Consider the following 229,830-nt stretch of genomic DNA (forward strand, 5'->3'; position numbering starts at 1 on the left):
CGCATGGCGCGGAAAGACGCCGTTTATTAAGTTTCATTACCTACGAAACACTACACCACCTGCGCAAAAAGACGATAGTGTAGCGGGATTGCGCCCGGCAGGCCCGGCCTCGGTCGCCTGGCGCTGAAAAGAACGGCGGATTGCCGGCTTCAGGCCGTCGATTGTCGTATATCGGCGACGGTGTCGATGTCCTGGTGGATGCCGGGGTCGTCCACCGCCACTTCAACTACAGGATGCGACTGCAACAGACTGCGCGCGCCATGGTCGCCTTGCAGCGCAAGCAGCTGCGGCAGGTGCGTGCGGCTGAAGCCGACCGGATTGCCGCGCCGGCCGAGGCAGGTCGGCACCGCAATGTCGGCGCCTTGACGCAGCACCGATGCCAGCGCCTGGATGGTCGCCGCCTGCACATAGGGCATGTCGGCCAAGGCAATTATCCAGCCGGCGGCATCTGCGGTCTGCTCTAGGCCACATACCAGGGACGCCGCCATGCCGTCATCGGCGGTTGCGCATGGCAGCCAAGGGTAAGCGGCAACTTGCGCCGCCAGATCCGGGGCGTCGCCGCGCAAGACAACACATATGGGCAGGGCTGCCGCCAGATTGCCGGCAGCAGTCGCCAGCACCGTCCGGCCGTCAGCGGTCGGCAACGGCTGCAGCAATTTGCTGCGCGCTCCGCTCGGATCAAAACGCTGGCCGCGGCCAGCGGCCAGCAGCAGGCCGATGATTTGTCCGCTCATTTGTTTGCTATTTGGTTGAACACCCATGACAGGTTTCAGGGAAAAGTCGCGCCCGCCGGACGGCAGGCGCCTGCTTCATTTCAAAGAACTGAATTTGGCTTCCATGGCTTTCGCATCGATCCAGCCAGGCGTACGGGAACCGTCGGCAAAGATGATGGTAGGCGTGCCGGTCACGTTCAACTTCTGGCCGAGCGCCAGTACCTTGTCGTTCGGCGCCTGGCAGGCGGCCGGCGCGGCGGCGGCGGCTTTGCCGTCGACCATCATGTCGGTCCAGGCCTTGTTGCGGTCGGCGCTGCACCAGACATTGCGGGCCTTGACGGCGGAATCGTCGGCCAGGATGTTATACAAGAAGGTGTACACGGTAACGTTGTCTATTTCCTGCAGCGTGGTCTTGTGGAAGCGCTTGCAATAACCGCAGTTGGGATCTTCGAACACCGCGATCACGCGCTTGCCGTTGCCCTTGACCCTTTTCATGGCCAGCTCCAGCGGCAAATCCGAGAACTTGACCTTGCTCAGCTCATCCACTCGCTCGCGGGTGAAGTCGCGCGAGGTCTGGGCATCCATGATGCGGCCGACGAACACATACTTGGCGGCGGCGTCGGTATAAAAGATATCGTTGCCGACGCGCACCTCGAACAAGCCGGAATACGGCGTCTTGGTCACTTCATCGACCTTGACGTTGTCTCCCAGGCGCGGCTCTATCAGCTTCTTGACCGCGGCTTCCTGCAAGGTCTCGGCGCCGGCAGCGCTTGCCCACAGGCCCATCAGGGCCGCCAGGGTCGTCAATACCACGCTTGTTTTTTTCATCGTTGTTCCAGTTATTCTTTATCAGCTGTCCGACCCAAAGCGTGGGCCATCAATTGTCTTTTTAAGACCGGCACTTTATCCAGCAAGTTCAACCCGGCATTACGCAGCAAACGCAAGGGCCCGAAATCGAAGCCAAACAGCCGCTCCAGTCCGTCGGTCGTCATTTGCATCACGAGTATTTCTTCCTTACGCGCCCGCGCATAACGCGCCAGCACGCCGGCATCGCCGCAATCGCGATGGGCTCCGCGTTCGGCCAGCACCTGGACCAGCGCCGCGACGTCGCCGAATCCGAGATTCATGCCGTGCCCGGCCAGCGGATGCACCACGTGGCCGGCGTCGCCGACCAGGGCGACACGCGGCGCCACCAGCGAATGGGTCTTGAGCAGGGATAAAGGAAATGCTTGCGCCAGTTCCGGCTGCAGGGGCTGCAACTGTCCCAGCTTGTCGCCGGCCAGCGTCGTCAGGCGCTCGGCCAGTTCCGACAGGGGTTCGTTCAATAGTTCAAGCGCCAGGGTCTCCGGCGCCGACCACACCAGCGATACCCGCTGTCCAGGCAACGGCAGCAAGGCGACAATGCCCTCGGTTTCGGTGAACCATTGGTAGGCAATGCCATGATGCGGCCGCTCGCACGAGAAATTGGCGACCACGCCGCGTTGTTTATATGAGCGGTAATCGATCCCGATCTGGCATTGGCTGCGCACCCAGGATTGCGCGCCGTCGGCGCCCACCACCAGCGCAGCGCCGACAGTCTCGCCCGACTCCAGCTGCAGCGCCGCCGCATCCGTATCTACTTGCAGGGATTTGACACGGCCGCTGAGCAGCCGCACGTTCGAGGAAAATTTCAGCGCCGCATCCAGTGCCTGGTTGAGATTGCGGTCTTCCACAATCCAGGCCAGCGCATCGACCCGCGCGCTGTAAGCGTCAAACGCCAGATTGCCGGCGGCACTGCCGGTCCCGCCTTTGATCGCCATGCCTTCTACCGGACTTATCCGCGCCGGATCCAGGGCATCCCACACCTTGACAGTCGACAGCAGGCTGCGCGCCACATGATTCAATGCGTAGACGCGCGTGTCCCAAGCCTCCGGCGCTGCAACCGGCGCCGGCGGCGGCATCCCCAGCAAAGCGACGCGCAAACCCGCCTGCGCCAAGGCCAGCGCCGCCGCCTTGCCGACAGCGCCATTGCCGACGATGCAAATATCGTATTCCGCCTTCGGCGCGGCGCCGGTATTTTTCGAGATTGATGCGATATCTTTCATGCCGCCATTATAACGACTACGCTTGTAAAGCCTCGCGCGCCCCATCAAATAAGGGTTTCCTGGCACCCCGACGGGAAGTTGCCGCCTACAAATTGGGCTGCACATGAGCAGCGCAAAGTTTTTTCAAGAAGTTTCAACAAGGGGCTTTGCGGATCGAAAATGTTTTGCTATACTCCTGTCCCTTGGCCTGGTAGCTCAGTCGGTAGAGCAGAGGATTGAAAATCCTTGTGTCGGTGGTTCGATTCCGCCCCGGGCCACCAAAAACGGAAAAAGGGCTTAGCTTCGGCTAAGCCCTTTTTGCATTTGCGGCGCATTACGTAACAGTGAAAAAGCAGTGAAAACCCCCGGCTCAGGCCGAATACGGCAGCATCCAGGAACAACAGGCCGGCAATGCTTTTTTCGTGATCTTCCCGAGATTTGGTAAGATCACAAAACAGGACAATATTTTATATACCCTTAAGCAAACAGATAAGCGAACCATTTGCCGCCTAAACGTTCTATAAACCAATCCGTCAGCGCTTTCCGCTTTGGTTGCCTATATACCTCACTGCTTTATGCTCAAAAACAAATCCCGCAAGCCGATTGAAATAAAAATTGCAACCGTGGTGGCCGTATCCGCCATCTTGCATGATTCAGATCCGATGGTGCTGGAAGCCGCTTTGCAGGAGATGACCGGCGGCAGCGCCGACTTCTTTGACAATGAATTTGCCGTCATCGATGTCGCCGCGCTGGGGCCGGACCGTTCGCCCATGGACTGGCCGCAACTGATAGAGCTGCTGAAGAAATATCGCCTGAACGCAGTTGCCGTACGCAATGCCCCGGCGGAAATGGAAGCCGACATCATCGCCAGCGGCCTGAGCATCGATCACGTCGTTGCGGCTCGCCAGGAACCTGCAGCTCCGCCGCCGCCCGCCGCACCTGCTGCCGCGCCTCCCAGGGCTGCAGCCAGCACCATGATCATCGATACGCCGATACGCGCAGGGCAGCGTATCTATGCGCGCGACGCCGACCTGGTGATCACCGCCACAGTCAACAATGGCGCCGAAATCATCGCCGACGGCAGCATCCACGTCTACGCGCCGCTGCGCGGACGCGCCCTGGCTGGCGCCAGCGGCGATACCTCGGCGCGCATCTTCGCTGCCAGCATGGAAGCCGAACTGGTTTCCATCGCCGGCGTCTACCGCACTTTCGAAAACGGCTTGCCGCCGGAACAAAAGGGGCAGCCAGCACAAATTCGCCTGAGCGGCGACCGGATTGACGTACTATCGCTCAATTCCGCGTCGCGTAATTAAGGGAATCTGCTCGTTACATTAACCATTTTATCTAATCAGTTGAGGACAGAGTAATTCGTCGCACGGCGGCGACTCTTAAACTCTGTCCCGCAATGCATAACAAAGGAGCTCTTCGTGGCAAAAATCATCGTTGTTACGTCCGGCAAAGGCGGGGTTGGCAAAACCACCTCCAGCGCCAGTTTTGCATCAGGCCTGGCCATGCGCGGCCACAAAACCGCCGTGCTCGACTTTGACGTCGGCCTGCGCAACCTGGACCTGATCATGGGCTGCGAACGGCGCGTGGTGTACGATCTGATCAATGTGGTCAACAAGGAAGCAACCTTGACCCAGGCCTTGATCAAGGACAAGCATTGCGAAAACCTGTTCATCTTGCCGGCTTCGCAAACCCGCGACAAAGATGCTTTGACCGAAGAAGGCGTGGAGACCGTCCTCAACGACCTGGTGAAGATGGATTTCGAATACATCATTTGCGATTCGCCGGCCGGCATCGAACGCGGCGCCGTGATGGCGCTGACGTTTGCCGATGAAGCGATCGTCGTCACCAACCCGGAAGTATCGTCGGTGCGCGACTCCGACCGCATCCTCGGCATCATCCAGGCGAAATCGCGGCGCGCGCAAAACGGCGGCGAGCCGGTCAAGGAACATCTGCTGATCACCCGCTATTCGGCCAAACGCGTCGAAGCCGGCGAAATGCTATCGTACACCGATGTCCAGGATATCCTGCGGATTCCGCTGATCGGCATCATTCCTGAATCGGAATCGGTGCTGCACGCCTCCAACCAGGGTAATCCGGCGATTCATATCAAGGGCAGCGATGTCGCCCTGGCCTACGAAGATGTCGTCTCGCGTTTCCTCGGCGAGGACGTCACCCTGCGCTTTACCTCCTATGAAAAACCGGGTTTCCTGCACCGCATCTTTGGAGGGAAATAACATGGCATTGCTCTCGTTCTTGTTTAACAACAAGCCTAAAACAGCATCGGCCGCCAAGGAACGCCTGCAGATCATCATTGCCCGCGAGCGCAATGGCCGCTCGGGCCATGATTTCCTGCCGGCGCTGCACAAGGAGCTGATCGAGGTGATTTCCAAATACACCAAGGTCAATGCCGACGACATCAAGATTTCCCTGGATCGCCAGGGAAATCTTGAAGTGCTGGATGTCAACGTGGTGCTGCCGGACGCTTAAGCCGGCATTTCTGACTGCAGCTGAATTCAGCGCAATGCCGCGCTGGCCGCAATCCGTGCAACGACCGGCCAGGATCGCAGGCCCGGACAGGTTCTCGTTATTGAGCGCCACTGGTGGAATTTTACAAATCCCGTCATACACTGTATGACAATCGCATACACCGCCAAACATGCAACCGAAACGGTTTTGGCATGGGCTTTGTCAAATACATCCGGCGCCACTGAATTATTTATTTTTTGTGGCAATTGAAAGACACTGGAAATATATAGAATATTTATCTACAGCAATGTAGCAATAAGATTAATATAGTCTATGTATTCGTCCTTGCATTCGCCACAACACCGATGCCGGCCCCAGCGCTGAAATCACCTAACATATATAAAATATGAGAATTGCTGTCCTTGATGACGACCCCAGTCAAACCGATCTAGTTTGCCAGGTGCTCACATCCAGTGGGCATATCTGCCATCCATTCCAGAGCGGCAAAGAGATACTGAACCAGCTGCGCCGGGAAAGCTACGACATGCTGGTCCTGGATTGGCAGGTTCCTGATCTCAGCGGCCCCGAGGTATTGCGCTGGGTCAGAGACAAACTTCCCAAGACCATCCCGGTGCTGTTCATTACCAGCCGTTCCGGCGAGGATGACATTGTCGAAGGCCTGGCCGCCGGCGCCGACGACTACATGATCAAGCCGATCCGCCGCAGCGAGCTGGTGGCGCGCGTGCAAGCCTTGTTGCGGCGCGCCTATCCGATCCAGAATTCGAGCGAACAGATCGTATTCAACGATTATCTGTTTGAAACACGCTCAGGCCGCCTGACCCTGGCCGGCAAGCCGATCGAGATCACGCAAAAGGAATTCGACCTGGCGCTGTTGTTTTTTCGCAACCTGGGCCGCCCTCTGTCGCGCGCCTATATCCTCGAAGCCGTATGGTCGCGCGATGTCGACATTCCTTCCCGTACCATGGATACCCACGTCTCACGGGTACGGAGTAAGTTACAATTACGACCAGAAAACGGCTATCGACTCGCTCCGGTTTATAGCTACGGTTATCGACTAGAACAACTAACAGGATAAGGCGCGTTTCGGTTGCGCTGATAGACAGATATGCGCAGCACATTCACCAAAATAGCTTTCCTGGCGCTCTGCCTTGCAGAGGCGCCGCTATTTGCTGCCCCGCCGGCGCTGGACCCGGCCGCGGTGCAGGTGGGTGCGGCGACGATCACTTACCGCGCGCAGCTTGGCGACACCCTGGGCGTGATCGCCGCCCAGCTGACTTCCAGCAAGAACAACTGGGTGCAGCTGGCGAAACTCAACCACATCGAAAATGACCGCACGATCCCGGTCGGCACCGCCATCATCATTCCGGTGGCGCTGCTGCCGGATGATCCGAGCACGGCCCAGGTAGCCGCCATGTCCGGCAATATCGACGCTGTCGGCGCCGACGGCCGCCCGATCGAGATCAGCATCGGCACTATCTTGAGCGAAGGCACCATCATCAATACCGGCAGCAACAGCTTCCTGTCGCTCAGCCTGCCGGACCAGTCGCATGTCGCCCTGCCGTCCAACAGCCAGGTAAAACTGAGCAAGCTGCGCACCGCGCGCTATACCAATAGCCCGCGCACCGAGATCACATTGCTCAAAGGCCGGGTCGAATCCAAGGTCTCGCCGCTGGACAAGAACAAAGGCCGTTTCGAAGTCCATTCGCCGCTGGCGGTGGCGGGCGTGCGCGGCACCGATTTCCGGGTCGACCTGGTCGGCGACAGGGTGATGACCGAAGTGCTGAGCGGCGGTGTCGCAGTGGCCAAGAAAAACCAGGCGCCGGCGCTAACCCTGCGCCCTGGGCAAGGCAACGTCACCAACGGCAAAGGGGTGGGCAAGGCAGTTGCGCTGTTGCCGGCGCCACAACTCAATGGCCGTCCGCAGCTGCAGGAACGGCCGACGGTCCGCTTCAGCGTCGCTGCGGTGGCCGGCGCCCGCAGCTACCGTGCGCAAATCGCCACCGATGCCGATGCGCGCAATGTCGTCAGCGAGGCCGAATCGGACAATACCGAACTCAAGATCAACGGGCTTGAGGACGGCAAGTATTTCGCCCGCATCACTGCGCTCGACCAGACTGGCTTGCAAGGCATCCCGCAGATCACCGCGTTTACATTAAAAGCCCGGCCCGAACCGCCGATCTCGATCGAACCAAAGAACAAATCGCGCGCCGAAGACGTCATCTTCAGCTGGGCCGAAGTCGGCAACGCGCAAGCCTATCATCTGCAAGTCGCCAGCGATGCCGAATTCAGGCAGCTGCTGCTTGACCAGCCGGCCGTCGCGGCGCCGCAGTTCAGCGCCGGCAAACTGGCGCTCGGCACTTACTTCTGGCGCGTGGCGACCATTGTCGAGCAGGGCAAGGGCAGCGACCAGGGGCCTTACGGCGATCCGCAACGCTTCAACCTGCTGCCGGCGCTGCAGGTTCCCAAGTTTGCCGATGCGGTCGAGGGCGACCTGTCGTTCCGCTGGAGCGCAGAACCGGGACAAACATTCGTGGTCGAAATCGGCCGCGACGCAGGCTACTCGGCGCTGCTGCTGACGCAAACCACGGCGACGCCGGAGATCGTCGTCCCGCGTCCGGACAACGGCACTTATTTCATCCGCATCAAGGCGATCGACGCCGACGGTTACGTAGGCCCCTTCTCGCCTTCGCAAAAAGTGTATATCGGCAGCCGCTGGATCACCAGCGACGGTTCGCCCCTGCTCAATGTCGGCGGCAACACCCAGACCGGACATTAAGCCTGCCACGACCATGCAACCTTTCGCCGACTGTTCATGATCAAGCAGGTCATTCCGCTCATCAAACGGGTAGCGTTCCGCCAATGGATGGCGATCACCATACTGATGCTGATCGTCGCCGGCAGCATGGGCTACGTGAACGGCCTCGGCCGCCTCGACCGCACCTTGTACGACCAGTTCATGCGGGCCGATTCGCGGCCGGCGCGCGACGACATCATCATCGTCGCCATCGACGACTACAGCATCAGCAAGCTGGGCCGCTGGCCCTGGGAACGCAGCCTGCACGCCAAGCTGCTGAACCGGATCATGCACGCCAATCCGCTGGCGATCGGGCTGGACGTGATCATGCCGGAGGCCGAACAAGGACAGTCCCCCGGCCAGCGCGCCGATGACCGCGCGCTGACCAAGGCGCTGGCGGCCAGCAAGCTGACGGTGCTGCCGATGGTCGCTGCCAGCGCCGGTCCCGGCCTGAAAGCTCTGCTGCCGACGCCGGATTTTCTCAATGCCGCACGCGGCATAGGCCATGTGCACCTGGAGCTCGATCCGGACGGCGTGGTGCGCAGCGTCTTTCTGCGAGAAGGCCAGGACGGCAATTGGTGGCCGCATTTTGCGGTTGCGCTGGCCGGCGTCGCCGGGCAAAACATTACCGGCGCCGACGGCAGCCTGCCAGGCGCGCGGTTAGGGGAGACGCCGGTTGATCCCGCTCCGCACAAAGCCGACGGCTGGCAGCGCGATTACCAGATCCAGATCCCGTTCGCCGGCGGCAGCGGCCATTTCCGCTCGGTGCCCTATGCCTCGGTACTGCGCGGCGACGTGCCCGATCAGTTTTTCACCGGCAAATATGTATTGATCGGCCCCACCGCGCTAGGCATGGCGGATACGTTCCCGACGCCGGTCTCAGGCACCTCCGGCGTCATGCCGGGCATCGAGATCAACGCCAATATCCTGGCCGGCCTGCTCGACCACAAATCGATCAGCATCGCCCGGCCGCTGCAGACCGCGCTGTTCAGCATCGTGCCGGTGCTCATCGCGCTCTCCAGCTACCTGCTGTGGACGCCGCGCATCTCCTTGCTGATCACCGCCACCCTGATGCTGCTGACGATGGCGGTCAGCTATCTGCTGCTGACGCTGGGCATCTGGATCGCCCCGACCGCAGCCCTGATCGCGCTCGCCATCGCCCATCCCATATGGAACTGGATCCGCCTCGAATCGGCGATTTCCTATCTCGGCCAAGAATTCATGCTGCTGGACCAGGAACCGCACCTGCTGCCTGAGGTGAATACGGAACCGGCGCCGCAGCAAGTGGAAGACTTGCTCGAGCAGCGCATCAACGCCATGCGGGTCGCGGCGCGCCGGGTGCGCGATTTGCGCCAGTTCATTTCGGACAGCGTCAACAGCCTGCCGGACGCCACCCTGATCACCACCATCGACGGCCATGTGCTTGTCTCGAACCAGTTTGCGCGGGACTATTTCGCCGCCGCCGGCATCCGCAATATCGACGGCGCGCTGCTGCCCTACCTGTTTTCCAACATGAGCACGCCGCAAGCCGGCAATACCGCCGCCGGCCACGTCTTCAGCTGGTGGGACCTGATCGATCTCGAACATGTGGCCACCCTCACCAGCGGCACCACGGTGCAGGACCAGCAAGGGCGCGACCTGCTGATCAAGAGCGGGCCCTGCCATTCCGCGCACCAGGTGCTGACCGGCTGGATCGTCAGCATCGTCGACATCACCATCATCCGCGCCGCCGAACGCAGCCGCGACGAAACACTGCGCTTCCTGTCGCACGACATGCGCGCGCCGCAAGCCTCGATCCTGGCTTTGCTCGAATTGCAAGGCAACCCGTCCTCGGCGCTGCCGCAGAAGGAATTTTTCGCGCGGCTGGAGCAGGCGGCGCGCAAGACCCTGGGGCTGGCGGATAATTTTGTCCAGCTGGCGCGCGCCGAATCGTCCGAATACCGACTCGAAGAAGTCGATTTCCAGGATGTGCTGTATGACGCCGTCGATGAAATGTGGAGCCTTGCCAACAACAAGAAGATCGAGCTGATCACGGATATCGAAGGCCAGGAATTCCTGACCAATATCGATCGCTCGCTGATGGCGCGCGCGCTGTGCAACCTGATTTCCAACGCCATCAGCTACAGCTTGCCGGATACCCGGATTACCTGCACCTTGCGCCTGAAATACGTCAAATTGCTGCCGCAGGTAGTCTGCCGCATCACCGACCAGGGTTTTGGCATTGCGCCGCATGACCAGGTCAAGCTGTTCCAGCGCTACCAGCGCGTCAGCGCCCCGGGCCAGCCGCATACGGAAGGCACCGGCCTCGGCCTGGTGTTTGTAAAAACCGTGGTGGAGCGGCACTTTGGTGAAATTTCGCTGGAAAGCACCCTGGGCGAAGGCAGCACTTTCATTGTCACTTTGCCAGCCCTTACCTGAGCTGCGGCCGGCGCCAGCCGGGCTGCAATTTCCTCTCTGGCTACTAAGAGTATAATCTCGGGTTAACAATATTGCCCCGGTTCATTACCGCCCCTGTTGTCAACTGCATCCATGCACCTGTTTCTATGCAACTGTTAACCGTCGGCCTCAACCACACCACCGCGCCCGTTTCCCTGCGCGAAAAGGTGGCTTTCCCGGCTGACCAGATCGGTCAGGCGGTGATGGCGGCGCGCGCCTGGTTCAGCGGCGGCAACACCCCCAGCATGTCGGATGAAGCTGCGATCCTGTCAACCTGCAACCGTACCGAACTGTACGCGGCGGGCAACCTGCAGCACGGGGTTGACGCTTCTATCGACTCCACCGCACATTTCCTGGCGCATTACCACCAGCTGCCTTACGCCGAGCTGCGGCCACATTTGTACACGCTGCCGCAAGACAACGCCGTGCGCCATGCGTTCCGGGTGGCTTCAGGGCTGGATTCCATGGTGCTGGGCGAAGCGCAGATCCTGGGCCAGATGAAGGATGCCGTGCGCCATGCGGAAGCCGCCGGCGGCCTCGGCACTTACCTGCACCAGCTGTTCCAGCGCACCTTCGCGGTCGCCAAGGAAGTCCGCAGCACTACCGAAATCGGCGCCCATAGCGTTTCCATGGCCGCCGCTGCGGTGCGCATGTCGGAACGGATTTTCGATACCGTCGCCGGCCAGCATGTGCTGTTCATCGGCGCCGGCGAAATGATCGAGTTGTGCGCCACCCACTTTGCCGCGCAAAATCCGAAATCCCTGACGGTCGCCAACCGCACCCTGGAACGCGCCGAATTGCTGGCGCATCGTTTCAACGGCCAGGCCATACGGCTGGCTGAATTGCCGACGCAGCTGGGCAATTTCGACATCATCGTTTCTTGCACCGCATCGAGCTTGCCGATCATCGGCCTCGGCATGGTCGAACGCGCGGTCAAGGCGCGGCGCCACAAACCGATGTTCATGCTGGACCTGGCCGTGCCGCGCGATATCGAAACTGAAATCGGCCGCCTCGACGATATTTTCCTGTACACCGTCGACGACCTCGGTTCGATCGTGCAGACCGGCATGGAAAATCGCCAGGCCGCGGTAGCGCAGGCAGAAGCCATCATCGAAACCCGGGTGCAGTCATTCATGCACTGGGTGGATAACCGGGCGGTGGTGCCGCTGATCCAGGACCTGCAGGAATCGAGCGAAGCCATGCGCCGGCTGGAGCTGGAGCGCGCCCGCAAAATGCTGGCCAAGGGCGAGGATATCGAAGTAGTCCTGGAAGCGCTCTCCAAAGGCCTGACCGCCAAATTCATGCACGGCCCGCAACAGGCTTTGCACAATGCCCAGGGCGACGAACGCGCGCGCCTGGCAGCCCTCCTGCCGCAACTGTTCCGCACCAAACGTTAGCGCAGCTGCCGCTACACCCCGCATGGCCGCGAACAATCGTGCCGCCCTGCGCACTGCTGCATCCCCTTTTTCGATTCGCCTTGCCCTGACTGAAACCCGCCATGAAACCATCAATGCTCGCCAAGCTCGACCAACTTGCCAATCGCCTGGTCGAAGTCGGCGACCTGCTGATGCAGGAAGACGCCACCGCCAGCATGGACAGCTATCGCAAGTTGACGCGCGAACACGCAGAACTGGGGCCGCTGGTCGAGCTGTACCAGGCCTATCTGCAAGCCGACGCCGATATCGCGGCGGCGCAAGAAATGCAATCCGACCCGGACATGAAGGAATTCGCCCAAGATGAGATCGTGGCGGCGAAAGCGCGCATGGAACAGCTGCAGGGCGACCTGCAGAAGATGCTGCTGCCCAAGGACCCTAACGACGAGCGCAATATTTTCCTGGAAATCCGGGCCGGCACCGGCGGCGACGAATCGGCGCTGTTCGCCGGCGACCTGCTGCGGATGTATACGCGCTTCGCCGAACGCAACCGCTGGCAGGTCGAGATGGTGTCGGAATCGTCGTCGGAAGTCGGCGGTTACAAGGAAGTCATCGTGCGCGTGATCGGCTTCGGCGCCTACTCCAAGTTGAAGTTCGAATCCGGCGGCCATCGCGTGCAGCGGGTGCCGGCCACGGAAACCCAGGGCCGCATCCATACCTCGGCCTGCACCGTCGCCATCATGCCGGAGGCGGACGAAGTCGGCGACGTCGACATCAATCCTGCCGACATCCGCATCGACACCTACCGCGCCTCCGGCGCCGGCGGCCAGCACATCAACAAGACCGATTCCGCGGTGCGCATCACCCACATGCCGACCGGCATCGTGGTCGAGTGTCAGGACGACCGCAGCCAGCACAAGAACAAGGCTTCCGCCCTGAAAGTGCTGGCGGCGCGCATCAAGGACGGCCAGCTGCGCGCGCAGCAGTCGAAAGAAGCCGCCACCCGCAAATCGCTGATCGGCTCGGGTGACCGCAGCGAGCGCATCCGCACCTACAATTTCCCGCAAGGGCGGATGACCGACCATCGCATCAACCTGACCTTGTACAAGCTCGATTTCATCATGGACGGCGACCTGGAAGAGCTGACCAACGCGCTGGCGGCAGAGCACCAGGCTGACCTGCTGGCGGCGCTGGGAGATGCGGTCTAAACGGCGCGCAGGCGATCTGAAAATCGCATATGCTAGCGGCTGGCGCGGAACCAAGCGGCGCAGGCGGTATCTGACCCGCGACAGACAGGCTCTCATCGACCCAACTCACACTCCAAAAATGAAAACATCCAAATCCGTTTTGCTTGCAGTCGCCTTCATCGCCCTGGCTATCCTGGGCGGCGCATTGTATTTGCAGCACTACCAGGACATGCAGCCTTGTCCGCTGTGCGTGATACAGCGTTATGCATTCGCGGCGATCGCGCTGATTTGCCTGATTTGCGCCGGCCTGCCGGCCGGCGCCCAGAAAGCCGGGGCGGGAATCGGCATCCTGGCGGGACTGGGCGGCGCCGGCACCGCTATCTGGCATCTGTGGGTCATCGCCCATCCGGCGGTCTCGTGCGGCCGCGATGCGCTGGAGGCGCCCATGAACGCGCTGCCGCCGGCCACTTTGCTGCCGTCGGTGTTCAAGGTAGACGCCTACGCACTCTGCTCGACCCCTTACGATCCGATCCTGGGCCTGTCGATCCCGCAATGGTCGCTGTTGTGGTTTGTGGTGCTGCTCGTGATCCTGGTCGCCACACTGTTCAAACGCAATAGCCGCTACTAAGCGGCGCGACGAAATGGCTGAGTAATGGCTGTCATTCCCGATACGTTTGCAATAGAGGCAGGCGCCAGCATCGCCGCGATATTGAAGCAGGCGCCGCTCAACCCGCTGGAGAACCGCATCCTGCTGATGCATGCGCTGCAGCTGACGCGGATACAGCTGATTACCCAGGACGAGCGGACTATCGACACCGGCCAAGCGCGGCGGCTGTCGACCCTGTTTCAGCGACGCCTACTGGGCGAGCCGATTGCGTACATTATCGGCCAGCGCGAATTTTATGGCTTGCAACTGGAAGTCACCCCGGACGTCCTGATCCCGCGCCCGGAGACCGAACTGCTGGTGGACCTGGCGCTACAGCACTTGCCTGCCGCCGCCGGCCCGGAGACGCTAAGCGTGCTGGACCTGGGCACCGGTTCCGGCGCCATCGCGGTCGCCATCGCCCACAGCCGTCCGGACCTGCAACTGACCGCGCTGGACGTCAGCGCCGCCGCGCTGGCGGTGGCCAGCCGCAATGCCGCGCGCTACCTGGCGCCGGGCCAGCTGCAGCTGTTGTTAAGCAGCTGGTATGGCGCGCTGGACGACCGGCAATTCAATTTGATCGTCGCCAATCCGCCGTATATCGTTGCCGGCGACAGCCACCTGGCGCAGGGCGACCTGCGCTTCGAACCGCAAGATGCGCTGACCGACCATGCAGACGGCTTGAGCGCGCTGCGCATCATCATCGACGGCGCAGCGCGCCACCTGAAAGACGGCGGCTGGCTGCTGATGGAGCATGGCTACGATCAGGCGCCGGCAGTGCGTGAACTGCTGCAGGCACAGCAATTTGATGCCGTGCAAAGCTGGGAAGACATCGCCGGCATCGAACGCGTCAGCGGCGGCAGGCGCAAGAGCCCAAGCTAATCGGCAGAAAACAAAAAAGCGCGGCATGCCGCGCTTTTTTTATCCATACCGGATCAGGACATCAGTCCTTCTCGCCCCAGATTGCCGGGTACACGATACCCGCGATAACCGCGCCGACCAGCGGCGCCAGCCAGAACAGCCACAGCTGCTGCAATGCCCAGCCGCCGACAAACAACGCCTGGCTGGTGCTGCGCGCCGGATTCACCGAGGTATTGGTGACCGGGATGCTGATCAGGTGGATCAGGGTCAGGCACAGGCCGATCGCAATCGGCGCAAAACCGGCCGGTGCGCGCTTGTCGGTAGCGCCCAGGATCACGATCAGGAAGATGAAAGTCATCACCACTTCAGAAATCAGGGCCGCGTTCATCGAATACAGGCCCGGCGAATGGTCGCCGTAGCCGTTGGCGGCAAAATTGCCGATCTCCGCGCCCGCTTTGCCGGTGGCGATCAGGTACAGGACACCTGCGGCGATGATGCCGCCGACTACCTGGGCCACCCAGTAAGGCAGAATTTCGCTTTTCGGGAAACGGCCGGCGGTAGCCAGTCCGAGCGTCACTGCCGGATTCAAGTGGCAGCCGGAAATATGGCCGATGGCGAACGCCATTGTCAGCACGGTCAGGCCGAAAGCCAGCGCGACGCCGTGAAACCCGATTCCCAGTCCCGGAAACCCGGCCGCCAGCACAGCGCTGCCGCAACCGCCGAGAACCAGCCAGAATGTGCCAAGGGCTTCCGCGCCCAGACGTTTAGATAGATGCATATTCGACTCCTGAAGAAATACTACTGTGTGATTAATGAACAATGGGCGTTACATCTTCGCCCTGTCGCATACGGCCACAAGCATATTTGCTGGCTCATCGACAAACAAGAAAAAAATTATCATTTAACAATATTTTTCATTTACAACCATTTTCCTCACGTCTGCTCAGATTCGCCTGACAGTTGTCTATAGAACAGTCCGACAAGCGCGGATAAATAATACCACTGGGAAATAAAAATATGGTGATATGACAAGCTTTTCGGCCGAACGGATTTTCAGGGCGGCTTCTTTTCGGGCTGTCAAGACTGGCGGAATTATCTGGATTGCGTATGATCCAACGCTTGATTTTCATTCTTAAGACCCTCGACTCTCTATGCTGCCTTCGATCGAACAACGTCTCGCCCTTGAACTTGCCGCCAAACCGGTGCAGGTCGCCGCTGCCGTCGCCCTGCTGGACGAAGGCGCCACCGTGCCTTTTATCGCTCGCTACCGCAAGGAAGCCACCGGCGGCCTGGACGATATCCAGCTGCGCTTGCTGGAAGAACGCCTGCGCTACCTGCGCGAGCTGGAAGTCCGGCGCGGCGCGATCCTGGCCTCGATTGAAGAACAGGGAAAAATGACGCCAGCGCTATTACAGGCAATTTCGCTGGCAGAGGACAAGACCCGGCTCGAAGACTTGTACCTGCCGTACAAGCTGAAGCGCCGCACCAAGGCGCAGATCGCCGCGGAAGCCGGCCTGACCGAGCTGGCCGATGCACTGTTGGGCAATCCCGAACTGAATCCGGAGCAGGAAGCCGACAAGTACCTGAAACCGGCATTCAGCACCGACAATGGCGACAACCCTGGCGTCGCCGATGCCAAGGCCGCGCTCGACGGCGCCCGCCAGATCCTGATGGAGCGCTTCTCGGAAGACGCCGCGCTGCTGCAGGCGCTGCGCGAGTACCTGACCGAGCACGGCGTGGTCGAATCGAAAGTGGTGGACGGCAAACAGGACGCCGGTGAAAAATTCGCCGACTACTTCGACTATTCCGAAACCATAGGCACGATCCCGTCGCACCGGGCGCTGGCGCTGTTCCGCGGCCGCCGCGAAGAAATCCTGAATGTGGTGCTGCGTCTCGACACGGAAGAAGAAAAACCGAAATGGGACGCCCCGCACAATCCGTGCGAAGGCCGCATCGCCGCCCGTTTCGGCATCAGCAACAAAAACCGCAGCGCCGACAAATGGCTGAGCGACACGGTACGCTGGAGCTGGCGCGTCAAGGTCTTCATGCACCTGGAAACCGAGCTGATGACGAAGCTGCGTGAAACCGCGGAAGTGGAAGCGATCAACGTCTTCGCCCGCAACCTGAAAGCGCTGCTGCTGGCGGCGCCGGCCGGACCGCGCGCCACCATGGGCCTCGATCCTGGCTTGCGCACCGGCGTCAAGGTGGCGGTGATCGACGCTACCGGCAAGGTGGTCGACACTACCGCGATTTATCCGCACCAGCCGCGCAACGACTGGGACGGTTCGCTGCACACGCTGGCGCAACTGGCGGAAAAGCATAAGGTGTCGCTGATTTCGATCGGCAACGGCACCGCTTCGCGTGAAACCGACAAACTGGCGCAAGACCTGATCAAGCTGCGGCCGGAACTGAAGCTGACCAAGATCGTGGTGTCGGAAGCCGGCGCTTCGGTCTACTCGGCCTCGGAATTTGCCTCGCGCGAATTGCCGGACATGGACGTCTCGCTGCGCGGCGCAGTGTCGATTGCGCGCCGCCTGCAAGATCCGCTGGCAGAACTGGTGAAGATCGATCCGAAGTCGATCGGCGTCGGCCAGTACCAGCATGACGTCGGCCAGACCCAGCTGGCGCGCTCGCTGGATGCGGTGGTGGAAGATTGCGTGAATGCGGTCGGGGTCGATGTCAACACGGCGTCGGCGCCTCTGCTGGCGCGGGTTTCCGGCCTCAACGCCAGCGTTGCCCAGAGCATCGTTACTTACCGCGACATGAAAGGCATGTTTACATCGCGCGCCGGGTTGCGGGAAGTGCCGCGCCTGGGTGAAAAGACCTTTGAACAGGCAGCCGGTTTCCTGCGCGTCATGAATAGCGACAATCCTTTGGACGGCTCCGCGGTGCACCCGGAATCCTATCCGCTGGTGGAAAAGATCCTGGCCGACATCAAGAAAGACGTCAAGGGCGTGATCGGCGACGACAAGCTGCTGAAATCGCTCAATCCGGCCAAATACGCCGATGAAAAATTCGGCGTCCCGACCATCGCCGACATCCTCAAGGAACTGGAAAAACCAGGCCGCGACCCGCGCCCGGAATTCACCACCGCGACCTTCAAGGACGGCGTCGAAGAAATCCGCGACCTGCGTCCCGACATGATCCTGGAAGGCGTGGTCACCAATGTGGCGGCGTTTGGCGCATTTGTCGATATCGGCGTGCACCAGGACGGCCTGGTGCATATTTCCGCGCTGTCGAACACATTCGTCAAGGATCCGCACAGCGTGGTCAAGGCCGGCCAGGTGGTCAAGGTGAAAGTGCTGGAAGTCGACGAAAAGCGCAAGCGTATCGCGCTGACCATGCGCCTGACCGACAACGCCCCGGTCGCCGGCGCCAAGCCGGAGCAGCGCGCCGACCGCAATGACGCCAAGCGCCTGTCGCAGCAAAAGCAGGCAGCGCCGGCGCCGGTAAACGGCGCCATGGCCGCCGCCTTTGCAAAGTTAAAGGGATAGCAATATCTCCGGGACCGGACCAGTGCCGCCCTGCGCCAGCGCGAGGCGGCACTGTCCGGCACGCCAATACCAGTTCGGGCGAGAGCCGATTTGGGGTCAACGGGCCTTAATCGCGGCTGTCATCGTATAATCACGGCACAATCGATTTCCAACAGGTTTTATTTTGTCAGCCGCTCCCAACACTTCATCCTCACAATTCATGATGTCCCCGATCGCGGCCGATATGGAAGCGGTCAACGCAGTGATTCGCCGGCAATTGCATTCCGATGTGCCGCTGGTGAACCAGATTGCCGAATACATCATCAGTGCCGGCGGCAAGCGCCTGCGCCCGGTGCTGGTCTTGCTGATGGCCCAGGCTTACGGCTACAGCGGCGAAAAACACCACGAACTGGCGGCGGTGATCGAATTCATCCATACCGCGACCTTGCTGCACGACGACGTGGTCGATGAATCGTCCTTGCGGCGCGGCCGCCAGACCGCCAATGCGCTGTTCGGCAACGCCGCTTCGGTGCTGGTGGGCGATTTCCTGTATTCGCGCGCTTTCCAGATGATGGTGGCGGTCGACAATGCGCGCGTGATGCAGATCGTCGCCGACGCCACCAACGTTATCGCCGAGGGTGAAGTGCTGCAATTGCTGAACATGCACAATCCAGACGTGTCCGAAGAAAACTACCTGCAGGTGATCCGTTCCAAGACCGCCAAGCTGTTTGAGGCGGCGGCCCAGCTCGGCGCCCTGATCGCCGGCGCCGGCGACGATGCGATTGACGCTGCAGGCGAATACGGCCGTTCGCTCGGCACCGCGTTCCAGCTGATCGACGATGTCCTGGATTATTCCGGCAACGCCGGCGATATCGGCAAGAACGTCGGCGACGACCTGCGCGAAGGCAAGCCGACCCTGCCCCTGATTTACCTGATGGAGCATGGCAGCGCCGAACAGCGCGCACTGGTGCGCAGCTGCATCGAAAACGGCGATGAACAGCATTTCGATGAAATCCTCGCCGCCATCACCAGCTCGGGCGCCCTGAACTACACCAGGCATGAAGCAGAGAAAGCGTCGCAGCGGGCGGCGGCGGCGATTTCGGGGTTGCCAAATAGTCAGTTCAAGGATTCTTTGCTACAATTATCTGCGTTCGCAGTGGATCGGAATCACTGAGAATTCAGCAAGGGGACTGCTAGATCGCCACCGCGCACCACGGTGCGAGCCGGCAGCCCCAAAACCTGTCCAAGTCATTGGACAGCTAGATCGGGGTGTAGCTTAGCCTGGTAGAGCGCTACGTTCGGGACGTAGAGGCCGGAGGTTCGAATCCTCTCACCCCGACCACATAACACGTTGGTTTATTAACCTTTCCTTTACGGTGACCCTTTGGATGCCGTGCCCATATGGGTGCAGTTACTTGCACTAGTCGTACTCATCTTCCTGTCGGCTTTTTTTGCAATGGCGGAGACCGCCCTGGTCGCCGCCAACAAGCACCGCCTGCGCCACCTGGCCAAGCGCGGCAGCAAAGCAGCGACCACCACGCTATGGCTGCTGGAGCGGACCGATAAGCTGCTGTCGCTGATCCTGATCGTCAACACCCTGGTCAACGCCCTGGCCACCGCCCTGGTGACGGCGATTGCCATTACGACATTCGGCAACCACCAGGAAGTGATCACCATCGCTACCGCGGCGGTCGCCTTCCTGCTGATCGTATTCGCCGAAATCACGCCGAAAGTGATAGGCGCGACCTATCCCGAGCGCATTGCCCTGCCGACCAGTTTCGTGCTCAAGCCTTTGATGGCTTTGGCCAAGCCGCTGATCTGGTTCGTCAACCTGTTCGTGTCGGCGATCCTCGGGCTGCTGCACATCAAAACCGGCAAACACGCGCAGGAACAACGGGTATCGCCGGAAGAACTGCGTTCGATCGTGCTCGAAGGCGGCAATTTCATGCCGCAAAAACACAAAAGCATCTTGCTCAACCTGTTCGACCTGGAAAAAATCTCGGTGGAAGACGTCATGACCCCGCGGGCGCAAGTCGAGGCGCTGAACCTGTCGGCTTCAGTAGAGGATATCAAGCACCAGCTGACCACCTGCTATCACAACAAGCTGCCGGTATATGAAGGTGAAATCAACCAGATCGTCGGCATTTTGCACGTGCGCAAGGCCATGGTATTGCTGAACCAGGAAGAGGAACTGACGGTAGAACATTTCCGCCAGCTGCTCACTACGCCTTATTTCGTTCCGGAAGACACCGACGTTTTCACGCAACTGCAATATTTCCAGGAAAACCACGAACGGCTGGGCATCATTGTCGACGAGTATGGCGAAGTACAGGGACTGGTCACGCTGGAAGACATCATTGAAGAAATGATTGGCGAATTTACCACTTCCAAGCCGGGCGCGGCGCGCGCCGACAGTTTTTCCTGGAATCCGCAGGGACAGTGTCTGCTGGAGGGCACGACTACCCTGCGCGACATCAACAAACGGCTAGGCTTGAATTTTCCGCTCGACGGTCCCAAGACCCTGAACGGCCTGCTGCTCGAATGGCTGCAGGATATTCCCGACAACAATGTCAGCCTGAAAATTGCCGGATGCATCATAGAAATCGTGCAGGTGCAAAACCAGGCGATCAAGGTTGCCAAATTGATGCGGCCGAATAAACTACAAGAACATTAAAAACACTGCCCATCGGCAACTTTTACGACACATTTCTTCACAAATCCTTTACAAGTGAGTTTCCCGTAGGGCATCATTGGTCGGTTCGAATGGTTCGGCACATCTTTTGGTATTGACCCCCCTATGGCAGCAGTATTTCCCAACGCTAATTCCACCAGTCCGATCTCCGGACTTGCCCGCGCATTGCTGCAAGCCGGACGTCTTTCCGTACCCCAGCTGGAGGCCTTGCACAAAAAGGCTAGCGAGAGTCAAACGCCGTTTATCTCCGCCTTGCTGGAAAGCGGGCAGCTGGATGCCCGTTCGCTTGCCCTGTTTTGCGCCGAGACCTTCGGTTATCCGCAGCTGGACCTGAGCGTACTCAACCTCGGCATGCTGCCGGAAAAAGCCATCGACGCCAAGCTGATGGAAACCCATTCCGTATTGGCCCTGGCGAAACGCGGCAACAAGATCTATGTCGCCTTTTCCGATCCGACCAATATCCAGGCGCTGGACCAGATCAAGTTCCAGACCGAGCTGACGGTTGAACCGATCATCGTCGAACACCCGGTGCTGCTGAAACAGATCCAGAAACTGGTCAAGTCAGCCGAGCAAAGCCTCAACGAAATGGTCGGCGACGAGCAGGAAATCAACTTCGTCGAAGAGGATGCGGTAGCGGTTGCCGATGCTGCGGCTACCGATATCGACGATGCGCCGGTAGTCAGGTTCTTGCAGAAGATACTGACCGACGCCATCAACCAGGGCGCGTCCGACTTGCATTTCGAGCCGTTCGAAAAATTCTACCGTATCCGTTTCCGGGTCGACGGCGTCTTGCGCGACATGGCGCAGCCGCCGCTGTCGATCAAGGAAAAACTGGTATCCCGCATCAAGGTGATCTCCAAGCTGGATATTTCCGAAAAGCGGGTGCCGCAAGATGGCCGCATGCGCCTGGCGGTATCCAAGACCCGCGCAATCGATTTCCGGGTCAGCACATTGCCGACCTTGTTTGGCGAAAAAGTCGTAATGCGTATCCTGGACCCGAGCCAGGCCCAGATGGGGATTGACGCGCTGGGTTACGACCCGGACCAGAAAGAAATCCTGATGGAGGCTATCCAGCGTCCCTACGGCATGGTGCTGGTGACCGGGCCGACCGGTTCCGGCAAAACCGTATCGCTGTATACCTGCCTGAACATCCTGAACCAGCCTGGCATCAACATTTCCACCGCCGAAGATCCGGCCGAAATCAATTTGCCCGGCGTGAACCAGGTCAACATCAACGACCGTGCCGGACTGACTTTCCCGGTGGCGCTGAAAGCCTTCCTGCGGCAGGATCCCGACATCATCATGGTCGGTGAAATCCGCGACCTGGAAACCGCCGACATCTCGATCAAGGCCGCGCAAACCGGGCACATGGTGTTTTCCACACTGCACACCAACGATGCGCCATCGACGCTGACGCGTCTGATGAACATGGGGGTGCCGGCCTTCAATATCGCTTCGTCGGTGATCCTGATCACTGCGCAACGGCTGGCGCGCCGCCTGTGCAGCTGCAAGCAGCCGATTACTGTCCAGGAAGAAGCCTTGCTGGAAGCCGGCTTTACCGAAGACGACCTCGACGGCAGCTGGATGCCGTACAAGGCGGTCGGCTGCGATCGCTGCAACGGCACAGGATACAAAGGGCGGGTCGGCATCTACCAAATCATGCCGATCACCGAAGAAATAGAACGGATTATCCTGGCGCACGGCACGGCGCTGGAAATCGAAGCGCAGGCTAAGCGCGAGGGGGTCAAGACCCTGCGTTTGTCAGGATTGATGAAGGTTAAACAAGGGTTGACCAGCCTCGAAGAAGTGCTTGGCTGCACCAATATCTAATTTAGGGGAATAGTTCATGGCAACTGCCGCACGCAGCGCCGCAAGCGCACGTCAGGTCAAGGAGTGGGTGTATCTCTGGGAGGGCAAGGATAAAAAGGGCAAAGTAGTGCGCGGTGAACTGCGCGCCGGCAGCGAGACCGTGGTCAACGTCACCATGCGGCGCCAGGGAATCCTGGTCACCAAGGTTAAAAAGAAGACCTTCCGCAGCGGGAAGAAAATTTCCGACAAGGATATTTCCTTGTTTACCCGCCAGCTGGCCACCATGATGAAGGCCGGCGTGCCGCTGCTGCAGTCTTTTGATATCGTGGCCAAGGGGCATGCCAATCCGTCGGTGTCGAAACTGGTCAATGATATCCGCGGCGATGTGGAGACCGGCACCAGTCTGAGCCAGGCGTTCCGCAAGTTTCCGCTGTATTTCGACCCGTTGTTCTGCAACCTGGTTGGTGCTGGCGAACAGGCGGGTATTCTTGAAGACTTGCTGGAACGCCTGGCAATCTATAAAGAAAAGACTCTCGCGATCAAAGGTAAAATCAAATCTGCTTTGTTCTACCCTGTATCGATTTTGGCAGTAGCATTTGTCGTCACTGCGGTCATCATGATTTGGGTGGTACCCGCTTTCAAGCAGGTGTTTTCCAGCTTTGGCGCGGACTTGCCTGCGCCCACCATGTTTGTGATGTCAATATCGGACTTTATGGTCGGTAACTGGTACATTATCTTCCCCACCATATTTGCCGGCTTGTATTTGTTCTTCCAGTCCTGGAGACGTTCGCTCAAAATGCAGCGCGTCATGGATCGCTTGCTGCTGAAAGCGCCGATTTTCGGCGATGTGATACGCAAAGCAACGATAGCGCGCTGGACCCGCACTTTGGCCACCATGTTTGCCGCCGGCGTGCCATTAGTCGAGTCGCTTGACTCGGTGGGTGGCGCATCCGGCAACGCGGTCTACCTGGACGCCACCAAGAAGATCCAAAGCGAAGTCAGCACCGGCACCAGCTTGACCGCAGCCATGGAAAACGCCAATGTATTCCCGAATATGGTGACGCAAATGGTTTCGATCGGCGAAGAGTCCGGCTCACTGGATCAAATGCTGGGTAAAGTAGCCGACTTCTACGAGGCTGAAGTGGATGATGCGGTAGCCTCCCTGTCCAGCCTGATGGAACCCTTGATCATGGTGATCCTCGGCGTGCTGATCGGCGGCCTGGTGGTTGCCATGTACCTGCCAATCTTCAAGTTGGGCTCGGTGGTCTGATGCAAGACGGGATTTTTTTCCTGGCGGCGGGGAGCCTGCTTCCCACCGTCCTGGCAGCTGTTTTTGGATTGTTGATCGGCAGTTTCCTGAATGTGGTGATTCACAGGCTGCCGATCATGATGCAGCGCGAATCGGATAATTACGTCGCCCACGAAAGCGGCAAGCCGCTGCCGCACACCGAGCGCTACAACCTGGTGGTGCCGCGCTCGGCCTGCACCCAATGCAAACACCAGATCGGCGCGCTGGAGAACGTGCCTATACTGAGCTACCTGGCCTTGCGCGGCAAATGCGCAGCATGCAAAACCCCCATCTCGATACGCTATCCCCTGGTCGAAGCATTGACCGGAGCGCTGTCGGCCCTGCTCATCTGGCACTTCGGCAGCGGCTGGGTCGGCCTGGCGACCCTGGTCTTGCTCTATCTGCTGATCGCGATGACGTTTATCGACGCCGATACCCAATTGCTGCCGGACGACCTGACCTTGCCGCTGCTCTGGATTGGCCTGCTGCTGAACCTGTCCGGCCTGTTCGTACCCCTGCAAGACGCCGTGATCGGCGCCGCGGCCGGCTACCTGAGCCTGTGGGCGATCTACTGGGCCTTCAAACTGCTGACCGGCAAGGAAGGCATGGGGTACGGCGATTTCAAGCTGCTGGCGGCGCTCGGCGCCTGGCTGGGCTGGAAGATGCTACCCATCATCATCCTGTTTTCATCGTTGGTAGGCGCGGTAGTCGGGATCATACTGATCGTTTTTGCCCGCCGCGGCCGCGACAAACCCATCCCCTTCGGCCCTTACCTGGCCGCCGCCGGCCTGCTGGCCCTGCTCTACGGCCAAACAATTCTGGAAACTTATTTCGGTTTTGCTACCTAATACCGTATGAACCAGCACGATGCTGCTAATCACGACCAGCCAGCGCAGGGCAAGCCCAGATTGAGCGTCGGCCTGACCGGCGGGATCGGCAGCGGCAAGAGCATCGTCGCCGACATGTTTGCCGAGCGCGGCGCCGCTGTCATCGACACCGATGTCATCGCCCATCAGCTGACGGCGCCGGACGGCGCCGCCATTGCCCCGCTTGCCGCCGAATTCGGCAGCTCCTTCATCGACGCCAGCGGCGCCATGGACCGGACCAGGATGCGCGCCCATGTATTCTCGGATCCGCAGGCAAAACAGCGCCTGGAAGCTATCCTGCACCCCTTGATCCGGGCCGAAACCGCCAGCGCGGCGCAACATGTCCAAGGTTTGTACCTGATTTTTGTCGTACCGCTGCTGATCGAATCCGGCAACTGGAAAGAACGGGTACAGCGCATACTGGTCGTGGATTGCGACGAACAGGTCCAGCTGGAACGCGTGATGCAGCGCAATGCAATGACGCCGTCTCAGGTACGCGCCATCATGGCGACCCAAGCCTCCAGGCAGCAACGCTTGCAAGCCGCCGACGATGTGATTGTCAATGATAGTGAGCCCGCAGCGCTATTGCCGCAAGTGACGCGATTACACGCACTATATGAAGCATTGAGCCGATCGTTATAATGGTATAAAGCTTTATATATCAGGCAGAAAGCCTGTCGCTCAATGTTAAAAATAGAGGGGCATTTGTAATTTCTGTTCGCATCGTTCAGAATCATGTCTTATCCGGCTCAAATTTTTAAGGGATGTCACTTTGATCGTCTACGAATATCCTTTCAACGAGCGCATTCGCACCATGTTGCGGCTGGAAGACCTGCACGAAAGATTCGGCTTTTTCGTGCAGCAGGAAAGCCCGCTGCAGCACCATATCGCGCTATCCACCATTTTCGAAATGCTGGAGGTTGCCGGACGCGCCGATCTGAAGTCGGATTTGCTGCAAGAACTGGAACGACAAAAACAAACCCTGCTCGGCTTTAAATCCAATCCCAACGTTGCGCCCGACATGCTGGACGCCATCCTGCAAGAGATAGACCGGATCAGCACAGCGCTGATGGCGACCCAGGGCAAGACCGGCCAGCATATACGCGAAAATGAATGGCTGATGAGTATCCGCGGCCGCACCATCATTCCCGGCGGCGCCTGTGAATTCGACCTGCCTTCCTACTATGCCTGGCAACAGCACCCCGCCGAACAGCGGTTCGCCGATATCGTCGGCTGGTTCGCGCCGCTGGCGCCGTTGTTCGACGCTATCAGCATCGTATTGCGTTTATTGCGAGAAACCGGAAGTTCGGTAAAGATAGACGCACAAAACGGTAGTTATCAGCAAATGCTGCAAGGAAAATCTTACCAGATGCTGCGCCTGATCATTGATGAGCAACTGGCCGCGATTCCTGAAATATCCGCCAACAAGTACATGCTGTGGGTGCGCTTCACCACCCAGGGCGGCGACCTGAAGCCAAAAGCGTATGAAGGCGACGTGCCGTTCGAACTCACTCTTTGTAATTTTTAAATGTTTTTTGAATAGATTTGTATGACTACTACCGTCGATTGCCCGACATGCGGCACAAAAGTTGAATGGATTGCCGCCAACCGGTTCAGGCCGTTTTGCTCAGAACGCTGCAAACAGATCGACCTGGGCGCCTGGGCCGAAGAGAAATATGCGATCCCGGCAGTCAATCCGCCCGATGAAATCGATGACGACGGCAAGCTGCCGCAATAACTCGAGGTAGCGAGGTAGCTTACACGCTCTCTCGGCGCAATTCATCCAGCCATTCAATCAAGGGAATCGCTGCGGGTAACAGTGGCTCGACGTCGACGCTGCCTTGCCATGAAAACGCCTGTCCTTCCAGGCTTTGCGGTTCGCCGCGCCATTCGCGGCTGATGTAAAAATGCAGACGCACGCGCGCATGCGGATAATAATGTTCAATTCCGCACCAAGGCTCGGCAGAGGCAATTTCAACTCCCAGTTCCTCCAGCAGTTCACGCTTGAGGGCGTCGAAAATCGACTCTCCCGATTCGACTTTCCCCCCCGGGAACTCCCAGTAACCAGCCATCGGCTTGCCTGCCGGCCTCTGGCCCAGCAGCACGTCGCCGTTGGGCTTCATCAGGATGCCGACTGCTACATTGACCGGTTCCCGCTCAAGAACGGTCATGGCGGCGTCATTCTGCCGGCGTAATCGCGGGCAAACTGCCATGCCACCCGGCCTGAACGCGAAGCCCGTTGCAAGGCCCAGCGCAAGGCATCGCCGCGCGCTTCCGCAATCTGCTCTGCATTGCAGCCGAAATGGCTGAGCCAATGGCCGACGATGTCCAGGTAATCGTCTTGCTTGAACGGATAAAACGATACCCACAGTCCGAAGCGCTCTGAAAGTGAAATCTTTTCTTCGACGGTTTCCCCCGGATGCAAATCGCCATCCTCGGTAGTTTTATAGCTGGCATTGTCCGACATCCGCTCCGGCAGCAAATGGCGCCGGTTGGAAGTGGCATAAATCAGCACATTGTCCGACTGCGCGGCGATGCTGCCGTCGAGCGCCACTTTGAGCGCCTTGTAACCGCTCTCCCCCTCTTCGAACGAAAGATCGTCGCAGAAAATGATGAAGCGTTCCGGCCGCTCCGCCACCAGGTCGACAATATCCGGCAATGCCGCCAAATCGTCCTTATCCACTTCGATCAGCCGCAACCCTTGGGGAGCATACTGGTTCAGGCAAGCTTTGATCAGCGACGATTTGCCGGTGCCGCGGGCGCCGGTCAGCAGCACATTGTTGGCCGGCCGGCCATCGACGAACTGGCGCGTATTCTGGTCGATCTGCTGCTTCTGTACTTCGATATTGTGCAGGTCCGACAGCGCGATATCGGAAATATGGCCGACCGCCTGCAAGTAACCGCCGGCAGATCCGCCGCGATGGCGCCAGCGAAAAGCGGTCGCCGCCTGCCAGTCGGGAGCCGCCTTGGCCTGCGGCAGGATGGATTCAAGCCGGGTCAGCAGGGCTTCGGCGCGGAGCAGGAATTGGTCTAATTGAGTCATGGCTGGTTCGGTGACAAATGGGATTTCCCCATTCTGACGCAAAGCAAAACGCCGCTGGGTGAATATTATTTGTCAAAGTAAATTCGCCGCCGTGGCCGACAGCCGGCCTCGGACAGCATTTTTTTCGGGATATTATCGGCTCAGGAGCGATAGTCAGCATTGATCGAGACATAGTCATGCGATAAATCGCAGGTCCAGACAGTCGCATCGGCATCGCCGCGCGCCAGCTGCACCCGCACCGTGATCTCGCTCTGTTTCATGACGCGCTGGCCGTCGGCTTCCTGGTATTCAGGATTGCGGCCACCGTTTTTTGCCACCAGGACGTCATCCAGGTACAGATCCAGTTTGCTGACGTCGAGGTCGTCGACGCCGGCGTAACCGATCGCCGCCAGGATGCGGCCCAGGTTCGGATCGGAAGCGAAGAAAGCGGTCTTGACCAGCGGCGAGTGCGCGATCGAATAAGCGATCTTGCGGCATTCTGCGACGTTCTGTCCCTGTTCCACCGTGATCGTGATGAACTTGGTGGCGCCTTCGCCGTCGCGGATGATCATTTGCGCCAGATGCCGTGAAATATCGGTGACGGCAGCCGCCAGCTCCGCATATTCCGCACTGTCGACGCTGCTGATTTCCAGTTCGCCGGCGCCGGTGGCGATCAGCATGAACGAGTCGTTGGTCGAGGTATCGCCGTCGATGGTGATGCAGTTGAACGAGCGGTCGGCGGCCTGGCGCACCATGTGCTCCAGCACCGGTTGCGCCACTTTCGCATCGATCGCCAGGAAACCGAGCATGGTCGCCATATTCGGCTTGATCATGCCGGCGCCCTTGCTGATGCCGGACAGCGTCACCGTTTTGCCGGCGATGACCAGGCTGCGCGAAGCCGCCTTCGGCTGGGTATCGGTGGTCATGATAGCCTCAGCGGCATTGAACCAGTTGTCGCTTTGCAGGTTCTGTAGCGCCTGCGGCAAACCGGCGGTGATGCGCTCCACCGGCAGCGGCTCCAGGATGACGCCAGTCGAAAACGGCAGGATCTGCGCCGCATGGCAGCCCAGCAGCTCGGCCAGCGCATCACAGGTGGCATTGGCTGCCGCCAGGCCGGCTTCGCCGGTGCCGGCATTGGCGTTGCCGGTATTGATCAGCAGCGCGCGAACAGGTTCGCCCGAAATTTCGGCGGCCGCCAGGTGTGCTTTGCTGACTTGCACCGGAGCGGCGCAAAAGCGGTTTTGCGTAAACACCCCGGCTACCGTCGCCGTCGGCGCCAGTTTCATCACCAGCAAATCCTTGCGATTCGCTTTGCGCACACCGGCCTCGGCATGGCCAAGCTCGATGCCCGCCACGGGCAGCAGGTCGGCGGCGACAGGAATGGGGGAGTTGACGGCCATGAGAATCCTTAACTAGGTATATAGGTGTTGGCGGCGCTGGTTTGCCGAGATTAATGGGTCGGTTGCCCGGTCCAGCAGACCGGCAGCTAATCCAGGTGCTTATTTTAAGGGGTATTAAGGCGTATGCGCAGAACATGTGTACATCTGCCGCAACAAAAGCAAAGGGCGGGTTTCCCCGCCCTGCTTTAGCTGTTGCCCATCCTTGCCGGTTACATCAGCTGGCCGTGGCACTGCTTGTATTTCTTGCCGCTGCCGCAAGGGCAAGGATCGTTGCGGCCGACCTTCGGCACGCTGCTGCCCGGCTGCTGCGATTCATCGCTGTGCGCAGTCGGCGCCAGCAAGGTTTCCGGCGCCTCGTTCGAATCAAAATCGGCGTGCTGGTAGTGCACGTTTTCCACATGGGACTGCGCCATTTCTTCTTCGGCAGCAGCGATTTCCTCGCGGTTTTCGATACGTACCGTCATCACCACCTTGACCACTTCATTCTTGATCAGGTCCAGCATCTGGCCAAACAGTTCAAACGCTTCGCGCTTGTATTCCTGCTTCGGATTCTTTTGTGCGTAACCGCGCAGGTGGATCCCCTGGCGCAGATGGTCGAGCGCCGCCAGATGTTCGCGCCAATGGCTGTCGACGCTTTGCAGCATGACGCTGCGCTCGAAGCCGGCGAACGATTCCTTGCCGACGATTTCGGTCTTGGCGTCATAGGTAGCATTGGCGGCAGTCAGCACGCGCTCCAGCAGATCCTCGTCGGTCAGGTTAGGTTCCGATTTCAGCATCTCGCCCAGCGGCACTTCCAGGTGCAGGTCGTTGGCCAAGGCTGCTTCCAGCGCCGGGATATTCCACTGCTCTTCCAGCGATTCTTCCGGCACATAAGTGCGGAAGGTGTCGTCCAGCACGCCTTCGCGCAGCGACGCCACCGTCTCGGACACGCCTTGCGATTCCAGCAACTCGTTGCGCTGCTGATAGATCACCTTGCGCTGATCGTTGGCGACATCGTCATATTCCAGCAGCTGCTTGCGGATATCGAAGTTGCGCGCCTCGACCTTGCGCTGCGCCGATTCGATCGAACGCGACACGATACCAGCCTCGATCGGCTCGCCTTCCGGCATTTTCAGCCGGTCCATGATGGCGCGCACGCGGTCGCCGGCAAAAATGCGCAGCAAGGCGTCGTCCAGCGACAGGTAGAAACGCGAAGAACCCGGATCGCCCTGGCGCGCAGCACGGCCGCGCAACTGGTTATCCACCCGGCGCGATTCATGACGCTCGGTGCCGATGATATGCAAGCCGCCGGCATTGACCACGTGGTCATGCAGCGATTGCCATTCATCGCGCAACTTGTCGGAGCGCAGCTGTTTTTCGGTATCGCCGAGGGCGTCGTCGGCTTCGATGAACTGGATCTGTTTCTCGACATTCCCGCCCAGCACGATGTCGGTACCGCGTCCCGCCATGTTGGTGGCGATAGTGATCGCTTGCGGACGGCCTGCCTGCGCGATGATTTCCGCTTCGCGCGCATGCTGCTTGGCGTTCAGCACGTTGTGCGGCAGCTTGGCCTTGGTCAGGATCGAGGACAGCAGCTCCGAGTTTTCGATCGAGGTGGTGCCCACCAGCACCGGCTGTCCGCGCTCGTAGCAATCCTGGATATCCTTCAGCATCGCATTGTATTTTTCCTGCGACGTCTTGTAGACCTGGTCTTGCCGGTCCTTGCGCTGGTTCGGCCGGTTTTGCGGGATCACCACGGTTTCCAGGCCGTAGATTTCCTGAAATTCGTAAGCTTCGGTATCGGCAGTGCCGGTCATGCCAGCCAGTTTGCCGTACATGCGGAAATAGTTCTGGAAGGTGATCGAGGCCAGGGTCTGGTTCTCGTTCTGGATCTTGACGCCTTCCTTGGCTTCCACCGCCTGGTGCAAGCCGTCCGACCAGCGGCGGCCGGTCATCATGCGGCCGGTGAATTCGTCGACGATGACGATTTCGCCGCCCTGCACCACATAGTGCTGGTCCTTGAAATACAGCGAGTGCGCGCGCAGCGCGGCGTACAGGTGATGGATCAGGCTGATGTTGGCGGCGTCGTACAGGGACGCTCCTTCTGCCAGCAAGCCCATGTCGGTGAGGATCTGCTCGGCTTTTTCATGGCCGGCTTCGGTCAGCAGCACCTGGTGCGCTTTTTCATCCTTGGTGTAATCGCCAGGGACTTCTACCTTGCCCTTGCCGTCCGGCGTTTCTTCGCCGACCTGCTGGGTCAGCAGCGGCGGCACTTCATTGATCTTGTAATACAGGTCGGTGTGATTTTCAGCCTGGCCGGAAATGATCAGCGGCGTCCGCGCTTCATCGATCAGGATCGAGTCGACTTCATCGACGATGGCGAAATTCAGGCTGCGCTGCACGCGGTCGGCGGCGTCGTACACCATGTTGTCGCGCAGGTAATCGAAACCGAATTCGTTGTTGGTGCCGTAGGTGATGTCGGCGCCGTAAGCCACCTGCTTGGCGTCGTGCTCCACCGACGACAGGTTGACCCCGGTCGTCAGGCCCAGCCAGCCATACAAACGTCCCATCCACTCGGCATCGCGCTGCGCCAGGTAGTCATTGACGGTCACCACGTGCACGCCCTTGCCGGACAGCGCATTCAGGTATGCCGGCAGGGTCGCCATCAGCGTCTTGCCCTCGCCGGTGCCCATTTCGGCGATTTTCCCGTAATGCAATACCATGCCGCCGATCAGTTGCACGTCGAAATGGCGCATTTTCAAGACCCGCTTGCCGGCCTCGCGGCAAACCGCGAATGCTTCCGGCAGCAAGGCGTCGAGCTTTTCGCCGTCGGCTATGCGTTGCTTGAGCTCCGGCGTTTTCGCCTGCAGCTCGGCATCGGACAGTTTTTCGAACGCCGGTTCAAGTGCATTAATTTGTCGGACGACTTTTTTATATTGCTTAAGCAGGCGCTGGTTGCGGCTACCGAAAATCTGGGTCAGTAATGACATGCTTGGATTCTAAAAAAAGCGCCGGCGGCATTCCGCGGCATCTTGTGGATGACCCCGAAACCGGGCTGTGGCTAAATAATCGGAGAATTTTATCATGCAGTCCCCGACACATTGGGGTTATGCACCAGGAAACAATAGCAAGTTGCGCAAATTGTGCCCGGCATCCGGCGCATCCGGGCTCTACTGTGCTTGCATTACAACAACATTCATTACTTCCCGGCCAATGTTGCCATCTTGGCCAGGTCGGTGCCAGCGTTCAGGAACTTGCGCGGATCCTGCGCCACGCCCTTGATTCTTACTTCGAAATGCAGGTGCGGCCCGGTCGAACGTCCAGTAGTGCCAATATCGGCGATATGCTGGCCACGCTGCACGATGTCGCCCACCTTGACAAACAGCCGGGAGGCATGGGCGTAGCGGGTGATGATGTCGTTGCCGTGGTCGATATCAAGCATGTTGCCGTATTGCGGATGATATTCGGCGGCGATTACGACGCCGGCCGCCGCGGCGACGATGCTGGTGCCGACCGAGGCTGGAAAATCCAGTCCTTCGTGAAATGCGCTGCGGCCGGTGAACGGATCGAGCCGCCAGCCGAAGCTGGAGGAATTGTAGTTGACGTTGACCGGCTGGTTGGTCGGCAGCAGCTTGGACTTGATGCGGTCGCTCATCAGCACGGTTTCGACCACATTCAGGTAGTCGGTGCGAAAACCGACATCGCGCGACATGGCGTCCAGCGCTTGCTGGAATTCACTCATGCTCATGTCGTGCGAGCGCCGGTCGTACAGGCTGCTCGATTCGGCGCCGCCGCGTCCCGGCGCTTCCTTGAAATTGAATTCCTCCGGCTTGACCCCGGCCAGGCCCTGGACCCGTTCGCCCAAGGCATCCAGGCGCATCAGCTGCGCCTGCATTTCGCCAAGCTTGATGGCCATCGCCGCCAGGTTTTCCTTCAGGTACTTGTCTTTATCCTGTACTCCTCCGGCGACAGCGTTGCCGGTGGCCTTGCCCGCAAACGGCAGGCCGACTGCGTAACGGGCGGTGAGGAAATACAATAATCCGGTCGCCAGCAATACCGCCAGTAAAAAACCGACGATCATCAGGGTGATGTGCCTGGCGCCTAAGGTGATGGATTTTGCGCGATTAAAACGCGGGTGCAACAGAATTACCTGCATTGCAGCTCCGGTGAAGCCCTGACTGGAGCCTGTTGAGAGTCAATTTGGGAGTGCGAACGTGACGTAGGCGTTGCAGGCCTAGGCGCAGCGACGCGACGTAGCGGTGCTACGGCAAGGATGCGGATGGCCGCCCCCTGCAACAACGGCATGCGACGCCTACGGCTCGTTCCCTCCGGGTTCAAACCAAAACGTGCGCTGGACTGCGTTGCATGGCTTGCAGGGGCCTCGGCCCCTGCTGCGCCACGCCCTTGTGCAGGGCGCATACCCGCCTGCAGGCGGGTATCGTTACGCAGGCGTGCAGCTATGCTGCACGAATTCCCTGCTACACCCTTGCCAGCACACGTTTTGGTTTGAACGCATCTCCCAAATTGACTCTCAATAGGCTCCTGGTCACAGGTGTGATATGGTTTCACCATCATGCGTAGACTCTCACCTTCTTCTTACCGGCCAGCGACAACGGGTTCCAGGCCTCAAACTCAAAAAGCCGTTGCCGATTTTTTACGGGGGAATGACAAGATGGCGGCTTTGCTGCCCGCTGTCACACGCATGGCGGCGCTGCAAAAACAATGCGCCGCCGAATTGCCTGCCATGTTCAGTACCTGCGAAGTATTGCAATGCGAAGCCGGGCAGCTGGTGCTGTCAGCTCCCAATGCAGCTCTGGCAAGCAAATTGAAGCAGCAACTGCCACGCCTGCAAAACCAATTGCTGGCAGGAAATTGGCAGATTAATGCAATCCGAATCAAAGTGCAAGTAAGCCAAAACCTAATGAAAGCGCCTGCTGTCAAGCAGGCACTACTTTCATCCAAAGCTGTATCGGCATTCTCTTCGCTGATGGAAGAACTGGAACCATCGACTGCCAACGAAGCACTGAAAAATGCTATCGCAGCGATGGTCAGGCGCTATAGCGACAAAAAATGAATCGCTGCAGGCGGGGATGAACGCCATCTTGCAAAAATGGCATTATACACAAACAGCTAGTTAAGAGCCCACTCTTGCCCGACCTGGCGTTGATAAGCGCCGGGCGCTTCGCTCAACTCGTCGAAGCTGACCACTTCATAGGCATCCGGCTGGGCCAGCAAAGCGCGCAGCAACTGGTTGTTCAGGCCGTGGCCCGACTTGTGGGCGGTGTAGCTGGCCAGCAGCGGATGGCCGATCAGATACAGGTCGCCGATGGCGTCCAGGATCTTGTGGCGGACAAACTCGTTTTCGTAGCGCAAGCCATCGCTGTTAAGAATGCGGTACTCATCCATCACGATAGCGTTTTCCAGCGAACCGCCGCGCGCCAGTCCCAGGCCGCGCATGGTTTCCACATCCTGCATGAAACCGAACGTGCGGGCGCGCGCCACTTCCTTCACATATGACTGGATGCCGAAATCGACTTCCGCGGTCTGGCCGGTGCCATCCACCGCAGGGTGGTTGAATTCGATAAAGAACTTCAGCTTGAAACCGTTGCATGGATCGAGCCGCGCCCATTTCTCGCGGTCGCCTTCGCCTTCTCGCACTTCGACCGATTTTTTGATGCGCACGAATTTCTTGGCGGCGTTTTGCTCTTCCAGCCCCGCTTGCTGCAGCAGGAACACGAACGACGACGCCGAACCGTCCATGATGGGGATTTCCTCGGCAGTCACGTCGACATACAGGTTGTCAATGCCCAGCCCCGAACAGGCCGACATCAGATGTTCGATGGTAGAAACCCGCACGCCGTCTTTGACCAGCACCGAGGCCATGCGCGTGTCCCCGACTTCGGTGGCCTTGGCCGGGAAATCGACGGCAGGATCTATATCGACACGCCGGAAAACGATGCCGGTATCCACTGCTGCCGGACGCAAGGTCAGCTCGACCTTGGTGCCGGAATGGACGCCAATGCCTGTCGTCTTGACAATTCTTTTGATAGTGCGCTGTTTCAACATGATGACATTATAAGTCTGACTGATAATTATTCAGTAACGATATGTAGTTATTGTGGGGTAAAAAACACGCCAGGGTGTTTCCGGCCCCGGAACTGAAAAACGGCACCACTGGCGCCGCCTTCTTTACCGACAATGGCTAGCTTTTAGGCCAGTTGCGCCAGCAGGGTTTCCGCATTGGATACCTCGAACTTGCCGCCCTGCTCCACGTTCAGCTGCTTGACCACGCCATCGTCGATCAGCGCCGAAAAACGTTGTGAGCGCACGCCCATGCCGAACTTGCCGAAATCGGCATCCAGGCCCAGCGCCTTGACGAAATCGGCATTGCCGTCAGCCAGCAAACGCACGATGCCGGTGGCTTTCTGGTCACGGCCCCAGGCGCCCATGACAAACGCATCGTTGACGGAAACCGCCCAGATTTCATCGACGCCCTTGGCCTTGAATTCCGCCGCATGCTGGATGTAGCCAGGCAGGTGCTTGGCGGAACAGGTCGGCGTGAAAGCGCCCGGCACGGCGAACAAGGCGATTTTCTTGCCCTTGACCAGGTCGCTGACATTGAACGAATTTGGTCCGAGCGAGCAGCCTTCGGTCTCGGTTTCGATGAATTCTGCTAATTTGCCTTCCGGCAGGCGATCGCCGATCTTGATAGTCATGATTAAGTCCTTGTCTAGGTATGGATGCCCTGAAGCCCGTGGCGCAACGCTATGGCGCGCGCCGGTATTCCAGAAGCACGAAATGTTGGCGGATGCTACAAAAGAAAACGCCGCGCCTTTCGACGCGGCGTTGAACCCGCAGTATGCCCTGTTCCGCACTTTCATGCAGAATGCCGGCGATGATAGCGGGTATCAGCACCCGCCATCACCATTGGGACAAAAGCGCCCCGACTTAGTCCGCTTGCTTGCGCAGGAAAGCCGGAATGTCGTAGGTTTCCATGCCGTTCTTTTCCAAAGCCCGCACCGTGTCGGAAGCCGACTCGCGACGCCATACCGCCGGCGCCTTCATGCCTTCGAACGACGAGCTGCCGTGTCCCACGGAAGCCTGGCCGTGCATCATCGGCTCGTTGTGGGTGCCGGTGCGCATCATCGGCGCCTGCACCAGCTGCACAGCCTTGCGCGCACGGCCCAGGCCGGTCGCCACCACGGTGACGCGGATATCGTCGCCCATGGTTTCGTCGTAGGCGATGCCCTGGGCAATCGAAGCGTCCGGCGCCGCAAACGCACGCACGGTCGCCATGACTTCCTTGATTTCCTTCCCCTTCAGGCTGCGGCTGGCCGTGACGTTGACCAGCACCCCGCGGGCGCCGGACAGATCGATGCCGTCCAGCAGCGGCGAGGCAACCGCCTGCTCCGCCGCCAGGCGCGCGCGATCGACGCCGGATGCAGTGGCGGTTCCCATCATGGCCTTGCCTTGTTCGCCCATGATGGTCTTGACGTCATTGAAGTCGACGTTGATGTGGCCTGGCACATTGATGATTTCGGCGATCCCGGCGACAGCGTTGTTGAGGACGTCGTCGGCGTGCTGCAGCCATTCCATCATGCTGTCGTCTTCATAAATCTCTTCGAGCTTCTCGTTGAGAATGATGATCAGCGAATCAACATGCTGGGACAGGGCTTCCAGACCTTCGTCGGCGATGTCCATGCATTTCTGGCCTTCATACGAAAACGGCTTCGACACCACCGCCACCGTCAGCGCACCCAGTTCCTTGGCGATCTGCGCCACCACCGGCGCAGCGCCGGTGCCGGTGCCGCCGCCCATGCCCGCAGCGATGAACACCATGTGCGCGCCGCGCAATGCGTCTTCGATCCGGCCGCGCGATTCCTCGGCTAGCTGACGACCCACCGACGGCTTCATGCCCGCGCCCAGTCCGGTCTCGCCGATCTGGATCACGTTATGCGCCTTCGATTGCTTGAGCGCCTGCGCATCGGTGTTGGCGGCGATGAACTCCACTCCTGACACACCCTTGTTGATCATATGTTGGACCGCATTGCCGCCGGCGCCACCGACGCCGACAACTTTAATCACGGTGCCCAAAGTTGCATTGTCAAGCATATCGATTTCCATGATATTTCCTCATAAAGATGCAGCATTCAGTCAATAGGCATCACGCGGTGTGAGGCCTAGCAACTGACAACTGCGTGTTGCACAAACAACGTTAAAAACAAATTTCGTATAAAAAGCCGTCTTAAAAATTACCCAGGAACCATTCCTTCATGCGCTGCCAGATCGCCTTCGCCGAACCTTCCTGGCGCGTCACGATATAACCGCGCAGGTATTGTTTCTTCGCTTCCAGCAGCAGGCCCAGCACGGTCGAATAACGCGGGCTGCGCACCACGTCGGCCAGCTGGCCGCGGTAGTCCGGCGTCCCCAGCCGTGCCGGCTTGAGGAAAATATCCTCCGCCAGCTCGATCATGCCGGGCATCATGGCCGAACCGCCAGTCAGCACCACTCCGCTCGACAGCACCTCTTCGTACCCCGACTCGCGCACCACCTGGTGCACCAGCGCAAACAGTTCTTCGACCCGCGGCTCGATCACTGCCGCCAAGGCCTGGCGCGACAGGGTGCGCGGATTGCGGTCGCCCAGGCCGGGCACTTCCAGCGTCTCGCCCGGATCGGCCAGGATCTGCTTGGCCACGCCGTAGCGCAGTTTGATCTCTTCCGCCTCGTTGGTCGGCGTACGCAGCGCCATCGCGATGTCGTTGGTGATCTGGTCGCCGGCAATCGGGATCACCGCGGTATGCCGAATCGCACCTTCGGTGAACACCGCAACGTCGGTGGTGCCGCCGCCGATATCGACCAGCACCACGCCCAGCTCTTTCTCGTCGGGCGTCAGCACCGCATCGGCCGAGGCCATCGGCTGCAAGATCAGGTCCGATACTTCCAGGCCGCAGCGGCGGATGCACTTGACGATGTTCTGCACTGCAGACACCGCGCCGGTCACGATGTGCACCTTGACTTCCAGTCGGATGCCGCTCATGCCGATTGGTTCACGCACATCTTCCTGGCTGTCCACAATAAATTCCTGCGGCACCGTATGCAGCAACTGCTGGTCGGTCGGGATGTTGACCGCCTTCGCCGTTTCTATAACGCGCGAGACGTCGGCCGCGCTGACTTCCTTGTCCTTGATCGCCACCATGCCGCTGGAGTTGAAGCTGCGGATATGGCTGCCTGCGATCCCGGTGTAGACGTTGCGAATCTTGCAGTCGGCCATCAGCTCCGCTTCTTCCAGCGCACGCTGGATAGATTCGACGGTGGCCTCGATGTTCACCACCACGCCTTTTTTCAGCCCCTTGGACTCAGCCTGGCCCAGGCCGATGACTTCATGGCGCCCGTCGGACAATACCTCGGCTACCACGGCCACCACCTTGGAGGTGCCGATGTCGAGACCGACGATCAGGTTTTTTGCGTCTTTTGTCATAGTGTTTCGCTTATTTTTTCTTGCTTCCCAATCCGGTCGACAAGCCGCTCGCCTTCAGCGCCAAGCCATTCGGATACCGCATATCTACACTCTCAATCCGGTTCTGCAAACGCGACAGCAGCTGCGGATAAATCTGCACCAGCCGTTCCACACGGTCTTTCAGCGTGCTCTTGTTTTGCTCACGCCCCAACTCCACCGTCATGCCGTTGTCCAGTTTCACGGTCCACGCATAACGGCTCGATAAATCCACCTCTACCGGGTTCAGCTTCAACGGCGCAAACCATGCCCGAAAATCCGCCAGGCGCGCCGTAACATCTTTCTCGCTGCCCTTCGGACCCGACAGGCGCAGCAGTTCGCCGTCTTCCTCCGCTTCGTCGAGGTTGGCGGTAAACAAGTCGCCATACACCGACAGCAGGCGGCCGTCATCGTCCCAGGTGGCCAATGGCTGATGCTCTTCAATCGTCACGATCAGCGTATTCGGCCATTCGCGCTGCACCGCCGCCTTGCGCACCCACGGCACCGATTCGAATGCGCTGCGCACCGTATCCAGGTTGGCCGTGAAAAAATTGCCCTTGATGCGGGGCAGCGCGCTGGCGCGGACGATCAATGGGTTGACGCGCCGCAGCTCGCTCTGCCCCGCACCCTCGATCCTGATCGTCTTCAGCGTAAACATCGGACGCTGCGCCAGCCACCAGACGCCAGACGCCAGCAATGCGAGCGCAGCCAGCCCCAGCAGGGTGCCGGAAATCGCGTTCAGCATTTTGATGTCTTGCCACATGGTTATCGACTTTATCGCTTGGATCGTTAAGGTTTTCTATTCAGGTTGTCCACCCGGATCAGTCCGGCTTCCAGTCTGCCGACGGCTTCAGGTCCAGCGAGGCCGACTTCAGTATTTCCACACACAGGTCTTCGTAGCTCACACCGTCCGCCTTGGCCGCCATCGGCACCAGCGAATGGCTAGTCATGCCTGGCGAAGTGTTGATCTCCAGCAGGTACGGTTCGTTGTCGGAAGAGCGCAGCATGAAATCGACCCGCGCCCAGCCTTCGCATCCCAGTGCATTGAAAGCCTGCACCGCCAGCGCCTGTATGCGCTGCGTCAGCGCCTCATCCAAGGGCGCCGGACACAGATACTTGGTGTCGTCGGTAAAATATTTATGCTGATAGTCGTAATTGCCTTCCGGCGCGCGAATCTCGACGATAGGCAAAGTCCGCGCACGGCGGCCGGCGCCGAGCACCGGCACCGTCAGCTCGCGGCCGGCGACGAATTCTTCCGCCAGCACTTTTTCATCGAATTTGGCGCACAAGGCAAAACCTTCGCTCATGTCCGAATAGCCGACCACCTTGCTGATGCCGATAGTCGATCCTTCATGCGGCGCTTTCAGCATCAATGGCAAACCCAGCACGTCCGGCACCTGGCGCAGTTCTTCGCGGGTTGCACTGTGCGAATCCAGTACGATAAAACGCGGCGTCGGCAGACCCATGCTTTGCCAGATGCGCTTGGTCATGACCTTATCCATGCCTATCGCCGACGCCATCACGCCCGGCCCGGTATAAGGGATGCCGAGCTGCTCCAGCGCGCCTTGCAAAGTTCCGTCTTCGCCGTAACGGCCATGCAGGGCGATGAACACGCGATCGAATTTCTCCGCCGCCAGTTCGGCCAGGCTGCGCTCGCGCGTATCAAACAGATGGGCGTCGACGCCATGGCTTTTCAATGCCTTCAGCACGCCGTTGCCGGACATGATGGAAACTTCGCGCTCGGCCGAACGGCCGCCGAACAGCACGCCGACTTTGCCGAATTGATGACCTGTCTTTTTTTTGCTCATCGTTTCACTCATCGCTGTATTCATGTCTATTGCTCTACCAATTGCGCCAGCTTGCCGGGCACACCGCTGATCGAACCGGCGCCCATCGTCATCACTACATCGCCGTCGCGCACCAGGTTCAGGACCGACGCCGGCATGTCGTTGATGTCTTCCACAAACACCAGCTCGGCCATGCCCGCCACCCGCAAGGCATGCGCCAGGGCGCGCCCGTCGGCGGCAATGATCGGCGCTTCGCCGGCGGCATACACTTCCGCCAGCACCAGCACATCCACCGTCGACAACACTTTTACGAAATCTTCAAACAGATCGCGAGTACGGGTGTAGCGGTGCGGCTGGAACACCAGCACCAGGCGCCGTCCGGGATAAGCGCCGCGCGCCGCCGAAATCGTCGCCGCGGTTTCCACCGGGTGATGGCCATAGTCGTCGACCAGGGCGAATTCGCCGTTTGGCTTGCCGGCGGCGTCCTGCAGCTTGATTTCGCCGTAGCGCGTGAAGCGGCGGCCGACGCCGTTGAATTCGGTCAGCGCCTGCTGGATCGCGGCATCCGCGACCCCCAGTTCGCGTGCAATCGCAATCGCCGCGCAAGCGTTCTGGACGTTGTGCATGCCCGGCTGGTTCAGGCTGATCGGCATCGCCGCATAGCCTTTCTGGATCACCGTGAACTGCATGTGGCCGGCTACCGCCTTGGCATCGATCGCACGCACGTCGGCGTCGGCGTGGAAACCGTAGGTGGTGATCAGCTTGGAAATCTGCGGCATGATTTCACGCACGTTGGCATCGTCCATGCACAGCACCGCCACGCCGTAAAACGGCAGGCGCTGGGTAAACTCGACAAAAGCCTGCTTCAGCTTGCCGAAATCATGGTCATAGGTATCCATGTGATCGGCATCGATGTTGGTGATCACTTCGATCACCGGCGATAGGTTCAGGAACGACGCATCGGATTCATCGGCCTCGGCCACGATGAAATCGCCCGAACCCAGCTTGGCGTTGGCGCCGGCGCTGGTGAGGCGGCCGCCGATGACGAAGGTCGGATCCAGGCCGCCCTGGGCCAGTACGCTCGCCACCAGGCTGGTGGTTGTCGTCTTGCCATGGGTGCCGGCAATCGCGATGCCGCGCTTGAGGCGCATCAGTTCCGCCAGCATGACCGCGCGCGGCACGATCGGAATGTGCTTCTCGCGCGCAGCGACGACTTCCGGATTGTCCGCCTGCACCGCGGTCGATGTGACGATCGCGTGCGCCTGGTCGATATTCGCGGCGGCGTGGCCGCGGCTGACTTTGGCGCCAAGACCGGCCAGGCGCCGGGTCGCAGCGTTATCGCCAAGATCGGAACCGGAAATCGTATAGCCGAGATTGAGCAGCACCTCGGCGATGCCGCTCATGCCACTGCCGCCGATACCGACGAAATGTATGTTTTTTACTTTATGCTTCATGGTCTTTACTCATTGCGCACCTGCCAATTCTTCGAGGACCTGCGCGATCGCCTGGTTGGCGTCGCGCCGGCCGTTTTCATATGCTGCCTGCGCCATCGTCTGGCAGTCCTGGCGCGAAATCCGCGTCAGCAGCGCGGCCAGGCGCTCTTTGCTCAAGTCTGTCTGCGGCAAATGGATCGCCGCTTTCTGAGTCGCCATCCAGCGCGCATTGTCGCGCTGGTGCGAAGTGGTCGACGCCACCAGCGGCACCAGCACGCTGGCGACGCCAGCCGCGGTCAGTTCCGAAATCGTGATCGCGCCGGCGCGGCAAATCACCAGGTCGGCGTCGGCATAACGGCGCGGCATGTCGTCGATGAACGCCACCACCTCCGCTGTCACGCCGGCTGCGGCATAAGCGCTGCGCAAGGCATCGATATGCTGCTTGCCGGACTGATGCGTGATGCTGGGCCGCAGGTCGGCCGGAATCAAGGCCAGGGCTGCCGGCAAACAATCGTTGAGCGCCTTCGCGCCCAGGCTGCCGCCCACCACCAGCAAACGCAAAGGACCGATGCGGCCGCCGTAACGCTGGTCCGGCAGCGGCAAGGCCAGGATTTCCTTGCGCACCGGATTGCCGGTGACCAGCGCCTTGCTTGCGGCCTTGCCAAAATCCGCGGGGAATCCGAACAGCACCCGCTGCGCCAGCGGCGTCAGGGTCTTGTTCGACAACAGCAGCGCCGCGTCGGCGTTCACCAGCACCAGCGGCACGCCGCGCAAGCGCGCCATCGCGCCGCCTGGCACCGTCACATAACCGCCCATGCCCAGCACCACATCGGCCTGGCGCCGGCCCAGGATGCGGAAACAGGCAGGGAAACTGGCCAGCAAGCGCCAGACGCCGCGCAAGGTATGCGCCAGGCCTTTGCCGCGCAGGCCGGAAAAGGTGATCTGGTCCATCTCGATGCCATGCTGCGGCACCAGGTCGCGCTCCATGCCATGGGTAGTTCCCAGCCAGCTGACTTGCCAGCCGCGCGCACGCATGGTGTCGGCAATCGCCAGGCCAGGAAATATGTGGCCGCCGGTACCTGCGGCCATTATCAATAGACGTTTTGTGCCGAGGCTCATGCCCGTCCCCCGCGCATCAGAACCCGGTTTTCGTAATCGATGCGCAGCAAGATCGCCAGGCCGACACAATTGATCAGCACCCCGGAGCCGCCGTAGCTCATCAGCGGCAAGGTCAGGCCCTTGGTCGGCAACAGGCCCAGGTTGACGCCCATGTTGATGAAAGTCTGCACACCGATCCAGATCCCTATGCCCTTGGCCGTCAAGCCGGCAAAAGTCTGGTCCATGGCGATCGCCTGGCGGCCGATTTCAAAAGAGCGCTTGATGATCCAGTAAAACAGCATGACCACCACCAGCACGCCGGCAAATCCCAGTTCTTCGCCAATGACCGCTAGCAGGAAATCGGTATGCGCTTCCGGCAGGTAATGCAGTTTCTCGACGCTGGCGCCAAGGCCGACGCCGAACAGTTCGCCGCGGCCGAAAGCGATCAGCGAATGCGACAGCTGATAAGCCTTGCCCAGGGCATTCTCTTCCGCCCATGGATTCAGGTAAGCGAAGATCCGCTCGCGCCGCCATGGCGACAGCCAGATCACCAGGGTGAACATGCCGGCCAGCATGGCGCCTATGCCGCCGAACCAGACGCCGTTGATCCCGCCCAGGAACAGGATGCCCATCGCAATGCAGACGATCACGCCGAGCGCGCCGAGATCCGGCTCCAGCATCAGCAGCAGGCCGACCAGCCCGACCGCGGCGGTCATCGGCAGGAATCCCTTGGTCAGCTTGTGCATCACTTCCTGCTTGCGCACCGTATAGTTGGCGGCGTACAGGACAATGAACAGCTTCATCAATTCCGACGGCTGCAGGTTGAATACGCGGAACGACAGCCAGCGCTTGGCGCCGTTGACGCCGCGCCCCAGACCCGGCACCAGCACCATCGCCAGCAGGATCAGGGTAATCACGAACAGGTACGGCGCCCAGCGCTGCCAGGTGGCGATCGGAATGCGGAAGGTCACCAGCCCGGCCAGCAGCGAAACGCCGATGAAAATCGCCTGCCGCACCAGGAAATGGCCGTTGGTATAGTTCGAATACTTGGGCGAATCTGGCAGCGCGATCGAAGCCGAATACACCATCACCAGGCCGAACAGCATCAGCAACACGACCACCCACACCAGCGGCTGGTCGTACTCCATCATTTTCGAACGCTGGACGCCGGGTTTCTGGCTGTCGAGCGTGCGCGGCCGCGCCGGCGCATTATCCGCCGGCTTGCCTGAAAATGATGGGAAGGCGAATTTCATAGCCCAACCTCGCCGCGCGACAAAGCCAGCTCACGTACGGCATCGACGAATACCTGCGCGCGATGGGCGTAATTGCGGAACATGTCGAAACTGGCGCAAGCCGGCGACAACAATACCGCATCGCCCGCATACGCCAGTTCGGCGGCGCGCGTCACTGCCTCTTCCAGCGTGGCGCAATCGACCATGGCGACGCCGGCGGCCTGTTTTTCGACCGCGGCGCGGATCACCGGCGCATCGCGGCCGATCAGCAGCAATGCCCGGCCATAAGTGGCCAGCGGCGCCGCCAGCGGGGAAAAATCCTGTCCCTTGCCTTCGCCGCCGGCGATCAGCAGCAGGCGACTCGCGTTACCATCGCCGTCGCAGCCGCGTCCCAGGCCGTTCAAGGCCGCCACCGTGGCGCCAACGTTGGTGCCCTTGCTGTCGTCGTAATATTCGACGCCGCCGATCGTCGTCACCAGTTCGACCCGGTGCGGCTCGCCGTGATACTCGCGCAAGCCGTGCAGCAGCGGCGCAAAAGGCAGGTCGATGGCGCGGCACAAGGCCAGTGCCGCCAGCGCGTTGGCGGCGTTGTGACGGCCGCGGATCCGCAGTGCGTCGGCCGGCATCAGGCGTTTTACTGAAACCGGCAGCAAGGCCAGTTGTTCCTTCTTGCTGCGCCGCTTTTCGACCCGTTCCTCTTCATCGCCCGGCACCGCCACCGACAGCCATTGCATGCCGTTGTCGCTGACCAGGCCGAAGCAGTCGCCGTCCAGCGGTTCGTCGAAACCGAAACTGATGCTGTTGCCGTTGTTGAACTGCATCGTCAACGGATCGTCGCGATTCAGCACCCGCACCGTATCGGCGCTGAAAATGCGCGCCTTGTCGGCCACATAGGATTCCATGTCGCCATGCCAGTCCAGGTGGTCCTGGGTGATGTTCAGGATGGTTGCGGCATCGGCGTGCAGGTTGCAGGTTGCATGCAGCTGGAAACTGGACAGCTCCAGCACCCAGACCTGCGGCAAAGCGTCTTTTTCCAGCGCGTTGCGCAGCACATCCAGCGCCGCCGGGCTGATATTGCCGGCCACCTGCACCGTCAGGCCGGCGCGCTCGCACAACAGGCCGGTCAGGCTGGTGACCGTGGTCTTGCCGTTGGTGCCGGTGATGGCAATCACCTTCGGCGTATACGAGCGGCTCTCGCGCAATGCCGCCAGGGCTTGCGCAAATACTTCGATTTCACCCCATACCGGGATGTTGCGGTCAGTCGCCGCCGACAGGATTTCCTTCAGCTCGCCGGTAGGCGCCAGGCCCGGGCTGGTGACAGCGAAGTCGATGCCGTCCAGCAGGCTGACGGCAAAACCGCCTTCCGCGCCGGAGGCGACGAACTCCACCGCCGGAATTGCCTGTTGCAGCAGCGGCAGGCGTTCCGGTGCGCTGCGGGTATCCGCCACGCGCAGCGTCGCACCGCAGTGCGCCAGCCACAATGCGGATGCCAGGCCCGATTCTCCGAGCCCTAATACCAGAACATGTTTACCCGTGTAGTCCATTACCGCCGCTTACCTTCCGTTTACCTGAGCTTTAGAGTTGAAAGTCCAAACAGCACCAGCATCATCGAGATGATCCAGAAACGCACCACAACCTGCGTTTCTTTCCAGCCTTTTTGTTCATAGTGATGGTGCAAAGGCGCCATCAGCAATACCCGGCGGCCGACGCCGAAACGTTTTTTGGTGTACTTGAAGTAGATTACCTGCAACATCACCGACAAAGTCTCTACAACAAAAATACCGCCCATAATGAACAGCACGATTTCCTGGCGCACGATCACCGCCACGGTGCCGAGGGCGCCGCCCAAGGCCAGCGCGCCGACATCGCCCATGAAGACCTGGGCCGGATAGGCGTTGTACCAAAGGAAGGCAAGTCCGGCGCCGGCCATCGCGCCGCAGAAAATCAGCAGTTCGCCGGCGCCCGGGATATGCGGGATCAGCAGGTATTTGGCGAAAGTCACGTTACCGGTGAGGTAGGCGAACAAACCCAGCGCCGCTCCTACCATCACAGTCGGCATGATCGCCAGGCCGTCCAGGCCGTCGGTCAGGTTGACCGCATTGCTGGTGCCGACGATAACGAAATAGGTCAGGGCCATGAAACCCCAGACTCCCAGCGGATAGCTGATGGTCTTGAAAAACGGCACGATCAAGTCGGCCTTGGGCGGCAGGTCCAGGCTGAAACCGGACTCGACCCAAGCCACGAACAAGTCCCAGACCTGGGTATTGTTCGGCGCCGATACCGAGAACGCCAGGTAGATCGCCGCCACCACGCCGATCACCGATTGCCAGAAATATTTTTCGCGTGAACGCATGCCGTTCGGATCCTTGTAGACCACCTTGCGGTAATCGTCGACCCAGCCGATGGTGCCGAAACCCAGCGTCACCACCAGTACGATCCAGACAAAACGATTGCCCAGGTCGCTCCACAGCAAAGTCGAGATGCCGATCGCAATCAGGATCAGCACGCCGCCCATGGTCGGCGTGCCGGATTTGATCAAGTGCGTCTGCGGACCGTCGGTGCGCACCGCCTGCCCGACCTTCAGGCGGGCCAGCATGCGGATCACGCCGGGCCCCGCGATCAAGCCGATCATCAACGCCGTCAACGTCGCGAACACGGCGCGAAAGGTGATGAAGTTGAAGACGCGCAGGAAACTGAAATCCTGCTGAAAATTTTGTGCCAGCCATAGCAGCATGTTAGTGAGTCCCCTCAGATGTTGTACCGGCCAGATGCTGGACAGCACGCTCCATTTTCATGAAGCGCGACCCTTTGATCAGCACCGTGGTGTCCGGCGTCATGGTCGCATCGAGCGCGGCTAGCAACGCTGCGATGTCGTTAAAGTGTTGTGCCTGCGGGCCGAAGGCGGCGCTGGCGTCTGCCGCCAGGTCGCCCAGGGTGAACAGTTGGGTAATGCCGCGCTGCTGCGCATAAGCGCCGATTTCCTGATGGAATTCGCGTCCTTCGTTGCCGACTTCGCCCATGTCGCCCAGCACCAGCAAACGCGGCGCGGCCGATTGCGCCAGCACGTCGATGGCGGCCCGCACCGAATCCGGATTGGCGTTGTAGGTGTCGTCGATCACCAGCGCGCCGGCGCAACCGGCGGCTGTCGCCAGTTTGCGCTGCAGGCGGCCGCTGACCGGTGCAAAGGTTTCCAGGCCGCGCTTGATCGCGGCGACGTCGATGCCGATCGCCAGGGTGCAGGCGATGGCGGCAAGCGCGTTGCGCACATTGTGTTCGCCGGCGGCGGCCAGCTGTAAAGCGAATATCTGCGGACCGCCCGCGGTGGCGAAGGTAACGATCAGGTCGCTGCCGAAACCATGCGCCGCGCCGGTGTAGCTGCAGCTGACATCGGCGTCGGCGGTCAGGCCGAAACTGATGCTGCCAGCCTTGTCGGCGGCATAACCGCGCCACAGGCCGGTAAACGGATCATCTGCCGGGAACACCGCGATGCCGCTGGCCGGCAAGCCGCGTATCACGCTGCCGTTTTCTTCAGCGACCGCGGCGACGCTGGCCATGAATTCCTGGTGCTCGCGCTGGGCGTTGTTGACCAGCGCCACGGTCGGCTCGGCCAGCGCTGTCAGCAGCGCGATTTCGCCGGGATGGTTCATGCCGAGCTCGATCACTGCAGCCTGGTGGCCGGCGCCCAGCCGCAGCAAGGTCAGCGGCACGCCGATCTCGTTATTGAAATTGCCGCGCGTCGCCAGCGACTTGTCCACGCCAAAAGCCGCGACCAGGATCGCGGCGATCATTTCCTTGACGGTAGTCTTGCCGTTGCTGCCGGTGACCGCAATTAGCGGCAGCGTGAATTGCTGCCGCCAGCGCTGCCCTATCGTACCGAGTGCAACTCGAGTGTCGTTCACCACCAGCGCCGGCACTGCCAGCGCGGTCAATGTAGCCGGTGTGCGCTCCACCACCACCGCGGCTACGCCTTGGGCGATCACCTGGTCCAGGAAATCATGGGCGTCGAAACGCTCGCCGCGCAAGGCGACAAACAGGCAGCCCGGCGTTACTGCGCGGCTGTCCGTGCACAAGCCGTTGACCACGACCTGGTCCTGGCCGGCGCCAACCGAAGGCAGTCCCAGCCACGCTTGCAATTGCGACAATGAGACGTTCATGCAGCGCCGCCTTTCATCGTGGCCCGCGCGGCCAGCGCCAGCGCGGTATGGTCGGCATCTAGAAACGGCAATTTCTTTCCTTTTATTTCCTGATAGGTTTCATGTCCTTTTCCCGCCAGCAAGACCACATCGGCCTTGGCCGCGTGGCGCACCGCCCACAAGATCGCTGCCGCGCGATCTTCCAGCGCCTGCGCGGCCTGCGGCGCTTTCATCCCGGCCAGGATCTGACCGATGATGAGGCTCGGCTCTTCGCTGCGTGGGTTGTCGCTGGTGACGATGACGTGATCCGCGAGTTCCGCCACGGCGCCCATCTGCGGCCGTTTGCCGGGATCGCGATCGCCGCCGCAACCGAATACGCACCACAGCTGGCCGTTGCGCTGCTGCGCAACTTGCCGCAGGGTATTCAAGGTTTTGTCCAGCGCATCAGGTGTATGTGCATAATCGATCACTATCAGCGGCGCGTCATGGCCGCCGAACTGCTGCATTCGACCCGGCACCGCAACCAACAGTTCAATCGCATTCAGCGCGGCATCCCAGGCCACGCCTTTAGCCAGCAGAACGCCGAGGATGCCCAGGGCATTGCTGACATTAAACTGCCCTACCAGCTGAGTCTTGACCTGCGCCGAACCGAAAGGCGAATCGACATGGAACGCCGTGCCGTTGGCATTGGTGCGGATCGCCGAGGCGCGCAGCACCTGGACGCCCGGCACCGCCTGCAGTTCCTCGCAGGTGTAGCCGATCACGGGAATCGCCGGCTGCTTCTGCCGCAAATGATCAATCAAGCGCAAACCCATGGCGTCGTCGAGATTGATCACCGCCTGCTGCAATCCGGGCCAGTCGAACAGCATGCGCTTGGCGGCTTCATAGTGCTGTTCGTCGCCGTGGTAGTCCAGGTGGTCGCGCGTGAAATTGGTGAACAGGGCGATGTCGACATGCATGCCGTTCAGGCGCCCTTGCTCCAGCCCGATCGAGGAAGCCTCGATCGCCAGCGCCGCTACTCCTTGCCGCCGCATGTTGCTCAGCGCCTGCTGCAACAGCAGCGCATCGGGCGTGGTGTTGCCGGTTTCCTCGAACTCGCCGCGCTCGCCTTGCATATAGATTCCTGTACCGAGGGTGCCGATCACGCCGGTGGCCTGGCCCAGGTGCGACAGCGCATGGCCCAGCCACTGGGTGCAAGAGGTCTTGCCATTGGTGCCGGTGACGGCCACCACCAGCATGTCCTTGTCTGCCTGGTCGTAATAGCCGTGCGCGATCTCGCCGCTGAGCAGCTTGAGTCCGCTTACCGCGCGATGGGCGACGCGCCATGCCGTATCCCAGGCAAATTTTTCCTTCTCGTACAGCACTGCGGACGCGCCGTTCTCCAGCGCCTGCGCAATATAGGCGCGGCCGTCCGCGGCATCGCCGGGATAGGCGAAAAACACGTCGCCGGCTTTCACCTTGCGCGAGTCCGACACCAGCTCCGCGCCGGCCGGGGCAACGCTGTCCAGCCATTGCTGGATTTCCGGAAGTTGCTGTAGCTTAGGCTTTGTCACAAGCCCTCCTGCGGACCGTCGGTCGGGATGATGATGTCAGTGACGCTGGAATCGGGCGGCACGTTCAGCGCCCGCAGGGCGTTTGCAGCAACCGTCGCGAACACCGGCGCCGCGACGTCGCCGCCGAAGTGCGAGCCGACGCTAGGTTCGTCCACCATGACCGCAATGATCAGGCGCGGATCGGAAGCCGGTGCGAACCCGACGAAATCGGCGATATATTTTTTGACGTATTTGCCGCCTTCGATCTTGTAGGCAGTGCCGGTCTTGCCGCCCACGCGGTAGCCTGGCACCTGCGCCTTCGGCGCTGTGCCGCCGGGAGCGGTAACCCGCTCCAGCATGGCGCGCATGGTCAGTGCGGTCTTTTCCGACACTACGCGCTGGCCGACCGGAGGTTCGTTCACTTTCTGGAACGACAGCGGGATCAAGTCGCCGTTGCGGGCAAAGATCGTATAGGCATGCGCCATCTGGATCAGCGATACCGAGATGCCGTGGCCATAGCTCATGGTGGCCTGTTCGATAGGCCGCCACGATTTGAACGGGCGCACGCGGCCGGCGACCGCGCCGGGGAAGCCGAATTTCGGCTGCTGGCCAAGGCCTACCGTGGTAAACATCTCCCACATTTCCTCGGCCGGCATTTGCAGCGCGATCTTGGCGGTGCCGATATTCGACGACTTCTGGATGATCTGGGCGACGCTCATGTTCCACACCGGATGCGGATGGGAATCGCCCACGGTCGCGGTGCCGATCGTCATTTTGTCGGGAACCTGGAAGGTGGTGGTGGCCTGCACCCGGTTGGTGTCGAGCGCGAGCGCCACGGTAAACGGCTTGAGCGTCGACCCCGGTTCGAAGGTATCGGTCATCACGCGGTTGCGCAGCTGGGCGCCGGTCAGCACCGAGCGGTCGTTCGGGTTGTAGCTGGGCAGGTTGGCCAGCGCCAGCACTTCGCCGGTCTTGGCGTCGACCACCACGATGCCGCCGGCCTTGGCCTTGCTCTTGGCCACCGCTTCTTTCAGCTGGGTAAAGGCGATGTACTGGATCTTGCTGTCGATCGACAGCACCAGGTCCTTGCCGTCATGCGGTTCCTTGACCGCCTCGATGTCCTCGACGATACGCCCGAGCCGGTCCTTGATCACGCGCCGGCTGCCGGTAGTGCCAGCCAGGTTTTTCTGCTGCGACAGCTCCATGCCGTCCTGGCCGGCATCTTCCACATTGGTGAAACCGACCACGTGCGCCATCACCTCGCCTTCCGGGTAGAAACGCTTGTATTCCTTGCGGGTCTCGATACCGTCGATGCCAAGCTTGATGATCTGGTCCGACACATCCTGCTCGACCTGGCGCTTGAGGTAGACAAAATTGCGGTCGGAATCGAGTTTCTTGCTGAGTTCGGCGTAGCTCATGTCGAGCAGCTTCGCCAGTGCCTGCAGCTTCTCTTTCGGCGCCGCCTGCACATCTTCAGGAATGGCCCAGATTGCCTTCACCGGCACCGACGACGCCAGCACCTGGCCGTTGCGGTCGGTGATCTTGCCGCGCGTGGCCGGCAATTCCAGCGTGCGTGCATAACGCGACGCACCCTGCTTTTGCAGGAAGTCGGTGGAAATCCCTTGCAGCCACAAGGCCCGCACGATCAGCGCCAGGAAGGCGGCGAACATGGCGAACAGCACCACCCGCGAGCGCCAGACAGGCAGCTTGACCTTGAGCATCGGGCTGGCCGAAAACGGCACCCCCTTGCCGGCGGCAATCCGTCCTGCGTGGGAGCTGCGCGGGGGATTGCGCGTCATTTTTCCCCCACCGTCAGATATTGGGTGCGGGCAGCGGTCAGCGGCACCATGTTCAGGTCGCGCGTCGCGCTGGCTTCAATCCTGGCGTTCTTGCCCAGCGTCGACTGATCGAGCTGCAGCTGGGCCCATTCGATGTCGAGCTGGCGCGACTGGCTAGCCGCCCGTTCCAGCTCGATGAACAGCTGGCGCGCCTGGTACTGCGCGTTGACCAGCGCCAGTGCGCACAGCACCAGCGCCAGCGCCAGGACAAAATTGAGGCGCCCGCTCACGGCTGGACTCCGACAGGCGCAGCCAGGCGCTCGCCGACTCGCATGATGGCGGAACGCGCGCGTGGATTGTCGGCCACTTCGGTATCGGATGGCTTGACCCGCGCCACCAGCTTCAACTCCGGCTGCGGCAGGTCAACCGCGCGAATCGGCAGGCGACGGTCGGGCTGCGGCAGCCTGGCTTTGGAAGCCATGAACTGCTTGACGATCCGATCTTCCAGCGAATGAAAGCTGATCACGACTAATCTCCCTTGCTGGGCCATCTGCCGAAATGCCTGATCCAGTACTATCTCGAGTTCTTCAAGCTCTTGATTGATGAAAATCCGTATAGCCTGAAAGGTACGAGTGGCCGGGTCTTTGCCTTTCTCACGGGTCTTGACGGCGTTTGCCACGATCTGGGCAAGCTGTCGTGTGCCAGTAATGGGCTGGACTGTCCGGCCAGCAACAATCGCCTTTGCAATCTGAACAGCAAACCGTTCTTCCCCATAATCACGTACCACCTTTCCGATCGTTTGTTCATCTGCGACTGCCAGCCAGGCGGCTGCCGACATGCCGCGCGTCGTATCCATCCGCATGTCGAGCGGGCCGTCGGCGCGGAAACTGAATCCGCGGCTGGCGTCGTCCACCTGCGGCGACGAGATGCCCAAGTCCAGCAACACCCCGTCGACTTGTTGAATGCCTCTTTCCTGCAATGCCTGCGCCATCGTCGCAAAGCTGTCGTGCACGATCTCGAAACGCGGATCGGCTATCTCGGCCGCAGTGGCGATCGCCTGCGGATCCTTGTCGAAAGCGATCAGGCGGCCGCGCGGCCCCAGGCTTTGCAGGATCTTGCGGCTATGGCCGCCGCGCCCGAAAGTGCCGTCGACATAAATGCCGTCCGCACGCGCACCGGTAATCGCCAACGCACTGACAGCCTCATCCAATAACACGGTGCGGTGCTGGAACTCGGGCACCACTGATTCACTCATGGCAGGCCCGTCAGAACGAAAAATTGCTTAACACTTCGGGCATGCCAGCCGCAACTGCTTGCGACTCGCTCTCGGCCAGCTTGGCCGCATCCCAAATCTCGAAATGGCTTCCCATGCCCAGCAGCATCACCTCGCGCGTCAGGCCGACGGCCGAGCGCAGCTCAGGCGCCACCAGGATCCGGCCGGCCGAATCCAGTTCGACGTCGGAGGCATTGCCCAGGAAAATCCGCTGCCAGGCGCGCGCCGACATCGGCCAGGCCGCGATCTGTTCGCGGTGGCTTTCCCATATCGGGCGCGGAAACAGCAGCAGGCAGCCGTGCGGGTGCTTGGTCAGCGTCAAACGCCCCTCGCACTGGATGGTGAGCGCGTCACGATGCTTGGACGGCACTGCCATCCGCCCTTTCGCATCGAGATTTAATGCTGACGCACCCTGAAACACCGCACACGCTCCTTAATTTAATCTTGAAAATATTCTCTGCCGGCATGTAAAACCGCTCTGCAAATGCCCCACAAAAAAACACTTTTCCACACTTCCACCCACTTTAGAGGATGCACTATTCTAGGTCAAGCCATTTAGCTGCCGGCAATTGCAAAATACTCGAGTAAAGTCAATGACTTAGCGCTGGTATCTAACAATCGACCGAGAATGTTCTTACATTGAATTACTAAATAAATGAAGGACTTAGCGCGATATGTAAATGTCAGCTCTTAGATATACACATGTGTTTGCCGCGATTTTGCTGAAACAAAGGTTCACAATTGAACGAGCCTTCCTACATGCAAAATGAGACAGATCGCAGATAAAGCGGGGAGTAGGCGACTTGATAGCGCGGGATGAACTGCTGCAGATGACGGAATAAAATGAAATCCTGCTGTAACGATAGAAACCAGCCTCGAACAATGCACCACATTCGGGAACTAGGCTGACAACAATAGTGGCTTAACCCACTAGCCGGCCGCCGCGCACCCGCAAACCCTTCTTGGCCAGACCCGGCGCCAGCGCACTCAGGTGCGCCAGCGCATCGCCGCTATGGGCATGGCAGATCGCCACCGCCAACGCATCGGCGGCGTCGGTGCCCGGCAAGCCGGGCAACTGCAGCAGCCGCTGCACCATGTCCTGCACCTGCTGCTTTTGCGCCTTGCCATGGCCGGCCACCGCCTGCTTGATCTGCAGCGCGGTATATTCAGCCACCGGCAAATCCGCGCTGACCAAAGCGCAAATCGCCGCGCCCCGGGCTTGCCCGAGCAGCAGCGTCGATTGCGGATTGACGTTGACGAAGACTTTTTCGATCGCCGAACAATCCGGCGCATAGGTGCGGATGACCTCCGAAACGCTGGCCAGGATCACCTTCAGGCGCTGCGGCAGATCGGCGTCCGGCGTCTTGATGGTGCCCGACGCGATATAGCTGAGCTTGTTGCCCTGCTTGTCGATGACGCCAAAACCTGTGGTCCGCAGACCGGGGTCGATACCGAGGATTTTCATATACCCAGACGATGGCCGAAGCGCCGGTCGCTGCTGCTTAGTGACGGAAGTGGCGAGTGCCGGTGAGTAGCATGACCACGCCATGTTCGTCGGCCGCATCGATCACTTCCTGGTCGCGCATCGAACCGCCCGGCTGCACCACGCAAGTGGCGCCGGCGTCGACCACCACATCCAGGCCGTCGCGGAACGGGAAAAACGCATCCGAAGCCACCGCCGAACCGACCAGCGACAAACCTGCATTCTGCGCCTTGATCGAAGCGATGCGGGCGGAATCGACCCGGCTCATCTGGCCGGCGCCGACGCCCAGCGTCATGCCGTTGCCGCAAAACACGATGGCGTTCGACTTGACGAACTTGGCGACGCGCCAGGCAAACATCAGGTCCTGCAGCTGCTGCTGGGTCGGCTGCTTCTTGCTCACCACTTTCAGTTCGCTCAGGGCGACGTTGCGCGCATCCGGCGATTGCACCAGCAAACCGCCGCCGACGCGCTTGAAATCGTGCAAGTTGATGTTGTGCGCCAGCGGGATTTCCAGCAAACGCACGTTCTGCTTGGCGGCAAACACCTGCTTGGCCTGCTCAGTAAAGGACGGTGCGATGATCACTTCAACGAACTGCTTGGCGACCGCTTCAGCCGCGTTGCCATCCAGCTCTTGGTTGAAGGCGATGATGCCGCCAAAAGCCGAAGTCGGGTCGGTCTGCAGCGCCTTGCTATACGCCTCCAGCGGATTGTTGCCGATCGCCGCGCCGCAAGGATTGGCGTGCTTGATGATGACGCAGGCGGTTTCGCTGAAAGTCTTGACGCATTCCCAGGCCGCATCGGCATCGGCGATATTGTTGTAAGACAGTTCCTTGCCTTGCAGCTGCTTGTAATTGGCCAGCGCGCCCTCGACATGGCGGGTATCACGGTAAAACGCCGCCGACTGGTGCGGGTTTTCGCCGTAACGCATTTCCTGCACTTTTTCGAAATGCAGGTTCAGCGTTTCCGGATAAGCGCTGCGGGTAGCGTGCTGCTTGTCTTCGCCCAGCGAAGTGAAATAATTGGTGATGGCGCCATCGTACTGGGCGGTATGGGCGAACACCTTCTTCGCCAGCGCGAACTTGGTGCCGTAGCCGACTTCGCCGTCGTGCGCCTTCAGCTCGGCCAGCACGCCCGCATAATCGCTGGGATCGCACAGCACGATCACATCCTTATGGTTCTTGGCCGACGAGCGCAGCATGGCCGGGCCGCCGATGTCGATATTCTCGATCGCGTCCTCCAGCGAGCACTGCTCCTTGGCGATGGTCTGCTGGAACGGATAGAGATTTACCACCACCATGTCGATCAACGGGATCTGGTGCTGCGCCAGGGCCGCCACATGCTCAGGAAAGTCGCGGCGCGCCAGGATGCCGCCGTGCACTTTCGGATGCAGGGTCTTGACGCGGCCGTCGAGCATTTCCGGGAAACCGGTGTAATCCGCCACTTCGGTGACCTTGATGCCGTTATCGGCCAGCAGCTTGGCGGTGCCGCCCGTCGACAGAATATTCACGCCCAGCGCCGACAACTCTTTTGCGAAATCAAGTATCCCGGTTTTGTCGGATACGGAAATGAGGGCTTGTTTAATCATGATGAAAACTCTGGAAGGGAAGGAAAACGGATAAATACATCATTGGCGGGAAACACTGCCTCCTTTAGCGAGGACGGCAGCTTGCTGTCAGTTTCTGGCTTGGCGCCGCTGATCCTTGGACTGCCTGCTACAAAAGACCGTGCTGCTGCAATTTCTTGCGCAAGGTGTTGCGATTGATGCCCAGCATTTCGGCGGCATGCGACTGGTTGCCTTCGGCGCGCGCGATCACGGCTTCCAGCACCGGTTTTTCGACCGTGGAAATCACCATGTCATACACATTCGACGGCGGCTGCTCGCCCAGGTCCTTGAAATATTTTTCAAGGCTTTGCTTCACCACGTCTTGGATACTTTCTTTGCTCATTCTTTTTTACTGTTCTTTTTTTAGGATTCAGGCAGTTCCATCAGCGTTCGGTCCATGGCGTCATGCCCACCTGGTGCCCGCCTGCCGGGAAATTCCTGCATCTGTTTCTAGTTGATCTGATTCAGGCCGCCAGCATCTGCTCGGCCACACCGTATTGTAACCGCTCCCCAAACGCAAACTGCGATTCGAAGAAGCTATTTACTGCGGCCAGCTGCTGGCCGCAATCTTCCAGCAGGTTCATGCGTTGCCGAAATGCTTCGCCGCCGGGCAAATCGCGCACATACCAGCCGATATGCTTGCGGGCGGTGCGCACTCCCAGGTAATCGCCATAAAATCCATAATGCGCACGCAGGTGTTCATCCATCAGCTGTTGCACTTCCGTCACCAGCGGCGCCGGCAAATATTCCCCGGTGCGCAAATAGTGCTCGATCTCGCGGAAAATCCACGGCCGGCCCTGCGCCGCACGTCCCACCATGATGGCGTCGGCCTTGGTGTACTCCAGCACTTGCCGTGCTTTTTCCGGCGTCGCGATGTCGCCGTTGGCCACCACCGGGATCGTGACCGCGGCCTTGACCGCGGCAATCGTCTGGTATTCGGCATCGCCGCTATAGCCGTCAGCGCGCGTGCGGCCATGCAAGGTCAGCATGGCGATGCCGCTGGCTTGCGCCAGCCGCGCGATATTCAAGGCGTTCTTGTTGAGGCGGTCCCAGCCGGTGCGGAATTTCAGCGTGACCGGCACGTCGACCGCGCTCACCACCGCTTCCAAGATCTTCGCCACCAGTTGCTCATCTTGCAACAAAGCCGAACCGCACCAGCTGTTGCACACTTTCTTGACCGGACACCCCATGTTGATGTCGATGATCTGCGCACCGTGGTCGACATTGTATTTTGCGCACTCCGCCAGCATCAGCGGATCGGCGCCGGCGATCTGCACCGCCCGCGGCTCCATCTCGCCATCGTGGTTGATGCGGCGCGAAGTCTTCTCGGTCTGCCACAGGCGCGGATTGGAGGCTGCCATTTCCGACACCGCATAGCCGGCGCCCAGCTCTTTGCAGAGCTGCCGGAACGGTCTGTCCGTGACGCCCGCCATGGGCGCCACAAAGACGTTGTTACGCAGGAAATAAGGGCCAATATTCACGACGGCGTCACTGACTCGAGATGGAATCACAAGGGGAAAGGCGTCATTTTATCCCGATTGCCGAGGCAAGCGGGGTTTTGCACAATCAAAGTTCGTCTTCGGCCGAGGTGCTGGAACTGCGCAGATGCTGGGTGGCGTAGTGGATCAGCTCATCCAGGCCGCGGCCGTCGGCGCCGTAAGTGGCCACTCCTATCGACAGCGCGAGCCGGATCGACCAGTTTTCGATGTTCACCGGATGGTGCTTGAAATGGCCGAGGAAAGTCTCGGCCAGGTTATCGGCGTCGACCGTGTCGGTAGCCGGCAACACATACAGGAATTCGGTGGCGTTCCAGCGTCCGCCGCTGTCGGTCTTGCGCAGCTGGGCGCCGGTATCCTTGGCGAACGCCGCCAGGATATTGTCGGCCACCGCCCAGCCGTAGAGGTCGTTGATCTTGTGGAAATCGTCCAGCTGGCAGTACAAGATGGATAACGGCGACTCGTCGACGACTGTAGCCGCCACCGCTTCTTCATAGACGTGCACGATGCGGCGCCGGGTCAGCAAGCCGGTCAGCGAATCAAGCTGCGCCTGGCGCGTGAGCAGGTGCGACAGGTTGGACTGCTTCCAGATCACTTCACAGACATGGCCGAAAGCCTGGAACGAGGCAAACCCGGTTTCCGAAAAATAATCCTCGCTGTCGGCGTAAAACACCATCATGCCGTGCATGCGGGCTTTTTCCGAACGCAGCGGTATGGCCAGCGCAGCCTTGGCCGAGCAACGCTCGGGATGCGCTTGCCAAGGGGTAAACAGGGCATGGAAATCGCTGTCGTGGCCAGCCTCCCAATCGGCGACCTGGGCAAACGGCGCAACGTAGTCGAAACAATCCTTGGCCAGTTGCCAGTTATCCGACTCGTCCAGCGCCTTACCGACAATTGCCGCCGGCTTGATGGTCGCTTCCGAATCGTCCTGGCAGAAACCGACCCACACCAGCCGGATATGCGGACTGGCAGGCAGGACCATCTGGCACAGGCGTTTCACGCTTTCACGGCCGCTATAGGCCTGGGGCAGGGTTTGCAGCAACTGGTGCAACACGCCGACCAGCGCCAGCTGCTCATCGTTCAGCGCCGGCGCCGTGGTGGCGGGCGCACTCTGTTTCCCCGCGGCCGCATCAACCACTTCGGCCAACGGCACAGGGGCAGCGGTACGCTGCGCCCAGGAGGGAAAGAGATTAAGTTTCATGCTGGCAGTCCCGCTGTTGTTTTAATTCTTGTTAGCAAGATTAGCACAAGCACGCTGCTTTTATCGCAACTGTTTTTGCAACAGCTTATACAGATTTATAGCGATTCCCGGCACTTGCCGCGAAAGCCCAACATAAGCGGAAAACCGCCAGCGGCATCAATGTTGCAAACCGCGCTTATTGGTCGATTTCATCCAGCGACAAGGCGTCCAGGTGCGCCACGTCGGCCCAGCCGTCCACCCGCAACGGCTGCGGCCATTCCGGATTCCAGCTCAGGCGGTTGATGCTTGCATTGAAAATATCGCAACTGCGCGCCTGCTCCAGCGGCAGCTTGTGGGCAAAACGGTAAATGCAGTCGAGCACCCCGCCGTGCGTGACTACCGCAATCCGACACAAATTCGGACGCAGATCGCCCGGCGCCAGCAAAGCCGACAGGGCCGCCACCGCCCTTGCGTAGAATTCGCGCATGGTTTCCGCCACGTGCTGGCCGGCCGGGTACCGGACATCGACAGCGCGCGCCATCAGCGCCGCATAGGCTTCAGGAAAACGCTCGGCCGCTTCCGGATAACGCAAGCCTTCCAGCGCGCCGTAGCAACGCTCCCGCAACCCGCTTTCGAGGCGCAGGGCCATGCCGCGCGCTTCGGCCAGAGGTGCGGCGGTTTGTTGCGCGCGCTGCAGGTCGCTGCAAAAAACGGCGTCCAGGGCGATGCCGTCCAGGCTGCGCGCCAACGCCAGCGCCTGGCGCTGGCCGGTCGGATTGAGCGGAATGTCCAGGTGGCCTTGCAGCCGGCGCTCCAGGTTCCAGTCGGTTTCGCCGTGGCGTATCAGCAGGATTTCGGTAGTTGGCATGGGCTTTCTGCAGGGCTGGCGCTTACAAGGCGGGATTCAGGGTGTACAGGCTGACGATCGAGGTCTCGCCCAGGATGTGTCCGCGTATCGCCGCCAGCGCTTGCTGGCCGGTGAATTTGCCGTCCACCGGCAAGCGCGCGATGTCCAGCGCGTACACGGTGAAAACATAGCGGTGCACGGTCTCGTCGTTCCATGGCGGGCACGGGCCGTCGTAGCCGAAATAATCGCCGCTCATCGCGGCGTCGCCGGCAAACCAGCCGGTATAGTCGTTCAGGCCGTGGCGCGCGCCAGGAATCGGGCTGCCGTAGATTTCCGGACCCGGCTTGCCGCGCGAGGTGACGCGGTCGCTGAAGGTTCCGGCTTCAATCGACGTCGCATGCGGCGGCAGGTCGACCAGCACCCAGTGGAAAAAATCGACGCGCGGCAGTTCTGCCGGCACCGTCTTGCCTTCCTGGTTGACATCGTCGCCGCGCGACGGCACGTCGGGATCGCAGCAGACCAGCGCCAGCGATTTTGTGCCGGCGGGCGGTTCGCCCCAGCCCAGGTGCGGGTTGTGGTTGGCGGACAAGGTGACGTGGGTCTCGGGATGCACTACCGCGAAAGCAAATTCGCCGGGGAGATAGGCACCGTCGTTGAAAGAATGGCTCCAGAGGTTCACGGTAAGCTCCTGTCGTAAAGTAATCAGGCTACAGCAAAAGCGGATTACCCGGGACTTACGCTTTGGCGGCCGGCGGTTTTACCTGCAGCCAGAAGGTCACCGGGCCGTCATTGGTCAAAGACACTTTCATGTCGGCGCCAAAACGGCCGGTCGCGACCTGCCGGTGCCGGCTGGCGGCCTGGCCGGCGAAATAGTCGAACAGGCGGCGCCCCTCTTCTGGCGCCGCCGCCGGCGTGAACGAAGGCCGGGTGCCGGACTGGGTATCCGCCGCCAGCGTGAATTGCGGCACCAGCAGCAGGCCGCCGCCAATGTCGCTCAGGCTGCGGTTCATCTTGCCGGCGTCGTCGGCGAACACGCGATAGGCCAGCAGCTTGGCCAGCAGCGCGTCCGCTTCTTTTTCACGGTCGCCGCGCTCGGCGCACAGCAGCACCATCAGGCCGCCATCGATGGCGCCGATAGTCAGGCCGTCGACCGCCACGCTGGCGTGGCTGACTCGCTGCAGCAGGCCGATCATGCGGTCAAGGTCACCCGGGCGAACTTGCGCTTGCCGACCTGTATCACGAAGGTGGCGGCGTCGACTTTCAAGCCCTTGTCGCTGACCACCGCGCCGTCGATCCGCACCCCGCCCTGCTCCACCATGCGCAGCGCTTCCGAGGTCGACGGGCAAAGATTGGCTTGTTTCAGCAGCTGGCCGATGCCCAGCGGCGCGCCGCTCAGCGTCAGTTCAGGAATATCGTCCGGGATGCCGCCCTTGGCGCGGTTGTTGAAGTCGCTCAAGGCGTCTTCCGCCGCTTGCTGGTTGTGGAAGCGCGCCACGATTTCCTGCCCCAGCGCAACCTTGATGTCGCGCGGATTCTGGCCGCCTTCGACTTGCGCCTTGTAGGCGGCGATCTGCGCCAGCGACTTGAACGACAGCAGCTCGTAGTAACGCCACATCATGACGTCTGAAATGCTCATGATCTTGGCGAACATGGTGTTGCCCGGCTCGGTGATGCCGATGTAGTTGCCCTTGGACTTGGACATCTTCTCGACGCCGTCCAGCCCTTCCAGCAGCGGCATGGTCAGGATGCACTGCGGCTCCTGGCCGTAATCCTTCTGCAGCTCGCGGCCGACCAGCAGGTTGAATTTCTGGTCGGTGCCGCCCAGTTCCAGGTCCGACTCCAGCGCCACCGAATCGTAGCCCTGCATCAGCGGGTACAGCAGCTCATGCACCGAGATCGGGGTGCCGGCCTTGTAACGCTTGGTGAAATCCTCGCGCTCCAGGATCCGCGCCACCGTGTATTTCGCCGACAGCTGGATCATACCGCGCGCGCCCAGCTGGTCCGACCATTCCGAGTTGTAGCGGATTTCGGTGCGCGCCGGATCCAGCACCAGGCTGGCCTGGGCGAAATAGGTCTTGGCGTTTTCTTCGATCTGTTCGCGCGTCAGCGGCGGCCGCGTCACGTTGCGCCCCGACGGATCGCCGATCATCGAGGTAAAGTCGCCGATCAGGAAAATCACGTTATGGCCGAGATCCTGCAGTTGCCGCATCTTGTTCAGCACCACCGTATGGCCGAGGTGCAGGTCGGGCGCGGTCGGGTCCAGGCCCAATTTGATGCGCAAGGGTTTGCCGCTTTGCTCGGAGCGCTGCAGCTTGCGCGCAAAGTCGCTCTCGATCAGCAGTTCGTCGACGCCGCGCTTGGTGATCGCCAGCGCCTCCTGGGTCCGGTCCGACAGGACCAAGGGGGTGTTTTCAACGGCAGCGGCTGCCTTCGGTGATGCGTTGTGGGAATCGTGAGCCATATAGGGAATTAAAATCCAGCGAAAATGAAATCTGAAAAGCTGCGCTTGTGCCGCTACTGGACGGCAAGGGCGGACAAAAAAAAGCATACAAAGGGTTACGAGAAAATCGGACTAGTCCTACAACCGTCCAAGATACCCTAAGGTATAATCCCTGATCCTTTTAACCCGCCGCAAGTCGTTCAATCAAACAACAACACAAGAATCGGTAGCAAACGGCAAATTTTAACGTATTGCATGTCTCTCAAAGATAAAATCATCAACTTGCGGTCCAGTATCAAGCCGTTTTTCAAGCAGATACCCACCCGGGTCTATGCTTCATTTGCTGATTCGACGCCTAAAACCCGTATTGTCTCCGCTTCCGCCGTGTTGCTGACCCTGGTTGCCTTTGGTGCGGCCGGTGTTGCTCCGCTGGCAACGGATCCTGACGAAGTATCGGTGAAAGCGATTTCCGCCGAACTGGAATTGCCCAGCCTTAGTGAACAGATCGCAAAACTTGAAGCTCAGCAACAACTTTATGTTGCCGAAGACAAGATGCGCGCCGGCGACACGCTGGCGACCTTGCTGACCCGGCTTGGCGTAGACGACGACCAGGCCAGCAATTTCATCAAGTCGGACAGCCGCGCGCGCGCCGTGCTGCGCCTCAAGACCGGCACCACGGTGCAGGCGCAGACCAGCAACGACGGCGTACTGCAGATGCTGCGCGCGACGATTGCCGACGGCGACGATACGCCGACCAATCTGCTGATCCACCGCGACGGCGACAAGTTTACCGTCAGCGAAGAAACCGCCACGGTCGAACGGCGCGTCGAAATGCATACCGGCGTGATCCGCTCCTCGCTGTTCGCCGCCACCGACGCCGCCGATATCCCCGACAGCGTGGCCTCGCAAATCGTCGCCATGTTCGGCACCAACATCAATTTTGCTTCTGACCTGAAGCGTGGCGACCATTTTAATGTCGCCTATGAAACATTCTGGCAAAACGGCCAGTTCCTGCGCGCCGGACGCATCCTGGCCGGCGAATTCGTGAACGGCGGCAAGCCGTTCCAGGCAGTCTGGTTTGACGAACCCGCCAGCGGCCAGGGCGGCTACTACGGTTTCGACGGCAAATCGCTGAAAAAGGCCTTCCTGAAATCGCCGCTGACCTTTACCCGTATTTCCTCCGGCTTCTCGATGCGCGTGCACCCTATCCTGGGCAAATGGAAAAAGCATACCGGCGTCGACTTTGCCGCCGCCACGGGCACGCCCATCCATGCCACCGCCGACGGCGTGATCGATTTTGCCGGCGTTGAAAGCGGCTACGGCAATGTGGTCATCATCAAACACGATAGCAAATATTCAACGGTGTATGCGCACATGAGCCGTTTTGCGCCGACCTCGCGCAAAGGCGGCAAGGTCAGCCAGGGCGATGTCATCGGCTATGTCGGCATGACCGGCTGGGCGACCGGTCCCCACTTGCATTACGAGTTCCGGGTCGCCAACGAGCCGCGCGATCCGATGTCGGTGGTGGTGCCTACCGCCAGCCCGCTGGCCGGGGTCGAACTGGAGCGCTTCAAGACGGTTGCAGCCGATATCACCCATCGCTTTAACCTGCTGAGCGGCGAAACGGCTGCTGCGCCGGCCACCAGGCTGGCGTCAAAATAAACTTCCGGCATGCCTGGGGTTTGCTGAACTCATTTGCTGAATTCAGAATAAACTTAGAACCGTTGTCGAGTCGCTAGTAAAATCAGCTGATCTCACAACGGTTTTATTATGTCCACTCCAACTACCCAAAGCGGCTTGTTCATCGGCCTGATGTCCGGCACCAGCCTGGATGGCGTCGATGGCGTCATCGCAGCATTTCCGAGCGCCCCGGTGCAGCATCCAGTAGCCACCCTGGCCTCGGCCTACATGCCGTTTTCGGCCTCGCTGCGCGCCGAACTGATGGCGCTGCAAAGCGCCGGCCAGGATGAAATCGAACGCGAAGCGCTGGTCGCCAATACCCTGAGTTCGCATTACGCTGCTTGCGTCGAGCGCCTGCTGGCAGATGCCGGTTTGCGGCCAGACCAGATCCGCGCCATCGGCGTCCACGGCCAGACCGTCAGGCATCGGCCCGAGCTGGGTTTTACGCGCCAGGCCAACAACCCGGCGCTGCTGGCCGAGCTGACCGGGATCGACGTCATCGCCGATTTCCGCAGCCGCGACATCGCCGCCGGCGGCCAGGGCGCACCGCTGGTGCCGGCTTTCCACCAGGCCGTGTTCGCCGATCCGGCGCAAACCCGGGTGGTAGTGAATATCGGCGGCATCGCCAACATCAGCGTGCTGTATGACCATGAGACGCTGGGCCATGCAACGCCGGGCCAGAGCCGCGACGTCATCGGCTTCGATACCGGGCCGGGCAACGTCCTGATGGATCTGTGGATCAAGCGCCATCACGGCAAGGACTACGATGAGAACGGCTTGTGGGCAGCCAGCGGCCAGCCGGCGCCGGCCTTGCTCGACGCCATGCGCAAGGAAGATTATTTTGCGGTGGCGCCGCCCAAAAGCACCGGGCGCGACCTGTTCCACGAAGAATGGCTGGCGCGTCATCTCGGCAGTTTGCCGCAGCTTGCCGCCGCCGACGTGCAAGCCACGCTGGCGCTGCTGACCGCCACCACCATCGCCGACGCGATCGCGCAACATGCGCCGGCGGCGCAAACCGTGTATGTCTGCGGCGGCGGCGCTTATAACCCGCACCTGATGCAGCAGCTGGCGCAAGCGCTGCAACAACGCCAGCTGGCGGCAACCGTGCAATCTACCGAAGCGCTCGGCATTGCGCCCAACCATGTCGAGGCGGTGGCTTTCGCCTGGCTGGCGCTGCGTTTCGACCAGCGCCTGCCGGGCAACCTGCCGCTGGTGACCGGGGCACGCGGCTTACGGATCCTGGGGGCGCTGTATCCGGCCTGAGGACATCCTGCCGGAAATGTAATCGATAACGGACAATAAGTAGGCAATAAGCAGGCAATAAAAAAGGACGCCCGAGGATTTCTCCCCGGCGCCCTTTTTCAAGAACCGCGTGTTGCTTAGATAATTACTTAATCAGGCAGAGAAAGAAGAACCGCAACCGCAAGTAGTCGTCGCATTCGGATTCTTGATCACGAATTGCGCGCCTTCCAGGTCGTCCTTGTAGTCGATTTCAGCGCCGACCAGGTATTGATAGCTCATCGAATCGATCAGCAGCTGCACACCGTTCTTGCTCATGGTGGTGTCGTCTTCGTTGACGATTTCATCGAAGGTGAATCCATACTGGAAACCGGAGCAACCGCCACCCTGCACGAAAACGCGCAATTTGAGGTCTGGATTGCCTTCTTCTTCGATCAGCTGCGCAACCTTGGCGGCGGCGCTATCGGTAAACACGATCGGCGAGGCGACTACATCTTGAATTTCAGCGACAGCATTCATTTTTGGCTCCTGCGGGGTACATACAATACTGCATTATAGGCGCTTGTCCGGATTCATGCCGGCCAGCCCCAAATCTTAGGCAGATTGCGACATGGCAAGTTTCAGCACCGGCTCAGCCACATTCTGTTCATGGGTCAGTTTGCCGCTTACCAGGGCGCCGCTGTGCATTTCCAGCGCCTTGTAATTGACATCACCGGTTATGCGGGCTTTCGGCTGCAATTCAAGCAGTTCGGCGGAATAAACATTGCCGCTGATTTCACCGTTGACCACCAGGTGGGCGACCCGCACGTCGCCTTCCACCTTGGCGCTCTCGGAAATCACCAGGACGCTGGTTTCGCCAGGCTCCGCCACTACATTGCCTTTCACATTGCCGTCGATGCGCAGACCGCCCTTGAAGTGGACATCGCCCTCAATGCTGGTCGACGAACCAATCAAGCTATCGATAGTGCTCTTTGCTTTACGGTTGAACATGATGTTTCCTTTTTTACAAATTAGAGGTTTGCTGCGCCCGCATCTGGCCTTTTTCCATGACCTTGGCCTGAATCGCCTTGACCACGGCGCCTTCCGGCAAAGTCAGTTCAGCCTCGACGCGCTGGTAATACTTGAAATCCAGCTGGGAAGCGGTCTTTTCTGCAGCTGTGGCGCTGGCGCCCGGGAAAGTCAGCACCGTGCTTTTACCCGCCACTGTCGCAGTCACCAATAGTTGCACATTTCCAACAAAATTGGCACCCTTGCCGCCCTGCATGATCAACATTCGATAGCGCAATTGCGTAGGCGTCAACAATTCGGCGGTCAGGCGCTGGATAGTGATGCCCTGGCTGCCGGTTGCATTCGGCAACAGGCCCTCGAAAAACGCCAGGTCCTCTTTCAGCTTCGCATTCTGGATTTCCAGCACCTTGATCTGCTGGCCCAGCTGCTCCTGCGCCGCTTTCTCGATATTGAGCCGGCTTTCGGCGGCATTGACGGTGCTCGAGAAACGATCCCGCTCCGCCGTCAAGGCGCCCACTTTTTCATTGAGCTCGGCCAGTTGCTGTTTGCTGACCGCCGGGCTATGGCCGGTGAAATCGCGCCCGAGATCATATATCCACAATGCGATAGCGCCGCCAAAACCCAGCACCAGCACCAGGAAAAGCGCTTTCAGCGGCCACGGGTAATGGCTCTTCACCGTCATCTTCGGCGCCGAAATCGACATGCGCCGAACCCACAATTTATACTTCATCGCTGCCGGCTCGGCCGCTCAAAAAAACGCATGGCGTCATGGCATGACTGGCACGTGCAGCAAGCCGGTAGTCTCTTCCAGGCCGAACATCAGGTTCATGCATTGCACTGCCTGGCCGGCCGAGCCTTTGACCAGGTTGTCCTGCACCACCAGCACCACTACGGTGTCGCCATTGTCGGGACGATGCAAGGCGATCCGCAACATGTTCGAAGCACGGGTGGAACGGGTTTCCGGATGCGAGCCGAACGGCATCACATCGACAAACGGCTCATCCTTGTAGGCATCTTCAAACAGCGCCTGCAGGGCCGCGTTATCGATATCCTTGGTCAGGCGCGCGTAGATGGTCGAATGCATGCCGCGGATCATCGGCACCAGATGCGGCGTAAACAACAGGCCGACTTTCTTGTCGGTCAGCTTGCCGAGTTGCTCCAGCGTTTCCGGCGAATGCCGATGGCCGGAAACGCCGTAAGCCTTGAAATTGTCGCTGGCTTCCGAGAACAGCATGCCGATTTCAGTCTTGCGGCCACCGCCCGATACGCCCGATTTGCAATCGGCGATCAGGTGCGAAGCGTCGACCGCGTCGGCTTTCAGCAACGGCGCCAGGCCGAGTTGCATGGTGGTCGGATAACAACCCGGATTGCCGATGATGCGCGCGTCCTTGATGGCGGCGCGGTTCAGCTCCGGCAAGCCGTATACGGCTTCCTTCAGCAGTTCAGGGCAGCTGTGCGGCATCTTGTACCACTGCTCGAACACCGGGGTATCCTGCAGGCGGAAATCGGCGGCCAGGTCGATCACCTTGACGCCGGCTTGCAACAGCTCGGGCGTCTGCGCCATGGCGACGCCGTGCGGGGTGGCGAAGAACACCACGTCGCAGTCGGTCAGGCGGGCTTTTTCAGGCGCGGAAAACGCCAGTGAAACGCGGCCGCGCAAAGACGGGTACATGTCGGCAATCGGCATGCCGTCTTCCTTGCGCGAAGTCACCGCCTGCAACTGCGCATGCGGATGGGTCGCCAGCAAACGCAGCAACTCGACCCCTGTATAACCCGTGCCACCCACAATCCCGACCTTGATCATCTTTTTTCCTTGCATGGAGCTGTATATTTTTCACCCGGCTTTCAAATCCGATATGAAAACAATACGATGTTGGACCCGGTGTTTTGGGTAAATTGCCGCCAAGAGCTGGCTATTTTATCAGCCAATGAATCGTTAGGGCGGCTTAACATTGAAATCGGAAATGCCTCGCAGGCACAGGCGCTGCAGCGCGTTTCCCAATGTTACCTTTTGATAAAGAGCGCAACAAACAGCACAACAGACAACACAATAAACAAGCAGCAAATGACAAAAAGCCGCCAGGCGCAAACCTGGCGGCTTTTCGATATTCTGAAAGCGTAGATTAGCGCTTGGAGAATTGTTTTGCGCGGCGTGCCTTGCGCAGACCGACCTTCTTACGCTCAACTTCACGTGCATCACGTGTAACGAAGCCGGCTTTGGACAGCTCCGGTTTCAAAGTTGCATCGTAGTCGATCAGTGCACGAGTGATGCCGTGGCGAACTGCGCCAGCCTGGCCGGATTCACCGCCGCCGCTGACATTGACCTTGATGTCGAAAGTTTCGACATGGTTGGTCAGTTCCAGTGGCTGGCGAATCACCATCAGGCCGGTTTCGCGCGAAAAATATTCATTCGCTGGCTTGCCGTTGACGACGATTTGGCCGGAGCCGGACTTGATGAAGACGCGAGCCACTGCACTCTTGCGACGGCCGGTTCCGTAATTGTAGTTACCGATCATGTCTATTCCTTAGAGTTCAAGTGCTTTAGGTTGCTGCGCGGTGTGCGGATGGCTGCCATCTGCGTACACTTTGAGCTTCTTGATCATGGCGTAGCCAAGCGGACCCTTAGGCAGCATGCCCTTGACCGCTTTTTCCAGCGCACGACCTGGAAAACGCTGTTGCATTTTCTGGAAATTTGTTTCGTAGATGCCGCCTGGATAACCGGAGTGACGGAAATACGTCTTGTCGGTTGCCTTGGCGCCAGTGACGCGCAGTTTACCTGCATTGATGACGACGATGAAATCGCCGGTATCAACGTGAGGAGTAAATTCGGGTTTGTGCTTGCCGCGCAGTCGGAGTGCCACTTCGCTGGCAACACGTCCGAGGACTTTGTCCGTCGCGTCAATCACGAACCAATCACGCTGGACTTCATGGCCCTTAGCGGAAAAAGTTTTCATGTTGACTTCCTAACTAGTTTAATTCGCTCAAATGGTGGTTCCGCCGCTATCGAAAACCCGGCTTTTAGACCGGAGCATCGTCCTGCATCAGCGACAGACTCTTCCTTGTTATCTTTTCCTGAGCAAACGGAAAAGCCGTAAATTATAGCCTTTTCAAGGACTTGGCGTCAAACCGATTGAAAAAAATGGCCGTTTGCGCTATGGAATGTTGTAAATGCGGTCGTAAACAGGGGGGCCTAAACACCTGCAACCGAGGTTCCGGATAAAAGAAAACCCGAACTGCGCTGTGGCGTCGGGTTTAAATCCACTCCTGTGGAGGGGTGGAGGAGACATGGCGTTCGTTGCCGAAAATCAATCTTGCAACGATTAGATTGATCTTAGCAAACAGAATTGTGCATCGCAAGGTAGAGAATCGAGATTTTTAGTAAAAATCTACGGTTTAATTTTCTTTTATACAACAAAAGCCGGTCAAACCGGGTCCGCCAAGAGCAGTTAGAATATGACGACACAATCACCACCCTCACGAGATCATATGGAATGCACTGTTCGCTGGACCGGCTCGTCCGGCATGACGTTTTTGGCAGAAACCGGCTCCGGCCACATTTTGACGATGGATGGCGCGCCGGACGGCGGCGGCCGCGACCTGGCGCCGCGGCCGATGGAAGTGGTGCTGGCCGGCACCGGCGGCTGCACCGCTTATGACGTGGTGCTGATCCTGCGCAAAAGCCGCCAGGATATCCGCGGCTGCGACGTCACGCTGAAATCGGAACGGGCCGAGACCGAGCCTAAGGTATTCACCAAGATCCATTTCCACTTCACCGTACGCGGCCGCAACCTGAAACCCAACCTGGTGGAACGCGCGATCAAGCTGTCGCATGAAAAATACTGCTCGGCCTCGATCATGCTGGAAAAAACCGCGGTAATCACCCATTCCTTCGACATCGTCGACGACCTGGCGGAAACCGCAGTCGAAGCCTGATATTTTGTAGGGTGGGCAAGCTTTTTTGCCCACGCGTGAACTCACACCACGTACATGCCATTCCGATGCCACACTGGTATGTACTTCGGTTATCGCGATCACGCGTGGGCAAGAATGCCCCCCCTACAACTCAGACGTAATAGGCGACTGTCGTCATCACTTTCGACATCGCCTGCATCACCTTCTGCACCGGACGCGGCATTTCAGCCGCCCCCAACGAGCGCGCCGCCGCGCCATGGGCGATTTCATCGTCGCGCATCTGCTCGACGATGGCGCGCGACTTGGCGTCCTGCAGCGGCAGTTGCTCCAGGTGGCTGCTGAGGTGCGCTTCAACCTGGCGCTCGGTTTCCGATACAAAACTCAGGCTGCGCACATCGCCCAAGCGCGCCGCCAGCGTTCCCAGCGCATAGGATCCGGCATACCACAGCGGATTGAGCAAGCTGACGTGCGAACCCAGTTCGCGCAAGCGTTCTGCAGTCCAGGCCAGGTGGTCTTCCTCTTCCCTGCCCGCTGCGGCGAATTGCTGCTTGATCGGATCGCCCTGGGCGAAACGGCCCTGGGCGTCATACAGCGCCTGAGCGCAGACTTCACCGACATGGTTGACCCGCATCAGGCCGGCGCTGTGGCGCTGCTCGGCCGCATCCAGCACGCCGTCCGCCGCCAGCAGCGCCGGATTCGGGCGCGAAGCCGAAGCCTGTCCGGTGATCACCCGCAAGGCGTTGTCGAAATCGGCGATGACTCTGTCCAGGAATAGCATGTGAAGAATCGCTTTTAAAATGAAGTAAGTGGATTTTATCAGGCCGGCCTCATTTGCCGCGCTTTGGACGAAACACCGCGGCATCGGCATAGAAGGCCTGGTCCTGGCCGCTGCTCCAGCCCGGCACGCCCAGTACCGGCAACGGCGTCAGGCGTCCGATCAGCGCATCCGGCTGCGCCAGTTCGGCGGCAACGCGCTGGTCGATCCAGCCGCGCCTGGCTTCACCGGTCAACGCGAAATAGGATTCCGGCACGCCCAGCACCAGGGTGTGCGCCGTAATCGCCTTGTATGGCTGCACCAGTTTTTCCAGCAAGGCGTGGCCGAACAGCCAGACTTCGGCAGCGCCGCCAAACATGGGGCCTTGGTCGACAAACACTTGCTGCCATTGGTGCTGGCGCAAGGCTGCGCTCAGCGACTGTCCCGCGGCGCTATCCGGCACCAGCAGCAAAGCGGCATTTTCATCAAAGATGGTGGCGGCATCGCGCGCTGCGCCGCGCGGCTTGCTGCTGCCGGAGACGGTGCCGGCCTTGGCCAGTTCGGCCGCCTGCAGCGCGTTCAGGCGCGCCTTGATGGCCGGGAACGATAGCCAGATCAGGGCATTCAGGAAATCGTGCAGGTTGTCGCGGGTCGGTACTTTGCCGCTGCTGCCGACGAATGCTTCATAGGCGGTCGCCGGCGGCAATTCGGCCTGCGCCACAAAACTGACCGGCAAACCCTGATAATTGCGGATGCCGCGCTCCTCGGCAAGCGCATTCAAGGCCAGCCTCCAGTCGTCAACGGCGCTCAGGCGCTGGCCGAGAATACGGAACGGCTTGAGCCAGGGTTGTGACCAATCGATGAGGGCGGCGGGAGTAGGCATTTGCCGCGCATTTTACCTTGCGCGCAAGCGGTTCAGCCCACAGCCCGCTGCAAATTCTCCTGGCCGAGATCGGCGCAAACCCCGGCGCAAACCTCGGCGAACGCATCGGCGCAACGCACTACTTCGCCGATGACGATAATGCTGGGGCTGCCAAGGCCGCTATCATGCAAGGCCTGCGGCAGCCGGGCGAGACTGGTCAGCAGCTGCGCCTGCGCCGGCAAGGTCGCCGACTGGATCACCGCCACCGGCATGGCGCCGGCCATGCCTGCCTCCAGCAGGCTGCGCTGCAATTGCGCACAGCGGGCCACGCCCATGTATACCACCAGCGTCATATCGGCCGCCACCAGCGCTTTCCAGTTTGGCTGCGCGCCCTCGCTCTTGCCATGGCCGGTCACGAAAATCACGCCCTGGCTATGGTCACGGTGGGTAGCTGAAATGCCGATGCTGGCTGCGGCCGCCATGCCGCTGGTAATGCCCGGCACCACTTCGACCGTCACGCCGTGCCGGCGCAGATGCGCTCGCTCTTCGCCGCCGCGCCCGAACAGATAAGGATCGCCGCCTTTCAGGCGCACCACGCAATGCCCCGCCTGCGCTTCCAGCACCATCAGGCGCTCGATGAATTCCTGCGAGGCCGACTGGCAACCGCCGCGCTTGCCGACATGGATCACTCTGGCGCGGTCTTGCGCATGCATCAGCACCTCGGGATTGACCAGGTCGTCCACCAGCAGCACATCGGCTTGTCCGATGGCCTTGACTGCCTTCAGCGTCAGCAGATCGGGATCGCCAGGGCCGGCGCCGACCAGCATCACTTTGCCTTGCGCTTTCATGATGTGCTCCTGGCCGCCGTCACGCCGCTTGCGCTACCGGATGCGCCTGTTTGCGGTACAGGAATTCCAGCACCGACGTGCGGTACTCGGCATACAAAGGGTCCTGCGCCAGCGCCACCCGTTCGCGCGGCCGCGCCAGCCGCACCTGCACGATGTCGCCGATGGTCGCGGCCGGACCGTTGGTCATCATCACGATGCGGTCGGACAGCAGCACGGCTTCGTCGACATCGTGGGTCACCATCACCACCGTCGATCCGGTCTTGGCGACGATCTTCAGCAACTCATCCTGCAGGTGGGCGCGGGTCAAGGCGTCCAGCGCGCCGAACGGTTCATCCATCAGCAACACCTTGGGCTCCATCGCCAAAGCGCGGGCGATGCCGACCCGCTGTTTCATGCCGCCGGAAATTTCATGCGGACGTTTCTGCCCGGCCGCCGTCAGCCCGACCATCGCCAATGCGGCCTTGGCGCGCTCCTTCAAGGCGCTTTTGTTCTCGGTCGCGGCAAACACGCGCTCGACGCCGAGATAGATATTCTCGTGGCAGGTCAACCAGGGCAGCAGCGAATGGTTCTGGAACACCACCGCTCGTTCCGGCGACGGCCCGCCGATTTCACGGCCGGCGCAAATCAGTACGCCCTCGCTCGGCAGCAGCAAACCGGCGATCAGGTTCAGCAGGGTCGATTTGCCGCAGCCCGAATGGCCGATCAGGGTCACGAACTCGCCCTTGCGCACGGTCAGGTTGATATCGCGCAGGGCGTGAAACTGACCTTTGCTGGTGCTGAACACCATTTCAGCCTGGTGGATATCGATGAATTTGGCGTCGCGTTGTTCCATGTTGTCCTCGGCCTCGGTTAGTCAGTTAGTTCGCTACCTGTTCATAGGTAAACGCCTTGGCCAGCGCCACCAGCAATTGCTCCAGCAGCAGGCCGACCACGCCGATCACCACGATCGCGATTATGATGTGCGGCACGTTCAGATTGTTCCATTCATCCCAGACCCAGAAACCGATGCCGACGCCGCCGGTCAGCATTTCGGCGGCGACGATCACCAGCCAGGCGGTGCCGATCGCCAGCCGCACGCCGGTCAGCATGTACGGCAATACTGAAGGGAACAGGATCTTGGTGATGATTTTCCATTCCGACAGGTTGAGCACGCGCGCCACGTTCATGTAATCCTGCGGCACCCGCTGCACGCCGACGGCAGTGTTGATGATCATCGGCCAGATCGAGCAGATGAAGATCGACCAGATTGCCGCCGGGTTGGCCGACTTGAACACCAGCAGGCCGATCGGCAGCCAGGCCAGCGGCGATACCGGCTTCAGCAAGCTGATGATGGGACCGAACATGCTGGACAGGAATCTGAAGCGGCCGATCATGAAGCCCAGCGGAATCCCGACCAGCGCCGCCAGGCCGAAGCCGACGCCGACCCGTTGCAGCGAAGCCAGGATATTCCAGCCTATGCCCTGGTCGTTGGGGCTGGTGCGGTAGAACGGATCGGCAAACAGCTTGAGTGCTTCCTGCAAGGTCAGCAGCGGCGTCGGGAACTGGCTGTTGTTCATCGCGATGATCTGCCAGACCAGCACCAGGAACGCCAGGCCGAGCAGCGGCGCGATGATCTGCATCAGCCAGGACGGCATGCTGCTGCGGCGGTTGCCGGTTTTCGGCAATGGCAGGGGCGCAATGGTGACAGCGGGAGCTTCCGCCGGGTTGTTATCCATGGTCGCCGCCTGGCGATTTGCATTTGCCGCTGTGTCCATGATTGCGCTCATGATGGCTCCCCAATAAACCGCGGTTCTGAAGCATCTGGATTATCTATGCGTGGATCTTGAAGGATGCGGCATAAGCGGCTGGATTCTTGCCGTCCCATACCGTGCCATCCATCAGTTTCGAGGTCCGCAGCGCGTCTTTCGGTACCGGCGTGTTAGTCATCGCTGCGGCATCCTTGTAGAGGGCGATCTGGCTGACCGACTTGGCTACCGCCAGGTAGTCTGGATCGGTTTTCAGCAAACCCCAGCGCCGATGCTGCGTCATGAACCACATGCCGTCCGACAGGTAAGGGAAATTGACCAGGCCGTCGTTGTAGAACTTCATGTAGTTCGGATCGTCCCAGGTCTTGCCGAGGCCGTTCTGGTAGCGCCCCATGATGCGCTGGTCGATCACGTCCTTGCTGGTATTGACATACGATTTGTCAGCGATCGCCTCGGCCATCTTGTTCTTGTTGGCGAGCGACGCATCTATCCATTTGCCCGCTTCCAGCACGGCGGCGATCAGGGCACGGCAAGTGTTCGGATTCTTGGCGGCGAACTCGGCGGTGGTGCCCAGCACTTTTTCCGGATGGTCTTTCCAGATTTCCTGGGTGGTGATGGCGGTAATGCCGACGCCGTCGACAATCGCCCGGTGGCCCCAAGGCTCGCCGACGCAGAAACCATCCATGTTGCCGACCCGCATGTTGGCTACCATCTGCGGCGGCGGCACCGTGATCACCTTGGCGTCCTTGAGCGGATTGACGCCGTTGGCGGCCAGCCAGTAGTACAGCCACATGGCGTGGGTGCCGGTCGGGAAAGTCTGGGCGAAGGTGTATTCGCGCTTGTCGCTGGCCATCAGCTTGGCCAGCGAGGGGCCGTCGACAGCGCCCTTGTCGGCCAGCTTCTTCGACAGCGTGATGGCCTGGCCGTTATTGTTGAGCCCCATCAGGATCGCCATGTCTTTCTTCTGGCCGCCTATACCCATCTGCACGCCGTAGATCAGGCCCGACAGCACATGCGCGGCATCCAGCTCGCCGTTGGCCAGCTTGTCGCGCACGCCGGCCCATGAAGCTTCCTTGCTGAGCACGATCTTGATGCCGTATTTCTTGTCGAAACCGAGCAGCGACGCCATCACCACCGATGCGCAATCGGTCAGCGGAATGAAGCCGATCTTGATCTCGGTCTTTTCCGGCTTGTCCGAGCCCGCGGCCCAGGCTCCGGTTGCCGTGCTAGATAATCCCAACATGCTGGCTCCTGCCGCGAGGGTCGCGGTTTGTAATAGTTGACGGCGCTTGCCGTCGACAAGCGTGTTCGGCGCATGCTCGGTGCCCAGGGGGTCTAGCTGCAGTGCATTGCTTGGTTCCATTGCATGGCTCCAGATTGTTTTCGGCAACAAAAAAGGCGTCGTCCCGCAATGAACGAGTCATGCGGAAAGACACCTTTGTCTTATGTGGAGAAGGCCGCCGTTAGCCGATTCCAGCAGCGCCAGCGTTGGCGCTTGAAACTGGCTATGCAAACCACGTGCCAGGAATTTTTAGCAGGGGAAATGCCTAACAGTACCTAAGCAGGTACATAAGCACGCCGGTTTTTCGCTCAAAAAGCGCACCGGCCTTGTGCAATGCACCAAACAAGTTCGCCGCGAGCGGGCATGCAGTTGACGGCTTGATCAGCCCAGCAGGTCGGCGGCATCGATAATGCGTTGCGCCACTTCGGACAGTTTGAGGTTCTTGTCCATCGCCAGCCGCCGCAGCTTTTGATAAGCCTCCTGCTCGCTCAGCTTTTGATGATCCATCAGCAAACCCTTGGCGCGGTCCAGCAGCTTGCGTTCGGCCAGCTTCAGCTTGGTGTCGGACAGCTCGGCCAGCAGCTTCTGTTCTTGCCGGAAGCGCGCCAGCGCCACCTCCAGCACCGGCTTGATGCGCGCCGTCTGCAATCCGGCAACGATGTAAGCGGAGACGCCGGCGGCCATTGCCGCATCCATGCTGGAAGTTTTTGCATCCTCGGTAAACAGGACGATGGGGCGGCGTGCATCGCGTGTGGCGATCACCACATGCTCCAGCACATCGCGGGCGTCGGATTCAGCGTCGATGATGACCATGTCTGGTTGCAACTGGGCAATTCTTTCAGGCAGGTACAGGTCGGCCGGCAGCGAAGCGATGATGTTGTAGCCGGCCTCCAGCAAGCCGATGCGCAAAGCCTTGCCGCGTGCGGCCTGCGCTTCGAACGCGGGATCGTCGTCGCCTTCGATGGCGACTGGATTGACAACAACGATACGTAGACTTTGCATGCTTGAAACCCATGTCCGGAGACGAACCAGTAAGCTACGGTTAGACAGTATGGAAGGACAACTTTATCCACTCCTGCCGTTCAAGCATGCAAAAATCGCACCATGTCGATGCAAAAGGTGAAAAACGAGGCTTTAAGCGAAGCTTAAAACGAAGTTTTGAATAACTTTACGCGAATTGCCAGTCTATCGTTTCGCCGCCGTTCAGCGGCACCAGGGTGGTCTCGCCCAGCGGCAGTTCCGCCGGCAAAGTCCACGGCTGGCGCTTCAGCGTGACCGTGCCCTGGTTGCGCGGCAGATTGTAGAATGCCGGGCCGTTAAAGCTGGCGAAGGCTTCCAGCTTGTCCAGCGCGCCGGCCTGGTCGAACGCTTGCGCATACAGTTCCATCGCGTGCAGCGCGGTATAACAGCCGGCGCAGCCGCAGGCGTGCTCTTTCAAACCCTTCGGATGCGGAGCCGAATCGGTGCCGAGGAAAAACCGGGTGCTGCCGGAAGTCACCGCCTGCACCAGTGCTTGCCGATGCTCTTCCCGCTTCAGTACCGGCAGGCAATAATAATGCGGCCGGATGCCGCCCTTGAAGATTTCGTTGCGGTTATACAGCAGGTGATGCGCCGTGACGGTCGCCGCCACCGGTCCGCCAGCGCTTTCCACGTACTGGGCGGCATCCTTGGTGGTGATGTGTTCGAACACCACTTTCAGTTCCGGCATGTCGCGCCGCAGCGGCTGCATCACGCGGTCGATGAACACCGCTTCACGGTCGAAAATATCGATCGCCGGATCGGTGACTTCGCCGTGCACCAGGAACGGCATGCCTAGTTCCTGCATCACTTCCAGCGTCTTGTAGCATTTGCTGAGGTCGGTCACGCCGGCGTCGGAATTGGTGGTGGCACCGGCCGGGTACAGCTTCACCGCATGCACGAAGCCGCTGTCCTTGGCGCGCCGGATTTCGTCGGGCGGCGTGTTGTTGGTCAGGTACAGCGTCATCAGGGGCTCAAACGCCAGGTCGGGCGGCAGCACGGCCAGGATGCGGTCGCGGTAGGCCGCGGCCTGCGCGGTGGTGGTCACCGGCGGCTTCAGGTTCGGCATCACGATGGCGCGGCCGAACTGGCGTGCGCTATGCGGCAGGACGGCCGCCAGCGCCACGCCGTCGCGCAGGTGCAAGTGCCAGTCGTCGGGGCGGGTGATGGTCAGTGTATCGGTCAAGGCGTCAGTCATGTTCATTCTCTTCTGCAAAAAAACGCTCCGGCATGGCTTGCGGATTAGGGCGTCATTTTACCGCAGCCGGAGCCGGCGCTTCGCGAAATGCCGACAGTTTGCGGCTGGCCGGCGCTGCCACAGCCGGCTACCCGCAATAAAAAAGCCGCCCGGATATGCTCCGCGGCGGCTTCTCGTCTTGCGCGAAACTCAGCAATCAGTGGATGATTTTCGCCAGGAAATCGCGAGCGCGGTCGGAGCGCGGCGCACCGAAGAACTCGTCCTTGGTGCAGTCTTCCACCACCAAGCCCTTGTCCATGAACACCACGCGGTTGGCGACCTTCTTGGCGAAGCCCATTTCATGCGTCACCACCATCATGGTCATGCCTTCTTGCGCCAGGCCGACCATCACGTCCAGCACTTCATTGATCATTTCCGGATCGAGCGCCGAAGTCGGTTCGTCGAACAGCATCGCGATCGGGTCCATCGACAAGGCGCGGGCAATCGCCACGCGTTGCTGCTGGCCGCCGGAGAGCTGGCCCGGGAACTTGTCTTTCTGCGCGATCAGGCCGACCCGGTCCAGGTATTTCAAGCCTTTTTCATTGGCTTCGTCCTGGCTGCGGCCCAGCACCTTGACCTGGCCGATGGTCAGGTTTTCGCGGATCGACATGTGCGGGAACAGTTCGAAGTTCTGGAACACCATGCCGATGCGCGCGCGCAGTTTCGACAGGTTGGTCTTGGGATCGCCGACCGAGATGCCGTCGACCGTGATATCGCCCTTCTGGAACGGCTCCAGGCCGTTGACGGTCTTGATCAGGGTCGATTTGCCGGAACCGGACGGTCCGCACACCACTACCACGTCGCCCTTGGCCACTTGCGTGGTGCAATCGGTCAGGACTTGAAATTGGCCGTACCACTTGCTGACGTTGTTAAGCTTAATCATGAGTATTTCTCCTAATTCCTGAATTCTGTTTTGCAGTCCGGGCCCCGCCCTTCCCCGGACAGGGCCTGAATTTTATCGAACGATTATCGAATGATCGCAACCCTTTGCTGCAGTTTCTTGACCAGCGTCGACAAGCCGAAGCTCATCACGAAGTACACCACGGCGACAAACATGTACATTTCCACCAGGCGGCCGTCACGCTGCGCGATCTTGGATGCAACGGTAACGAAGTCCGGCACCGAGCCCAGCACATACACCAGCGAAACGTCCTGGAACAGCACGATGGTCTGGGTCAGCAAGATCGGGATCATGTTGCGGAACGCTTGCGGCAGCACCACGTTGCCCATCATTTGCCAGTAGTTCATGCCGAGCGCGTAGCCGGCGGAAACCTGGCCGCGCGGAATCGACTGGATCCCGGAACGCATGATTTCGCAATAATAAGCTGCTTCAAACAAAATGAACGTGATCAATGCCGACGAGAATGCGCCAACCTGCACCGGCTGTGCCGCGCCGATAATCCAGGCGCCGATATACGGCACCAGGAAGTAGAACCAGAAAATCACCAGCACCAGCGGCACCGAGCGGATCAGGTTGACGTAGCTGGTGGCGATCAGGGAAATCACCTTGTTGTGCGACAAACGCATCATCGCCAGCACGGTGCCGAACAGGATGCCGCCTATCATCGCCACCAAAGTCAGCGTCAGCGTGAACTTCATGCCGGTGGTGAACAGGTACATCCAGGAGCGCTGGATGACGTCAAAATCGAAATTCGAAAACATGATTAATGGCCTCCCGTGTTGGCGCTGCCGGCAGCAATGAAGCCAGGAATCGCGATCGCTTTTTCAAGCCAGCGCGCCAGCAGCAAGGCAATCCCCGAGATGATCACGTAGATCACGGTGGCGCCGGTGAGGGCTTCGAAAGTCTGGAAGGTGAATTCACGCATCGAGTAGGTAGCGGCGGTCAGCTCCACCAGGCCGATCGTCAGTGCGACCGAGCTGTTCTTGATGATTGCTGCAAATTCGTTGGTCAGGGACGGGATGATGATCCGGAACGACATCGGCAGCAATACGTAGCGATATGTTTGCGGCAACGTCAGACCGAGTGCAGTACCCGCCAGCTTTTGGCCACGGGGCAGTGCATTGATGCCAGCGGATACCTGTACGGCGATCCGCGACGACGTAAAAAAACCCAGCGCCAGGAAGGCGGTGATGAATGATGCGTTCGGCAGGCTCTTGAGCCAGTTGCCTATGCCCGCAGGGACGATTTCCGGCATCACGAAATACCAGAGGAACATCTGCACGATCAGCGGGATGTTACGGAATAATTCAACGTAGCCGTTGGCTACGCGCACTGCCCATTTGTTAGGCATGGTACGGATCGTACCGATCACGGTGCCGATGACCAGCGCCATGATCCAGGCCGACGCGGACAACGCAAGCGTCCACTTCAGGCCGGCCAGCAAGGTGTCCATGTAGGTGCTGACACCATCGGGAGACTCTTGCCAGAAGATGCCCCAGTTCCAGTTGTAATGCATATTAAGTCCCCTCTATTACTCAAATCTCCATCGTTGCGCTGTCAGCCGGCAGGCGCCGATTGTGCAACGCAGCAATTCAATTTCAGAAACAAAACGGGAGGCTTGCGCCTCCCGTTTCATTCTTATCGCCGTTCTTATTTTTTCTTCAACTTCAACGATTGTTTCTGCGCTTCAGGGACGGCAGCATAGGCAGCCGGATCGCCGGAATCGGTAGGCTTGGCAAACGCAGCCTTCAGCTCAGGGCTGATTGGCACGTTCAGGTTGATGCCCTTGGGCGGAATCGCCTTCAGGAACCATTTTGCGTAGATGTCGTTGATCTGGCCCGAGGTGTAGACATTGCTCAGTGCAGTGTCGACCGCTTTCTTGAACGGCAGGTCGTCCTTGCGCTCGATGATGCCGTACGGCTCGACCGACAGGGCTTCCTTGGTGATTTCGTAGTCGGCAGGCGCTCTCGAGCTGGCCGCCAGCGATGCCAGCAGGATGTCATCCATCACAAACGCCGTGGCGCGGCCGGTTTCCACCATCAGGAAAGCTTCAGCATGGTCTTTGGCAGCCAGGATGTTCATGCCGAGGTTGCGCTCGCCATTGAGGATCGTGACTTGCTTCAGGTTCGACGTGCCGGAAGTGGAAACGATGGTCTTGCCCTTGAGGTCGTCCAGCGTCTTGATGTTGGAAGATTTCTTGGCCAGGATACGGTTCGCGGTCACGTACATGGTCGGCGCAAAGGAAACGACCTTTTGGCGCTCTGCATTGTTGGTGGCGGAATCGCAGGACAGGTCGATGGTGCCGTTGGAGATCAGCGGGATACGGGTCGCCGAAGTCACTGGAACCATCTTCACGTTCAAGGCGGTCAGGCCGAGTTGTTTCTGAATGGCGGTCGCGGCTTTCAGGCACAAGTCGATCGAGTAACCTTGATACGATTGTTTGTCATCAAGGTAAGAGAATGGAATGGACGAATCGCGCACACCCAGGGTAATGGTGCCGGTATCCTTGATTTTTTTGAGTGTTCCGGTCAGTTCTTGCGCTTGTACGGAGCCAACCATTACTCCCAAGCCTAGCAAAGCGACGACCAATTTTGATGACATCATAACAACTCCCGTAAAAAAAATTATCTGTATAGTTTAACAAACTCGCTGCCACAGCAGCAGACTTAAACCTATGCTTATTTATTATTCTCACCTCTTCTTCAAAAACGCTTGTCTCCACCCTTGCTCATTTTGCATAAATTAACGATTACAGCCAATTCTGTTTACTTTCAGTTGCCAACCTGGTCCGACGGAAAGCGCAACGACTCCCTGAAAAGATAGCCCATGGGCATGTTCAACACGAGATTATTTTTTGCCGGGATCGGACTCAGGAACCACTTGGTGTATAACTTGTTGATCTCGCCATCGTGGATGATGCGCCCCATTTCACGGTCGACCACTGCCTTGTAGCTGGTATCGCCTTTCGGCAGCATGATAGCGTAAGGCTCGGTTGTCAAAGGCTCGCCGACAATGGCGTAGGCCGCAGGATCCTTGGCGGTAGCCTTCAGGCCGTACAGCAGCACGTCATCCATCACAAAAGCGTCAGCCGCCTTGTCTTCCACCATCTTGAACGATTCGTTGTGATCGCGTCCTTCCACTATGGTCATGTTCAGGGAACGGACCTGGCCACGGTCGACCAGCGATTTGACGCTGGTCGTGCCCTTGGTGGTCGCCACCTTCTTGTCGCGCAGGTCCGGCCAGTTCTTGATCTTGTCTTCCACCCGCACCAGCATGCGCGACGACGCCATGAAATGCGCAATGGTGAAACTGACCTGCTTGCGCCGTTCTGCGTTGTTGGTGGTCGAGCCACATTCCAGGTCGATTTTTCCGCTTGCGATCATGTCAATGCGATTAGATGAAGTCACTGGAACATAGACGATATTCAATTGCGGCAGTTTCAATTGTTGCTTCACCGCATCGGCAATCTTGAGACACAGGTCGATGGCATAACCCACCGGTTTTTTATCCTGGTCCACAAACGAAAACGGGAACGACGCCTCCCGGTAACCGATCGTGATGGTCTTGCTGTCGCGGATCTTCGTCAGCACATCTTCCGCATGAACAGCTGTTGCGGCGACGCCCAACGTTATCGCTAACACCATGCCCAGACCTGCATTGCACCACGCGGCCGCAATGCTTCCCTGGCCGCTCCTACCTTTCCCGATTCCCACGCTGCTCTCCCCGTTGACTTGCGCTGTCGATGGTGTTTTTATGCAATGAATATGCTTAATGCAATATTCAAGCCAGCTGTTTGCATGTCGGCGGCGACTGCCTTGGCGTCGCTCTTTTGCAGACAAGTCCCTGGATACGACCAGGGCCAGATGACACGCGCTCAGCTAAGGTTAAAGCTTGAGCGCGCGCAAAACATCCCGACTATAACGCAACATCAATCAAGGATACAAACCACGCATTTCACGCGCCTGCAGGACACGGGTACAGGCAACGATAAACGCAGCGGTGCGCAGCGATACCTTCTTCTCTTCGGCCAGTTGCCAGACCGCGGTAAACGCTTCGCGCATGATGCGGGTCAGGCGCAGGTTGATTTCATCTTCAGTCCAGAAGAAACTGGAGAAATCCTGCACCCATTCGAAATAACTCACCGTCACGCCGCCGGCATTGGCGATCACGTCAGGCACCACCAGCACGCCCTTTTCATGCAGGATGTCGTCCGCGGCCGGGCTGGTCGGGCCGTTGGCGCCTTCCAGGATGATCTTGGCGCGGATGGTCGGCGCATTCTCCACGGTAATTTGTTGCTCCAGAGCAGCTGGCACCAAAATATCGCAATCGACAGCCCAAAACTGCGCACGGTCGCTGATTTCTTCGCCGCCCTTGAAACCGGCGACGCTGCCGGTTTCATTGACGTGGGCTTGCAACGCCGCCACGTCGAGGCCGCTGGAACGCACCACGGTCGAGATATGGTCTTGCACCGCCACCACCTTGGCGCCGGCTTCCGAGAACAGCCGCGCAGCAATGCCGCCGACATTCCCGAAACCCTGCACCGCAATCTTGGCGCCGTGGATATCCAGGCCGCGCTTGACCGCTGCTTCGCAACCCACCACGAACACGCCGCGGCCGGTGGCTTCGCGCCGTCCCAGGCTGCCGCCCAGTGAAATCGGCTTGCCGGTGACCACGCCCGACGCGGTGCTGCCCTGGTTCATGGAATAGGTATCCATCATCCAGGCCATGATCTGTTCGTTGGTGTTGACATCCGGTGCCGGGATGTCCTTGTTGGGGCCGATGATGATGCCGATCTCGCTGGTGTAACGGCGCGTCATGCGCTGCAGCTCGCCTTGCGACAAGGTCTTCGGGTCAACCCGGATGCCGCCCTTGGCGCCGCCGTACGGCACGTTCACGGCCGCGTTCTTGACCGTCATCCAGGCCGACAGGGCCATCACTTCAGACAGCGTCACGTCCTGGTGGAAACGCACGCCGCCCTTGCCTGGGCCGCGCGAGGTGTTGTGCTGCACGCGATAGCCTTCGAAGTGGGCAATGGTGCCGTCGTCGCGTTCGATAGGGACGTCGACGATCAGCATCCGCTTCGGACGTTTCATGGTCTCGACCCAGCGGGCCAAGTTGCCGAGGTAAGGTGTTACGCGATCGATTTGTTCGAGGTAGTCGCCCCATGGGCCGATGCCATGTTGCGTGAGATAGGATGGAACTTCGTGCTTGATAGTCATATTTTTGCGCGCTCCTGGAAGTTGCAGACCGGCCCCCTGGTTAAGGACAGCAATAAGGACGACAGGGGAACTGACAGCGGGGGCTAAATCGATCTAGTGGCGAATCGTAGGACAACGGCACAGGGCAAAGCCAATGCTTTGTGCGCATGTAACTATGCATTTTTTGCATTGATATTAAAAATGCAATCCAAACATGGTGAGCATGGTTTTCGCGCAACGTCCTGCGTGCGCCGCGTGCCTGCAGTTCCGGGATTTATGCGAGCGCCGCCGGCGTTTTACGTTTTGCGTTTTTGGCGGCTTCCTTGGCTGCTTCTTTGGTTGCCTGTTCCTGCTGTTGCAGCAGGTAAGCCCATAACCGCGCCACCACCGGCTTGCCGGGCCGTTGCACGGTAGGACGTTCGCGGTAGAGGCGGATTTCCATGGTCGCTTCCCATTCGGGTGCGCTATCGTCGATCCTGTCGACCCTGGCCAGCTGCTTCAGCTTGACTTCTCGGGTCACCGCCGACTCCGGCAGGAAGGCCACGCCATGCCCTTCCAGCGCCATCATTTTCAAGCCTTCCGCCATGTCTGTCTCGTAGCGTTTTTCAAGGTAGAGCGGCTTCTTGGCGTCGGCCAGGATCAGTTCCACCATGCGCCCGAGGTAAGCATTGCTGGTATAGGACAAGAATGGCAAAGGCGCGCCTGCGCTGCCGGGAAAGACATAGTCCGGCACCCCGGCCTTGTTGCAATGGGCATACGCGCGCAGCACCTCGCTGCCCAGTGTGATCAGGTCGTAGCGGCCGGTATCGAGCTGCACCGGCTGGCGCGGATGGTGATAGCACAGCAGCAGGTCGCAGCCGCCGTCCACCATCGCCATCACGGCGTCATGCACGTTCAAGGCCAGCAGGCGCGTATTGAGCGGTCCGAAACCGTCTTCCAGCAAACGGATCCAGCGCGGCACGTAGGTCAGCGACAAGGTATGCGGCACGGCGAAATCCACCGTGCTCAACGCGGTCGGACGCTTGCCGCGCATCAGCGCACGGGCGTTGTTGATCTGGCCCAGCATCTCCAGCGCCTGCTCGTAAAACACTTCGCCGGCTGCGGTCAGCCGCGTCGGATAGGAGGTGCGGTCGATCAGGTCGGCGCCCAGCCACGCTTCCAGCGACTGGATGCGGCGCGAGAAGGCCGGCTGCGTGACATGACGCAATTCTGCGGAGCGGCTGAAACTATGCGTTTCCGCCAACGAAATGAAGTCTTCTAACCATTTGCTTTCCATGCCGCTATCGTAACGCGAGTCGGCGCGGCGGCATAGAAAATTGGCGGACCTGCGGCCGACAAGCTGCATCGGCGTTGTACTTCTGCACCTTGTACTTCTACATTACCTGCACCACGTTTTCAGGATACCCGCCGTCGATTCCCGGCGAAGGGCCTTCCACTTCTTCCGGATGCGCTTGCTGGCGCTGCCACATCTGCGCGTAGGCGCCGTCCGCCGCCAGCAGCTGGAGGTGGGTGCCGCGCTCGATGATGCGGCCGTGGTCCAGCACCAGGATCTGCGCCGCATCGGCGATGGTCGACAAGCGGTGGGCGATGACCAGCGTGGTGCGGTCCTTGGCGATTTCCTTGAGCTGCGCCTGGATCGCCTGTTCCGATTTCGAATCGAGCGCCGAGGTGGCCTCGTCGAAAATCAACAGCGCGGGATTTTTCAGCAAAGTGCGCGCGATCGCCACCCGCTGCTTTTCGCCGCCCGACAATTTTAAGCCGCGCTCGCCCACCATCGAATCGTAGCCGTCCGGCAGCGATTCGATGAAATCGTGGATATGCGCCGCCTTGGCGACCGCGACGATTTCCGCCTTGCTGGCGCCCGGCTTGCCGTAGGCGATGTTGTATTCGATGCTGTCGTTGAACAGCACCGTATCCTGCGGCACGATGCCGATCGCCTGGCGCAGCGAAGCCTGGGTGATGTCGCGCAAATCCTGGCCGTCGATCGTGATGCGGCCGTTGTTGATATCGTAAAAACGGAACAGCAAACGCGACAGGGTCGACTTGCCGGAACCGCTGTGGCCGACCACCGCGGTGGTGGTGCCGGCGGCAATCGTGAAATCGACGTCGAACAGGATCTGGCGCTTGCTCTCGTAGCTGAAATCCACATGCGCAAAACGCACTTGCGCGCCGCCGGTCAGCAGCGGCGGCGCCTGCACGGCGTCGGCGATTTCGCGATTCTCATCGAGCAGGTGGAACAGCCGCTCCATGTCGGCCAGGCTCTGCTTGATTTCGCGGTAGATGACGCCGAGGAAATTGAGCGGAATATACAGCTGGATCATGAAGGAGTTGACCAGCACCAGGTCGCCCAGCGTCATCTTGCCGTCGATTACGCCCTGCGTGGCGCGCCACAGGATCAGCGTCACCGCGATGGCGATGATCAGCGATTGCCCGGTATTGAGCAGGGACAGCGAGGTCTGCGATTTCACCGCCGCGGTTTCGTAGCGCATCAAGCCGTCGTCGTAGCGCCGCGCTTCGTATTCCTCGTTGCCGAAATACTTGACGGTTTCGTAGTTGATCAGCGAATCGATGGCCTTGGTGTTGGCGCTCGAATCGAGGGTGTTCATGGTGCGCCGGAAATGGGTGCGCCATTCGGTGACGGTGACGGTAAAAAAAATGTAGCTCACCAGCGCCACCGCGGTGATGCCGGCGAACCAGATGTCGTAGTGCAGCACCAGGTAACCCAGCACCAGCGAGATTTCGATCAGGGTCGGCAGGATGCTGAACAGCGCATACGACACCAGCGACGAGATGCCGCGTGTGCCGCGTTCGATGTCGCGCGTCATGCCGCCGGTCTGGCGGTTCAGGTGGAAGCGCAGCGATAGCGAATGCAGGTGGCGGAACACCTGCAGGGCGATGGTGCGCACCGCGCGCTGGGTGACGCGCGCGAACACGAACTCGCGCAATTCGGTGAACAGGGTGGTGCTCAGGCGCAGCGCGCCGTAGGCCGCCAGTATCCCCAGCGGCAGCACCAGCATCGCCTGCGGATGGCTGACCGTGATGGTCATGCTGTCGACCAGTTTCTTCAGCACCAGCGGTACGCCGACATTGGCCAGCTTGGCGCCCAGCATGAACAGCAGCGCCAGCGAGACGCGCCACTTGTAGGTCCAGAGATAGGGCAGCAAGGTCTTGAGCGTGGCCCAGTCGCTACGCTTTGGCTGGCCGCTGCCGGTAACTGCGGCGGGCTCTGGCGACGTGTAAGAATGGTGGCGCATAGGGTGACAATCGTAAAGAATGGTTTAAGCTACGGATACAAAACCAATTGTAGCTCTCAGGGGAAATAACCGATGACTGATCAAAACAACAATCAATTGCCACCCGACACCATGCCGCAGCTGCGGGTGATGCCGATGCCGTCCGACGCCAACGTGCACGGCGACGTCTTCGGCGGCTGGATCATGGCACAAGTCGACATTGCCGGCTCGCTGCCGGCCACCCGTCGCGCCAACGGCCGTGTCGCCACGATCGCGGTGAACTCCTTTTTGTTCAAGCAGCCGGTGTTTGTCGGCGACCTGCTGTCGTTTTATGCCGAGATCGTCAAGGTCGGCAATACTTCGATCACCGTCAACGTCGAGGTGTATGCCGAACGCAACCGGCTGCAGACGGAAGTCGTGAAAGTGACCGAAGCGACGCTGACTTATGTCGCCACCGACGCCCAGCGCAAGCCGCGTCAGCTGCCGCCGCTGGCGTCCTGACTCACATCCTTGTTTGCCCCGAGCTCGCTGGAGATGCTGGCCGCCGCGGCCTGCACTACCGCGATCAGTGACTGCATCCGTTCCAGCGGCATGTAAGGCAGGGTGCTGGACACGCTGATGGCGGCGACAATCGCGTGGCTGGCGTCGTAGATCGGCGCCGCCACACAGCGTATCGACGGCTCGTTGTCTTCCAGGTCGAAGGCATAACCGCCTTTGACGTATTCACGCATCTGGTCGCGGAACTCAATCCAGCTGCGCTTCGGCAATAAACCGGAAGCATGGCTGCTGGCGGCGCTGCTGCGCTTCTGGTACAAGCTCTTCCATTCCTCTTCGTCCATGCCCAGCATCAGAGCCTTGCCGACGCCGGTGGTGGCGATCGGCATCCTGTGCCCCACGCGCGAGCGCATTTCCAAACCCTTCTTGCCGGGAATCTTGTCCAGGTAGAGCACATCGTCGGCGTCCTGCAAAGCCAGGTGGATAGTGTCGCCCGACTGTTCGGCCAACTGCTCCAGGTAGGGCCGCGCCGCTATGCTTAGCGAGACTTCTTCGCGCGCCTGAAAACCTAGTTCAATCAGTTTCGGTCCGAGCATATAACCCGCGCTCGGCGTAAAGCGCAGATAGCGCTCCTGCACCAGGCAGTTCGCCAGCCGGTGGGTAGTGCTGCGCGTGGTGCCCAGCATCTGCGCGATCTGTTTCAGATCGCGCGCACCGCCAGCCACCGCCTGCAGTACTCCCAGCCCGCGTGTCAGGGTCTGGGTGCCGGTCGGTGCGGCAGCCGGCTCATCCGGATTGTCAGGCAACTCTGCCGAGTCCTGCGATTTGCGCATGATTAGAACCTGTCAGAAAATACCTAAGCTTACTTTTATATCCCATATATTGGGATATGATATCATATATTGACAGAAAATGGCAGCCGGAATAAAGTACGCCACATCACGGGGCACGCTGATCCTGCCTGTAATTTTTAAAACCAACCAACCCATGCCGCCTGCACCGCATCAAACGCACTTGATCGCCCTCGACTGGGGGACTTCATCGCTGCGCGCCTACCGGCTCGGAGCGCATGGCCAGACGCTGGAGTTGCGCGCCCTGCCCTGCGGCATAATGCAATTGCCGGCAGCCGCAAGCGGCGACAAAGCCGCGCTTGAAGCCGATTTTGAAGCCGCTTTCGAGCAAGCTTGCGGCGATTGGCTGCGCGCCGAACCAGGCACGCCGGTGATCGCGGCCGGCATGGTAGGCAGCCGCCAGGGCTGGCTGGAAGTACCGTACCTGGAAGTGCCGATCGCCGTCGACCGCATCGGCGCCAGCTTGAGCCTGCTGCGCAATCGCCATGGCCAGCCGATCCATCTGGTGCCGGGCCTGATCGAAAACGCCATGCTGCCGAACGTCATGCGCGGCGAAGAGACCCAGGTGGTCGGCGTGCTCAATGCCCTCAACCAGGACACGGCTGAGACCGATGTCCTGATCGGCCTGCCCGGCACGCATTCCAAGTGGGTGCAGATACGGCGCGCGGGCAAGCTATGCCAGCTAGCGCATTTCGATACGTTCATGACCGGCGAAGTGTTTGCCGCCTTGTCCGGCCATACCATTCTCGGTCGCGGCATGCAGGCTGGCGAAGGCAAGGACAAAGACGACGCGGGGGCCGGGCAGCAAGCATTTGAGCGCGGCGCCCTGGTGGCGCGCAGCGCAGCCGGCCAGGCAGGCGTATTGTCGACCATATTCAGTACGCGCACGCTGGGACTGACCGGCGTGCTGGACGGCGCCGGCCAGCGCGAATACCTGTCCGGACTGCTGATCGGCCACGAAATCGCCGCATTGCAAGCCATGTTGCGGGAACAGGGACGGCAGCCCTCGCAAGTGATGCTGGTCGGCGAAGCCGGCTTGTGCGCACGCTACACGCAAGTGCTGCGCGCCTATGATTTTGGGGCAGTCGAAGTCGTCGCCCAGGCCACCGAACGCGGCCTGTGGCAACTGGCGCTGACGGCTGGACTATTGAAACATGCCTAGCAGCGGGAATACCGGGAAACCATCATGTTAAGAAATGCAATGAAACAGTGCGGACTGATCGCCATTCTGCGCGGCGTCGAGCCGCATGAAGTAGCCGCGATCGGCCTGAAACTTTACGAAGCCGGCTTCCGCATCATCGAGGTGCCGCTCAATTCGCCGCAGCCGTTCGACAGCATCCGCAGCCTGCGCAATGCCTTGCCTGCCGACTGCCTGGTCGGCGCCGGCACGGTCCTGACGACCGACCAGGTAGCGGCAGTCAAGCGCGCCGGCGGCGAAATCATCGTCATGCCGCACAGCGACCCGGAAGTGATCGCTGCCGCCAAACAGGCTGGCCTGGCTTGTGCGCCGGGCGTCGCCACGGTCACCGAGGCATTCGCTGCGCTGGCCGCCGGCGCCGATGTCTTGAAAATGTTCCCGGCCGAGCAGCTGGGGCCGAACGTAGTCAAAGCATGGCGAGCAGTGATCCCGCGCGAAGTGGCGCTGCTGCCGGTAGGCGGCATCACGCCGGAAAACCTGGCAACATTCGTCAGCGCCGGCGCTTCCGGATTCGGCCTTGGATCGGCCCTGTACAAACCGGGGTTGAGCGCCGACCAGGTCGGCCAGAACGCCAACCGGTTTGTCGCGGCATGGTGTGCAATACAAGAAAATTCAAACACGGCAGAAACAGCGGAAACGCCAGAAATAAAAAATTGAACAGGAGACGAGCTTAATGAAGATCACCAAACTGACCACTTACATCGTACCGCCGCGTTGGTGTTTCCTGAAGATAGAAACCGACGAAGGCGTGGTCGGCTGGGGCGAACCGGTGGTCGAAGGCCGCGTGCACAGCGTGGCGGCGGCTGTCGAAGAACTGTCCGACTACCTGATCGGCAAGGATCCGCGCCATATCGAAGACCATTGGACGGTGCTGTACCGCGGCGGCTTTTATCGCGGCGGCGCCATCCACATGAGCGCGCTGGCCGGCATCGACCAGGCGCTGTGGGATATCAAGGGCAAGGCGCTCGGCGTCTCGGTCAGTCAGCTGCTCGGCGGCCCGGTGCGCGACAGCATCCGCGTCTATTCCTGGATCGGCGGCGACCGCCCGGCCGACACCGCGGCAGCGGCCAAGGACGCCGTGGCGCGCGGCTTTACCGCGGTCAAGATGAACGGCACCGAAGAACTGCAGTTTGTCGACTCCTATGAAAAAGTGGAAGCGACATTGGCCAACGTCGCCGCCGTGCGCGCGGCGGTCGGCCCGCATATCGGCATCGGCGTCGATTTCCACGGCCGCGTGCACAAGCCGATGGCGAAGATCCTGATCAAGGAACTGGAACCGTACAAGCTGATGTTCATTGAAGAACCTGTGCTGAGCGAAAACTACGAAGCGCTGAAAGAACTGGCGCCGCTGACCAGCACGCCGATTGCGCTGGGCGAGCGGCTGTATTCGCGCTGGGATTTCAAGCGCATCCTGAGCGAAGGTTATGTCGACATCATCCAGCCCGATGTTTCGCACGCCGGCGGCATCACCGAAACGCGCAAGATCGCCACCATGGCTGAAGCCTACGACGTCGCCGTGGCGCTGCACTGCCCGCTCGGTCCGATTGCGCTGGCCGCCTGCCTGCAGGTGGATGCGGTGTCGTACAACGCCTTTATCCAGGAACAGAGCCTGGGCATCCATTACAACAAGAGCAACGACTTGCTCGATTACGTGAAAAACCCCGAAGTCTTTTCCTATGACAAGGGTTACGTGACCATTCCGCAGGGGCCGGGACTGGGCATCGAAATCAACGAGGAGTATGTCAAGGAACGGGCTGCCGTCGGCCACCGCTGGCGCAATCCGATCTGGCGCCACAAGGACGGCAGTTTCGCCGAGTGGTAAGACGCAGCTTGATCGATCCATCAAACAAATGATTTCACGAAGAGAGCAGCATAGCCCTCAAACACCACCATAAGGTCTGGCAAACCCCGACAGGAGAATCGTTATGCAGGAGCAGGTGCTTGAAGTAGAACCGCTGTCGACGGCAAACAGGACAACACAACCGCCGCAGCAAGCACCCAGCCGCAAACGCTTCCTGATCATGCTGCTGCTGTTCGTCACGGTGGTGATCAATTACCTGGACCGCAGCAACCTGTCGATCGCCGCGCCGGAACTGATGCGCGAACTGGCGATCGATCCGGTCCATGCCGGCTGGATCTTTTCCGCTTTCGGCTGGACCTATGCCGCCATGCAAATCCCCGGCGGCTGGCTGGTGGACCGGGTGGCGCCTAGAGTGCTGTATGCGCTGGCGCTGGCCTTGTGGTCGCTGGCCACCGTCTTCCTCGGTTTTATCGGCAGCTTCGCCGGACTGTTTGCGCTGCGCCTGCTGGTGGGGGCGCTGGAAGCGCCGGCTTACCCCATCAACAACCGCGTCGTCACTACCTGGTTTCCGGAACGCGAACGGGCCACCGCCATCGGCTTCTACACCTCCGGCCAGTTCGTCGGATTGGCATTCCTGACGCCGCTGCTGGCCTGGCTGCAGCAAGCTTACGGCTGGCACATGGTGTTCGTCAGCACCGGCCTGACCGGCATTGCCTGGGCCGCGATCTGGTATCTGGTGTACCGCGAGCCGCGCCAGTTCAAGGGCGCCAATGCAGCGGAAATCGAATTGATCCGCAGCGGCGGCGGCCTGGTCGATATCGCCCAGGCAAGCAGCACGCAAAAACCCGGCTTCAGCGTGGCCGACCTCGGGCTGGTGCTGAGCCGGCGCAAGCTGTGGGGCATCTACCTCGGACAGTACGCCGTGAATTCCACGCTGTGGTTCTTTCTGACCTGGTTCCCGACCTACCTGGTCAAGTACCGCGGCATGGATTTCATCAAGTCCGGTTTCCTGGCCTCGCTGCCGTTCCTGGCCGCCTTCCTCGGCGTGCTCAGCTCCGGCATCTTTTCCGACTGGCTGATACGCAAGGGCGCATCGGTCGGCCTGGCGCGCAAACTGCCGATCATCAGCGGCTTGCTGATTTCTACCTGCATCATCGGCGCCAACTATGTCGACTCGACCGCCTGGATCATCGTCTTCATGGCGGTGGCTTTCTTCGGCAACGGCTTTGCTTCGATCTCATGGTCGCTTGTGTCGTCGCTGGCGCCGGCCAAGATGCTGGGGCTGACCGGCGGCGTTTTCAACTTCATCGGCAACCTGGCCGCCATCACGACCCCGCTGGTGATCGGGTTCCTGATCAGCGGCGACAGCTTCGCGCCGGCCATCACCTATATCGCCGTGATGGCCCTGGCGGGAGCGCTATCGTACATCCTGCTGGTCGGCAAAGTAGAACGCATCACCGCCTGACGCTCTCGCAAAAAAACAAACCCCGGATGCGCTTGTCGCACATCCGGGGTTTTTCACAACCGTGGCCTCCGGCAAGACGCCACTTTTTCCAAATCTCAGGCCGCCTGTTTTTGCTCAGCCGGTTTCTCGTCGCGCAATTCGCGGCGCAGGATCTTGCCGACGTTGGTCTTCGGCAGGTCGGTGCGGAACTCGATATATTTCGGCCGCTTGTAGCCGGTCAGCTGCTCACGGCAATAAGCCATCAGTTGCTCGGCGGTCAGCGACGGATCCTTGCGCACCACAAAAATCTTCACCACTTCGCCGGCATGTTCGTCCGGCACACCGACGCATGCGCATTCCAGCACGCCCGGATGCTGCACCACCACGCCTTCGACTTCGTTCGGATAGACATTGAAACCGGAGACCAGGATCATGTCTTTCTTGCGGTCGACGATCTTGGTGTAACCGCGCTCATCCATGATGCCGATATCGCCCGACTTGAAAAAGCCGTCAGCGGTCATGACCTTGGCGGTTTCGTCATCGCGGTTCCAGTAGCCGCGCATGACCTGCGGTCCGCGGATCGCGATTTCGCCGGCCTGGCCCAGTGCTACCGGATTGCCGGCGTCGTCCAGGATGGCGATCTCGGTCGACGGCAAAGGCAGGCCGATGGTGCCGCTGTATTCCTTGATGTCGCATGGATTGGCGCAAGCGATGGGCGAAGTTTCCGACAAGCCGTAGCCTTCGATGATCGGGCAGCCGGTGACTTCTTTCCACTTGTCCGCAACCGCCTTTTGCACCGCCATGCCGCCGCCGACGCAGACCCGGTAGCCGGAGAAATCCAGCTTGGCGAAATCGGGATGGTTCAGCAAGGCGTTGTACAGCGTATTGACCGCCGGGAAGGTATTGATCTGGTACTTCGACATTTCCTTGATCAGGCCGGCGATGTCGCGCGGATTCGGGACCAGCAGGTTCAAGGCGCCCTCGCGCATGCCGAGCATGCCGCATACCGTCAAGGCGAAGATGTGATACAGCGGCAAGGCGCAGACAAACACCAGCTGCTCGACTTTCGGGCCGTTGTTCAAGCCGGGAGCGAGCCAGGCTTCAGCCTGCAGCACGTTGGCCACCACGTTGCGATGCGACAGAGTTGCCCCTTTCGAGACGCCGGTAGTGCCGCCTGTGTATTGCAGGAAAGCGGTGTCGTCGGGCGTCAGCGCAACCGGTTTCAGCTGCAGCGAGGCCCCTTGCGACAAGACACTGTTGAACGGCACGGAACCGGGCAAGGAGAAACTCGGCACCATCTTCTTGACATGGCGCACCACCAGGTTGACCACCAGGCCTTTGACGCCCATCAGATCGCCCATGCTGGCGACCACCACATGCTTGACCTTGGTGCGGGCGATGACCTGCTGCAGGGTAGTGGCGAAATTTTCGAGTATGAAGATGGCTTCCGCGCCCGAGTCGTTCAGCTGATGCTCAAGCTCGCGCGGGGTGTACAGCGGATTGACGTTGACCACGATATAACCGGCACGCAAGATGGCGGCGATCGCCACCGGATATTGCAGCACGTTAGGCATCATGATGGCGACTCGCGCGCCCTTTTCCAGGCCTTTGCCCTGCAGCCAGGCGCCGACTTTGCGGGACAGCTGGTCAACCTCGGCATACGTCAGGTATTTGCCCATGCAGGCATAGGCGTTGCGCGGCGCGTATTTCTGGAACGCCTCTTCCAGCAACTGCGCCAGCGACTGGTATTGGGAGTAGTCAATCTCCGGGGCCACGCCTTCCGGATACGATTTGAGCCAAAATTTATCCACGTATTTATCCATACTCTGCCTTTAGTCTCTGCTTGTTATAAATGCATTCTTTTTGGCTTGTTTCACTGGAAGAAAAACGCGCCTGTAAGGGGGTATTGCCGGGATATATTGCCGGCCACCGTTAAAAAAGCACGGTTGTATTTTTTTGTTCTACCGCGATGCTATCGGGCAAAGCGTCCGCATGCAAGCGTTTTGACGCATATTTGAGCAAATCATCGGCGCTGAGCTTCATGTTGTGATGCAACAAAACCTCTGCTAGCAGATGCTGGACACCCTCCTCGTCCGGACTCCATTTCACGTGGGCAACTGCCACCGCCGGATGCTCGAACAAGACTTCTTCGATCTGCCGCGGGAACACCCGTCGACCGTTCCGTATTCCCATATTACTCTTGCGGTCGATGATGGAAACAAAACCGTCTTCGTCGATGCTGGCGACGTCGCCGGTGGCCAGCCAGCCGTCGTACAAACGTTCCTTGCTTATCTTCCTGGCAATCAGGTTCAGTGCGGATGCCCCGGGTCCGGCGGCGCCGGCAGGGCCATGATCGTAGCCGGAGAACAGCTGCGGCCCGCGCACCCATAACTCGCCCACGGTGTCGCTAGGCAATTCGGCATCCGTATCCAGGTCGACCACTTTCACTTCCGTATCCGGCAACGGCACGCCGACCACGCCCTGGATGCGGCGCGCCGCCAGCGGCATGGCCAGCACCGCGGGTGCAGCCTCGGTCAGGCCATAGGCTTCGACCAGGCGGCCGCGCGTCAGCTTTTCAAATTCTTCGCGGATTTCCTGGGCCAGCGGCGAACCGCTGACCGCGCAGACCCGGATCGAGGCCAGGCCGTAGCGCCGCACGCCGGGCGTGTGCGCCAGTTCACGCACCATGCGCGGCGTGGTCGGGAAATATGTCGGCCGCATCTTCTTGACGGTCTTCAGCAAGGGCTCCAGTTCAGCTCCCGGCAACAGGATCAGGGTCGCGCCCAGGTACACGCCAAGGTGCAGCAAGCCGGTCAGGCCGTAGGCGCTGGACAAGGGCTGCTGCGCCAGGAAACGTTCGTCGCCCGGCCGTGATTCCGGCAGCCAGTGGCGCAGTTGCAAGGCGTTCGCTGCCAGGTTGCGGTGCGACAGCGCCACCGGCAGCGGCGTGCCGCTGGCGCCGTAGGTGTACACCACCACCGCGATGTCGCCGACATCCTGCACCAGCTCAGTCGGCGCTACCGAACCGCGTCCCAGCACCTGCTTGAATTTCAGGTAGCGCCGCTCATGCCGGCGATGCTGCTTGTCTTGCCGGAACCAGGGCAGCCAATGCCCTTCCTGCACATGATGCAAGGTCGCGAATTTCAGTTTTTCACGCCAGCCCATGTGATCGATCATCGACGCGAATATGACGCGCCGCAGGCCGGCCGCGCGGCGATCGCTCTGCAGCTCATCGCGCAAGTCGTCGTAGCGGTTGGTGGTGGTCACCAGCATCACGACGCCTGCATCTGCCATGCGCGTCAGCAGGATTTCCTTGGGCGTGGCGGCGTCGCTTAGCACCGCCACCGCACCTGCTTTCAGGATGCCGAAATAGGCGATCACCAGAGACGGTATGTTCGGCAAGGCCAGCAGGATCCGCTCGCCGGGCTTGATGCGCAAGTCGAGCAAGCCATGGGCAAAACGATTGGCTTGCCGGTCCAGTTCGCGCCAGTCGATCTTGCCGCCGCGGTAAGCCAGCGCCGTGGTTTTGCCGAAGCGCCTGGCCGTCGCTTCCAGCAAGCGCGGCAAGGGCGCTGCCGGTATCTTGATGCGGTATGGCGTGCGGGCATCGTAGAATTTCAGCCACGGACGTTCGGCTTCCAGCTGCTTGCGCGCTGCGCGCCGCTCGGCTTTTTGCCGTGCCCGCCGCTCCGCCAGCTCCGCCGGATCGGACTGCATCTGCAGGAAGCGCTGGATGGCGCGATTCACCGCATCGGGGCGCTCCACCATCACCTGGTGCGCGGATACCGGCACCACCAGTTCTTCGGCGCCCGGGATCAGGCGCGCCACTTCCTTGTAGGCGGCCTCGTCGAACAGGATATCGCGGTGGCCGAGAATCACCAGCGTCGGCACCGCGATCGCGCGCAGGTATTCGCTGCCGTCCCACGGCAGCAAGGCATGACGGTTTTGCAGGTAAACCACGTGCGACGGCGGATAAATGCGGGCCGCGGTGATGCCGACGTACGGCATCAGTTTGCGCACCATATCGAATATGCGCGGCGGCATGCGCAGCACGATGCGGCCGGCCAGGCGCAGGCGGAAACGCGCTGCCGAGGCGATCATGACCAGCGCCGACACGCGCTGCGGAAACTGCTTCAGGAAATAGGCGGACAGCGCACCGCCGAACGAGTGGCACACCAGGATGAAACGCTGCGGCACTTCCAGCTGATCCAGCGCGGCAGCGATGTCGGCGACCAGTTCCGGCACATCGTAGCTGGCGCCTTCGGCCGCTGTCGGCGCATCGCTGTAGCCGTGGCCGCGCAGGTCGAGCGCGATCACCCGGTAGTCGAGCTGGAATTGTTCCAGCTGGTATTCCCAGTAGGCCGCGCGGCCGCCGAAGCCGTGAATAAAAACCATCGTGGGTTGCTGGCTGCGCGGGCCGCGATCATATTCTGGCCCGGCATCCAGCACGCTCATTTCCAGTGCACTGTCATAGACTCCGCTGCCGTTGCGCGCCAGGCGGTTCGGCAGTTTCAGCGTGCTGCGGTGCAGGTCGGCATTAAATGTCATCTTGGCATTGTAACCAAGATAGATTTATGTGGGCCGGGATTTCGCCAGCTCTTCCAGCCGGCGATGTCTTTCTTCCTTGCTGAGCGCCGCCAGCCCGGCGACCGCCGCATAGAATTTCTTGAGGGTCTGCTGCTGGGCCAGCAAAGCCTTGAAACCGGGCACCAGGTCGTAATAGGTCGCCACCAGCGCCAGATGGGCGTTCGACAACGGTTCGGCAAACCAGTGGTCGTAGCCGGCGTAGCCGCCCCACTTTACCTTGAGCGCCTGGTAATCCACTTGCAGCGCGAGGAAAATCGCCGCCTTCTGCTGCAGCTTTTGCGCATCGCTGAGTTCGCTGGCGTAATTGCTTGCCAGCCGCTGCCGGTACTGCAGCAGCAATGCCAGGAATTCCTCCTTGCGTCCTTCAAACTGAACGTAGGCGTCGCGCGTCTTTTGGCTGCCGACCGCCGCCAGCCAGCGCTCGACGCCGACCTGCTCGACCGTGGTGGCGAACGACTCGTTGAATTGCGTATCGTCCTTGGCGTACACCGTCTGGTGCGCCAGCTCGTGGAAAACCAGGCGCGCCAGTTCGCCGTCGGGATAGCGGATGAAGGTCGACAACAGCGGATCGTTGAACCAGCCGAGCGTGGAATAGGCCGGCACGCCGCTGACTTGCACATCGTAGCCTTGCTGGCGCAGGCTGGCGGCGAATTTTTTTGCGGCGTCCTGGCTGAAATAGCCGCGGTAGTTGACGCAGCCGGCAATCGGGAAACACCACTGCTTGGGCTCGAGCGACAAAGCTGGCGCCGCCACCACATTCCACAAGGCGAAGCGGCGCTGCAGGTCGGCGTACTCGGTGTAGCTGCGGTTGTCCGGCAAGTTCAGATCGCTCACCGCGAAGCGGCGGATCTGCTTGGTCAGCTTCAACTTGGCCCTGAGGCCGGCGTCGAGGTTCGGATCGGCCAGCCATTCATCCACCGGATGAGCGCGGTCCAGCAGCGAAAACTGGCCGTTTGCCGCCTGCCCGTAATACGCCAGCTGGGCGCAACCGGCTGCCGCCACGGCTAACAGCAAAACCGTGGGCAGCCGGGCATTCATGCCGGCGCTTTTTCCACTTCCACCAGCACATCGTAGAAGGTTGGAGCGCGCCCCATGTCGGTCAGGCGCTGGCTGGTCACCTCATTGGCGTTCTTGCCGTCGCTGGCCATTTTTTTCCACCAGATCGACAAGCCCACCACCAGTCCGATCCGCGCCTTGTCGGTCACTCTCAGCCTGGCGTTGAAACTGCCGCGGTCGTTATAGATGCGCACGGCATCGCCGCTGGCCAGGGCTCTTGCCGCGGCATCGGTTGGATGCATGTCCAGGTGCGGTTCGCCTTCGGTGTCGCGCAGGCTTTTCACGTTCACGAAACTGGAATTGAGAAAGTTGCGAGCCGGCGGCGAAATCATCGCCAGCGGGTACTTCCTGGCCAACTGCGGATTGCTGGCCGGCGATTCATAGGGCGCGATATAGGTCGGCAAGGGATCCAGTCCGTCCTTCAGCATCTGCGCGCTGTAAAACTCGCACTTGCCGGATGGCGTCGGGAAACCGCCATGTGCGAACGGCGCGTCCGGCACGTTCAGTTTTTGCCAGCCTTTTTGTTTTAGCGCATCCCAATCGAAATGGATCGCCCGCTCATTTTTCCGGTCAAATGCCTGCGCCGCGATTTCATCGTCGGTTTCGCGGAAACAGGCGTCGTCGAAACCCATGCGCGCCGCCAGCAGGCGGAAGATTTCGGTATTCGGCTTGGCTTCGCCAAGGGGCGTGATCGCGGCGTTATTCGCCAGCATGTACAGGTGACCGTAGGCCGAATGGGCATCCACGTGTTCCAGCTGGGTGGTGGCCGGCAGCACGATATCGGCGTAATCGGCGGTATCGGTCTGGAAATGCTCCAGCACCACGGTGAATAAATCTTCGCGCGCAAAACCGCGGGCGACGGCGCCGGATTCCGGCGCTACCGCAACCGGATTCGAGTTGTACACGATCAGGGCTTCGATTTTCGGCCCGAACTCAGGCGAGGCTTCGCGCAGCAGGTCATCGCCGATGGTGCTCATGTTGATGGTGCGCGGCGCCATTCCCTGCTTTAGCAGGAAATCGGGACGCTGCAGGAACTGGTTATTTTTTGGGAAGCTGTCCGAGGTCGACAGCTGCACGCCGCCGGCGGCATGGCGCCAGGCCCCGACCAGGGCCGGCAGGCAGGTGATATTGCGCACCGCCATGCCGCCGCCGCGCACGCGCTGCAAGCCGTAGTTGACCCGGATCGCCGCCGCTTCGCCGCGTTGCGCCGCAGCGCCGTAGCTGCGCGCCAGTTCCAGCACTTCATCGGCGCCGATGCCGCACACTTCGGCGGTCTTCTGCGGCGTCCAGCTCGACACCTGCTGTTTCAGCTGCTCGAAGCCCAGCGTGTATTGGGCGATGTAGTCGTGGTCCAACAAGTCCTCGGCAATCAGCACATGCATCATGCCCAGCGCCAGCGCCGAATCGGTGCCCGGCAACAGGGCGATGTGCTGGTGGCATTTGTCGGCGCTCAGGGAGCGATACGGATCGATGGCGATCAGTTTGGCGCCGCGCCGTTTTGCTTCCTGCGCGCGCATCCAGAAATGCAGGTTGGACGCTATCGGGTTGCCGCCCCAGATCAGGATCAGCTTGGCGTTCTGGAACTGTTCGAGGTCGGTGCCTACCCTGGCGCCTATCGTGTATTTGTAGCCGGTGCCGCCGGCCGAAGCGCAGATGGTGCGGTCCAGCAGCGAAGCGCCGATGCGGTTGAAAAAACGCATCGCCATCGACTCGCCCTGCACCAGGCCCATGGTGCCGGCGTAGCTGTAAGGCAGGATGGCTTGCGGATTGCGCGCGGCAATTTCACCCAGCCGCCCGGCGATGGTGGCGATCGCCTCGTCCCAGCTGATCTGTACGAATTTCCCCTCGCCCTTGTTGCCGATCCGCTTGAGCGGATGCAGCAGGCGGTCCTTGTGATAAGTCCGTTCGGTGTAGCGCGCGACCTTGGTGCACAGCACGCCGGCCGTGGTCGGATGGTCCGGATCGCCGCGCACCTCGGTGGCGACGCCGTCGGTGACGGTCACCAGCAGCGCGCAGGTATCGGGGCAATCGTGCGGACAGGCGGCACGGATCGTACGAGTGGTGGCAATAGTCATAATGTCATCAAAACCAAGGTGCTTCAATCCGCTACTTTAGCAAAATCCGTTCAAACAAGATGCATTTGATGGCTGCAGCTTACTTCCCGGCTGGCAGCTGCATCTCCGGATCCATCAGGCGCAGCATGAACGCTTCGCACTGGACCAGCTGTTCCAGCGCCACGAATTCATTCGGCCGGTGCGCCTGTTCGATGCTGCCGGGGCCGCAAATCACGGTGGGAATGCCGGCGCGCTGGAACAAGCCGGCTTCGGTGCCGTAGGACACCGCGCCGTTCGGCTTGTTGCGCGCCAGCGCTGCCGCCAGCTGGACCACGGCGTCGCTCTCCTGCATGTTGAGGCCGGGAGCGGAGGCCAGCCATTCGAAGTCGATGGCGGCGTTCGGTTCGACTTTTTGCATTTCCGGCAGCAAGGTGGCGGCGAAATCCTGGATTTCCCGGTACAGGCGTTCGGCGTCGATGCCGGGCATGGTGCGCGCCTCGAAATCGAACTTGCAGTCCTTGGGCACGATATTCGCCGCCAGCCCGCCCTGGATCAGGCCGGTCTGCATGGTGGTGTAAGGCACTGTAAAACCGTAATCGCGCGTTTCCAGCTGGGCGAAGCGGTCTGCCATCTGGCGGATGTAGACGATGATGCGCGCCGCATATTCGATCGCGTTGACGCCCATGGTGGTGTAGCTGGAATGCGCTTCGCGGCCGCGCACGCAGCAGCGGAAACGGTGCGTGCCCTTGTGCGCGATGATGGGCTGCATCGAGGTTGGCTCGCCGACAATGCAGGCCGCCGGCTTCAATCCCAGTTCCTGCAGATCCTTGATCAAGCCTTGCACGCCGATGCACCCTACTTCTTCGTCGTACGACAGCGCAAAGTGCAAAGGCGCCGCCATGTTGGCAGCCAGGAACTGCGGCGCCAACGCCAAGGCGGTGGCGATGTAGCTTTTCATGTCGGCCGAACCGCGGCCGTACAGCAAGCCATCCTTGATGGTCGCCTGGAACGGATCGGTATCCCAGACCTGGCCTTCGACCGGCACCACATCGGTATGGCCGGACAAGATCAGGCCAGGCTTCGGGCCTTCGCCCAAGGTTGCAAACAGATTGGCTTTCTTGCCGCTGGCGTCATAAGTCAGGCGCGACTTGACGCCGAGGCCGGCCAGGTAATCGCGGGTCCATTCGATCAGTCCCAGGTTGGAATCGCGCGATACAGTCTGGAACGCAATCAGGCGTTCGATCATGGCCATGATTTCGGCCGAAGGAGTCAATTGTCGAGTACTCATATCCTGTCCTTTTTATGCCAGTCCATCGTTGAGATGGCAGGCGGAAAAATGTTTGGCGCTGACTTCTTTCAATGCCGGCTTTTCTACTTTACAGCGCGGCATTGCATGCGGACAGCGCGGATGAAAATGGCAGCCCGGAGGCGGATGCAGCGGCGACGGGATTTCCCCCTTTACCGCAAAAAATTCCGTGCGCCGGACTTCCAGCTTGGGCGCCGATGCCAGCAGCGCCTGGGTGTACGGATGATTGGCGCGGGCAAATACCGTATCGGCGGAAGCCGATTCAACGATACGCCCAAGATACATGATGACTACCCGGTCTGACAAATGCCTGACCACTCCCAGATCATGGCTGATGAACAAGTATGTCAGGTCCAGCTCGTCGCGCAGCTTGATGAACAGGTTCAGCACCTGGGCCTGGATCGATACATCCAGCGCCGCCACCGCCTCGTCGCAAACCAGGAATTCCGGCTTGACCGCGAGCGCGCGCGCAATGCCCACGCGGGCGCGCTGGCCGCCGGAAAACTGGTGCGGGAAACGACGCAGCATGGCGCCGTCCAGCCCGACCCGCTGCAGCAAGCTTTCGACATACTCGCGCTGCTGCGGTCCATCAACCAAACCATGCACCAGCGGCGCTTCGCCGACGATATCTTGCACCCGCATGCGCGGATTCAGAGAGGCATAGGGATCCTGGAAAATCATCTGGATCGCCAGCTGCTTCTTGCGTCTTTCCGCAGCATCCAGTTGCTCCAGCGACTGTCCTTTCCACAAGCGCGTACCGGCAGTCAGGCTATGCAGGCCGACCGCCATCCGCCCCAGTGTCGATTTGCCGCAGCCGGATTCGCCCACCAGTCCCACCACTTCGCCGCGCCTGATGCCCAGGCTCACCTGGTCCACCGCATGCACTACTTCCTGCTGCATGCCGGCCCCGAACAGGTTGGCGATCCTGGCGGCGCTGTCGAGCGTCTTGACGAACCGCTTGCTGACCGCCTGCAATTCCAGCAGGTTGGGTGCGGATGGCGGCGGCGCCGTATTGTTGTCGATGGTCTGGCTCATGACACTGCCTCCGCCAGGCTATCCCGCAACGGATGGTAGCAACGCAGCATGCGTTGCTCCACTTCGCGCAACTGCGGCGTCTGCCGGCATTCGACCGTGGCATGTGCGCAGCGCGTGCGGAATGCGCAGCCTTCCGGCAGGTTCAGCAGCGACGGCGTCATGCCGGGGATCTGCTGCAGCGGCTGGCCGCGCGGATTGCGCGACGGCGCCGACGCGATCAGGCCGTGGGTGTAGGGATGGCGCGGATGCTCCAGCACTTGCTGCACCGTGCCGCTTTCGACGATGCGGCCAGCGTACATCACCGATACCGTATCGGCCAGCCCGGCCACCACCGACAGGTCGTGGGTGATCCAGATCAGGGCCGTGCCGGATTCGCGGCACAGCTTCTGCATTTCGTACAGGATCTGCCCTTGTATCGTCACATCCAGCGCGGTGGTCGGCTCGTCGCAGATGATCAGGTCGGGCTGGTTGAGCAAGGCGATTGCAATCGCCACCCGTTGCCGCATGCCGCCGGAAAACTGATGCGGGTAGGCCTGCAACCGCTCATCCGGCGCCGGAATGCCGACCCGCACCAGCGCTTCGCGCGACATCTCGCGCGCCACCATCCGGCTCACGTCCTGGTGTGCGCGCACTGCTTCCATCATCTGGGTGTCGATGCGCAGCACCGGGTTCAGGGTCATCATCGGATCCTGGAAAATCATGGCGATCCGGTTGCCGCGGATCTTGCGCATGGCTTCCGGCGGCAAGCTGCGCAGGTCCTGGCCTTGCAGCAGGATCTCGCCGGCGACGATTTTCCCCGGCGCATCGACCAAGCCCATGATGGAATAGCCGGTCATCGATTTTCCCGATCCGGATTCGCCAACCAGCCCCATGATCTCGCCGCGCTTGACCGAGAACGAAACGTCGTCGACCGCCTTGACCAGGCCGGCGCGGATGGCAAACTGGGTCTGCAGGTTATTGACGGTAAGTGTCGTGTCCATATCGAGCCTATTGCGTTTGCAAGCGTGGATTGAGGACATCGCGCAGCTGGTCCGCCACCAGGTTGATGGTCACCACGGTAACCAGCAGGGCGATGCCGGGAAACACGCTGATCCAGTATTTGCCGGACAACAGGTATTGAAAGCCATTGGCGATCAGCAAACCAAGCGAGGGTTCGGTGATCGGCAATCCGAGGCCGAGGAAAGACAAGGTCGCTTCCAGGGAAATCGCCGACGCCACTTGCAGGGCGGCCACCACGATCAGCGGCGGCAGGCAGTTAGGCAGCAGATGGCGGAACATGATGCGCAGCGGCGACAGGCCGAGCGCGGAGGCAGCTTCAATGTATTCCTTCTTGCGTTCCACCAGCGCCGCACTGCGCGTGGTGCGCGCGTAATAGGCCCACTGCACCGCCACCAGAGCAATGATGATCTTGTCGATGCCGCGCCCGGTCAGGGCCAGCAGGATCAGGGCGATCAGGATGGGCGGGAACGACAGCTGGATATCCGCGACTCGCATGATGAAGGCTTCGATGCGGCCGCCTGCGTAGCCGGCAAGCAGCCCCAGCGTCAGGCCCAGCGACAGCGCGATGATAGTGCTGACGACGCCGACCATCACCGAAATGCGTATACCGTACAGTATCGCCGACAGCATGTCGCGGCCCTGGTCGTCGGTGCCGAGCAGGTAGGTCATGCTGCCGTCGACCGATGCCTGGCCCGGCTCCAGGCGCGAATCCATCACATCCAGCTTGGCCAGGTCGTAGGGATTCTGGGGCGAGATAACGGGCGCGAATATCGCCGCCAGCACGATCAGCACCAGCAGCACGAACCCCGCGGCGGCAATCCTGCTGCCAAAAAAATTGCGGACAAAACGTTGCCAGGGCGTTTCCACCGGATTGGACATTGGTGTCAGTTCCATCTCAGCCTTTGCTTTCTGCCAGGCGCACACGCGGATCGAGCAAAGAATACAGCATGTCCACCACCAGGTTGATCAGGATGAAAATGGTGACGATCAGCAGCAGGTAAGCGACGATCACCGGCCGGTCCAGCACGCGGATCGAATCGATGATCAGCTTGCCCATGCCGGGCCAGGCAAACACCGTTTCGGTGACGATGGAAAAAGCGATGACCGAACCGAACTGCAGCGCCACCACGGTGACGATGGGGATCAGGATATTTTTCAGGACATGGACGCCGATGATGCGGCTGTTGCGCAAGCCTTTGGCGCGGGCGAACTTGACGTAGTCCTGCATCAGCGCCTCCTGGGCGCCGGAACGCGTCAGCCGGATCACCAGGGCGATGTTGAACAAGGCCAGGTTGAAAGCCGGCATCAGCAGATGGCGCAGGCCGTCCCAGCTAAGGAAGCTGACCGGCACCCCGAACAGCAGCTGCGTCTCGCCGCGGCCGCTGGTCGGCAGCCAGCCCAGCTGCACCGCGAACACCATGATCAGCATCAGGCCGACCCAGAATGTCGGCAACGAGAACCCCAGGATCGACACCGCCATGATGGTTTTTCCCACCAGGCCATTGGGCCGCAGTCCGGCGAGCAGGCCCAGCGGCAGGCCCAGCACGACCGACAGCAGGATCGCTGCCGACGACAGTTCCAGCGTCGCCGGCATGCGCTCGAAAATCAAGGTCAGGGCCGGCGTCGAATAGGCAAACGAGCGGCCCAGGTCGCCGCCGGCGGCGTTCTTCAGGAAGATGAAATACTGCAGCCAGAGCGGCTTGTCGAGGCCGAAGGCGACGATCACCTTGGCCCGTTCTATCTGGTCGGCGTCGGGACTGATCAGCACATCGATCGGATTGCCGATCGCATACACTCCGACAAACACCAGCAGCGACATCACCAGCAGCACGACCAGGCTTTGCAACAGGCGGCGGATAATAAAAGCCAGCATCGTTTACCCTAGATTCATCCATAAAAAATCCGCTCGCCGCCATCGGTGAGCGGATGTGCACGCGATTCCACCCGCTTTACTGCGGGTAGAACTGATAAGCGTGGGTACGCTCATCGGTGCGCGGGACATATACGATACCTTTTTTTGTGGCCCACGTGGTCACTTGCTGATGAATCGGGATCACGCCGCCGTCCTCGATGACGATCGCCGTGGCTTGCTGCAGCAGGCCGGAACGCTCCTTGTCGTCGACGCTGTTCAGGGCTTTGGCCAGCACCGCGTCCATTTTCGGGTTGCAGTATTTCAGCCAGTTGACCGCGCCCATGCCTTTGGCCGGATTGTCGCAAGCCACCATGGCCCGCAGCGGCGACGACACTTCGCCGGTCTGCGCGCCCCAGCCCAGCAGGCCGATCGAATATTCGCTCTTGGCGCCGCGCGCCGCATACACCGACATCGGCGCGCCCTCGACCTTGGTGGCGATGCCGATGCGCGACCACATCTGGGCGATGGTTTGCGCGATTTTCTCATCGTTGATGTAGCGGTTGTTCGGCGTGTGCAGGGTCAGGCCGAAACCGTTGGGGTATCCGGCTTCAGCCAGCAATTTTTTCGCCGTTTCAGGATCGTATTTAGGCGGCTTCAGATTCGGATTGTGGCCGAACAAGGCGGCCGGCACCAGGTTGATGGTCGGCTCGGACAGGCCCTCCATGACCCGGTCGCGAATCGCGTCGCGGTTGATGGCGATCGACAATGCATGGCGCACGCGTACGTCCATCAACGGATTCTTGTCCAGCGGCTGGCCATCCTTGTCGGTGACGAACGGCGATTTCTCGCGGCGGGTATCCGGGTACAGGTAGATCACCCGGTGCGAGACCTTGGAATAAAAGCTCAGGCCTTTGTCCGACCGGACTTTCGCCAGGTCCGGCGTCGGCACGTTTTCGATCGCCTGCACATCGCCGGCCAGCAGCGCCGCCAGGCGGGTTGCGTCGTTCGGGATAAAGCGCAAGGTGACCTTGCTCCAGGCCGGTTTCTTGCCCCAGTAATCGTTATTGCGCTCCAGCTCTATGCGGTCGTCGCGCTGGAACCTGACGAACTTGAAAGGACCGGTGCCTATCATGCCCTTGCCGCTGGCGAAGTCGTCGCTGCTCAGGCCCTGGGTCGCTTTCTTCGACACGATGTAGATCGAAGTCAGGTCGGCCAGCAGCAATGGATACGGCTCTCTGGTCGTCAGCTGGATGGTGTAGGGATCGATGATTTTCTTGTTGATGATGGCTTTGGTATAGGTATCGAATTTTCCCGGGCTGCCGACGATGGTGGCCGGGCGGTCAAGCGACCAGGCCACGTCTTCCGCCGTCAGCGGACTGCCGTCGTGGAACTTGGCGCCTTTGCGCAGCTTGAATTCCCAGGTCAGGTTATTCACCAGGGTCCAGGATTCGGCCAGCGCGGGAATGATGTGGCTGTCGGCATCCATCGCCACCAGCTGCTCGAAGATGTGGTCGGAAACGTTGATGTTGGGAAACAAATTATAGAAGTGCGGGTCCATCGAAGTCGGCGGGGAACTCATCGCCAGTTTGAATTCCTGCGCTGCGGCAGGAGGCGCTACGGAAGCAAACAACAGCAGGCAGGAAGCCGCCAGTAATACACGCAATCCCATTCTTGGCCATGACATCAGACGCATAATGCTCTCCTGTGAATGAACACCGACGGACCGTGTAGGCGTAATATACACATTCTGGACGTTACGCCATTCACCATTTTTTGTAGGCAAAAGGCGTGCCACATATCAGGAGCACAACATGAATTTGATCGATCCAATCATCGCCTTCCAGGCAGAATTGCAGGCAATCCGACGAGATCTGCACGCACATCCCGAACTCAACTACGAAGAAAAGCGGACCTCCGATGTGGTCGCCCGCAAACTCACCGAATGGCAGATTCCGATAGTGCGCGGCCTGGGCGTCACCGGTGTCGTCGGCATCGTGAAGAATGGCAGCAGCAACCGCGCCATCGGCCTGCGCGCCGACATGGACGCCTTGCCGATGCAGGAATTGAATACCTTCCCGCACGCCTCCCAACATCAGGGCAAGATGCACGCTTGTGGACATGACGGCCACACGGCGATGCTGCTTGGCGCGGCCCATCACCTGGCGCAGCACCGCAATTTCGACGGTACCGTATACCTGATTTTCCAACCGGCGGAAGAAGGCGGCGGCGGCGCGCAGCGCATGATCGACGACGGTTTGTTCGAGCAGTATCCGATGGAAGCGGTGTTCGGCATGCATAACTGGCCGGGCATGCCGGCCGGCAGCTTCGGCGTGACGCCAGGCCCGATGATGGCCTCCAGCAATGAGTTCGAGGTGATCGTCAAAGGCAAGGGTTCGCACGCCGCGCAGCCGCATAAAAGCATAGATCCTGTCATGGTCGCTGTGCAGATTGCGCAAAGCTGGCAGACCATCGTTTCGCGCAATATCAATCCGAACGATCCGTCAGTGCTGTCGGTGACGCAGATCCATAGCGGCAGCGCCACCAATGTGATTCCCGACGAAGCGACGCTGATCGGCACCGTGCGCACTTTTTCGGTTGCGGTGCTGGACGTGATCGAAACGCGCATGCGGGAAATCGCGCAACATACCGGGGCCGCTTTCGGCGCCGAAATCGAATTCAAGTTCCACCGCAATTATCCGCCGCTGGTGAACCATGCCAAGGAGACTGCGTTTGTCGTCGACGTGCTGCAAGCGATGGTTGGCAGCGGCAATGTCAATCCGCAGGTGGAGCCCACCATGGGCGCCGAGGATTTTGCCTTCATGCTGCAGAACAAGCCTGGCTGTTATGTCTTCATCGGCAACGGCGAAGGCGCTCACAGGGATGGCGGCCATGGCCTCGGTCCTTGCAACCTGCACAACGCCAGTTACGACTTCAACGACGATCTGCTGCCGATCGGCGCCAGCTACTGGGTCAATCTCGCGGAAACTTATCTGAAGAAGATGTAGTTGCCGCACTGCCCTGGCCTCGGCGCCAGGGCAGCCGTTCTCGTTTCGCTTCCCGATCCATCCTGCTTTTTTTCATTGCCATACTCATGAACCAAATTGAAATCGCCTACGACCAGCCCATGCAATTGGGCGAGTGCCCGCTGTGGCATGCCGGCGAAGCTGCGCTGTACTGGGTCGACATCTCGGCCATGCAGGTGCACCGGCTGCGTCCTGCCGACGGCGTCCACGCCATGTGGCAGCTGCCTGCCGAACCTGGCTGCATCGGCCGCCATGCCGGCGGCGGCCTGGTCGTCGCCATGCGTACCGGTGTGGTCCACCTGAACACTGACAGCGGCGAGCTCACGCACATCGCCGATGCGCCTTACGATACTGCCACCGCCCGTTTTAACGATGGCCGTTGCGACGCCGCCGGCCGTTTCTGGGCCGGCACCATCTACGAACCGCGCGACCACGCCGGCGCCCAGCTATACGCAATTGAAAAAGATAAAGTACGGCCTGCCGGCAATCCGGTGACCGTGTCCAACGGCCTCGGCTTCAGCGGCGACAGCCGTATCCTGTATCACAGCGACACCACGGCGCACCGGATCTGCAGTTACGAGTTTGATTTGGAGAATGGGGTAATCGGCGCCGGCCGGGTGCTGAAGCAGTTCGCCATGGACAAGAGCGCTGCCGACTACGGCGGCCGTCCCGACGGCGCGGCGGTCGACAGCGAAGATGCCTATTGGTGCGCAATGTACGAGGGCGGCAGGCTGCTGCGTTTGTCGCCTTCTGGCGAGGTGCTGCAGGAAGTGCTCTTGCCGGTACGCTGCCCGACCATGATGGCGTTCGGCGGCGCCGATTTGCGTACGCTGTATATCACCAGCGTGAGTGAAAAGCGCAGCGCCGCCGAGCTTCAAAAATATCCCGCATCCGGCTACATCCTGTCGCTGCGGGTGGATGTGCCGGGCCGGATTGAGCCGGCTTACATTGCCTGAACCGGGGCCAGGATTCGCAGTTTTACGACAGGAATTGCCCGTAGTTCGGCAACAATCCCGGTTTTCGACTATTCTTTAGGGCTGTAGCTGCGCGCCGCGGGGAGTTGCATATGCGGTCAGCGCCGCCTTCCATTTGAATATGGCGACGAGTTGTTTCGCTTTTTTATTTTTACGTTCGAAAGCCTTTCATGCAAAAAAAACATACCGGACTCAAACTCTTGGCGGCAGCCGGCCTGCTGGCTGGCGTTCACTCAACCAGCTTTGCCGTGGACTCCGCGTCCTTCGAACTCGGCACCGGGAACAAGAGCCAGCTGGCTCGGGTTGCCGCGCAATGGAACTGGAACACGGCCTTGTGGCAAGGCAGCAGCACCCAACTCGGCGGCTACTGGGACTTGAGCCTGGCTGAATTCCGCCAGAACCAGTACCAGAATATCCCTGGCCAGAAGAAAAACCTGACCGATATCGGCTTCACGCCGGTGTTCCGTTTCCAGGCCAACGATAAAAAGGGCCTGTATGGCGAAGCCGGCATCGGCGTGCATCTGATGTCGCATCTGTATGACAACAACAGCCGCCGTTTTTCCACCGCTTTCGAGTTCGGCGACCATATCGGCACCGGCTATGTGTTCAGCAACGGCCTGGATATCGGCCTCAAGCTGCAGCATTTCTCCAATGGCGGCATCAAGAAACCGAACAGCGGCGCAAACTTCGCTGTGCTGCGGGTAGCTTATCCGTTCTAAACCAGGTCGTTGATCCAGGTGCAGGAAGGCCGGTCGCGCAAGCTGACCGGCTTTTTTTCGCCTGATGATTCAGGTAGTTGATTGGAGTAGCGCGGGAAACGAAGGCATGGCGCCGTGCGTAAAACTGTCCGCGCAAAGCAAAAACCCTCTGCATGTTGAATGCAGAGGGTTTTTTAATAAAAGCCTGACGATGACCTACTTTCACACTGGTTGCAGCACTATCATCGGCGCAAAGTCGTTTCACGGTCCTGTTCGGGATGGGAAGGGGTGGTACCAACTCGCTATGGTCATCAGGCATAACTTGTATCGTTTTTGTTCTCCGGTTGGAGCAACAAAGAACGCAATTTAGAAGAAGTAGTTTTTTATACCGAGTTCACTAGGGTGAGTGAACCCGGTTGGGTATGAATGTCCAAACGGTGTTGCTATCGTTGAGGATAGTCACCTTGGCAAACAAAAAAGCTCATCATATAACCTGCTAAGGTTATAGGGACAAGCCTCACGGGCAATTAGTACTGGTTAGCTTAACGTATTACTACGCTTCCACACCCAGCCTATCAACGTCCTGGTCTCGAACGACCCTTTAGGGGAATCTAGTTCCCGGGAAATATCATCTTAAGGCAAGTTTCCCGCTTAGATGCTTTCAGCGGTTATCTCTTCCGAACTTAGCTACCCGGCAATGCCACTGGCGTGACAACCGGTACACCAGAGGTTCGTCCACTCCGGTCCTCTCGTACTAGGAGCAGCCCCCTTCAAATTTCCAACGCCCACGGCAGATAGGGACCAAACTGTCTCACGACGTTTTAAACCCAGCTCACGTACCACTTTAAATGGCGAACAGCCATACCCTTGGGACCGGCTACAGCCCCAGGATGTGATGAGCCGACATCGAGGTGCCAAACTCCCCCGTCGATATGAACTCTTGGGAGGAATCAGCCTGTTATCCCCAGAGTACCTTTTATCCGTTGAGCGATGGCCCTTCCATACAGAACCACCGGATCACTATGTCCTACTTTCGTACCTGCTCGACTTGTCAGTCTCGCAGTTAAGCACGCTTATGCCATTGCACTATTAGCACGATGTCCGACCGTACCTAGCGTACCTTCGAACTCCTCCGTTACACTTTGGGAGGAGACCGCCCCAGTCAAACTGCCTACCATGCACTGTCCCCGATCCGGATAACGGACCAAGGTTAGAACCTCAAACAAACCAGGGTGGTATTTCAAGGTTGGCTCCACGAGAACTAGCGTCCCCGCTTCAAAGCCTCCCACCTATCCTACACAGATTGGTTCAAAGTCCAATGCAAAGCTACAGTAAAGGTTCATGGGGTCTTTCCGTCTAGCCGCGGGTAGATTGCATCATCACAAACATTTCAACTTCGCTGAGTCTCGGGAGGAGACAGTGTGGCCATCGTTACGCCATTCGTGCAGGTCGGAACTTACCCGACAAGGAATTTCGCTACCTTAGGACCGTTATAGTTACGGCCGCCGTTTACTGGGACTTCAATCAAGAGCTTGCACCCCATCATTTAATCTTCCAGCACCGGGCAGGCGTCACACCCTATACGTCCACTTTCGTGTTTGCAGAGTGCTGTGTTTTTATTAAACAGTCGCAGCCACCTTTTTATTGCAGCCCTTTCGTCCTTCTGGCGCAGGCCAGTCAAACTACATGGGCGTACCTTATCCCGAAGTTACGGTACAAATTTGCCGAGTTCCTTCTCCCGAGTTCTCTCAAGCGCCTTAGAATACTCATCTCGCCCACCTGTGTCGGTTTGCGGTACGGTCTCGTTAGACTGAAGCTTAGAGGCTTTTCTTGGAACCACTTCCGATTGCTTCACCAATAAATTGGCTCGTCCCATACCCTTGAATTACGCTGCCGGATTTGCCTAACAGCCTTCTCTGATATAGGAACCGGGACTTCCAACACCCGGACAACCTTCCGCGATCCGTCCCCCCATCGCATCTAACGACGGTGCAGGAATATTAACCTGCTTCCCATCAGCTACGCATCTCTGCCTCGCCTTAGGGGCCGACTCACCCTGCTCCGATGAACGTTGAACAGGAAACCTTGGGCTTACGGCGTGGGGGCTTTTCACCCCCATTATCGCTACTCATGTCAGCATTCGCACTTCTGATACCTCCAGCATCCTTTACAAGACACCTTCGCAGGCTTACAGAACGCTCTCCTACCATATCAATAAATTGATATCCGCAGCTTCGGTGACTGGCTTAGCCCCGTTACATCTTCCGCGCAGGACGACTCGATCAGTGAGCTATTACGCTTTCTTTAAAGGATGGCTGCTTCTAAGCCAACCTCCTGACTGTTTTAGCCTTCCCACTTCGTTTGCCACTTAGCCAATCTTTGGGACCTTAGCTGGCGGTCTGGGTTGTTTCCCTCTTGACGTCGGACGTTAGCACCCGGCGTCTGTCTCCCAAGCTCGCACTCATCGGTATTCGGAGTTTGCAATGGTTTGGTAAGTCTCGATGACCCCCTAGCCATAACAGTGCTCTACCCCCGATGGTGATACTTGAGGCACTACCTAAATAGTTTTCGGAGAGAACCAGCTATTTCCAAGTTTGTTTAGCCTTTCACCCCTACCCACAGCTCATCCCCTAATTTTTCAACATTAGTGGGTTCGGACCTCCAGTGCGTGTTACCGCACCTTCATCCTGGCCATGAGTAGATCACTTGGTTTCGGGTCTACACCCAGCGACTGAACGCCCTATTCGGACTCGATTTCTCTACGCCTTCCCTATACGGTTAAGCTTGCCACTGAATGTAAGTCGCTGACCCATTATACAAAAGGTACGCAGTCACGGAACAAGTCCGCTCCTACTGTTTGTATGCACACGGTTTCAGGATCTATTTCACTCCCCTTCCGGGGTTCTTTTCGCCTTTCCCTCACGGTACTGGTTCACTATCGGTCGATATCGAGTATTTAGCCTTGGAGGATGGTCCCCCCATGTTCAGACAGGATTACACGTGTCCCGCCCTACTTGTTGCAAGCTTAGTTCCACAATGATCATTTCGTATAAGGGGCTATCACCCTCTATGGCCGACGTTTCCAAGTCGTTCTACTATGTCCACTGCTAAAACTTGCGGCTGTTCCCATTTCGCTCGCCACTACTTTGGGAATCTCGGTTGATTTCTTTTCCTGCAGCTACTTAGATGTTTCAGTTCGCCGCGTTCGCTTTGCATACCTATGTATTCAGTATGCAATGACCACTAGGGCCGGGTTTCCCCATTCGGAAATCTGCGGATCAAAGCTTGTTTGCTAGCTCCCCGCAGCTTATCGCAAGCTACTACGTCCTTCATCGCCTGATATCGCCAAGGCATCCACCATGTGCACTTATTCACTTGTCCCTATAACTTTAGCTTCTACCTGCGTTCACAAGTAAAAAGCGGTTATAGAGGTATTTCTATGAGTTTAGCGTTTGCCGTATCCAAAGTGTTTTCGCATTGTCCATGCAGCTTGCGCCCATGGACTCTTTTGAGAACTCTTTACATACTTTTTGATTTGATACAATCATACCCATCCACAACAATGTCTTGTCATGGACGAATCTTTACTACTTCTTCTAAATTGTTAAAGAACAGTTATTGCTTTTGATCTTAAAAAGACCAAACCTAAATCCCAATGCCGCTCCTGCGCACCGACWYAGGTTTGACATTTCTATTTCTCACCAAGGAAACTTGGTGGAGGTTGACGGGATCGAACCGACGACCCCCTGCTTGCAAAGCAGGTGCTCTCCCAGCTGAGCTAAACCCCCGGAAATCTTTGGTGGGTCTGGTTGGGCTCGAACCAACGACCCCCGCGTTATCAACACGGTGCTCTAACCAACTGAGCTACAGACCCGCTTGGATCAGTACGAGCCTACCATCAACTACCATGCATCTCTGCACGACAGCCTTTGACCGATACCTGTTCTTCTTAACTAACAGACGATAAGTGTGGACGCTTAACTTTCATGCAAACTCTAGAAAGGAGGTGATCCAGCCGCACCTTCCGATACGGCTACCTTGTTACGACTTCACCCCAGTCACGAATCCTACCGTGGTAAGCGCCCTCCTTACGGTTAGGCTACCTACTTCTGGTAAAACCCGCTCCCATGGTGTGACGGGCGGTGTGTACAAGACCCGGGAACGTATTCACCGCGACATGCTGATCCGCGATTACTAGCGATTCCAACTTCATGTAGTCGAGTTGCAGACTACAATCCGGACTACGATACACTTTCTGGGATTAGCTCCCCCTCGCGGGTTGGCGGCCCTCTGTATGTACCATTGTATGACGTGTGAAGCCCTACCCATAAGGGCCATGAGGACTTGACGTCATCCCCACCTTCCTCCGGTTTGTCACCGGCAGTCTCATTAGAGTGCCCTTTCGTAGCAACTAATGACAAGGGTTGCGCTCGTTGCGGGACTTAACCCAACATCTCACGACACGAGCTGACGACAGCCATGCAGCACCTGTGTTACAGCTTTCTTTCGAACACTCCCAAATCTCTTCGGGATTCTGTACATGTCAAGGGTAGGTAAGGTTTTTCGCGTTGCATCGAATTAATCCACATCATCCACCGCTTGTGCGGGTCCCCGTCAATTCCTTTGAGTTTTAATCTTGCGACCGTACTCCCCAGGCGGTCTACTTCACGCGTTAGCTGCGTTACCAAGTCAATTAAGACCCGACAACTAGTAGACATCGTTTAGGGCGTGGACTACCAGGGTATCTAATCCTGTTTGCTCCCCACGCTTTCGTGCATGAGCGTCAGTGTTATCCCAGGGGGCTGCCTTCGCCATCGGTATTCCTCCACATCTCTACGCATTTCACTGCTACACGTGGAATTCTACCCCCCTCTGACACACTCTAGCCGTGCAGTCACAAATGCCATTCCCAGGTTAAGCCCGGGGATTTCACACCTGTCTTACACAACCGCCTGCGCACGCTTTACGCCCAGTAATTCCGATTAACGCTTGCACCCTACGTATTACCGCGGCTGCTGGCACGTAGTTAGCCGGTGCTTATTCTTCAGGTACCGTCATTAGGACATCGTATTAGGACATCCCGTTTCTTCCCTGACAAAAGAGCTTTACAACCCGAAGGCCTTCTTCACTCACGCGGCATTGCTGGATCAGGGTTGCCCCCATTGTCCAAAATTCCCCACTGCTGCCTCCCGTAGGAGTCTGGGCCGTGTCTCAGTCCCAGTGTGGCTGGTCGTCCTCTCAGACCAGCTACTGATCGATGCCTTGGTGAGCCTTTACCTCACCAACTAGCTAATCAGATATCGGCCGCTCTATGAGCATGAGGTCTTGCGAGCCCCCACTTTCATCCGTAGATCGTATGCGGTATTAGCTAGTCTTTCGACTAGTTATCCCCCACTCAAAGGTACGTTCCGATATATTACTCACCCGTTCGCCACTCGTCAGCGGAGCAAGCTCCCTGTTACCGTTCGACTTGCATGTGTAAGGCATGCCGCCAGCGTTCAATCTGAGCCAGGATCAAACTCTTCAGTTCAATCTCTGTTTTGTGGCATTGCTGCCTAGCATCTCTGCTATCGCTCACTCAAAATACTGACAGTTCACTTGTTTAACCAAGCGACCTATTTTCTTCTTTTGTGAACATTTAATGTTTTAAGTTATACGCCACCCATTTACATGAATGACGCTGCACTTCCATCAAACGCCCACACTTATCGACTGTTAATTGTTAAAGAACCTTCTACTTCGCGTCACCTTCTTACCGGTGCGCGGCGCCGAGCGATCGTGTTGTATTGTCAGCAGCAGAGAGATGAGATTATGTGGCGTTCCAGCTTTTCGTCAACTACTTTTTTACGCATTTCCGAAAAACTTCTTACCAACCACATCACCTTCAACCCCACTTTTCCCCTCGCAAACTCCACTCTCAAAACAGCCCTAACTTCTCTTCGCTGTCTCGGTAATTTCGCGTCGTTCTCAACGGGAGGCGAACTATAGCAACCCTCATTCTTCCCCGCAAGTACTTTGTTAAATATATTTTCATTTACCTGTTTTTACCCAGATTCCACTGCACGATGGACTCGCCGCCGCTGGTGGTTTTGGGTACCGGCCGGAACGCATGGCCATAGATGATTTCAAAAGTGAGCGGCAACTTGCCGTCCGGCCGGCGCCTGGCTTCCAGCGCGACTTTAATGCGGGCGCCGGCGGCGCGCCCCAGCAAGCCGCGGCCGCGCGTCGCCAGCGGATTGCCGCCCCAGGCGCGGACGTCGGCCAGCAGTTTCTCCACGGTGTCATAGGTAACCGTGATGGTTTCCATATCCATGACCGGTGTCGAGAAGCCGGCATTGACCAGCATGTCGCCAAAATCATGCATGTCGACGAAAGGCAGGACGTGCGCGCCGTCATCGATGCCGGCAAACGCATTACGCAATTCTTTAAAGGTGTCTGGACCGAAGCAGGAAAACATCAGCAAGCCATCCACCCGCAATATGCGGCGCCACTCGGCGAACACCCGATCCGGCTGCGGATGCCAGTGCAGGGCCAGGTTAGACCAGACCAGGTCGACCGTGTTCGGCGCCAGCGGCAGCTGGGCAAAATCGCCGCACAGCAGGTCGGACGCCAGTTCATCGCTTTTACCAGTAAACGGCAGCCACTTCTTCAGCAGGCGATTGACCGACAGTTGCGCCGTCTGGCGTTGCTCTTTTGCCATCGACAACATGGCGGCAGATGCATCCAGCCCGATAATGGCGGCTTCGCTGAAACGTTGCTGCAGCGTATATATATCCGGACCGGCGCCGCAACCGGCATCCAGCACCCGCTGCGGGGTTAGTTTCACCAAAGCAAGACGCTCATGCATGCGGCTTGAGATTTCACGGCGCATGAACTCGGATTCGCGCACCAGCGCAGGCTGGGCAAACAACTGGCGTACCCGGCGCAGGTCGATCGGCGCACTTTGGCTGGTTTCAAAAGGAGGCAGTGAGGTAGACATCGGAATCCGGCAGGTGAGATGAAATGCGATAATCGCCACTAGTTTACACGCTTGATAGCGTGTAGGCTGAGCGTGCCGCCATCCATCCGACAAGAACGAGAGCCGCCCTGTGTTATTCCCCCGCTTACGCCACTGGCCGCGACAGCAGCTTGCCCACATGCTGGCGCGCATGCCTTCCTGCTGTGCACTGTGCGGGCGCAGCGGCAAGCAAGTCATTTGCGACGGCTGCAGCGGGCATTATTTTTCCGGCCGGCCGCCGCGCTGTATACAGTGTGCGAATCGCCTGCCCCGGCTCGACGGCGATAATCCAGCCTTATGCGGCAATTGCCTGAAACAGGCGCGAGCCTTCGATGCCACCATCGTGGCCTGCGACTACACGGCGCCGGCAGACCGGCTGGTTCTGGCGTTAAAATTCGGCGGACAGCTGGCGTTGGCGCCGGCATTTGCGCAAATGCTGTTCGCAGCGAGCCGGATCGGCGTTCATCCCGGGCAGCAGCCGGATTTGCCGGATATCTTGACGGCGGTGCCGCTCAGCGCCCAGCGCTTGCAGCAGCGCGGCTTCAACCAGGCGCTGGAGATAGCCCGGCCCTTGGCGCGTTTGCTTGGACTTGGCTTGCAACATGGACTATTGCTGCGGCAACGCGATACCCTGCCGCAGTCGCTGGCGCCAGACCTGGAACAAAGGCGCCGCAACCTGCGCCAGGCGTTCATCGTACCGCCGGCCGCCATGATGCAGATACGTGGCCGCCACATAGGCGTGGTCGATGACGTCATGACTACCGGCGAAACGCTGCATGCGCTGGCGCAAACGCTGCGCCGGCATGGCGCCAGCCGCATTACCAATTTTGTGTTTGCAAGGACGCCATGAGCACCCTTGCAGCGCGTTGACTATATCTACATCAGGAGAATCACGTTGTTCCACGTCGTACTGGTTGAACCGGAAATCCCGCCGAACACCGGCAACATCATCCGCCTGTGCGCCAATACCGGTGCGCAATTGCATCTGATTGAACCGCTCGGCTTCCCCCTGGATGACAGCAAGATGCGCAGGGCCGGCCTGGATTATCACGATTACGCCACCATGCAGGTGCATGCCGACTGGAACGATTTCGTGGCCAGCATGCGCGACGCCGGCAGTTATGATCCGAGCCGCATGTTCGCCATGACTACCCACGGCTCGACGCCGTTTGCCAGCCTCCAATTCCGGCCAGGCGACATCTTTGTGTTCGGCTCGGAAACGCGCGGGCTGGACCCCGCGCTGCGTGAATCGTTTGCGCCCTCGCAGCGCATCCGCTTGCCGATGCGGCCGGACAACCGCAGCCTGAACCTGTCCAATACCGTGGCGGTCGTGGTGTATGAAGCCTGGCGCCAGAACGGCTACAGCGGCGGCGCCTGAACGAATTTCCCTTGGCAAAGGGACAATCAGGCGGCGATTGTTATAATCCACCATCTTGCCAATAAGCATGATGTTTTCCGTCACCGCACTTTCTTCGATTTGCTGTTGGTATTTCCCAATTTAATCAAAGGTCCATCATGTCTTTACGTTCCGTTTCCCTGTTTGTCTGCGCCCTCGCCGTCAGCGTTTCCGCCTATGCACATGAATACGATCTCGGCAGCCTGCACATCGGCCATCCTTATGCCCGCGCCACGGCGCCAGGCCAGCCAAGCGGCGGCGCATTCTTGAGTATCGAAAACAAAGGCAAGGAAGCGGACAAACTGATCGGCGTCAGCTCGCCGGCCGCCAAAAGCGCCGAGATCCACACCATGTCCATGGATGGCAATGTCATGAAAATGCGCGAAGTCGGCGAGATTGAACTGGCGCCGGCAAGCACCGTCAACATGATCCCTGGCAACGGTTATCACATCATGCTGATCGGCCTGACCCAGCCATTGAAGGCCGGCGACAAATTCCCGCTGACGCTGACTTTCCAAAAAGCCGGCAAAGTCGAAGTGTCGGTACACGTCACCGACCTCAGCGGCAAGGCAGCCGACGCATCGCACCAGCACTGAAGAAAAACGGTAGCTGCATAAAAAAAGCGCGGAATCCGCGCTTTTTTTTTCATCTTGCCGCTAGCGGCGATCAAGAGCCTTGACGCACCTTGTCCAGCAATTTGCTGGTCGAACGGTCATGTGCAAACGGGATCGCCACTACCTGCCCGCCATATGCCAGTACCGCCTGGCCTTCCGGAATCGCATCCATCTGGTAATCGCCGCCTTTGACATACACTCCCGGCTGCGCTTCCTGCACCACTTCCAAGGCAGTGTCTTCATCAAATTCAACCACCAGGCTGACGGCTTCCAGCGCCGCCAAAACGGCCATGCGGTCGGCGCAGGTATTGATCGGCCGGTCGTCGCCCTTGCCCAGGCGCTTGACCGAGGCGTCGGTATTCACCGCCACCACCAGTGCAGCGCCCTGCTCGCGCGCCTGCGCCAGGTAGGTGACGTGACCACGGTGCAGGATATCGAATACACCGTTGGTCAACACCACCGGCTGCGGCAAGGCAGCCACGCGGGATTTCAATTCGGCGCGGGTACACAGTTTGGTTTCAAATTTAGGCATGGCGAATATGAAAAAGCCGCAACAACTGCGGCTAGGGATCAGACAAATTGTCCGCGAACGCGGCGGCGCCAAAACCCGGCGCCGTCACATCAGACTGCCGGGGCTGGCGTCAGCGTGGCCAGGCGGGCCACAACTTCCTTGCGATAGCGGTTCAGTTCCTGCACCGTATCAAAGGTGCGTTCGAACAGCAAAGACATGTTGTGCAAAATACGATCGACCACTTTCTTTTCCCAGACGCCGTCGAACTTGATCTGGTCGTCCAGCCAGCGCTCCAGCCATTCCGGATCGGGCAGGCGGCTCTGCACCGTATCGTTCGGGAACAGCGCCTGGTTCACGTGCAGGTTGGTCGGGTGCAGCGGTTTTTCGGTGCGGCGGGCCGACGCCATCAAGACACCGATCTTGGCGAATGCGGCAGACGCGCTGTCGCCTACTTCAGACAAGGCCTTCTTCATGTAGCGCAGGTAAGCGCCGCCGTGGCGCGCTTCGTCCTGGCTGATGATCTTGTAGATCTGCTTGATCACAGGCTCGGTGTGCCAGTCGGAAGCGCAGCGGTACCAGTGGTTGAGGCGGATCTCGCCGCAGAAATGCATCATCAGGGTTTCCAGCGGCGGCGCCGGATCGAATTCGAAACGCACTTTGTCCAGCTCGGCTTCGGTAGGCACCAGCTCAGGCCGGAAACGGCGCAGGTATTCCATCAGCACCAGGGAATGCTTTTGCTCTTCAAAAAACCATACCGACATGAACGCGCAAAAATCGCTGTCGCCGTGGTTATCACGCAAGAACATTTCGGTTGCAGGCAGCGCCGACCATTCCGTAATCGCATTCATGCGAATAGTTTGAGCTTGTTCGTCGGACAGCTGGGTGGCGTCAAACTTGTCCCATGGAATATCGGTCTCCATGTTCCAGCGGACTTGTTCAAGCGATTTAAACAGTTCTGGATACAGCATACATACCTTAAGCAAGTGAGTTAACTGTTCGATTTTACCAAGAATTTGTTACAAGACCGTTTATAAACCGGCTGGTGGCCGAGTTTTTCCTGAAAATCCTGCTCAAATCACAACAAAGTCAAGGTATCACTTAGAGTTTTTCATCCAAGCATCGATCTTTAATCATCGCACGTATCCGACGCGAGTCAAGCTGTCGCAAAAAAACCAGCCTTGTCATTATTTTGAAACAATCTTGGCTTTGCTAGCGCGCGGAGCCGCCTTGCCGCCGGCAGCCGCACCATTTTTCTTGGCCGGGGGCTTCGATGCCGCGCCGCTTGCCTTGCTGCCCGATTTAGCTGCCGGCTTCACCTTCGCTGCGGTCTTGGCCGGCATCACCATGTTTTCTGCCGCGGCTACGCTATTGACGGCTTGTTTGAACTGGTTCTGCAGCAAATCCCACCAGGCGTTGGAATTGCCCAGCGAAGGTTCGGCCGCGCTGCTTGGCGCCGGCGGTTTTTCAGTTTCGGTTGCCGGCTGCGCAGCTTGCGCCGACGCCGGCGGGGCCGCCGAATCCTGCGCCGGGTTCATGAATGAAAACGGAAAACCGGCCGCACTGGCCCACGCACTTGCATTCGGCTCGGCATCGCTGTCGCCTTGCCGCTCCGTGCCGGCCTGGTTGACTGAGGCCATTGCCTGCAGCGCGGAAATGGTCCCGCTCTGCACTTCAAGCGCCTGTATCGTGGTGCGCAGCATGTTGAGATTGAGATTCAGCCACGACTCCACGGCTTTCAGATCGCTGATCTTCTTGTTGATTTCCTCTACCGACAAGGTAGGAACAACCATGCCCGGCACACCCATGCCGCCCCACATTTTCTTGATGAATTCGAGACTATCCTGCATTGCGTCGGCTCCTGGAATACTAGAACGGCTCATCACATATCTCCTTCAGAGATCATCTACAACAACTGCCGGCTTGGGCCGGATCGCGCCCTAGGGACGCTGCATCCGGCAAGTACTGGCCGCCGCCGTTGCCGCCGGCGCCAGATAACGTTCGGTCTTGAAGCCGTAGCCGCTGCCTTCATTATCAAACCGGATGCCGCCGTCGGCAAGCCTTTGCATCACGGCCACGTACAAGGGCTGTATCAGCTGGTGATCGCTGGCGCGCATGCTGGCTTCATGGAACTTGCTCTTGTACCGGGCGCCTTCCAGCGCCCGCGCCACGGCGATCGCGTCTGTGCTCCCGGCTTTCTCGATAGCGGCCGCCAGCATGTCGATCATGACATCCATCCGCAAAAACAGATAGTCATCTTTCGGCTGCGGATAACGCTGGCGGAAACTGCGATAGAAGGCATCGCTGGCGGCATTGCCGTCGACCGCGTTCGGATGCCACTCGGCCACCGCGCGCACCGTGCCCACTCCAGCCTCGCCGATTGCCGCCGGCGCCCCCAGGCTGTTGCCATAAAAGGTATAGAACTTCAGGCGCAGACCCGCTTCCTTGGCCGCTTTCACCAGCAGGGTCAAGTCGTTGCCCCAGTTGCCGGTAATCACCGTATCGGCGCCGCTGGCGCGGATCTTGGCGATATAGGGCGCAAAATCCTTGACCTTGCCGATCGGGTGCAATTCGTCGCCGACGATCCGGATATCCGGCCGCGCCGCCTGCAGCTGCCGCCGCGCAGCCTTGGCGACCTGCTGGCCAAAACTGTAGTCCTGGCCGATCAGGTAAACGCTTTTTGCCTTGCCGTCGCTTTTGATGACATCCACCAGCGCCTGCATGCGCATGTCGGCATTGGCGTCAAAACGAAAATGCCAGAAGCTGCATTTTTCGTTGGTCAATACCGGATCGACCGCCGAGTAGTTGAGGAACAGCACCCGATTATCCGGGGACCGGACGTTATGTTTGTTGATTGCTTCCACCAGCGCGCCGGCAACCGCGGAGCTATTGCCTTCCAGCACAAAAGGGATTTTCTGATCGGTCAGTTGCTTCAGCTGCAATAACGCGTCTTCCACCCCTTGCTTGTTATCAAAGACGGTCAGGCTCAGTAAATGTTTGCCATCCGGCAAACGCACACCGCCGCGGGCGTTGACCTGCTCCACCGCAAAGCGGATGTTGCGCTCCACCGCTTCGCCGGCATTGGCGAAAGGGCCGGACATGCCTTCGATCATGCCCAGCCGGATCGGCGGCAAGTCGCCAGGCGCGGCCCACGCCACGTTACCCAGGGCCAGCGTGCATGCCAGCGCGAGACTGGCGGTATGATGTATCGGGAGCTGCATCGGTGCTCGTTCTTGTTTGATGTAAATGCAATATTTTACGTGTTTATCTGCTTCGCCATGGCTGCCCGGCTTAGTTGCCAGCTCAATCATGGCGGATACGTTTACACTATGCGGATGTCGTCTTCTTCCGCATCCCCCACCATTCCGAGCAATCCCTTCGCCAGCCGCAGCCGCTGGCTATGGGTGCTGTTGCTCACGCTGTTGCTGCATATACTGCTGCTCGTCTGGGGTAACCGCCAGTTCGGCGTCCCGGCGCCGGTGCATCGGCCCGAACCCATGGTCATGGCCACTCTCATGCCATTGCCGCCGGTGGAAAAACCGGTGCTGCTGCCGCAGGCGCCAAAACCAGCGCCGCAGACAACCAAGCAAGTGAGCAAGCCCAGCGCCCCGGCGCGCCCGAAAGCAGCGCCTGAGCCAAGCGTGGAGGTGCCGGATACGCCGATCAGGGAAACCGTGACGCCCATCATCGACGCCGGGCCTGCTGCTCCAGCAACGGCCGATGCGGCCGCTGCCGCCGCGCCGCCGGCAGCCGAGCCCGCCCCTGCGGCACAGGCGGAAGCAGCGCCGCCGGCCGGCAAGCACTATCAAACCAATCCGCCGCCGTCGGCAGAGCTCAAATACGATGTGCAAGCCTTGCAAAAAGGCCAAAACTATCACGGCAGCGGCAAGATCACCTGGCAAACCGACGGCGGCAGCTACACCGTCAACGGCGAGGCCGGCATCCTGTTTTTTACCGTCCTTGATTTCAAGAGCGAAGGCGAAATCAATGGCTTTGGCGTGGCCCCCGTGACTTTTACGCAGAAGCGCAGGAACAAGCCGCCCACCCAGACCATTTTTCACCGGGAGCTGAATCGCATCGTTTTTTCGTCTTCGCCGCAAAGCTATCCTCGCAGCGGCGGTGAGCAAGACCGTTCCAGCGTGGTCTGGCAGCTGGCCAGCATAGGCCGCGGCGACAGCACGCAGTTTGCTCCAGGCGTGGTCATCGACCTGTTCGTTGCCGGCCCGCTGGATGCCGAAACATGGCGCATGCAAATCGTTGGCCAGGAAAAGGTCAACGTCGACGGCAACGATGTCGATACCTGGCATGTAATTCGCATTCCAGAAGCAGGCTCGCATGAACAGCGGCTGGACATCTGGCTGGCGCCCCGACAGGAATGGTATCCGGTCAAAATACGCTTTACCGATAAAGACAACGATTATATCGACATGTCGCTGTCCAAATTGAAACAACTGGGCCAGACCGCCGCGCATTGACCAAGGCACGGCATCAAAATTTTTAAATGTAATGTTTTTTTGGAAAACCATGAAACCATCCCTAGTCCGCCTATCCCTGGCCGCCGCACTGTGCTGCAGCATGCTGACAGTTTCCGCCGCGACCACCGATCACTCTGCGAGCAAGTACAAAACCGACCTGCCGCCGTCAGCCGACCTGAGTTATGCGATCCAGGCCAAGCAGAGCGGCATTACGCTGGGCGGCGAAGGCAGCGTCAAATGGCAGGCGGACGGCAAGCATTTCAGCGTCAAGTCGGAAACTCGCGCCATGCTGTTCGGGAAAATCCTGGAAGCCTCCAGCGAGGGTACGATCGACAGCTTCGGCCTGGCGCCGACCCAGTTCATCAACAAGCGCTTCCGCAAGGAAGCAACCACCACCACTTTCCATCGCGACAGCGGCACCATCGGCTTTTCCGAATCCAGCGAGAGTTATCCGATCAAAGGCGGCGAACAGGATCGCACCAGCATCATCTGGCAGCTGATTTCGGTGGCGCGGGCGGCGCCGCAGCAATTCAAGCCAGGTTCGGAATGGACCTTCTTCGTGGCCGGCATGCGCGATGCGGAACCGTGGACGTTCAAGGTCGTCAACACTGAAAAAATCAAGACCCCGCTGGGCGACCTGGACGCAGTCCATATTTTCAAGGCGCCGCCGCCGGACGCCAAGGACCAGCAGCTCGATATCTGGCTGGCGCCGTCGCTGGAATGGTATCCGGTGCGCTTGCGGTTTACCGACCCGAACAAGGATTTTGTCGAGCAGACTCTGCAGCAGGTCAGCAATAAAGGTGACAAATAAGGTGACAAATAAGGTGACAAATAAGGGTAAATGAGCCGGAAAATAAGACCGGCAATAAGGCATACAATCTCTTCTTGAATATTTGAACAGCAAATCACATGACTACACCAAACGGCGCCATCGTCCTCTTTAGCGGCGGCCAGGACTCCACCACCTGCCTGGCTTGGGCTTTGTCGCGCTACGAGCGGGTCGAGACGATCGGCTTCGACTACGGCCAGCGCCATGCGGTTGAACTGACCGTGCGCCCGGTCCTGCTGCAGAAAATCCGTGCCCAGTTTCCGCAATGGGCCGGCAAGCTGGGGGAGGACCACCTGATCGACCTGTCGCTGATTTCAAAAATATCGTCGACCGCGATGACGGAAGACGTTGAAATCGTGATGCAGGAAAACGGCTTGCCGAACACCTTTGTGCCCGGACGCAACCTGCTGTTCATGACGGTAGCGGCCACGGTGGCCTATCGGCGCGGCTTGAACGTGCTGGTTGGCGGCATGTGCGAAACCGATTTCTCCGGTTATCCCGACTGTCGCGATGACACCATGAAAGCCCTGCAAGTGGCGCTGAACCTGGGCATGGCGACCCAGATCAAGCTGGAAACGCCCTTGATGTGGATAGACAAGTCGGAAACCTGGAAACTGGCGCAGGACCTCGGCGGCGACGCCCTGGTCGACCTGATCCGGGCCGATACCCATACCTGCTACCTGGGCCAGCGCGGCGCGCTGCACGACTGGGGTTATGGCTGCGGCACCTGCCCGGCTTGCGCCTTGCGTGCGCGGGGATACCAGCAATTCAGGTCGACCGGAGGCGTTTGACCGCGTCGCGCCAGCCGGCGCGTCAGTAAAAATCCCGATAAAACCTGGCCAGGCGTCAGCAGCGTGGCAGCTGCGGATGCCGGATTGGCCATGCCCCCTCCCAATCTCCGATGCAAATCCCTCAATAATCCGGGGAAGCAATGTGCAATTGCGAAGGAGAAATATATTTACGCCCCGTTAATATATTTATCAAGATGCTAAGTACAATCGATGCAAGCGCTGACACCGTGGCGGTGTTGCTGGGGGAAGGCAGTCAGTAACCTGATTGCCGGCAAATGGAAAGCCGCATCCGCCATACGTGCATGAATGCCGCGCGAACAATGTGTACCACTTAAATTCGGAGAAATTAAATGTCACAGACGGTCGCTACGCTTCGCACACAGAAAGAAAAAACCTACCAGGCGCTGATGATAGGTTTCGGTATCTTGCTTTGGATCGCCATTGCGGCGGCAGTAGCAGCATACTGGTCGGATCCAAAAATGGCGCCGACCTTGCGCATCTATATCGGGTATGCCGTGGCAATCACGCTTTTTTATTGGATCGCGGCCGCGGTTTACCGGGCATCGGCATTCGGCAACATGATTCTTCTGGGGCCTGAGCAATTCCCCGAACTGCACCAGATGGTGGTCGCCGGATCGCAGGAAATCGGGCTGTCCGAACCGCCGAAAACCTTCCTCTACAATTCCAACGGCGTCTTCAATGCCTTTGCCCGGCGTTTGCTCGGCGGCCGTTACGTATTCCTGACCTCGGCCCTGGTTGAAGCCAATAGCGATGCCCAGGTACGCTTTGTCATCGGCCATGAACTCGGACACCATGCCGCCGGACATTTGAATCCATGGCTCAACACGCTGAAATTGCCGGCCCATATCGTTCCGTTTTTAGGGAAGGCCTATTCCCGTTCGCGCGAATACACTTGCGATAACATCGGCGCTTATTTGTCCAAGGATTTCGAGGCATCGCGCAGTTCCCTGCAGATGCTCGGCTGCGGCTGCCGCCGATTGAACCAGGCGATGAGTTGCGAGTCTTTCGTGGCGCAAGAAGCGATGGTGCCGCCGGTATTCGGTTTCCTCAACGAGATTTGCCGCACTCACCCGCGCCTGACACGACGGGTTGCAGCGATCAAGGAACAGATCGACAACTGACTATAGCCCTGATATTGATGGGTGCATGAGCGGCCCATCAATATCTGCCGGTTCAGCCAACTAAGCAGCAATCGAGCGCGCTGCCCCCGCTTTGAGTTCTGGCTCGGGGTGGTTGAACTGATTCAGCAACTGGGTTTCCTTGGCGCGCGCCGCCGCCAGGTGCCGTTCCTTGACGTGACCGTAACCGCGGATCTCTTCAGGAATGCTGGCGATCGCCACAGCGGCGGCAAGGTTATCGGCAGTCAACCGCGGCAACAGGGAAGCAACAATTTCCTTGTAGTGTACGATCAGGCCACGCTCTTCCTTGCGCTCAGCCGTATACCCGAAAACATCCAGGGCCCCGCCGCGCAGGAATTTCAGTTTGGCCAGCAGGCCGAACGCGCGCATCATCCACGGACCGAATTCTTGCTTGATCAGATGGCCGTGCGCATCGTGCTTGGCCAGCAGCGGCGGCGCCAGATGGAACTTGAGTTTGTAGCCGCCTTCAAACATGCCGGCAATCTTGGCCTTGAAAGCGCCGTCGGTATATAAGCGTGCGACTTCATACTCATCCTTGTAAGCCATCAGCTTGAACAGGTAAGTGGCCACCGCGATGCTCAGACGCTGCGCTGCGCGTCCGCTCTCGGCATGCGGCAACTGCGCTTCGGCGGCCTGCACCTGTTCGACAAATGCGCGGTATTGCTCGGCATAGGCGGCGTCCTGGTAAGAGGTCAGGACAGCGACACGGCGCTTGACCAGCTCATCCAGATTCGGCGCGCGCTTGAATTCGATCACTTGCGCCGGCGTATCGCTGAGGCGGGTACGTTTTTCCAGCCCGGCCAGATCGCAAGCCGCGGTGCGGCCCCAGACGAAGGCTTGCTTGTTGAAGGCCACCTGCAAGGCGTTCAATTCAATCGCCCGCATCAGCGATGCTTCTTGCAACGGCACCCAGCCCTTTTGCCAGGCATAACCGAGCATGAACATGTTGGTTGCAATGGCGTCGCCCATCAAGGCGGTAGCGATGCGGCCGGCGTCGATGAATTCCACGCGGTCGCTGCCGCAAGCTGCACGTATATCCTGCTCTGCCGCGGCATCGGGGAACTGCCAGTCCGGATTCTTGACGAAAGCGGCGGTAGGCGTGCGGGTCGCGTTGATCGCTGCGTAGGTGCGTCCCTCGCCCATGCGCGACAAGGCGTCGCGGTTGGCGCTGACGATGGCGTCGCAGCCAATCACCAGGTCGGCGTCTCCGGTGCCGACACGGGTCGAATAGATGTCGTCCGGACGGTCGGCCAGCCGCACATGCGACATCACCGGCCCGCCCTTTTGCGCCAGGCCGCTCATGTCCAGCACCGAACAGCCTTTGCCTTCGACGTGGGCCGCCATCGCCAGGATCTGGCCGATGGTCACCACGCCGGTGCCGCCGATGCCGGTCACCAGGATGCCGAACGGTTTTACCGTGTTCGGCAGCACCGGCGATGGCAAGCTGGCCACCGGCGCCGCAGCTGCGGTTGGCGTCGCGGCTATTTTGGCCGGCTTCTTCAAGCTGCCGCCTTCGACCGTGACGAAACTCGGACAAAATCCGGTGACGCAGGAAAAATCCTTGTTGCACGACGATTGGTTGATCTGGCGCTTGCGGCCGAATTCGGTTTCCAGCGGCTCCACCGACAGGCAATTCGACTGCACGCTGCAATCGCCGCAACCTTCACACACGGCCTCATTGATCACGGCGCGTTTGGCCGGATCCGGATATTCGTTGCGTTTCCTGCGCCGGCGTTTTTCCGAGGCGCAGGTCTGGTCGTAAATCATGGCCGAGCAGCCTTCGATCTCGCGCAGTTCGCGCTGCACCGCATCCAGTTCGCTGCGATGGCGAATCGTCACGCCCGGCGCCCAGTCGACGCTCGAACCGTATTTTTCCGGTTCGTCGGTCACCACGATGATCGGCGTCACGCCTTCCGCCGCGATCTGCCGTGAAATCATGGCCGGATCGAGCGGGCCGTCGAACGCCTGGCCGCCGGTCATGGCGACCGCATCGTTAAACAGGATCTTGTAGGTGATGTTGACCTTGGCTGCGACCGAAGCGCGGATCGCCAGCAGGCCGGAGTGGAAATAAGTACCGTCGCCGAGGTTGGCGAACACGTGCTTTTCCGAGGTAAATGGCGCCTGGCCGACCCAGGTCACGCCTTCGCCGCCCATGTGGGTAAACGTCGACGATTCGCGGTCCATCCACAACACCATGTAGTGGCAGCCGATGCCGGCCAGGCCGCGGCTGCCGTCCGGCAGTTTGGTCGAGGTATTGTGCGGACAGCCGGAGCAGAAATGCGGGACGCGGTCCTTGTTCGGATCGGGCTTGCTGCTGATGTTCAGCAGCGCTTCCTTGGCTTCCAGGTAAGCGACCCGCTGCTGTACCCGCTGCGCCACCGGATGGCCCGCGAAGTACTTCGAAATGCGGGTCGCAATCGCCCTGGCGATCTGCGCCGGATTCAGTTCGTAGGTCGCCGGCAGCAGCCAGTCGCCATGGCCTTCGCCGCTGCGGTTGCTCCACTCGCCGGTATCGTCGAATTTGCCGACCACGCGCGGCCGCACATCGTCGCGCCAGTTGTACAGTTCTTCCTTGACCTGGTATTCCAGGATCTGGCGTTTTTCTTCCACCACCAGGATTTCTTCCAGGCCTTGCGCAAACTCGCGCACGCCTTCCGCTTCCAGCGGCCAGGTCATGCCGATCTTGTACAGGCGGATGCCGATGTCGCGCGCCACGCTTTCGTCGATGCCGAGGTCGGCCAGCGCCTGGCGCGTGTCGAGATAGGATTTGCCGGCGGTGATGATGCCGATCTTGGCGACCGGGCTGTCCCAGATGATCTGGTTCAGTTTGTTGACGCGCGCATACGCCAGCGCGGCATACCATTTGTAATTGTTCATCCGCGCTTCCTGCCCCAGCACGGTGTCTGGCAGGCGGATGTTCAAGCCGTCCGGCGGCAGTTCGAAATCAGTCGGCAAGACAATCTTGACGCGATCCGGATCGAGGTCGACCGAAGCGCCGGACTCGACCAGGTCGGTCACGCATTTCATCGATACCCACAGGCCGGTATAGCGGCTCATGGCCCAGCCATGCATGCCGTAATCAAGGTATTCCTGCACCGAGGATGGGTACAGCACCGGGATACCGCAGGCTTTCAATATATGTTCGCTTTGGTGGGCGGTAGTCGACGACTTCGCCGCATGGTCGTCGCCGGCCAGCACCAGCACTCCGCCATGCTGGGAAGTGCCAGCCATGTTGGCATGCTTGAAAACGTCGCCGCAACGGTCGACGCCGGGACCTTTGCCGTACCACAGGCCGAATACGCCGTCGTATTGCGCGCCAGGGAACAGGTTGACCTGCTGTGTGCCCCAGACGCTGGTCGCGGCCAGGTCTTCGTTCATGCCGGGGTGGAACTTGACGTGATGCGCGTCCAGGTATTTTTTTGCCTTGGCCGCGGTCAGGTCGACGCTGCCCAGCGGGGAACCACGATAGCCGGTAACAAAACCGGCGGTGTTCAGACCGGCCAGGACATCGCGTTGCCGTTGCAGCATGGGCAGGCGAATAATGGCCTGCGTGCCCGTCATGAAAGCACGGCCACGTTCTAGTGTAAATTTATCATCAAGGGAAATGCCATCAGCTTCAGACGCTTGCGCCGATTGTGTGGGCAGCAAGGCTTGCGCCGATTTGAGTGGTGCGTTCATTCAGTCTCCGTGCCAAAAATTATGTTTTTGATTGCACTGCGTGGAGGTTATCCTACGCGGTAAAACGTCTTCGCCTTGTGGGCAAATCGTCCTGTTTTTTTACTGCTCATTGCGGCTCCCAGATTATCACAAGCGGCTAGTTCCCTCAATGCACGCCGCAACAACTGGATAGAGCAACTGAGCGCGGCGAAATGGGCGTAACAACTGTAACAACTGGTAAATCAAATAGGAATGGGAATCAACCAGGCGTGTAATGGCACCTTGTCTGATGCGGCTGAATACCCTCCCCAGGACCAGCCGCGTCGGGCATTCCTCCCTCTAGTGTTCCCATTATCACTAGTTTGCGGATTCTGCTCTCCCCGGCAGAATCCGCTTTTTTATTTCAGCGCCAGATTGGTTTCACCCGGCAACAACGTGTTTGCCGGCAACGGCTGCAGCGCCTTCAGGCGCTCGTACATCGGCGTGAAATCCGGCGCCGTGTCGTTGAACAGCTGCTGGAAATCGTCAATCACGAAATAAGTTTCCTGGTAGGAATCGATCTTGTACAAGGTCCGCATCACGCGTTCGACATCGAACGGCAGCCGCAGCGAGGCCGGGCTGGTCAGGCAATGCTCGATTTCACCGCCCGACGACAAGATCCCGGCGCCATATACACGCAAACCCTCAGGACTCTGGATCAGGCCGAATTCGACGGTATACCAGTACAGGCGCGCCAGCATGGCCAGGCCGTCCAGCTTCATCGCCTTCAGAGCGCCCTTGCCGTACTCTTGCAGATGGTCGGCGAAAATCGGATTGAACAGCAGCGGCACATGGCCGAAAAAGTCATGGAACACGTCCGGTTCGACGATGTAGTCGAACTCTTCTGGATCGCGCAGCCAGACCGTGACCGGGAAGCGGCGATTGGCCAGGTGCTCGAAGAAAGTATGGTCCGGCACCAGGCCCGGCACCGCCACCAAAGTCCAGCCGGTAGCCTTGAACAGCAGGTCTGAACTGTCTACGAAGCGAGGAATGCCGTCGCCGATGTTGAGCAGTTCCAGGCTTTCGATGAATACGTCGCAAGCCCGCCCCGGGATCAGCTTGGCTTGCCGCTGGTACAGACGGCGCCATAGCGCATGCTGCTCCGGCGTGTAAGCATCCCAGTCCTGCTTGACCACGTATTGGGCGTCGATCTTGCTGTAATCGCCGCGCAACGCCGCGCCGTCCGATTTTTCGGCGACGGTGGCAAAAAAATCGTCGGTATTGACGCCCATGTCCTTTACCTTTGCATCCATTTTTTCTTTCCTGACGAACTTTCTTGAATTAAGCGCTGAATTAAGCACGCCCTGCGCTCCAATGCCTACAGTATAGGGCCGAGTTAAGGGCAGTTAATTGCAAAATTCGCCCCGCAGAGAAAAATTTGCGCAATAATAATATGAAAACCATTCTCTTTAGGGTCATTTATGCCAACGATTGCAATGGATGCAACAGACCGCAAAATTCTGGCGATCTTGCAGGAGGATGGCCGCCTGAGCAACCAGGAGGTGGCGGAACGGGTCAACCTGTCGCCGTCGCCGTGCCTGCGCCGCATCAAGCAGCTGGAGCAGGCCGGCGTGATACGGCAATATGTGGCGCTGCTGGAGCCGGACAAGATCGGCCTGGGCCTGCTGGCCTACATCAACGTGCGCCTGGAGAAACATAGCGACCCGCAATACCTCAGCGGCACCAAGGCGGCGGCGCAAAACCAGGCCATGTCGCCGCGCGCCTCTTTTTCCGCCGCCGTCGAGCAGTGGCCGGAAGTGGTTGCCTGCTATGCGATGACCGGCGAAATGGATTTCCTGCTGCGGGTGCATGTGGAAGACATGACGCATTTTTCGCGGTTCATGATGGAAACATTGCTGCGCCATCCCGCGGTGCTGGACGTCAAATCAAGTTTTGCCCTGCAGCGTATCAAAGATACGACGGCGCTGCCTCTGCTTTAATTGCACCTTAATCACGCTTGATGCCGGGCAGGCTGCCCAGCCATTTCAGCGCGGCGCGCAAGTTCGCCTTGAGCGTGTAGTCGAGCGTCGCCACCTGTTCCTGCACGGCTTCCTGCAACACGCTGGCCGGATTGGCCGGCGCCAGCTTCAGGTAGGCGTCGGCCTCGCCGTAATCGCGATGGATGGCCATGCCGGCTTTCTTGGCGATGTGCATCATCACCTTGTTCGACGACAGGCAATGCATGTACAAGGTATCGATATCGACGTTGCGGCAACGGATCGCCGCCCGTTCAAACAAGCGGCTGCCGACTCCCATGCCGCGCGCGGAGGCGGCCACCGAGACGCCGAATTCGGCCACCCGCTCCTTGCTGGTGGATGCGCTCACCGAGGGCAGCGCTTCGCGCGGCGCAAACGCCAGGTGGCCGACGCCGAGCAGGCGCAATTTGCGGTCGTAGACGCCAAACACCGTATCGCGCGAGAAATCGATATTTTCGACATAACGGCTGAGCAGTTCATCCGATAACACCGAACCGAAGCGCAGCAGGCGATCGCTGCTGCTCAATGCCAGGAAATGGCGCAGCAAGCGCCTGCGGGCGCGGCGCGACAATTCCTTGACGAAAATGATTGGCCGCGATGCCTTGCCCGGACCGGCGCCGCCGGTTTTCCCCGGCGCCTGGCTTGCGCTACCTGCCTCTGCTGTTGTCATCCCGGCTTTCCCTTTCGGACCAGCTTACTCGGATCATGAACGCTGTGCTTGCACTACCTGCTCAACCATTTCAACCCGCGCTGCATGGATCGCTTCGGGTATCCGTTGCGGCTGCTGCTGGAACATGCCGGCGATCACGCCGGCATTCACCGATTGCGCCGCCTTCAAGGCGGCCTGCAGATAAGCAAGTTGCGGAAACGGCTTGCCGGCATAACCGGCCCGGCCGCGATAGTCGCATTCGGTGGCGCGCAGCATGTCGACGAAGCGCTGCGGCTTGCGAAAGGCGTCGCAGCGTCCCAGCAGGTTGACGATCGTGTTCGCGCGCAGCTCGAATGCGCGGCCGACATTGCCGTGTTCGCGCGCCGTCATCAACGCCAGGTCGCGCGCCTCGCCCGGCACCTTGAGGCGCTGGCAAACCCGTTCCACCAGCTCTACGCCCAGCCCTTCATGACCGTGATGGCTGGGCCAGCCGGCGGCCGGCGTCGCGCCTTTGCCGAGATCGTGCACCAATGCAGCGAAGCGCACCGGCAATGCATGGTTTTCTGCGGCGGCGGTATCGACCACCATCATCACGTGTACGCCGGTGTCGATTTCGGGATGATATTTTTCCGGCTGCGGAATGCCCCACAGGACATCCAGTTCCGGCAGGATGCGCGCCAGCGCACCGCAAGCGCGCAAGACCTCGAACATGCGCGACGGCCGGCTTTCCATCAGGCCGCGCGCCAGTTCCTGCCAGACTCGCTCCGGCACCAGCGCGTCAACCTCGCCGGCCGCCACCATGCGCTGCATCAGCGCATTGGTTTCCGGCGCTACCGTAAAGTCGGTAAAGCGCGCGGCAAACCGGGCGACGCGCAAGATGCGCACCGGATCTTCGGCGAAGGCGTCGGAGACATGGCGGAATACCCGGTCTTGCAAATCCCGGCGGCCGTTGAACGGATCGGCCACGGTACCGTCTCCGGCGCGCGCGATGGCGTTGATGGTGAGATCGCGCCGCACCAGGTCCTGCTCCAGCGTGACGTCGGGATCGGTATGGAACACAAATCCCTTGTAGCCGGGCGCAGTCTTGCGTTCGGTGCGCGCCAGCGCGTATTCCTCATGCGTGTCTGGATGCAGGAACACCGGAAAATCCTTGCCGACCGGGCGAAACCCCTGCGCCAGCATGTCGTCTGGCGTAGCGCCGACCACCACGTAGTCGCGGTCTTTGACCGGGAGTCCGAGCAACTCGTCGCGCACCGCGCCGCCGACTGCAAAAACTTTCATGGATTGAACCTTTAATCCGGCGGAACTGCGTCCGGCAGTATTTCGGTTTCCGCCAGCGCTTCCTGCATCCAGCGCGCCACCGCGGGATGCGCTTGCACCCGCTCGGCGTAGGCCTGCAAGGCAGGCGCCAGCGAAACGCCGTAGCTGCGGAAACGCATCACTACCGGCGCAAAATAAGCGTCGGCAATCGAGAAGGCGCCAAACAGGAATTGATGGTGGCCGAATTCGGACAGGCAGGTTTCCCAGATTTCAACCACCCGTGCGATATCGGCCTGGGCGCCGGCAGTGCGGCCGTATCCCGGCTTGTTTGTGCGGATATCCATCGGCATGTCCGAACGCAGCGCCGCGAAGCCTGAATGCATTTCAGCGCATATCGAACGGGCGGTGGCGCGCGCCAGCATGTCTTGCGGCCACATGCCGAGATCGGGAAACTGTTCGGCCAGGTATTCGCAGATCGCCAGCGAATCCCAGATCGCCGTTTCGCCCACCATCAGGATCGGCAGCCGGCCGCTGGCCGAATAGCGGCCGATGCGGTTTGCGGTGTCGGCCTGGCGCAGCAGGATCTTGAGCTCTTTGAACGGAATCCCGAAAGCGGTCATCGCCACCCATGGCCGCATCGACCATGAAGAATAATTCTTGTTGGCGATCACCAGCAGCAAGCCGTCCGCGCCGGCTTTTTGCAAGGCGGCGGACAGGCTGGGATCAAGCTCGGTGGTTTGCATAGGCGACTCCGGATCTCGACATTCTATGCCATATCAAGGCAAGGCCGATTCAACAAACCCCTTGGGCGCAACGGTGCCCAGCCGCGCCTTCAAGGATTGCGGCTTGCCGTCGAACAAGGCAGCGTAATAAGTCGCGTTGGACAATACATTCTTTACATAACCGCGGGTTTCGCTGAACGGGATCGATTCCGCAAAAATCGCGCCTTCGACCGTGCCCGGCAAGGTCGAACGCCAGGCGCGCGGCCGCCCGGGGCCGGCGTTGTAGGCCGCCGACGCCAGCGCTTGCGAGCCGTCCAGGTCGGCCAGCACCATGCTCAGGTAATTGGTGCCCAGCAGGATGTTGGTGTTGACGTCGGAAATCTGGTCGTTGGTGAAGCCGCTCAAGCCGATTTTTTTAGCAACCCAGCGCGCCGTCGCCGGCATCACTTGCATCAGGCCGCTGGCGCCGACATTCGAGCGGGCGCTCCTGATAAAACGCGATTCTTGCCGGATCACGCCATAGACCCAGGCCATGTCGAGCCCCAGGTTCTGGGTATTGGTAGTCATCACGTCGCGGTGGGGCGAGGGGAACCGCTGGTTGAAATCGACTTCAACCTTGGTGCGGTCGGAAGTATTCACCATGCGGTCCAGGACATTGTTCTGGCGGGCGAACTCGGCCGCCGTCAGCAGTTGGCGGTCGGTCATCTTGCGCAACTCCCAGTTCCACTCGCGCGCCCCTTCGAAACGCAGGTTCATGTCAAAAAACCGCAACGCACGGCGGAAGCCTTGGTTATTTACCATCGGCGCCATTTCCGCCGGGCTGAAGGCCTGGGTGGAAGAAACCGCAATGATTTTCTGGCCCAGCTCTTCCAGCGCCAATTGGCCGTAGAAGTTGGTCTGGTCGGCGATCGACTGGAACTGCTGCTGCGCCTGCTCGGATTTGCCCAAGGACTGGTCGGCCCGGGCTTGCCAGTAGACCCAGGCCGGATCGCCGCGCAAAGCCTCCGGCATCGCCTCGACGCCGCTGCGCACCAGCTTCCAGTCGCCGGCGCGCAGGGCGGAACGGACGCGCCACTGATAGGCATCGCCCGACAATACCGCATTGCTCTTGACCTGGCGCCAATAGTCGATGGCCTGCGGCTCCAGCTTGAGCGCCGACTGCAGCGCTACCTGCGCCCATGCCAGCGAACGCTCGGATGAAGTCAGCTGGTCAGATCCGGCGCTCAGCGCCGCCGCTGCGCGGCCGCTATCGTTCTTGGCTACCCGCCCCAAGGCGAGGATGAACAATTCGTGGTTGCTGCGGCCGGCGCCGGGGCCGCGCGCCAGCACCAGCGCCGACTTGTCGATGGCTTGCGCCACCTGGGAATCGTCGGCGTCGATGTACGGCGTCATGCGGCGCGCAACGCCGGCAAAACCGGCTTCTACCGCTTGCCGGATCTGGAACCAGACATCGTCGGCGCTGAACTGGCCGTTTTGCGCCAGCATGCCGATCAGCCCGGTGCAACCCTGGCCGTAATCCTTGGGCGTAGTCAGCAAGGCGCGTGCTTCATTGGCGACATTGACGCCTTTCAAGGCGGCCGAGGTCAGCGCGTAACATTTCAGTTGGGTATCGTCGTCGAGGACGAATTTCGGATATTGCTCGTCGAAGGTGTTCCAGTCGCCGGCCTTGCCCAGTTCCAGCAGCCAGTCATTGCGCAAGCGGTCGGCGATCGCACTGCCGTCGTAGCGCGCCAGGTAGTCGCGGATATCCGACTGCGGCGCCACCAGGTCCTTGATCAGCGGTTTCAGGCGGTAATAATCGACATAGGAAGGAATGTCATAATCACTTAAAGTAGAAGCCAGCAGCTCCGCTTTATCCGCATTGTTGGCGCGGGCGGCATCGCGCAGGGCCAGGAAACTGTCGTCCTGGCCGGTGTAGCTGGCTGCGGTGGCGCCGTTTGCGGAACGTTTCTGGGCATAAGCAGCGCTTGTCATCACAGCGGAAGAAGCCACGGCGATGGCGATGACAACAAGCCATTGCGTTTTGAACTGCGTTTTGAACCGCGTTTTAAACTGCGTATTAAACATATAACTGCCAACCTTATTTTACGAGTGCGAACGATGACGTCTAGCATAGCATGTGATGCCAGGGATGCAACACCTGGACCGGACAAAGCGCAGCTGCGGCGTGCCTTGCTGGCAACGCGACAGGCTATCGACCCGGCGCACCGCCGCAATTGGGATGCGGAACTTGGAAAACGGGTGATCGCCTGGGCTAGCGGTTGGGGCCTGGCGTATCCGGACGGCACGCTGGGCGTCTATTGGCCGATCCGCGGCGAACCCGACCTGCAACCGGCCTACGCCGAACTGACAGCGCGCGGCATGCGCCTGGCGCTGCCGGTGGTGATCGATGTCGACAGCCCGCTGCGCTTTGTCGGCTGGAGCCCGGGTGAAGCCATGGTCAAGGATGGTTTCGGGGTCGCCATACCGGCCAGCTATGTGACCGTGATCCCGCAGGCCTTGCTGATTCCCTGCGTGGGTTTTAACCGCAACAAGATACGGCTGGGTTACGGCGGCGGCTTTTACGACCGCACGCTGGCGCCGCTGGCGCGGCCGCAGACAGTCGGCATCGCCTACTCTTGCGCGCTGGCGGAATTTGACGGCGCAGCGCACGATATCGCGCTGGACGCCGTCATCACTGAAGCAATGAGTTTATAACTTGAGGCGCTGCCAGATGGCGATGGTCGCCGGCGATTGGTTCAGCGTGTAGAAATGCAGGCCGGGCGCGCCGCCCGCCAGCAAACGTTCGCACAGTTGGGTCACCACATCCAGGCCGAAGGCCCGGATCGAATCGCTATCGTCGCCGTAGCTGGCGAGCTTGAGGCGGATCCAGCGCGGGATCTCGGTGCCGCACATGTCTGAAAAACGCATCAGCTGCGAATAATTGGTGATCGGCATGATGCCTGCGATCACCGGCACCGCAGCACCCAGTTTCTGGGCTTCGTCGACAAAGCGGAAATACGCATCGGCATTGTAGAAGTACTGCGTGATGGCGCCGTTGGCGCCCGCCTTCACCTTGCTGACAAAACGCTGCACGTCGTCTTGCGGCGACTTCGCCTGCGGATGCATTTCAGGATAGGCTGCGACTTCGATATGGAACCAGTCGCCGGTTTCGGCACGGATGAATTCCACCAGCTCATTGGCGTAACGGAATTCGCCGGAAGAAATATCCATCGCGCCGTAACCGCTCGGCAAATCGCCGCGCAACGCAACCAGGCGCTTGATGCCATGATCCTTGTATTGCGCCAGGATGGTCCGCAGCGATTCGCGCGAACTGCCCAGGCAAGACAGGTGCGGCGCCGCTTCGTGGCCTTCGCTGCGGATATCGAGCACGGTATCCAGCGTACCCTTCTGGGTCGAACCGCCGGCGCCGAAAGTGACCGAAAAATACCGCGGATGCAGCTCGGCCAGCTTGGCGCGCGTCACACGCAGTTTTTCCGCGCCCTCGGGCGTCTTCGGCGGGAAAAACTCAATGCTGAAATTCTTTTGAGCGTTTTTTTGTGACATCTAATTCTTCTTCAGTAGCAAGGTGGACAGCGCCCACGAAACGATGCTGTACAAGATGGCGCCGCCAACCGCAGACCAGAAACTGGCCACGTAAAACCCGCTCACCAGGTGCGACACCAGCCAGAACATCAGGCCGTTGATGATGAAGATGAACAAGCCCAGCGTCAGCAAGGTCGCCGGCAAGGTCAGCAGCAGCAGGATCGGACGGATCAGGGTATTGACGAAACCCAGCACCAGCGCCGCGATCAGGGCCGCGCCGAAACTGGCGAACTGTACCGAATGCATCAGATACGGCACCGCCAGCAAGGCCAGGGTATTTATCAGCCAGGTAATCAGTAAGCGCATCGTGTGTTCCTCTTGGTGTTGCAAGGCCTGGGCACCGGCGTATGCCGGTGCCCAGCCTGGCGGTTAGTAACGGTAGTGTTCCGGTTTGTAAGGACCGGTTTGCTTGACGCCGATGTAAGCCGCCTGCTCTTCGGTCAAGACCGACAGCTGCGCATTCAGTTTTTTCAACTGCAGGCGCGCGACTTTTTCGTCCAGGTGTTTCGGCAAGGTGTACACGCCGACCGGGTAGGCCTTGGTGTTGACGAACAATTCGATCTGGGCGATGGTCTGGTTGGCGAACGACGAGCTCATCACGTACGACGGATGGCCGGTGCCGCAACCCAGGTTCACCAGGCGGCCTTCGGCCAGCAGGATGATGCGCTTGCCGTCCGGGAAAATGATGTGGTCGACTTGCGGCTTGATGTTTTCCCAGGTGTACTGCTTCAGCGCGGCGACTTCGATTTCATTGTCGAAGTGGCCGATGTTGCAGACGATTGCCTGGTCCTTCATCTTTTGCATGTGGGCATGGGTGATCACATGGTAGTTGCCGGTGCAGGTGACGAAGATGTCGCCGTGCTCGGCCGCATATTCCATGGTCACCACGCGATAACCTTCCATCGCCGCCTGCAGGGCGCAGATCGGATCGACTTCAGTCACCCAGACCTGCGCCGACAGCGCGCGCATGGCTTGCGCCGAACCCTTGCCGACATCGCCGTAACCGGCGATCACGGCAACCTTGCCGGCGATCATGACGTCAGTCGCACGCTTGATGCCGTCGACCAGCGATTCGCGGCAGCCGTACAGGTTGTCGAACTTGGACTTGGTGACCGAATCGTTGACGTTGATTGCCGGGAACGCCAGCTTGCCTTCCTTGTGCATCTGGTACAGGCGATGCACGCCGGTAGTGGTTTCTTCCGTCACGCCCTTGATCTGGGCCAGGCGCGTCGAATACCAGTTCGGCGCAGTCGCCAGCTTTTTCTTGATGGCGTTGAACAGGCAGATTTCTTCTTCCGAGCCTGGATTGTTCAAGACCGAAATATCTTTTTCCGCGCGGGTGCCGAGGTGCAGCAGCAGCGTTGCATCGCCGCCGTCGTCGAGGATCATGTTGGCTTGCTGTTCGCCCGGCCATTCGAAGATGCGGTGCGTGAAATCCCAGTAGTCGTCCAGCGATTCGCCCTTGAAGGCGAACACCGGGGTGCCGGCGGCAGCAATCGCGGCGGCGGCGTGGTCCTGGGTCGAATAGATATTGCAGGATGCCCAGCGCACCTTGGCGCCCAAGGCTTCCAGGGTCTGGATCAGCACTGCGGTCTGGATCGTCATGTGGATCGAACCGGTGATGCGTGCGCCCTTGAGCGGCTGGGCTGCGGCGAATTCTTCACGGATCGCCATCAGGCCCGGCATTTCGGTTTCGGCGATCTTGATTTCCTTGTCGCCCCAGGCGGACAAGCTGATATCGGCGACCACGTAATCGTGGCTGGTGGAAGTTGTCGAGGAATGTGTAGATGCGTTCATGACTGCGGCGTTCATCACGCCCTCCTTTCGTTAGAAAAAAAGTAACGTGAGCGCAGTTGCAAAATGACTGTACCAAGCCTGGCAGACGGTGTCTGTCGCAACGCTCCTTGGATACGATCCACTATTTTAAAGCAAACGGCCAGCTTTCGGCTAGCTGAAGCGCTTATTCCGGCTATCCGGCTTGGCGAACAAGCCTCAGACCCAGCCCATTTCGTGCAACTCGCTCTTGATATAAGCATAGTAGATCGGCGCCGCCACCAGTCCCGGCAGGCCGAACGCGGCTTCGGTCAGGACCATCACCAGCAGCAACTCCCAGCTGCGCGCATTGATCTGCGAGCCGACGATGCGCGCGTTCAGGAAATATTCCAGCTTGTGGATCACGATCAGGAACACCAGCGCCGCCAGCGCCACATAGATCGACACCGACAAGGCCACCAGCACGATCAGCGTATTCGAAATCAGGTTGCCTATCACCGGCAGCAGGCCTGCCAGGAACGTGACCACGATCATGGTCTTGGTCAACGGCAGGTGGATGCCGCCGAGGCGCAGCACCACCAGCAGGAAAATCGCTGTCAAGGTGGTGTTCAGCAGGGAAATCTTGACCTGGGCGAACACCACGCGGCGAAACGCATCCGCCAGCAGCTGCGCCCGTCCCAGCAATTCGGCCGCCAGCGGCTGCAGCAGCGGCATCGGATGGGCGGCGTTCAAGGCCACCATGGCGCCTAGCACCATGCCCACCAGTACGTGGACGAATACCTGCACCGCTTCCTTGCCGGCCAGCTGCACTTCGCCGCGATGCGACTGCAGCCAGTCGCTGATGATCTCGCGGATGTCGTCGATATCGTCCGGCAGGTATTGCTGCAGCCAGGCCGGCAGCTGGGTGCGGGCCTGGTCCACCACTACCATCAGCTTCCCTTGCAGCACCTGGATGCGGTCGGGGCCGCCGTGGAAAAAGGCCGCCAGCCCGACTATCGCTAGCGTCAGCGCGCCGATGATGATCGCCGACAGGAACACGACCGAAATCAGGTGCGCGCGCTGGCTGGTCAGGCGCCGCTGCACCAGGGGCGTCAGGGTACGCACCAGTTCGTACACCAGCAAGCCGGCCAGCAAGGCCGTCAGCATGTGCAGGGTCATCACCAGGAACAGCCCGGTGAGCGCGACCAGCCAGGCCGCCAGGCGAAAACGCGGCAAGGTGGTGATCACGGGACGCAAAGGACGCTGATCGGCAGATGGTTCGGAAACGGTTTGGGGGGCGGAGGCCATGGCGGGACTTGTTCTTTTGTCGTAGTCACTGAGGTGGTCAGTGTAGCAAGTCGTTACCATCGTGCAAAGCACGATTCTGGCATTTGGCGCGGCAAGACGGGGAAATGCTTCCCCCCGCCTTGCCGCCAGGCGGCTGTTACAGCGCAGCGGCTTTCAGTGCGGCAGCCTTGTCGGTGCGCTCCCAGGTGAATTCCGGCTCTTCGCGGCCGAAATGGCCGTAGGCTGCGGTCTTCTGGTAGATAGGGCGCAGCAGGTCCAGCATCTGCACGATGCCTTTAGGACGCAGGTCGAAATGCTCCAGCACCAGCTGCGCCAGTTTTTCGTCGCTGATCTTGCCGGTGCCGAAGGTGGTCACCATCACCGAAGTCGGCTTGGCGATGCCGATGGCGTACGACACCTGGATCTGGCAGCGGGTGGCCAGGCCGGCGGCCACGATGTTCTTGGCGACATAACGGCCGGCGTAGGCCGCCGAGCGGTCGACCTTGGACGGGTCCTTGCCGGAGAATGCGCCGCCGCCGTGGGGCGCAGCGCCGCCGTAGGTGTCGACAATGATCTTGCGCCCGGTCAGGCCGCAATCGCCTTGCGGGCCGCCGATGACAAAACGGCCGGTCGGGTTGATCAGGTAGCGGGTGTTCTGCAGCCATTCCTTCGGCACCACCGGTTTGATGATTTCTTCGATCGCCGCTTCTTCGATCGCCTTGTGCTGCATTTCGGGCGCATGCTGGGTGGACAGCACCACGGTATCGATCGCTACCGGCACGCCGTCGACGTATTTCAGCGTGACTTGCGATTTTGCATCCGGACGCAGCCAAGGCAGGCGGCCATCCTTGCGCAACTGCGACTGGCGTTCGACGATGCGGTGCGCGTAATAGATTGCGGCCGGCATCAGTTCCGGCGTTTCGTCGCAGGCATAACCGAACATCAGGCCCTGGTCGCCGGCGCCCTGGTCGAGATCGATGCCCTTGCCTTCGTCCACGCCCTGGGCGATGTCCGGCGATTGCTTGTCGTAGCCGACCAGCACCGAGCAGCTCTTGTAATCGATGCCGTAGTCGGCGTTGTCGTAGCCGATGCGTTTGATGGTTTCGCGCGCGACGGCAATGTAATCGACATTGGCAAAAGTGGTGACTTCACCCGCCAGCACGACCAGGCCGGTATTGCACAAGGTTTCGGCGGCGACCCGGGCTTGCGGGTCTTGGGTAAAGATGGCGTCGAGGATAGCGTCGGAGATCTGGTCCGCGACTTTGTCGGGATGACCTTCGGAGACGGATTCGGAAGTGAAGAGGTACTCATGTGCCATAACAGGCTCCTACAAAAAAACAGTGGTGACCATGTCGCAGTCAAACCTGTTGAGCCTGCGACGCTTTAGCGAAATTTGTATGCCGCCTCGCAAGTTGTCTATTAACTCGGCGGATAATGCTAATTACTATATATTAAGATGATTCTGGCAAGCAATCTATCCGCCACCTAAAAACACCTTGCAACCTTATTCGGTTTTCAAACTATTGTGCTATTTTACGCCTCTTGAAAAAAATCGGCAAAATCCACCTTCTTTTGGCTCTTGATGAGCTCCGCCAATGCTTGTAACACTCTTCCGCCTGCTGTCGACGCTGCCCCTGCTTTTCCTGCATGCAATAGGGACGCTAGGCGGCTGGCTGGTATACCTGGCCTCGGCTTCGTACCGCGGCAAACTAAAAGACAATCTGTTCCGGGCCGGTTATCCGGCGGCTTTGCCGCAGGCCATCAGCGAATCCGGCAAGAGCATGTTCGAGCTGCCGTTCATCTGGTGCGCCGCGCCGCAACGGGTGCTGCGCACCGCCACCATCGAGAACTGGGAGCTGGCGCAAGCGGCGCTGGACGCCAAGACCGGCGTGATTTTCCTGACCCCGCACCTGGGCTGCTTTGAAATCATCGCCCAGGCGATCGCCACCAAGACCCCGCTTACCGCGCTGTACCGGCCGCCGCGCAAAGCCGCGCTCAAGCCCTTGATCGAAGGCGCGCGCGGACGCCACAACCTGTTGCTGGCGCCGGCCAACCTGGCGGGCGTGCGCACCCTGTTCAAGGCGCTCAAGAAGGGCCAGGCGATCGGCCTGCTGCCGGACCAGGTGCCGCAAAACGGCGAAGGCATCTGGGCCGATTTTTTCGGACGCCCGGCCTACACCATGACCTTGCCGGCCAAGCTGCAGCAGATGAGCGGCGCGCCGATTATCCTGTCTTATGCCGAACGCTTACCGTTCGGCCGCGGGTATGTGATCCGCTTCGTGCCTTTCGATGAAACGCCCGGCCACACCCCCGAGCAACGCACGCTAGCCATCAACCTGGCGATGGAAAAGCTGATCGCGCGCTGCCCGGCGCAATATATCTGGAGCTATAACCGCTACAAGACGCCGCCCGGGGTTGAAGCGCCGCCGGCGGTTTCCAACCCCGCCGCACCGGAGCAGCAGGCATGAGGGCCTTGCTCGGCTTGCTGTGGCTGGCGCATTTCCTGCCGCTGTGGATCCTGGGACCGATCGGCGAAGCCTTGGGCTCGCTACTGTTCATCATCATGAAACCGCGGCGGCACATCACGCTGACCAACCTGCGGCTGTGTTTTCCAGACATGACGGAAGCCGAGCGCGTGGTGCTGGCGCGCCGCCACTTCCAGGCTTACTCGCGCAGCGTGCTGGAGCGCAGCGTGCTGTGGTGGGCTTCTGAAAACCGCTTGCGGCGGCTGATCAAGATCGAATCGGACTTGCCGCTCAGTACGCTGCAGGCCGGCCCCACCATTCTGCTGTGCCCGCATTTCGTCTGCCTGGAAATTCCCGGCATCGCCCTGGTGCTCAATTCCTCGCTGTCGATCTGCACCATCTATACCCGCCAGCAAGATGCGGTGACCGATGCCGCGCTGCTGAAAGGCCGATCGCGTTTCCGTCCGGTCAAGCTCTTTACTCGCGAGCAAGGCGTCAAACCCATCATCCGCGCCATGCGCGAAGGTTTCCCGTTCATCATGCTGCCGGACATGGACTTCGGCATGAAGGACGCCGAGTTTGTGCCGTTTTTCGGCATCCCGACGGCGACGCTGACCGCTACCGCCCGCATTGCCGCCGCCACCAAAGCCAGCGTGGTGCCGATGATCGCAACTTTCCTGCCCGGCTACAGAGGCTGGAAAGTGACCTTCTACCCGGCCTGGGAAAATTATCCCGGCGACGACATGACGGAAGCCACGCGCCGCATGAACGCCTTTATCGAAGCCCGCATCCTGGAAGCGCCGGCGGAATATTTCTGGGCCCACAAACGCTTCAAGACACGCCCCCCTGGGCAGGCTGACGTCTATTCCCCGCCTGCGCCGGAGCAGGCCGACACTGCTGCGCACTAGCGCCGTTTCCATCATAATGGCTGCATGAAACTCAAATTCACAAAAATGCACGGCGCCGGCAATGATTTCGTCGTGATCGACGCGATCCACCAGCATGTCGATTTCACTCCTGCGCAGTGGCAGCGCCTGGGCGACCGCCGCTTTGGCGTGGGCGCGGATCAAATGCTGGTGGTGGAAAAATCGCAGGCGGAAGGCGTCGATTTCCGCTACCGGATTTACAACGCCGACGGCGGCGAGGTTGAACAATGCGGCAACGGCGCTCGCGCCTTCGTCAAATTCGTCACTGACAAGGGTCTCACCAGCAAGCGCGCGATCCGGGTGGAAACCATGTCCGGCATCATCGAACCGAAGCTGGAAGACGACGGCCGCATTACGGTCGCCATGGGCGCGCCGGTCCTGGCGCCCGCCGCGGTGCCGTTCGACGCCAGCAACCTGGATAGCCGGGCGATGGGCGAAGATACGCTCTGGCCGCTGGATGTCCAGGGCAAACAGGTATGGATCTCAGTAGTATCGATGGGCAACCCGCATGCGGTGCAGGTAGTCGAGGACAGCGAGGCGGCGCCGGTGCTGGCCGAAGGTCCGCTGATAGAACATCATCCGCGCTTTCCGCGGCGGGTCAATGCCGGCTTCATGCAGATTGTCGATCGCCACAGCATCAAGCTGCGCGTATTCGAGCGCGGCGCCGGCGAAACCCTGGCTTGCGGCACCGGCGCTTGCGCTGCGGTGGTTGCCGGCATCCGGCGCGGCCTGCTGGACTCGCCGGTCGCGGTGCAGACCCATGGCGGCGAACTGTCGATCGCCTGGGCCGGCGGACAGCAGGCGGTCATGATGACCGGCCCGGCGGTATCTGTATTCGAGGGCGAAATCGAAATCGCCGCGGCCGGTTAAGCGTCAGTGAGCATAAGCGTTAAAGGACTTCATCGGCTTCCGCCGCTGAAGACGGCACCGCGGTCTTGAAGCGGTATAGGCGCTGCCGGTAATTGCCTTCAGGTCCGTTCGGACCGCAATCCACATCTTCAAACAGGCGGGCGATCCGGGTCAGGGCCTGGCGCTCGTCGCCGGTCTGGATCAATATCAGGCGGCGTTTGCTGCGCGCATAGTGAGCGCGGATATCGATCACCAGGCAATGGCCGCAATCGGCCTGGTTCAAATCCAGCAGCAAAGCCTCGGGCCGGCTGAGGCCGAACAGCACGGCCAGTTCGATCCGTGCGGCCAGGAACGGGTGCGCCTTGACTTGTTCACGCGTCAGCTGCTGCTTGGCTGCTTCTGCCCAGGCCGCCGGCTGTGCGCTGTCGGCGATTCGCGCCAGCAGGTTTGCCGCTTCGCCGCTGCCTTGCGCCGCCGCTTTTTGCAGCCAGTAGACGGCGCGCACATCGTTGGCAAGTTTCTCGCGCCGGTTGCGCCAGGCGCTGAGCCCGCACTCCAGCTGCGCCGCGCGATGTCCCATTTCGGCGGCATGTTCCAGATGGCGCTGCATGTCGACCAGGTTGCGCTGCGAAAACTCCGACTTCAGGTAAATGCGCGACAAGGCATACCAGGCATCCGCCAATCCGGCTTCGCCGGCCAGCGTCAGCCAGCGGATTGCTTTTTTGTAATTGGCCGACCCGGTCCCCACCAGCAAACGTTCGCCGTCGCTGTTCATGCGGGCGTACCACAGGCCCAAGGCCAGCTGCGCGGCCTTGTCGTCGCCATACGCGGCCAGTTCCAGGAATTGCTGCACCTCGGCCGCATCGAAACCGTCGCTGGTCTGCAGCACCTGGGCGCTGCGCAGCAACAAGGACAGGTTTTCTTCTCCCAGCTGGCGCGCCAGAGTTTCCGACGGCACATTCAATTGCGCCAGGATATCGGCATACTGTTCCGACAGCGCCCTCGCCAGCGGCAACGCTCTTTCCAGAAACACCGGCCAGTCGGCTTTTTCCCATGCGAGTTGCGCCAGCGATTGCTGCGCCTGCATCACGCCGGCGTCGGCGGCACGCGCGGTCCATTTCAAGGTCGCGTCCTGTTCCGGCTTGGACTCAGGCTGAGTCTCAGACTGCACCCCGGCCAGTTTCTCACTTGGCGCCGCGCGGCCTGGCAACGGCGCGCTATCGGCGTGCTGCGCCAGCAGCCATTGCGCTTCGGCGATGCCGGCGTGGGCGGCGGTTTCCAGGGCCTTGATGACTTTGCCGTGCAAGCCCGGCAACACTTGCGGATTGCCGCCTTCGCGATTCAGCACCAATTGCGCCAGCACCAGGCCTGCCTGCATCAGGCCGGCGTCAAAAGCGCGTTCATACCAGACGCAAAGCGCCAACGGATCGCTCGCCGCCTCAGCCACTTCCAGCGGAATATGGCTGCCGATCAGCATCCATGCTTCGGACTCTTGCTGTTGTGCGGCGCGATCCAGCCAATGCAGCGCTGTCGACAAGCTTTGCGGCAAGCCGTTGCCGCCGAATAAATAGCGCTTGCCTAGGGCCAGTTGTGCGGCAGCTTGCCCGGCACGCGCCGCGCGAATAATCGCCAAGTCTTCACGTTTAGCCATAAATGCTCATTACCAAAACGTAAATTATCCTCGATAAATGCATGAAATTTTGTTTTTGCTCAATTTTTACAATATGTGAATCTTCTACGCAACACAAGTTCCCCGCAGACAGAAGCAGGTAAAGGATGCCGCGCTCCGACGCGCGCCAAATGTGGAAGGATAATTCCTACAATTTCGCTTAAATCGTGTCAAAAATGGCCAACTCCACTTAATAGTCAAAAAAAATCGGGGACAGAGAAGATTTTTTCTTGATATTCGTAGTAAAAATACAACGAATTCATCGAATACATGCAGTTTTGACAAATTTACAAATCCACAACAAACCAAACTGCAGGAAATCCGGGCAACTGCCTTTAAGGTTCAATCCTCCGACAAGACGTACGGATGCTTAAGACCGTTTTCTATTTAAAGGACGTCAAATGAAGAAATCACTAATCGCACTGACAGTACTCGGCGCAATCGCAGGTGCAGCACAAGCTCAAAGCTCCGTCACCATCTACGGTACCGTTGATGCCGGCGTTACCTACTCCAACAACAATGTTCCGGCTAACAATGCAAACGACGGCCGCCTAGGCGGCAGCAAGTTCGGCGTAGGCTCCGGCAACATCGATACTTCGCGCATCGGCTTCAAGGGCGTGGAAGATCTGGGCGGCGGCCTGAAAGCCCTGTTCCAGCTGGAAGCTGGCTTCAATACCGACACCGGCGGTTTCGAACAAGACAAGTCCCTGTTCAACCGTAAATCGGTAGTCGGCCTGGGCGGCAACTTCGGTAGCGTATTGCTGGGCCGTCAATCGGACGTCCTGGACGACTATGGTCACCAGTACACTTCCGTCAAGGATTTCGGCAATTTCGTCGGCAGCCCGCACGTTGGCGACCGCCTCGAAGGTTCGCGCACCCAGAATTCGATCCGCTATAACTCGCCAAGCTTCAGCGGCGTTACTGCCAGCGCCATTTACGGCTTCGGTGAAGAAGCTGGCGCCAACTCCAATGGCCAGGCTTTCGGCGGCGGCGTTGCTTATGACAATGGTCCTCTGGGTGCTTACCTGGGCTACTATCAGTCGAAGGCAGGCAAGAATTCCGCTGATACTGCGCCACTGTTCCAGCTGAACCCGGTTGCCGAAGGCGACACCATGAACAAGACTTTCAGCCTGGGCGCCAGCTACCAAGCTGGCCCAGCTCGCCTGTATGGCAACTGGTCGCGCATCAATGTTCCTGAGCAATACAAGCAGAACATTTTTGAACTGGGCACCGACTACGCTCTGACAGCCCCGCTGCACCTGCTGGCTTCGGTACAGCACACCCAGTACTCGCTGGACGGCAACACTGAAGGCAACAGTTCCAAGCCGCAGGTAACCCAAGTCAACCTGGGCGTGGATTACTACCTGTCCAAGCGTACCGATCTGTACACCCTGGCATCCTATGCCAAGGGCAAGAACGGTGCTCCGGTCGGCGACTACTCGGCTCCTGCGGTCCAGAACGACGCCGGCAAGAGCAACCAGGCTGCTGTTGCAATCGGCATCCGCCACAAGTTCTAATATAAGTTAGCCGCCTAGTGGCAAAGCTTGCTGTTGCATTAAATCCCGGGCGGTTCATGCCGCCCGGGGCTTTTTACCAGCCCTCGAGAAAAGCCTGATATCAGTTACGCAACATGCGTAATTGCCCAATTACCCATCCCGCATATCCCGATTTGCGCAAACCTGAGCCGCCGCAAGCGTTGCTCATGCCCTTCCTTGCCTGTCACAAAAATACAACACAATTAACAATCTTCTTCAATTTCGACCAATTTATAGCATCACAGGAAACCAAACCGCCAGCATAGCCAGCGAGACACCTTAATGTTCATCCATCCGGCAAGATGTACGGATCCTTAAGACAGTTTTCTAAATAAAGGACGTCAAATGAAGAAATCACTAATCGCACTGGCCGTACTCGGCGCAATCGCAGGTGCAGCACAAGCTCAAAGCTCCGTCACTATCTACGGTATCGTTGACACTGGCATCGTTTACACAAGCAAAGCCCTGACATCTACTGGTGGTACAGGCAGCAAATTCAGCATCAACTCCGGCATCATCCAAGGTTCGCGTCTGGGTTTCAAAGGCGTTGAAGATCTGGGCGGCGGTCTGAAGGCTCTGTTCCAACTGGAAGCTGGTTTCAACAACGACACTGGCGGCCTGCAAGGCGACAAGGGTACAACTACTCTGTTCCGTCGTAAGTCGGTAGTCGGTCTGGGCGGCAACTTCGGTTCCGTCCTGCTGGGTCGTCAAACTGACATCCTGGACGACGTCAGCCAATGGACTTCGGTTCAAGACTTCGGTGGTGTAACTGGTTCCGTCGGTCACAATCTGGACCGTTTGGAAGGTACACGTACTAACAATTCGATCCGTTACAACACTCCAGACGTATCCGGCTTCACCGGTAGCCTGATCTATGGCTTCGGCGAAACAGCTGGTCAAACTTCGGCTGGCCAATCGTTCGGCGCTGGCGCTCAATACGCTAACGGTCCTCTGGGTCTGTTCGCTGCTTACTACCAATCGAAACTGGGTTCGCCAACAGCTAGCGACACTTCGCTGATCAACGGTTCGCAAGTAGCTAACTTCTCCGGCAAATCCGGCGACACAGCTCTGAAGACATTCAGCATCGGTGCTAGCTACCAAGCTGGTCCTGCACGCCTGTACGGTAACTGGTCGCGTACCAAGCAACCTCTGGCAACCAGCTCGAACTCGGCTACTACCGGCATCCTGCAACCAGGCAGCTTCACAGTTGGCAGCTTCAACAACACCAAGGCTGACATCTTCGAACTGGGCGTGAACTACGCTGTTACAGCTCCTCTGCACCTGCTGGCTAGCGTTCAATACAACAAGCTGACATTTGCTGATGCTGGCGCCGACAAGGGCAAGCTGACCCAATTCAACCTGGGTACAGACTACTTCCTGTCGAAGCGTACTGACCTGTATGCTTTCGTTTCGAACCTGCGCGCTAAGGATGCTGTCAATCCAGGCGTCTACGGCGACAGCCTTGGCGACACTGGCAACCAGACAGCAGTTGCTGTTGGTATCCGTCACAAGTTCTAATTTAAGCTGGCCGAACCCGCGGCAGCAAGCGGGCAAGGTTGCTTGACTAGAGATGTAAAAGGCTCACATGGCTTGCCATGTGGGCCTTTTTTATTGTCTGCGCGACAGGACCTCCGGTTGTCATGCACCGGCATAGCGGTGTACCCTTGATCATTCTCTTTTTTCATCACCGATTTCATCACCGATACGCACATGAGCCTCCCACTGGATCCCGATACTGTCGCCCAATATCTGATCGACTCTCCCCATTTTTTTGAAGAACATGCCGAACTGCTGGCCAAGATCCGCCTCAGCAGCCCTTTGCTCGGCCGTGCCGTTTCGCTGCAAGAGCGGCAAATGGAAGTGCTGCGCGAAAAAATCAAGGTGCAGGACCTGCGCCTGGCCGACATGATGCGCAACGCCCAGGAAAATGATGCGAGCTCGCACAAGCTGTACGCCTGGACCCGCAGCCTGCTGCTGGCGCGTAATGACGTTGACTTGCCGCACACGCTGGTCGATGGCCTGCGCACCAGTTTTGGCGTGCCCCAGGCCACCTTGCGCCTGTGGGGCGTGGCCGAGGATTATTCGCATACATGGTTTGCCGCGGAAGCTTCCGAGGATGCCAAGATTTTCGCCAATGGCTTGAGCCTGCCGTTTTGCGGCAGCAATAATGACTTCGAAGCAGCTGCCTGGCTGGAGCATCACGTCCAGTCGGTAGCCATGCTGCCCTTACGCAGCGCCGCCGCCTCGGCTACCTTCGGCCTGCTGGTGCTGGGCTCGCCCGATCCGCAACGCTTCAGCGCCGACATGGCCACCGATTTCCTGGTGCAGATTGGCGAGACCGCAAGCGCTGCGCTGGCCTGCCTGCTCGAGTAAGCCCGCAATAATACGCCCGAATCATGAGCGTCGACGCCAACCAGGCTTACCTCAGCGGCTATCTGGACAGCCTGGCGGGCCAGCGCCAGTTGTCAGCGCATACCATCAGCAACTACGGCCGCGACCTGAAAGAACTGGCAAGCCTGACGCAAGCATTGGGCGATAACTGGCAGTTCGCCGCCATAACCCACTTCCATATCCGCAAATTTGCCGCGCAATTGCATTCGCGCGGCTTGAATCCCAGCTCGATCGCGCGCAAGCTGTCGGCCTGGCGCGGATTTTTCGAATGGCTGGCGGAGCAGACCACGCTCGCCAGCAATCCCGTCGAAGGCGTGAAAGCCCCCAAGCGCACCAAACCGCTGCCGAAAGCGATGGCAGCAGACGATGCAATACACCTGGTCGCCAGCGGCAACCCGCTGGCCGATGCCGGCTCCAGCATGGCGCTGTGCAACCAGGCGATGTTTGAACTGCTGTATTCCAGCGGCCTGCGGGTTTCGGAACTGGCCGGGCTGGACCTGCACTATAGCCGCCAGCCGGACCACGAATCGGCCGGCTGGATCGACCTTGACGCCGCCGAAGTGACGGTCACCGGCAAAGGCGGCAAGAAACGCAGCGTGCCGGTGGGAAAACCGGCGATACAAGCGATTGCAGCCTGGCTGCCGCAACGCGCGGCGCTGCTCAAAAGCGACCAGGGCGAACATGCGGCAGCCTTGTTCCTGACCGAACGCGGCACACGCGTCTCGCCGCGCGTGGTGCAGTTGCGGCTGAAACATCACGCGCAGTCGCTCGGCATCGCCAGCAATGTGCATCCCCACGTGCTGCGTCATTCATTCGCCTCGCACATGCTGCAGGGTTCAGGCGACTTGCGTGCCGTGCAAGAACTGCTGGGACATGCGTCGATTGCCGCCACCCAGGTCTACACCTCGCTTGATTTCCAGCGCCTGGCGCAGGTATATGACGCCGCCCATCCGCGGGCAAAAAAAATCACCGACAAATAACGCACGAGCAACCCACATGCAACTCGCATGCAACAAGCGCTTGAAACGCCAATTTGAAACTCAAATATGCAACTGAATTGCATTTCAGGCATAATTGAGGCCTTACCTACCCATATTGCACCATGAACCCAGGCCCAAAATCCAAATCTGTCGCGACCATGGCCGCCAGCAGCTCCCGTCCGCATACGGCGGCATTGGCCGAGGCCCAGCTGCGCGAGGTCGCGTTGCGTATCACGCCTGCCCGCATCAAGGTGCTGGCCGCCCTGCTGGAAGCACGTTGCGCTTTTTCTCATCAAGACATGCAAGACCAGTTTACCGAGATGGACCGGGTAACCTTGTACCGCGCCCTCGATTGCCTGACAGACGCCGGCCTGGCGCACAAGATCGCCGGCGACGACCGCGTCTTCCGCTATAGCGCCGGCACCGAACACAGCGAATCAAGCCACGCCGCCGGCCATTCCGGCCACGCCACACATCAAACCCAGCACCAGCACGGCCATTTCAAGTGCACCCGCTGCGCCAAAATATTCTGCCTGGATGGCAGCGGCGACGCAGGTTTCCTCGACAGCATGCTGGCGCTGGGCGACAGCCATGCCGGCAGCAGCACCACGCCGGCGAAGCTGCGCAAGCAGTTGCAGCAAGCCTTGCAAGACACGCTGGGCAAGGGTTTCCAGGGCCACGAGATCGAACTGACCATCAAGGGCTGGTGCGCAGACTGCGCGCATTGATTTGCAATAGCGCGCAGTTGCAGCCACGGCTGGCCCATTCGAATTCCCCCGCGCACTTCCTCATCCCTATATCGTTTTTTACTTTTCCGGATCGCGTCATGGCACTTATACCCACCACTATCCTGACCGGCTTTCTCGGCGCCGGCAAAACCACTTTGCTCAACCGCATCCTGCAACAGCAGCATGGCCATAAGATTGCCGTGATTGAAAATGAGTTCGGCCAGGAAAATATCGACAATGAAATCCTGGTCCAGGACAGCACAGAACAAATCGTCGAAATGAACAACGGCTGCATCTGCTGCACGGTGCGCGGCGACCTGATCGTCGCCCTGACCACTTTGGCGCGCCGCCGCGCCGCCGGCGAGCTGAACTTCGACCGGGTGATCATCGAAACCACCGGCATGGCCAACCCGGGGCCGGTAGCGCAAACCTTCTTTGTCGACGACGAAGTGGCGATGCACTTCATGCTCGATGCAATCGTCACCGTGGTGGATGCAAAACACGCGATGATGCAACTCGACCAGCAGGAAGAAGCGCAACGCCAGGTCGGTTTCGCCGACAAGCTGCTGCTCTCCAAGACCGACCTGGTGACGACGGCAGAGGTAACCGCCCTGACCAGCCGCCTCAAGCGCATCAACCCGCGCGCGCCGATCATCACCCTCGATCCGCAGCACACGCCGATAGAAGAAATCCTGGATATCCGCGGTTTCAACCTCAACGCCAAGCTGGAAATCGATCCTGACTTTTTGGCAACAGAGGAAGAACATGGCCACGAACACAGCGGCGACGATTGCGATCACCCCTCCCACCAGCACCAAGGGCACGGCCACCACGACCATCACCATGCACATCACGATGACGAAATCGCCGCTTTTGTTTTCAAAAGTGAAAGACCTTTCGACACTGCTCGCCTGGATGAATTCCTGGGCGGCCTGGTGCAGGTCTACGGACCGCGCATGTTGCGCTACAAAGGCGTATTGTTGATGGATGGCGCCGACCGCAAGGTAGTGTTCCAAGGAGTGCACCAGATCATGGGCAGCGACGTCGGCGGCAAATGGGACGCAAATGAGACACGCGGCAGCAAAATGGTCTTCATTGGCAAGAATCTGCCGAAAGACATCTTTATTCGCGGTTTGGAGCAATGTTTGGTATAAACTATGGCAGTTTTGCGCTGGGAAATCACTGGATAGCGGCCAATCACACCATTGCCTGGCCGCTGATTAAGGGAGAGGACCATGAACCTGACCGTTAAAAAGACCGTTGCCAAGAAGGCATCGGCCTCGCTAGGCAAATCGACGCCGAAGGCCCGGCAGGCTGCCGTTCCCGCCAGCAGCACAGTGAAAAAAGCAGTCAAGAGCGCCGTGACAGGCGTTGCCAAAAGCACCGTAGCTGCAAAATCAGCAAAACTTTCCGCCAAGGCGCCGCGGAAGACCGAGACCCCAGTTGCCACCGCAAGCAAGGCCGTGTCCAAAGTCGCCAAACCCGATCCCAAACCTGTTGTAAAATCCCTAGCCAAGAAAACGGCGATTGCCAAGTCGTCCTCCGTAGCGGCGGCAGACAAGGCAGCGCGCAATACCCAGGCCAGTAGTTCTGTAACAACGAAACTGAGTTCCCCAACGGCCAGATCCGGCGCTAGCAGCACCAGCGACAAGCCCGCAAGTGCCGGATTAACGGATAAAATTGAAAAAAACGTCGTATCGAAAGCAAGCGAAGTGGCTACTAAAACAACCAAACCAACATCTGATTCCATTCTGTTGACCGAAGAGCAAATCCTCAAGATGGGCGAAAAGGACTACATGAATGAAGCGCAACTGGCTTTCTTCAAGGCGCGTTTGCAGCAGTTAGAAATCGACCTGCTCAAGAACGCCGGGGAAACCACGGAACATCTGCGCGAAACCGTCCTCGTGCCGGATCCTGCAGACCGCGCCACCATCGAGGAAGAACATGCGCTCGAATTGCGTACCCGTGACCGTGAGCGCAAGCTGCTGAAGAAGGTGCAGCAATCGATCGCATCGATCGACGCCGGCGAATACGGCTGGTGCGAAGAAACCGGCGAACCGATCGGCATTCCTCGTTTGCTGGCGCGTCCGACGGCAACCCTGTCGCTGGAAGCGCAACAACGCCGCGAACTGAAACAAAAGCTTTACGGCGATTGATTCCCGGAGCAGCCAGGCTGCGTGAAAACACCGGCCGGAACAACGGCCTGGTTTCCCCGCAGCCCGGCCGCTGGCGCGCTTCTGCGTCGTTCCTGCGCCGGTTCCGTTATCGTGTTCCGCTTATCCAGATTCCTTGATGTCAGCCCAAGCCCTCAGTTCGAGACTACTCCAGCACGCCGCCCCGGCCCCGGCGCCGATGCTGGCGCTTGTGCTGATATGCGCGATCCTGTTCTCGCAATGGCTGGGACTGACGCATAGCATCGTCCATGCGGCCTGGGAAAACAAGCAGGCGACCAGCCTGACGCACATCACGTCGGTGATTGAACGCGTGATCGAAGGCGGCGGCAAAGCCCATCACTCTTGCGCAGCGTTCGACGACGCCACCCTGGCCGCAACGATCTACTCGGCGCCACTGAATCTGCCGCCGCTGCCCGGCAAGCACCTGCTGGCTTTGTGGCAGGCATTCGCTTCCTGGGATGCCCCGTTCACCTGCCATTTCTCATCGCGCGCACCGCCCCGCTCCTGACAGGACGCAGTCAACCGCTTCGTTTATGCGAAGCGTCAACCCATTGCATCGAATCATTTATCGCCGTCGCCCGGATCATATCGACCATGCGAACCATGCGTGACTGATCGCGCTCCTGCGCGCTTTCCGCATCGCTGCGGAATGCGGCGGCGATTACCTGTCTAGGAATCATCATGCTTGTCCAACGTACGCTGTTATCCAGTGCGGTCCTGTCCGCGCTGGCCGTTTTATCGTCTGCCGCATCGGCCCAGGCCGACACTGCCGAAGCGGCCAAGACCTTGCCGCCCATCGTAGTCAGCGCCAGCCCGCTCAACGCCAACGTCGACACCCAGATCCTGGCTCCGGCCAAGGTATTGTTCGGCGAAGAACTGCGCAACAAGACCGGCGCCTCGCTGGGCGACACCCTGTCGCAGGAACTCGGCGTGTCGGCCTCCGGTTTCGGCGCCGGCGCTTCCCGCCCCATCATCCGCGGCATGGAAGGTCCGCGCGTCAAGATCCTGCAAAACGGCATGTCGGTGGCCGACGTCTCCAGCCTGTCCAACGACCACGCGGTAGCCACCGAAGCCGCGACCGCGCGCCAGATCGAAATCCTGCGCGGCCCGGCCGCATTATTGTATGGGTCCGGCGCAATCGGCGGCCTGGTCAACGTCGTCAACGACCGTATTCCTACCGAGCTGCAAAAAGGCATCAGCGGCGAAGCCGAGGCCCGCTACAGCAGCGGCGACAACGGCCGCAGCACATCCCTGGTGCTGGACGGCTCGGCCGGACCGATAGGCATGCACCTGGACGGCAACTGGCGCGACACCGGCAACTACAAGATCCCGGAACACGCCACCCGCAACGACGCCGATTCGGCATCAGGCCGCTTGCCGAATTCGTTTACCCATGAAACCGGGGTCGGCGCCGGCGCCTCCTACATCGCGTCCTGGGGTTACATCGGCGCCTCGGTGGCGACCCTGGATGACCACTACGGCATCCCTACTGCGGAAAAATCCTTCATCGACCTGCACCAGACCCGCTACGACATCGCCGGCCAGATCGACCAACCGCTGGCCGGATTCGAAAAACTGACATTCAAACTAGGCCATACCGACTACACCCACACCGAGAAACAGGAAAACGGCACGCCAAATACGATCTTCTCCAACAAGTCGACCGAAAGCCGATGGGAGCTCGCCCACAAGCCGCTGGCCGGCTGGCATGGCACTTTCGGCATGCAAACCGAAGACATGCGCTTCTCGGCCCTGGCTGCCGAAAGCGGATTGCCAGACACCGTGCCGCGCACTAAGTCGACTTCGATCGCCGCCTTCCTGGTAGAGGAACGCAACTTCGGCCCGGTGCTGGCCAGCGCCGGCCTGCGCCTTGAATCGGTCAAGCGCCGCCCTGATGCCGACTCAGGTTTCGCCGATCGTAAATTCAATCTGGCGTCCTATTCGGTCGGCGCCTTGTGGAGCTTCGTGCCCGGGTACGGATTCGGTCCGACGGTGTCGATCGCGCAGCGCGCACCGGCTGCCGAAGAACTGTATTCCAACGGCCCGCACGAATCGACTGCCACTTTCGATATCGGCGACCCCACCTTGAAAAAAGAAACCTCGCGCAATATCGAACTGACCTTGCAAAAAACCAGCGGACTGATTCGCTGGAAAGCCAACCTGTTCCAGAATCACGTCAGCAATTACGTGTTTGGCCGCAATGCCGGCGCGGTTGACGACAGCGGTGCGCCCGATCCGGACGGCGAGTTCACCGAACGCTTCTGGTCACAGGCAGACGCCACCATCCGCGGCGCCGAAGCGGAAATCAGCTACAACCTGCGCGGCGAAGGTTTTTCGGTACGCGGTTTTGCCGATACCTCGCGCGGCAGGCTGGACAACATGGGCAACCTGCCGCTGCAGCCGGCCAGCCGCTACGGCGTCGATCTCGGTTATGTGCAAGGCGCATGGCGCAGCGGCCTCACCATCCTGCGCGCACAGCAGCAGGATCGGCTGGCGACCTTTGAAAGCAGCGAGACGCCGGGCTACACCAAGATCGATGCCAATCTTTCTTACACCCAGCAAGTCGGCGCGCTGCAGCTGACCTGGTTTGCCCTGGCCAAAAACCTGTTGAACCAGGATATCCGCCTGGCGACCTCGGTGCTGAAGGATGTCGCGCCGCAGCCTGGGCGCAGCTTCGTCCTTGGCGTACGCACCAAGTTCTAAGCTGGAACCGGGATCGCAAAGCAAGCGAGGTCGCCAGGCCGCAACTTGCCGCGCGCTCCCGGTTGGCAGCGGAAGCTGTAGACAAGATGACCATTCCTGGCGTCGGATATGCAAAAATCGCAACATATTTATGTCACAACTTAAGGCGTCCGGACATACTTCCTGAGTTGCTTTGTGTTACCTTTGGAGGTATCGATTGATCATGCTTTTTTTAGGCAGCAATGGGCAAAAGCGGGAACAGTCTCAAAACAAAAATGTCGCCATGAACATAGCAGGCAGCATGGCAAATGCGATGATAAAAACGCAATCCGCGGAGCCGGCGCCGGATCAGCAGGCAGCACTCCGATACATATAAAATCGCAGCTTTGATAGCAACTTACTTTCGGGATTAACACGTGGGGATTTTCTCGCTCTTCGGCAAAAATAATCGTCCAAACGGCGCACCGCCGGAGGATGACAAGGTACCAGCCGCAGCAGACAATCAAGCGCCGGTTCTGTTTGGCGAAAGCCATGAGCGGCTGAGCAACTCGACCACGCTGCGCGATGGTTCTGCACGCAGCACCACGAGCATGAAGATCGATGCGATCGAATCGGAAATGTCGTCCGAGTTCGTCCATCTGCCGCCCTCTCCCAAGCCGGCCGGCCCAGATAGCGTGGCGCCGGTCACGCTAAGCCACGGCAACACCACCCAGCTGACGCTGCCGGTGATGAGCAGGACCACCGAATACCTGGACGACCAGTCGCGCAGCGGCAGCATCGAAGTGTCAGTGTCCGATACCCCCGAAGTCATTGAAGAAGCGGCGGTACTGTTCGCCAGCGACCAGAGCGACATTGCCGAAGCGCTCCTGTTAAGCGCCATTACGGAAAACAATCTCGGTTCCTCCACCCACATCGTCTGGTGGATGCTGCTGGACCTGTACCAGATCACCGGCAAGCAGCAGGAATTCGACAATCTGTCGGTCGACTTCGCCAACAAGTTTGAAACTTCGCCGCCGACCTGGATCGATATCATGACCCTCGATCCGCAGGCAAAAACCCAGGAAAAGGCGGGCGCGCCGCCAGCCGTGGCCTTCTCCGGTAAACTCGACGCCAATATCGGCAAGCAGCTGGAACGCGCGCAAAAACTGAGCGCCACCCATCCGGCCGTGCGCCTGGAGTTTACCCGGGTCAGCTCGGTCGATCCGATCGGCTGCGGCCTGCTGCTGCGCATGTTGAAAAAACTGCAAAAATCCGGACTGGACCTGATCCTGGTCGGCGCCGATGAACTGGCCGACAAGATCCGCGAGATCCTGCTGGTCGGACGGCGCGACGAAACCGCTGCGCCATGGCTGCTGCTGCTGGAAATACTGCATCTGCTCAACCTGGAACAGGCCTACGAAGACGCCAGCATAGATTATTCGATCACGTTTGAAGTCTCGCCGCCGCCGTTTGTCGCTCCCCACACCAAGATCATCACCGCGGCCGAGGACAACGCCCAGAGCGTAAGCCTTAACGGCAACAACAGCCTGCTCATGCCGATACTGATCGAAGGCCGCACCGAAGAGCTGCTGACCAAGATCCAGACCCACGCCATCGCCCACAGTCCTGCGATCATCGATTGCTCACGCCTGGTCAGGGTCGACTTCAGCGCTGCCGGCGAGCTGCTCAACGGGCTGTCATTACTCGCCAGCAACGGCAATGCGATCGAGTTCCACGGCGTCAACCACCTGGTGACCGCCCTGTTCAAGGTCGTCGGCATACAGGAAATCGTGCGCGTAGTGCCGCGAAAAAATTAATTTTTTAACAAACCCCACCCTCTGCAGTTAGAAAAACAACGCTAAATCCACGTAATTCAGCGCTTGTAATCAGACCGGCCGTCCCCATTTTTTTGGGACAGTATCGATTTGTCATTCGATAGCGAATCACATGCAGTCCCGGCGCCTTGCGCCCTGCATGCGCGGCCAGGCTACCCCGGCCGCATTTTCTGAGGCTAGCAAAATGGAACAATTTCACGGCACCACCATCCTCTCGGTACGGCGCGGCAACAGCGTTGCGCTGGGCGGGGATGGCCAGGTCACACTCGGCAATGTCGTCATGAAGGGCACCGCCCGCAAAGTTCGCAAGTTATATCAAGGCAAGGTACTGGTCGGTTTCGCCGGCGGCACCGCCGATGCATTCACCTTGCTCGACCTGTTCGAAGCAAAACTGGAAAAACACCAGGGCAACCTGATGCGGGCCTCGGTCGACCTCGCCAAGGAATGGCGCACCGACCGCATGCTGCGCCGGCTGGAAGCAATGCTGCTGACCGCCGACCGCGAAACCACACTGGTAATCACCGGCAACGGCGATGTGCTGGAGCCCACCGACGGCATCGGCGCGATCGGCTCAGGCGGCACTTTCGCCCAGTCGGCCGCCAAGGCGCTGCAGGAAAACACCGAGCTGTCGCCGGCCGATATCGTCAAGAAATCGCTGGTCATCGCCGGCGAGCTCTGCATCTACACCAACCAGTCGCACATCATCGAAACTCTCGATTAAGACCCAACACCATGAACATGACTCCGCAAGAAATAGTTTCAGAACTGGATAAACATGTAGTCGGCCAGGACCGCGCCAAGCGCGCAGTGGCGATCGCCCTGCGTAACCGCTGGCGGCGGCAGCAGATCGCCGAGCCGCTGCGCCACGAAATCACGCCCAAGAATATCCTGATGATCGGGCCTACCGGCGTCGGCAAGACCGAGATCGCGCGACGCCTGGCCAAGCTGGCCGATGCGCCTTTCATCAAGATCGAAGCCACCAAGTTTACTGAAGTCGGCTACGTCGGGCGCGACGTCGACACCATCATCCGCGACCTGATCGACATCGGCATCAAGCAAACCCGCGAAGCGGAAATGCGCAAGGTCCGCACACGCGCGGAAGACGCCGCCGAAGACCGGGTGATCGACATCCTGGTGCCGCCGGCGCGCGATTTCGGCTTCCATCCTGAACAGAGCTCGGGCGACGGCGAAAACGCCGGCGACAAGGGCAGCAACACCCGCCAGACCTTCCGCAAACGGCTGCGCGAAGGCGCCCTCGACGACAAGGAAATCGAGATCGAATTGTCGGAAGCGGCATCGCAAATGGAAATCATGGCGCCGCCCGGCATGGAAGAAATGACCGAGCAGATCAAGTCCATGTTTTCCGGCATCGGCAGCAACCGCAAGAAGAACCGCAAGATCAAGATCAAGGATGCGATGAAAGTCCTGATCGAAGAAGAAGCCGCCAAGCTGGTCAACGAAGACGAACTGAAGCAGAAAGCCATCAGCAACGTTGAACAGAACGGCATCGTGTTCCTGGACGAGATCGACAAGATCGCCACCCGTTCGCAGAACAGTGGCGGCGCCGACGTCTCGCGCGCCGGCGTGCAGCGCGACTTGCTGCCGCTGGTCGAAGGCACTACCGTCAACACCAAATACGGCATGATCAAGACCGATCACATCCTGTTCATCGCTTCGGGCGCTTTCCACCTGGCCAAACCGTCGGACCTGATTCCGGAACTGCAAGGCCGCTTCCCGATCCGGGTCGAGCTCGATTCCTTGTCGATCAGCGATTTCGAAAGGATCATGACCGGCACCGACGCCTGCCTGACCAAGCAGTACGAAGCGCTGCTAGCGACCGAAGGCGTGACGCTCGAGTTCGCCAAGGAAGGCGTGCAGCGGCTGGCGGAAATCGCTTTCTCGGTCAATGAAAAGACCGAGAATATAGGCGCCCGCCGGCTGTACACGGTGATGGAAAAACTGCTGGAAGAAATCTCGTTTTCGGCGACCAACGCCAGCGAGAAAACCATGGTGATCGATGCCGCTTATGTCGATCAGCGCCTTGGTGCTCTGGTAGTGAACGAAGACTTGTCGCGCTACGTGCTGTAAGCGGCGACGCTGCCCGCCGGGTTCATTCCGGCGGCAATGCCGCCAGGCCGGTTAGCGCTTGGAAACAGCTATTTGTCCTGCACCGGCACCGCCGGCTGTTCCGGCGGCAGATCCTGGTTAGGCGCCTGCTGCATCATCTGGGCCGGTACCGGCGCAGCCCCGCCCGGTCCCGCGCCGTTCAGTCCCAACTTGGTGCGCGCATCTTCCGGCAGCATCACCCGCTTCAGAACACCACCCTCAGACAGCAAGACATAGGTTGCGTGCACTTCCTTGACGCTGGTTCCCGGCAGCAGCTCCTTGCCCTGCCGCACTGCCTGCGCCGGCTTGCCGTCGGCGCTCAGGATCGCCACGCTCTCGCCGTCCTTTTTCGCAGCGACCACGCCCAACAACTGGTAGTTGCTGGCCACCGTCACTGTGCCGCGGCCGCCGAACAAGCCCGCCGCCAGCGAAACATCGATCTGCGCCTGTTCAGCCTGCGGCGGCGCCGTCACTGCACGCAGCGGGGGCTTGACCAGTTGCATCACCCAGTATGCCGTGCAGGCGCACAGCAGCATGAACAGCAGCAGGCTGAGGAATTCCGGCAGGCGTTTGCTTTGGCGGCCGAGTTTTTTGGTTATTTGCAGTTTCACGCTTTTCCTAATTTTGTCCTAACGCACCAGCTGGTTGATTTCAATAATCGGCATCAGCACCGCCAGCACGATCAACAGCACCACTACCCCCATCGCCAAGATCAGGGCCGGTTCCAGCAAGCCGGCGATGGTCATGGCGCGCCGTTCCAGGTCCTGTTCCTGGGCGCTGGCGGCGCGCTCCAGCATGGCGGGCAATTCGCCGGTCACCTCGCCGGCCCGTATCATGTGGATCAGCATCGGCGGAAAATGCTTGTGCGCGGCCAGCGCGCGCGCCAGGCCCACGCCTTCACGCACGCTGGTGGCGGCGGTATCGACCTGCTGCCGCATGGCGACATTGGACAGCGTATCGCGGCTGGTTTGCAGGGCTTTCAGGATCGGCACGCCGGAGCCGGTGGTAATCGCCAGCGTACTGGCAAACCGCGCGGTATTCAGGCTGCGCTCGAATTTTCCATACAGCGGCGCATTCAGCAGCCAGGTATGCCAGCGCATCTTGGTCGCCGGGTTTTTCAGCGCCATGCGCCAGCTGTAGAACAACGCGATCACCACGATCAGGACCATCCAGCCATAGTTGCGTACAAAGTCCGAAGTGGCGAGCATCATCACGGTCAGCATCGGCAGCTTCTGCTTGGTGTTGGCGAATACCGAAACGATCTGCGGCACCACGTAGGTCAACAGGAAAATCACAATCACGAACGCCACCACGGTCACGATCGCCGGATAGGTAAACGCCAGTTTCACCTTCTGCACCAGCGAATTGCGGCGCTCGATATAATCGGCCAGCCGCGACAGCACACGCGACAACTGGCCGATCTGCTCGCCCGAAGCAACCAGCGCCCGGTAGATTTCCGCGAAGTCGCGCGGATGGCCAGCCAGCGCCGAAGACAAGGAAGCGCCGCCCATGACCTCGGACCGGATCGATGCGATCAGGTCGCGCTGGTAACTGCGCTCGGCCTGTTCCAGCAACGCCGTCAGGGCTTGCTCCAATGGCAGGCTGGCTTCCAGCAGGCTGGCCAGCTGGCGCGTAAACAAGGCGATCTCCACCGTCGACAGATGCTCGCCAAAACCGCGCCGTTTCAGGTTGCCGGCAGCATCCACCTGCTGCGCGATCGCTTCTACCGTCAGCGGCAGCAACCCCTGGGCGCGCAGATCGGCGCGCGCCATCTTGGCGCTGTCCGCATTCACCACGCCCTTGGTGGTGCTGCCGGCGGTATCTACCGCTTCGTAACGAAATGCTGGCACTCTGCTCCTCTGCTCTTCGCTGGTTTTTCAGTCATTCTTTGGTGACCCGCAGCAGCTCGGCCTGGGTCGTGATGCCTTCGGTCAGCCAGCGTTCGCCATCCTGGCGCATGGTGCGCATGCCATTGCGCTGCGCCACCTGCTGGATCTCGGCTTCCGAGGCCCGGTTATGGATCTGTGCGGTAATTTCATCGGTAGTCAGCAACAACTCGTAGACGCCGACCCGGCCGTGGTAGCCGGTGTGGCCGCATTGCTCGCAGCCGACCGCGTGCCACAGCTGGCCGTCGTGGCGGCGGCAATGGGTGCATAGCTTGCGCACCAGGCGCTGCGCGACCACTCCCAGCAGGGAAGACGACAGCAGGAAGGGTTCGATCCCCATGTCCAGCAACCGCGTCACCGCGGCGGCGGAATCGTTGGTGTGCAAGGTGGCCAGCACCAGATGGCCGGTCAGCGAAGCCTGCACCGCGATCTGCGCGGTTTCCAGGTCGCGGATTTCACCGATCATGATGACATCCGGATCCTGCCGCAAGATCGCCCGCAAGGCTTTGGCGAACGTCATGTCGATGCGCGCATTGACCTGGGTCTGGCCGACCCCGGCCAGTTCGTACTCGATCGGATCTTCCACCGTCAGGATATTGGTGCTGCTGGTATTCAGGCGCGACAATGCCGCGTACAGCGTGGTGGTCTTGCCCGAGCCGGTCGGCCCGGTGACCAGCACGATGCCGTGCGGCTGCGCGATCAGGCGGTCGAACTGCGGCAGGACTGCCGGGCTCATACCCAGGTGCTGCAGATCGAGCCGGCCGGCTTCCTTGTCCAGCAGGCGCAGCACGGCGCGTTCGCCGTGGCCGGTCGGCAAGGTCGACACCCGCACGTCCACCGGCTTGCCGCCGACGCGCAAGGTAATGCGGCCGTCCTGCGGCAAACGTTTTTCGGCGATATCGAGCTGCGCCATGATCTTGATACGGGAAATCAGGGAGGCATGGACCGCTTTTTTCGGCCGCACCACATCGCGCAGGCTGCCGTCGATGCGGAAACGCACTACCGAAATCTGCTCGAACGGTTCGATGTGGATATCGGAAGCGCCTTCGCGCAGCGCTTGCGTCAGCAGCACGTTGATCATGCGGATCACCGGCGCGTCGTCGGACGATTCCAGCAGGTCTTCGATGGCCGGCATGTCTTGCATCAGCTTGGCGAGATCGAGATCGGATTCGAATTCGTCGACCACCTGCGCGGCATCGCCGCCGGCGCCGGCATAGGCCCTGGCGATCGCCTCGTCGAGCTCCTCGCGCGACAGCGTGCGGAACCTGACGCGGCCGAAACGGCGGCTGGCTTCGGCGATCGCGCTAGGCTTGGTCGCCTCGGAAATCCACAACTCGACCGCATTGTCGGCGCCGTTGGCATCTTCGGTACGCTGCGCCAGCAATGAAAAATCGCGAGCGAAAGCGTAGGGCAGCAGGCGCGTATCGGTCATCCTGGGATCGCTCATGGCGTTCTGTCATTCAATAAGCCCGGAGCAGGCGTGGCCGCGGGTTTCGGCGGCTGCAGCGCAGGCTGCTCGGGAGCCGGCTGATGTCCGTCCGGCGCATCCTGTTGCTTGCGCAGGTCGATGAACGGGCCGCCGTCTTCCAGCTTGGATGTCACCGACGAGCCGAAATCGGTCAGGATGCTCTTGTCCGGCTGCACCTTGATCTGCTGCTTGCGCATGTAATCGTAGCGATCCACGGCCAGCATATTGCTGGTGTTTTTGTCGCGCACGATGATCGGGCGCAGGAATATCATCAGGTTGGTTTTTTCGCGGGAGCCGGACTGGTATTTGAAGAGATTGCCGATAAACGGCAAATCGCCCAGCAGCGGGACTTTTTGCACGCCGTTCTGGTTGTTGTCGCCGATCAGGCCGCCCAATGCAATGATTTCGCCATCGTCGATCACCACATTGGTATCCAACGTACGCTTGTTGGTGGTCGGTCCGTTCGTATCCTTGGCGGTGCCGTTCACGACTGCCGATACTTCTTGCGAAATTTCCAGGCGCACGGTGCCGCCCTCTGAGATATGCGGCTTGATCTTCAGCGCGGTGCCGACGTCCTTGCGGTCGATGGTGGTAAACGGGCTGCTGGTGCCGGCGCCGGTGGTCAGCGTCGAGCCGGTGACAAACGGCACATTCTGACCCACCACGATCTTGGCTTCTTCATTGTCCAGCGTCAGCAGGTTGGGCATGGACAAGACATTGCTTCCCGAGGTTGCGTTCAAGGCGCTGGCCAATGCCCCCAGGCCGATTTTCCCGGCGATCTGGCGGAATATGCCAAGCTGCAAGCCGCTGCCGACTGAAGGTACGGTAGCAGTGGTCCCGGTATTCACAGTCTGGCTAATTGCCGTATTGAACAGATTGCTGCCAACCAGACCGGTATTAGTGCCGGTGAAGCCGGTGCCGCCGCCGACCCGGTAATTGCTCTTCGAATCGCCGCTCAGGGCCAGCCACTGCACACCGATCTCGCTGGCGGCGGTATCCGTGACTTCGACGATCAAGGCTTCTACATAGACCTGGGCGCGGCGCGTATCGAGCTGCTCGATCACGCCGCGGATATTGCGGTAGACCGGTTCGCTGGCGGTGATGATCAGGGTATTGGTAGAGTCGTCCGCCTGGATAAAGCCGGCGGCGCCGCTACCGCTGCCGCCAGAAGACTGGGACGAGCTATCGGAAGACGGCGACGACTGTGTCGAAGGCGAAGTGGAATTATTATTCGATCCCAACGCGCTGCTGCTGTTGGAACCCTGCAGCATGCCGCCGGAACTGCTGCTGGAACTCTTGCTGGACTGGCTGACATTCGACATCGACGTATCCTGCGACACAATCGCGCGCAAGGTCTTGGCCAGCTTCACGGCATCGGCGTTTTTCAGATACACCACATGCACGTTGCCGGCGTTGGCGGTCGGCTGGTCGAGCTTGGCGATCAAGGACTTGGCCAGGTTGGCGCGGCCGGCGGACGGCGCCCGCACGATCACTGAATTGGTCCTGGAATCGGCCATGATCATGGTGCGGGCGCTATCGCTGGCGCCCGGCGCGGCAGAGCCGGAATCGAGCAGCTTGCTCGCCATCACGGCGATATCGCTGGCTACCGCATAGCGCACCGGAATCACATCCAGGTCGTTGACCGCCGGCACATCGAGTGCGGCGATCATTTTCCCCAGGCGCTGCAAGTTTTCCGCGTAATCGGTCACCACCAGCGTGTTGTTGCCCGGATTGGCGTTGATCGTGTTGTTGGGTGAAATCAGCGGCCGCAGCACCGGCAGGATATTGGTTGCCGATTCATAGTTCAGCGAAAAAATCTGGGTGGCGATCTGGTCGCCGCGGACGCTGGCCGGCCTGGTCGGCGCCACTTGCAGCTTGGCGTCGGCTTCCGGCACCACTTTCACAAAACCGTCGCCGCGCACCACGGCATAACCTTGCAGGCGCAGGGTCGAGGCCAGCAGGTCGAAAGCCTGGGCCTTGCTCAGCGGTTTTTCCGACACCAAGTTGATGCTGCCCTTGACGCGCGGATCGACGATGAACGTCGTGTTGGTGTACTGGCCGACAGCCTTGATCACCGATTCGATATCGGCGCCGACGAAATTCATTACGGCCTGGCCGCTCACGCCTTCGGCAGCGGTACCGGTGGTTCCCAGCACCGGCTGTGCCACAGAGGTGCCGGCAGCAGTAGCACAAGTCAGCAGGGCGATGGCGGCGGCGCTGCGCCAGTTGCTTGTACTTGAAAGTAGTGCGAAATACATTTTATCTTTCATGATTTGAACTCTAGTCCGATAACGTTTCTGCCATTCACCTGGCGCCGCTGCCCCAATAAACTGAGCAAAGTCGCCAACTTTTCCTCTTGTCCTGCCGCAGCTTCCGCGCTACCCGAAAACTGAAAATGTCCGTCTTGCAGTTTGCCGCTGCCGTTCAACAGCATCGCCCCGCCCAAGGTCGACAGCGTCAATCCCGCCTGCCGCCCCTGCCAGTCAAAGCGCAGGCGATAACTGCCGAGCGGCTTGACCGGAGACAAACGCGACGCCATCGCCAGCAAATCCAGCGTCATCACGCCGTTGACATCCACCCCGCCGCCGGTGTTGCGCGCCACCGTCAGCGGCTGCCAGCCCAGCTGCATCTTGCCCGACGGCTGCAAGGTATTCAAGGGCGCGCCCAGCGCCGCCAGCCGCTCGGCCGGCAAAACCATGCTGGCCGGGCTGACGTTCCATGCGCTCCAGCTGCCGCGGATGCTGACCGCGGTCGACAGCACTTGTGCATTTTCCAATGTCGCCTCGACCCGCCCCAGCAATACCAGCGGCGACAGGCGCCAAGCGAAGCGCCCCGGCAACAAGGCCGTCACGGCATCCCTGCCGCTAGGCGCTGCACCGATAAAGGCTGAACCATGCCACAAGGAACCTTGCGCATCGCCCAGCGTCAGCCTGCCTCCGGTGCGGCTCTCCAGCAGCGGCGCCAGCCATGCCGCCGGTAAAAAAATCGACACCGTGACCAGCGCGCTCAGCAATGCCACCGCTGTCCACATCAATACTCTGCCCAAGCCGCGCATCAAATTCCCTGGGACCGGAATGAAGACGCTGGCGCTGGTCCTGTCCGTTTGCCGCCATTACTCATGCTTTTGCTGCCACAAGGTGACCGTGGCGTTGACGATGCCCGGCTGCGCATTCGCTCCCGTGGCCGCGCTGATGTTGGCGTCCACCACTTGCCAATGCGCATTTTTTTGCGCATCGTCGAGCCAGTCGAGCAGGCCGGCGAACGCCACCGCAGATAACTGCACCTTGGCCATGTCGCCGCTCAGCGCCACGCTCTGCGGATTCAAACCCTTGCTTTTCAATGCAGTCTCGACCGCCTCCTTGCTGAGCGGCGCAGCCGGCCGCTCGGCCGCCTGGCCGGACAATGACAGTGCCTTGGCCGTCAACGACTGCAGTTCGGCGGCTTGCTGGCGCAGCGCCGGCAAGTCTTTCTGCAGACGGGCGCGCCCGCTCAGCGCCGGGTCCAGCAGGAGCAGGTAAATCACGGCAACCAGGATCAATGCCCCGGCGCCGGCCAGCAGCCGGCGTTCGCGCTGGTTCCTTTGCGCCCAGTACTGGTTTGCAGGGATGCTGATTTTTTCCCAGGCTTGCTGTAGGGGATTCGAATTACTGGTCGACATTACTTGCGGCTCCCGATCTGCCATACGCCGGTAGCCGGCTTGCTCAGTGTTAATTGGTTACTTTCCAGCGCGCCCTTGACCTGGGCTTCGGCCGCATCCGCATCGGCTGCATTTTTCAAGCGCACCAGGAGATGATGGTCGCGATACTCGACGCTGCTGATCGCCGCGATGTCCGCGCTTTGCGGCGATCCGGCCCAGGCTGCGCCGAATATCGAGGCCAGGGCAAGAAAATCGTCGGCTGCAAGCTGGCCGCCATCGCGCTGCGCGGCGGCGATCTTTTGCCTGGTCTGGGCGATCGGATCGACGATCACGGTTTCTTTCGGATAAGCCGCACGGTAGCTCTGCATCATGCCGGTACGCAGGCCGGCGGCTTCGCGCCGCATGCGCAGCCAGTCGTAATTCAGGCTGACGATATTCACCAGCAGCACGGCTGCCGCCAATCCCAGCGGCCAGCGCCAGCGGCGCCAGCTGAACTCGGTGCCGGCGGCGCTGGCGGTCAGGCCGCTCATCAAATCGATACCGCTGCGTGCCAGCTCCTGGACGCCTGCTATCCAGTGCGACCAGTCGTCAGGCTGCACCGTGATATGCGACTGATCGAATTCCTGGTACTGCGCCAGGCTCGATTGCGGTACATACAAGGTAACGGGATGCTGCGGCGAGATCGCCATCATGCTTTCCAGCACATCCTGCGCCACCGATTGTCCCGAAGCCGGCGACATGGACCAGCCCAGGCCTTGTTCTGCCGACATGCGCAGGGCGACGTCGATATCGCCGCCGTGGTCGGTAACGGCGGCGACCGCCGTATCCGGATCGCGCAGGGGCAGGCACAGCTGCGCCGGCCATGCTTGCAGGTTATGCGCGCCCAGCGCCAGCAAGGTCTTGACCAGCAGTTCCAGCCAGTCCCTTTGCACCACGGCGATCAGGCGCAAATTATCGGCGGCGCGGCCGGCAACGCTGCTGCGCTTGCGGCCGGCGACGATCACGCAATCAAAGGGATCAACCAGAAGTTGTTCTTCCACCAGGTTCGGCAGCGCCATTTTCAGCTTGGCGTCGGATAGCGGCGGCACCTGCAGTTGCAGCAGGTTGACGTCGGCCGCGGCCAGCAGCAGCACCACGCGGGTGGCGCCCGCGATCACCTCAGCCAGGCCGGACAGCTGCTCGGCGCCCTGGCGTTCGATGCGGCCGCTGTCGGCCGCCAGCGCATAGCGGCAATCGGGCATGGCTACCGCCGCCGCGCTGTCGAGCGTGGCTTTGGCGGGCAAGCGGATATATAAGGTACTCAAAACGCATCTTCCATTTATTGTTCTCTAATCCACACTATGTTGCTGCCGGCTCGGTTATTGGTCGGACGCTGTATCAAGGATACGGTATTGAGACCCGCCCGCCCCATTCGAATCTTGCCGTACACCAAAAAAAAGTTGCTGGAGACCGCTATATTGGCGCTCGGCGAAAAGGGTTTCCCGAACAGATTCGACATTTGCGACGACAAATTCGTCGTATCGAGAAACGGCGCGGCACGGCGGGCGGCTACCAGCGTATTCGCCTCCGACAGCGACAAATCGGCGAAACGGGCCGCCAGCACCTCCGCCGGCGCGGTATTCGCATTGATCGGCATGGTAGCGCCGGCCAGAGGCAGCACTACAACAAAGTCTTGCAATTGCTTCACCATGGCCGGGGTATAACCAGGCACCGCCAGCAGGTCGTCCACCTGCAGCAAGGGCAAGGCGCTGCTGTCCGACTTGGCCGCGGTCTGCTGCCCTGCAGGGTTGGTGATCGGCTGGCTTTTGGCGATGGCCTGCGCAGTGGCGGTAGCCAGCGTGGTCGGCAGGTGCAGGTAACCCAGCAGGCGCTTGTACACCGCCACCTCGTCGGCGACCGGGTTGCCGTTCTGGCTCAGGTTGTTCAGGTTGTAACGCGACTGCGCATCGATGATGCTGCCGGAGAGGACGGCGTCGCCCGCGTCACCGGCCGACTGGCCGTCTTCCACATATTGATCGAGACGGGTATCGGCCAGGGGCGCGGCCCACGGCTGGCCCAGATGGTCGTAGTTGAACTGGCGCCCGCTGGCGCGCAAGATCATGCTGGCCCAGTCCAGGGCGCCGCGCATGATCCAGTCTTTCTGCAGCTGCAGGCGCTGGTTCTCGATCGAGCGCACCTGCACCTGCTGCTGCCAGAACAAGCTGGCGACGATGGTCACCGCCAGCGTCGTCAGCAGCAAGGCGGTCACCACCGCGACGCCGCGCTGTGCGTATAACCTGAGCGACGGCGGCCTCCTGCTCATGACGCCCCCAGCAGGAAGGTCTTGGCCATGGTGCTGCTGCTGTCACCGTTGCTGTGGCCGCGCAGCTGCAAGGCGACCTGCAGGCCGGTCCAGCGGTTGGCGTTGAGGTTGGCGCTATCCTGGCTGCCGGTGCCGGCGGCAGCGGCAGATGGACGCCAGCCCTGGCCGTCGCTGCCCCACAGTTGCATCTGCATGTCGGCGATATCGGACTGCAGCAGCACGGCCTGGCCGTTGTTGCCAGTATCGCCGGCATCGTTGAGGGCGCTCTGCCACATGGTGTCGAGCAGGTTCAGGTCGCGCGTGGGCGCCGATTCCTGGCGTGTCAGGCGGCCGTCGCGCAAGCGGTAGCCGATGACCTGGACGCGGGTCGGCTGCTGGTCGGCAAACACCAGCCGCACCATCAGCAAGCGCCCCGGCTGCGCCAGCAAGGTCGGCCGCGCCGACATCAGGCTGAGCGGCGCGATCTGGGCGCAATCGCTTTGCAGCTGGGCAAAGGTCAGCTGCATGCCGCGCGTCTGTTCCATTTCGGTGGTCAGTGAAACCCGCGACCGCACGATGCCGTCCAGTCCGCGCCAGCCGAGTATCGCCACCATCGCCAGTATGGTGATGGCAATAATCATTTCGACCAGGGTGAAACCGGACGAGCCGCTTCTGCTGCGAACTTTGCTGCTAACGCGCATTCGGCACCACCTGCGACAGGCTAATGATGCGCCGGTCCGAACTGCCGTTGGCGAATACTGCGACCTCGACCCGGCGGAAATACGGGTTCGGCGTGCCGGATACCTTTTCTTCGCAATGCAGCGGCAAATCGCCTTGCGGACAATCGAAGGAACGGTTGCCGATGGAAGGCCACTCATGGCCGAGACGGATCTGGGTCAGCCGGTTTTCCGCCGACCAGTTGGCCATCATGGCGGCGCGCAAGCCGCTGCTGTTCTGCGTCAGGCTGCCGACCGCCCGCAGGCTGGCGCCGAGCGAAGTGCCGACGATGACCAGCGCCACCAGCACTTCCAGCAAGGTAAAACCTGCATCATGGCGATGGGGAAGCGGCTTCGGTGTAAACATTTATTCGACCGCAAAATGGCCGACGCCGTCGGCGCGGATGACAACGCTGCTGTCGCCGCTGGCCATGGTCAGCGCGAACGGCTTGTCGACCGGCTCGCGGCCGAAGATGATGCGCAGCGTGTCCGGCGCGGATGCTTCGGTCGGCGCCGGATTCATGGAAAGCTGCATGGGCGTGCGCTTGAAATCGCGCTGGCGCAGCATGTCGTCCTGGGTCAGCGCCTGCCAGCCGTTTTCTTCGCGCACCAGGAAACGATAACTGTTGGCGTCGGCCTCGAAAGCGGTGGGACGGTTGCGCAAGATGGCTTCTTCGCGCGTCAATTGCAGCAGCAAGGCAATGCGCTGGGCATCGTTCTGCATCACCTGGCGGTCGCTGCGGAAAGCGTTAAGCGAGACCGCGCCCAGCGTGATGCCGGCAATCACCACCACCACCAGCAGCTCCAGCAGGGTAAACCCCTGGATCCGGCCGGCTCTGATCTGGCGCAGATTGCGATGCGCCATTGCAAACATTACAGATCCCACGAGCCGATGTCGGCGTCATTGCCTTCACCGCCCGGCTGGCCGTCGGCGCCGTAGGAGAATATGTCCACTTCGCCCTTGATGCCTGGCGACAGGTATTGGTAAGGCGTGCCCCAGGGATCTTTAGGCAGCTTGTCGATATAGCCGCCGCTCTTCCAGCCGTTGGCGGCGGGACCGTTGGTGGGCTTGGCGACCAGCGCCTGCAAGCCTTGTTCGGTGGTCGGGTAGCGCTGGTTGTCCAGCTTGTACAGCTTGAGCGCCTGCATCAAGGTGCCGATGTCCTGGCGCGCCGCCTGGATCCGCGCATCGTCGGTGCGGCCCATCAGCTTAGGTACCACCAATGCCGCCAGGATCCCCATGATCACCACCACCACCATGATTTCAATCAGCGTGAATCCGCGCTGCATGAGCGTAGGGCGACGTCGAACGACAGGGAACATTGTGCTATGCATTTCTTTCCTTATCAAAAAGGCCATGGACATGTTTGGAAAGGGCGATTATATGCCGCAATCGTTGCAAACAAGCATGAGAGATACACTTAATTCTACCCAGTGTATCTATCCAGGTTTTGTCACTGATTTGACACAAAGAAATGATACTACTTCAAACATGCGCGACCACATTGCATCGCCATGCCCAATCCGTAAAAATATTACGCGGACTCTTCGCGCGGATTGCGCGACAGCAGCAGCTCCATTACCGACTGCAGCGAATCGCCGTCGAATAAAACGCCGGCCACCGCATTGCTGATCGGCATATCGACCCCGCACTCCTGCGCCAGCGCGCGCACCGCGGCGGCGCAACGCACGCCCTCGGCGACATGGCCGAGTTCGGTGACGATCGAAGCCAGCGGCTTGCCTTGCGCCAGGCCCAGGCCGACCCGCCGATTGCGCGACAGGTCGCCGGTGCAGGTCAGGATCAGGTCGCCGACCCCCGACAAGCCCATGAAGGTTTCGCTGCGGCCGCCGAGCGCAATGCCGAGCCGGGTGATTTCCGCCAGGCCGCGGGTGATCAGGGCGGCCCGCGCATTCAGGCCGAGTCCGAGGCCATCGGCCACGCCGGTGGCGATTGCCAGGATATTCTTCACCGCGCCGCCGACTTCGACGCCGACCAGGTCGTCGGTTGAATAGACGCGGATATTGCCGCCGTGGACCGCCGCCACCACCTGTTCGCACAGTCCCGCATGGACGCTGGCGACCGACAAGGCGCACGGCAGGCCGCGCGCGACTTCCTGAGCAAAAGACGGCCCCGACAGCGCTGCGGCTGGAATCGCGTCGCCCAGCACCTGACGCACGATCTGGTGCGGCAGCAGGCGTGTGTTTTCTTCAAAACCCTTGCACAGCCAGACGATATTCGGGATAGGGAAAGCTTGCAGCTGCTGCGCCAGTTCGCGCAGACCGGAGACGGACGAAGCAACGATCAGCAGTGCTTCGCTCTGCGTCGCTGGCGCAGCCGTCGTCGCACCTGCAGCCGTAGTCACATGTGCAAGCGCTTCGGAAAAATCGGCGCTGAGGGACAGCGTTTCCGGCAAGGCAAAACCGGGCAGGTAAGCAGCGTTTTCGCGTTGTGCGGCGGCCGCCGCCATGGTGTCCGGATTGCGCCCCCACAGCAGCACATTGTGGCGCTGCGCCAAGGCGATCGCCAGCGCGGTGCCCCAGGCGCCGGCGCCGAGTACAGTGATGTTCATGGAAGGGATGGTGGGTTCAGGAGACACGGGCGGCCATCAAACGTGTAAAACAAAAATAGGCGGGGCAAAGGTCAATCGCCCCAGACCTCGGTCGCCTTGACATATCCGGCCTGGCCGTCGCGATGGCGCACCTTGGCCCAGCCGGACGCTACCGGGTCAACCAGTTCCAGGAGCACGCCCTTGTCGGCGGTAAACACGACAGCCGCGGCATCGTCGGGATTGGCCCGGATCTTGGCGTTGGCGATACTGACCTGCAGGTTGCGCTTGGCGACCAGTCCCTTGGACTGCAGCCACGACAAATCGCCGCTGGCGTCGCGCACCTTGGTCCACTCGCCATAGGTCAGCACTACTTCGACCGGCATGCCGCGCGGCGCGACCGCTACCCGCCGGCCTTTTTCGGATGGCGCATCGTACAACACCACCGGCGCCGCACCGACCGTCTTGAAGTCGAGCGCATGGGCAGAACCGGCAACGCCAAGCAAGCTGGCCGACAACAAAGCGGTGGAACCGGCTATGCGTGCAAAATTCATCTATTGCTCTCCAGTTGCGGTAAAACTTCCAGGGCGGACAACTGTATCCCTGCCTGGCGCCGTCGGTCCGGCGCCAGGCGAGGCAAAACTGCGCGCTCCGCCCTGCTTGCTATGCAAAATCAGTTGATCGCCGAAGTACCGTCAACCGCAATGCTGTCGCCGCTGCCTTTTTGCTGCTGTTCGGCCAGCGCTTGCAGGCGTTGTTGATAGAACACTTCAAAATTGATTTCGGCCAGGTGGATAGGCGGGAAACCGGCGCGCGTGATAGCGTCCGCCAGGTTGGCGCGCAGATAAGGATAGACGATGTTCGGGCAGCCGATGCCGAGCAGCGGGTCCAGCTGTTCGGTCGGGATATTGCGCAGCTCGAAAATGCCGGCTTGCTTGCCTTCGACCAGGAACGCTACCTTGTCTTTCACCTTGGCGGTGACGGTCACCGTGACAGTCGACTCGAAAATGCCTTCGGCCAGCGCTTCAGCGCCGACATCCACCGCTACTTCGATTTGCGGAGCTTCCTGCTCGAGGAAAATGGCCGGCGAATTCGGTTGTTCAAGCGACAAATCTTTCAGGTAAACGCGTTGAATCTGGAACACCGGTTGTTGTTCAGCTTGTTGGTTCTCTTCAGCCATGACACTCTTTCAGTTAACATTTAAATTAGCCGGGCAGCAGACAAGCTGCCTGGCGGGTTTTTGGCGCGATCAGCGGCACAATCTGCAACAATACCTGAATCGCGGGGCCAATTGACGAAATTAGTTGCCCGAAATCAGGCACTTTGCAGCAAGGGCTCCAGCTTGCCATCGCGATCCAGCGCATGCAAGTCGTCAAAGCCGCCGACATGGGTCGCGCCGATATAAATTTGCGGCACGGTGCGGCGGCCGGTCTTTTGCATCATCGTGTCGCGCTGCGCCGGATCGAGGTCGATCCGGATCTTTTCGATATCCTCCACGCCTTTCGCCTTCAGCAATTGTTCGGCGCGGATGCAATATGGGCACACAGCAGTGCTATACATTACTACATGGGCAGTCATGGTTGTTCCTTGTGCTGACTGAGCCGGATCCAGGGGATCGCGGCCGTGTTATTTGACGGTAGGCAGGCCCTGGGTCTGCCAGGCGGCGATGCCGCCTTCCAGGTTATAGGCCTGGGCAAAACCCGCTTGCCCCAGCTGGGCGACAGCCTTGGTAGCCTGGTTGCCAGTCTGGCATACCACCAACACGTTCTTTGCTTTAAACTTCTCCAGTTCGACCATGCGCTGCGGCAAGTCTTTCAAGGGGATATTCTTGGCGTCGATCAGGTGGGCGGCGGCGAAAGCATCGCTGTCGCGTACATCGAGCACCAGTGTCTTGCCTTGGTTAATCAGCTGGGTAGCCTGTAAAGTCGACACCCGGTTACCGCGTTTTTGCAACAAGGGCAGCAGCAGTGCGCCGCCCGACAAAATTGCTACTGCGAACAGAAAAATGTTATCAATCAAGAATTTCACGTTGATCCAATGGTATTAGTTAATCCCGCCATTATAAAATAGAAGCTGAAGCGCCATTCAATTCGTATCAGGTCCCGCGAAAAAACCTTTGCGCTTTGCCTGCCGACTGGTAAATGCGGAGCCTTCGGCTGAATTCCAATGGCAAGCAATAGATTTCTTACTTTTAGTTGACAAACTCACCACCATGTACAAACTCGTATTGATGCGCCACGGCGAATCCACCTGGAACCTGGCTAACCGCTTCACCGGCTGGGTCGACGTCGACCTTACCGAAAAAGGCGTGGCTGAAGCTAGGCAGGCAGGCCAGCTGCTGAAAGAAGCCGGTTTCACTTTCGACCTGGCCTACACCTCGGTACTGAAACGCGCGATCCGCACCCTGTGGGGCACGCTCGACGAGATGGACCTGATGTGGCTGCCGGTCAGGCATCACTGGCGCCTGAACGAACGCCACTATGGCGCCCTGCAAGGCTTGAACAAGGCGGAAACCGCGGCCAAATACGGCGACGAACAGGTCATGGTGTGGCGCCGCAGCTATGACACGCCGCCGATGCCGCTGGAACCGGGCGATCCGCGCACTTCCTACGACGATCCGCGCTACGCCGGCCTGAAACGCGAGGAAATCCCACTGACCGAATGCCTGAAAGATACGGTAGCGCGCGTCTTGCCGTTCTGGAACGATGAAATCGCACCGTCCATCCGCAGCGGCAAGCGCATCATCATTTCAGCCCATGGCAACAGCCTGCGCGCCCTGATCAAGATGCTGGACGGCATCAGCGACCAGGACATCGTCGGCCTTAACATCCCCAACGGCCAGCCATTGGTATACGAACTGGACGCCGACCTGAAACCGATCAAGAGCTATTACCTTGGCGACCAGGCGGCGATAGCAGCGGCGATGAACGCCGTCGCCAGCCAGGGGAAAGCGAAATAAATATCTCGCTGGACAAGCTCTTCGGCAGCAGCAAACCCCGTCGCGCCATTGGCCGCCCGCCAGCGGCGCGGCTATTGGCATTGTTGCTGGCGGCGGCGCTGGCGGCAACCCTGCCCCTGGGCGCCGGCGCCGCTGTCAAAATCACCGAGCGCAGCAAGCAGAAGCAGGCGGCGGAGGCGCAGCGCGCCGACCTGCGGCAAAAACTGGACAACCTCAAGCGCGACATCAGCCAGACCGAAACCGAAAAAGACAACGCCAGCGACGCCCTGGCCGATTCCGAAGCAGCGGTTTCCAAGGCCACCCGTTCCCTGCGCGATCTAAGCGCGGAACAAAAACAGACCGAAGCCAAGCTGGCCAAGCTGGCGAAACAGCATGACGAACTGAGCAAGACCGTGGTCCGGCAACAGAATCAGCTGGCCGACCTGCTGCGCCAGCAATACGTTGCCGGCAACGAAGACCGCATCAAGCTGCTGCTGTCGGGCGACAACCCGAACCGCATCAATCGCGACCTGCAATACCTGGGTTACGTCTCGCAGGCGCAAGCGCGCCTGCTGGAATCGCTGCGCGCCAACCTGGCCGCGGTGGAAGCCAACCAGACCGAAGCCCAGGACGCCAAGGACGACCTGGACGAAATTGCCCAGGAACAGCGCGATCAAAAGAACCTGCTGGAAAAGGAAAAAGCCAAGCGCGCCACCCTGCTGACCCAGCTGTCGAGCAAGCTGGCAAGCCAGCGCAAGGAAGCCGGCAATATCCAGCGCGACGACCAGCGCCTGTCAGGCCTGGTCGACAAGCTGGCGCAACTGATCGAAGCGCAAAAGAAAACCGAGGCCGCGGCCCGCGAGAAACTGCGCCAGCAGCAACTGGCCCAGGCGCAAGCCAAGGCCCAAGCCCAGGCAGCCCGCGAACGCGAACGTCAGCGCCTGCTTGAGCAGCAGCGCGCGGCCCAGGCCGGGAAACCGCCGGTCGCCGCATCGAGCCCGACCGGACCTACCCCGGCAGGACCCAAGGTCCCCAATCCGGATGCGATCGATGACGATCAGCCGCCACCAGTAGCCGCGCCAGCCACGCCGGCCCCGGCGCCGCTGGCGCGCAATGAACTGACGCCGGAAGCAGACAGCGCCTACGGCAAGCCGTTCGAATCCCTGCGCGGCCAGCTCCGGCTGCCGGTGCGCGGCGACGTCATGGCCCGCTTCGGCAGCAAGCGCGGCGACGGTCCGAGCTGGAAAGGCTTGTTCATCCGTACCCCGGAAGGCAGCGAAGTAAAAGCGGTTGCCGCCGGCCGCGTGGTGTTTTCCGACTGGCTGCGCGGCTTCGGCAACCTGATCATTGTCGACCACGGCAACCAGTACATGACGATTTACGGTAATAATCAGGCATTATTGAAACGTCCCGGAGATGCCGTGAAAGCCGGCGACGTAATTGCCAGCGCCGGCAATAGCGGCGGCAATGAACAATCGGGTTTATACTTTGAAATTCGGCATCAGGGCCGTGCGTTTGACCCACTCGGATGGGTAACTACTAGGTGAAACATGGGCAGTAAACTCAAGAATATCGGTCTAATCAGTCTTGGCGTCATCGCAGGGATAGGCGCCTCCATCCAGTTCGATGCCATTGCGCAGAAAAGTGCCGCAGCGCCATTGCCGCTGGAGGAGTTGCGGCAGCTGGCCGATGTTTTCGGCCTGATCAAGTCCGATTACGTGGAGCCGGCCGACGACAAGAAACTGCTGACCGAAGCCATTTCGGGCATGGTGGCCTCGCTCGACCCGCATTCCGCCTACCTCGACAAGAAGGCCTACAAGGAGCTGCGCGAGAGCACCCAGGGCAAGTTTGTCGGCCTGGGCATCGAAGTCGGCATGGAAGACGGCTACATCAAGGTGGTGTCGCCGATCGAGGATTCGCCGGCCTACCGCGCCGGGATCAAGGCCGGCGACCTGATCACCCGCCTCGATTCCACCCCGGTCAAGGGCCTGACCCTGGAGCAGGCGGTCAAGCGCATGCGCGGCGAGCCCAACACCAAGATCGCCCTGACCATCTCGCGCAAGGATGAAGACAAGCCGCTGATCTTCAGCATCACGCGCCAGGAAATCCGCGTGCAAAGCGTGAAAGGCAAAGTGATCGAGCCGGGTTATGCCTGGCTGCGCGTGACCCAGTTCCAGGAACCGACGGTGGATGACATGGCCAAGAAAATCGCCGCCATCTACGCCCAGGAGCCGAACCTGAAGGGCCTGGTGCTGGATTTGCGCAACGATCCGGGCGGCGTATTGCCGGGTGCGATCGGCGTTTCCGCAGCTTTCCTGCCGAAGGATTCGGTGGTGGTCACCACCAACGGCCAGCTGCCAAGCTCCAAGGCTTCGTTCTACGCCAAACGCGAGTATTACGCCAACCCGGGCAATGACCCGCTGGCGCGCCTGCCGGAAGCGCTGAAGAAAGTGCCGATGGTAGTGCTGGTCAATACCGGTTCCGCCTCCGCTTCGGAAATCGTGGCCGGCGCCCTGCAAGACTATAAGCGCGCCACCATCATGGGCACACAGACCTTCGGCAAGGGTTCGGTGCAATCGGTGATCGCCCTGCCGCCGGACCGCAATACCGCAGTCAAGCTGACCACCGCCCGTTACTACACACCGAACGGCCGCTCGATCCAGGCCAAGGGCATCGTGCCGGACGTGATGGTGGATGAATACGCCGACGGCGACGGCCTGAACGGCCTGCGCCTGCGCGAAGCCGACCTGACCAAGCACCTGAGCAACGATACCGACAAGGGTCCGGAAGTCAAGGCGCCCAAGGTCGACGAGCTGGAAGAAGCGCAACGCATTGCCGCCGCCGAAAAGAAACGCAAGCCATTGGAGTTCGGCAGCAAGGACGATTTCCAGCTGGCCCAGGCCTTGAATCAGCTGAAGGGATTGCCGGTGCAGGTATCCAAGGTGAAACCTGACAACCGTTCGGAAGGCGACAAGGACAGCAAGCCGTCGAAAGACGACAAGCCAGCCCCGGCGGACGGCGCCATCATCCGCAAGGATGAACCGAAGGACGAAAAAAAATAATCGTTTTTCACGCTACACGTAGGGTGGGCACTCGTGCCCACGCGTGACCTTAAATTCACCGACAATGCCCATCCCGGCGCCGCGTGGGCAGAAAAACCTGCCCACCCTACTTTATGAACGACCAGCAACTACTCCGTTATTCGCGCCACATCCTGCTGGATGACATCGACATAGCCGGCCAGGAAAAATTCCTGGCGGCGCACGCGCTGATCATCGGCGCCGGCGGCCTCGGTTCGCCGGTGGCCATGTATCTGGCGTCGGCCGGCGTCGGCCGCATCACGCTGGTGGATAACGACAGCGTCGACCTGACCAACCTGCAGCGGCAGATCCTCCATACCAGCGACCGGATCGGCCAGGCCAAGGTGGCGTCCGGCAAAACCGCGCTGGCGCAAATCAATCCCGACATCCAGGTGGCGGCGCTGGCGGAACGTGCCGACCAGGCGCGTCTCGGCGAACTGATCGGCGCTGCCGATGTGGTGATCGACTGCAGCGACAACTTCGCCACGCGGCAAGCCATCAACAGCGCTTGCGTCGCCCATCAGGTGCCGCTGGTTTCGGGTGCGGCGATCCAGTTCGACGGCCAGCTGAGCGTGTTCGACGCGCGCGACCCCAGCTCCCCCTGTTACGCCTGCCTGTTCCCGCCGGACCGGGAATTCGAAGAAGTCGCCTGTTCCACCATGGGCGTCTTCGCGCCGCTGGTCGGCATCATCGGCAGCATGCAGGCGGCCGAAGCGCTCAAGCTGATCGCCGGCATCGGCACCTCCCTGTCCGGTTTCCTGCTGATGCTGGATGCGCGCAGCATGGAATGGACCCGTATCGGCGTCGCCCGCGATGCAAGCTGCCCGGTTTGCGGACAACGCAGCCATTCCTGAGGCGAAGCAAACCACACATTGATCGGCATTTTATGCAATTGCCAAATGCGTGATTAGACATATCGCTCTTATTGCCAGAATTTCTTCCTCCAATTTCTCCCGCTGCATTAAATTACGCTTTGTTATCGTCTCGTCACAAGATTCGGTCAACATCACATAACGATAAGCGGGAGACAAAACATGAAACGCAGACAGTTTTTGAAGGGTTCGGCATTTTTTACGGTGGTTGCGGCAAGCACGGGATTGCTGAGCGCATGCGGCGGCAGCACCAGCGATGGCAGCACGGGGAAATTCGCGTTTCCTCAGGGCATTGCTTCTGGCGACCCGAAGGAAAACAGCATAGTGTTCTGGGCCCGCGTAGTGCGCAACAATGGCGCCATCGCCGCAGATGCAATTGCCGTACGGCTGGAAGTCTCGGCCACGCCAGACTTTTCCGCTCTGGCTGCGCAAGCCAACCTAAACGCCGTCGCCGACTATGACTTCACGGTGCGCGCGAAAATAACGCAGCTCAAGCCCGACACCGCTTATTACTACCGTTTTACCGCCGGCAGCGACGTCAGCGTAGTCGCCCAGACCAAAACCGCGCCGCTCGCCAGCGCCAGCAACAGCCAGGTGCGCTTCGCCTGGTTCACCTGCCAGGACTGGTCGGTCAACCACTGGCAGGCCATGTCCCTGCTGGCGCAGGAAAACCTGGATTTTGTGGTGCACGTCGGCGACTACATCTACGAAACCGTGGGTGCTTCATTCCAGACCGGCGGCGCCGAACCGGCGCACCAGCCGATCACCTTGCCCAACGGCCTGGCCCACCCGGGCGGCGGCGTGTACGCCAATACGGTCAACGATTACCGCACCCTGTACCGCACTTACAAGACCGACGCGCGCCTGCAGGGCATCCATCACAAATTCCCGGTGATTGCGATCTGGGACGACCACGAATTCTCCGACGACTGCTGGCAGGACCACCAGGTCTACACCAACCAGAACAAGCAGGAAACGACGCGCCGGCGCAGCGCCACCCAAGCCTGGGCCGAATACACGCCTATCGATTTCGGCGACCTGTCGTTCGACCTCAACAACAGCAGCTACCAGAACATCCGCATCTACCGCGATTTCCGCTTCGGCCAGCTGGTGCACCTGGTGATGACCGACGAGCGCCTGTACCGGGACGACCACATCGTCAGCGAACAGTCGGTGGCGCAGCAGGCCGGGCATGATCCGGTCAACGGCGACGATTCGATAGGCGCACGCTACTTCGTGCCGCGCGCCACCCTGCTGCAGATGGAAGCGCAGGAAACCGCCAAGCTGGGACGACCGCCGTCGATACTCGGCACCACCCAGACGCAATGGTGGAAAGACACCCTGAAGAATTCGGACGCAACCTGGAAAGTATGGGGCAATGAAATCATGCTGAACCGCATGTGGGCTGACCTGTCGCCGCCGGCGCTGGGCATCCCGGCGCCCTACAACCAGCTGTATGTGATCAACTGCGATTCATGGGACGGTTATCCCAGCCACAAGGCCGAGCTGCTGTCTTACCTGGATACGCAAAACATCAAGAACGTGGTGGCCATCACAGGCGACCTGCATGCCTTCCAGTGCGGCGTGGTGCGCGCCAATCCGGCCGATCCGGGCAGCACCCCGGTGCTGGTGGATTTCCTGGCGGCAGGCATCAGCAGCCAGTCGTTTTACAACTACATCAAATCCGGCGCGGCGACAGTCAATCCCTTGCTCGGCGCGCTGGTGCAGACGCCGCAGATCTTCGACAGCCTGTTAAAGGGATTCAATCCCGACTTTGCCTACGTCGACCACGATGCCCAGGGCTACGCCTCGGCCACCGTGACCAGCGACAACATTGTAGTGGTGTTCAACAAGGTGAAACCGCTCGCCGCGGATAACAGCGCGCCGCAGCAACCGTTGTTGAAACGCACCCGCATCACGCTGGCAAAGGGTTCGACCATTCCGCAAATCGAAGACAACATCTGATTGTCGCCTGCAGCGGCAATGCCATCGCCTGCCATTGCTTCGGCAGGCGATGGCAAGTTGCCTTATCAGGCGCTGTGCAAGGCGCGTACGGCAGGCTGGCCGGATTTCAGGAGCCGCAGTTTCTGGATGGTGTCGGCGCAGGCGCGCGCAGCTTCCGCGCCCTTCACCAGGAAATGCTCGAAGAAATATTTATGATGCTCTTCGCCGGCGTGGAAATGATGCGGCGTCAATACTGCCGACAGCACCGGCACGCCGGTTTCCAGCTGCACTTGCATCAGGCCGCTGATCACCGCCTGCGCCACGAACTCATGGCGATAGATGCCGCCGTCCACCACCAGCCCGGTCGCCACCACGGCGGCATAACGGCTGCTGTTAGCCAGCAGCTTGGCGTGCAAGGGAATCTCGAAAGCGCCGGCGACTTCGAAGAAATCGATGTCCTGTTCGCTGTAGCCGGCCTTGGCGATTTCAGCGATGAAGGCGATCCGGCATTGATCCACGATGTCGCGGTGCCAGCCGGCCTGGATGAAAGCGATGCGTTCACCGCAGGGCGTTTTTGATCTATCGACTGCGGGATTGTGCTGCTGTTGCATTTGACTACTCCTGTTTAAATGAATAAAACAGGGCGTGTTGGATCGAAAGGAAGCGCGTACCCATGCGAAATCCATCGGTATCAACCGCCGTTGGCAACGGCATAGCCGCCGCCCGGGCAGCAAGACACTGGTCGACTCCTGTAGGCGCCACGCAACCTGTTCTCTCTTTATCCGGACTATACCGTCGGCCCCGGGATCGCACCGGGTCTGCTGACCTTGCCGCGACGCGTCTTTCTAGCGACACTGCGACAAGCGCTCGCGGGCTATGCGCATTGCACGCAATTACCGCCGGTGGGGAATCGCACCCCGCCCTGAGAACGTTTCGCTCAAATTCATACTTCCAACTTGAGCGAGCTGAGAATTTATCACAGAAGCAGCGAGCCTGCAGAAAGCCGCCCGACCTCCGGTCAGCCGCTTTTTTTCGCCAGCCCGAGATAAGTGTCTATCACCTTCGGATCGTGCGCCAGTTCCGCCGCCGGTCCCTGCAGCACCATGTCGCCGGTTTCCAGTACATAGGCGTAATCGGCAACCTGCAAGGCGGCGCGGGCGTTTTGCTCGACCAGCAGGATCGCCACCCCGGTCTGCTTCAGGTTCACGATGATGTGGAAAATCTCTTTCACGATCAGCGGCGCCAGGCCGAGGCTGGGCTCGTCCAGCATCAGCAGCTGCGGCTTGGCCATCAAGGCCCGCCCCAGCGCCAGCATCTGCCGTTCGCCGCCGGACAGGCTGCCGGCCTGCTGGCGGCGCCTCTCCTGCAGGCGCGGGAACAGCTCGTACACCACTGCCATCTGGTCGGCGTAAGCGCGGTCGCCGGCCTTGTAGCGGCGGTAGCCACCCAGCAGCAGATTGTCTTGCACCGTCATGCTGGCAAACAGTTCGCGCGTTTCCGGCACCAGGCACATGCCGCGCGCAACCCGGGTTTCGACCGCCATGCCGTCGATATTTTCACCCAGCAGACGGACCTTGCCGCGCATGCTGCCGTTGTTCGGCATGGCGCCGGCGATCGCATTCAGCATGGTCGACTTGCCGGCGCCGTTGGGGCCGATCACGGTCACGATCTGGCCGGCGCCGACTTGCAGGCTGGCGCCGTGCAAGGCTTCCACCTTGCCGTAGGCAACGTGCAGGTCGGCGACGTCAAGCACTGGAGAAGCAGCATGATTACTCATCGATGCCTCCCAGGTAGGCTTCCAGCACCGCCGGGTCCTGCTGTATTTCAGCCGGCAAACCTTCGGCAATCTTGCTGCCGAATTCCATCACCACCAGCCGGTCGGTCAGGTTCATGACAAAATCCATATCGTGCTCTACCAGCAAAATGCTCATCCCTTCCGCCTTCAGCTTGCGCAGCAGATCCGCCAGCGCCAGCTTCTCCTGGTAGCGCAAACCTGCCGCCGGTTCATCCAGCAGCAGCAAGGTCGGATCGCAGCACAGCGCCCGCGCGATTTCCAGGATCCGCTGCTGGCCCAGCGCCAGGCTGCCGGCTTCTTCGTACAGCAAGTGCCCGAGGCCGACCCGCTCCAATTGTTTTTTCGCCTCGAACAGCAAGCTCTGTTCTTCACCGCGGTTAAGCCGCAGCAGGCTGCGCGCGATGCCGCCGAGGTCGCTGCGACGGGCGCGCAGGTGGGCGCCGATGGCGACGTTCTCAAGCACCGTCATGCTGCCCATCAGCCGAACATGCTGGAAAGTACGGGCGATGCCGCGCGCGACGATCTGGCGCGATGCCAGGCCCGAAATCTGCTGCAAGCCGTCCTGGGCGCGGAACCTGATCGAACCGCCGGTCAACGGCAAGACCCCTGTAACCAGGTTGAACATGGTGGATTTGCCGGCGCCGTTGGGTCCGATCAAACCGACGATCTGTCCCGCCCTGACGCTGAAACTCATGTCGTTGACCGCCACCAGGCCGCCGAATTCCTTGCGCGCCTGCTCTATCTCCAGCACCACTGCGGCATCCGCATGCCGGCTCCGGGTGGCCAGCGACGTAGCAGATGGCGGCGCCAGCGCCGTCGGTTTGCTCGGCATCCATTTGCGCAGATATGGCCACAGGCCGTCGCGCGCGCGCTGCAACAGCAGCACCATCATGATGCCGAACACGATGGTTTCGAAATTGCCGTTGGCGCCCAGCAGCCTCGGCAGCAGCGATTGCAACTGATCCTTCAGCAAGGTCAGCAATGCCGATCCGAGGATCGCGCCCCACAGGTAACCGGCGCCGCCGACCACCGCCATGAACAAGTATTCGATGCCGGCGTTGAGCCCGAACGGCGTCGGGCTTACCGAACGCTGCAGATGCGCGTACAGCCAGCCGGAGATGCTGGCCAGCAGCGCCGCCAGCACAAAAATCAGTATTTTGATCCAGGCCGTGTTGACACCCATCGCCTCGGCCATCACGGCGCCGCCGTTGAGCGCGCGGATGGCGCGGCCCGAGCGCGAGTTCAACAGGTTTTGCAAACCGGCCAGCGCCACCAGCAGGATCGCCCAGATCAGGTAAAACATCTTGCGGCCGCTGTCGAGTTCGAGGCCGAACAGGCTGATGGCGGGGATGCCGTTCAAGCCATCGTATTTACCGAGGAATTCGAGATTGCCGAACAGGAAATACAGCGACAGCGCCCAGGCGATGGTGCCGAGCGGCAGAAAATGGCCGGACAGGCGCATGGTGATGGCGCCGATGGCCAGCGCCGCCAGTGTTGTCACGCCCAGGCCGGCCAGCAAGCCAATCCAGGGCGACAGGCCGAGCTGTGTGCTCAGGTAAGCAGTGGAGTAAGCGCCAAGGCCGACAAAAGCAGCCTGGCCGAACGAAGTCAGGCCACCCACCCCGGTCAGCAGCACCAGGCCCAATGCAACAATCGCATAGAGCCCGATGTAGTTGGCCAGGGTGATCCAGAATTCCGGCGTCGGCAAGATTGGCAGCAAAGCCAGGAGCAGCACAAAACCAATCAACGGCAGGCTGGCAAAAGAGAATTTAGGCATCACTGATCGCCCTCATCCACTTGCTTGCTGGTCAGCGAACGCCACAGCAGCACCGGGATAATCAGCGTAAACACGATCACTTCCTTGAACGCGCTGGCCCAGAACGAGGAATACGATTCCAGCAAACCCACCAGCAAGGCGCCGGCGGCCGCGACCGGGTAACTGCCGAGGCCGCCGATGATGGCTCCGACAAAACCCTTCAGGCCGATCAGGAAACCGCTGTCGTAGTACACGGTAGTCAACGGTGCGATCAGGATGCCGCACAAGGCGCCCAGTGCAGCGGCCAGCGTGAACGCCAGGCGCCCCGCTTGCGCGGTGCCGATGCCGACCAGGCGCGCGCCGAGCCGGTTAACGGCGGTAGCGCGCAAAGCCTTGCCGGACAAGGTGCGTTCGAAATAAAGATAGAGCGCAATGATCAGCAACAGTGAAACCGCGATGATCACACAGCTCTGGCCGGAAACGGTCAGGCCGCCGATGTCGAAACGGGCGTCGGAAAACGGCGTGGTGCGCGAACCTTCGGCGCCGAACATCAGCAGGCCGATGCCGATCAGGGCGTAATGCACTGCCACCGATACGATCAGCAGCACCAGGGTGCTGGCTTCGGCCAGCGGCTGGAACGCCAGCCGGTAGATCATCGGTCCCATCGGCACCACGATCAGCAAAGTCAGCAGCACTTGCAGCGGCATCGCCAACGTCGCATGGCCATACCAGCGGGTGACGGCATAGATGGCCAGCGGCAGCAGCACAAACTTCAGCAAGGCGACGCCGATTTGCCTGACTTTGCGGGTTTCGCCGCTACGGCCGAACATCACGGCCGCCGCTTCCTGGATAAAACTCAAGGCGCCGAGCGCCACCAGCAAGGTCGCAGACAGCGGAAACTTGTCGGCCTGGATCGCCGCCAGCGTCAACGCGCCGAAAGCGACGAACTCACCTTGCGGGATAAAGATGACGCGCGTGACCGAGAACACCAGCACCAGCGCCAATGCCAGCAACGCATATACGGCGCCGCTGGTGATGCCGTCCTGAGCCAGGATGGCGGCAATTGAGAGATCCATCTACTGCGCAGCGCCTATCAGTTTCCACTTGCCGTTGACAATCTCCACCATCACCCGTGCGCGCTGGTCGAAACCGACGTGGTCGGTAGCGCTCATGTTGACGATGCCTTGCGATACCGGCAGGTTCTTGATGGCTTCGATAGCGTCGCGCAACCCGGCGCGGAATTCCTTGCTGCCCGGCTGGCCTTTTTTCAGCGCTTGCGGCGTGGCTGCACCCAGCAGCATGCCGGCATCCCAGGCGTGTCCGCCGAAGGTCGAAATGCTGCCGGCGCCATAGGCTTTTTCATAAGCGGTGCGGTAAGCCATGGCCGATTTCTTGACCGGATTGCTGTCCGGCAGCTGCTCGGCCACCAGCAACGGTCCGGCCGGCAGGAAAGTGCCTTCGCAATCCTTGCCGCAGACGCGCAGGAAGTCATTATTGGCGACGCCGTGGGTCTGGTAGATCTTGCCTTTGTAACCGCGTTCCTTCAGTGTCTTCTGCGGCAAGGCGGCAGGCGTGCCGGCGCCGGCGATCAGGATGGCGTCGGGATTGGCGCTGACCATCTTCAGCACTTGCCCGGTGACCGAAGTGTCGTTGCGGGCGAAGCGCTCGTTGGCGACAATCTTGATCTTGCGCAGTTCGGCCAGCTTGGAGAATTCGCGGTACCAGCCTTCGCCGTAGGCGTCAGAAAAGCCGATGAAGGCCACGCTCTTGACGCCGGCATCGGCCATGTGGGCAATGATCGCGGTCGCCATGTGCGAATCGTTTTGCGGGGTCTTGAAAATCCAGCGGCGCTTGGCGTCGACCGGCTCGACCAGGGCAGCCGAAGCCGCCATCGAAATCATCGGCGTGCCCGATTCCGCGGCCACATCGCTCATCGCCAGCGAACCGGGAACCGCGGTCGAACCGATCAGCAGGTCGACCTTTTCTTCGCTGACCAGCTTGCGCGCATTCTTGACAGCCGTGGTGCTGTCGGTGGCGTCGTCGAGCACGATGTATTGCACTTTCTGCCCGGCGATCTCCTTCGGCAACAGGGCGAAGGTATTTTTTTCCGGAATGCCCAGCGAGGCCGCCGGACCGGTGGCGGAAACGCTCACGCCGACCTTGATCTGGGCATGCGCGCTGCCGGCGGCCAGGGTGATTGCCAATGCTGCGGAAACGGAAGTCCCCAACCATGCTTTTTTCATCTGAACTGCTCCATTGTAGGTTTAGCGCCGACGTTTCCCGGCAACGCTGATATCGTTCTGCCAAGAGATATTAGCAAAGAATTTAAACCAGCATCAGCGCGATCTGCTGAGCGGCGTCGTCGCCAGGCTTGTGCTGGAAACGGCTTTTGGCGAAACGCTGCCAGCGTCCCAGCACGAAGCTGGTCAGGATATTGGCGCGCAAGGCCGCTTCCGCTTCATTCGCTTCCCCTTGCGAGGCGGCGATCCGCAGCGCCTGTTTCAGCGCCAGTTCGATGCGGTCGACGAACTGGTTCATGCGCAACTGCAGGCGTTCGTCTTCATTGACCAGCGCATCGCCGATCATGACCCGGGTCATGCCTGGATTGCGCTCGGCGAAATTGAGCAGCATCAGGGCAATCGCCTGCGCCTGGTGCAAGCCTTTTTCCTGTTGCTCGGTAATCTGGTTGACCAGGCCGAACACGCTGGTCTCGATAAAATCGATCAGGCCTTCGAACATCTGCGCCTTGCTGGCGAAATGCCGGTACAGCGCCGCCTCCGACACCTCGATCTTGGCCGCCAGCGCGGCGGTGGTGATTTTTTCGCCCTTGGGCTGTTCCAGCATGGTCGCCAGGGTCTGGAGAATCTGGAGTTTGCGCTCGCCGGGTTTGGTAGTTGCCATGATTTTTATTTTAATAATGATGGAGGTAAAAAACTGTGCCGGCTCCCTGCCCGGCGCCGAGCCAGCCGGGTCCAGCCGCCTAATGGTCCCTAACGCAAGCGGTGCAGATTCCTGGCCAGCTGTCGCACCGATTTTACTTTGACATCGACGTATTTGGGGCGCTTTATCACATTTGACTGGTCGGCCAGGTATTGCGTTACCCAGGCCGTGCGCATGCCGACCGATTTGGCCGCCTTGAGCGTGGCGATCGTATCTTCCACCAGGACGCAGCGGCGCGCAGCGACCTTTTCCCGCGCCAGCAGCTGGCGCAGCAGGTGGCGCGAAGGTTTCGGCCGCAATTGGCGATGCACATGCATGGATTCGATCGAGATGTGCTTGCCGAAGTGGCGTTGCAGACGCAAGTGGCGCAAGACGTCGCCCGAGTAGCGCAGTGGCGCGTTGGTCAGCAGGACCTTGCGTCCCGGCAGGCGCTTGAGCAAGCTGATCAGGCCGCGTTCGGCCCGGATCATGCCCAGCAGGTCGTCGAAACGGTGCGCTTCGCGCAGGAAATCCGCGGGCCGCACCTGGTGGTGCTTGACCAGGCCCAGCAAGGTCGCTCCGTAACGCCGCCAGTACATCTCGCGGGCGGCATTCACCGTGGCGGCATCGGCGTCGACGCCTTCGCTGCCCAGGGTGCGCGCCATGAAGGCGTTCATATTGTGGTGAATCGCTGGGAAAATGGCGTGCGAAGCGTCATGCAGGGTATTGTCGAGGTCGAACAGCCAAAGCGCTGTAGTATTCTTTGCCATTGTGCCGTGCATTCGTTTTTAGGAGAAAGTGTGCTTCGTCAGATTATAGTGACATTGTGCTGGTTGCCGTTAAGCCTGCTGGCGCTGCCGGCCCAGGCAGATTCCGCGGCAACTGCCGCACCCGCCCGCCAGGGCGGCGCCATGTTCAAGATACAGCGCGCCGGCCACAGTGCTTATGTATTTGGCACTATCCATGTCGGCCGCGCCGATTTTTATCCTTTCGATGACAAAGTCTTGCAAGCGATGCAACACTCGTCTGCCATCGCGCTGGAAATCGATCCCGGCAATGCCCAGGGACTGGCCGAGCTGATGACCAAATACGGCATCTACCCCAACGGCAAATCGCTGGCGCAGGAACTGCCGCCGCCGCTGCTGCAGCAGCTCAATCCGCTGCTGGAAAAATACGGCCTGACGCTGGACGCCGTGGCCAGCATGAAACCGTGGCTGCTGGCGACCATGCTCGGCTTCAGCGAATACACCCATCAGGGTTATCTGGCGCAGTACGGGGTCGACGTCACCTTAGCTGCGTATGCGAAAAAACAGGGCAAGCCCGTGGTCGAACTGGAAACCGCGGAGCAGCAGCTGTCCTTGCTGGGCAAGCTGACGCCGGCCGAGCAGATCCAGTTCCTGCAAGACAGCATTGACGAGATACTGGATCCGGCCAAGGCGCAGCGCTCATTGCAGCTGATGACGCTGTGGCGCAACGGCGATGTCGACGGCCTGGCGGCCATGCTGGCGGAACTGACCAGCGACGACACTTTCACCGGCAAGTTCGTGCAACGCGCCTTGCTGGACAAACGCAATCCAGGCCTGGCCGACGGCATAGCCAGACTGACGAGTGCGACGCCGCATGCATTCATCGGTATCGGCATGCTGCACCTGGTCGGTAAAAACAGCGTGCTGGCGATGCTGCGGCAACGCGGTTATACCGTAAGCCGAGTTTACTGACGCGGCGCCATGACGGTCACGGATACGCCATCGGCAGACTACGCGCTTGATTGGCGCGGGCGGGACAGCTTCGTCCTGCTGGACAGCGAGTTCGGGCGCGGCGAACATTTTTTCGCCGCCTGGCAAGCGTGGCGCAGCGATTCCCGGCGTCCGCGGCAGCTGCATTACCTGGCGCTGCTGCCGCAACTTGCCGCACATACCGAACTGCAGCAAATCGCGGAAAAACATCCGGAGTGGCAGGCCTTATGCACCGAGCTGTGCGCAGCATGGCCGCCGGCGGTGCCTGGCTTTCATCGGATTTTCCTGCAACAGGGACAACTGGTCCTGACGCTGATGATCGGCGACGGCGCCGCCTGCCTGCGCCAGATAGTCGCAAAAGTGGATGCCTTCTGCTTGCATGGAAACCGTTGGCGGGAATGGTCTTTGCCGGTGCTGGGCACGTTGGGCAGGCTGGCTGCCGGACACGCCAGCTTGAACATTGCGGGAGCGGAAGCGGCAGCCCGCAAACAATTGGAGCAAGCAGGATTCCTGTTTGACAGCAGCGACGAACGCAGCGCCCGTTTTAACCCGCGCTTCACCGCACGCTCGGCGGCTGCACCTGTCCACCACGACCGCCGCGCGATTGTCATCGGCGCCGGCCTCGCCGGCAGCGCAGCCTGCCAGCACCTGGTGCAGCGCGGCTGGAGCGTCGATCTGGTCGAAAGCCACACGGCGCCGGCGCAACAGGCATCCGGCAACAGCGCCGGCATTTTCATGCCGCTGCTGTCGCGCGACGACAATCCCGGCTCGCGCCTCAGCCGCAGCGCCTATCTGTTCGCCTTGCAGTCCTGGCGCCAGCTGGGCGGTATCGGCGGCGCATTTGACGGCGCAGCTTGCGGCGTCCTGCAGATCGCCCGCGATGCCGCACATGCCGAGCACCAGCAGCAACTGGCTGATTACTGGCGTTATCCAGCCGACTATGCGCAATGGCTGGACCAGGCAAGCGCCAGCCGCGTTGCCGGCTGCCCGGTCAGCGGCGGCGCCTGGTTTTTCCCGGCCGCCGGCTGGGTGCAGCCGCGCAGCCTTTGCCAAGCCATGCTGGACAGCTGCGGCGAGCAGCTGCAAACCCATTTCGGACGGCATGCCGCCATCCTCGAACATGGTCAGGACGGCTGGACCATACGCGACCGGCAAGGCGCAAAAATAGCCGCTGCACCGGTGGTGATCCTGGCGAATGCCTGCCAGGCCCTGCAGTTTCCGCAAACGGAAGATTTGCCCTTGAGCGCCATCCGCGGCCAAGTTACCTACCTCGATGCCGGGCAAGTTCCTGCCATCAAGCCGGTGATATGCGGTGAAGCCTACCTGACCCCTGCTTATGAGGGGAGCTGCAGCGTAGGCGCTTCCTATGACGAGGATGGCGAAACGGCGCTGCGCCGCGACAGCCAGGACCACAACCTGGCGCGCCTGGCAAACATCCTGCCCGGCTGGCAACCTGGCCAGGCGCCGCTGGCCGGACGCGTCGGTTTCCGCTGCGTGGCCAGCGACCGCCTGCCGCTGGTAGGCGCCTTGCCGGATAAAAACGGGGCAAGTCCTGTGCGCGAAGCAAAGCTGAAAGACCTGCCCCGCTTTCCTGGTTTGTACAGCCTGCTGGGTTATGCCTCGCGCGGCTTGATCTGGGCGCCGCTGGCGGCAGAACTGCTGGCGTCGCAGCTGAACGGAGAACCGCTGCCGATCGAAGCCGAGCTGGCGGCGGCGCTCGATCCGGCGCGTTTTCTGCTGAAAGAGCGACGCCGCAGCGGCCCTCCGCGCCAATGAAAAAGGGCGCCTCTCGGCGCCCTCTTGCTGCTTGATGATCTGCTTAACGATCCCAGCGGTATGGCCGCATCTGCCAGTCGCCGCGCGGACCGCGTTCCCAGCGCGGCGGCACGTAACGGTAACCCGGCCGCGCCCTCATCCAGCTGCCGCCCATCCACACATGGCGGCGGCCGTTCCAGCGCCAGTATCCGGGCGCCCAGACATAACCGGCACGCGATGGCGGCACCACTTCATAACGCGGCGGCGGCGGCTGTCCGATCTGGACCCCGACATAAGTTGCCGCCTGGACCTGGGTCAGCGGCGTCACCAGGCCTGCGCTCAGCGCCAGCACGCTGACGCATAAAATTGATTTGATTTTCATTCGGTATCTCCTTCGTTTAGACCCATCGGGTGATGACTAAAATATAGGCGATAACCATGTAGCGGCTTGTTATTTTGTGTTTCCAAAAGATACAGGCTGCACCAGCGCCTGAATGGCTTGCCGGCTGCCATTGCGCCCTCCCTAAGGTAAAATGGCGGCCTGCCGCACGGCATTGTCGTTTTATAAAATATTGCGGGGCAACCGCCGCTCGGTGTAGAAACAGCGGCCTGCCTCCATCTGACTTCCCGGAAATACCCATGTTGCGATTGAACGAAGTACAACTCCCCCTCGACCACCCCGAAGACGCCTTGCACGCAGCGATCCTGGGGCGGCTGGGAATCGCCGCAGAGGAAATGCTCGGTTACACAATTTTCCGCCGCAGCTACGATGCCCGCAAGAAATCCGCGGTGATCCTGACTTACAGCGTGGACGTCGAGCTCAAGGATGAGGACGCCGTACTCAAGCGCCTGGCGCGCGACCGCACCGTGGCGCCGACGCCCGACACCAATTATCGTTTCGTAGCGCAAGCGCCGAGCCAGCTGAAATCGCGGCCGGTGGTGATCGGCACCGGGCCATGCGGCCTGTTTGCCGGCCTGATCCTGGCGCAGATGGGGTTCAATCCGATCATCCTGGAGCGCGGCAAGGCAGTGCGCGAGCGCACCAAGGATACCTGGGGACTGTGGCGCAAGCGCGAACTGCAGCCGGAATCCAACGTCCAGTTCGGCGAAGGCGGCGCCGGCACGTTTTCCGACGGCAAGCTGTGGACCCAGATCAAGGATCCCAAGCACTACGGCCGCAAGGTGCTGACCGAATTCGTCAAGGCCGATGCGCCGGACGAAATCATGTACGTCAGCAAGCCGCACATCGGCACTTTCCGGCTGGTCAAGATGGTGGAGCAGATGCGCGCCAGCATCGAAGCGCTGGGCGGCGAGTTCCGTTTCCAGCAAAAGGTCGAGGATATCGACATCGAGTGGAAAAACGATAGCGGCCAGGTACGCGCGGTGGTGCTCGCCGGCGGCGAAACCATCGTCACCGACCATGTGGTGCTGGCGATCGGCCACAGCGCCCGCGACACATTTCAGATGCTGTACGACCGCGGCGTGTATATCGAAGCCAAGCCGTTCTCGCTCGGCTTCCGCATCGAACATCCGCAATCCCTGATCGACAAATGCCGCTTCGGCCCCAGCGCCGGTCATCCTATCCTCGGCGCTGCCGATTACAAGCTGGTGCACCATTGCGAGAACGGGCGTGCCGTCTACAGTTTCTGCATGTGCCCGGGCGGCACCGTGGTGGCTGCCACTTCGGAACCGGGACGGGTAGTGACCAACGGCATGAGCCAGTACTCGCGCAACGAACGCAACGCCAACAGCGGCATCGTGGTCGGCATCACGCCGGCCGATTATCCTGGCCATCCGCTGGCGGGCATAGACTTCCAGCGGCAATGGGAATCGCGCGCCTTTGAACTGGGCGGCGGCACCTACGATGCACCCGGCCAGCTGGTAGGTGACTTCATCGCCGGCCGGCCATCGACTGCGCTCGGTTCGGTGACCCCTTCCTACAAACCCGGCGTCCTGCTGGGCGACCTCAGCACCGCCTTGCCCGACTATGCGATTGCCGCCATCCGCGAAGCCTTGCCGGCTTTCGACAAACAGATCCGCGGTTTCGCCATGACCGATGCGGTGCTGACCGGGGTCGAGACCCGCACTTCGTCGCCGGTGCGCATCAAACGCCACGACGATAGCCTGCAAAGCTTGAATACAACTGGATTGTTTCCGGCCGGCGAAGGCGCCGGTTATGCCGGCGGCATCATGTCGGCGGCGATTGACGGTATCCGGGTGGCGGAAGCGGTGGCCCTGAGCATGCTGGCGAAAAATTAAACCCGCTTGAGAATATCGGGACCGGCTATTTACCGGTATCCCGCGTCGCCTGCAGCAAGCACTTCGAAAGCTTGTCGAAATGCAGCCAGGCAGCCTGGCTCAGTTCCACCTGCTTGCGGCGCGTATCGTCGGTATCGCTCAAGACGATCCAGCCCTTTTCCCGCATCGATTTCAGGCGCGCGTGCAGCATGGCCGGCGAACCGAGTTCGCTTTGCGCCATCATGTCGCGCACCGACAGCCGTTCGCGGGCTTGGCCTGCGCGAGCGACGAAGGCCAGGATGCGGTCTTCCAGAGGGTCCAGCGATGGCAGCGACGGCAAGCCGCGCAAGGCATTCGCCAGCTGCAGGAAACGCACGTAGATATCTGCCGGTCGATTATTTTTTTCCATGGCCATATTGTAAGCTGCTGCCGCAATCGGTTTGCCAACGCTGTTAAATTCATATCGATCATACCCGTCATTTCAGGCTCGTCGCAAGTATCTTCCTGCGCCGGCGCGGATACTTCGGTAAGATACGCGCGTCATGTCCACCACCCCCTCTCCCGCCGCGAAACTGCGTCTCAACCTGCTGACGGTCGGCAGCACGGCGATCGTCTATATGCTGGTGTACATGACCAACGACTGGCTGTTCAAGCACATCGAGTTCGCCCAGGGGATCGCCTGGATCTACCTGCCGGCAGGGATCCGGCTCATCTGCACCTTGCTGTTTGCCGAAGCGGGCGTGCTGGGCATCCTGATCGGCTCGCTGCTGGCTTCCAGCGTCTACGCCCTGTTCCCGGGCGATCCGGTCACCACCGTCGGCTACAGCATCATCTCGGCGCTGGCGCCTTACCTTGCCTATAGGTTCACATTACAGGGAATGCGCCTGCAGCCGTCGCTGAGCAACCTGACCACCACTCGCCTGCTGGCCTGCATCCTGCTGTACGGGCTGACCAACCCGCTGCTGCAGCTGCTGTGGTTCGTCCTGCGCGGCGTCTCCTACCATTTCTGGTCGGGCCTGATCGTGATGTCCATCGGCGACCTGACCGGCTCGCTGATCGTGGTCTATGCGATCAAGATGCTGCTGTCCTTCCTTCCCTTGCCAAGGCACTAACCTCACGTGGCGTTGCGGCCACATCGTCATCGATTGTAATACTGCCGAAATAATTCATCGCTATTCTGCCGACAGTTATAGAAATTATAGCGGTTAGCGACTTCGCGCTATCGCCGCACATCTTCCATCGGGGTATAGCAATGCGTAGTTGGGACGAACCAAAAAAGCGGAAAGCCCGCGTCGAAATCATTCCCATGATCGACGTGATGATGTTCCTGCTGGTGTTTTTTGTGCTGATCAGTCTCAACGTCATCCCCGCGCTCGGCCTGAAAACACATCTACCGACCGCCAGCAGCTCGCAGGACCTGAAGCCGCAAAACAAGGCGGTCATCACGATCGGCCTCAACGATGCGCTGCAGGTCGACGGCGTCGACACCAAGATCAGCGAGTTGCCGGCGCGCCTCAACCTGGCGCGCAAGAATGGTGAAAAGCTCAACGTCATCGTCAACAGCGATCGCGGCGTCGAGGTGCAGCGGCTGGTGGAAGTGATGGACACGCTGAAGCAGAATGGCTTCGAGTCGATCTCCATCGCTACCCGCAAGCCGTGATGCAGGCAATGATGACCATGCCGTTCCTGTTTCGCTTCCGCGATGCGCTGGCGACCTTGCCCGCCATACTCATGCTGGCGATCCTGGTCTTTGCCGGCATCCAGAAAGTGGTGAAGATCGAGCCGCATCCGGACGACTCCCTGGTGCAGATCGCCTTGACCGAACCGGAGCCGCCGGCACCGCCCGTGATCACGCCACCGCCGCAGGTTCCGACGCCGCCGCAAGTAGTCAAGCCAGTCCCGGTAGCGCAACCAGTCCGGCAGCCGACACCGCCGCAGGCGGTCAGCCAGGCGCCTGTCAGCACCATCCCCAGCGCAGAAATCGCGGCGCCGCCCAAGGCCGTAGCTGCACCGGCTGCTCCAGCCCCGGCGACACCGCCGGCGCCTGAACCGGCGCCACCCGTAGCCAAACCAAACAACGCCAGCATTGAAGCAGGTTATGTCTCCAAGGTGCGCGCACACCTGAACAGCATCAAACGCTATCCGACCGGCCGCGAAGCCAGCCAGCAGCGGCCGCAAGGCAAGGTCAAGGTCTGGTTCGTGCTGAACCGCGACGGCAGCCTGGTGGAGCAAGGCATAGAAGAATCGTCGAACTCGATGCTGCTCGACGAAGCCGCCCGCAAGACCATCAACCGCGCTGCATTTCCCGCTTTTCCCGAATCCAGCTGGGCCGGAGAAACGACACACAGATTCAGCGCGGAGCTGGAATTTGTCCCGGGAGCGGGGTAGAGCAACAACGAACGGCAGCTTGAATATCCAGTTTACACATACCAAAAACACATACAGGGAGTAATGCCATGCAATTCAAAGTCACCCGGCTGTCGCTGCTGATATCCGGCTTGTTCATCGCCGCCAGTCCGCTGGCCTACGCTGCTGAAACGTCTGACGTCGGCAAGGTCACGGTGCAGGGCGATAACGGCGGCCAGAGCACCGGCCTGATCCAGCAGGAAGAATCGGCAAAAGCGCGCAGCTCGGTCAATCGCGACTATATGGAAAAACAGAGCACCACCAGCAATCCTTACCAGATGATCAATCTGCTGCCAGGCGTGAATTCCTACGACCAGGACGGCACCGGCCTGTTCGGCGGCAACGTCCGCGTGCGCGGCTTCAACAGCGACCAGCTCGGCTTTACCATCAACGGCGCGCCGGTCAACGATTCCGGCAGCTTCGCCGTCTATCCGCAGGAATACACCGATGCGGAAAACCTGTGCGACATCTTCGTCACGCAAGGCTCGACCGATACCGAAGCGCCGCACGTCGGCGCATCCGGCGGCAACATCGGCATGACCATGTGCACGCCGGAAGACCAGCAGCGCTTCCGCACCGAATATACATTCGGCTCGAACAACTTGCGCAAAGGCTACGTGCGCTTCGATTCCGGCAAGCTGTTCAACGATCGTTTCAAATTCTTCATCTCCTATTCGAAAGCGCAAGCTGACAAGTTCAAAGGCACCGGACGCGCCGACAAGGAACACGTCGACTTCAACAGCAAGCTGGACCTGGGCGGCGGCAGCTTCGTCGATACCGGCTTCATGTACAACTCGGCCCTGAACAACAATTACCGTTCGCTGACCAAGGCGCAGATCGCCCAGTACGGCCGCAACCTCGATTTCGGCACCGTCCCGCCGATACATCAGCCGGGCGGCCCTGGCGCGCAAAATGATTCAACCTACGGCCCGAACGCAGGCATCAACACCGGCAACAAAGACCTGTACTACGGCTACAACCTGAATCCGTTCAAGAACTGGCTAGGCACCATGAACGCCCACTTCCAGCTGGCGCCGCAATCCAGCATCGATGTCAACCCATACATGTGGTACGGCTTCGGCACCGGCGCCAACCAGCTGCAAACCGTCAGCGAAGGCAATTCCGGCACCCTGCTCGGCGGCGGCGTGCGCGACGCCAACGGCGACGGTGACACCAAGGACACCGTGTTCGTCTATGAAGGCAGCCGCACCCGCACTTATCGTCCCGGCGTCACGCTCAAGTACAACCAGCAGATCGACAACCACAAGCTGATGGTCGGCTACTGGTACGAACGCGCGCGCCACCAGCAAACCGGTCCGTTTGCGCCTATCGACAACAACGGCAACTCCGCCGACGTCTGGCAAAACAATTCCGACGCCTGGCTGCGCAACCAGGATGGCTCTTTCGTGCAGTATCGCGATACGCTCACCGTCAGCACCGGCAAATCGGCATTCTTGCAAGACAATATCAGCCTGCTGCAAGACAAGCTGAACCTGCAGCTCGGCGCCCGCTACTCGAGCATCGACCGCGATTTCACCAACAACCCGAGCCAGAGCGCGCCCGGCTTCTATACCTTGCAGAAATCGTATTCCGACCTGCTGCCTAGCGTCGGCATCCGTTATCAGCTCGACCAGGTGCAATCGGTATTCTTCAATGCAGCGAAAAACTTCAAGGCGCCAGGCAATTTCTCTTATTTCGGCCTGATCTCGGGCGGCAAGATCGTCAACGGCGTCTATACCGGCGGCACCGTGCGCAACCCGCTGGTAGACAAGGAAACGTCGTGGAACTATGACCTCGGCTACCGTTATGCAAGCGACAAATGGACATTCTCCAGTTCAGTGTTTTATGTCGATTACAAAAACCGCATAGCCACTTCCTACAATCCGGATACCGGCAACCGCACCGACTTCAACGTCGGCGATTCCACCTCCAAGGGCTTCGAGCTGGAATCGGGTTACTCGCTCAGCAAGAACCTGAGCCTGTACGGATCGCTGTCCTACATCAAGAGCAAGATGAAGAGCGACATGCCGTTTGCCGCCAATTTCGCACTGCCCACCGGCGGCAAGGAATTCCCCGATACGCCGAACTGGCTGAGCGGCATGAGCCTGCAATACGCGCAGGACAGCTGGTACCTGTTCGGACAGGCCAAATACACCGGCAAGCGCTACACCACGCTGGTCAACGACGACAGCCTGGGCGGCTATACGGTATTCAACGCCGGCGCCGGCTACACCTTCCCGTCGTCGACCTGGCTGAAGAAACCGACGGTGCGTTTCAATCTCAACAATATCTTTGACAAGCAGTACCTGAACCTCAGTTCCGGCAGCGGCAGCCAGTTCACCACTAATGCCGTTGCGATCGGTTCGAATGCGCCGGCATCGGCGCCGTCGTTCTATGTCAGCGCCCCACGCACTTTCAGCGTGACGCTGGTCGCGGATTTTTAATCGAGTTGTAGCAAGCCAAGTGTAGCAAACCATGGCGGCGGCCTTTGAAGCAGAGGTCGCCGCTGCAACAAAAGTGCATTCGTGCGCAGAGAGGTCAACATGAACATGCAATTATTCCACGAGCTCGCTTTCTACCTGATGTACGCCTGTGCTGCCTTGGCGATATTCGTGATTGTCGAACGCGGGCTGTTTTTCAACTACACGCTGCGCCAGGCGATCGGCCTGGAAAAGGCCATGACCCACGCCGTGCAGCATGTGCAGGAATTGCCTGCCGCGTTGACATCGCGCGCCAGCCTGCCGCTGACGCTGGTATCCGACATCCTGGCGGAAAAGCACCAGCTGACCAGTGAAAAAGACCTGCAGGATTTCAGCGAGTCGGTCTACATCGCCAACCGCGGCGAAGTGCAGCACCGGCTGTGGATCCTCGACACCATCGTCACCGCCGCTCCCCTGCTCGGCCTGCTCGGCACGATTTTGGGTATCATCGATACTTTCAAGGCGCTGGCGGTGTCCGGCGTGTCCGATCCGGGCCAGGTGTCGCAAGGCATAGGCACCGCCCTGTATGCAACGGCACTGGGCATCGGCATTGCGGTGGTTGGCATGTTTTTCTTTAATATGTTCCAGGAACGGATAGAGCGCATCAACGATCATTTGAAAGTGCTGATGCTGCGCGCCTGCGTCGGCCGCGTTGCTGGCCACGATACAAAGGCCGCGGCGCTGGCGGAAGCGGGAAAATTGCATCTCGCCTGATAGACGGGATGGAAGCGGATAGAATCGAGGACTGCTTGAAACACATGCGTGCAAAACCTGTAGTCCGGACCATCCTGTTGTGCTGCATGGCGGCTGCATTCCTGGGCGCGTGTAGTAGCCTGCAACCGGCTGCGCCGCTGGAAATCAACCTGGTCGCCGTCAATGACTTGCACGGCCACCTGGAAGCCGAAACCAGGAGCTATGCCAGCACCGCGGAAGCCGTGCCGCACAGGTTCAGGGTCGGCGGCATAGACACCATAGGCGGCGCGCTCAACGCCTGGCGCGCAGAAGATCCGCAGCTGCTGCTGGTCGGCGCCGGCGACCTGATCGGCGCCAGCCCCGCCCTGTCCTCGATCTGGGCCGACGAACCGACCATCAGCGCACTCAACCAGCTTGGCCTGCGCGTCAGTTCGGTGGGCAACCATGAATTCGACCAGGGCAGCGCCGAGCTGCTGCGCTACCAGCATGGCGGCTGCAAATCGAACCGGCCAGACAAGGCATGCCAGTTCGACGATCATTTTCCAGGCGCCGGATTTTCTTATCTGGCGGCCAACGTCATCGACAAGACCACTGGCCGCCCGCTGCTGGCTCCCTACCGGATCGAACAGGTGCGCGGCATCAAGATCGCGTTCGTCGGCGCGGTGGTGCGCGCCACGGAAAAAATGGTGTCCGCCGACGGCATAAACAACGTCGATTTCATCGACGAAGCCGACGCCATCAACCGCTGGGTGCCCGAGATCAAGGCACAGGGCGTCAGCGCCATCGTAGTCCTGATCCACCAGGGCGGCGAAACCCCGGAGCCGTTCGACATGGCGGCATGCAGCCATAACGGCTATACCTGCCGGGTCGACGGCCGCACAGTGACGCAAGGCGAGTCCTTCGGCCACATGCTGACCCGGATCAGGCTCACCATCGATCCGCGCATCGCCGACCTGCAAGGCAAGATCACTGCCATCGAGGCCCGGAACGTATTGATGGACCAGCGGCGCTTTGCGCCCGATCCAGCCTTGTCGGTTTTCCTGCAAACGCTGAAAGCGCGCAGCGACCTGGTGCTGGCGCAGCCGATTGCACGCATCGCGGCAGCGCGCATCGACAACAAGCTCAACGATGCCGGCGAATCGCCGCTGGGCGACGTCGCCGCCGATTCCCAGCTGGCGGCAACCCGCAAGCTGGGCGCGCAAATCGCCATGACCAACCACAAGAGCCTGCGCGAAAGCCTGGACAGCGGCGCAGGCGGCAGCAACTACGCCCAGGTCGCCGCCACCACGCCCTATGGCAATACGCTGATTCTGCTGTCGCTCAGCGGCAGCCAGCTGCTGGCCTTGCTGGAGCAGCAGAGCTGGCTGGAGCAGGATCGTCCGGGCGGACGCATCATGCTGCAAGTCTCGCACGGCCTGAGTTACCGCTGGGACGCCAGGCGACCGTTGGGACAGCGCGTCGTGCCCGGCAGCGTCAAGCTGAACGGCGTCACTCTGAGCCCGCAGGGACAGTACCGGCTCAGCGTCAACAGCTTCATTGCCCAGGGCGGCGACGGCTTCAGCTTGCTGACGCAAGGCGCCGACCGGGTCGATACCGGCATCAACGACCTGGATGCGCTGAGCCATTACCTGATCGCCAGCGAACGCGACGGGCATCCGGCCGGCAGTGCGCAAGCAGCCGGGCGCATCGTGCGCGTGCACTGATCTCAACTGAAAACCTCTCGGAACCGCCCATGCGCAAACTGATCGCCACGATAACTATCCTGCTCGGCTGCGCCGGCAGCGCCCACGCCGAATTCGGCATCCCCGGCTACGAGCTGGTGCATACCGTTCCGCTTGAAACCGCGCTGGCGACACCCGACCTGCGGGAACCGCTGCAGGTCTGGAGCGAAATGTTCGATGGCGCGAAACAGCAGATCGTGCTCGGTCAATTCTATGTCGCCAGCCAGCCTGGCGCGGCGTTCGAGCAGGTGATAGCGCGGCTCGCCGCGGCCGGCGCGCGCGGCGTCAAGATTCGTTTCCTGATGGAAGAGAAAGGCAAGTTCGCTTCCGACATGCCGACCATCGAACGGCTCAGGCAGATTCCCAACCTGGAATTCCGCTATCTCGATTATTCCAAGCTGACCGGCAACGGCATCATCCACGCCAAATACATGGTGGTCGACGGCAGCAGCGCCTATGTCGGCAGCCAGAATTTCGACTGGCGCTCATTTGCCCACATCCATGAGACGGGCTTGCGCATTACCGACGCCGTGGTGGTCGGCCAGCTGCAACATATCTTCGAACATGACTGGCATGCGCAGGAGTTGATCGCGCAAGGAAAAGAAGTGCCAAGGCTGAACCAGGGCGTAGTGAGCGCCAATGACCAGCAGGCGACATTCCTGGTAGCCAGTCCGAACGCGTTCAATCCGCCCGGCGTCGGCGACTCTGAAACCGAATTGCCGAAACTGCTGGCGGCCGCCAGGTCCGAGGTACGGATACAGCTGCTCGACTACGCGCCACTGAGCTACGGGCCGAATCACACCCGGCCTTATTACGCGGTGATCGACAATGCGATCCGCGCTGCGCTGGCGCGCGGCGTCAAGGTCAAGCTGATGGTGTCGAACTGGAATACCGAAAAACCGGCGATCGCTTACCTGAAAAGCCTGGCGCTGCTGCCCGGCATGGAAATCAGGATCGTCACGCTGCCGCAGGCCAGCACCGGCTTCATTCCGTTCGCCCGGGTAATCCATAGCAAGACCATGGAGATCGATGGCCAGGTGGCATGGATAGGCACCAGCAACTGGAGCGGCGGCTACCTAGACCTGTCGCGCAACCTGGAAATCGTGCTGCGCAACGAAAAGATGGCAAAACGGATCGGCGATCTGCACCAGCAGACATGGAATTCGGCTTACGCCCAGCCTATCGACGTGATGAAGGATTATCCCAAGCCGGTCAAGGGCAAAGAATAATCCGGTTCAAGCTTAGGCAGCGCCGACCACGGCGGTCAGCATGCTGACCGAGCCGATGTCGATGCCGTCCACAGCAATCGAAATCGCCTCGCCGTCCTGCCTGGCGCCGGCAATGTACAGCAACGGCAGGTAATGCTCCGGCGTAGGCACCGACAACTGCGCGTCCTGGCCCTGGTCGGCATAGTCGATCAGCGCCTGCATGTCGCCGCTTACCAGGCTTGCGCGTATGTGGTCGTTGAAGCGCTGGGCCCAGCCATGCACCGGCGCATCCTGGCTGCGGTTCATCAAGCGCAGGTTGTGCACCACGTCGCCGCTGCCGACGATCAGCACGCCCTGTTCGCGCAATACGGCAAGCTTGCGTCCCAGGTCGAAGTGAAACTGCGCCGGCTGGGTGGCGTCGATGCTCAGCTGGATCACCGGTACATCGGCCTTGGGAAAGGCCTTGACCAGCACCGACCAGGTGCCGTGGTCCAGTCCCCATGAATGATCCATGGCGACCGCCACCGGCGCCAGCAGATCGCGCACCTGCGCCGCCAGCTGCGGATCGCCCGGGGCCGGATAACGCACATCAAACAGCGCCTGCGGGAAACCGCCGAAATCGTGGATGGTCTGCGGCTGCGCCATGGCGGTAACGCCGGTGCCGCGCGTGTACCAGTGCGCCGACACCGACAGGATCGCCTTCGGTTTCAACTGCGCTGCGCTGGCCCCAAGCGCAGCCCAGGCTGCGGTGTAGCGGTTATCTTCCAGCGCATTCATCGGGCTGCCGTGGCCGAAGAAAATCGCCGGCATGCGGGTGGCAATCGTGCTCATCTTGATCTCTTCCAGAAGTTTATTTACCGGCTTTGCCGCTGCCCAGCGCAAATGCGCCGTTGCCCAGCAAAGCTACCGAAATTGCAGCAACCACCATGAACGCCGGATATTCCCAGCCGCCGTTGGGGCTGGTGAACACCCAGCCGTTGCCGGCGTGCACCGACAAGGCGCCCAGCAGCACCGGCAGCGAAATTACCGCGGCAATCCGGGCCTGCAGGCCCAGCACCATGGCGATCCCGGTCAGCACTTCGACCGCCACCACAGGATATACCGACCACGCCGGAAAACCCTGGCTGGCGAAAAAAGCGGCTGCGCCCGGCAAGGTGAAGACAAAAACCTTCAGGTAGGCATGAGCCAGCAGCGCGATGCCCAAGGTGAGCCTGAGCAGCGCGGCGGCGTAGGTGCTTGGGTTGTTCATGATGTTACTTTCACAATAAATAGTTAAAAGCCAAGGGAGTTTATGGATCGTGTTCGACTATATATTCTTGCAATGAAAAGAAAAATCATGTTTTATTGAAATACTATTTTCGAATTCCAAAACAATAAGGCATTGCGATGAATCTGTTCGAAGCGATGAAGGTGTTTGTCAAAGTGACTGAAACCGGTAGCCTGTCGGGTGCGGCGCGGGTCCTGAACCTGTCCAATCCGTCGGTGACGCGGCATATCGCCGACCTCGAGCAATACCTGGGCGCACGCCTGCTGAACCGCAGCACGCGCCGCCTCAGCCTGACCGATACCGGCAGCGCCTACCTGGAGCGCTGCAAACAAGTGCTGGCCGATCTCGAACAAGCCACGCTGGCGGCCGGCATGCATGCCGCCAACCCGAGCGGCGTGCTGCGCATCAATGCGCCGGTATCCTTCTCCGTCAACCATCTGGGCCGGCTGCTGCCGCTATATGCGCAGCGTTATCCGAATGTGAAACTGGACGTGACCTTGTCCGACCGCATTGTCGACCTGGTCGAAGAAGGTTTCGACCTGGCGATCCGCATCGGCAAGCTGCAAAACTCCAGCCTGGTGATGCGCAAGCTGGCCAAGGCCCATGTGCTGACCTGCGCCGCCCCGGCCTACCTGGAACGACACGGCATGCCGCAGCATCCCGACGACCTGGCGCGGCATACCTGCCTGACCTATGCCTATACGCTGCCGGACAATGAATGGCGCCTGCAGCGCGACGGCAAGGTCCATACCGTGCGCGTAGGCGGCGGCCTGCATTGCAACAACGGCGACCTGCTGATGGCGGCGGCATTGGCCGGCATGGGCGTAATCCGGCAGCCGACGTTCATCATAGGCGATGCCATCCGCGACGGCCGCCTGCGGCCGATCCTCACCGATTACCACGGCGATGCGCTGGCGGTGCACGCGGTGTATCCGAGCCGCCAGCACCTGTCAGCCAAGGTGCGCACCTTCGTCGATTTCCTGGCGCAGCAATTCGGTGAAGTGCCGGCTTGGGACCGCGATCTGCCGATATGAAAAAAGGCCGCATCCGCGGCCTTTGCTGAGTCAGTAAGCGAGCACTTACTTCTTGCTGCGCGGCGCAGCGGCCTTGGTCAGCTGCGCGCCGGCATTGTTCAGGTTGGCTTCCAGGGTTTCGACTGCCTGCTTGGCGTTCTTGGTCAGCTGCTCATAACCGGCATTGGCGTTGCTGATCACCGATTTCAAGATAGCGATCGCGTTTTCCGAACCGGCAGGCGCGTTCTTGCTGACTTCTTCGATCAAGGCGTTGATGCGGCGGCTGGTTTCCTCCACCTGCGCTTCTGCCGCACGTGTGTACTCAGCCTGGGTGCCGGAGGCGATGCTGGCCAGGTGGCGGCCGTAAGCCGCGGCTTTTTCGGCGCCCGGCTTGGCCTGGGCCGCCGAGATGTTGAGGAATTCCTGCGGATCCTTGGCGCTCAGCAATTGCTTGGCGGCGCCGCCGGATTCTTCCAGCGAGGCCTTGGCCGCGCTGATGTTAAGTTCGATGACCTTTTCAACACCCTCGAAGGTTTTTGTAGTCAGGGTATTGAGCAATGCCAACTGGGCTTCGAAATGCGCTTTGGTTGCTGCGGCAAACTGTTCATGAAACGAAAACATGGCCTTCTCCTGTGTGAACAAATCATCTTTTGCTATCAACATGGCAATATTACACATTCTACAAGCAAAATGTGAATCTGCCCCCTGCCAAACCTAACAGTCCTAGCCCGCCGCGGCAGCGCAAACCTTCCTGTCTTTCGGCTTGCCGCCATGGCCGGTACGGCAGGCACGGTAAGCGACCACCGTGCTTTCAAACAGCTGGCGCGCCTGCGGCGCCGGCAGCCTGGCCAGCCGTTCGGCCAGCTTGCGGCTGACCTGGAAATGCTGGTAATCGATGGGCTTTTTCCAATCCCCACCCCAAGTGAGAAAACCATGTTGCGCGAATAGTTCCACAACTTGTTCGCTGCTTCCCGCCCTGCTGGCGATGCGCTCGCCGAAAGCCTGCCCGGCCGGCGGACTGTAAACCAGCCGGCCTTGCGCATCGCGCCGCACATACGGGTTTTGCAAAGGATTGATATCGATCGCCAAACCATAGGCATGCAAGGATGCCGCTCCGCCGCCGGTGATCGGCCTGTCGTTGAAGGCGGAGGTGTTATTGTCCGCCATCGAGGCGTCGTCGTTGCCTTGATAATGCTCCATCAGGCGGGCCTGTGCAAGCGGGAAACGGCGCTTGAGCAGTTCGTCGAACAGCGCTTTGACCTGCGGCGCGACCGCCGCCATGACCATGATCTCGCCGTCGTCGTGGCGCACCTGGTCAAAGTCGAGATACGAGAAACGGACTACCTGCAGTTGCGGGCAATCGACCGGCGCGCCAGGCTGCAGCACATGTTGCTTGAGCAGCACGCATTGCTCGCTGTCCAGTCCCGCAGCGGCGGCGCCGACCATCATGCCGGCCGACAACAGCACCAGCGTCAACCGCCGCAGCACGGAAGCAGGCGCCATCAACTCACCGGCGGCAGGACCAGTTCATGCACCACCAGGCCAGCGTCGGAATCGCCGAAGGTGTCGCCGTTAGCCTTGACGCGCTCGGCGGCCTGCATGGCGTCGGCGTAACCTTGTTCCCAGCGCCACTCGATCGAGCCGCGCGAAAAATTGATGTCCTTGGACGGCATGTTCCAGTCATGGCCGCTGTAGCGCAGGCGCACGATGTGGATCGTGCTGTTGTCGTGTAAGCCCTTGAATTCCTTGAGGTCGGATTTGCTGCGCAGCGCCGGCGGCAGCTTGTCGTACAGCGCTTGCGCGGCGCGCCGCAATTGATACATGCGCAAGTAGTTTTCGATATGGCGTTCCGAACGGGAGGCGAAGGTCACGTCTTTCTGGCGATTGGTGATCTGGTCCAGGGTAGTCGGCTCGGGACCGTCGGCGTTCCACAAATCGACCATCACGCACAGGGTGTTGCCGTCGACGTCGGTCTTGGATTCGTCGTCCAGCACCACTTCCAGCGGCGTATTCGAATACAGGCCGCCGTCCCAGTACAGGTCGCCGTCGATGCGCACCGGTGCAAAGCCGGGTGGCAAGGCGCCGCTGGCCATGATGTGTTCGACGCCGATCTTCCGTTCCTGGGAATCGAAATTGACCAGGCTGCCGCAAGCCACGCGCATGGCACTGACGGTCAGGCGCATGCCGCCGGGACTGTTCAGGTAGTCGAAATCGACCAGCCGCGCGAGCGTCTCAGCCAGCGGCGTGGTGTCGTAGAAACTGGCTTGTTCCGCCTGTACAGGCATACCCACCATGAAAGGATTCAGCGAACGCGGAGAGAAAAATCCCGGCACGCCGCGGGTGGTGACATCGGTCGTGGTCCACCAGGTGTTGAACTGGCGCATGGCATCCGGCACTTTGCTCAGATCCGTCAAGTCGCCGTGGCCGACCTGTTCCCAGAATTCCTTCAGGCGCGATAGCCGCATGTCGCGCTCATTGCCGGCGATGATCGCGGCGTTGATGGCGCCGATCGAGGTTCCCACCACCCAGTCCGGAGTCAGGCCATTCTCGTGCATCGCATGGTAGACCCCGGCCTGATAAGCACCCAGCGCGCCGCCGCCCTGCAATACCAGCGCCACGCGCGGGGTGACCGACTCGGCTTTGGTTTTAGTACGGATCCGTGCTTTGGAAGTGGTTGCATTGCTCATTTGACGCCCATCTTGTGTAGGGAAGAGCAATCATATTAACCGATCGCAGCAGAAGGCGACGGTACGTCCCTTATGTCATCAAATCCGGCAATTGCTGGACCGCGCCGATTACAAATAAGGCCTTTGGTGCGCAACGAGGGCTGGCGCAATGCGCCAGCCTTTTTCATATCTGCACGATCTATTTTTTCCTGATCATGTAAATCGCCAGCCCTACCAACAACACTACGCCAAATTCCAGGCCGACCACAATGTATTGCGCCATGATGTTTGCTTATCTAAAAAATTATGTAATTAATAAAGGGAAGGTCGTCACGTGGCCCACATCCAGCTTGATGCCTATCCACTCATCGACGCCACGGTCGTAATGGCGCGGCGGCCCTGCCGGCGTTGGAAATTTTCCTTACCTGGCGCTGCGCTGGGGCTTGGCGGGCACTGGACGCAGGTGGCCACGGCCTGGCGTGGAGCCAGGATCTTTGCCAGCCGTTGCCGACACGCCGTCGCTTACGCATTCTTTCACGAAATCGTTCAGGGACTGCCCTTTCCTTGCCGCCGCCAGGCTGGCGTTGCGATGCAGTTCAGGCGTCAGACGCACGTTGAACGTGCCGCTGCAGGGCTTGTCCGGTTCCAGGCCATCGCGCCGGCACTTGTCCAGATAAAAATCCACCGCTTCTGCAAATGCCGTTTGCAGCTCCCTGACGTTTTCCGCTTCGTAGCCGACAAGATCATTGATGAACAATATCTCGCCGTGCAGGCAGCCATCCTCGATGCTGACCTCGATCGAACCTGAATAACTTTTATAGCTGAGTATTTTGTCGCTCATTTCATTCCTCGCTGGGATTCGTCAAACCGTACTCTTTCAGCTTGCCGTTTACCTTTATCAATAAATATCTTTTCACGATATTGCCTGGATGGGGCTTATGCACAAAGATCTTGAGGCCCGCCGCGGTTTTAAAACATCGATAAGAGCCGCCCTTGTCAGAAAACTCGACAAACCCGTACCCATTGAGCAGGCTGACCAGTTCTTGCCATGTAGAGTCTGCAGGGACGGCAGCAGCCCGGTTGCGCAATTTATCGGCTTGAGTCATTTGATTATCCTGTCCTTCCTCGATAATTGCAACTGGAAATTAGTTGCAAACTAATGTCGTGTTGTTTATGGCGGTTTATCTTGGGTTTATCTTGATATTCACGAACAAGGCCAATCATGTCAATTTGGCAAACTCCCTAAAACTGGGCCGCGCGGGTTCACAGGCGTAAAATGGCGCATTCTGCAGTTCCTGCCGCCAATCCTTTCGTTAGCCCGCCATGACCATCCTGCTGTCCACGCTCAACGCGCGTTATTCCCACGCTTCACTTGGGCTGCGCTATCTGCAGGCGAACATGGGAGATCTGCGCGAGGCCACGCAGCTGCATGAATTCGTCATCGGCGCCAAGACCACCGACATCGTCGAAAAGCTGCTGGCGCATAAAGCCGAAACGGGCACCACCATCGTCGGCTTCGGCGTGTATATCTGGAATATCGAGGAAACCACCAAGGTGGTGGCGATGCTGAAACGGGTGGCGCCCGATATGGTGATTGTGCTGGGCGGACCGGAAGTGTCTTACGAATCAGCCGAGCAGCAGATCGTCCAGCTCGCCGATTACCTGGTCACCGGCTGGGGCGACGTTACCCTGCCGCAGCTGTGCCGGCAGATCCTGCATGGCCCGAAGCCGCTGATGAAAGTGCATGTCGGGGTGCAGCCGCCCATGGCGGATATCGTCCTGCCGTATGGCTTGTACAGCGACCATGACATCGCTCACCGCACCTTGTATGTGGAAGCGTCGCGCGGCTGTCCGTTCAAATGCGAATTCTGCCTGTCGGCGCTGGACAAGACGGCATGGCCGTTTGCACTCGATAATTTCCTGGCCGAGATGGAGTCGCTGCATGCGCGCGGCGCGCGGCTGTTCAAATTCGTCGACCGCACCTTCAACCTGAACGTCAAGACCAGCCTGAAGATCTTGCAGTTCTTCCTCGACAAGCTGGCTGCCAATCCTGACGATCCGGTGTTTGCCCACTTCGAGCTGGTGCCCGATCATTTGCCGGATGCCTTGAAGGAGTCGATTGCGCAATTTCCACCTGGCGCGCTGCAGTTCGAAATCGGCATCCAGAGTTTCAATCCCGAAGTGCAGGCGCTGGTGAGCCGCAAGCAGAATAACGAGAAGGCGGCGGAAAACATCCGCTGGCTGATCCAGCAATCGCAGGCGCATCTGCACGTTGACCTGATCGCCGGGCTGCCGGGCGAAGATGTCGCCAGCTTCGCCCGCGGTTTCGACCGCCTGGTGGCGCTGCAGCCGCATGAAATCCAGTTCGGCATCCTGAAACGCCTGCGCGGCACGCCGATCATCCGCCATACCGAACCTTACGGCCTGATCTTCGATCCGCATCCGCCCTACACCATCCTCGCCACCAGCCTGATCGACTTCCCCACCATGCAGCGCTTGCAGCGGTTTTCCCGTTACTGGGACCTGGTCGCCAATTCAGGACGCTTCGCGCACACGCTGCCGATCTTGCTGGACGATGCTCCGTTCGCCAGCTTCATGGCGTTTTCGGACTGGCTATACGGCAAGACCGACGCCACCCACCGGATCGCGCTGGACCGCCTGGCAGGCCTGGTCGGCCAGTGGCTGCATTTGCAGGGGATGGCGGAAAGTGCGGTCAATGCCGTGCTCAGCACGGACTATGCGGGCAAACCCGCCAAACCGGCCGACCTGCCCAAGCTCATGGCAAAACCCGATGCTGCGGCCGCCCCAAAACGCCAGGCGCGCTATTTAGTCCACACTTAGCCCACTGATCTGGCGGTGGCGCTGAGATCCAGCATGTGCTGGCGCCAGGCGCCGATCAGCTGCTGCGCCACGCTGTCCATGGAGGCCAGCGCCACGCTGCTGCTATGGTTGATGATCATCAGGGCATATACGTTGGCGAGCGCATTCACCTCAGGCGACAGTGCGCATTCTTCCCCTACCGCAGGCCGTTGCAGACGCCAGTAATTGATGGCTTGTTCCAGTTCGGGCAATGAGATATTCATGGCTTTATTGTACCTGCCACGAGCGGCTTGTCAGATTTGCGGCCGAAATATTATCAAAATACCACGCCGGCAACCAGGATGATGTTGGCGTACGGCGTGAACTCGCCGGTGCGGATAACGGCTTTCGCGCTATGCGTCATGCGCTTGAAATCGGCATGCGGCAAAGTGCGCTTGTCGACCAGGCCGAGCGCTTCGATCTGCTGCGCCAGCTGCGGGCTGTGCAACGGCAGTTCGTCGGCCAGCACATGGTGCTCCACCTGCATCTCCGTCATTATCGTTTGCAAGGTATCCATGAAGCCGGGTACGCCGCGCGTCAGCGCCAGGTCGATCAGCGGCACGCCGGGCGGCACCGGCAAGCCGGCATCGCCGATCACTATGCTTTCGCCATGGCCCAGCGATGCGATCAGTTGCGACAGGGCGATATTCAGCAATGGGCTTTTTTTCATCTCAAGCTTCCAATTCACGGCGATAGGGAATCGAGGTTTGCGCGCCGATGCGCGCCACGCTCAGGGCAGCCGCGCGCTGGCCAAAAGCGATGGCGTCGGCTTCGCTGCGGCCTTCGGCCAGCGCGGCGACAAAACCGCCAATGAAGGTGTCGCCGGCGGCGGTGGTGTCGACCGCCTTGGTCTGCTGCGCGGCAAAATGGACCGAGCCGGACGACAGCGCCGCATAGACACCCTTCTCACCCAGCGTGACCAGCACATTGCTGCTGCCATCGGCGCGCAATTTTGCGACTGCTGCCTCGATGGCGGCATCGTTATCCAAACTGGCGGCGCTCAGGCCGGCCAGCATGGCTGCCTCGATTTCATTCGGGATCAGATAATCCACCTGCGCCAGCAAAGCGGCCGGCAAGGCTTGCGCCGGTGCCGGCGCAGGTGCTGGATTAAGCACCACGGTCTTGCCCAGCTGATGCGCCAGCTTGATCGCATGGATCACTGTCGCCAGCGGCGTTTCCAGCTGCAGCACGACGATACGCGCCTGTTCGATCAGGCTGCGCGCGGCATCGATATGTGCCGGGCTCAACGCGTCATTGGCGCCGGCGGCCAGCACGATGCTGTTCTGGCCGCCGGCGTCGACCAGGATCGAAGCCACGCCCGAAGCTTCTCCTGCTATCGTACTGATATGGCTGTCGTCGATGCCGTCGTTGCGCAAGGCAGCCCGCAGTTCCGTACCGAAAGCGTCGTCGCCGAGGCAGGCAACCATCGCCACTTTCACGCTATCGTCGCTGAGACGCGCGCAAGCGACCGCCTGGTTTGCGCCCTTGCCGCCCGAGATGGTCTGGAAACGCCCGCCCGACAAGGTTTCGCCGGGGAGCGGCATGCGCGGCACGTTGAGCACCAGGTCCATATTGATACTGCCGATGATGACGATCATTGTGTGTTCTTGAAAATAAGGGCTGCTGAAAAGGAATGAGTAAAATTCGTGCGGTCACGACACCACGGTCGAGCCGCGTATATGCAGTTCAGGCGCAATCGACAGCCGCTGCAAAGGACGGTCGGGCGTGGCGATCCGCTGCAGCAGGCATTCGGCGGTGAGCTGCCCGAGCCGGCGCGTATTCTGCGCCACGCTGGTCAAGGTCGGATGGACGAACTGCGCCAGGTCGATATCGTCGAAACCGACCACCGCCAACGCCTCCGGCACCGCAATGCCAAATTCCGCCGCAGCACGCAAGGCGCCTATCGCCATCAGGTCGTTGCAGCAGAAAATCGCATCCGGGGCTTGCGAAGGTACAGATGCAAAACGCGCCAGCAGGCTGCGCGCCGCCAGGTAACCACCCGCGCTGGTGAAATCGGCATAAGCCAGCAACGGCTCCGGCAGCGTAACGCCGGCCGCCAGCAATGTCTGGCGCAAGCCGCCGATCCGCTCGCGCGAAATAGCGATGTCTTGCGGGCCGCCGATGCAGGCGATGCGGCGCCGCCCCAGGCTCAGCAAGTGCGCGGCCGCCAATGCGCCGCCGGCGGCGTTGTCGACCGCCACCAGGTCGATCGCCATGTCTTTCGGCGCCCGGTCCAGCAGCACGGTCGGCACCTTCATCTTGCGCAGCAGTTCGCCGTCTGTCTGCGCCAGCGTGGCCACGATCAGGCCGTCGCAGCGTTTGGTCAGCAGCACGTTGAGGTAATCGCGCTGCTTGGCCGGATCGTCGTCCGAATTGCACAGGATGACGCTGTAGCCGGCGGTATAACAGCTGTCTTCGATGCCGCGCGCCACTTCCGAAAAATACGGGTTGGTATTGTTCGGGATGATCAGGCCGATACTGCCGGTAGCCTTGCTTTTCAAAGAACGCGCCAGGGCGCTCGGCACGTAGGCCATGGCCTCTACCGCCGCCAGCACCCGCGCCCGGGCGTCGGCGCTGACGGGCCGGGTCTGGTTCAGGACGTGCGAAACCGTGGTGTACGACACCCCGGCCGTGCGCGCTACATCCTTGATGGTTGCCATATTATTTGCTCGATGTCAGCTCAATGTCCAGTTACGGGACGCTAGTTTAATGCGTGGAACGTTCGCCGCGGCGGCGATAGGTATCCAGCACCACCGCTGCAACAATCACCAGCCCGGTGATGATGCGTTTCATCGGCTCGCTGACGCCGACCTGCGCCAGGCCGGCTTCCAGCACCGAGATGATCAGTACGCCGATGAACGTGCTGACCACCGACCCGCGTCCGCCCATCAGGCTGGTGCCGCCGATCACGACAGCCGCAATCACTTGCAGCTCCATGCCGACGCCGCCGTTCGGATCGGCCGCTTCCAGCCGCGATACCTGGAACAAGGCGCCGACGCCGGCCAGCAAACCCATCAGCGCAAACACCAGCACCTTGCTGGGACGCGGATTGATGCCGGACAGGCGCACCGCTTCTTCGTTGGTGCCGATGCCGATCCAGTGGCGTCCGAGCACGGTCTTGGTCAATACCAGGTGGCCGACGACCACGATCAGGATGGCGGACAGGAAAGCCGGCGACATGCCGAACAGGATCGGTGAGCTGATGCCGTCGACCGCGCTGCCGATATACTCGGTACGCGAATTGGTGACCTGGTAAGCCAGGCCGCGCGCCATTTCCAGCACGCCCAGCGAAACGATGAACGAAGGAATCCGCCAGCCGACCGAAATCAGGCCGGTCAGCATGCCGCACAAGCTGGCCACCAGCACGCCCAGCGTGGCGGCCGCAAACAGCGGCCAGCCCCAGCGCACCATCGCCATCGACAGCACCGAAGCCGCCAGCGCCATCACCGAACCGACCGACAGGTCGATGCCGCCGATGATCAGCACGAAGGTCATGCCGACCGCCATCACCACCAGCGTCGGAATGTCGTTAGACAAAGTGGTAAAGGTGGCCGCGGTAAGGAAGTTCTCGCTCAGGATGGAAAACAGTATGCACATCGCCAGCAGCGCACCGATCAGGCCCAGGTAATTCTTCAGGCCGGACATGCTTCGGGTAAAAGAGTGTGTTGTCATGATTTTCGAAAAAAGTTGGGGGCTTCAGGCAGCTTGCGCGGTGGATGTGTCTGCGGGAGCGCTGTCGTAGCCATTGCCGTTCACGTAACCGCTGAACGCCGCCGCCAGGATCGTCTCCTGGCTCCACTGGCCGCGTTCGAAGGTGTCGACCAGCTTGCCGGCGCTCATCACCGCGATGCGGTCACAGATCAGCATCAGTTCGCGCAGGTCGCTCGATACGATCAACAGTCCCTTGCCTTGGCGCGACAGCTCGGCCAGCAGCTTGTAGATATCGAACTTGGCGCCGATGTCGATGCCGCGGGTCGGTTCGTCGAACAGCATGATCGGGCAATCGCGGTACAGCCAGCGCGCAATCACCACCTTCTGCTGGTTGCCGCCGGAAAGTTCTCCCGCTGCTTGCAAGCCGTTGCGCGAGCGGATCCGCAAGCGCTTGATATAGTCGTCGGCAACTGCGGCTTCGGCCTGCTGGTCGAGCACGCCGAGCTTGCTGACGGCGGACAGTTTGGCCAGCGTGGTGTTAAGGCCTATCGATTGCGGCAGCAGCAAACCCTGGCTCTTGCGGTCTTCGGTGATCATGGCAATGCCGGCGGCGATGGCGTCTTTCGGCGATGAAATTTTGGCCGCCTGGGTTTGATCGCCGATGAATACCTCGCCCTGGTCGGCACGATCGGCGCCGAAAATCAGGCGCAGCAATTCGGTACGGCCGGAGCCGATCAGGCCGGCGACGCCAAGGATTTCGCCGGCGCGCAGATCGAATGAAGTAGGCGCAACCACCTTGCCGCGTCCGATATTGCGCACGCGCAGCAAGGGTGCGCCGATAGTGCGATGGCCAAGATCGAGCTCGGCTTCGGCGGCGCGGCCGACCATCAGTTGCACCAGCGCTTCGGTGCTGTAGCCGCCGATGGCGTCGTCGCACACCAGCTGGCCGTCGCGCAGCACCGCGATACGGTCGGCCACGCGCTTCAGCTCTTCCAGCCGATGCGAGATATAGATGATGGCGACGCCTTCCGACTGCAGCCGCGCAATCTGCGTGAACAGCAGCTCGACTTCGCGGTTGGTCAGCATCGCGGTCGGTTCGTCCAGCACCAGCAAACGGCAGCTGCCGATCAGGTTGCGGGCGATTTCCACCATCTGCTGGTGGCCCACGCCCAGTTCGCCGACCGGCGTCCAGGGATCGAGATCGGTCAACCCTACCGCCGCCATCTGGATCCGCGTGTCCTCCGCCAGCCTGGCTTTGTCGATCCAGCCGAAGCGGTGCGGCAGCTGGTTAAAATACAGGTTTTCGGCGATGCTCAGGGTCGGGATCAGGTTCAGTTCCTGCATCACCATGCGGATGCCGAGATGTTCGGCTTCCTTGCGCGAACCTGGCCGGTACGGCTGGCCGTCGAGCTGCATGCCGCCAGTGGTGGCGTCGACCAGGCCGCAGACGATTTTCGACAACGTGCTTTTGCCGGCGCCGTTTTCGCCGGTCAGCGCCAGGATCTGGCCCGGACTGATACTGATCGTGACATCGCTCAAGACCGGTTCGACATAGGTCTTGCCGATGCCGCTCAGACTTAACAAGGGAACTGCGGATGCAGCGGCGCGCCCGTCGGAACGCGCCGCCGCCATGGATTCATTGGACATTCTGTACTCCAGCAGTGACAGCTGCAGTTATGCTTGGCGGAGCAAGGCAAAGTATTCCCTTGCCCCGCATGCAGGTTGATTACTTGCTGTCTTTGGTCACCAGCGCGACCTTGGTTTCAACAGTGCCGCCGAGGGTGTTCTGGGCTTTCTTGTCGGTAATCGCCTTCAATACCGTCTCGATGCCGAACACCGCTTGCTGCGAAGCGAACTGGTCGGCGGTTGCCAGGACGCGGCCGTCTTTCAGCATCGGCTTGATGGCGTTGATGTTGTCGTAGCCGACCACCAGCACCTTGCCGGTCTTGCCGGCAGCCTTGACCGCAGCGACCGCGCCCAGGGCCATGTTGTCGTTACCGGCCAACAATGCCTTGATGTCCGGATGCGCATTCAGCATGGCGGCGGCGATCTGGTTGCCCGGTGCCATTTCCCATTGGCCGGACTGCACGGCAACCACATTGGCGCCGGCGGTCTTCATGGCATCCTGGAAGCCCAGCGTGCGTTGTTGTGCATTGAAGGTTGTCGAGACGCCTTCAATGATGCCAACCTTGTCGCCAGTTTTGATCTGCTTGGCAAGATAGTCGCCGACCAGCTTGGCGCCCAGGCGGTTATCCGGACCGACGAACGGCACTGTAATGCCTTTTTCCTTGAGTGCTGCATCATCCAGCTTGTTGTCGATATTGACCACGATGATGCCGGCGTCGATCGCCTTCTTGATGACAGGCACCAGCGCCTTGGAGTCGGCGGGAGCGATCACCAGGCCGTTGACCTTGGAAACGATCATCTGTTCGACGATCTTGATCTGGTTGGAGGTATCGGTTTCGTCCTTGATGCCATTGGCGATCAGGTCATATTGCGCTGCGTGCGCCTTCTGGTGTTCCTTGGCGCCGTTTTCCATGGTCAGGAAAAATTCATTGGCGAGCGACTTCATCACCAGTGCAACCTTCGGTTTGGCGGCGGTCTGCGCCATGGCTGGCAAAGACGGCAAGGCGCAGACCAGGATGGTGGCGGCAATCAGCTTGAGGCGGATACGGGTATTCATCAAAAGTCTCCTGAAATTTGTTGTTGAGCAGCAGGTCCGTCGGATCGGCATGCCGCCATTTTGAATGCGCAAACGTTTGCGCGCTTCGATGATAGCACCAGATCCCGCAAAAAAACAAGGCCGTTGCTCTGCTTGCCAAAACAGCAATTGGATTATCGGGGAGGCGGCCGGACAGGCGATTCCGGCCGATGAAACAGTCGCCGGATCAGGCCAGAAGAAAACGCTCCAGCCGCTGCACGCCATCTTCCAGGCGCTCCAGCGAACTGGCGAAACACCAGCGCACGCAGCCTTCGCCTTCCGGGCCGAAGGCATTGCCGGGCGCCAGGCCGAGGCCGGCGTCGCGCACCAGCTGCTTGCACAGCGCCAGGCTGTCGTCGACGCCGTCGACGCGGAAGAACAGGTACATCGCACCTTTAGGCCGCGGCGCGGTAATTCCCGGCAAGGCGTTCAGGCGCTGGTACAGGAAATCGCGCGCCGCGCGATAACGGGCCACCGTGCTGCCGATGATTTCGTCGCCGCGCTCGATGGCAACGACGCCGGCGCGCTGCACAAAGCCGGGCGCGCAGGAAGTGTTGTACTCGATCAGCTTGCCGATGTCCGTCATCAAGGTCGGCGGCGCCACCAGCCAGCCCAGTCGCCAGCCGGTCATCAGCCAGGACTTGGAAAAGCTGTTGGAAGAAATCAGCCGGTCATCGGCATCTGCGATATCCAGGAAGGACGGCGCGCACTGCGGCGCGTCGGCCCGCTCGGTGTATACCAGCCGTTCATAGACATCGTCGGCGACAATCCAGATACCGTGCCGGCGGCAATGCGCCAGCACGATTTCCTGCTGTTCGCGCGGCATGACCCAGCCGGTCGGATTGTTGGGCGAATTCAGCAGGACGGCGCGGGTGCCCGGAGTCAGGGCGTCCAGCAGCAGCTGCAAATCGAGTTCCCAGGTCTGGCCGAACTGCAGCGCCACCCGCACAACGTCGCCGCCGAGGATTTTCGGGATCTCGGCGACATTCGGCCACAGCGGCGTCACCGCCACCACGCGGTCTCCGGGATTGATGATCAGCTGCGACAACACCATCAGCGCCGATACGCCGGACGAAGTAACCGCGATCCGGCTGGCATCGATAGGCTGGTGCAAGGCGGACAGATAGGCGGCGATCGCCGCGCGCAGCGGCGGGATGCCATAGTTGTGGGTATAGAAGGTATCGCCGTCGTCCAGCCCGGCCTTGGCCGCATCGCGGATGAACTCCGGCGTCACCTGGTCCGGCTCGCCGAACCAGAACGGCAAGACATCGTCGCGCCCCATGCCGACATTGGCGACCTCGCGGATGCGCGAGGCTTCCAGTTGACGCACCACGGCGCGGGCGACGGCAGGATGATCCAGAGACATGGCAATATCCGGTGAGCGAAAACGATAAGCAAGTGTAGCCGAAGCACGGCCAAAGCGTGGCACGGCAAAATCACCAAGCCAGTGATCCAGGCCATTCCGGCGCCAATAAAAAAGCCGCTCAGCGAGCGGCTTTTTCTGGTGCGGATCAGGCTTTATGCAGCCTTGCGCTTGGCGACCACCCTTTTGGGCGCCGCCTTTTTTACCGCTGCCTTTTTCACCGTCGGTTTTTTGGCCGCCGGCTTCTTCGCCACCGCGGTCACCTCATCCTCTTCACCTTCGACGGCCGCAGCTTTCGCCTTGCCCTTCGGCGGCGCCTTGGCTTTGCGTTCTTCGAACTCGAAGCTGACCTTGCCATCCTTGCCCTTGACCAGGAAGGCCTTGAACGGACGGCGCGTACGCTGCGAAATGAAACCAGGCAACAGATCGGTCTTGCCGTCGTTGAGCAGCTTGACCATTTGCTCCGGCAGGATTTCCTGCTGCAGGATGATGCGACCGCTGCGGAAATCGCAAGCCTTCGGTTTCGCTACCGCCTTTTCGCAGACATAGGCCAGGCCCATTTCGTAGACGCCGTTGCCGCATTTCGGGCATGGGCCCAGCGCGGTCTGGCCGGTGAAATCGACACCCTCGCCGTCTTCGCCTTCATCGTCGTTCTGGCCAAAATCGAATTCCAGCTTGTAGTTCTTGATCTCTTCGTCGCGGCTGATTTTCAGGATCGCGGCAAACGGACGCCCCATCTTCGAGCGGAATCCTTGCAGCGGTCCGATGGTGCGCTTGGTCAGCAACTCTTCGACTTCAGAAATCTCGAACTGGCGGCTGCCCGGCGTCTTGCTCATCGAGAATTCGCATTTGGTGCAGGCGAAGCGGCGATAGTTTTCCTTGACCACACTGCCGCAGTTCGGACACGGCGCCAGCAGGGTCGCATAATCGCCCGGGATGGTGTCGTTATCGTATTCCTTGGCGCGCTTGACGATGATCTGGGTCAGCTGCGCGATTTCACGCATGAACTCTTCACGGCTGATGGTGCCGCGCTCGATCTGCGACAGCTTGTGTTCCCATTCGCCGGTCAGCTCGGGTTCGGTCAGCTCATCGACGCCGAGGCCATGCAGCAAGGTCATCAGCTGGAACGCCTTGGCGGTCGGCATCATTTCCCGACCTTCGCGCAACAGGTATTTTTCGTACAGCAAACCTTCGATGGTGGCAGCACGCGTGGCCGGTGTACCGAGGCCCTTGCCGGCCATCGCTTCGCGCAGCTCGCCGTCGTCCAGCAGCTTGCCCGCGCCTTCCATCGCCGACAGCAAGGTCGCTTCGGTGTAGCGCGCCGGCGGTTTGGTGACCAGGCCGTTGGCGGTGATCTTGTCGGTCTTGACCTTCTCGTCCTTGGCCACTGCAACCAGCGTACCGCTGTTTTCCGGATCTTTTTCATCCGCGGCTTCCTTGCCGTAGATCGCCAGCCAGCCCGGATTCGTCATGACCTTGCCTTCAGTCTTGAACTGATGGCCGGACACTTCGGTGTAGCGGGTGGTGACCTGGAACTCGGCGGCCGGGAAAAACACGGCCATGAAACGGCGCGTCACCAGGTCGTACAGCTTCTGTTCCGGCTCCGACAGGTTCTTCGGCGCCTGCGTGGTCGGGATGATCGCAAAGTGATCGCTGATCTTGGTGTTGTCGAAGATGCGCTTGTTCGGCTTGACCCAGCCTTTGTTCAGGATCTGCGCCGCGAACTGCTGGTAGTTGTTGTTCTCCGACACCGTTTCCAGCGCCTGCTTGACGGTGCTCAGGTAATCTTCCGGCAGGTGGCGCGAATCGGTACGCGGATAAGTCAGCACCTTGTGCTTTTCGTACAACGCCTGCGCCAGGCCGAGGGTGTTCTTGGCGGAAAAACCGAAACGCGAGTTGGCTTCGCGCTGCAGACTGGTCAGGTCGAACAGCGCCGGCGCCATCGAGGTAGTCGGCTTCGATTCTTCCCGCACTGCACCCATCTTGCCGCGGCAGGCGGCCACGATCGATTCGGCCGCGGCTTTGCTCCACAGGCGCTCGGCGCGCTTTTCCGGATCGTTCTCGTCCTTCTTGTGGGCAGTGTCGAGCCAGCGGCCTTCATAGATGCCGGCGGCGCACACGAATTCTGCGCGCACTTCCCAGAAATCGCGCGGCACGAACTTCTTGATCTTCTCTTCGCGTTCGACCACGATCGACAGCGTCGGCGTCTGCACCCGGCCGACGGTGGTCAAATAGAAACCGCCTTCTTTCGAATTGAAGGCGGTCATTGCACGCGTGCCGTTGATGCCGATCAGCCAGTCCGCTTCGCTGCGACAGCGGGCGGCATCGGCCAGCGGCAACATGTCCTTGTCCTCGCGCAGGTGGGTGAAGCCGTCGCGTATCGCGCCCGGCGTCATCGATTGCAGCCACAGCCGCTTGACCGGCTGCTTGGCTTTCGTATATTGCGCGATCAGGCGGAAAATCAGCTCGCCTTCACGCCCGGCGTCGCAGGCGTTGATCAGGGCGGTGACATCCTTGCGCTTGATCAGCTTGTTGAGCACCTTGAGGCGCGACTCGGTCTTGGCGATCGGGTTCAGCGCAAAATGCGGCGGGATCATCGGCAGGTGGGTGAAGGTCCATTTGCCGCGCTTGACGTCGTATTCTTCAGGAACCGCGATTTCCAGCAGGTGGCCGACCGCCGAGGAAAGGACGTATTCGTCGGATTCAAAGTACTCATCGTGCTTGGTGAAGCCGCCGAGCGTCTTCGCGATGTCGTTCGCGACAGAAGGTTTCTCAGCAATGATGAGGGTCTTGCTCATAGTGTCGTCTCGAAAGTAGCGCGCATTATTTCAGCGCATGTTTTTGCTTTGGCTCGCAAGCGTCAATCCGGAAATTTAGTTGCCAGCGGGAAATCACCCGTAATATATCAGCAAACATCGCAGCAAACATCGCAGCAAACTTCACGGCCGGCGCCGCATAATGCGGCCAATGATAAGCGGGTTGTTGGAAAAATCGCAAGCAGCAAGACCTCGGTCTGGCCAGCATGCAGCAGGTGAACGTCGTGTTTAATGCAGCTGGCGCGGCTCAGGATCGTCGTCTTCGTCGAGAAACAGCTCGTCGAACATCAGGCCGTCCGGCTCCTTGCCCTGGCTCCATAGCACCATCAATACGATCACCTTGAGTTTGTCGAGCGGGACCGGGGTCTCGCTGACGGTCAGCGCACGCTCAATGACAATCTCGCGTTGCACCGGGTTGAGCATCTTGGCCGATTCCAGGAACTGGATGAAGCCGATCGCAGGAATGCCCAGTACATCAATCTCTTGCTGGGCGTAAATACGGATGCCAAAAGAAAAAGCGGTTTGCTGCGGATATTTATCGGCGAACTCGTGGTTGGTTTCCGCCAGATCCGTCAGCCAGCCGAGCGCCTTGGCTATCTCTTCTTCTTCAAAGCCGATCGCCGACAGCTTCTTGACCAAAGCCTCCGGTTCAGGGCAGGCATCGGGCCGATAATAAGTTTCATACAGATAAACAAGGACTTCAAACATGGTTCTACTGTATCGCTAAGGTAAGGGTAAGACAAGCAAAGTACAAGGGTAAGCGCAAAAACGCAGGGCAATAAAGCCGTTTCAGCCAACAGTATACGTATATTAGTATCGCAGATTTATGCCGGACCGCCCGAAATGGCAAAATATCATCCTCCTCGCGCCAGGCTTGTATCAGCCGATGCGGCGGTAAATTGCGCCGGGCAAAGCCTCTATCAGCCCCGCCAGCTCCAGCTCCAGCAACCGTCCGCCCAGGCTCGCCGCATCGCTGCCGCTGCGCGCCGCCAGAACGTCGAAACCGACCGGATCATACCCGAGTATGGCAAGCAGCTCCTGACCGCCGCTGTCAGCCGGCGCGGCGCTGGGCATCGCCGCGGGTTGCGCTGGGGTTGCCACTGCTGCCTGTAAACTGCCCAGTTCCTCCAGGATATCCTGGGCCGACTCCACCAGCTTGGCGCCCTGCTTGATCAGCTGGTGGCAACCTTTCGACAGCGGCGAATGGATCGAGCCGGGGATCGCGAACACGTCCCGTCCCTGCTCGGCCGCCATCCTGGCGGTGATCAGCGAACCGGACTGGGCCGCCGCCTCGACTACCAGCACGCCGCGCGCCAGGCCGGAAATGATGCGGTTGCGGCGCGGAAAGTTGGCGGCGACGCCAGGCATGCCCAGCGGGTATTCGCTGACGATGCAGCCGGCCTCGGCAATCTGGTGCGCCAGCCCGCGATTGCGCGCCGGGTAGACGATGTCAGCGCCGGTGCCGATCACCGCCACCGTGCTGCCGCCCTCGGGATTGCCGGCGGCGCCGCGCAAAGCGCCCTGGTGGGCGGCGGCGTCTATCCCCAAGGCCATGCCGGAGATGACGGTAAGGCCGCGCTGGCTGAGGATTTCGGCAAAGCGGTCGGCATTGGCGACGCCCTGCACCGTAGCGTTGCGGCTACCGACCACCGCCATGGCCGGCCGCTCCAGCAGTTCGGCGCGGCCCTTCACGTACAGCATCAGCGGTGGATCGGAAATGTCCAGCAGGGCTTGCGGATAGGCGCTGTCGGCTAGCGTGAACAGCCGGTTTCCCGGCTGTTGCAACCATTCCTGGGTGCGCTCTATCAGCGCCTGGACGGCATCCGATGGCGCCGCCAGCAAGGCGTAGGCAATGCGTTCGGGCACTACCTTGTGCAGGGCGGAGAAGGAACAGGAAAAGATGTTGGCCGGCAGGCCGAAGGCCACCAGCAGCCGGCGCGCAGTTTCCGCGCCGACACCGGCTGTCTGCTCCAGACGCAACCAGGCTGCCAGCTCATCTGCATCAACTGCAGCATCCGTTGCATTGCCGGCGGCTGGCGGGCGGCGGTCTGCACCGCCGCCGCCGTCATGAAGCTTATCGTCGTTTATCGTTGTCAACAGCAGTAAAGACCTTTATTCCGGCGACCTGGCGATATCGCCGATATCGACCGTGTTCTGGACTTCCATGATCAGGCCATAGGAAATATGGTTGAAGACACGGAAAATGAACAGGGTACCGTATTGTTCATCCGGCAGCTTGACCTTCTTGTTGTGATCGGCAGGATCCTTGACGGTTTTGCCGAAACGGTACAGCTGCAACACGGTGCCGATATCGATATTGTCAGCCTTGCCGCGGTTGATGCTGAGGATCTGGTTCTGCGCCGCGGTAGCCACGCCGCCATAGACCGAGACCACGCGAGCATTGACTTCGGTGGCCGGCGCATGCGGCACATAGTTCAGGATCGGCTCAACCGGGCGCGGGATGATGCGGTCGCCGACCTGCATTTCTTCCTTGGTGTCGATCACGCTGAATGTCGCCGCTTCGTCGGCAGTCTTGCCCCTGCGCTCCAGCTTCAGGGTGCCCAGGTACAGCGCTTCATTGGCGATGACCTTGCCGGTGTCCGGATCCTTGAGCGGATTGCCGGGACGGAATACCTGGAACGCGCTGGCGTCAGCCAGGTCGCCGCGGACATAGGCTTTGTCGCCCTTGCCGAGATTCAGGTGGCCGTCCTGGACCGCCACGATATGTGGCGAATTCTTCAACTCGTCGTCTTCGACGATCAGCGGCTGCGACAGGAACGGGCCGATGGCGTCGGTGGAAATGGCGGTGATCGCATCGCGGCCTATGCCTTGCACGCGCGTTTGCGGCGACAATTTGACAACGCCCGGTTCGCCGGCCGATTTGCCGAGGCGCAGGCGGCCGTTGACGCGGTCGAAATAGACGATCTGGCCTGGATAAATCCAGTGCGGATTGCGGATCTGGTCCTGGTTCAGGCCCCATACTTGCGGCCAGCACCATGGATGTTGCAGGAACTGCCCGGAGATTCCCCACAGCGTATCGCCACGCACCACAACGTGCTGGTCCGGGGCATTGGGCAAGAATTCACAACGCATGGTCTTGACCGCTTGGGCATGGGCCATGCCGCCAAATCCGGCACTTAAAGCAAGAAGGAGTGCAGCTGTGCTAAACTTTTTCATATTGTTTCCGGTGGATACTGCGTTAAATTGGCGCTTACTTGGCGCTTATACCCTCGTTTCGTCGCCGCGGCTTTGATCGGCAAAGCAAAAAACTTGCCATAGTGAATCAAATTTTGCCCATAATCGATTGAACTAGCAAGAGAAAACCCTTTCCAAACCGCCTAAATTGTTACGCAAACCTGTATGTCCTTATTAAATATCCTGCGTTATCCTGACGTCCGTTTGCACAAAATTGCCAAGCCTGTGACAGTTTTTGACACCCGGCTCAAAAAATTGATCGCCGACATGGCCGAAACCATGTACGAAGCGCCCGGCGTCGGGCTGGCTGCTTCGCAAGTCGACGTCCACGAACAACTGGTGGTGATCGACACGTCCGATACCGGCACCGACCTGCGGGTTTTCATCAATCCGGAAATCCTCTGGGCCAGCGAAGAAAAGCAGATCTACGATGAAGGCTGCCTGTCGGTGCCCGGCGTCTACGATGGCGTCGAACGTCCGGCACGAATCAAGGTGCGCGCCCTGGATGCCGACGGCAAGCCGTTTGAGGTCGATGCCGATGGCTTGCTGGCGGTGTGCATCCAGCATGAGATGGATCACTTGATGGGCAAGGTTTTTGTTGAATACCTGTCGCCTTTGAAGCGCAACCGGATCAAGGCCAAGATGCTCAAGGAAGAACGCGAGCTGAAGCGCGACAAGCAATACGCTACAAGATAGGCAACCTTTTTATATATTGCGGGACAAATGGCAAGGAACCCGTTTCCTGCTTTTTGTCCCGTAACTATTTTGGCCTTCCGCATTGGCCTCCCGCATTAGCCTCCTGTACTATCGCCCTCATGAAAATCATCTTCGCCGGAACCCCTGAATTCGCCGCGGTGGCGCTCAAGGCCTTGCACGACGCCGGCCATCAGGTCCCGCTGGTGCTGACCCAGCCCGACCGTCCCGCCGGCCGCGGCATGCAGCTGCATGCATCGCCGGTCAAGCAGTTTGCGCTGGACCATCAGATAGCGGTAGCGCAGCCGGTATCGCTGCGGCTGGACGGCAAGTACCCGGACGTCGCCAGAGAAGCCCATGCGCTGCTGCAAGCCACGCCGCACGACATCATGGTGGTGGCCGCCTACGGCCTGATCCTCCCGTCCAGCGTGCTGGACATCCCGCCGCGCGGCTGCCTCAACATCCACGGTTCGCTGCTGCCGCGCTGGCGCGGCGCGGCGCCTATCCACCGGGCGATCGAAGCCGGCGACAGCGAAACCGGCATCACCATCATGCAAATGGACCAGGGACTGGATACGGGTGCAATGCTGCTGATCGAGAAAATGACGATCGGCGCCAGCGACACTACCGGCACGCTGCATGACAAGATGGCAAAACTCGGCGGCGACTTGATTGTCGAAGCGCTGCGCCGGCTGGAGCAGAATGTCTTGCCTGCTACGCCGCAGCCGGAGCAGGGCGTGACCTATGCCGCCAAGATCAGCAAGGAAGAAGCGGCTCTCGATTTCTCGCTGCCGGCTGAAGTCCTGGAACGCAAGATACGCGCGTTCAATCCGTTCCCGGCCGCTGCCGCCGTGTTCGCCGGGGTCACCCTGAAGTTGTGGCAGGCACAAGTGATTGCCGCCGACGGCAAGCATGCCGCCGGGACCGTCATCAGCGCCGATCCGCAAGATGGCGTGATCGTCGCCTGTGGCAGCGGTGCATTGCGCATTACCGAATTGCAAAAGCCGGGCGGCAAACGCTTGCCGGCGGCTGAGTTCCTGAAAGCTTTCCCGATGCAGGGCGGCAGATTCAACTAAACGCCGATCAGGCCGCCAGCACGCATTCCAGGTTTTGAGAACCGCTCCAGCTGGCGTTCGGCGCCAGCTGGAGCGGATGCTCGACTGCGGCGGCCTCGATGCAGACAAACTGCTGGTAAGAGTCCAGCTTCAGGTCGGCAATTTTTGCGCAGCCGTTTTCCCAAGGATTCCACACCACCGCATCGGCAAACCCAGACTGGGTAGCGATCACGCTTTGCTTGTGACTGCTTAGCGTAATCGGCTTGTCGACCGCAAAATAAACCCGGTCAACTTCCTCAGTGATATGCAGTACCTCTTCCTCTGCAACCTTGATGCTGCGGTCGTCGACCGAGTCGCGGTAGCGATAGCCTTTGAGGCCGTACAAGGCAGCTTCGGCAACCTGCGCATTCAGGTAGGTATGCAAGGCGCAGGTGAATTCGAAAGGCTGGCTGCCGGTATTTTTCACCACCAGCTCGGTGTTCAGGCTCTGGCCGGAAAATGTGATGCGCAATTCAAGCGCGAATGCATGCGGGAATACCTGCCGGGTCTGTTCCGAATCGGTCAGGCCGAGGCAGATCAAGCCGCTGCCATCTACTTGGCGCGAGGACTCCAGCAAGGCCCATGCGCTAAGGCGGGCAAAACCGTGTTTCGGCAACGGCCCTTCGCTGGCGAACTGCGGGAAAATCACCGGGATGCCGCCGCGGATTGCAGCGTCGCTGCGCCATGAATTGAGCGGACTCATGAACAGACGCTCGACGCCGTCCGGTCCGCGCCAGGAACAGACATGACCGCCGTGCAGCGCCACCTCCACCCGCGCGCCGTCGGCGGCGATGGCGATGATGAAATCATTGGTTTCTTGCAGGTTTTTCGGATTTAGCACAATCATCCCTCCCGTCGCTGGTCGCGCCCCATCAACATTATGCAGAAGTTTACCGTCATATGGATTTGGAAACCGGAACGGCCAGGCTGATCCCGTGCTGCGTGAAGCCAAAGTGTTCATAGAAGCGATGCGCGTCCATGCGTTTCAGGTTGGACGACAATGCAATCTTGTAGCAGCCGGCCTCGCCGGCGATGCGCACCGCATGATCGAGCATCAGGCTGCCTATGCCCTGGCCGCGGCAGGCGCGGCTGATGACGACCGCATCCATCACTGCCTGCTCGCTGCCTTCATGGGTCAGGCTGCAGAAAACCAGCAGGCTGAAGCTGCCGACCGCCACCCCGTCGGCAAATACCAGGAAAGCCCGGAAGTACGGATAGGCAGCCATCCTGGCCATGATCTGGCGCGCGCCTTCGGCATCCAGCGTGGCGCGGGTAGGCTGATCATCCATCTCGGCCAGCAGCGCCACCAAGGTCTCGGCGTCGCCAGGCGTGGCCTGGCGCACCGTGACCTGCGGCAAAGGACGATCGGAAACGGTGGAAGTCATTGCTCTTTGCTCCGTGTCGGAATTATTCGTGAGTACAAGAACTATACCGAAAATTCCGCGCAGAGAAAAAATGGCGCGACCGGCTTGCGGAAAATCGCAAGCGGCGCGCCATCCATTGATGCAAAAACAGAAACGAAATATTTAAATAAACAATTTGCGCAAACGCGACGACACCAGGTCGATCGCGCTGACCGCCAGCACGATCATGATCAGCACGGCGCAAGTCTGGCCATATTCGAAGCTGCGGATCACCTCCCACAAGATCACGCCGATACCGCCGGCGCCGACCATGCCGACCACCGTCGCCGAACGCACGTTGGCTTCGAAGCGGTACAGCACATAGGAAATCCATAGCGGCATCACTTGCGGCAATACGCCGTAGACGATTTCTTCCAGGGCGTTGGCGCCGGTGGCGCGTATCCCTTCGACCGGCTGCGGATCGATGGCTTCGACCGCTTCCGAAAACAGCTTGGACAGCGTGCCGGTGGTCGCCACAAACAGGGCCAGCACGCCGGCAAACGGCCCCAGGCCGACCGCCACCACGAACAGCATGGCAAACACCATTTCATTGATGGCGCGCGCCGCATCCATCAAGCGCCGCACCGGCTGGTTGACCCAGGCCGGGGCGATATTGGACGACGCCAGCAAACCGCAAGGCACTGCGCACACTACCGCCAGCGCCGTACCCCAGACCGCGATCTGTATGGTCACGATCAGTTCCTGCAGGTAGGCGCGCCAGTCGTGGAAATCGGGCGGGAAAAAACTGGCGGCGTACGTGCCCATGTTGCCGCCGTCGCGCAGCAGTTCCAGCGGCCGCATGTCGGCCCCGCGCCAGGAAGCGATC

The 229,830-nt window shown here is 60.1% G+C and carries 209 protein-coding genes, 4 tRNA genes, 3 rRNA genes and 2 riboswitches (1 of these 218 only partly in view); of the genes, 77 read left to right on the forward strand and 139 right to left on the reverse strand.

Going from position 1 to position 229,830, the window contains the following annotated elements; translation table 11 throughout:
- Nucleotides 1–149: 149 nt before the first annotated feature.
- The 3 genes from CFU_RS20325 to CFU_RS20335 all read right to left on the reverse strand — a co-directional run bounded on the left by CFU_RS20325 (nt 150) and on the right by CFU_RS20335 (nt 2,797).
- The gene (locus CFU_RS20325; RefSeq protein ID WP_041742546.1) at nt 150–734 is read right to left on the reverse strand and encodes a nucleotidyltransferase family protein; all 585 of its coding nucleotides are present in this window, start codon (nt 732–734) and stop codon (nt 150–152) included.
- Between the two features lie 75 nt (nt 735–809).
- Nucleotides 810–1,541 (reverse strand): DsbC family protein, encoded by a 732-nt coding sequence (locus tag CFU_RS20330; protein WP_014007880.1) that lies wholly within the window; start codon nt 1,539–1,541, stop codon nt 810–812.
- A gap of 11 nt (nt 1,542–1,552) precedes the next feature.
- Nucleotides 1,553–2,797 carry an FAD-dependent monooxygenase gene (locus CFU_RS20335; protein WP_041742548.1) on the reverse strand — a complete coding sequence of 415 codons (1,245 nt, stop codon included), beginning with the start codon at nt 2,795–2,797 and terminating at the stop codon, nt 1,553–1,555.
- A gap of 184 nt (nt 2,798–2,981) precedes the next feature.
- On the opposite strand from CFU_RS20335, the gene CFU_RS20340 reads away from it, so the two are divergent.
- The 11 genes from CFU_RS20340 (at nt 2,982) to prmC (ending at nt 14,587) form a co-directional block, all read left to right on the forward strand.
- Nucleotides 2,982–3,057 (forward strand) — tRNA-Phe (locus CFU_RS20340).
- 294 nt (nt 3,058–3,351) lie between these two features.
- Nucleotides 3,352–4,089, forward strand: a complete 738-nt coding sequence (gene minC, locus CFU_RS20345; RefSeq protein ID WP_041742549.1) for a septum site-determining protein MinC — start codon at nt 3,352–3,354, stop codon at nt 4,087–4,089.
- 114 nt (nt 4,090–4,203) lie between these two features.
- Complete coding sequence (gene minD / locus CFU_RS20350) at nt 4,204–5,019, forward strand: septum site-determining protein MinD (protein ID WP_014007883.1); 816 nt, start codon at nt 4,204–4,206, stop codon at nt 5,017–5,019.
- A 1-nt stretch (nt 5,020) separates the two neighbouring features.
- Complete coding sequence (gene minE / locus CFU_RS20355; RefSeq protein ID WP_041742551.1) at nt 5,021–5,272, forward strand: cell division topological specificity factor MinE; 252 nt, start codon at nt 5,021–5,023, stop codon at nt 5,270–5,272.
- A 385-nt stretch (nt 5,273–5,657) separates the two neighbouring features.
- On the forward strand, nt 5,658–6,347 hold the full coding sequence (locus tag CFU_RS20360) for a response regulator transcription factor (protein WP_014007885.1): 690 nt from the start codon (nt 5,658–5,660) through the stop codon (nt 6,345–6,347).
- A 30-nt stretch (nt 6,348–6,377) separates the two neighbouring features.
- Nucleotides 6,378–8,048: a FecR domain-containing protein gene (locus CFU_RS20365; protein ID WP_014007886.1), complete on the forward strand. Its 1,671-nt coding sequence runs from the start codon at nt 6,378–6,380 to the stop codon at nt 8,046–8,048.
- Between the two features lie 36 nt (nt 8,049–8,084).
- Nucleotides 8,085–10,484: a CHASE2 domain-containing protein gene (locus CFU_RS20370; protein ID WP_014007887.1), complete on the forward strand. Its 2,400-nt coding sequence runs from the start codon at nt 8,085–8,087 to the stop codon at nt 10,482–10,484.
- 125 nt (nt 10,485–10,609) lie between these two features.
- Nucleotides 10,610–11,899 carry a glutamyl-tRNA reductase gene (hemA, locus tag CFU_RS20375; protein ID WP_014007888.1) on the forward strand — a complete coding sequence of 430 codons (1,290 nt, stop codon included), beginning with the start codon at nt 10,610–10,612 and terminating at the stop codon, nt 11,897–11,899.
- Nucleotides 11,900–12,000: 101 nt separating this feature from the next.
- Nucleotides 12,001–13,083: a peptide chain release factor 1 gene (gene prfA / locus CFU_RS20380; RefSeq protein ID WP_014007889.1), complete on the forward strand. Its 1,083-nt coding sequence runs from the start codon at nt 12,001–12,003 to the stop codon at nt 13,081–13,083.
- Nucleotides 13,084–13,201: 118 nt separating this feature from the next.
- On the forward strand, nt 13,202–13,690 hold the full coding sequence (locus tag CFU_RS20385; protein WP_014007890.1) for a disulfide bond formation protein B: 489 nt from the start codon (nt 13,202–13,204) through the stop codon (nt 13,688–13,690).
- Nucleotides 13,691–13,714: 24 nt separating this feature from the next.
- The gene (prmC, locus tag CFU_RS20390; RefSeq protein ID WP_014007891.1) at nt 13,715–14,587 is read left to right on the forward strand and encodes a peptide chain release factor N(5)-glutamine methyltransferase; all 873 of its coding nucleotides are present in this window, start codon (nt 13,715–13,717) and stop codon (nt 14,585–14,587) included.
- 61 nt (nt 14,588–14,648) lie between these two features.
- Here the strand turns inward: prmC and aqpZ are convergent, their stop codons facing one another.
- Nucleotides 14,649–15,344, reverse strand: coding sequence for an aquaporin Z (aqpZ, locus tag CFU_RS20395; protein ID WP_014007892.1), 696 nt, complete (start codon nt 15,342–15,344; stop codon nt 14,649–14,651).
- A gap of 373 nt (nt 15,345–15,717) precedes the next feature.
- On the opposite strand from aqpZ, the gene CFU_RS20400 reads away from it, so the two are divergent.
- The 10 genes from CFU_RS20400 (at nt 15,718) to yacG (ending at nt 26,432) form a co-directional block, all read left to right on the forward strand.
- A complete protein-coding gene (locus tag CFU_RS20400; RefSeq protein WP_014007894.1) occupies nt 15,718–18,060 on the forward strand; it encodes a Tex family protein in 2,343 nt (780 codons plus the stop codon).
- A 202-nt stretch (nt 18,061–18,262) separates the two neighbouring features.
- Nucleotides 18,263–19,213, forward strand: coding sequence for an octaprenyl diphosphate synthase (ispB, locus tag CFU_RS20405; RefSeq protein ID WP_085959179.1), 951 nt, complete (start codon nt 18,263–18,265; stop codon nt 19,211–19,213).
- A 91-nt stretch (nt 19,214–19,304) separates the two neighbouring features.
- Nucleotides 19,305–19,381: transfer RNA gene (locus tag CFU_RS20410), tRNA-Pro, on the forward strand.
- A 42-nt stretch (nt 19,382–19,423) separates the two neighbouring features.
- Entirely contained in the window at nt 19,424–20,713 is a 1,290-nt protein-coding gene (locus tag CFU_RS20415) for an HlyC/CorC family transporter (RefSeq protein WP_014007896.1), read from the forward strand.
- 123 nt (nt 20,714–20,836) lie between these two features.
- Nucleotides 20,837–22,561, forward strand: a complete 1,725-nt coding sequence (pilB, locus tag CFU_RS20420; RefSeq protein ID WP_014007897.1) for a type IV-A pilus assembly ATPase PilB — start codon at nt 20,837–20,839, stop codon at nt 22,559–22,561.
- Nucleotides 22,562–22,577: 16 nt separating this feature from the next.
- On the forward strand, nt 22,578–23,810 hold the full coding sequence (locus CFU_RS20425) for a type II secretion system F family protein (protein ID WP_014007898.1): 1,233 nt from the start codon (nt 22,578–22,580) through the stop codon (nt 23,808–23,810).
- Nucleotides 23,810–24,676: a prepilin peptidase gene (locus CFU_RS20430; RefSeq protein WP_014007899.1), complete on the forward strand. Its 867-nt coding sequence runs from the start codon at nt 23,810–23,812 to the stop codon at nt 24,674–24,676. Before CFU_RS20425 ends, CFU_RS20430 begins: the two co-directional genes overlap by 1 nt.
- A 6-nt stretch (nt 24,677–24,682) precedes the next feature.
- Nucleotides 24,683–25,336, forward strand: coding sequence for a dephospho-CoA kinase (gene coaE, locus CFU_RS20435; protein ID WP_014007900.1), 654 nt, complete (start codon nt 24,683–24,685; stop codon nt 25,334–25,336).
- A gap of 130 nt (nt 25,337–25,466) precedes the next feature.
- On the forward strand, nt 25,467–26,222 hold the full coding sequence (zapD, locus tag CFU_RS20440; protein WP_014007901.1) for a cell division protein ZapD: 756 nt from the start codon (nt 25,467–25,469) through the stop codon (nt 26,220–26,222).
- A 21-nt stretch (nt 26,223–26,243) separates the two neighbouring features.
- Nucleotides 26,244–26,432, forward strand: coding sequence for a DNA gyrase inhibitor YacG (gene yacG, locus CFU_RS20445; RefSeq protein WP_014007902.1), 189 nt, complete (start codon nt 26,244–26,246; stop codon nt 26,430–26,432).
- A gap of 19 nt (nt 26,433–26,451) precedes the next feature.
- On the opposite strand, the gene mutT is transcribed toward yacG, so the two are convergent.
- The 5 genes from mutT to CFU_RS20470 form a co-directional block, all read right to left on the reverse strand.
- Nucleotides 26,452–26,865: an 8-oxo-dGTP diphosphatase MutT gene (gene mutT / locus CFU_RS20450; protein ID WP_041742552.1), complete on the reverse strand. Its 414-nt coding sequence runs from the start codon at nt 26,863–26,865 to the stop codon at nt 26,452–26,454.
- Complete coding sequence (locus CFU_RS20455) at nt 26,862–27,737, reverse strand: ATP-binding protein (protein ID WP_041742554.1); 876 nt, start codon at nt 27,735–27,737, stop codon at nt 26,862–26,864. Before CFU_RS20455 ends, mutT begins: the two co-directional genes overlap by 4 nt.
- A gap of 140 nt (nt 27,738–27,877) precedes the next feature.
- The gene (argJ, locus tag CFU_RS20460) at nt 27,878–29,116 is read right to left on the reverse strand and encodes a bifunctional glutamate N-acetyltransferase/amino-acid acetyltransferase ArgJ (protein ID WP_014007905.1); all 1,239 of its coding nucleotides are present in this window, start codon (nt 29,114–29,116) and stop codon (nt 27,878–27,880) included.
- Between the two features lie 209 nt (nt 29,117–29,325).
- A complete protein-coding gene (gene secA, locus CFU_RS20465; RefSeq protein ID WP_014007906.1) occupies nt 29,326–32,085 on the reverse strand; it encodes a preprotein translocase subunit SecA in 2,760 nt (919 codons plus the stop codon).
- Between the two features lie 209 nt (nt 32,086–32,294).
- Nucleotides 32,295–33,251: a M23 family metallopeptidase gene (locus CFU_RS20470; RefSeq protein WP_014007907.1), complete on the reverse strand. Its 957-nt coding sequence runs from the start codon at nt 33,249–33,251 to the stop codon at nt 32,295–32,297.
- 417 nt (nt 33,252–33,668) lie between these two features.
- Between CFU_RS20470 and CFU_RS20475 the strand changes: the two genes are divergently transcribed.
- Nucleotides 33,669–34,169, forward strand: a complete 501-nt coding sequence (locus CFU_RS20475) for a hypothetical protein (RefSeq protein ID WP_014007908.1) — start codon at nt 33,669–33,671, stop codon at nt 34,167–34,169.
- Between the two features lie 56 nt (nt 34,170–34,225).
- On the opposite strand, the gene lpxC is transcribed toward CFU_RS20475, so the two are convergent.
- The 26 genes from lpxC to tyrS form a co-directional block, all read right to left on the reverse strand.
- A complete protein-coding gene (gene lpxC / locus CFU_RS20480) occupies nt 34,226–35,161 on the reverse strand; it encodes a UDP-3-O-acyl-N-acetylglucosamine deacetylase (protein ID WP_014007909.1) in 936 nt (311 codons plus the stop codon).
- A gap of 143 nt (nt 35,162–35,304) precedes the next feature.
- Complete coding sequence (locus CFU_RS20485; protein WP_014007910.1) at nt 35,305–35,811, reverse strand: peroxiredoxin; 507 nt, start codon at nt 35,809–35,811, stop codon at nt 35,305–35,307.
- A gap of 232 nt (nt 35,812–36,043) precedes the next feature.
- Entirely contained in the window at nt 36,044–37,219 is a 1,176-nt protein-coding gene (gene ftsZ, locus CFU_RS20490) for a cell division protein FtsZ (protein ID WP_014007911.1), read from the reverse strand.
- Nucleotides 37,220–37,340: 121 nt separating this feature from the next.
- The gene (gene ftsA, locus CFU_RS20495; RefSeq protein WP_014007913.1) at nt 37,341–38,573 is read right to left on the reverse strand and encodes a cell division protein FtsA; all 1,233 of its coding nucleotides are present in this window, start codon (nt 38,571–38,573) and stop codon (nt 37,341–37,343) included.
- A 10-nt stretch (nt 38,574–38,583) separates the two neighbouring features.
- The gene (locus CFU_RS20500; RefSeq protein WP_014007914.1) at nt 38,584–39,351 is read right to left on the reverse strand and encodes a cell division protein FtsQ/DivIB; all 768 of its coding nucleotides are present in this window, start codon (nt 39,349–39,351) and stop codon (nt 38,584–38,586) included.
- Between the two features lie 58 nt (nt 39,352–39,409).
- On the reverse strand, nt 39,410–40,396 hold the full coding sequence (locus tag CFU_RS20505; protein ID WP_041742555.1) for a D-alanine--D-alanine ligase: 987 nt from the start codon (nt 40,394–40,396) through the stop codon (nt 39,410–39,412).
- Between the two features lie 26 nt (nt 40,397–40,422).
- Nucleotides 40,423–41,829 carry a UDP-N-acetylmuramate--L-alanine ligase gene (gene murC, locus CFU_RS20510; protein WP_014007916.1) on the reverse strand — a complete coding sequence of 469 codons (1,407 nt, stop codon included), beginning with the start codon at nt 41,827–41,829 and terminating at the stop codon, nt 40,423–40,425.
- A gap of 9 nt (nt 41,830–41,838) precedes the next feature.
- Nucleotides 41,839–42,927: an undecaprenyldiphospho-muramoylpentapeptide beta-N-acetylglucosaminyltransferase gene (gene murG, locus CFU_RS20515; protein ID WP_041742557.1), complete on the reverse strand. Its 1,089-nt coding sequence runs from the start codon at nt 42,925–42,927 to the stop codon at nt 41,839–41,841.
- Nucleotides 42,924–44,159, reverse strand: coding sequence for a putative lipid II flippase FtsW (ftsW, locus tag CFU_RS20520; protein WP_014007918.1), 1,236 nt, complete (start codon nt 44,157–44,159; stop codon nt 42,924–42,926). Before ftsW ends, murG begins: the two co-directional genes overlap by 4 nt.
- The gene (gene murD, locus CFU_RS20525; RefSeq protein ID WP_014007919.1) at nt 44,156–45,682 is read right to left on the reverse strand and encodes a UDP-N-acetylmuramoyl-L-alanine--D-glutamate ligase; all 1,527 of its coding nucleotides are present in this window, start codon (nt 45,680–45,682) and stop codon (nt 44,156–44,158) included. The genes ftsW and murD overlap by 4 nt, the downstream gene beginning before the upstream one ends.
- Before the next feature lie 20 nt (nt 45,683–45,702).
- Nucleotides 45,703–46,872 carry a phospho-N-acetylmuramoyl-pentapeptide-transferase gene (mraY, locus tag CFU_RS20530; RefSeq protein ID WP_014007920.1) on the reverse strand — a complete coding sequence of 390 codons (1,170 nt, stop codon included), beginning with the start codon at nt 46,870–46,872 and terminating at the stop codon, nt 45,703–45,705.
- Between the two features lies 1 nt (nt 46,873).
- A complete protein-coding gene (locus tag CFU_RS20535; RefSeq protein WP_014007921.1) occupies nt 46,874–48,292 on the reverse strand; it encodes a UDP-N-acetylmuramoyl-tripeptide--D-alanyl-D-alanine ligase in 1,419 nt (472 codons plus the stop codon).
- Nucleotides 48,289–49,824, reverse strand: a complete 1,536-nt coding sequence (locus CFU_RS20540; protein ID WP_014007922.1) for a UDP-N-acetylmuramoyl-L-alanyl-D-glutamate--2,6-diaminopimelate ligase — start codon at nt 49,822–49,824, stop codon at nt 48,289–48,291. The genes CFU_RS20535 and CFU_RS20540 overlap by 4 nt, the downstream gene beginning before the upstream one ends.
- Nucleotides 49,821–51,602, reverse strand: a complete 1,782-nt coding sequence (locus CFU_RS20545) for a peptidoglycan D,D-transpeptidase FtsI family protein (protein WP_014007923.1) — start codon at nt 51,600–51,602, stop codon at nt 49,821–49,823. The genes CFU_RS20540 and CFU_RS20545 overlap by 4 nt, the downstream gene beginning before the upstream one ends.
- Nucleotides 51,599–51,871 carry a cell division protein FtsL gene (gene ftsL, locus CFU_RS20550; protein WP_014007924.1) on the reverse strand — a complete coding sequence of 91 codons (273 nt, stop codon included), beginning with the start codon at nt 51,869–51,871 and terminating at the stop codon, nt 51,599–51,601. The genes CFU_RS20545 and ftsL overlap by 4 nt, the downstream gene beginning before the upstream one ends.
- Nucleotides 51,868–52,836, reverse strand: a complete 969-nt coding sequence (gene rsmH / locus CFU_RS20555) for a 16S rRNA (cytosine(1402)-N(4))-methyltransferase RsmH (protein ID WP_014007925.1) — start codon at nt 52,834–52,836, stop codon at nt 51,868–51,870. The genes ftsL and rsmH overlap by 4 nt, the downstream gene beginning before the upstream one ends.
- A gap of 10 nt (nt 52,837–52,846) precedes the next feature.
- Complete coding sequence (mraZ, locus tag CFU_RS20560; RefSeq protein WP_014007926.1) at nt 52,847–53,275, reverse strand: division/cell wall cluster transcriptional repressor MraZ; 429 nt, start codon at nt 53,273–53,275, stop codon at nt 52,847–52,849.
- A gap of 501 nt (nt 53,276–53,776) precedes the next feature.
- A complete protein-coding gene (gene ruvC, locus CFU_RS20565; protein WP_014007927.1) occupies nt 53,777–54,319 on the reverse strand; it encodes a crossover junction endodeoxyribonuclease RuvC in 543 nt (180 codons plus the stop codon).
- Nucleotides 54,320–54,356: 37 nt separating this feature from the next.
- Complete coding sequence (purH, locus tag CFU_RS20570) at nt 54,357–55,922, reverse strand: bifunctional phosphoribosylaminoimidazolecarboxamide formyltransferase/IMP cyclohydrolase (RefSeq protein ID WP_014007928.1); 1,566 nt, start codon at nt 55,920–55,922, stop codon at nt 54,357–54,359.
- Nucleotides 55,923–56,049: 127 nt separating this feature from the next.
- Nucleotides 56,050–56,283 carry a Fis family transcriptional regulator gene (locus CFU_RS20575; RefSeq protein WP_014007929.1) on the reverse strand — a complete coding sequence of 78 codons (234 nt, stop codon included), beginning with the start codon at nt 56,281–56,283 and terminating at the stop codon, nt 56,050–56,052.
- Nucleotides 56,284–56,404: 121 nt separating this feature from the next.
- On the reverse strand, nt 56,405–57,421 hold the full coding sequence (dusB, locus tag CFU_RS20580) for a tRNA dihydrouridine synthase DusB (protein WP_041742558.1): 1,017 nt from the start codon (nt 57,419–57,421) through the stop codon (nt 56,405–56,407).
- A gap of 85 nt (nt 57,422–57,506) precedes the next feature.
- Nucleotides 57,507–58,637, reverse strand: a complete 1,131-nt coding sequence (locus tag CFU_RS20585) for a GGDEF domain-containing protein (RefSeq protein ID WP_014007931.1) — start codon at nt 58,635–58,637, stop codon at nt 57,507–57,509.
- A gap of 175 nt (nt 58,638–58,812) precedes the next feature.
- A complete protein-coding gene (locus CFU_RS20590) occupies nt 58,813–59,484 on the reverse strand; it encodes a histidine phosphatase family protein (protein WP_014007932.1) in 672 nt (223 codons plus the stop codon).
- A 22-nt stretch (nt 59,485–59,506) separates the two neighbouring features.
- Nucleotides 59,507–60,142 carry a YbhB/YbcL family Raf kinase inhibitor-like protein gene (locus tag CFU_RS20595; RefSeq protein ID WP_014007933.1) on the reverse strand — a complete coding sequence of 212 codons (636 nt, stop codon included), beginning with the start codon at nt 60,140–60,142 and terminating at the stop codon, nt 59,507–59,509.
- 55 nt (nt 60,143–60,197) lie between these two features.
- Complete coding sequence (gene dtd, locus CFU_RS20600; protein WP_041742561.1) at nt 60,198–60,656, reverse strand: D-aminoacyl-tRNA deacylase; 459 nt, start codon at nt 60,654–60,656, stop codon at nt 60,198–60,200.
- Complete coding sequence (gene tyrS, locus CFU_RS20605) at nt 60,653–61,924, reverse strand: tyrosine--tRNA ligase (protein WP_014007935.1); 1,272 nt, start codon at nt 61,922–61,924, stop codon at nt 60,653–60,655. Before tyrS ends, dtd begins: the two co-directional genes overlap by 4 nt.
- A gap of 234 nt (nt 61,925–62,158) precedes the next feature.
- Here tyrS and CFU_RS20610 point away from each other — a divergent pair, with 234 nt between their 5' ends.
- Together CFU_RS20610 and CFU_RS20615 are read left to right on the forward strand one after the other, a co-directional pair.
- Nucleotides 62,159–63,565, forward strand: coding sequence for a M23 family metallopeptidase (locus tag CFU_RS20610; RefSeq protein WP_014007936.1), 1,407 nt, complete (start codon nt 62,159–62,161; stop codon nt 63,563–63,565).
- Nucleotides 63,566–63,673: 108 nt separating this feature from the next.
- Nucleotides 63,674–64,846 carry an anhydro-N-acetylmuramic acid kinase gene (locus CFU_RS20615; RefSeq protein WP_014007937.1) on the forward strand — a complete coding sequence of 391 codons (1,173 nt, stop codon included), beginning with the start codon at nt 63,674–63,676 and terminating at the stop codon, nt 64,844–64,846.
- 132 nt (nt 64,847–64,978) lie between these two features.
- Here the strand turns inward: CFU_RS20615 and erpA are convergent, their stop codons facing one another.
- From erpA to argC, 4 genes are all read right to left on the reverse strand, one after another.
- Entirely contained in the window at nt 64,979–65,341 is a 363-nt protein-coding gene (erpA, locus tag CFU_RS20620) for an iron-sulfur cluster insertion protein ErpA (protein ID WP_014007938.1), read from the reverse strand.
- 75 nt (nt 65,342–65,416) lie between these two features.
- Nucleotides 65,417–65,812, reverse strand: coding sequence for a bactofilin family protein (locus CFU_RS20625; RefSeq protein ID WP_014007939.1), 396 nt, complete (start codon nt 65,810–65,812; stop codon nt 65,417–65,419).
- A 13-nt stretch (nt 65,813–65,825) separates the two neighbouring features.
- Complete coding sequence (locus CFU_RS20630; protein ID WP_014007940.1) at nt 65,826–66,560, reverse strand: DUF6776 family protein; 735 nt, start codon at nt 66,558–66,560, stop codon at nt 65,826–65,828.
- Between the two features lie 36 nt (nt 66,561–66,596).
- Nucleotides 66,597–67,634 carry an N-acetyl-gamma-glutamyl-phosphate reductase gene (gene argC / locus CFU_RS20635; protein ID WP_041742564.1) on the reverse strand — a complete coding sequence of 346 codons (1,038 nt, stop codon included), beginning with the start codon at nt 67,632–67,634 and terminating at the stop codon, nt 66,597–66,599.
- Nucleotides 67,635–67,700: 66 nt separating this feature from the next.
- Here argC and CFU_RS20640 point away from each other — a divergent pair, with 66 nt between their 5' ends.
- Nucleotides 67,701–67,952: a hypothetical protein gene (locus CFU_RS20640; RefSeq protein ID WP_041742566.1), complete on the forward strand. Its 252-nt coding sequence runs from the start codon at nt 67,701–67,703 to the stop codon at nt 67,950–67,952.
- 1 nt (nt 67,953) lies between these two features.
- Here the strand turns inward: CFU_RS20640 and rpsI are convergent, their stop codons facing one another.
- A complete protein-coding gene (gene rpsI / locus CFU_RS20645) occupies nt 67,954–68,346 on the reverse strand; it encodes a 30S ribosomal protein S9 (RefSeq protein ID WP_014007942.1) in 393 nt (130 codons plus the stop codon).
- Between the two features lie 9 nt (nt 68,347–68,355).
- Nucleotides 68,356–68,784 (reverse strand): 50S ribosomal protein L13, encoded by a 429-nt coding sequence (gene rplM / locus CFU_RS20650; protein WP_014007943.1) that lies wholly within the window; start codon nt 68,782–68,784, stop codon nt 68,356–68,358.
- A 532-nt stretch (nt 68,785–69,316) separates the two neighbouring features.
- Between rplM and CFU_RS20655 the strand changes: the two genes are divergently transcribed.
- Nucleotides 69,317–69,763: an OsmC family protein gene (locus tag CFU_RS20655; RefSeq protein ID WP_014007944.1), complete on the forward strand. Its 447-nt coding sequence runs from the start codon at nt 69,317–69,319 to the stop codon at nt 69,761–69,763.
- Between the two features lie 130 nt (nt 69,764–69,893).
- On the opposite strand, the gene coq7 is transcribed toward CFU_RS20655, so the two are convergent.
- The 16 genes from coq7 to CFU_RS20735 form a co-directional block, all read right to left on the reverse strand.
- A complete protein-coding gene (coq7, locus tag CFU_RS20660; protein WP_041742567.1) occupies nt 69,894–70,520 on the reverse strand; it encodes a 2-polyprenyl-3-methyl-6-methoxy-1,4-benzoquinone monooxygenase in 627 nt (208 codons plus the stop codon).
- Nucleotides 70,521–70,569: 49 nt separating this feature from the next.
- Entirely contained in the window at nt 70,570–71,379 is an 810-nt protein-coding gene (locus CFU_RS20665; RefSeq protein ID WP_014007946.1) for a DUF3025 domain-containing protein, read from the reverse strand.
- A gap of 32 nt (nt 71,380–71,411) precedes the next feature.
- The gene (cobA, locus tag CFU_RS20670; protein ID WP_014007947.1) at nt 71,412–72,206 is read right to left on the reverse strand and encodes a uroporphyrinogen-III C-methyltransferase; all 795 of its coding nucleotides are present in this window, start codon (nt 72,204–72,206) and stop codon (nt 71,412–71,414) included.
- Nucleotides 72,207–72,225: 19 nt separating this feature from the next.
- The gene (locus tag CFU_RS20675; protein WP_014007948.1) at nt 72,226–73,038 is read right to left on the reverse strand and encodes an ABC transporter ATP-binding protein; all 813 of its coding nucleotides are present in this window, start codon (nt 73,036–73,038) and stop codon (nt 72,226–72,228) included.
- Between the two features lie 25 nt (nt 73,039–73,063).
- Entirely contained in the window at nt 73,064–73,840 is a 777-nt protein-coding gene (gene ntrB / locus CFU_RS20680) for a nitrate ABC transporter permease (RefSeq protein WP_425304708.1), read from the reverse strand.
- Between the two features lie 175 nt (nt 73,841–74,015).
- The gene (locus CFU_RS20685; RefSeq protein ID WP_014007950.1) at nt 74,016–75,314 is read right to left on the reverse strand and encodes a CmpA/NrtA family ABC transporter substrate-binding protein; all 1,299 of its coding nucleotides are present in this window, start codon (nt 75,312–75,314) and stop codon (nt 74,016–74,018) included.
- 300 nt (nt 75,315–75,614) lie between these two features.
- Complete coding sequence (locus CFU_RS20690) at nt 75,615–76,235, reverse strand: ANTAR domain-containing response regulator (RefSeq protein ID WP_014007951.1); 621 nt, start codon at nt 76,233–76,235, stop codon at nt 75,615–75,617.
- Between the two features lie 166 nt (nt 76,236–76,401).
- Nucleotides 76,402–77,454, reverse strand: coding sequence for a dihydroorotase (gene pyrC / locus CFU_RS20695; RefSeq protein WP_425304678.1), 1,053 nt, complete (start codon nt 77,452–77,454; stop codon nt 76,402–76,404).
- Nucleotides 77,455–77,644: 190 nt separating this feature from the next.
- A complete protein-coding gene (locus tag CFU_RS20700) occupies nt 77,645–78,370 on the reverse strand; it encodes an amino acid ABC transporter ATP-binding protein (protein ID WP_014007953.1) in 726 nt (241 codons plus the stop codon).
- 83 nt (nt 78,371–78,453) lie between these two features.
- Nucleotides 78,454–79,149, reverse strand: a complete 696-nt coding sequence (locus tag CFU_RS20705; RefSeq protein ID WP_014007954.1) for an amino acid ABC transporter permease — start codon at nt 79,147–79,149, stop codon at nt 78,454–78,456.
- Between the two features lie 2 nt (nt 79,150–79,151).
- Nucleotides 79,152–79,904: an amino acid ABC transporter permease gene (locus tag CFU_RS20710; protein WP_014007955.1), complete on the reverse strand. Its 753-nt coding sequence runs from the start codon at nt 79,902–79,904 to the stop codon at nt 79,152–79,154.
- A 134-nt stretch (nt 79,905–80,038) separates the two neighbouring features.
- Nucleotides 80,039–80,992 (reverse strand): amino acid ABC transporter substrate-binding protein, encoded by a 954-nt coding sequence (locus tag CFU_RS20715; RefSeq protein WP_014007956.1) that lies wholly within the window; start codon nt 80,990–80,992, stop codon nt 80,039–80,041.
- Between the two features lie 167 nt (nt 80,993–81,159).
- Nucleotides 81,160–82,032, reverse strand: coding sequence for an amino acid ABC transporter substrate-binding protein (locus CFU_RS20720; protein ID WP_050808671.1), 873 nt, complete (start codon nt 82,030–82,032; stop codon nt 81,160–81,162).
- A gap of 288 nt (nt 82,033–82,320) precedes the next feature.
- Nucleotides 82,321–83,607: a Glu/Leu/Phe/Val family dehydrogenase gene (locus CFU_RS20725; protein ID WP_014007958.1), complete on the reverse strand. Its 1,287-nt coding sequence runs from the start codon at nt 83,605–83,607 to the stop codon at nt 82,321–82,323.
- A 253-nt stretch (nt 83,608–83,860) separates the two neighbouring features.
- On the reverse strand, nt 83,861–84,862 hold the full coding sequence (locus CFU_RS20730) for a LysR family transcriptional regulator (protein ID WP_041743734.1): 1,002 nt from the start codon (nt 84,860–84,862) through the stop codon (nt 83,861–83,863).
- Nucleotides 84,863–84,959: 97 nt separating this feature from the next.
- Nucleotides 84,960–86,840 (reverse strand): ABCB family ABC transporter ATP-binding protein/permease, encoded by a 1,881-nt coding sequence (locus tag CFU_RS20735; RefSeq protein ID WP_014007960.1) that lies wholly within the window; start codon nt 86,838–86,840, stop codon nt 84,960–84,962.
- 72 nt (nt 86,841–86,912) lie between these two features.
- On the opposite strand from CFU_RS20735, the gene CFU_RS20740 reads away from it, so the two are divergent.
- Nucleotides 86,913–87,320 carry an acyl-CoA thioesterase gene (locus tag CFU_RS20740; protein ID WP_014007961.1) on the forward strand — a complete coding sequence of 136 codons (408 nt, stop codon included), beginning with the start codon at nt 86,913–86,915 and terminating at the stop codon, nt 87,318–87,320.
- On the opposite strand, the gene CFU_RS20745 is transcribed toward CFU_RS20740, so the two are convergent.
- Entirely contained in the window at nt 87,296–88,147 is an 852-nt protein-coding gene (locus CFU_RS20745) for an IclR family transcriptional regulator (protein ID WP_014007962.1), read from the reverse strand. The genes CFU_RS20740 and CFU_RS20745 overlap by 25 nt on opposite strands.
- A 154-nt stretch (nt 88,148–88,301) precedes the next feature.
- Between CFU_RS20745 and CFU_RS20750 the strand changes: the two genes are divergently transcribed.
- The 4 genes from CFU_RS20750 to CFU_RS20765 all read left to right on the forward strand — a co-directional run bounded on the left by CFU_RS20750 (nt 88,302) and on the right by CFU_RS20765 (nt 92,629).
- Entirely contained in the window at nt 88,302–89,327 is a 1,026-nt protein-coding gene (locus CFU_RS20750; RefSeq protein ID WP_041742571.1) for a 2-dehydro-3-deoxygalactonokinase, read from the forward strand.
- A gap of 24 nt (nt 89,328–89,351) precedes the next feature.
- Complete coding sequence (locus CFU_RS20755; RefSeq protein WP_014007964.1) at nt 89,352–90,020, forward strand: 2-dehydro-3-deoxy-6-phosphogalactonate aldolase; 669 nt, start codon at nt 89,352–89,354, stop codon at nt 90,018–90,020.
- 16 nt (nt 90,021–90,036) lie between these two features.
- A complete protein-coding gene (gene dgoD, locus CFU_RS20760) occupies nt 90,037–91,185 on the forward strand; it encodes a galactonate dehydratase (RefSeq protein ID WP_014007965.1) in 1,149 nt (382 codons plus the stop codon).
- Between the two features lie 103 nt (nt 91,186–91,288).
- Entirely contained in the window at nt 91,289–92,629 is a 1,341-nt protein-coding gene (locus CFU_RS20765; protein WP_014007966.1) for an MFS transporter, read from the forward strand.
- Nucleotides 92,630–92,724: 95 nt separating this feature from the next.
- On the opposite strand, the gene CFU_RS20770 is transcribed toward CFU_RS20765, so the two are convergent.
- The 10 genes from CFU_RS20770 to CFU_RS20815 form a co-directional block, all read right to left on the reverse strand.
- Nucleotides 92,725–94,419 (reverse strand): long-chain fatty acid--CoA ligase, encoded by a 1,695-nt coding sequence (locus CFU_RS20770; protein WP_041743737.1) that lies wholly within the window; start codon nt 94,417–94,419, stop codon nt 92,725–92,727.
- Nucleotides 94,420–94,540: 121 nt separating this feature from the next.
- Nucleotides 94,541–97,156 (reverse strand): alpha/beta fold hydrolase, encoded by a 2,616-nt coding sequence (locus CFU_RS20775; RefSeq protein ID WP_014007968.1) that lies wholly within the window; start codon nt 97,154–97,156, stop codon nt 94,541–94,543.
- A 24-nt stretch (nt 97,157–97,180) separates the two neighbouring features.
- Nucleotides 97,181–98,233 (reverse strand): aminopeptidase, encoded by a 1,053-nt coding sequence (locus tag CFU_RS20780; RefSeq protein ID WP_014007969.1) that lies wholly within the window; start codon nt 98,231–98,233, stop codon nt 97,181–97,183.
- Entirely contained in the window at nt 98,230–100,326 is a 2,097-nt protein-coding gene (locus tag CFU_RS20785) for a molybdopterin-containing oxidoreductase family protein (protein ID WP_041742572.1), read from the reverse strand. Before CFU_RS20785 ends, CFU_RS20780 begins: the two co-directional genes overlap by 4 nt.
- 79 nt (nt 100,327–100,405) lie before the next feature.
- Entirely contained in the window at nt 100,406–101,593 is a 1,188-nt protein-coding gene (gene argE, locus CFU_RS20790) for an acetylornithine deacetylase (RefSeq protein ID WP_014007971.1), read from the reverse strand.
- A 12-nt stretch (nt 101,594–101,605) separates the two neighbouring features.
- Nucleotides 101,606–102,646: an ABC transporter ATP-binding protein gene (locus CFU_RS20795; protein ID WP_014007972.1), complete on the reverse strand. Its 1,041-nt coding sequence runs from the start codon at nt 102,644–102,646 to the stop codon at nt 101,606–101,608.
- The gene (locus CFU_RS20800) at nt 102,643–103,626 is read right to left on the reverse strand and encodes an ABC transporter ATP-binding protein (RefSeq protein ID WP_014007973.1); all 984 of its coding nucleotides are present in this window, start codon (nt 103,624–103,626) and stop codon (nt 102,643–102,645) included. Before CFU_RS20800 ends, CFU_RS20795 begins: the two co-directional genes overlap by 4 nt.
- A 7-nt stretch (nt 103,627–103,633) precedes the next feature.
- Nucleotides 103,634–104,539: an ABC transporter permease gene (locus CFU_RS20805; protein ID WP_041742574.1), complete on the reverse strand. Its 906-nt coding sequence runs from the start codon at nt 104,537–104,539 to the stop codon at nt 103,634–103,636.
- 1 nt (nt 104,540) lies between these two features.
- Nucleotides 104,541–105,518, reverse strand: a complete 978-nt coding sequence (locus CFU_RS20810; protein WP_014007975.1) for an ABC transporter permease — start codon at nt 105,516–105,518, stop codon at nt 104,541–104,543.
- A 76-nt stretch (nt 105,519–105,594) separates the two neighbouring features.
- Nucleotides 105,595–107,181 carry an ABC transporter substrate-binding protein gene (locus tag CFU_RS20815; protein ID WP_014007976.1) on the reverse strand — a complete coding sequence of 529 codons (1,587 nt, stop codon included), beginning with the start codon at nt 107,179–107,181 and terminating at the stop codon, nt 105,595–105,597.
- 127 nt (nt 107,182–107,308) lie between these two features.
- On the opposite strand from CFU_RS20815, the gene CFU_RS20820 reads away from it, so the two are divergent.
- The 3 genes from CFU_RS20820 to CFU_RS20830 all read left to right on the forward strand — a co-directional run bounded on the left by CFU_RS20820 (nt 107,309) and on the right by CFU_RS20830 (nt 110,213).
- The gene (locus CFU_RS20820; protein ID WP_014007977.1) at nt 107,309–108,502 is read left to right on the forward strand and encodes a M20 aminoacylase family protein; all 1,194 of its coding nucleotides are present in this window, start codon (nt 107,309–107,311) and stop codon (nt 108,500–108,502) included.
- A gap of 86 nt (nt 108,503–108,588) precedes the next feature.
- Nucleotides 108,589–109,476 carry an SMP-30/gluconolactonase/LRE family protein gene (locus CFU_RS20825; protein WP_041742578.1) on the forward strand — a complete coding sequence of 296 codons (888 nt, stop codon included), beginning with the start codon at nt 108,589–108,591 and terminating at the stop codon, nt 109,474–109,476.
- 188 nt (nt 109,477–109,664) lie between these two features.
- Nucleotides 109,665–110,213, forward strand: coding sequence for an acyloxyacyl hydrolase (locus CFU_RS20830; protein WP_014007979.1), 549 nt, complete (start codon nt 109,665–109,667; stop codon nt 110,211–110,213).
- A 182-nt stretch (nt 110,214–110,395) separates the two neighbouring features.
- On the opposite strand, the gene rrf is transcribed toward CFU_RS20830, so the two are convergent.
- From rrf to CFU_RS20860, 6 genes are all read right to left on the reverse strand, one after another.
- Nucleotides 110,396–110,508, reverse strand: a 5S ribosomal RNA gene (gene rrf / locus CFU_RS20835).
- Between the two features lie 190 nt (nt 110,509–110,698).
- Nucleotides 110,699–113,573, reverse strand: a 23S ribosomal RNA gene (locus tag CFU_RS20840).
- A 331-nt stretch (nt 113,574–113,904) separates the two neighbouring features.
- A tRNA-Ala gene (locus CFU_RS20845) sits at nt 113,905–113,980 on the reverse strand.
- A 9-nt stretch (nt 113,981–113,989) separates the two neighbouring features.
- A tRNA-Ile gene (locus CFU_RS20850) sits at nt 113,990–114,066 on the reverse strand.
- Nucleotides 114,067–114,191: 125 nt separating this feature from the next.
- A 16S ribosomal RNA gene (locus CFU_RS20855) occupies nt 114,192–115,722 on the reverse strand.
- The 16S, 23S and 5S rRNA genes sit together here with 2 tRNA genes alongside, the layout of an rRNA operon.
- Before the next feature lie 504 nt (nt 115,723–116,226).
- A complete protein-coding gene (locus tag CFU_RS20860) occupies nt 116,227–117,171 on the reverse strand; it encodes a methyltransferase domain-containing protein (protein ID WP_041742580.1) in 945 nt (314 codons plus the stop codon).
- Nucleotides 117,172–117,328: 157 nt separating this feature from the next.
- On the opposite strand from CFU_RS20860, the gene CFU_RS20865 reads away from it, so the two are divergent.
- The 3 genes from CFU_RS20865 to CFU_RS20875 all read left to right on the forward strand — a co-directional run bounded on the left by CFU_RS20865 (nt 117,329) and on the right by CFU_RS20875 (nt 119,181).
- Entirely contained in the window at nt 117,329–118,039 is a 711-nt protein-coding gene (locus CFU_RS20865; RefSeq protein WP_014007981.1) for a ComF family protein, read from the forward strand.
- 45 nt (nt 118,040–118,084) lie between these two features.
- The gene (trmL, locus tag CFU_RS20870) at nt 118,085–118,567 is read left to right on the forward strand and encodes a tRNA (uridine(34)/cytosine(34)/5-carboxymethylaminomethyluridine(34)-2'-O)-methyltransferase TrmL (protein ID WP_014007982.1); all 483 of its coding nucleotides are present in this window, start codon (nt 118,085–118,087) and stop codon (nt 118,565–118,567) included.
- Between the two features lie 137 nt (nt 118,568–118,704).
- Nucleotides 118,705–119,181 carry a copper chaperone PCu(A)C gene (locus CFU_RS20875; RefSeq protein WP_014007983.1) on the forward strand — a complete coding sequence of 159 codons (477 nt, stop codon included), beginning with the start codon at nt 118,705–118,707 and terminating at the stop codon, nt 119,179–119,181.
- A gap of 70 nt (nt 119,182–119,251) precedes the next feature.
- Here CFU_RS20875 and rfaE2 read toward each other — a convergent pair whose 3' ends face one another.
- From rfaE2 to CFU_RS20895, 4 genes are all read right to left on the reverse strand, one after another.
- On the reverse strand, nt 119,252–119,731 hold the full coding sequence (gene rfaE2, locus CFU_RS20880; protein WP_041742583.1) for a D-glycero-beta-D-manno-heptose 1-phosphate adenylyltransferase: 480 nt from the start codon (nt 119,729–119,731) through the stop codon (nt 119,252–119,254).
- 89 nt (nt 119,732–119,820) lie between these two features.
- Nucleotides 119,821–120,678, reverse strand: coding sequence for a ferritin (locus CFU_RS20885; RefSeq protein ID WP_041742585.1), 858 nt, complete (start codon nt 120,676–120,678; stop codon nt 119,821–119,823).
- Nucleotides 120,679–120,894: 216 nt separating this feature from the next.
- Nucleotides 120,895–121,590, reverse strand: a complete 696-nt coding sequence (locus CFU_RS20890; RefSeq protein ID WP_041742587.1) for a PhaM family polyhydroxyalkanoate granule multifunctional regulatory protein — start codon at nt 121,588–121,590, stop codon at nt 120,895–120,897.
- A 57-nt stretch (nt 121,591–121,647) separates the two neighbouring features.
- Nucleotides 121,648–122,928 (reverse strand): branched-chain amino acid ABC transporter substrate-binding protein, encoded by a 1,281-nt coding sequence (locus tag CFU_RS20895; protein WP_041743738.1) that lies wholly within the window; start codon nt 122,926–122,928, stop codon nt 121,648–121,650.
- Nucleotides 122,929–123,042: 114 nt separating this feature from the next.
- On the opposite strand from CFU_RS20895, the gene CFU_RS20900 reads away from it, so the two are divergent.
- The 4 genes from CFU_RS20900 to CFU_RS20915 all read left to right on the forward strand — a co-directional run bounded on the left by CFU_RS20900 (nt 123,043) and on the right by CFU_RS20915 (nt 126,944).
- A complete protein-coding gene (locus CFU_RS20900; protein ID WP_050808673.1) occupies nt 123,043–124,182 on the forward strand; it encodes a DUF3108 domain-containing protein in 1,140 nt (379 codons plus the stop codon).
- A 49-nt stretch (nt 124,183–124,231) separates the two neighbouring features.
- The gene (locus CFU_RS20905; RefSeq protein ID WP_190275187.1) at nt 124,232–124,993 is read left to right on the forward strand and encodes a DUF3108 domain-containing protein; all 762 of its coding nucleotides are present in this window, start codon (nt 124,232–124,234) and stop codon (nt 124,991–124,993) included.
- A 98-nt stretch (nt 124,994–125,091) separates the two neighbouring features.
- On the forward strand, nt 125,092–125,802 hold the full coding sequence (queC, locus tag CFU_RS20910) for a 7-cyano-7-deazaguanine synthase QueC (protein WP_014007990.1): 711 nt from the start codon (nt 125,092–125,094) through the stop codon (nt 125,800–125,802).
- A 350-nt stretch (nt 125,803–126,152) separates the two neighbouring features.
- Complete coding sequence (locus CFU_RS20915) at nt 126,153–126,944, forward strand: M48 family metallopeptidase (protein WP_014007991.1); 792 nt, start codon at nt 126,153–126,155, stop codon at nt 126,942–126,944.
- A gap of 60 nt (nt 126,945–127,004) precedes the next feature.
- Here CFU_RS20915 and CFU_RS20920 read toward each other — a convergent pair whose 3' ends face one another.
- Together CFU_RS20920 and phhA are read right to left on the reverse strand one after the other, a co-directional pair.
- Nucleotides 127,005–130,640, reverse strand: a complete 3,636-nt coding sequence (locus CFU_RS20920; protein ID WP_014007992.1) for an indolepyruvate ferredoxin oxidoreductase family protein — start codon at nt 130,638–130,640, stop codon at nt 127,005–127,007.
- Nucleotides 130,641–131,017: 377 nt separating this feature from the next.
- Nucleotides 131,018–131,911 carry a phenylalanine 4-monooxygenase gene (gene phhA, locus CFU_RS20925; protein ID WP_081466525.1) on the reverse strand — a complete coding sequence of 298 codons (894 nt, stop codon included), beginning with the start codon at nt 131,909–131,911 and terminating at the stop codon, nt 131,018–131,020.
- A 168-nt stretch (nt 131,912–132,079) separates the two neighbouring features.
- Between phhA and CFU_RS20930 the strand changes: the two genes are divergently transcribed.
- A complete protein-coding gene (locus tag CFU_RS20930) occupies nt 132,080–132,598 on the forward strand; it encodes an Lrp/AsnC family transcriptional regulator (RefSeq protein ID WP_014007994.1) in 519 nt (172 codons plus the stop codon).
- A gap of 7 nt (nt 132,599–132,605) precedes the next feature.
- On the opposite strand, the gene CFU_RS20935 is transcribed toward CFU_RS20930, so the two are convergent.
- Genes CFU_RS20935 through CFU_RS20950 form a run of 4 tightly spaced genes read right to left on the reverse strand, consistent with a single transcriptional unit; the run spans nt 132,606 to nt 137,332 of the window.
- Nucleotides 132,606–133,304, reverse strand: a complete 699-nt coding sequence (locus CFU_RS20935) for a GNAT family N-acetyltransferase (RefSeq protein ID WP_014007995.1) — start codon at nt 133,302–133,304, stop codon at nt 132,606–132,608.
- A gap of 33 nt (nt 133,305–133,337) precedes the next feature.
- Nucleotides 133,338–134,564: a multifunctional CCA addition/repair protein gene (locus CFU_RS20940; protein WP_014007996.1), complete on the reverse strand. Its 1,227-nt coding sequence runs from the start codon at nt 134,562–134,564 to the stop codon at nt 133,338–133,340.
- A gap of 11 nt (nt 134,565–134,575) precedes the next feature.
- Nucleotides 134,576–135,286: a glutathione S-transferase family protein gene (locus CFU_RS20945; RefSeq protein WP_014007997.1), complete on the reverse strand. Its 711-nt coding sequence runs from the start codon at nt 135,284–135,286 to the stop codon at nt 134,576–134,578.
- A 33-nt stretch (nt 135,287–135,319) separates the two neighbouring features.
- Nucleotides 135,320–137,332, reverse strand: coding sequence for a lytic transglycosylase domain-containing protein (locus CFU_RS20950; protein ID WP_014007998.1), 2,013 nt, complete (start codon nt 137,330–137,332; stop codon nt 135,320–135,322).
- 33 nt (nt 137,333–137,365) lie between these two features.
- Here CFU_RS20950 and CFU_RS20955 point away from each other — a divergent pair, with 33 nt between their 5' ends.
- A complete protein-coding gene (locus tag CFU_RS20955; RefSeq protein ID WP_148264907.1) occupies nt 137,366–137,962 on the forward strand; it encodes a 5-formyltetrahydrofolate cyclo-ligase in 597 nt (198 codons plus the stop codon).
- Here the strand turns inward: CFU_RS20955 and metF are convergent.
- From metF to metK, 5 genes are all read right to left on the reverse strand, one after another.
- Complete coding sequence (gene metF / locus CFU_RS20960; protein ID WP_014008000.1) at nt 137,957–138,811, reverse strand: methylenetetrahydrofolate reductase [NAD(P)H]; 855 nt, start codon at nt 138,809–138,811, stop codon at nt 137,957–137,959. The genes CFU_RS20955 and metF overlap by 6 nt on opposite strands.
- Entirely contained in the window at nt 138,812–139,156 is a 345-nt protein-coding gene (locus tag CFU_RS20965) for a phage holin family protein (protein WP_041742591.1), read from the reverse strand. It lies immediately after the preceding gene.
- Between the two features lie 63 nt (nt 139,157–139,219).
- Entirely contained in the window at nt 139,220–140,662 is a 1,443-nt protein-coding gene (gene ahcY, locus CFU_RS20970) for an adenosylhomocysteinase (protein ID WP_041742593.1), read from the reverse strand.
- A 26-nt stretch (nt 140,663–140,688) separates the two neighbouring features.
- Nucleotides 140,689–140,763, reverse strand: a riboswitch (S-adenosyl-L-homocysteine riboswitch).
- A 79-nt stretch (nt 140,764–140,842) separates the two neighbouring features.
- Complete coding sequence (locus CFU_RS20975) at nt 140,843–141,910, reverse strand: AI-2E family transporter (protein ID WP_081466526.1); 1,068 nt, start codon at nt 141,908–141,910, stop codon at nt 140,843–140,845.
- A gap of 136 nt (nt 141,911–142,046) precedes the next feature.
- Nucleotides 142,047–143,207 carry a methionine adenosyltransferase gene (gene metK, locus CFU_RS20980; RefSeq protein ID WP_014008004.1) on the reverse strand — a complete coding sequence of 387 codons (1,161 nt, stop codon included), beginning with the start codon at nt 143,205–143,207 and terminating at the stop codon, nt 142,047–142,049.
- 277 nt (nt 143,208–143,484) lie between these two features.
- Between metK and CFU_RS20985 the strand changes: the two genes are divergently transcribed.
- Genes CFU_RS20985 through dapF form a run of 3 tightly spaced genes read left to right on the forward strand, consistent with a single transcriptional unit; the run spans nt 143,485 to nt 146,150 of the window.
- The gene (locus CFU_RS20985; RefSeq protein WP_014008005.1) at nt 143,485–144,357 is read left to right on the forward strand and encodes a lysophospholipid acyltransferase family protein; all 873 of its coding nucleotides are present in this window, start codon (nt 143,485–143,487) and stop codon (nt 144,355–144,357) included.
- Nucleotides 144,354–145,262 (forward strand): lipid A biosynthesis acyltransferase, encoded by a 909-nt coding sequence (locus CFU_RS20990; protein ID WP_014008006.1) that lies wholly within the window; start codon nt 144,354–144,356, stop codon nt 145,260–145,262. The genes CFU_RS20985 and CFU_RS20990 overlap by 4 nt, the downstream gene beginning before the upstream one ends.
- A 24-nt stretch (nt 145,263–145,286) precedes the next feature.
- Nucleotides 145,287–146,150 (forward strand): diaminopimelate epimerase, encoded by an 864-nt coding sequence (dapF, locus tag CFU_RS20995; protein WP_014008007.1) that lies wholly within the window; start codon nt 145,287–145,289, stop codon nt 146,148–146,150.
- Nucleotides 146,151–146,169: 19 nt separating this feature from the next.
- Here the strand turns inward: dapF and CFU_RS21000 are convergent, their stop codons facing one another.
- A complete protein-coding gene (locus CFU_RS21000) occupies nt 146,170–147,780 on the reverse strand; it encodes a tetratricopeptide repeat protein (RefSeq protein WP_014008008.1) in 1,611 nt (536 codons plus the stop codon).
- Nucleotides 147,781–148,199: 419 nt separating this feature from the next.
- Between CFU_RS21000 and CFU_RS21005 the strand changes: the two genes are divergently transcribed.
- The 8 genes from CFU_RS21005 (at nt 148,200) to CFU_RS21040 (ending at nt 156,114) form a co-directional block, all read left to right on the forward strand.
- Entirely contained in the window at nt 148,200–149,315 is a 1,116-nt protein-coding gene (locus tag CFU_RS21005; RefSeq protein ID WP_014008009.1) for a porin, read from the forward strand.
- A gap of 363 nt (nt 149,316–149,678) precedes the next feature.
- On the forward strand, nt 149,679–150,851 hold the full coding sequence (locus CFU_RS21010) for a porin (RefSeq protein ID WP_014008010.1): 1,173 nt from the start codon (nt 149,679–149,681) through the stop codon (nt 150,849–150,851).
- A gap of 192 nt (nt 150,852–151,043) precedes the next feature.
- Nucleotides 151,044–151,706 carry a DUF484 family protein gene (locus tag CFU_RS21015; protein ID WP_014008011.1) on the forward strand — a complete coding sequence of 221 codons (663 nt, stop codon included), beginning with the start codon at nt 151,044–151,046 and terminating at the stop codon, nt 151,704–151,706.
- A 23-nt stretch (nt 151,707–151,729) separates the two neighbouring features.
- A complete protein-coding gene (gene xerC / locus CFU_RS21020) occupies nt 151,730–152,704 on the forward strand; it encodes a tyrosine recombinase XerC (protein ID WP_014008012.1) in 975 nt (324 codons plus the stop codon).
- A 158-nt stretch (nt 152,705–152,862) separates the two neighbouring features.
- Nucleotides 152,863–153,432 carry a Fur family transcriptional regulator gene (locus CFU_RS21025; RefSeq protein WP_148265031.1) on the forward strand — a complete coding sequence of 190 codons (570 nt, stop codon included), beginning with the start codon at nt 152,863–152,865 and terminating at the stop codon, nt 153,430–153,432.
- A 98-nt stretch (nt 153,433–153,530) separates the two neighbouring features.
- Entirely contained in the window at nt 153,531–154,586 is a 1,056-nt protein-coding gene (locus CFU_RS21030; protein ID WP_041742597.1) for a CobW family GTP-binding protein, read from the forward strand.
- Nucleotides 154,587–155,183: 597 nt separating this feature from the next.
- Nucleotides 155,184–155,588, forward strand: a complete 405-nt coding sequence (gene dksA / locus CFU_RS21035; protein ID WP_041743743.1) for an RNA polymerase-binding protein DksA — start codon at nt 155,184–155,186, stop codon at nt 155,586–155,588.
- A gap of 136 nt (nt 155,589–155,724) precedes the next feature.
- On the forward strand, nt 155,725–156,114 hold the full coding sequence (locus CFU_RS21040; RefSeq protein WP_238531354.1) for a hypothetical protein: 390 nt from the start codon (nt 155,725–155,727) through the stop codon (nt 156,112–156,114).
- A 10-nt stretch (nt 156,115–156,124) separates the two neighbouring features.
- Here CFU_RS21040 and CFU_RS24970 read toward each other — a convergent pair whose 3' ends face one another.
- A complete protein-coding gene (locus CFU_RS24970) occupies nt 156,125–156,289 on the reverse strand; it encodes a hypothetical protein (RefSeq protein WP_190275188.1) in 165 nt (54 codons plus the stop codon).
- On the opposite strand from CFU_RS24970, the gene CFU_RS21045 reads away from it, so the two are divergent.
- The 4 genes from CFU_RS21045 to hslU all read left to right on the forward strand — a co-directional run bounded on the left by CFU_RS21045 (nt 156,288) and on the right by hslU (nt 162,190).
- Nucleotides 156,288–158,309: a TonB-dependent receptor gene (locus CFU_RS21045; protein WP_014008017.1), complete on the forward strand. Its 2,022-nt coding sequence runs from the start codon at nt 156,288–156,290 to the stop codon at nt 158,307–158,309. The genes CFU_RS24970 and CFU_RS21045 overlap by 2 nt on opposite strands.
- A gap of 395 nt (nt 158,310–158,704) precedes the next feature.
- Nucleotides 158,705–160,084, forward strand: coding sequence for a hypothetical protein (locus CFU_RS21050; protein ID WP_014008018.1), 1,380 nt, complete (start codon nt 158,705–158,707; stop codon nt 160,082–160,084).
- A 202-nt stretch (nt 160,085–160,286) separates the two neighbouring features.
- On the forward strand, nt 160,287–160,823 hold the full coding sequence (gene hslV, locus CFU_RS21055) for an ATP-dependent protease subunit HslV (protein ID WP_041743744.1): 537 nt from the start codon (nt 160,287–160,289) through the stop codon (nt 160,821–160,823).
- 11 nt (nt 160,824–160,834) lie between these two features.
- Nucleotides 160,835–162,190, forward strand: coding sequence for an ATP-dependent protease ATPase subunit HslU (gene hslU, locus CFU_RS21060; RefSeq protein ID WP_041742601.1), 1,356 nt, complete (start codon nt 160,835–160,837; stop codon nt 162,188–162,190).
- A gap of 68 nt (nt 162,191–162,258) precedes the next feature.
- Here hslU and CFU_RS21065 read toward each other — a convergent pair whose 3' ends face one another.
- From CFU_RS21065 to CFU_RS21145, 17 genes are all read right to left on the reverse strand, one after another.
- The gene (locus CFU_RS21065; RefSeq protein ID WP_014008021.1) at nt 162,259–162,819 is read right to left on the reverse strand and encodes a type II secretion system protein N; all 561 of its coding nucleotides are present in this window, start codon (nt 162,817–162,819) and stop codon (nt 162,259–162,261) included.
- A gap of 18 nt (nt 162,820–162,837) precedes the next feature.
- Nucleotides 162,838–164,058 (reverse strand): type II secretion system inner membrane protein GspF, encoded by a 1,221-nt coding sequence (gene gspF, locus CFU_RS21070; protein WP_014008022.1) that lies wholly within the window; start codon nt 164,056–164,058, stop codon nt 162,838–162,840.
- 31 nt (nt 164,059–164,089) lie between these two features.
- Nucleotides 164,090–165,541, reverse strand: a complete 1,452-nt coding sequence (gene gspE / locus CFU_RS21075) for a type II secretion system ATPase GspE (RefSeq protein ID WP_014008023.1) — start codon at nt 165,539–165,541, stop codon at nt 164,090–164,092.
- Complete coding sequence (gene gspD / locus CFU_RS21080; protein ID WP_014008024.1) at nt 165,538–167,832, reverse strand: type II secretion system secretin GspD; 2,295 nt, start codon at nt 167,830–167,832, stop codon at nt 165,538–165,540. Before gspD ends, gspE begins: the two co-directional genes overlap by 4 nt.
- Nucleotides 167,829–168,593: a type II secretion system protein N gene (locus CFU_RS21085; protein ID WP_085959181.1), complete on the reverse strand. Its 765-nt coding sequence runs from the start codon at nt 168,591–168,593 to the stop codon at nt 167,829–167,831. The genes gspD and CFU_RS21085 overlap by 4 nt, the downstream gene beginning before the upstream one ends.
- A gap of 81 nt (nt 168,594–168,674) precedes the next feature.
- On the reverse strand, nt 168,675–169,220 hold the full coding sequence (gene gspM / locus CFU_RS21090) for a type II secretion system protein GspM (RefSeq protein WP_050808674.1): 546 nt from the start codon (nt 169,218–169,220) through the stop codon (nt 168,675–168,677).
- On the reverse strand, nt 169,220–170,503 hold the full coding sequence (gene gspL, locus CFU_RS21095) for a type II secretion system protein GspL (protein ID WP_014008027.1): 1,284 nt from the start codon (nt 170,501–170,503) through the stop codon (nt 169,220–169,222). Before gspL ends, gspM begins: the two co-directional genes overlap by 1 nt.
- Before the next feature lie 14 nt (nt 170,504–170,517).
- Entirely contained in the window at nt 170,518–171,501 is a 984-nt protein-coding gene (gspK, locus tag CFU_RS21100) for a type II secretion system minor pseudopilin GspK (RefSeq protein WP_014008028.1), read from the reverse strand.
- Nucleotides 171,498–172,181: a PulJ/GspJ family protein gene (locus CFU_RS21105; RefSeq protein ID WP_014008029.1), complete on the reverse strand. Its 684-nt coding sequence runs from the start codon at nt 172,179–172,181 to the stop codon at nt 171,498–171,500. Before CFU_RS21105 ends, gspK begins: the two co-directional genes overlap by 4 nt.
- Complete coding sequence (gene gspI, locus CFU_RS21110; RefSeq protein WP_014008030.1) at nt 172,171–172,563, reverse strand: type II secretion system minor pseudopilin GspI; 393 nt, start codon at nt 172,561–172,563, stop codon at nt 172,171–172,173. The genes CFU_RS21105 and gspI overlap by 11 nt, the downstream gene beginning before the upstream one ends.
- Nucleotides 172,564–173,061, reverse strand: a complete 498-nt coding sequence (locus tag CFU_RS21115; RefSeq protein WP_190275268.1) for a GspH/FimT family protein — start codon at nt 173,059–173,061, stop codon at nt 172,564–172,566. It lies immediately after the preceding gene.
- Nucleotides 173,062–173,069: 8 nt separating this feature from the next.
- Nucleotides 173,070–173,531, reverse strand: coding sequence for a type II secretion system major pseudopilin GspG (gene gspG, locus CFU_RS21120; protein WP_190275190.1), 462 nt, complete (start codon nt 173,529–173,531; stop codon nt 173,070–173,072).
- A 200-nt stretch (nt 173,532–173,731) separates the two neighbouring features.
- On the reverse strand, nt 173,732–174,766 hold the full coding sequence (locus CFU_RS21125; protein WP_041742604.1) for an NAD(P)H-dependent glycerol-3-phosphate dehydrogenase: 1,035 nt from the start codon (nt 174,764–174,766) through the stop codon (nt 173,732–173,734).
- Between the two features lie 71 nt (nt 174,767–174,837).
- Nucleotides 174,838–175,188, reverse strand: a complete 351-nt coding sequence (locus tag CFU_RS21130) for an SH3 domain-containing protein (RefSeq protein ID WP_417924816.1) — start codon at nt 175,186–175,188, stop codon at nt 174,838–174,840.
- A gap of 227 nt (nt 175,189–175,415) precedes the next feature.
- Complete coding sequence (gene secB / locus CFU_RS21135) at nt 175,416–175,922, reverse strand: protein-export chaperone SecB (RefSeq protein ID WP_014008035.1); 507 nt, start codon at nt 175,920–175,922, stop codon at nt 175,416–175,418.
- A 134-nt stretch (nt 175,923–176,056) separates the two neighbouring features.
- Entirely contained in the window at nt 176,057–176,320 is a 264-nt protein-coding gene (gene grxC / locus CFU_RS21140) for a glutaredoxin 3 (protein ID WP_014008036.1), read from the reverse strand.
- A 48-nt stretch (nt 176,321–176,368) separates the two neighbouring features.
- On the reverse strand, nt 176,369–176,770 hold the full coding sequence (locus CFU_RS21145) for a rhodanese-like domain-containing protein (protein ID WP_014008037.1): 402 nt from the start codon (nt 176,768–176,770) through the stop codon (nt 176,369–176,371).
- A 184-nt stretch (nt 176,771–176,954) separates the two neighbouring features.
- Between CFU_RS21145 and gpmA the strand changes: the two genes are divergently transcribed.
- From gpmA to CFU_RS21170, 5 genes are all read left to right on the forward strand, one after another.
- Complete coding sequence (gene gpmA / locus CFU_RS21150) at nt 176,955–177,701, forward strand: 2,3-diphosphoglycerate-dependent phosphoglycerate mutase (RefSeq protein WP_014008038.1); 747 nt, start codon at nt 176,955–176,957, stop codon at nt 177,699–177,701.
- Nucleotides 177,702–177,775: 74 nt separating this feature from the next.
- Nucleotides 177,776–179,227, forward strand: a complete 1,452-nt coding sequence (locus tag CFU_RS21155) for a murein hydrolase activator EnvC family protein (protein ID WP_014008039.1) — start codon at nt 177,776–177,778, stop codon at nt 179,225–179,227.
- Between the two features lie 3 nt (nt 179,228–179,230).
- Nucleotides 179,231–180,742, forward strand: a complete 1,512-nt coding sequence (locus tag CFU_RS21160; RefSeq protein ID WP_014008040.1) for a S41 family peptidase — start codon at nt 179,231–179,233, stop codon at nt 180,740–180,742.
- A gap of 113 nt (nt 180,743–180,855) precedes the next feature.
- On the forward strand, nt 180,856–181,614 hold the full coding sequence (locus CFU_RS21165) for a HesA/MoeB/ThiF family protein (protein ID WP_041742606.1): 759 nt from the start codon (nt 180,856–180,858) through the stop codon (nt 181,612–181,614).
- Between the two features lie 180 nt (nt 181,615–181,794).
- A complete protein-coding gene (locus CFU_RS21170; RefSeq protein ID WP_014008042.1) occupies nt 181,795–183,597 on the forward strand; it encodes an alkaline phosphatase D family protein in 1,803 nt (600 codons plus the stop codon).
- 65 nt (nt 183,598–183,662) lie between these two features.
- Here the strand turns inward: CFU_RS21170 and CFU_RS21175 are convergent, their stop codons facing one another.
- The 7 genes from CFU_RS21175 to CFU_RS21205 all read right to left on the reverse strand — a co-directional run bounded on the left by CFU_RS21175 (nt 183,663) and on the right by CFU_RS21205 (nt 190,816).
- Nucleotides 183,663–184,187 carry a 6,7-dimethyl-8-ribityllumazine synthase gene (locus CFU_RS21175; protein ID WP_041742608.1) on the reverse strand — a complete coding sequence of 175 codons (525 nt, stop codon included), beginning with the start codon at nt 184,185–184,187 and terminating at the stop codon, nt 183,663–183,665.
- A gap of 154 nt (nt 184,188–184,341) precedes the next feature.
- A riboswitch (FMN riboswitch) is annotated at nt 184,342–184,510 on the reverse strand.
- A gap of 84 nt (nt 184,511–184,594) precedes the next feature.
- Nucleotides 184,595–185,353 carry an ABC transporter ATP-binding protein gene (locus tag CFU_RS21180; RefSeq protein WP_014008044.1) on the reverse strand — a complete coding sequence of 253 codons (759 nt, stop codon included), beginning with the start codon at nt 185,351–185,353 and terminating at the stop codon, nt 184,595–184,597.
- Nucleotides 185,346–187,148 (reverse strand): ABC transporter permease subunit, encoded by a 1,803-nt coding sequence (locus CFU_RS21185; protein ID WP_041742610.1) that lies wholly within the window; start codon nt 187,146–187,148, stop codon nt 185,346–185,348. The genes CFU_RS21180 and CFU_RS21185 overlap by 8 nt, the downstream gene beginning before the upstream one ends.
- Nucleotides 187,148–188,203, reverse strand: a complete 1,056-nt coding sequence (locus CFU_RS21190) for a branched-chain amino acid ABC transporter permease (RefSeq protein ID WP_014008046.1) — start codon at nt 188,201–188,203, stop codon at nt 187,148–187,150. The genes CFU_RS21185 and CFU_RS21190 overlap by 1 nt, the downstream gene beginning before the upstream one ends.
- The gene (locus CFU_RS21195; protein WP_014008047.1) at nt 188,204–189,370 is read right to left on the reverse strand and encodes an ABC transporter substrate-binding protein; all 1,167 of its coding nucleotides are present in this window, start codon (nt 189,368–189,370) and stop codon (nt 188,204–188,206) included.
- Nucleotides 189,371–189,452: 82 nt separating this feature from the next.
- Complete coding sequence (gene slmA, locus CFU_RS21200; protein WP_014008048.1) at nt 189,453–190,028, reverse strand: nucleoid occlusion factor SlmA; 576 nt, start codon at nt 190,026–190,028, stop codon at nt 189,453–189,455.
- Between the two features lie 89 nt (nt 190,029–190,117).
- On the reverse strand, nt 190,118–190,816 hold the full coding sequence (locus CFU_RS21205; RefSeq protein WP_041742612.1) for an HAD-IA family hydrolase: 699 nt from the start codon (nt 190,814–190,816) through the stop codon (nt 190,118–190,120).
- Nucleotides 190,817–190,846: 30 nt separating this feature from the next.
- Here CFU_RS21205 and CFU_RS21210 point away from each other — a divergent pair, with 30 nt between their 5' ends.
- Together CFU_RS21210 and mnmC are read left to right on the forward strand one after the other, a co-directional pair.
- Nucleotides 190,847–191,764: a TraB/GumN family protein gene (locus CFU_RS21210; RefSeq protein ID WP_041742614.1), complete on the forward strand. Its 918-nt coding sequence runs from the start codon at nt 190,847–190,849 to the stop codon at nt 191,762–191,764.
- Nucleotides 191,765–191,773: 9 nt separating this feature from the next.
- Nucleotides 191,774–193,558, forward strand: coding sequence for an FAD-dependent 5-carboxymethylaminomethyl-2-thiouridine(34) oxidoreductase MnmC (mnmC, locus tag CFU_RS21215; protein ID WP_014008051.1), 1,785 nt, complete (start codon nt 191,774–191,776; stop codon nt 193,556–193,558).
- 43 nt (nt 193,559–193,601) lie between these two features.
- Here the strand turns inward: mnmC and CFU_RS21220 are convergent, their stop codons facing one another.
- On the reverse strand, nt 193,602–193,919 hold the full coding sequence (locus tag CFU_RS21220; RefSeq protein WP_014008052.1) for a YXWGXW repeat-containing protein: 318 nt from the start codon (nt 193,917–193,919) through the stop codon (nt 193,602–193,604).
- Between the two features lie 257 nt (nt 193,920–194,176).
- On the opposite strand from CFU_RS21220, the gene CFU_RS21225 reads away from it, so the two are divergent.
- Nucleotides 194,177–195,796, forward strand: coding sequence for an NAD(P)/FAD-dependent oxidoreductase (locus CFU_RS21225; protein WP_014008053.1), 1,620 nt, complete (start codon nt 194,177–194,179; stop codon nt 195,794–195,796).
- 25 nt (nt 195,797–195,821) lie between these two features.
- Here the strand turns inward: CFU_RS21225 and CFU_RS21230 are convergent, their stop codons facing one another.
- Complete coding sequence (locus tag CFU_RS21230; RefSeq protein ID WP_041743752.1) at nt 195,822–196,184, reverse strand: hypothetical protein; 363 nt, start codon at nt 196,182–196,184, stop codon at nt 195,822–195,824.
- Between the two features lie 133 nt (nt 196,185–196,317).
- Between CFU_RS21230 and CFU_RS21235 the strand changes: the two genes are divergently transcribed.
- From CFU_RS21235 to CFU_RS21265, 7 genes are all read left to right on the forward strand, one after another.
- A complete protein-coding gene (locus tag CFU_RS21235; protein WP_014008055.1) occupies nt 196,318–196,887 on the forward strand; it encodes an MASE1 domain-containing protein in 570 nt (189 codons plus the stop codon).
- A gap of 140 nt (nt 196,888–197,027) precedes the next feature.
- Nucleotides 197,028–197,435, forward strand: a complete 408-nt coding sequence (locus tag CFU_RS21240) for an ExbD/TolR family protein (protein ID WP_014008056.1) — start codon at nt 197,028–197,030, stop codon at nt 197,433–197,435.
- A complete protein-coding gene (locus CFU_RS21245; RefSeq protein ID WP_238531355.1) occupies nt 197,435–198,163 on the forward strand; it encodes a TonB family protein in 729 nt (242 codons plus the stop codon). Before CFU_RS21240 ends, CFU_RS21245 begins: the two co-directional genes overlap by 1 nt.
- A 68-nt stretch (nt 198,164–198,231) precedes the next feature.
- The gene (locus CFU_RS21250) at nt 198,232–200,625 is read left to right on the forward strand and encodes a TonB-dependent receptor (RefSeq protein WP_014008058.1); all 2,394 of its coding nucleotides are present in this window, start codon (nt 198,232–198,234) and stop codon (nt 200,623–200,625) included.
- Between the two features lie 99 nt (nt 200,626–200,724).
- Nucleotides 200,725–201,375, forward strand: coding sequence for a MotA/TolQ/ExbB proton channel family protein (locus CFU_RS21255; RefSeq protein ID WP_041742616.1), 651 nt, complete (start codon nt 200,725–200,727; stop codon nt 201,373–201,375).
- Between the two features lie 44 nt (nt 201,376–201,419).
- The gene (locus CFU_RS21260) at nt 201,420–203,057 is read left to right on the forward strand and encodes a bifunctional metallophosphatase/5'-nucleotidase (RefSeq protein WP_041742618.1); all 1,638 of its coding nucleotides are present in this window, start codon (nt 201,420–201,422) and stop codon (nt 203,055–203,057) included.
- 29 nt (nt 203,058–203,086) lie between these two features.
- Nucleotides 203,087–204,304 (forward strand): phospholipase D-like domain-containing protein, encoded by a 1,218-nt coding sequence (locus CFU_RS21265; RefSeq protein ID WP_014008061.1) that lies wholly within the window; start codon nt 203,087–203,089, stop codon nt 204,302–204,304.
- 12 nt (nt 204,305–204,316) lie between these two features.
- Here CFU_RS21265 and ygiD read toward each other — a convergent pair whose 3' ends face one another.
- A complete protein-coding gene (gene ygiD, locus CFU_RS21270) occupies nt 204,317–205,114 on the reverse strand; it encodes a 4,5-DOPA dioxygenase extradiol (RefSeq protein WP_190275191.1) in 798 nt (265 codons plus the stop codon).
- Between the two features lie 19 nt (nt 205,115–205,133).
- Nucleotides 205,134–205,532: a DoxX family protein gene (locus CFU_RS21275; protein WP_014008063.1), complete on the reverse strand. Its 399-nt coding sequence runs from the start codon at nt 205,530–205,532 to the stop codon at nt 205,134–205,136.
- Between the two features lie 137 nt (nt 205,533–205,669).
- Between CFU_RS21275 and CFU_RS21280 the strand changes: the two genes are divergently transcribed.
- Nucleotides 205,670–206,584: a LysR family transcriptional regulator gene (locus tag CFU_RS21280; protein ID WP_014008064.1), complete on the forward strand. Its 915-nt coding sequence runs from the start codon at nt 205,670–205,672 to the stop codon at nt 206,582–206,584.
- 45 nt (nt 206,585–206,629) lie between these two features.
- Here the strand turns inward: CFU_RS21280 and phaP are convergent, their stop codons facing one another.
- The 5 genes from phaP to CFU_RS21305 all read right to left on the reverse strand — a co-directional run bounded on the left by phaP (nt 206,630) and on the right by CFU_RS21305 (nt 210,335).
- Nucleotides 206,630–207,184 carry a TIGR01841 family phasin gene (gene phaP, locus CFU_RS21285; RefSeq protein WP_041742620.1) on the reverse strand — a complete coding sequence of 185 codons (555 nt, stop codon included), beginning with the start codon at nt 207,182–207,184 and terminating at the stop codon, nt 206,630–206,632.
- Nucleotides 207,185–207,286: 102 nt separating this feature from the next.
- Nucleotides 207,287–208,066, reverse strand: coding sequence for a M15 family metallopeptidase (locus CFU_RS21290; protein ID WP_238531356.1), 780 nt, complete (start codon nt 208,064–208,066; stop codon nt 207,287–207,289).
- The gene (locus CFU_RS21295) at nt 208,066–209,250 is read right to left on the reverse strand and encodes a patatin-like phospholipase family protein (protein WP_041742623.1); all 1,185 of its coding nucleotides are present in this window, start codon (nt 209,248–209,250) and stop codon (nt 208,066–208,068) included. Before CFU_RS21295 ends, CFU_RS21290 begins: the two co-directional genes overlap by 1 nt.
- Nucleotides 209,251–209,650: 400 nt before the next feature.
- Complete coding sequence (locus tag CFU_RS21300) at nt 209,651–210,070, reverse strand: type II toxin-antitoxin system HicB family antitoxin (RefSeq protein WP_014008068.1); 420 nt, start codon at nt 210,068–210,070, stop codon at nt 209,651–209,653.
- 1 nt (nt 210,071) lies between these two features.
- Entirely contained in the window at nt 210,072–210,335 is a 264-nt protein-coding gene (locus CFU_RS21305; protein WP_041742625.1) for a type II toxin-antitoxin system HicA family toxin, read from the reverse strand.
- A 217-nt stretch (nt 210,336–210,552) separates the two neighbouring features.
- On the opposite strand from CFU_RS21305, the gene CFU_RS21310 reads away from it, so the two are divergent.
- Nucleotides 210,553–212,070, forward strand: a complete 1,518-nt coding sequence (locus CFU_RS21310; protein ID WP_014008069.1) for a B12-binding domain-containing radical SAM protein — start codon at nt 210,553–210,555, stop codon at nt 212,068–212,070.
- On the opposite strand, the gene CFU_RS21315 is transcribed toward CFU_RS21310, so the two are convergent.
- The 12 genes from CFU_RS21315 to CFU_RS21370 all read right to left on the reverse strand — a co-directional run bounded on the left by CFU_RS21315 (nt 212,067) and on the right by CFU_RS21370 (nt 225,796).
- Nucleotides 212,067–212,312 (reverse strand): DUF3717 domain-containing protein, encoded by a 246-nt coding sequence (locus CFU_RS21315; protein WP_014008070.1) that lies wholly within the window; start codon nt 212,310–212,312, stop codon nt 212,067–212,069. The two genes, CFU_RS21310 and CFU_RS21315, sit on opposite strands and share 4 nt — an antisense overlap.
- Before the next feature lie 53 nt (nt 212,313–212,365).
- Nucleotides 212,366–212,758, reverse strand: a complete 393-nt coding sequence (gene rbsD, locus CFU_RS21320; RefSeq protein ID WP_041742627.1) for a D-ribose pyranase — start codon at nt 212,756–212,758, stop codon at nt 212,366–212,368.
- Nucleotide 212,759: 1 nt separating this feature from the next.
- The gene (rbsK, locus tag CFU_RS21325) at nt 212,760–213,686 is read right to left on the reverse strand and encodes a ribokinase (protein ID WP_014008072.1); all 927 of its coding nucleotides are present in this window, start codon (nt 213,684–213,686) and stop codon (nt 212,760–212,762) included.
- A gap of 54 nt (nt 213,687–213,740) precedes the next feature.
- A complete protein-coding gene (locus CFU_RS21330) occupies nt 213,741–214,748 on the reverse strand; it encodes a LacI family DNA-binding transcriptional regulator (RefSeq protein ID WP_014008073.1) in 1,008 nt (335 codons plus the stop codon).
- Nucleotides 214,749–214,794: 46 nt separating this feature from the next.
- A complete protein-coding gene (locus CFU_RS21335) occupies nt 214,795–215,760 on the reverse strand; it encodes an ABC transporter permease (protein WP_014008074.1) in 966 nt (321 codons plus the stop codon).
- Nucleotides 215,761–215,784: 24 nt separating this feature from the next.
- Nucleotides 215,785–217,386, reverse strand: a complete 1,602-nt coding sequence (locus CFU_RS21340; RefSeq protein ID WP_014008075.1) for a sugar ABC transporter ATP-binding protein — start codon at nt 217,384–217,386, stop codon at nt 215,785–215,787.
- Between the two features lie 79 nt (nt 217,387–217,465).
- Entirely contained in the window at nt 217,466–218,422 is a 957-nt protein-coding gene (locus tag CFU_RS21345) for a sugar ABC transporter substrate-binding protein (protein WP_041742629.1), read from the reverse strand.
- Between the two features lie 205 nt (nt 218,423–218,627).
- Nucleotides 218,628–219,806 carry a pyridoxal phosphate-dependent aminotransferase gene (locus tag CFU_RS21350; RefSeq protein ID WP_041742631.1) on the reverse strand — a complete coding sequence of 393 codons (1,179 nt, stop codon included), beginning with the start codon at nt 219,804–219,806 and terminating at the stop codon, nt 218,628–218,630.
- A 152-nt stretch (nt 219,807–219,958) separates the two neighbouring features.
- Nucleotides 219,959–222,601, reverse strand: a complete 2,643-nt coding sequence (locus tag CFU_RS21355; protein ID WP_014008078.1) for a DNA topoisomerase III — start codon at nt 222,599–222,601, stop codon at nt 219,959–219,961.
- A gap of 246 nt (nt 222,602–222,847) precedes the next feature.
- On the reverse strand, nt 222,848–223,327 hold the full coding sequence (locus CFU_RS21360) for a DUF494 family protein (protein ID WP_014008079.1): 480 nt from the start codon (nt 223,325–223,327) through the stop codon (nt 222,848–222,850).
- A gap of 171 nt (nt 223,328–223,498) precedes the next feature.
- Complete coding sequence (dprA, locus tag CFU_RS21365; protein WP_050808772.1) at nt 223,499–224,611, reverse strand: DNA-processing protein DprA; 1,113 nt, start codon at nt 224,609–224,611, stop codon at nt 223,499–223,501.
- Nucleotides 224,612–224,731: 120 nt separating this feature from the next.
- Nucleotides 224,732–225,796, reverse strand: coding sequence for a LysM peptidoglycan-binding domain-containing protein (locus tag CFU_RS21370; RefSeq protein ID WP_014008081.1), 1,065 nt, complete (start codon nt 225,794–225,796; stop codon nt 224,732–224,734).
- 183 nt (nt 225,797–225,979) lie between these two features.
- Here CFU_RS21370 and def point away from each other — a divergent pair, with 183 nt between their 5' ends.
- Both def and fmt read left to right on the forward strand, forming a co-directional pair.
- The gene (gene def, locus CFU_RS21375; RefSeq protein WP_014008082.1) at nt 225,980–226,510 is read left to right on the forward strand and encodes a peptide deformylase; all 531 of its coding nucleotides are present in this window, start codon (nt 225,980–225,982) and stop codon (nt 226,508–226,510) included.
- 119 nt (nt 226,511–226,629) lie between these two features.
- Nucleotides 226,630–227,583 carry a methionyl-tRNA formyltransferase gene (gene fmt, locus CFU_RS21380; RefSeq protein WP_041742633.1) on the forward strand — a complete coding sequence of 318 codons (954 nt, stop codon included), beginning with the start codon at nt 226,630–226,632 and terminating at the stop codon, nt 227,581–227,583.
- A 7-nt stretch (nt 227,584–227,590) separates the two neighbouring features.
- On the opposite strand, the gene CFU_RS21385 is transcribed toward fmt, so the two are convergent.
- The 3 genes from CFU_RS21385 to phnE all read right to left on the reverse strand — a co-directional run.
- The gene (locus tag CFU_RS21385) at nt 227,591–228,442 is read right to left on the reverse strand and encodes a D-hexose-6-phosphate mutarotase (RefSeq protein WP_190275192.1); all 852 of its coding nucleotides are present in this window, start codon (nt 228,440–228,442) and stop codon (nt 227,591–227,593) included.
- 55 nt (nt 228,443–228,497) lie between these two features.
- The gene (locus CFU_RS21390) at nt 228,498–228,986 is read right to left on the reverse strand and encodes a GNAT family N-acetyltransferase (protein WP_014008085.1); all 489 of its coding nucleotides are present in this window, start codon (nt 228,984–228,986) and stop codon (nt 228,498–228,500) included.
- Nucleotides 228,987–229,127: 141 nt separating this feature from the next.
- Nucleotides 229,128–229,830 carry the 3' portion of a phosphonate ABC transporter, permease protein PhnE gene (gene phnE / locus CFU_RS21395; RefSeq protein ID WP_148264909.1) on the reverse strand. It continues 77 nt past the right edge of the window, so only the last 703 of its 780 coding nucleotides appear in the window; the start codon falls outside the window, past its right edge; its stop codon occupies nt 229,128–229,130.

Origin of the sequence: Collimonas fungivorans Ter331 (assembly GCF_000221045.1) — a bacterium.
In the GTDB taxonomy this organism is placed as follows: Bacteria; Pseudomonadota; Gammaproteobacteria; order Burkholderiales; family Burkholderiaceae_D; genus Collimonas; species Collimonas fungivorans_A.

Excerpts from the sequence above, each read along its gene's own strand:
- CFU_RS20325 (WP_041742546.1), bottom strand. The coding sequence starts at position 734 with ATGAGCGGACAAATCATCGGCCTGCTGCTGGCCGCTGGCCGCGGCCAG.
- CFU_RS20330 (WP_014007880.1), bottom strand. The coding sequence starts at position 1,541 with ATGAAAAAAACAAGCGTGGTATTGACGACCCTGGCGGCCCTGATGGGC.
- CFU_RS20335 (WP_041742548.1), bottom strand. The coding sequence starts at position 2,797 with ATGAAAGATATCGCATCAATCTCGAAAAATACCGGCGCCGCGCCGAAG.
- minC (WP_041742549.1), top strand. The coding sequence starts at position 3,352 with ATGCTCAAAAACAAATCCCGCAAGCCGATTGAAATAAAAATTGCAACC.
- minE (WP_041742551.1), top strand. The coding sequence starts at position 5,021 with ATGGCATTGCTCTCGTTCTTGTTTAACAACAAGCCTAAAACAGCATCG.
- CFU_RS20360 (WP_014007885.1), top strand. The coding sequence starts at position 5,658 with ATGAGAATTGCTGTCCTTGATGACGACCCCAGTCAAACCGATCTAGTT.
- CFU_RS20365 (WP_014007886.1), top strand. The coding sequence starts at position 6,378 with ATGCGCAGCACATTCACCAAAATAGCTTTCCTGGCGCTCTGCCTTGCA.
- CFU_RS20370 (WP_014007887.1), top strand. The coding sequence starts at position 8,085 with ATGATCAAGCAGGTCATTCCGCTCATCAAACGGGTAGCGTTCCGCCAA.
- hemA (WP_014007888.1), top strand. The coding sequence starts at position 10,610 with ATGCAACTGTTAACCGTCGGCCTCAACCACACCACCGCGCCCGTTTCC.
- prfA (WP_014007889.1), top strand. The coding sequence starts at position 12,001 with ATGAAACCATCAATGCTCGCCAAGCTCGACCAACTTGCCAATCGCCTG.
- CFU_RS20385 (WP_014007890.1), top strand. The coding sequence starts at position 13,202 with ATGAAAACATCCAAATCCGTTTTGCTTGCAGTCGCCTTCATCGCCCTG.
- prmC (WP_014007891.1), top strand. The coding sequence starts at position 13,715 with ATGGCTGTCATTCCCGATACGTTTGCAATAGAGGCAGGCGCCAGCATC.
- aqpZ (WP_014007892.1), bottom strand. The coding sequence starts at position 15,344 with ATGCATCTATCTAAACGTCTGGGCGCGGAAGCCCTTGGCACATTCTGG.
- CFU_RS20400 (WP_014007894.1), top strand. The coding sequence starts at position 15,718 with ATGCTGCCTTCGATCGAACAACGTCTCGCCCTTGAACTTGCCGCCAAA.
- ispB (WP_085959179.1), top strand. The coding sequence starts at position 18,263 with ATGTCCCCGATCGCGGCCGATATGGAAGCGGTCAACGCAGTGATTCGC.
- pilB (WP_014007897.1), top strand. The coding sequence starts at position 20,837 with ATGGCAGCAGTATTTCCCAACGCTAATTCCACCAGTCCGATCTCCGGA.
- CFU_RS20425 (WP_014007898.1), top strand. The coding sequence starts at position 22,578 with ATGGCAACTGCCGCACGCAGCGCCGCAAGCGCACGTCAGGTCAAGGAG.
- CFU_RS20430 (WP_014007899.1), top strand. The coding sequence starts at position 23,810 with ATGCAAGACGGGATTTTTTTCCTGGCGGCGGGGAGCCTGCTTCCCACC.
- coaE (WP_014007900.1), top strand. The coding sequence starts at position 24,683 with ATGAACCAGCACGATGCTGCTAATCACGACCAGCCAGCGCAGGGCAAG.
- yacG (WP_014007902.1), top strand. The coding sequence starts at position 26,244 with ATGACTACTACCGTCGATTGCCCGACATGCGGCACAAAAGTTGAATGG.
- mutT (WP_041742552.1), bottom strand. The coding sequence starts at position 26,865 with ATGACCGTTCTTGAGCGGGAACCGGTCAATGTAGCAGTCGGCATCCTG.
- CFU_RS20455 (WP_041742554.1), bottom strand. The coding sequence starts at position 27,737 with ATGACTCAATTAGACCAATTCCTGCTCCGCGCCGAAGCCCTGCTGACC.
- argJ (WP_014007905.1), bottom strand. The coding sequence starts at position 29,116 with ATGGCCGTCAACTCCCCCATTCCTGTCGCCGCCGACCTGCTGCCCGTG.
- secA (WP_014007906.1), bottom strand. The coding sequence starts at position 32,085 with ATGTCATTACTGACCCAGATTTTCGGTAGCCGCAACCAGCGCCTGCTT.
- CFU_RS20470 (WP_014007907.1), bottom strand. The coding sequence starts at position 33,251 with ATGCAGGTAATTCTGTTGCACCCGCGTTTTAATCGCGCAAAATCCATC.
- CFU_RS20475 (WP_014007908.1), top strand. The coding sequence starts at position 33,669 with ATGCGTAGACTCTCACCTTCTTCTTACCGGCCAGCGACAACGGGTTCC.
- lpxC (WP_014007909.1), bottom strand. The coding sequence starts at position 35,161 with ATGTTGAAACAGCGCACTATCAAAAGAATTGTCAAGACGACAGGCATT.
- CFU_RS20485 (WP_014007910.1), bottom strand. The coding sequence starts at position 35,811 with ATGACTATCAAGATCGGCGATCGCCTGCCGGAAGGCAAATTAGCAGAA.
- ftsZ (WP_014007911.1), bottom strand. The coding sequence starts at position 37,219 with ATGGAAATCGATATGCTTGACAATGCAACTTTGGGCACCGTGATTAAA.
- ftsA (WP_014007913.1), bottom strand. The coding sequence starts at position 38,573 with ATGACAAAAGACGCAAAAAACCTGATCGTCGGTCTCGACATCGGCACC.
- CFU_RS20500 (WP_014007914.1), bottom strand. The coding sequence starts at position 39,351 with ATGTGGCAAGACATCAAAATGCTGAACGCGATTTCCGGCACCCTGCTG.
- CFU_RS20505 (WP_041742555.1), bottom strand. The coding sequence starts at position 40,396 with ATGAGCAAAAAAAAGACAGGTCATCAATTCGGCAAAGTCGGCGTGCTG.
- murC (WP_014007916.1), bottom strand. The coding sequence starts at position 41,829 with ATGAAGCATAAAGTAAAAAACATACATTTCGTCGGTATCGGCGGCAGT.
- murG (WP_041742557.1), bottom strand. The coding sequence starts at position 42,927 with ATGAGCCTCGGCACAAAACGTCTATTGATAATGGCCGCAGGTACCGGC.
- ftsW (WP_014007918.1), bottom strand. The coding sequence starts at position 44,159 with ATGAAATTCGCCTTCCCATCATTTTCAGGCAAGCCGGCGGATAATGCG.
- murD (WP_014007919.1), bottom strand. The coding sequence starts at position 45,682 with ATGGACTACACGGGTAAACATGTTCTGGTATTAGGGCTCGGAGAATCG.
- mraY (WP_014007920.1), bottom strand. The coding sequence starts at position 46,872 with ATGCTGCTATGGCTGGCACAAAATTTTCAGCAGGATTTCAGTTTCCTG.
- CFU_RS20535 (WP_014007921.1), bottom strand. The coding sequence starts at position 48,292 with ATGAACGTCTCATTGTCGCAATTGCAAGCGTGGCTGGGACTGCCTTCG.
- CFU_RS20545 (WP_014007923.1), bottom strand. The coding sequence starts at position 51,602 with ATGACGCGCAATCCCCCGCGCAGCTCCCACGCAGGACGGATTGCCGCC.
- rsmH (WP_014007925.1), bottom strand. The coding sequence starts at position 52,836 with ATGAGTGAATCAGTGGTGCCCGAGTTCCAGCACCGCACCGTGTTATTG.
- ruvC (WP_014007927.1), bottom strand. The coding sequence starts at position 54,319 with ATGAAAATCCTCGGTATCGACCCCGGTCTGCGGACCACAGGTTTTGGC.
- purH (WP_014007928.1), bottom strand. The coding sequence starts at position 55,922 with ATGATTAAACAAGCCCTCATTTCCGTATCCGACAAAACCGGGATACTT.
- CFU_RS20575 (WP_014007929.1), bottom strand. The coding sequence starts at position 56,283 with ATGAGCAAAGAAAGTATCCAAGACGTGGTGAAGCAAAGCCTTGAAAAA.
- CFU_RS20585 (WP_014007931.1), bottom strand. The coding sequence starts at position 58,637 with ATGAAACTTAATCTCTTTCCCTCCTGGGCGCAGCGTACCGCTGCCCCT.
- CFU_RS20590 (WP_014007932.1), bottom strand. The coding sequence starts at position 59,484 with ATGCCAACTACCGAAATCCTGCTGATACGCCACGGCGAAACCGACTGG.
- dtd (WP_041742561.1), bottom strand. The coding sequence starts at position 60,656 with ATGATCGGCCTGCTGCAGCGAGTCAGCCACGCCAGCGTGGCGGTCGAC.
- tyrS (WP_014007935.1), bottom strand. The coding sequence starts at position 61,924 with ATGGCTCACGATTCCCACAACGCATCACCGAAGGCAGCCGCTGCCGTT.
- CFU_RS20610 (WP_014007936.1), top strand. The coding sequence starts at position 62,159 with ATGTCTCTCAAAGATAAAATCATCAACTTGCGGTCCAGTATCAAGCCG.
- CFU_RS20615 (WP_014007937.1), top strand. The coding sequence starts at position 63,674 with ATGTCCACTCCAACTACCCAAAGCGGCTTGTTCATCGGCCTGATGTCC.
- erpA (WP_014007938.1), bottom strand. The coding sequence starts at position 65,341 with ATGAATGCTGTCGCTGAAATTCAAGATGTAGTCGCCTCGCCGATCGTG.
- CFU_RS20625 (WP_014007939.1), bottom strand. The coding sequence starts at position 65,812 with ATGTTCAACCGTAAAGCAAAGAGCACTATCGATAGCTTGATTGGTTCG.
- CFU_RS20630 (WP_014007940.1), bottom strand. The coding sequence starts at position 66,560 with ATGAAGTATAAATTGTGGGTTCGGCGCATGTCGATTTCGGCGCCGAAG.
- argC (WP_041742564.1), bottom strand. The coding sequence starts at position 67,634 with ATGATCAAGGTCGGGATTGTGGGTGGCACGGGTTATACAGGGGTCGAG.
- CFU_RS20640 (WP_041742566.1), top strand. The coding sequence starts at position 67,701 with ATGTTGGACCCGGTGTTTTGGGTAAATTGCCGCCAAGAGCTGGCTATT.
- rpsI (WP_014007942.1), bottom strand. The coding sequence starts at position 68,346 with ATGATCGGTAACTACAATTACGGAACCGGCCGTCGCAAGAGTGCAGTG.
- rplM (WP_014007943.1), bottom strand. The coding sequence starts at position 68,784 with ATGAAAACTTTTTCCGCTAAGGGCCATGAAGTCCAGCGTGATTGGTTC.
- CFU_RS20655 (WP_014007944.1), top strand. The coding sequence starts at position 69,317 with ATGGAATGCACTGTTCGCTGGACCGGCTCGTCCGGCATGACGTTTTTG.
- coq7 (WP_041742567.1), bottom strand. The coding sequence starts at position 70,520 with ATGCTATTCCTGGACAGAGTCATCGCCGATTTCGACAACGCCTTGCGG.
- CFU_RS20665 (WP_014007946.1), bottom strand. The coding sequence starts at position 71,379 with ATGCCTACTCCCGCCGCCCTCATCGATTGGTCACAACCCTGGCTCAAG.
- cobA (WP_014007947.1), bottom strand. The coding sequence starts at position 72,206 with ATGAAAGCGCAAGGCAAAGTGATGCTGGTCGGCGCCGGCCCTGGCGAT.
- CFU_RS20675 (WP_014007948.1), bottom strand. The coding sequence starts at position 73,038 with ATGGAACAACGCGACGCCAAATTCATCGATATCCACCAGGCTGAAATG.
- ntrB (WP_425304708.1), bottom strand. The coding sequence starts at position 73,840 with ATGCCGTCCTGGCTGATGCAGATCATCGCGCCGCTGCTCGGCCTGGCG.
- CFU_RS20685 (WP_014007950.1), bottom strand. The coding sequence starts at position 75,314 with ATGGAACCAAGCAATGCACTGCAGCTAGACCCCCTGGGCACCGAGCAT.
- CFU_RS20690 (WP_014007951.1), bottom strand. The coding sequence starts at position 76,235 with ATGCAAAGTCTACGTATCGTTGTTGTCAATCCAGTCGCCATCGAAGGC.
- pyrC (WP_425304678.1), bottom strand. The coding sequence starts at position 77,454 with ATGAACATGACTGACGCCTTGACCGATACACTGACCATCACCCGCCCC.
- CFU_RS20700 (WP_014007953.1), bottom strand. The coding sequence starts at position 78,370 with ATGATTAAGCTTAACAACGTCAGCAAGTGGTACGGCCAATTTCAAGTC.
- CFU_RS20705 (WP_014007954.1), bottom strand. The coding sequence starts at position 79,149 with ATGTTTTCGAATTTCGATTTTGACGTCATCCAGCGCTCCTGGATGTAC.
- CFU_RS20710 (WP_014007955.1), bottom strand. The coding sequence starts at position 79,904 with ATGCATTACAACTGGAACTGGGGCATCTTCTGGCAAGAGTCTCCCGAT.
- CFU_RS20715 (WP_014007956.1), bottom strand. The coding sequence starts at position 80,992 with ATGATGTCATCAAAATTGGTCGTCGCTTTGCTAGGCTTGGGAGTAATG.
- CFU_RS20720 (WP_050808671.1), bottom strand. The coding sequence starts at position 82,032 with ATGGTGTTAGCGATAACGTTGGGCGTCGCCGCAACAGCTGTTCATGCG.
- CFU_RS20725 (WP_014007958.1), bottom strand. The coding sequence starts at position 83,607 with ATGACTATCAAGCACGAAGTTCCATCCTATCTCACGCAACATGGCATC.
- CFU_RS20730 (WP_041743734.1), bottom strand. The coding sequence starts at position 84,862 with ATGGAAAGCAAATGGTTAGAAGACTTCATTTCGTTGGCGGAAACGCAT.
- CFU_RS20735 (WP_014007960.1), bottom strand. The coding sequence starts at position 86,840 with ATGCGCCACCATTCTTACACGTCGCCAGAGCCCGCCGCAGTTACCGGC.
- CFU_RS20740 (WP_014007961.1), top strand. The coding sequence starts at position 86,913 with ATGACTGATCAAAACAACAATCAATTGCCACCCGACACCATGCCGCAG.
- CFU_RS20745 (WP_014007962.1), bottom strand. The coding sequence starts at position 88,147 with ATGCGCAAATCGCAGGACTCGGCAGAGTTGCCTGACAATCCGGATGAG.
- CFU_RS20750 (WP_041742571.1), top strand. The coding sequence starts at position 88,302 with ATGCCGCCTGCACCGCATCAAACGCACTTGATCGCCCTCGACTGGGGG.
- CFU_RS20755 (WP_014007964.1), top strand. The coding sequence starts at position 89,352 with ATGTTAAGAAATGCAATGAAACAGTGCGGACTGATCGCCATTCTGCGC.
- dgoD (WP_014007965.1), top strand. The coding sequence starts at position 90,037 with ATGAAGATCACCAAACTGACCACTTACATCGTACCGCCGCGTTGGTGT.
- CFU_RS20765 (WP_014007966.1), top strand. The coding sequence starts at position 91,289 with ATGCAGGAGCAGGTGCTTGAAGTAGAACCGCTGTCGACGGCAAACAGG.
- CFU_RS20775 (WP_014007968.1), bottom strand. The coding sequence starts at position 97,156 with ATGACATTTAATGCCGACCTGCACCGCAGCACGCTGAAACTGCCGAAC.
- CFU_RS20780 (WP_014007969.1), bottom strand. The coding sequence starts at position 98,233 with ATGAATGCCCGGCTGCCCACGGTTTTGCTGTTAGCCGTGGCGGCAGCC.
- CFU_RS20785 (WP_041742572.1), bottom strand. The coding sequence starts at position 100,326 with ATGACTATTGCCACCACTCGTACGATCCGTGCCGCCTGTCCGCACGAT.
- argE (WP_014007971.1), bottom strand. The coding sequence starts at position 101,593 with ATGAGTACTCGACAATTGACTCCTTCGGCCGAAATCATGGCCATGATC.
- CFU_RS20795 (WP_014007972.1), bottom strand. The coding sequence starts at position 102,646 with ATGAGCCAGACCATCGACAACAATACGGCGCCGCCGCCATCCGCACCC.
- CFU_RS20800 (WP_014007973.1), bottom strand. The coding sequence starts at position 103,626 with ATGGACACGACACTTACCGTCAATAACCTGCAGACCCAGTTTGCCATC.
- CFU_RS20805 (WP_041742574.1), bottom strand. The coding sequence starts at position 104,539 with ATGGAACTGACACCAATGTCCAATCCGGTGGAAACGCCCTGGCAACGT.
- CFU_RS20810 (WP_014007975.1), bottom strand. The coding sequence starts at position 105,518 with ATGCTGGCTTTTATTATCCGCCGCCTGTTGCAAAGCCTGGTCGTGCTG.
- CFU_RS20815 (WP_014007976.1), bottom strand. The coding sequence starts at position 107,181 with ATGTCATGGCCAAGAATGGGATTGCGTGTATTACTGGCGGCTTCCTGC.
- CFU_RS20820 (WP_014007977.1), top strand. The coding sequence starts at position 107,309 with ATGAATTTGATCGATCCAATCATCGCCTTCCAGGCAGAATTGCAGGCA.
- CFU_RS20825 (WP_041742578.1), top strand. The coding sequence starts at position 108,589 with ATGAACCAAATTGAAATCGCCTACGACCAGCCCATGCAATTGGGCGAG.
- CFU_RS20830 (WP_014007979.1), top strand. The coding sequence starts at position 109,665 with ATGCAAAAAAAACATACCGGACTCAAACTCTTGGCGGCAGCCGGCCTG.
- CFU_RS20860 (WP_041742580.1), bottom strand. The coding sequence starts at position 117,171 with ATGTCTACCTCACTGCCTCCTTTTGAAACCAGCCAAAGTGCGCCGATC.
- CFU_RS20865 (WP_014007981.1), top strand. The coding sequence starts at position 117,329 with ATGCTGGCGCGCATGCCTTCCTGCTGTGCACTGTGCGGGCGCAGCGGC.
- CFU_RS20875 (WP_014007983.1), top strand. The coding sequence starts at position 118,705 with ATGTCTTTACGTTCCGTTTCCCTGTTTGTCTGCGCCCTCGCCGTCAGC.
- rfaE2 (WP_041742583.1), bottom strand. The coding sequence starts at position 119,731 with ATGCCTAAATTTGAAACCAAACTGTGTACCCGCGCCGAATTGAAATCC.
- CFU_RS20885 (WP_041742585.1), bottom strand. The coding sequence starts at position 120,678 with ATGCTGTATCCAGAACTGTTTAAATCGCTTGAACAAGTCCGCTGGAAC.
- CFU_RS20890 (WP_041742587.1), bottom strand. The coding sequence starts at position 121,590 with ATGAGCCGTTCTAGTATTCCAGGAGCCGACGCAATGCAGGATAGTCTC.
- CFU_RS20895 (WP_041743738.1), bottom strand. The coding sequence starts at position 122,928 with ATGCAGCTCCCGATACATCATACCGCCAGTCTCGCGCTGGCATGCACG.
- CFU_RS20900 (WP_050808673.1), top strand. The coding sequence starts at position 123,043 with ATGTCGTCTTCTTCCGCATCCCCCACCATTCCGAGCAATCCCTTCGCC.
- CFU_RS20905 (WP_190275187.1), top strand. The coding sequence starts at position 124,232 with ATGAAACCATCCCTAGTCCGCCTATCCCTGGCCGCCGCACTGTGCTGC.
- queC (WP_014007990.1), top strand. The coding sequence starts at position 125,092 with ATGACTACACCAAACGGCGCCATCGTCCTCTTTAGCGGCGGCCAGGAC.
- CFU_RS20915 (WP_014007991.1), top strand. The coding sequence starts at position 126,153 with ATGTCACAGACGGTCGCTACGCTTCGCACACAGAAAGAAAAAACCTAC.
- CFU_RS20920 (WP_014007992.1), bottom strand. The coding sequence starts at position 130,640 with ATGAACGCACCACTCAAATCGGCGCAAGCCTTGCTGCCCACACAATCG.
- phhA (WP_081466525.1), bottom strand. The coding sequence starts at position 131,911 with ATGGATGCAAAGGTAAAGGACATGGGCGTCAATACCGACGATTTTTTT.
- CFU_RS20930 (WP_014007994.1), top strand. The coding sequence starts at position 132,080 with ATGCCAACGATTGCAATGGATGCAACAGACCGCAAAATTCTGGCGATC.
- CFU_RS20935 (WP_014007995.1), bottom strand. The coding sequence starts at position 133,304 with ATGACAACAGCAGAGGCAGGTAGCGCAAGCCAGGCGCCGGGGAAAACC.
- CFU_RS20940 (WP_014007996.1), bottom strand. The coding sequence starts at position 134,564 with ATGAAAGTTTTTGCAGTCGGCGGCGCGGTGCGCGACGAGTTGCTCGGA.
- CFU_RS20945 (WP_014007997.1), bottom strand. The coding sequence starts at position 135,286 with ATGCAAACCACCGAGCTTGATCCCAGCCTGTCCGCCGCCTTGCAAAAA.
- CFU_RS20950 (WP_014007998.1), bottom strand. The coding sequence starts at position 137,332 with ATGTTTAATACGCAGTTTAAAACGCGGTTCAAAACGCAGTTCAAAACG.
- CFU_RS20955 (WP_148264907.1), top strand. The coding sequence starts at position 137,366 with ATGACGTCTAGCATAGCATGTGATGCCAGGGATGCAACACCTGGACCG.
- metF (WP_014008000.1), bottom strand. The coding sequence starts at position 138,811 with ATGTCACAAAAAAACGCTCAAAAGAATTTCAGCATTGAGTTTTTCCCG.
- CFU_RS20965 (WP_041742591.1), bottom strand. The coding sequence starts at position 139,156 with ATGCGCTTACTGATTACCTGGCTGATAAATACCCTGGCCTTGCTGGCG.
- ahcY (WP_041742593.1), bottom strand. The coding sequence starts at position 140,662 with ATGAACGCCGCAGTCATGAACGCATCTACACATTCCTCGACAACTTCC.
- CFU_RS20975 (WP_081466526.1), bottom strand. The coding sequence starts at position 141,910 with ATGGCCTCCGCCCCCCAAACCGTTTCCGAACCATCTGCCGATCAGCGT.
- metK (WP_014008004.1), bottom strand. The coding sequence starts at position 143,207 with ATGGCACATGAGTACCTCTTCACTTCCGAATCCGTCTCCGAAGGTCAT.
- CFU_RS20985 (WP_014008005.1), top strand. The coding sequence starts at position 143,485 with ATGCTTGTAACACTCTTCCGCCTGCTGTCGACGCTGCCCCTGCTTTTC.
- CFU_RS20990 (WP_014008006.1), top strand. The coding sequence starts at position 144,354 with ATGAGGGCCTTGCTCGGCTTGCTGTGGCTGGCGCATTTCCTGCCGCTG.
- dapF (WP_014008007.1), top strand. The coding sequence starts at position 145,287 with ATGAAACTCAAATTCACAAAAATGCACGGCGCCGGCAATGATTTCGTC.
- CFU_RS21000 (WP_014008008.1), bottom strand. The coding sequence starts at position 147,780 with ATGGCTAAACGTGAAGACTTGGCGATTATTCGCGCGGCGCGTGCCGGG.
- CFU_RS21005 (WP_014008009.1), top strand. The coding sequence starts at position 148,200 with ATGAAGAAATCACTAATCGCACTGACAGTACTCGGCGCAATCGCAGGT.
- CFU_RS21010 (WP_014008010.1), top strand. The coding sequence starts at position 149,679 with ATGAAGAAATCACTAATCGCACTGGCCGTACTCGGCGCAATCGCAGGT.
- CFU_RS21015 (WP_014008011.1), top strand. The coding sequence starts at position 151,044 with ATGAGCCTCCCACTGGATCCCGATACTGTCGCCCAATATCTGATCGAC.
- xerC (WP_014008012.1), top strand. The coding sequence starts at position 151,730 with ATGAGCGTCGACGCCAACCAGGCTTACCTCAGCGGCTATCTGGACAGC.
- CFU_RS21025 (WP_148265031.1), top strand. The coding sequence starts at position 152,863 with ATGGCCGCCAGCAGCTCCCGTCCGCATACGGCGGCATTGGCCGAGGCC.
- CFU_RS21030 (WP_041742597.1), top strand. The coding sequence starts at position 153,531 with ATGGCACTTATACCCACCACTATCCTGACCGGCTTTCTCGGCGCCGGC.
- CFU_RS21040 (WP_238531354.1), top strand. The coding sequence starts at position 155,725 with ATGTCAGCCCAAGCCCTCAGTTCGAGACTACTCCAGCACGCCGCCCCG.
- CFU_RS21045 (WP_014008017.1), top strand. The coding sequence starts at position 156,288 with ATGCTTGTCCAACGTACGCTGTTATCCAGTGCGGTCCTGTCCGCGCTG.
- CFU_RS24970 (WP_190275188.1), bottom strand. The coding sequence starts at position 156,289 with ATGATGATTCCTAGACAGGTAATCGCCGCCGCATTCCGCAGCGATGCG.
- hslV (WP_041743744.1), top strand. The coding sequence starts at position 160,287 with ATGGAACAATTTCACGGCACCACCATCCTCTCGGTACGGCGCGGCAAC.
- hslU (WP_041742601.1), top strand. The coding sequence starts at position 160,835 with ATGAACATGACTCCGCAAGAAATAGTTTCAGAACTGGATAAACATGTA.
- gspE (WP_014008023.1), bottom strand. The coding sequence starts at position 165,541 with ATGAGCGATCCCAGGATGACCGATACGCGCCTGCTGCCCTACGCTTTC.
- gspD (WP_014008024.1), bottom strand. The coding sequence starts at position 167,832 with ATGAAAGATAAAATGTATTTCGCACTACTTTCAAGTACAAGCAACTGG.
- CFU_RS21085 (WP_085959181.1), bottom strand. The coding sequence starts at position 168,593 with ATGTGGACAGCGGTGGCATTGCTGAGCGCGCTGGTCACGGTGTCGATT.
- gspM (WP_050808674.1), bottom strand. The coding sequence starts at position 169,220 with ATGTCGACCAGTAATTCGAATCCCCTACAGCAAGCCTGGGAAAAAATC.
- gspK (WP_014008028.1), bottom strand. The coding sequence starts at position 171,501 with ATGAGCAGGAGGCCGCCGTCGCTCAGGTTATACGCACAGCGCGGCGTC.
- CFU_RS21105 (WP_014008029.1), bottom strand. The coding sequence starts at position 172,181 with ATGCGCGTTAGCAGCAAAGTTCGCAGCAGAAGCGGCTCGTCCGGTTTC.
- gspI (WP_014008030.1), bottom strand. The coding sequence starts at position 172,563 with ATGTTTACACCGAAGCCGCTTCCCCATCGCCATGATGCAGGTTTTACC.
- CFU_RS21115 (WP_190275268.1), bottom strand. The coding sequence starts at position 173,061 with ATGGCGCATCGCAATCTGCGCCAGATCAGAGCCGGCCGGATCCAGGGG.
- gspG (WP_190275190.1), bottom strand. The coding sequence starts at position 173,531 with ATGCATAGCACAATGTTCCCTGTCGTTCGACGTCGCCCTACGCTCATG.
- CFU_RS21125 (WP_041742604.1), bottom strand. The coding sequence starts at position 174,766 with ATGAACATCACTGTACTCGGCGCCGGCGCCTGGGGCACCGCGCTGGCG.
- secB (WP_014008035.1), bottom strand. The coding sequence starts at position 175,922 with ATGGCTGAAGAGAACCAACAAGCTGAACAACAACCGGTGTTCCAGATT.
- grxC (WP_014008036.1), bottom strand. The coding sequence starts at position 176,320 with ATGACTGCCCATGTAGTAATGTATAGCACTGCTGTGTGCCCATATTGC.
- gpmA (WP_014008038.1), top strand. The coding sequence starts at position 176,955 with ATGTACAAACTCGTATTGATGCGCCACGGCGAATCCACCTGGAACCTG.
- CFU_RS21160 (WP_014008040.1), top strand. The coding sequence starts at position 179,231 with ATGGGCAGTAAACTCAAGAATATCGGTCTAATCAGTCTTGGCGTCATC.
- CFU_RS21165 (WP_041742606.1), top strand. The coding sequence starts at position 180,856 with ATGAACGACCAGCAACTACTCCGTTATTCGCGCCACATCCTGCTGGAT.
- CFU_RS21170 (WP_014008042.1), top strand. The coding sequence starts at position 181,795 with ATGAAACGCAGACAGTTTTTGAAGGGTTCGGCATTTTTTACGGTGGTT.
- CFU_RS21175 (WP_041742608.1), bottom strand. The coding sequence starts at position 184,187 with ATGCAACAGCAGCACAATCCCGCAGTCGATAGATCAAAAACGCCCTGC.
- CFU_RS21180 (WP_014008044.1), bottom strand. The coding sequence starts at position 185,353 with ATGAGTAATCATGCTGCTTCTCCAGTGCTTGACGTCGCCGACCTGCAC.
- CFU_RS21185 (WP_041742610.1), bottom strand. The coding sequence starts at position 187,148 with ATGCCTAAATTCTCTTTTGCCAGCCTGCCGTTGATTGGTTTTGTGCTG.
- CFU_RS21190 (WP_014008046.1), bottom strand. The coding sequence starts at position 188,203 with ATGGATCTCTCAATTGCCGCCATCCTGGCTCAGGACGGCATCACCAGC.
- CFU_RS21195 (WP_014008047.1), bottom strand. The coding sequence starts at position 189,370 with ATGAAAAAAGCATGGTTGGGGACTTCCGTTTCCGCAGCATTGGCAATC.
- slmA (WP_014008048.1), bottom strand. The coding sequence starts at position 190,028 with ATGGCAACTACCAAACCCGGCGAGCGCAAACTCCAGATTCTCCAGACC.
- CFU_RS21205 (WP_041742612.1), bottom strand. The coding sequence starts at position 190,816 with ATGGCAAAGAATACTACAGCGCTTTGGCTGTTCGACCTCGACAATACC.
- mnmC (WP_014008051.1), top strand. The coding sequence starts at position 191,774 with ATGACGGTCACGGATACGCCATCGGCAGACTACGCGCTTGATTGGCGC.
- CFU_RS21220 (WP_014008052.1), bottom strand. The coding sequence starts at position 193,919 with ATGAAAATCAAATCAATTTTATGCGTCAGCGTGCTGGCGCTGAGCGCA.
- CFU_RS21225 (WP_014008053.1), top strand. The coding sequence starts at position 194,177 with ATGTTGCGATTGAACGAAGTACAACTCCCCCTCGACCACCCCGAAGAC.
- CFU_RS21230 (WP_041743752.1), bottom strand. The coding sequence starts at position 196,184 with ATGGAAAAAAATAATCGACCGGCAGATATCTACGTGCGTTTCCTGCAG.
- CFU_RS21235 (WP_014008055.1), top strand. The coding sequence starts at position 196,318 with ATGTCCACCACCCCCTCTCCCGCCGCGAAACTGCGTCTCAACCTGCTG.
- CFU_RS21240 (WP_014008056.1), top strand. The coding sequence starts at position 197,028 with ATGCGTAGTTGGGACGAACCAAAAAAGCGGAAAGCCCGCGTCGAAATC.
- CFU_RS21245 (WP_238531355.1), top strand. The coding sequence starts at position 197,435 with ATGCAGGCAATGATGACCATGCCGTTCCTGTTTCGCTTCCGCGATGCG.
- CFU_RS21250 (WP_014008058.1), top strand. The coding sequence starts at position 198,232 with ATGCAATTCAAAGTCACCCGGCTGTCGCTGCTGATATCCGGCTTGTTC.
- CFU_RS21255 (WP_041742616.1), top strand. The coding sequence starts at position 200,725 with ATGAACATGCAATTATTCCACGAGCTCGCTTTCTACCTGATGTACGCC.
- CFU_RS21260 (WP_041742618.1), top strand. The coding sequence starts at position 201,420 with ATGCGTGCAAAACCTGTAGTCCGGACCATCCTGTTGTGCTGCATGGCG.
- CFU_RS21265 (WP_014008061.1), top strand. The coding sequence starts at position 203,087 with ATGCGCAAACTGATCGCCACGATAACTATCCTGCTCGGCTGCGCCGGC.
- ygiD (WP_190275191.1), bottom strand. The coding sequence starts at position 205,114 with ATGAGCACGATTGCCACCCGCATGCCGGCGATTTTCTTCGGCCACGGC.
- CFU_RS21275 (WP_014008063.1), bottom strand. The coding sequence starts at position 205,532 with ATGAACAACCCAAGCACCTACGCCGCCGCGCTGCTCAGGCTCACCTTG.
- CFU_RS21280 (WP_014008064.1), top strand. The coding sequence starts at position 205,670 with ATGAATCTGTTCGAAGCGATGAAGGTGTTTGTCAAAGTGACTGAAACC.
- phaP (WP_041742620.1), bottom strand. The coding sequence starts at position 207,184 with ATGTTTTCGTTTCATGAACAGTTTGCCGCAGCAACCAAAGCGCATTTC.
- CFU_RS21290 (WP_238531356.1), bottom strand. The coding sequence starts at position 208,066 with ATGGCGCCTGCTTCCGTGCTGCGGCGGTTGACGCTGGTGCTGTTGTCG.
- CFU_RS21295 (WP_041742623.1), bottom strand. The coding sequence starts at position 209,250 with ATGAGCAATGCAACCACTTCCAAAGCACGGATCCGTACTAAAACCAAA.
- CFU_RS21300 (WP_014008068.1), bottom strand. The coding sequence starts at position 210,070 with ATGAGCGACAAAATACTCAGCTATAAAAGTTATTCAGGTTCGATCGAG.
- CFU_RS21305 (WP_041742625.1), bottom strand. The coding sequence starts at position 210,335 with ATGACTCAAGCCGATAAATTGCGCAACCGGGCTGCTGCCGTCCCTGCA.
- CFU_RS21310 (WP_014008069.1), top strand. The coding sequence starts at position 210,553 with ATGACCATCCTGCTGTCCACGCTCAACGCGCGTTATTCCCACGCTTCA.
- CFU_RS21315 (WP_014008070.1), bottom strand. The coding sequence starts at position 212,312 with ATGAATATCTCATTGCCCGAACTGGAACAAGCCATCAATTACTGGCGT.
- rbsD (WP_041742627.1), bottom strand. The coding sequence starts at position 212,758 with ATGAAAAAAAGCCCATTGCTGAATATCGCCCTGTCGCAACTGATCGCA.
- rbsK (WP_014008072.1), bottom strand. The coding sequence starts at position 213,686 with ATGATCGTCATCATCGGCAGTATCAATATGGACCTGGTGCTCAACGTG.
- CFU_RS21330 (WP_014008073.1), bottom strand. The coding sequence starts at position 214,748 with ATGGCAACCATCAAGGATGTAGCGCGCACGGCCGGGGTGTCGTACACC.
- CFU_RS21335 (WP_014008074.1), bottom strand. The coding sequence starts at position 215,760 with ATGACAACACACTCTTTTACCCGAAGCATGTCCGGCCTGAAGAATTAC.
- CFU_RS21340 (WP_014008075.1), bottom strand. The coding sequence starts at position 217,386 with ATGTCCAATGAATCCATGGCGGCGGCGCGTTCCGACGGGCGCGCCGCT.
- CFU_RS21345 (WP_041742629.1), bottom strand. The coding sequence starts at position 218,422 with ATGAATACCCGTATCCGCCTCAAGCTGATTGCCGCCACCATCCTGGTC.
- CFU_RS21350 (WP_041742631.1), bottom strand. The coding sequence starts at position 219,806 with ATGTCTCTGGATCATCCTGCCGTCGCCCGCGCCGTGGTGCGTCAACTG.
- CFU_RS21355 (WP_014008078.1), bottom strand. The coding sequence starts at position 222,601 with ATGAGCAAGACCCTCATCATTGCTGAGAAACCTTCTGTCGCGAACGAC.
- CFU_RS21360 (WP_014008079.1), bottom strand. The coding sequence starts at position 223,327 with ATGTTTGAAGTCCTTGTTTATCTGTATGAAACTTATTATCGGCCCGAT.
- CFU_RS21370 (WP_014008081.1), bottom strand. The coding sequence starts at position 225,796 with ATGAAAAAGTTTAGCACAGCTGCACTCCTTCTTGCTTTAAGTGCCGGA.
- def (WP_014008082.1), top strand. The coding sequence starts at position 225,980 with ATGTCCTTATTAAATATCCTGCGTTATCCTGACGTCCGTTTGCACAAA.
- fmt (WP_041742633.1), top strand. The coding sequence starts at position 226,630 with ATGAAAATCATCTTCGCCGGAACCCCTGAATTCGCCGCGGTGGCGCTC.
- CFU_RS21390 (WP_014008085.1), bottom strand. The coding sequence starts at position 228,986 with ATGACTTCCACCGTTTCCGATCGTCCTTTGCCGCAGGTCACGGTGCGC.